We start from the raw sequence: 207,470 nt of genomic DNA on the forward strand, positions 1-207,470 counted from the left end.
TAATATTTAAGAAAGATAATAAGTATTTCTAAATGTATATTTGTTAACTTTTATATAAAATTAACGCCTTTTGTCTTCTAATATAATAAGTTTTATATCTTGAGTAACATAGTAAATCAACTTTCTTAGTTTTAAAAAGGCAGGCCCCCTTAAAACACGTCTAAAATTATAAAAATTATTTTTATAATATATTGAGTAAAAGAAAGTACCTACAGGTTTTTCTGGTGTTTCAGAGCCGCCTTTTTTCAAAAGACCTGTGCAGGCAACATACAGGTCGGCATGTAAAAGTTCTTTACCTTTATTAATCATTTCAACAGTCACTTGCATTGATTCTGCAGTGTATTTTTCAATAAGCTCTTCTGAAATATGTAAGGTATTTTCCTTTACGCGAAGGTCGTAACTCACAAGGCTTCCAATCAGAATATCGCCTGAATAAGGACTTAAAGAGAAACGATAAGCAAGGTAACCCGCAGAGGCGCTTTCAAAAAATGCAATTTTAATTTTTTCCTTTGCTAATAATTCGCAACATTTATTGAACATTTTAATTCTCCCTACAATTGTTTTTAAAATGTTATAAAACTATTTAATTGTTTGCTTTGTTATTTTTTTAATGTTTATAATTTTGATGGTGAAGTTAATGTAAAATTGGATTAAGATTTGCAAATTTTATATAAAAACAGCAGCTTAAATAATACTAAAAGTTTAAATGTAATTTTGCGTTATTTTGTATGTATATGAATTTTTTGGATTTATTGTATTTACCTTGTTTTTTAATAACGCAAAATAACAAACTTAAAACTCGATTATAGTTAGGGTGACGTATGGTAATTGATATCTCACAGACGGAGAATGAAAATGCCTGTTGTAGTGAAAAAACGATTATTAGACTTATTACAAGATAATCAACAAAATTATTATGAATTGTTTGTTTTTTTCCTTGATCCTGATGTTTCTAGTTTTGAGAAAGAGAAAAAGGCTAGAGATTTTCTTGTTAAAGAGATAGATAAACTAGAGATGAAGGAAATAGATTTTCCTTCGGATATCAATTTGATTAAGGCATGGTGTGAAAACGATAATAAAAAAAATTGTCAGGAATTTCAGGCATATTTAAATCGTAGACAATCTGGTCAAGATAGAGAGTATTTTAAGAACGTCGCTCAGGCATTTGAGTTTTTAATAAAGGTGTCTCCAACCAAAAAAGTAGACGGTGCATGGCTATATAGCTCAGTGCATTATTGGAATGATCCTATTTTTCATGAATTAATTATTACTTATCTCGAAGAGCTTGGGTTAGGTGAGCCAAAAGCAAACCATGTCTGTATCTATGATGACCTTTTACGCAGTCTAGGGCTAGACAGTTTCGATCTGCTTTTAGAAGACGAGTATTATCATCAAGCAGTTGTGCAGCTTGCTCTGGGTTATGCGCCTCCTGAGTTTATTCCCGAGATTGTGGGTTTTAATTTAGGCTATGAGCAGTTACCACTGCATCTTTTAATTTCCAATTATGAGCTTGCTGAATTAGGTATTGACTCTAAATACTTTAATCTTCATATCACTATCGACAATATTGACAATGGCCATGCCTATAAAGCCATTAAAGTTATTGAAGATATTTATAATAAATATAGAGATAAAGAACTCTTCTTGACCAAGCTAAAACGTGGTTTTGCCCTTAATAATCATGGGGTATCCTCTTCAAACATTATAAAAAATTTAAATACTGAAGACTTTGTCCATAGAATTTTCAAAAGAAAGGCGCTTGTCGGTCAGTTAATCCATAACGAAACCAGACAGTTTGGGTGCAAGACCATTAATCAATGGTTATCAAATCCCGATGACATTGCAGGTTTAATCACTCATTTAACTGAACACAAATGGATTAAGTTTAATACCGACCCTGAACAGAGCGTATTCTGGCGAATGATTAATGAAGAAAATGGAAAAATGTTTGGGGTGTTTAACCCTGTAGAGCGCCAAATTATTCATGACTGGATTGCTGGTAGTGATCATTCTTCTAACTTCTTGGCATACAGCAGAGAACTAAAGAATAGCCAGCGTATTCAGGACTATTTATTTAGTTATATCTCGGATGGCGAACTTGATGCACTACAAGAGCGCGTCCAACAATCAAATGACCTTGCCATAAAAATTTGCAAACTTACTCCGTTTCTTGCCCCAGATTCTCATCATAAAAGTATTGGTCTTTGGAGTACTCGTAAATACGTAGAACTCCTTTTTCCTTATTTAGGTACGTTTAAAAACTAGTTTTATAAACGTTTTCTACTTCAACCCCAAGTTTAACTTTCAAAAACATAGGTAATGGACATGAACGACAATACTAAATCAACCAATAAAACAAGTGAAATGGCTGGTGCCGATGCAGCAAATAAAGCCAATACTACCCAGAAAACTGAACAGTTAGACACAGTTAGAGATGATGCAACTAATGAAGCTTTAACCACAAATCAGGGGGTTAAAATAGCGGATAACCAAAATAGCTTAAGAGCGGGTATTCGTGGCTCGACTTTATTGGAAGATTTCATTTTAAGAGAAAAAATCACCCACTTTGACCATGAGCGTATACCTGAGCGTATTGTGCATGCGCGTGGTGTAGGGGCACATGGTTATTTTCAGGCATATGAAGGAAACGAACGTTTAACCAAAGCTGGATTCTTGACAGACCCAACTATTCAGACGCCTATTTTTGTACGTTTTTCAACAGTGCAAGGGCCTCGTGGTTCAGCCGATACTGTCCGTGATATTCGCGGTTTTGCCATTAAGTTTTATACCCAAGAAGGTAACTTCGACTTGGTAGGAAATAACGCACCTGTCTTTTTTGTGCAAGACGGGATTAAATTTCCAGACTTTGTACATGCGGTAAAACCTGAACCGGACACAGAAATCCCAACGGGTGCAACTGCGCATGATACTTTCTGGGATTTTGTGTCTTTAGTGCCCGAGTCAGCACATGCTGTAATTTGGGCGATGTCAGATCGTGCGATTCCTCGTAACTTACGTTCGATCCAAGGTTTTGGTGTGCATACGTTCCGTTTAATTAATGCTGAAGGTAAATCACATTTTGTGAAATTTCACTGGACACCAAAACAAGGTTTGAGTGCGCTGGTATGGGATGAAGCTCAAAAACTTGCGGGTAAAGATCCGGATTTCCACCGTCGTGATCTTTATGAAGCAATTGAGCAAGGTTTTTATCCAGAATGGGAACTCGGCGTGCAGATTGTCGAAGAAGAAGATGAAATGAACTTTGACTTCGATTTGCTGGACCCAACAAAAATTATTCCTGAAGAATTAGTTCCTGTTACGCCAATTGGCCGATTCGTTTTAAATAGAAATGTAGATAACTTCTTTGCTGAAACAGAGCAGGTAGCTTTCTGTCCGGGTCATGTAGTACCTGGTATTGATTTTACAGATGACCCACTTTTACAAGCACGTCTATTTTCATACACAGATACCCAGTTAAGCCGTTTAGGTGGACCAAACTTCCACCAAATTCCGATTAACAAACCTGTGTGTCCATTCCATAACAATCAACGTGATGGTATTCATCAGCATACCATTCATAAAGGACAGGCTGCATATCAACCAAACTCAATTGATGGAAATTGGCCAGTAGAAACACCGCCAGCGGCATCAAATGGTGGTTTTGAAAGTTATCCTGAAAAAATTAGTGGCCATAAACTTCGTCAAAGAAGTGAGACGTTCTCTGATTATTTCTCTCAACCGCGACTATATTACAAAAGCCTTGCACCGCATGAACAAAAACATGTGGTCGATGCCTATACTTTTGAATTAAGTAAAGTTCAAAGAAAGCATATTCGTGAGCGTCAAGTTCAACAAATTTTGGCTAATATCGACTTAGATTTGGCACGCCAAGTAGGGGCAAATTTAGGTATTGAAGTGCCTGACTTAACCCTAAACTATAAGAAAACAGCAGTTGAAAAATCTGCCAAGTTATCTTTTTTAGCTTTCCCACCTGAAGATATTCAAGGTAGAAAAGTTGCCGTACTTATCCATAACATGGTGAAGTCTGATGCATTGGAGGCTATTAAAAACTGGGCAATTAAAGAAGGCGTAATCCTTCATTTACTAGCGCCGAGCTTGGCTCCAGTAAAAGATCATAAAGATAACGTTATTGTGGCTGATGGCATGCAAATGTCTGAGCCTTCAATTGCCTATGATGCGGTAATTATTCCGGATGGCGATAACCTAAATACCGTTATGCAAGACGGGGTAGCTCGCCATTATGTACTCGAAGCTTATAAGCACTTAAAGCCAATCGTATTTTTAGGTAATAAATCGGATTTGCTTGAGCCATTAGGTTTAGTGGCAGATGAAGGAACTTTAATTGAAGATGAGTTCCAGCATGTTGCGGAAAAATTTAAGAACCTGATTAAAGCACACCGTGTTTGGTCACGAGAACAAATAGCCGCACATGTACCGGCTTAAATAAAAAAAGCCCTGAAAGTTTAAACGCTTTCAGGGCTTTTTCTAAATTATGTTATTAGCCATTAACAATTTGGCCACCATTTACATGAATAACCTGACCAGTAATATAACTTGCATCATCTGAGGCAAGGAAAAGGTAAGCAGGGGCGACTTCACTTGGCTGACCCATCCTACCCATTGGGGTATCTTTACCAAACTTTTCGACAGTCTCGGCATCGAAACTACTTGGAATAAGGGGAGTCCAGATTGGGCCTGGTGCAACACCATTTACACGAATACCTTTTTTCTGCTTCATTAAATTGTTCGATAGACTACGAGTAAAAGAGGTAATTGCACCTTTAGTACTTGCATAGTCAATCAACTCATCATGACCTTGGTAACTGGTAATACTAGTGGTGTTAATAATGCTATCGCCTTCCTCCATATAAGGAATGGCTTCTTTGGTTAAATAAAACATGGCAAAAATATTTGTTTTAAATGTTTTTTCTAATTGTTCATTACTAATACTTTCAATTTCTTTTTGTTGATATTGCACACCCGCATTATTTACTAAAATATTAATTTTACCAAAATGCTGTAGAACCTTATCAATATTTTGTTTTGCAAGGTCTGGATCGGAAATATCACCTTTTAATAAAAGACATTGTTGTCCTTCCTTTTCAATAAGCTGTTTAGTAATTTCGGCATCTTGGTCTTCTTCAAGGTACAGTACAGCAATATCGGCACCTTCACGGGCAAATAGTACGGCAACTGAACGGCCTATACCGCTATCACCACCGCTAATGACGGCAACTTTGCCTTTTAGTTTTTCACTGCCTTTATGAGATGCTTTAATAATTTCTGGTTCAGGATGCATTTTCTCCTGATCACCTGGTTGATGAGGTTGAACTTGTGCAGGAACTTCTGATGGATACTGATTCGTTGTATTTTCCATGTCTAGACTACCTCTATTTAATTTTCAGTCCCTCTATATTGGTTAATTTGCACGTGAATATAAGTAAATAGTCTTTTTTAAAAAGTTGTCTTTGTTATTTTATATATAAGGATGTAAAAAAATATAACATATCAAGTTAGGTTAGATAATATCCAATAACTTAACCTTGTTTTTATCAATCATACTTTCAACAATTGATCGATTACCTGTATCATTTAGCCAATTTTCTATAGGTATATAATTAGATAAATCTAAAATTTCTTTTATTACTGTTTCCGCTTCGACTATATTTTTTAAGTCATCTTTATTTTTACTGTTTTTAACAACTGTATTATCTAGTAATTTTTTTATATCTTCTGTTTCAATATTTTTTGATTTAATAATATACAAGTCTCTCTGAAAAGGATGGCTTGCGTGAGGCGGGTCTAATCTATAGCTCCATTCTTGGTTATAATCTTGCCAAGAATTTTTTATTTGAATATTACTGAGTAAAATTTCAGGTACAGAAATATGAATATATTGTAGCGTTGAGTGTGTATGAGTAGGTTGCATCATTCTTTTCTCACAAATATTATATGTTAATTTTAAATCTTGATTTTAATCACTCAAGTAAAGTTTTTATGCAAAAGTAATGGTTTATGTTATTGTTTTTAAATAATTTTAATTATATTTTATGTTTGTTTCTTCAATAGTGAAGATGTTTTTGTTTTTTATTGATTTGTACGTTATGAAAGTTTGTGTTATTTACCCTGAATTTTTAAATGCATTTGTAAAAATATATTGTTATGTAGGTTTGAGTAATAATAAGTATGGTGAGTATTTAAAAAGTAAAATTAGCTAATAATTGATAAATATTTTAACTAAGAAAATCTTCATTTAAATAATGATGTTAGAGTTTTTATTTGAAATTTAAATTATATACATTTAAAAAGATTGAAACATAGCATGGGTATAAAAATATTTTAAATCTCTTATCTTAAATTTATCCGTTCAATAAAAGCGGTAGCGACTTATAATTTTAATATAGGAAGATATAACTATGGCTAATACTAGATATGAAGATGATAACAATAGTTCAGGTACTTCAAATCGTGGATTTGCAAGTATGGATCCTGAAAGAGTCAGAGAAATAGCCAGTAAAGGTGGGCGAGCTGCACATGCCAGTGGCAATGCGCATGAATTTACTTCAGAAGAAGCTCGTGAAGCTGGCCGTGCTGCACATGCCAGTGGTAACGCACATGAATTTACCTCAGAAGAAGCTCGTGAAGCTGGTGCTTTAAGTCATAAAAACGATGATCGTAATGGTCGTGGTCGCAGCCGTTATGATGACGACGAAGATGATGACCGCGGCCGTTCAAGCGGTCGAGGCCGTGGCCGCAGTCGTTATGATGATGACGACGAAGATGATGATCGCGGTCGCTCAGGCGGTCGAGGCCGTGGCCGCAGTCGTGATGATGACGACGAAGATGATGATCGCGGTCGTTCAGGTGGCCGAGGCCGTGGCCGCAGTCGTGATGACGACGATGAAGATGATGATCGCGGTCGTTCAGGTGGCCGAGGTCGTGGTCGCAGCCGCCGTGATGATGACGATGAAGATGATGATCGCGGTCGTTCGGGTGGCCGAGGTCGTGGCCGCAGCCGCCGTGATGACGACGATGAAGATGATGATCGCGGTCGCTCAGGTGGCCGAGGTCGTGGTCGCAGCCGTTATGATGACGACGATGAAGATGATGATCGTGGCCGTTCGGGCGGTCGAGGTCGTGGTCGCAGCCGTCGTGACGATGACGACGAAGATGATGATCGTGGCCGTTCAGGCGGCCGAGGCCGTGGTCGCAGCCGTTATGATGACGACGATGAAGATGATGATCGCGGTCGTTCAGGTGGCCGAGGCCGTGGTCGCAGCCGTCGTGACGATGACGACGAAGATGATGATCGTGGCCGTTCAGGTGGCCGAGGCCGTGGTCGCAGTCGTTATGATGACGACGATGAAGATGATGACCGTGGCCGTTCAGGTGGCCGAGGCCGTGGTCGCAGCCGTCGTGACGATGATGACGAAGATGACGAAGATGATGACCGTGGTCGTTCAGGTGGTCGAGGCCGTGGCCGCAGTCGTTATGATGATGACGATGAAGATGATGATCGTGGTCGTTCAGGTGGCCGAGGCCGTGGCCGCAGCCGTCGTGATGACGATGACGACGATGATGACCGTCGTGGCCGTTCAGATGGTCGTGGCCAGAACTCTCGTAATCAAAAACGCGATGCTTATGGACGCTTTACGTCTTAAGCAAACAGTTTTTGAGAATAAAGGAGGCATTATGCCTCCTTTATTTTTATTATTTTAAACTTATGAATGGGTAAGGGGATGTAAGCCTTTTACAATATCTGTGAATTCTGAGCCATTTAACCAAAATGATTTCTTTAAAAATAGTGTCGTCATAATACTTTCGGCTGCTTCACTTTCCGGATTTTCACAGAAAATTCCATAGCTTTCGCCTAATACCGCATCATTTTCAATAAGACGGATATAGTAGGCATGTTGTTCATCTGCATAACCTAAAACTGCATCACGTTGATTTTTCATTTCGCATGTCTCCATACCAAAAACTGAATCTAACTCATATTTAAGTGTTCAGAATTTCATTGATAAAAATCAAAACAGTCAGTAAAAAGAACTATTTCACAATAGGTTTTGATTCTCTTCAAATTACCATTTCCGTTTTAACATCCCTGTTAAAAGCAAAATGGATTAAAATCTGATCATGAAATTTATTGTTATGCAAAAAAAATATTTCGTCAACTTGAAAATGTAACTTTTTCAAGTTACATTGTCTGTGTAGGATTTGAACGGTGAAATGGAGGCGATATGCCAAAGAAGAAAGAATTCGAGCATGGCGGTGCACGGGAAAATGCCGGCCGTAAAGCACAGTTCAATGAACCCACTAAAGTGATTCGTGTTCCTGAATCTCAAGTCAACTTTATCAAAAATTGGTTACTGAATAATGTCAAAACCGATAACCAGACAGATTTCACTTCAAAACTAAAAATACAGCAGGTGCATCCGAACAACGATAAAATTTACCACATTCCTTTGGCGACAGAACGTGTTGCTGCGGGTTTCCCATCACCAGCGCAAGATGATATTGAGCAAGCACTCGATTTAAATGAATATTTAATTAGAAATGAAAATGCCACCTTTATTGTCAAAGCCAATTCGTTGTCTATGTTAGATGCCGGAATTGATATTGATGATCCGCTTATTGTGGACCGTAGTATTCCTGCTAAATCGGGCGATATTGTGATTGCACTTATCGACAATGATTTCACTGTTAAGCGCTTAATGATTGATACCCAATTTCAGCCCCCTAAAGTGTGGCTGAAAGCAGAAAACCCTGATTATCAAAATATTTATATTGAAGAGGGGCAAGAACTGGTGATTTGGGGAGTAGTGACCTATAACCTTAAACGAATGAGATAAATTTTTTCCCGTCTTTATTATTTAAGTTACTGACCAGGAATGATGGTCAGTAACTTTTCGTTGAATGACTTTTTAAATTTGCCCAATCAATAAACATGTAGCGATAACGACCATCAAGCCACCCGAAAAACGGCCAACTAATTGGGCTGCCTGTGGTCTGGTTTTCAAAATGGCTTCTGAACCATAACCCACCATTAAGTAAATTATCGCGCAGCTAATTATGTGGACAACACCAAAGGCAAGAATTTGCGTTGTCACTGACCATGAAGCTGTAGTGTCAATAAATTGAGGAAGCAGAGCTAAAAAGAGTAAAAAAACTTTCGGGTTTAATCCACTCACATAAACGCCTTTGGTAGCCCATCTCAACCATGACTGAGCCTTTTCAGAACCAGACTCGTTCGGAGTAGGAGGGGTGAGTAATAAATTTATTCCCATCCATAATAAATAAGCAGAACCCGCAACAGTAAGGATCATCAGAGCAGTTGGGTTATTTGCTACAAGCAGACCAACACCAGCCGCTACCAATAAAATCGTAATAAAGTGCCCAAATAGCATACCTGCAACAGCGGGTACGACGACTTTACCCTTAATACCTGCGGAAATGGCGTAGGCCCAGTCTGCTCCTGGCGTAATAATAAAAAGAATGGAGACACTCCAAAATGCAATAAAAATGTTAAAAGCCATATGCTTATCTCGGCAAACTATTTTCCAAAGGTCTCGCCCGCGGTTTAGAAAAAATCCCTATTTATTCGAGCTTGTTGAAAATAATATGCTCATATATTTAGAATGTGCTTTTAAATGTTTGCTCATATCACATACATTTGGGGTAAATTTTTCTAAATGGATCGCATAGATAAAAAGATTCTTGCTGAATTGCAATTAAATGGCCGATTATCTATCACTGAATTGGCAGAAAAAGTTGGTTTGAGCATTTCACCTTGTCACAGACGAGTGAAGGCTTTAGAAGAGTCGGGAGCTATCAAAGGCTATCGGGCAGAACTTGACCCAAACTTAGTCGGTTTTGAGTTTTCAGCGATTGTTTTTATTACGCTTAAAGAAGGCGATAAACAGGCAGTTGAGAAGTTTGAAAATGCCGTGATTGAGATTCCGCAAATTATTCAGGCGCAGCGTTTGTTTGGTGAACCTGACTATTTACTCCATGTTGTCGCTAAAGATTTACCGGCTTTTCAGCGTTTATATGACGAAAAATTATCTGCTATTCCAAGTGTGCAACGGCTCATCTCAACCATTGTGATGAAAGATGTAGTGCCTGAACGTTTATTCCCGATTGGCTAAATCATCAGATGTAAAAAAAGAAGCTTTAAAGCTTCTTTTTTAATTGGTAAAGGGGGCTAAGCATCGAGTGTTTTACACAAAGAACAGATCGTGCCGTTATGTTTGTGAGAGAACATAATATCTGGACGTTCATAACCTTGCTCACATACGCGGCAGTGATAAACAGTTGCTACTGGTGTACCTTCAGCATCGTAACGTGGTTCTTTAACACCGTCATCGTGTGACTTGATGTAGTATTTCCCTTTGGTTAATAAGCCCATGATTGGTGTTAATACAAAGGCAAGTACAAGTGCAATAATTGGAGAGTAAGGCGCTAGGAAACTACCCAATAACCCGAAGAATGCTGCAATCGATAAACCTGCTGATACAAGGAAAGCAACCATACCGACAGGGTTTACGTTGTAGAGCATGTCACGACGGTATTCCGGTTCTTTTGGTGAAAGTTTTAAAACATATTTGTTGATTGAAATGTCTGTTGCGACAACCACAACCCATGCAATCGCAAAGTTTGAATAGAATCCTAAGATTTTACCCAGTACCGCAAACATGTTGCCTTCCATCAAAGCAAGCGCAATTGCCAAGTTTACGATCACAAAGACAATACGCCCCGGATAATGTTTGCTAATACGAGTGTAGGCACTTGTCCATGCGAGGGAACCAGAGTAAGCATTGGTCACATTAATTTTAATTTGAGAAATAACCACCAAAATAACCGCAAGTGTTAAAGCCGCCCAGCCCGGAAGCATGTCATGAAACGCTGCATTAAACTGTTGAACAGGTTCAGTGCTGTTTACGCCCGGTATTTTAGTGAGTAAATAGAAACCTAAAAATGCCCCAATAATTTGTTTAATCGCCCCTAAAATCACCCAGCCCGGACCTGCTGAAATAACCGCTGCCCACCATGCTTTACTATTTTCTTTTGTTTTTGCAGGCATGAAGCGTAGGTAGTCAATTTGCTCACCGATTTGCATAATTAGGGATAAGCATATACCCGCACCAAGCATGATCGCTGCCATATCTACAGGTGCAAAACCTTCATGACCTGTAAACGTTGCAAACTGGCTAACTAAGGTAGGTTCTTGGTAAATCAGATACGCCACAGGACCAATCATTAGAACGAGCCAAAGAGGGGTAGTCCAGACTTGTAATTTACTTAAAGCTTTCATGCCGTAAATGACGAGTGGAATGACCATAACGGTTGAGATGAGGTAACCTGCCCAAAGCGGAATGCCTAAACCGAGCAATAACCCTTGCGCCATGATTGAACCTTCAAGGGCAAAGAAAATAAAGGTGAAACTGGCGAAAATGATACTGGTCAGGACTGAGCCGATATAACCGAAACCTGCGCCGCGGGTAATCAAGTCAAGATCGATGTTATAGCGCGCTGCGTAGTAGGCTAAAGGAATGCCAGTTAAGAAGATAATAATCGCTGCAAATAAAATGGAGAAAACAGCATTGGTTGTTCCATAAGACATACCAATACTGGCACCAATAGAAAAGTCAGCAAGATAGGCAATACCACCAAGTGCAGTAATAGCAATAACTTTGGGACTCCAGCGCCGAAAGCTGTGTGGAGCATAACGTAAAGTATAATCTTCTAAGGTTTCATTCACTGCTTTTTGTGAATCTGCACCTTGCACAGTGTCCAGATTTGGATGTTCAGATACACTCATAACATCAATCTCCCAATCATTTTCGGTCAATCAACACAAATATTGATCATTGTTTTTTGATGGTTTTGAGTGTGTGATTTTTGGGAAAAATTGAAAATACGTTATTTTGCGTATATGTGCGTATTAGAAAAAATCGCCATGATAAATGACTTTTGGCATAAGGATTGCTGGGTTTAATGCAGCCACATGCCAAACATGAGTGTTATGCCAGATACTTCACGTCCCCAACAAGCGCCACAACGTGTGATCAAAACACGCCGTGAATATAATATTTGGGTGGCAGATGAAAGTATCGAAGATTATGCGCTTCGCTACGCACCCACCTCAGTAAGAAAATGGTCGCCTTGGACGGTAACCAATACTGCAATTTCGACAGTTAGCTTTTTAGCGATGGAAGCCATTGGGGCAACCATGCTTTGGCAATATGGTTTTAGCAATGCGTTATGGGCAGCAATTGTCGTATGTACCATCATATTTTTAACCAGTTGGCCGATTAGTTACTACGCCGCAAAATATAATGTAGACGTCGATTTGCTTACTCGTGGTGCAGGTTTTGGCTATATTGGCTCGACCATTACGTCTCTGATTTATGCCAGCTTTACCTTTATTTTGCTTGCGTTTGAAGCCGCAATTATGGCGATGGCACTTGAGCTTGCCTTAGGTATTCCGCAAGTTATTGGTTACTTAATTTCTGCCTTAGTGATTTTGCCTTTAGTGGTCAAAGGCATTGGTTTTATTAATAAAGTTCAGGCGATCACACAACCAATCTGGCTCTTATTGCTGTTATTACCGTGGTTTTTTGTACTTTGGAAACAACCACAAATTTTAAGTAGTAGTCTGCATTTTGTTGGGGCAGTTTCAAACTCGACCGATTTTAATCTGTATTACTTTGGTGCGGCGTGCACTCTTATTTTTTCATTTGTGATCCAAATTGGTGAGCAAGCCGACTATTTACGTTTCTTACCGCAAAAAGAAAAGAATAGAACTGCATGGCGTTTTGCCGTTTTTTTAGGTGGTCCATCTTGGATTATTTTTGGATTTTTAAAAGTTTTGATGGGCATGCTGCTGATGGTGTTGGCTTTTCAGCTGTTTATTCCTGTCTCTGAACTAGACAATCCGACTTATTTATATTGGGTTGCTTATCAGCAGTTTATTCTAAATCCTCAGCTAGCGTTAATATTGACTCTAGCACTGGTTTGCTTGGCGCAAATTAAAATTAATATGACCAATGCCTACGCTGGTTCATTGGCATGGTCTAACTTCTTTGCGCGCTTAACTCATAGCCATCCGGGACGAATTGTCTGGCTTCTTTTTAACGTGTTTATTGCCATTGTTTTAATGGAAATGGGAATTAGCCATGCGGTTGAACGCATTTTGGGACTATATAGCAATATCGCTTTGGCATGGATTGGCGCCGTTGTTGCCGATTTAATTATCTGTAAACCTTTAGGTTTAAGCCCGAAAGGAATTGAATTTCGTCGTGCTTATTTATATGACATCAACCCCGTAGGCGTTGGCGCCTTACTCATCGCTTCAGTGTTATCGATGCTGAGCTATTTGGGCTTTTTCGGTCTCATGGCGAAAGGTTTAGCAAGTTTCATTGCTTTGGGGAGTGCGGTGTTATGCGTTCCTATTATTGCTTACCTAACCAAAGGTAAATATTACATTGCACGCCAGCCTGAAAAAATTCAGGCGATGTCGGTTGCTAACTGTGTGGTATGTGAACGGGACTATGAACTTGCCGATATGGCGGGTTGCCCAGCTTATAACGGTACGATTTGTTCTCTATGCTGTTCACTTGAAGCCCGCTGTCACGATTTATGTAAACCCGATGCACGTTGGTCGGTACAGCTCAAAAAAGCCATTTGGCACTATTTACCAGAACGTTGGGCTAGCCGTTTAAATAGCAGGGTCAGTTTGTATTTATTACTGACTTTAGGGCTGTCGATCGTTTTGGCAGTGAGTTTAAGTCTGGTTTATATCCAAGAAAAAACCTATTTAGAAACCATTAATGCCGCAGCCGTTCCGCAGTTATTCACGCTGTTTGTCAAAATTTACACCATTTTATTTTTATTGATGAGTGTTGCTGCATGGTGGTTAGTACTAAACGATGAAAGCCGTCGTAATGCCGAAATCGAAACGCATCAACAAACAGCATTATTGATTGATGAAATTGCTGCCCATGAAGTCACTTCAAAAGACTTACAAGATGCCAGAATAGCAGCAGAACGGGCCAATGATGCAAAAAGCCGTTATGTCATTGGCATTAGCCACGAACTACGGACACCCTTAAATAGTATTTTGGGCTATAGCCAATTACTTCAAAAACAAGAACAACTCTCTGAACAAGGCAAAATGGCGCTCGGGGTGATTAGCCGTAGTGGGCAGCATTTGACTTCACTCATTGACGGTTTACTAGATTTAGCACGCATTGAAACAGGCAAGATTTCTTTAAATGTAGTGGATGTGCATTTCCCCAATTTTATTGAACAAATTATTCAAATGTTTCAACCACAGTTTGAACAGAAGAATTTACAGTTTGTTTATGAAATTGGAGATAACTTACCGCACTATGTCCGTACCGACAAAAAACGCTTAGAACAAGTGCTCATCAATTTGCTGGGCAATGCTTTAAAGTTTACAACGAGTGGCACAATTACTTTAAAAGTCGAGTACCGTTTTCAAACGGCTTATTTTGAAATTAGAGATACGGGCTGTGGTATTGCCGAGGCCGATTTAGAGCGAATCTTTAACCCGTTTGAACGGGGCAGTAATGTGGTTCAAGGCGGATTTACCGGAACAGGACTCGGACTACCCATTGTAAAATTATTGGTCGATTTACTCGGCGGACAGCTATCTGTGACTAGTCAGCTCAATCAGGGTTCACAATTTAAGATTAAGTTTTACTTACCTTCAAAAGAAGTAGTTCATCCGATTTCTAATGTTTACTCCAACCAGATTACGGGTTATCAAGGCGAACGAAAACGAATTTTGGTTGTTGATAATGAAGCGGTGGACCGAGGTTTAGTCGCTAATTTTCTAAAACCTTTGGGATTTATGATTGAAGAAGCCGAGTCGGGCATTGACTGTTTAAGACGTGTACCTATTTTCCAGCCTAACCTGATTTTGATGGATTTAAATATGCCTTTGATGGGCGGGTGGGAAACAGCACGATTATTGCGTCAGAATAATATTACCAATGTGCCGATCTTAATTATTTCAGCGAATGCAGGAGAGCGCGAAGTCAATCCACAAGACGCCGTCTTAAGTGAAGATTTTATGCTAAAACCAATCGATCTTAATTTGTTGCTGAGCAAAATTGGAGACAAGTTAGGCTTAGTATGGATTGATTCCAAATCAGATGCACTCCCTGAAAATAATGAAGTTCAAGCATTGGATGTAAAAGTGTTTAAGCAAGAGCAAGCCACTGTTCATACATCAATTACACAACCTGAAAATAATGATCTGCTCGATTTACCGCAAACCTTGCAACAGTTAAATGATTTGATTGGGCAGGGTTATATTAGAGGAATTCAACAGACTTTAACGCAATGTCGTCAAAATTTTCCAAAGCATAACGAGTTATGGGAACAGCTTGAACAGGCGATTCAAAAATTTGATTTAAAACACGCCCAACGGTTAATTCAGGATAAGTCATGAGTACGCAACATGTTTCTTTTCAGCAAGCTTCACCAAACGAGCAGGCTGTTATTCTGATTGTGGATGACGTGCCGGAAAATTTAGGCTTACTACATGAAAGTCTGGATCAGGCAGGTTATCGCGTACTTGTCACAACCGATGGGTTAAGTGCAATTGAAATAGCACACCGATGCTTACCGGATATGATTTTGCTTGATGGCAATATGCCACATATGGATGGTTTTGAAAGTTGCATACAGCTTAAAGCGAGTCCAATTACGCAGTTTATTCCCGTTATTTTTATGACAGGTTTATCTGAGACAGAGCATATTGTGCGTGGTTTTCAGGTCGGAGGGGTGGACTATGTAACCAAGCCACTGAATATTGAAGAAGTATTAGCAAGGGTAAAAACACATTTGGCACATGCCAAACTATTGCAACAACAGAAACAGGTGATTGATGCAACGGAAACAGCCATTCTTGCGCTAGATGTTCACGGTAAAATTGTGTGGAAAACCCAAAAAGCCAGTGATCTACTAAATCAATATTTACCTGAATTAGAAGGCTTTGAAGCAGGTTTAAAAGCTTGGTTTTCAGATTTAGAACATGAAAAAGACTCCAAAAAATTAACCAGTTGTTCTTATTCGACACCATCTCAGCAATTACAGCTTTTATTGCTTACACCGTGGGAAACTGAACCAAGTGTGGCAAAAAATTATCTGATACAGATCAAGACAACTACGCCAGCTTTGGAAATGGCTGATATTTTAAAATATTGCCCGCAGTTGACTCAACGTGAAGCAGAAGTCATGCACTGGTTGTTGTTAGGAAAAACCAATAAAGACATTGCAGAAATTTTGGAGCTTAGTCCACGGACAGTGAATAAACATTTAGAGCATGTTTTTGAAAAACTTTGCGTTGAAAACCGAACTGCTGCGGTGGCGCATATTAATAGTTTGGTGCAAGAGTTTCACTAATTTAAGTGAAGATTGTATTTAAAAAGCATACAGACTCACTGCTAAAAATAGGCTATTTTTTTACAGTTAAATTTGTTCTTATAGATAAAGATTATACAAAGTCATTTTTAAATAAATACGATTTGTAATATGAGGAATTCATTGTGAATATTCAACAAAAAGATGATACAAAACACGGCAGCTTTAGCTTACTTGATGGTGAAACCGTTGCAGGTGAAATGACTTATACATGGGCAGGCGAAAGCATGCTAATTATTGATGCCACAGATGTAAACGAAAATTATCGTGGACAAGGTGTAGGTCGCCAATTACTTGATGCTTTGGTAGCTTTTGTTCGTGAAAAAGACGTAAAAGTAATTCCGCTTTGCCCATATGCTAAATCGGTTTTTGATAAAGACCCAAGCATTGGTGACGTACTTAGAAAATAAGCAATAAATTGAAAATCATTTAATAAAAATCGGGTGTTGGTGTCCGATTTTTTTATTGGTTTTATTACTCATCTTTGTTTTAGTGAATATGTTTTAAGCAGTTGTATTCAACTGATTTGAAGGTTTTCGATTGCCAAATCGAATTTATCAAACTTATAGAAAAGCTTATCTAATAAAAATAGTTTTAGACCAATTGGGAAAAAAATAAACTTGTTACACAAATATTTAATGGCTGACGAAAGCTAAATATTTATAACGTTTTAATATTATTTGTTGGAATTTTCCTTGAACTGGCAGTATATCCATAGTGTGTTGCCGCAATTTTTCTCTGCAACTTTGACCACGCTGAAAATTTCAATTATCAGCATTATTTTGGCGATTATTGTAGGGCTAATTTGCAGCATTTTAATCACATATCGCGTGCGGGTGCTAAATAGAATTGCCCAGTTCTATATTGAGTTATCTCGAAATACCCCTTTATTAATTCAACTGTTCTTTTTGTATTACGGTTTGCCGAAACTCGGTATCAAAATTGATGGTTTTGCTTGTGGTGTGATCGGACTGACCTTTTTAGGTGGAAGCTATATGGCTGAAGCTTTCCGAGCAGGTTTGCAGTCGGTGGCCAAAGGGCAGATTGACTCAGCAAAAAGTATTGGTCTAAAACCGACTCAAATTTTTAGATATGTCATTTTCCCTCAAGCGCTTGCCATTTCAATTCCGGCAATAGGGGCAAATTGCCTATTTCTAATTAAAGAAAGTTCTGTGGTGAGTGCCATTGCTGTTGTTGAGCTGCTTTTTGTCACCAAAGACTTAATTGGTATGGACTATAAAACCACCGAAGCTTTGTTCTTACTCATCATGGCTTATCTGATTATTTTATTGCCCGTGTCTATTTTAACCAGCTATCTAGAGCACAGAAGTCGGAAGGTGAGCCATGGAACTTGATTATTTATTTCAAGCGTGTCACCTCGAACGTTTAATGTGGGGACTTTGGGCAACTGCAAAAATTGCATTTATTTCAGTGTTTTTCTCTGCAATTTTCGGGACAGTCTTCGGCGTCATTATGACTTCTAAGAATATAGTCGTTAAAGCGCTGTGCCGCCTGTATCTAGAAGCGATCCGAATCATTCCAATTTTAGTTTTGCTATTTGTGTTTTATTTCGGCTTTGCGACATGGTTTAACTGGCAGTTTTCAGCAATGTGGGTATGCATTGTTGTATTTGTTTTATGGGGTACGGCAGAAATGGGCGATTTGGTTCGTGCAGCCATTACTTCGATTGATCAGCATCAACGTGATTCAGCCTATGCGCTCGGACTAACTCATGTTCAAGCTTTGATCTACGTCATTTTTCCGCAAAGTCTAAAACGAATAACACCAGGCGCGATTAACTTATTTACCCGAATGGTGAAAACCAGCTCTTTAGCAGTCCTGATTGGTGTGGTTGAAGTCATTAAAGTTGGCCAGCAAATTATTGAAAATTCGCTGTTGACCGTGCCAAGCGCTTCTCTTTGGATTTATGGCTTTATTTTTATTTTGTATTTTCTGATTTGCTATCCCTTATCTCGTTTGGCGGCACATTTGGAAAAGGTCTGGGAGTAATTATGCCTTTGTTATCGATACAACAATTACAGAAATCATTTGCACAAAGTCATATTTTACAGGGCATTGATCTGGATGTAGAACAAGGAGAGGTGGTTGTTATTTTAGGTCCATCGGGCTGCGGTAAAAGTACCTTATTGCGCTGTATTAACGGCTTAGAACCGATTCAGGGTGGTGAGATTCGTTTAAAAGGCTCAGGTGTGCTTGGTAAAGACGTGGACTGGACTAATGCTCGTCAAAAAATTGGCATGGTTTTTCAGAACTATGAGCTATTTGGGCATATGAACGTCATCGACAATATTTTGCTTGGACCACTCAAAGTACAAAAACGCCATCGTGATGAAGCAGAACAAGTAGCAGATGAGTTGTTAAAGCGAGTCGGGCTATATGAGCGAAAACTCGATTATCCACGACAACTTTCTGGCGGACAAAAACAGCGTATTGCCATTGTCCGTTCATTGGTCATGCAACCTCAGGTGATTTTACTTGATGAAATTACCGCTGCGCTTGACCCAGAAATGGTTAGGGAAGTGCTCGATGTAGTACTCAAGTTAGCGAATGAAGGAATGACCATGTTGATTGTGACACATGAGATGTCCTTTGCACGCAAGGTTGCCGACCGCATTATTTTTATGGATAAGGGCAAGATTATTGAACAGGCTTCACCAGAAGAGTTTTTTGAACAGCCAAAAACAGAACGAGCGAAAGCTTTCTTAAATATTTTGTCGTACTAAATTTTTATTATTTGAATCATGAGGAAGTGAATGTTTAAACGTAATTCAATAAAAATATTAAGCAGTCTTGCCGTTGCTGGAGTTTTATTAACTGCATGTAGTAAAACGCCATCAACTGAACAGGCAAGTAATAGTCAAGAAGACCATTCTTTAGAACAAGTCAAAAAAAATGGGGTTCTACGCGTTGCTGTTTTTGCCGATGATCCGCCGTTTGGTTATGTAGACAGTGCTGGTAATAATCAGGGCTTTGATGTGGCTCTAGCAAAACGGGTGACTAAAGACTTGCTCGGTGATGAAAAGAAAGTTGAGTTTATTGTGACTGAAGCTTCAAATCGGGTGGAGTTTTTAAAATCAAATCGTGCCGATGTGGTGTTCGCGACATTTACAGTAACCCCTGAGCGTAAGGAAGTTGTCGATTTTGCCGAACCTTATTTAAAAGGGGCTTTTGGGATTGTCTCGCCTAAAGCCAAGCCGATTACTGACATTGCTCAATTAGAAGGTAAAACCTTAATCGTAAATAAAGGCACAAGTTCGGATACTTACTTTACCAAGCATTATCCGAAAGTGAATTTACTCAAGTTTGAAAGAAACTCGGATGCCTTCAAAGCTTTAACCGACGGTCGTGGTGACGCAATTTCACAAGATAGTACGTATGCTTTGGCATGGGCCGCGAAGAACCCAAGTTATGTTGCGGGTATTCAGTCTATTGGTGATCAAGAGTTTATTGCACCGGCAGTTAAAAAGGGCAATACCCAACTATTAAATTGGCTCAATACTGAAATCAAGCAGCTCAGAACAAGCGGTGAAATTAAGAAAATTTATGATGAAACCTTGAAACCAATTTACGGTGACTCGGTTAATCCGAATGTGTTTTTAGACGTAGGCCAATAATTTTCGATATCGCTAGAGCAGTGCCTAAAAGTAGGCGCTGTGATTCTAAATAAGACTTTTACAAGAACGATAGGGTGAAATAATGACAACATTAACATTTCAAAACGTGAAGCATATTTTGGCTGCATCTTTACTGAGTTTGGGTTTGGTTGCATGTGATAAAGGAACTCAGTCTACTGAAAAATCGGCCGATACCACACAAACTACGTCAAGTATTGAACAGATCAAAAAGAATGGTGTGGTACGAATTGGCGTATTTAGTGATAAACCGCCGTTTGGATATTTAGATGCTCAAGGTAAAAACCAAGGCTTTGATGTAGAGATTGCCAAGCATGTCGCTAAAGATCTACTCGGTGATGAAAACAAAGTTGAGTTCGTTTTAACTGAAGCAGCTAACCGTGTCGAATATTTAAAAGCCAATAAAGTAGATATTATTTTTGCAAACTTTACTGTTACCCCAGAACGTAAAGAGGTGGTCGATTTTGCTAAGCCTTACCTAAAAGTGGCGCTCGGTGTGGTTTCTCCTAAAAGCCATCCAATTACCGATGTGGCTCAACTTAAAGATAAAACCTTGCTGGTAAACAAAGGTACAACGGCTGATTCATTCTTCACCAAGACTCATCCTGAGATTAAACTACAAAAGTATGAGCAAAACACTGAAACTTTTGATGCTTTAAAAGATGGTCGTGGTGCTGCGCTTGCACATGATAACTTGCTGGTTTTAGCTTGGGCTAAAGAAAATCCAAATTACACCGTTGGCATTACCAATTTAGGTGAGCAGGACTTAATTGCACCAGCAGTGAAAAAAGGTGATAAAGAGTTATTGGACTGGTTAAACCAAGATTTAGAAAAATTGGCAAAAGAAGGTGTGATTCATCAGGCTTATGAAAAAACGTTAAAACCAGTGTATGGCGATACGATTAATCCAAAAGATCTATTGGTTGAATAATTCTAATAAAGAGGACTCTAGATAGGATTTGCTCGTGCTAAGATTCATCTACAGCCTGCCCATAATTTATAAAGATAATGTTTTTGCAATATTTTTTATAGATGTAAACAGTGGTCAGGTTCTGTAGATGAGAAAGTTTTTTGGTTAATTTTTCCAAAAAAGTAACAGAATTAGCTGATGGCTTTAGAGATTAAAGGTAGGAGTCCATCGTGCTAATTCTTTGACTTTATATTACTTTAATTTAAATAAAGTCGGCTCTGCTGCTAATTTATCTGCCAAATATTGAATAAACACACTTAATTTAGGCGGGACATGCCGTGTCGGTGGGTAGAGTAACCACAGCCCGCCACTGTAATAGGTTTTAAAATACCAATCTGGTAAAACCTGAACTAAGGTACCTTGTTGTAGAGCATGGCGTGCAACGAAGTATGGCAAGCTCGCAATACCTAAATGCTGTAATGCAGCACTCAAACGCACACCCGTATGATTTGCAGCATAACGACCATGCACGGCAACACTTATCGATTTATTTCCTTGTTGAAATTTCCACTTTGAGTCACTGGCTTGTTCGCCCAAGTAAATACATTCATGCTGCTTTAAATCATGAGGATGGTTCGGTGTACCGTGCTTGGACAAATATTCAGGTGTAGCACAAACCAAGTGATCAATATCAATCAGCTTTCGACCCATAAGGCCACCCGGTGGTTGCTCTGTAATTCGAAGTGCTAAATCTACTCCATCATCAATCAGGTCTACATAGCGATCTTCTAAAAGCATTTGTATATCAATTTTGGGATAACGTCCTAAAAATTCGGGTAAATGCGGATGAATCATAAAATGTCCCACAGCTTTCGGAACACTCATACGAATAATACCTTCTGGCTCGACATGGAATTGGCCCGAACTTTCCATGACTGCTTGCGCAGCATTCACCATATCTAAACAACGTTGATAGACCTGTTGTCCACTTTCACTTAAACGAAGTTTCCGTGTGGTCCGATAGAGTAAGCGGGTACCTAAAGCACGTTCTAAACGAGCAATTGCACGACTAACAGCAGAAGGTGTTGTACCAAGCTGGCGTGCAGTTTCAGAAAAGCTTTCCGACTCGACAACCTTAACGAAAGTCGCCATTTCATTTAACAGAACCAGACTTTGATTTGTGCTCATGAGGCAAAAGTTATTTGGATTTTAATTGGATTATCGCGTCTAAAAAATCGCAATACAATCTTTTAGGTGATTTTCAGGAAACTAAATTGTTATGTGGCAGTTGTATGGGCATGAGTTTTTAACGCTAGCTCTTATTCACTTTATGGCGGTGATTTTACCAGGACCAGATTTTGTGATTACGGTAAGGCAAAGTGTACGTTATGGCTATTTGATAGGATGTCTGACTGCCATTGGTATTGGTGTCGGAATTTCAGTACATGTGTTTTATACACTTGTTGGTATTGGCTTTTTGATTCAGCAAAGCGAATGGTTCATGTCACTGATCAGAACAGCGGGGGCAGCTTACTTAGTGTATTTAGGATGGCAGTGTTTACGTAGCCAGCCGAATACAAATCTTGAGATCAATAACCAAACTGATAGTGATGCTCCAAGTTTGTTTAAAGCTTTTACGATGGGTTTTCTTACCAATGCGTTAAACCCAAAAGCCACTATCTTTTTTCTGGCAATTTTTACGACGGTTGTAAGTACGACCACACCAATGAAAGTTCAGGTTTTTTATGGAGTGTGGATGTGTATGGTCAATGCTATCTGGTTTATGGTGGTGAGTGTACTGTTTGCACAGCCTATCGTACGTAAAAGATTTTTGGAGTTTGGGGTTTATTTTGAGAGGGTGATGGGATTGTTGTTGATTGGAATTGCATTGAGATTGATTTGGGGATTGTTTAATTAAGTTGGATATCTATTGATATTTCCTCAGGTTAAATTCATCTGCAAGTTTTTAGACTAGCACAACGGAGTCCATACTTGCGTTTGCTAGTGCTAAATTTCATCCACAGCCTGCCCATAATTTATAAAGATAATGTATTTGCAATATTTTTTGAAAAATGAAAACAGAGAACAGGTTCTGTGGATGAGAAAGTTTTTGGTTACTTTTTTAAAAGTAACAGAATTAGCTACTTTCTTTGGAGACAAAAACGCTAAGACTCCGCCGTTATAACCACTAATGACTTTTAGTTTAACCTAAAGCTATTCACAAGCTCTTAGATAGCACGACAGAGTTTTATCGTTTAAAGCTTTAATTTCTTCAGTCGCCTTCGGCTGGACTTACTTTGGTTTCGCTCAAAGTAAGCAAAAGCATTGTCATCTGCAAAAACTGTCGACTTATTTCATTTAACTAATATTTCGCAGAAACAGAATCTTTTTGATGCTACGCAGGTTGCAGATGACTTTTGCTCGAGTAAATGTAGTGCTAGGACTATTTGAGTTTTAATAGTTTCCTCATAGAAAAATTGAATTTTAATAATGGCACGTTGTTTATAAAAAAGACCGCCCAAAAGCAGTCTTTTCTCAAAAAAATAAATTTAACTAGTACGCCTATTACGTGTCAGTTGATGTAACACTGACACCAATAAATCAATTTCTTCCGTCGTATTATAAAAAGCCAAAGACGGACGCACGGTCTGTTCTACACCAAAACGACGTAAAATTGGCTGTGCACAGTGGTGTCCAGAACGTACGGCAATACCATGCTGATTCAATGCTTTACCGACTTGTTCAGTTGAATAGCCTTGTAAGGTAAAGGACATAACACTGGCTTTGTGATGCGCTGTTCCGATCAAGCGTAAACCAGACACACTGCTCAGTGCATTTTGACCATATTCGAGTAGATCATGTTCATAGCGAGCAATGTTATGAATACCTAGACTTTCAACATATTCAAGTGCAGCACCTAAACCAACAGCATCGGCAATGTTTCCAGTTCCAGCTTCAAACTTGTTTGGTGCAGGTTGGTAAACTACCTGTTCGAAGGTCACATCCTGAATCATGTTACCGCCGCCTTCCCAGACAGGCATGCTTTCAAGTAGTTCTGGTTTTGCATAGACCGCACCAATTCCCGTTGGCCCAAACACTTTATGTCCAGAAAACACAAAAAAGTCTGCATCGAGAGCTTGTACATTAGTAGGGATGTGCGAAACAGATTGCGCGCCATCAACTAAAACACGGACACCTTTAGCATGCGCAATTTTAATGACTTCAGCAACAGGTGTGACTGTACCTAAAGCATTCGAAACTTGAGTAATCGACAACAGTTTAGTACGTTCATTAATCAGTTTCGGTAACTCTTCTAAAATAATCTGGCCCGTGTCATCAACAGGAATGACTCGTAATTTTGCTCCAGTTTTTTTAGTGAGTTGATACCAAGGCACAATATTGGCATGGTGTTCTAAGTGAGAAACGATGATTTCATCGCCTTCACCAATATTTTGCTCACCCCATGTTTTTGCAATCAGGTTAATCCCTTCGGTGGTGCCTCGTACAAAGATAATCTCTTTGGAAGAGGGTGCACCAATAAATCGAGCAACCACATTTCGCGCATGTTCATAGGCATCGGTTGCACGAGCTGCTAACTCATGTGCAGCACGGTGAATATTTGAGTTTTCATGCTGATAAAAATAAGCAATCCGATCAATCACACGTTGCGGTTTTTGTGTAGTTGCGGCGTTATCAAACCAGACTAATGGACGGCCATTGACGCGTTCTTGCAAAATTGGAAAATCGCGACGGATGGCATGCACATCGAGTGGTTGCGCACTGCTTGCCACAAAGGTTGGTTGTGATGGTTGATAGTGACTATAACTTTGTCCACTTTGAGGCAAGTCTAAAAAGTAAAATGCAGAGCTTGTTGAACTTTGGGGAGGTGTGTTCGTTGCAAAACGATCTTCCGTCAGTAATGACTTGAGCTGGTCACCATGTGGCAACTGAAAAGACTGTGCAACCGAATAATTATCTTCAACCCCTTTAACAGATGGTTCTATTGCATTGGGGGCAGAGAAATCATTTAAAAAATAATAAGGTGATTCACCTGTACCAGTGGGCAAGCTTGGTTCAATGCGTGGCACATTGGGTTCACTATGAGCAGCTTCTGGCAAATGTGGTTCAAATGGTGGGCGTGGCAAATTAGCTCCACCCACCACAGGCGCAGACGCTACAATTCGACGTTCAGGGTAGTCTGGCAAATTTGGAATATGTTCAGGATATTCCGGATTGAGACTTTTCTGAAAGGCGATATTGGGCGCACGACCACTGAGTGCAGAAAATGGTTCACCCGGTTGTGGTGGGTGCGGTGGTGCTCCGACAGGTAAATCCAAGTTAAGGCCCGATGGAGAAGCTGAATTGCTTGAGCTTGGCACTGCTGAAAAAAACTCATTAGCAAGTCGAGCAATGGTGGACTCATCAGGGAAGTTGGCTGGTGGGTTAACACCAGTCACTTCAGGCCCCGTTGGACTACCTTGCAGATTACTTGTAGTTAACTGGGTAGTCATGATATTTGTCCACCTCCACATCATCTAACACTGCCAAAGCATCGTCTGTTAATACTGCAAGTGAGCAATATAATGAGATTAGATATGAGGCAATCGCGTTACGGTTGATTCCCATAAAACGTACTGAAAGCCCCGGTGACTGTTCACCCGCAAGACCCGGTTGGAACAAACCAACAATCCCTTGACGTTTTTCACCAACACGAAGCAACAATATTTTAGTTTTGCCATCTTCTACAGGAATTTTATTTGATGGAATAAGTGGAATTCCGCGCCATGTAATGAACTGTGAACCAAACAGACTAACTGTTGGAGGCGGTACACCACGGCGTGTACATTCACGGCCAAATGCTGCAATCGCATCAGGATGCGCTAAGAAAAACCCCGGTTCTTTCCAGACTTTACGTAGCAAATCATCAAGATCATCAGGAGTGGGTGGGCCATTTAAAGTCGAAATACGTTGATCATCTGTCACACTTGCTAGTAAACCGTATTCAGGGTTATTGATGAGCTCACTTTCTTGACGTTCTTTAATGGTTTCAATGGTTAAGCGAAGCTGTTCTTTAATTTGGTCGTGTGGGCTGCTGTAAAGGTCGGCAACACGTGTATGCACATCTAAAACAGTAGATACACCATTTAAAAAGTATTCGCGTGGCTCTGGGTCATAATCAACAAAAGTTTGAGGTAAAGTTGCTTCATCACGTTGTGTGCAAGCCACCTGAATATCATCGGTATTATTGACACGATTTAGGCGATAAATACCTGCTTCAACAGGAATCCACTGAAGTAAGTGAGTCAGCCAGCGGGGAGTAATTGTAGAAAGCTGGGGAGCTGTTTTAGTTGCATTGGCCAGTTGACGGGCCGCATGGTCCCCAAGTGCAAGTTGGGCTTTGTCTGTATTTTTCGCCATGAATCATTTTTCCTTATTACATTGGCTTTTTGAAAATAAAAATTCTAGGATGTATATAAACTAGAATTAGTTCTGGTTTTAAAATTAAAATCGCGTTATAAATTTTTTAAATACTGAGCTTATTAATGAGTTATCTATTTTCTAAATAAAAATATATTTAAACTAGAAATAAGCATTTTATTAATCTGCACGTTCTTTGTTTATTTATCTCCTTATCTATTTATTTCACATCTATAGTTTTTAACCAGCAATATGATTTTTTTGATAAGACTCATTCGGTGACTGTAAAATCTGGCTACCTGCAGCAACACTATGGGTTAGCCAAACATTCCCCCCAATAATTGACCCTCGGCCAATGGTAATACGGCCTAAAATAGTGGCACCTGCATAAATCACGACATCATCTTCAACAATCGGATGGCGTATATAGTCTTTTTTCAAACCACCATCATCATTGGTTTCAAAGCGTTTTGCTCCAAGGGTCACGGCCTGATAAATACGAACGCGTTCCCCAATCACGCAAGTCTCACCAATCACCACACCCGTACCATGATCAATGAAAAATCCTTTGCCGATTTGCGCACCCGGATGAATATCAATACCCGTAGCAGAGTGGGCCAATTCCGAAATAATGCGTGACAATAAAGGCACTTGAGCATAGAGCTGATGCGCAATTCTGTGATAAATAATCGCAAATATGCCCGGATAGCAGAGTAATACTTCGTCTACACTATGTGCTGCTGGATCACCTTCATAAGCCGCCCGCACATCGCCGTCTAAAAGGCGCCGTATAGAGGGCAAAGTGTTGGCAAAATCCTGCACAATAGTTTGAGCAAGTTCTTGTGGCTGCTGCACTGGGCTTGAATGACTCAAATGTCGTTTCGCTTCATAATTTAAAGCCAGTTGTACTTGAGCATGTAAGGCTGTTAGCACCCGATTTAAAGTATAGGCAATATAAGAGTCTTCAGTTTCCTGACGTAAGTCGGCAGGGCCTAAACGCATGGGAAATAAAATGCCGCACAGGTCATCTAAAATGGCCTTTAAAGCTTCTTTAGATGGAAGTTCGCGGCCCCCAAATTCTTTTGTCCTGTGCTGTTGCTGACGCCAGTCATGCCTTGCTTGTTGTAAACCTTGTACAACCGCATTAATGTTCCATTGAGTCACAAGCTTTCCTTGATTCACTGAAAATTGATTGAAGTATTAGTCTTGTTGCCAAGGAAGTTGGTGGATGCGCCAGCCATTTTTCTGATTACGCTGTTGCTGTTCATTTAGATCACCTTCAAAGCCTTCAAGAACGTTATAAATATGTTCAAAACCTGCATTAAATGCGGCTTCGGCAGCTTGTGCGGAACGGTTGCCACTACGGCATAACAAAAGAATGGTTTTGTCTTTACCAACTTTTGATTCAAGTTCTTTTAAAAAGCGTGGATTACGATTAAATGACGTGCCTGTTGCCCATGCAACATGGATACTTTCAGGGACATAACCCACAAATTTACGTTCTTCATTGGTACGCACATCAACTAAAACAGCTTCTCCTTGTTGTACAAGCTGCCATGCGTCAACAGGTGATAAACTGCCACTAAAATTTAGTTCGTGTTCTTGTGCATATTGCTGTGCTTTAGCAAGGATATCTTCGGCTGAAAAGGACGTATTTGAACCATTTGAGATAAAACTTTGCGGAGTATCAGTATTTAATTTAGCGTTCATTGAATATATCCTTATCTTTGATTCAGATTGTTAAGGTTCAATTTACGCGGTTTTAAATATAAGCAAAAATAAGGAATATCTATTTATATATATTATTTTGATAAATAAGAGCGGTGAATATTTTATATAAAACAGTATTAGTTAATCTTATAAAGTTATTAAAATAAAATAAATTTAAGAAATTTTATTATTTAGTAAAAAACCGTACAGATCAAAATAATCCGCACGGTTTTTAAAATTAAGCAAATCCTCCATTTACACGAATGACTTGAGAGTTTACCCAGCGCCCATCTGGACCAGCCAGCATGGCAATTACGCCAGCAATTTCGTCAGATGTCCCGATTCGTTCCAATGGAGCAAGTTTTGCAATAGCTGCCACTTGCTCTTCAGTTTTTCCATTGTAAAAAAGGTCAGTGCCTGTCGGGCCGGGCGCAACAGCATTTACAGTAATATTCCGTCCACGTAACTCATTTGCTAACACATGTACCAAACCTTCAACACCTGCTTTTGAAGCAATATAAGGACCATAAGCCGGAAAAGATTTGGCAATTACACTGGTTGAAAGCGCAATAATCCGACCACCATCTGGCACTGTTTCGGCCGCATGCGCCAATATTAAAAACGCGCCACGTAAATTGGTATGAATCACTTTATCGAAATCTGGCAGGCTTTCAGGTGTAATTTTTGCCATAGGCATAATACCGGCACTATGAACTACCACATCTAACTGACCGTTAATCGCTTTAGCTTCTTGAAATAAACGGCTCACCTCATGTTCATTTGCAACGTCCGCTTGAATAGCTGAGGCTTGACCACCTTGCTCAATAATATGTTCTACAGTGGCTTGGGCATGCGCTTTATTGCCAGCATAATTAATAATCACATAAAAACCATCTTGAGTTAAACGTTCTGCAACAGCACGGCCAATACCACGTGATGCACCAGTAACCAGAGCTGTTTTTCTTGAAATATTCATTTTTAGATTGCCTATTTGATTAAGTATGGCTTATTTTAATAATATAGAAATATGGGATAAATCATCAGAATCGGATAAGATAATTCCATATACATTAACAATTGGTAGGGTCAAAAGATAACACCATGGACAAATTTGATACCTTGCAACTTTTTACCCGCATCGTAGAGCTGGGTAGTTTTAGTCAGGCAGCCGATCAGCTAAATATCCCACGTGCTACAGCAAGTAATGCGATTAAGGAGTTAGAGAGCAATTTACAGTGCCGTTTACTAGAGCGGACGACTCGGCATGTAAGACCATCACTAGATGGACAGGCATTTTATGAACGCTGCACACAAATATTATCGGAACTTGATGATGCCGAATCATCTTTACGCAATGTAATTGCTCAGCCCCGTGGTTTATTACGTGTCGATTTATCAGGCGCACATGCAACTAAAATTGTTTTACCCAATATCGACCAATTTCACGAGTTATACCCCGACATTGAAATGGTAATTAGTACGGGTGACCGCTTGGTTGATCTGATTAGGGAAGGGATAGACTGCGTGGTGAGAGCGGGCCGTTTAGATGATTCCACTTTAATTGCTAGACATTTGGTGGATATGCCACAAGTGATTTGCGCGAGTCCTGACTATTTAAATAAATATGGAACACCACAGCAACCAGAAGATTTATTATCACATTATTGTGTCAATTTCTTTTCGACATCAGGCGGGCGGAATTATCCATTTGAATTGATGGTGAATGGCAAAAAACAAGATTATTTTTTGAAAAGTTGGATCGCGGTAAATGATGCTGAAAACTATGTATTATCTGCCTTACAAGGGGCTGGCTTAATTCAAGTACCGCGCTACCATGTGGCAAATGAATTAAAAAGTGGGCGACTGGTTCAGGTTTTATCTGAGTGGGAAATTCCGAAGATGTCAGTTTCTGCTTTATATCCGCAGCATCGGCAGCTCTCACCACGCGTACGAGTTTTTGTAGCTTGGCTGAGTGAGTTATACACGAGTTATTTTGCCAACTTTGAATACCCGCAAAAATGAAATATCTTGCGGGTAAGTCAAAAACTGAATGATATTTTTAAGACTGATTCTGCAATTTATCTTGAGTCTTGGTCTCAAAATCACTCGCATCATGGCGTTCATGCAACTGCGTAGCTAAATCACCAAAAGTACGATTGACCATACGGCCACGTTGTACCGCAGGGCGCGCTAAAATCGCATCTGCCCAACGTTGAACATTTTTATATTGATCGACACCTAAAAACTCCGCGCCGTTATACACCCAGTTTTTAACAAGACCGCCATACCAAGGGAACGCTGCAATATCAGCAATGCTATATTCAGAACCAGCCAAATATTCGTTTTTTGCCAGATGTTGGTCTAATACATCAAGTAAGCGTTTTGTTTCCATTGCAAAGCGGTTAATTGCATATTCAATTTTAACAGGGGCATAAGCATAAAAATGTCCAAAACCACCACCTAAGTAAGGTGCACTGCTCATTTGCCAGAATAACCAATTGAGGCATTCAGTACGTGCAGCAATATCAGTCGGAATAAACGCTTTAAACTTTTCAGCTAGGTAAAGCAAAATTGAGCCAGATTCAAATACTCTTAATGGCGGGTTTTGGCTATGGTCAACCAATGCTGGAATTTTAGAGTTGGGATTAATTTCTACAAAGCCACTACCAAATTGCTGTCCTTCACCAATTTTAATCAGCCAAGCATCATATTCAGCATCTTTATGTCCTAACGCTAAAAGCTCTTCTAGCAAAATAGTGACTTTTTGACCATTAGGCGTTGCTAAAGAATAGAGCTGGAGCGGATGTTTCCCTACTGGAAGTGTATGCTCGTAACGCGCACCTGAGGTAGGTTGGTTTAAATCGGTTTTTTCTCCAGTCCATTGCCAAACTTGTGGAGGAATATAGTTTGAATCGCTCATTTTTTATCTCATGTTTGGTGTAAATATAAGGGTTTAGTTATGTCGTAAGGCAAGCCATTTTTGTACAGACGGACGTTGCCATTGCTGTAATGCATAATTTTTTAGGCGCTCTGGTACAGCATCACCATTTTGAATAAGACGTTGCAACATTAATGCAAGTTCAGCATCCACAATGCTCCATGAACCAAAAAGAAATTCAGCATCAGACGCAAGAAGTTTTTCTGCAACAAAGAAAAGTTTCTCGGCTGCTTTTTTGCCTTCTTCTGAAAGTGGAGTGGACTTGGGCTGAATAAAAATAACATCGGTTGGTCGTTCAGTTCTTAATGCCACCAAGTCTGATCTGAGCCATGCTTGAATTTGTCTTGCTCTTGCGCGAGCTTGAATATCTTTTGGATAAATAGCTGTGTCTGGATAAAGCTCTTCAAGATATTCCAAAATGGCGGAGGATTCTGATAAGGCAAAATCATTATGCTCAAGTACAGGCACTTTGGCAGTTAATGACTTTTCTACAAAAGATGTTTCAAACTGGCCTTGCTGACCTAAGTCGATGGTTGCTATTTCAAATGGAATTTGTTTTTCGTGTAGTCCTACAAAAACTGTAAATGCATAGGGACTTAGAAATTGTGAATCTGTATACAGCTTAAAATGCTCGTTATTCATTGTTATTGTCCGTGTGATAAACAGATGGGTCTAGTCTAAGTGAGCTAAGCCAAGATTGGGTAGCTTTTTTGTGGAAAAGCTTTATCGGTTTTTGAACTAAGCTATTTCGGTGGTCAACGTTAGGGTTTAATGTGCTGAAAATGTTGACGAACAATGCTAAGCCAAGCTTGTACTGCTGGTGAAACAGGAAGATTCTTTTTCCAAGCCATGACTAAGTGCCACTGAATATTTGGTTTTTCGAGTGGCACTGCTGCAAATAAAGTCGGGTCAAGCATGTCGGTATAATATTGAGGGAGAAGCGCAATTCCCATACGTTGTAACACCATGTCTGCCAAGAGATGCCATTGGCTGGTCCGGCAAGCAATGGTAGGGTAGAAACCATGCTGCTTACATGCATCGAGAATAATACTGTTTAAAGAGAAATTTTCAGGAAACATTAAAAACGATTGATGTTGTAGCTCTTCTAGATTTATTTTTTTACGTGTTGCCCAAGTCGCATCCCGACGTAAAAGAACCATTAAAGGGTAGTTACATAACTCGATGCTATTAAAAGTTTGTTCATCAAAAGGCTGCAATAAAACGCCAACGTCTAACTCATTGTTAAGCAAAGCTTGTTCAATACCGCGTGAACCCACTTCCATAAAAGCCAATTCAATATCTGGCCATTGACGATGAAAGTCAAATAGGGCAGTCGTTAGGAGCTGCGAACCTAAAGGTGGAACGCCAAGTTTTAAAGTACCTGTTTTTAATTGTTGATAGTTTTCTATTTCAAGAAAGATGTTTTGCTCTGCTTGAAGAAGCTCGACTGCATGTTGATAAATACGCTCTCCAATTTCAGTTAATTCAATTTGTCTTTTTCGTCCATGATCGGGTTTAACCAAAAGCTGTACCTGAAGCTGCTCTTCGAGTTGTTGTAATATTTTACTAATGGTGGGCTGAGTCAGATATAACTCTTCAGCAGTACGGGTAAAACTTTTAGTTTTAACCAGAGTAACAAAGCACTGTAATGATTTTAGAGAAAGCATAATAAAGAATAGATTATTCCATTTTGGAATAATATTAACATGAATAATTCATATTTAGCAGGTTTAACCAAGATAGCATAATAGTGTAGTTAACCATTTAATTTCGAAAAATGAGTACTGAATCTGCTTCTGGAACACCCTCACAACCATCACTGTTCGTGTTAGTTAAACAAATTCTCATTTTGGCTGGATTTTGGTGGATTGGATATCTCATACACCAAAAACTCGGTGTACCTGTCTCGGCAGGTATTTTAGGTATGTTTTTATTGCTTTTATGTCTGTTCTTTAAAATTATCAAAATGGATCAGGTAGCAATGGGAGCAACTGTGGTTTTAGGTGAGCTATTACTATTTTTTGTGCCTGTAGTCGTTGCCGTTGTCCAGTATAAAACCCTGTTTATGACCGAAGGATGGCAAATCGTCTTAAGCATTGCGGTTGGAACCATTTTAGTCATGTTAAGCACTTCACTGACTATTCATTATTACAATCGTTTGAAGGCTTACTTACAGGCTAGAAAACGTCTTCAACATAAGCATATCTAAAGAGCATAATGACATGAATATCTGGTCAATTCTTTGTCTCATCTGGACTTTGGTCGCTTATGTTGTGGCAAAGCGAATCTATCAAAAACATCCAAAACTTTGGTTATCACCCGCAATTAGCGTGCCTGTACTTACCATCATTTTGATGATGATTTTTGGAATTTCATACCAAACTTATTCAGAAGATACCCAGTGGATTGTTAATTTATTAGGTCCTGCAACGGTAGCTTTCGCTATACCGATTTATCGCTATCGGGAAACGATTCGTAAAAACCTCGGAGTTCTTACGATTGCGATTATTGTGGGCATGAGTGTAGGTGTGATGACTGCTTATAAAATGGCGCAGTGGTTCCACTTTAGCCCTGAAGTCACCAACAGTTTGATGGCACGTTCTATTTCAACACCTTTTGCCATGATTTTAGCTGAAGATATTCATGGTTCGGCAGCATTGGTTTCACTATTTACCGTTATTACTGGTTTGGTCGGTATGATTTGTGGCGATGCAATTTTGGCAATTACTAAAATCCGTTCTAATGTGGCAAATGGTGCCGCCTTGGGTAACGCAGCGCATGGTTTTGGTACAGTCAGAGCACAGCAAAGAAATAGTGAAGAAGGGGTGATTGCCAGTTTAACCATGGTTATTGCTGGTATTTTAATGGTACTCATTGGACCATTTGCGATTCATCTATGGTTGCTGTTGTAAGGTTTACCTACATTGACTTGGCGTACTGTTGAATAATCTTTGATAATTTTTTGATAGCTTGTTGCATTAGTTCGGGTTCAAAATCGCCTAAGCCGACAATTAAACCCGAACGTCGCCGCTCTTTTGAAAATGTCGGTGAAATTGCTTTGATGGCAATACCTGCATCGACTGCCGAGCTTGCAACGTCAATATCATTAATATGTTGAGCAAGCCATAACACCATATGCATGCCTTGATCGCCTGGCTGTAACCAAGCCAGTTCTTGAGGTATGTATTTTTCAATCAAGCCAATAATGTATTCTCGAACTTCTGCATAGACATTTCGAGTACGTCGTATATGCCGCTCTAAATAACCCTCTTGAATAAAAGCAGCCAAAACGTGTTGGTCGGCAGCAGGCGGGTGTCTATCAATTAAGACTCTAAGCCCACAAAAAGGAGCTACCAGTTCTTTAGGCAACACTGCATAGCCAAGCCTAAGCGATGGAAATAAGACTTTGCTGAAAGTCCCAAGATAAATCACTTGGTCGGGTGCCATGCCTTGTAATGATGGGAAGGGCTGTCCGTTATAGCGAAGTTCACTGTCATAGTCATCTTCAATGATCCATGCATTTTGTTGTTTTGCCCAAGCTAATAAAGCTGTACGTCTTGCTAGACTCATCGGCATGCCAAGTGGATATTGGTGAGAGGGTGTTACAAAAGCAGCACGCGCATGTTTAGAAAGTTTAATTCCGGTTTCAACCTGAATGCCTTCTTCATCAACAGGAACACGCACCATTCGAATGTTTTGTACAGTATGCTCAAAAATGGCTGTTGTACCGCGATAAGCAGGATCTTCAACCCAAACTTCATCTTTCGCCTCAAATAAAATTTGGCTGCAAATATAAAGTGATTGTTGAATGCCGGGCGTAATCACAATTTGTTCAGGTTCGCAGTGGACAGAACGTGACCGTCGTACATAGTCTGCTATAGCAATTCTTAGTGATAATACACCTTGAGGTTCACCATATCCTGAAGGAACACCTGCACCCCGTGATCTATATTTATTACCAAATTTACGCCAGATATCACTTGGTTGAGTACGACCGACGGGGACAGATACCGCAAAAGGAACATGGGGAAGTGGCTTAAATTCATCAAGCACTTTGGCATAAGAACGTGCCGATTTGGTCAAAGATATCGAGTTAGGTTTATTTTCTTTTGATGAGTGTTGTATTACAGATGTTTTAATCAAAGCATGAGACACATAAGTGCCAGTTCGTGGTTGAGAGTCAAACACACCTTCAGCTAAAAGCTGATCATAAGCTTCAATAATGGTTCCGCGAGCGACACCTAGGGTTAAAGCTAGTTCACGAGAAGAAGGCAATGGATCGCCGGGTTGTAAATCACCACTTTGTACAGCTTCACGTAAAGCTTGAGTCAGTTGAGCACTTATCTTTCCTTTGCTTTTATCAATCTTTGCAATAGACGGAAGTTCCACAACTTTTGCCATTCTTGCCATAATTCTGGTCTACTTAAAAAAATACAAAGTGGTTCTTTTTAATAAACCACATAAACCAGAAAATTTACAACACAAAATATAAATAGCCCTGATATTTACAGCGAGGTTTTTAGCCATGTATATCCCTGATGATTTTGCAGAAAACCGTTTGGATGTATTGCATTCTCTTATTGCAGACTATCCATTTGGGGTGCTTTTTACGCATGGAAGTAATGGCTTAGATGCAAATCATCTTCCATTCGATTTACAAGCAAATGAAGGGAAATTTGGCATGCTACATGCCCATGTGTCACGAAATAATTCTGTTTGGCAGGACATTAAAAATGGAGATGAGGTATTGGTCGTTTTTCAAGCAGGCGATGCGTATATTTCACCAAACTGGTACCCATCCAAACATGAACAGCACAGACAAGTACCCACATGGAACTATAGGGTTGTGCATGCTTATGGCAAAGTGACGATTCGAGATGACGAACGTTACGTTCGCGGTGTTGTGGCTCGTTTAACCCGTACTCATGAAGCATCTCAACCTGAACCATGGAAAATGTCCGATGCACCAAAGGATTATCTTGAACCGATGTTAAAAGCCATTGTAGGTATTGAGATTGAAATTACCAAGCTGCAAGGAAAATCAAAAATTGGGCAAAACAAAGAACGCCGAGCCATTTTAGGCGCGGCAGATGGCCTATCGAAAGCTGGTCATCAAACTATAGCGAATGCCATGTACAGTGTGGCTGAGTTAAATAAATAATTTCGAAAATATACAACTTTAATATCATTTGAGGAGGCAAAGATGTCTTTTACTACACCTGTTGAGTTGGTAGGTGAGCACGTTATTTTAAAGCCGCTAGATGTAACTCAAGCTGAAGCGCTCAAAGAGGCCGTTTGCGATGGGGAACTCTATAATCTTTGGTATACCCGTGTGCCAAGACCTGAACAGATGACTGCTGAAATTGAAAGACGTCTCGGTTTACAAAAATCCGGCTCTATGTTGCCTTTTTATATTGAAGACCGAAAAACGGGACGAGCGCTGGGCATGACAACACTCATGCATATTGAAGAAGCGCATCGCCGTGTAGAAATTGGTTCGACATGGTACCGAAAGTCTGCACAGCGTACGCCTGTAAATACTGAATGTAAAAAACTATTGCTAGCTCATGCATTTGAGACTTTAAACTGTATTGCGGTTGAGTTACGCACATCTTCATTAAATGTTCAAAGCCAAGCCGCGATTGTACGCTTGGGTGCAAAGCTCGATGGTGTGCTAAGAAGTCATCAAATTGTGAAAGATGATATTTTGCGGGACACTCATGTTTACAGTATTTTAAAACATGAGTGGCCTGCGGTCCGTCAAAATCTAGAATGGCTATTGAGCAAACCGCGTTAAAAAGAATTTAAACAAACTGCTTTTCTCTTTTTTGGCTTAGCCAGAAGAGAGAAGCTGCGGCAATCACCAACCATGGTATTAACGCTATATTCATTGCTTTCCAGCCGAATAAATCCAGTAAGGCACCTGCACTAAACGAACAAATCAAACCGACAACAAAAACGGTCATATCGTTAATGGCTTGGGCCTTGGCTTTTTCAGCCACAGAATAAGTTCCTGTGAGTAAAGAAGTACTGCCAATAAATAAAAAGTTCCATCCCACACCCAATAAAATTAAAGATATTGCAAAAGATGTGAACTGAATACCTGAGAGAGCAAATCCGATATAGCAAGCAAATAATAAAAGACCTGCAAACATGATTTTAAGCACACCAAAGCGAGCAATTAAGTTTCCAGTAAAGAATGAGGGTAAAAACATACCAAGTACATGTAGTTGAATGACTGTCGTAATTGACCCAAGTTCATGGTGTGAATGCCGCATAGCAATTGGTGTTGCGGTCATACCTAAAATCATAATGCCATAACCTGTGACGGCACCAAACAGAGCAACTAAATAGGTCGCTTGAAAGACAATCTGTTGCCATGGACGACCAGCAGTAAAGTCAGACTTTTGCTCAACTGTATCAGCTATATGTAAGCTAGATAAAATGCCCATTGCCACAAGTGAGATGATACTAATAATTAAAAATGAACCGATATATTCTAAATGCTGGAATAAGGGTCCACCAAAACGGGCTAAAGTCGGACCAATCAGTGCTGCAACAATTCCACCTGCCATCACCCAAGAAATAGCGCGTGAGCGGAACGCATCATTTGCCACTTCACTGGCAGCAAAACGGTAAAACTGAGCAAAGGATTGATAGGCCCCGACACATAGCGTACCCAGAGCCAGAAGCATGAGTGAACTATAAAAAATACCAATTGATGCGATAATGCCGCCGAGCACACCTAAAAAAGCACCGAATAGAAAACCGTTACGCCGTCCAATATGTGCCATTAATATTGAGGCAGGGAACATCATTAAAGCCGTACCCAAAAACATAGATGCGATGGGCAGCGTTGCAAGTGTTGGGGTATTTGCAATATTTGCCCCAGCCAAGCCACCAATGGTCATGACCATGACAGAAACGGTTTGGAAAAGGGATTGGGAACTCGCCAAAATTAATACTTGGCGGTGCATGGTATTTTGAAGCATAAAGAGCCTTTAATTATATTCCGCAATGGCTGAGGCTAGGTGTCCAGTTTTTACATAAAGAGAAGCGCCAGACAAACCAGCTTGAAAATAGGCAAGTGTTTTTGGAGGTAGGCGTATCCATGTTCCAGCGTCAAAAACCATTTCTTTATCAATCAACTGACCTTGGGTAATCAAAATTTCGATTCCACCCTCAGCTTCTTCAATAAAAAGTTGCTGCGGCTTGAGTTTTTCTAAATAAGTGTGTTCATAACTTGCATCAATTAATGTGCAAATTAAACGCGAATCTATTTTTTGCCATTGTGCTGGGTCGTTGGTATTGATTCGTAAAGCTTGAGTTTCTGACATAGGAATTAGCATAAGTTTGACAAAAATCAATGTACCTTCTTCACTCGATGGTTGGTGTACTGACTGATGGGGACTCCGTAAATACCATCCAGCGGAGTAGTGCAGATTTTGATTTTCAGTAAATACGCCTGAAAGTACGAGGATTTCTTCACCATGATGATGTCGATGTTCAGGGAACGTTGTATGGGGCGCATATTTCACCAAACTGGTCGCACGAGCTATTTCATCGCCAATACGATCAAGCATGACTCGATCAACTTCCCCACGGGGAGATTTCACCCAATGATAGTCTTCAGGTTTGATAATCACCGCCTGTGAAAAATCGGCATGGATCAACATGAATACTCTCCTCCTAAAGGCAATTCTCTTTATTCAATAACAAAATAAATAAAGTGAGTGAGCAAGCCTACTCAAGATGTAAAAATTTAATCGTTATGAAGAGATTACAGAGTATTTTAGAAATAAAGATTTATAAGTACAAATGAGATAATCTACTTAGCCAATAAAGAAAATCTTTAGCGTTATGAATTCACCAGTTTATTTGAATGCACTCCGTGCTTTTGAAGCCAGTGCACGACACAAAAGTTTTTCTGCTGCGGCAAAAGAGTTGAATGTGACTCCCGCCGCAGTGGGGCAATTGGTACGTACACTTGAAGATTGGCTGGGTTTCCCTTTATTTCATCGGCAAACGAATGGCAAAAATCGGCTGGTTGCTACCGAACTGGCCGAGTCAGTTTTACCGGATATTCGGGCGGGTTTTGATAAGCTCACTTTGGCTTTGGAGAAATTAAAACAAGATTCTCTATCAGGTGTGCTTAATATTGCGGTCAGTCCAGCATTTGCCGAAAAATGGCTATTACCAAGAATTGATCATTTTCAAAAACAATATCCAGATATTGATATTCGTTTAGACATTAACTTGAAAACCGTAGATTTTTTAGAACAAAAAGTCGATGTGGGTGTCAGATATGGTCAAGGACAATGGCAAGGTTTAGAAGCCGTTAAACTTATGGATGAAGAGGTTTATCCCGTATGTTCGCCCACATTTTTAAATGAACATTCATTTCTCTTAACCCCAAATGATCTGAAAAATATCACTTTAATTCATGATCTTTCTATGGAAAAACATCAACAATTTCCGGGGTGGCAATCTTGGCTAAAAAGTGTAGGTTTGAATGACATCAATATTAGCCGTGGTATGCAAATCAACAGTTCATCTGCAGTTTTACAGGCTGCAATGGAAGGACATGGTGTTGCATTAGCGCGTAGTGTTATGGTGCAAAAAGATATACAAACCGGGCGTTTGATACGATTATTTCCTCAAATTCACTTCTCATCGCCCTTTTCTTATTATTTGGTGTACCGACCACAATACGCAAATTTACCCAAAGTCAAAATCTGTCTAGATTGGTTTTTTGAAGAAATTCATCGAATATAAAATTAATCATTAACCTGAAGTTAATAACTAACGAAGTAGGTTGATTGATCGAAATTCCATAAAGCGTTTTTATAGATTCAGAACAAAACTGCGATCTATAGGTAAGTACATGGAAGGATCAGTTCAGAATAAAGAACGATTATGGACAAAGCGGCGTCATGCCAAACAACTAAAACTAGAGATGGCAAACCAATATACCGATGGTGTGGTGATTCCAACTCAAGACATTATTAAAGTTTTGGAAACCTTAATTACACCGGGTGACAAAGTTGTACTCGAAGGGAATAACCAAAAGCAGGCTGATTTTTTATCGCGCTCTTTGGCTCAAACCAATCCAGATATTTTGCATGATTTGCATATGATCATGCCAAGCGTAGGGCGTTCAGAACATCTTGATCTGTTTGAAAAAGGCATTGCGCGTAAACTCGATTTTTCTTTTGCTGGCCCACAAAGTTTGCGTATTAGTCAGTTAATTGAAGATGGTTTACTAGAGATTGGTGCGATTCATACCTATATCGAACTATATTCACGTTTGGTAGTCGACCTCATTCCAAATGTGGTGCTCTCAGCGGGCTTTATGGCAGACCGTCAAGGCAATATCTATACAGGTCCAAGTACCGAAGACTCTCCAGCACTTATTGAACCTGCTGCTTTTAGTGACGGTATCGTGATTGTTCAGGTCAATGAACTGGTCGATGACGTCTCAGAGTTACCCCGTGTCGATATTCCTGCCTCTTGGGTGGATTATGTGGTGGTCGCAGATCAGCCATTTTATATCGAACCGTTATTTACTCGAGACCCGAAACATATCAAGCCAGTGCATGTGCTCATGGCGATGATGGCAATTCGCGGAATTTATGAAAAGCATAATGTGCAATCGTTAAACCATGGTATTGGTTTTAACACTGCGGCAATTGAACTGATTTTACCGACCTATGGTGAGTCTTTAGGTTTAAAAGGAAAAATCTGCCGAAACTGGACTCTGAATCCACATCCAACCTTAATTCCAGCGATTGAAACGGGATGGGTTGAAAGCGTGCATTGTTTTGGTACTGAACTCGGTATGGAAAAATATGTTGCTGCTCGTCCCGATGTTTTCTTTACAGGTCGTGATGGCGCTTTACGTTCCAACCGCATGATGTGTCAGCTCGCAGGTCAGTACGCCGTTGATCTATTTATTGGTGCAACTTTGCAAGTTGATGGCATGGGGCATTCTTCGACCGTTACCAAAGGTCGTTTGGCTGGTTTCGGTGGTGCACCAAACATGGGGCATGATCCACGTGGACGTCGTCACGATACGCCAGCATGGCTGGATATGCGTTTGCAAGGTGCCAATGAAACAGAAACCTATTTGGCACGTGGTAAAAAGTTAGTTGTTCAAATGGTGGAAACCTTCCAAGAGGGTGGCAAGCCAACTTTTGTAGATCGTCTTGATGCGATTGATGTTGCTAAAACGGCAGGCTTACCTTTAGCGCCGATCATGATTTATGGCGATGATGTCACCCATTTACTGACTGAAGAAGGTATTGCTTATCTATATAAAGCAAGCAGCCAAGAAGAACGTCAAGCCATGATTGCTGCGGTGGCAGGTGTGACCAGTATTGGTTTAACCCAAGACCCGAAAACAACAGCACGTTTAAGACGTGAAGGTCTGGTGGTATTCCCTGAAGATTTAGGTATTCGTCGCACCGATGCAACACGTGAACTTTTAGCTGCAAAAAATATTGCCGACTTGGTGACATGGTCAGATGGTCTATATCAACCCCCTGCAAAGTTTAGGAGTTGGTAATGATGGCACAAGTTCAATATCAAACGTTCAGCGGTAGTCAGCTTTTGGCAGATATGGCAGTCGAAGCGTTAATTGATGAAGTTAATCTGACACCGAAACCAGCATTGGTTGATCGTCGTGGCAGTGGTGCACACAATGACCTGACTTTGGAGTTAATGGAGCGCTCTGCGAAAAGTTTAGGACCCATGTTTGAGGCAATGGCCCAAGCTGCAAAGCATCATGGAAAAGTCTGTTTAGCTTTGCGTGAAGACATTGGAGAAATTGGCCGTCAAGGTGAAAAGACCATGATGTTGGCGACAGATGGTGTCAACACACACCGTGGCGCAATTTGGGCATTAGGGTTAATGGTTACGGCAGCAGCATTGGCGCGCACGAATCAACAGTATTTATCGGCTGTTGAGCTATGCCAGTTAGCAGGCCAGATTGCCCAGTTTGAAGATCGCTTTATTCCAAAGCAGGCTTTGAGTCATGGTCAGCAAGTACAAAAGAAATTAGGCATCTTAGGTGCGAAAGAACAGGCACAACAAGGCTTTCCAACTATTGTGAATTTTGGGTTAAAGCAACTTTATCAAAGTCGTAGTAAACCTATGAAAGAAGAGTTCGCACGCTTAGATGCCTTACTTGCCATGATGACAGATTTGACCGATACCTGTGTGCTTTATCGCTCTGGCACAAATGGTTTAAAGCGTATGCAACAAGGTGCTCAGCAAGTATTGGATTTGGGCGGTAGCTCAAGTTTAGAAGGTCGACGTGCCTTGCATCTTTTAGAGATTGACCTGCTTCGGATGAAAGCTTCAGCTGGTGGAGCCGCAGATTTGTTGGCAGCAACATTGTTTATAGACCGTGCTGAGCATTCATCTTTAAAAAATAAAAAGGGATTTTAATTATGGAAACACTTCATTTTGAATTTGTGGCCACAGAGCCACCTGTAAAAAAAGCACTAGTAGGATGTGTAGGCTCTGGCGATTTAGAAATTTTGATAGAACCTGGTGAAAAAGGAAAAACCTCTATTCAGGTAGTGACTTCGGTAGATGGCAGTGCAGCACGTTGGCACAATCTTTTTGAACGGATTTTTACCGCTCAAATACCACCAGCGGTCAATATTGATATTCATGACTTTGGTGCAACTCCCGGTGTCGTTCGCTTACGTCTAGAACAAGCATTGGAGGAGATTGCTCATGACTGATATCCAAAGTTTGTTAAATAAACAAGATTTTATTGAACTCAGCGCAAGAGAGCGTGCCAAAGCGCTATTAGATAAAGGGACTTTTCGAGAGTTGCTCGACCCATTTGCACGTGTTATGTCGCCTTGGCTCATTAAGCAAAATATTGTCCCGCAAGCCGATGATGGCGTGGTGATTGCAAAGGGAACTATTCAAGAACAGCCAGTAGTTTTAATTTCTATTGAAGGTTTATTTCAAGGTGGCAGTTTAGGTGAGGTGGGTGGTGCCAAAATTGCAGGTGCCTTAAAACTTGCGGTTGAAGACAATCTGAAAGGTATTCCAACAGCGGCAATTTTATTGTTGGAAACGGGTGGCGTTCGTTTACAAGAAGCAAATCTGGGCTTGGCTGCAATTGCTGAGATTCAAGCTGCAATTGTGAACTTACGTCAGTACCAACCTGTGATTGCTGTGGTTGCAGGCAGTGTAGGGTGCTTCGGCGGTATGTCAATTGCGGTTGGTCTATGTAGCTATATTGTAATGACACAAGAAGGACGTTTAGGTTTAAATGGCCCACAAGTGATTGAACAAGAAGCTGGTGTACAAGAATATAACGCCAAAGATCGTCCATTTATATGGAGTATTACTGGTGGTAATCAGCGCTTCGCTAGTGGTTTGGCAGATGCTTATGTTGATGATGATCGCCAGAAAATTCGTGAGCAAGTCATCGATTATTTAACTCAAGGCGTGCCTCAGCAGCATCGTAGTTCAAACTACTCATTCTATTTAGCGAAGCTACAACAAGTCGATACTGCTGAGCAGATTACCCCAGCACAGGTTCAAGCTTTGTATCAAGGAGAGCAAGCATGAATATCGCCGTTGATACATTAAAAGCATCTATTCGTGGTGCACATTGGTTTAAAGCACTTACGCAAGGCTTTAAGACAGTTGAAGGTTTTCCAGCTTCGGTTTGGGTGGCTGATGGTCAGATTGATCAGCAAGCGGTACGTGTGATTGCAGTTGTCCAAGACAGTAATAATTTGTTCCCACGCGCGAGACAAGGTGAAGTTGGACTCTTGGAAGGCTGGAGCTTGGCAAAAGCAGTCGATGATGTGATCCAAGCCGATGCACGGGCTGAAACTAAACGCGGCATTTTATGCTTGGTTGATGTCCCGAGTCAGGCCTATGGGCGCCGTGAAGAATTATTAGGTATTCATCAAGCTTTAGCGGGTGCAGTAGATAGCTATGCTAGAGCTAGATTAGCAGGCCATCCTGTTGTCAGTTTATTGGTTGGTAAGTCGATGTCGGGTGCTTTCTTGGCGCATGGATACCAAGCCAATCGTATTATTGCCTTAAAAGATTCAGGTGTTATGGTGCATGCAATGGGTAAGGAATCTGCTGCACGCGTTACCTTACGATCAGTTGATGAGTTAGAGCAATTGGCATCAAGCATTCCTCCAATGGCCTATGACATTGAAAGTTATGCCACGCTTGGTTTGTTATCTGAACTGTTATCTGTTGAAAACCCTGAACAACCGACAAACCATGATCTGTTATTAGCGAAACAGGCAATTGCTCAAGCGTTTAAAGAAATTAATGCTGATCAATCGAGAGGACTTGAACAAAGATTTCATGGCCAAAACCGTCAAATGTCTAAAAAAGTCCGTGAATTATTGCGTGAGCAATGGTCATGAAACTTAAGCTTGAAGCCCATGATTTGTTGTGGGGCATGACGGTCGATTGCATAGCCGATGATGCTCCGCATTGGGTGAGAGAGGTATTGCAACGAGGTGATCCTGTTGTAGTTCGACGGGCAATTACTCCTGTAGATCAGGTGGCTGTGGGGGTAAGAGGGCAATTTCGTCATCAACGATATGCAGCTCAAATGCCACGATCAGCGATTAGCAGACAGCTCAAGCCAGAAGCGCTGACTCGCATAGATACGCAACAGTTTGAGCACTTGGCAGAACGTTTAAAGAGCATTTCTAGCATTATGAAAAACTTTTCAGGATGTTGGGGATATACAGGAAGTTTCGGGTTTGAACTGGCAACGGGCATTAAAACAGTAACTCAGCAAAGTGACATAGATTTGTTGATTCGAGCTGAACAACCTTTTGTTAAAAAGCAGGCGATTGAGCTACTCGAAAATTTTCACCAAGCTGGACTCAATGTGGATATACAGCTTCAACTTCCACAAGGTGGTTTGGCGTTAAAAGAATGGGCTAGGGATAGCGGAAAAGTTCTATTGAAACGTTCCGATGGTGCTGTCTTATTAGAAAACCCATGGAATTAGGGAATAGATATGATGGCTTCAATTTGGGTATATCCAGGACAAGGTGTGCAACGAAGCAATATGTTGCACGACTTACCTCAAACCGCTCTGGTTAAAGAATACCTTGAGCGTGCATCGGATGCACTCAATGAAGATGTCTTGATGCTGGACAGTTCGACAGCATTACAGTCAACACGTTCAGTACAGCTTTGCTTACTGATTTTAGGTGTGGTGAGTTCAGCCTTATTAACAGCGGAAAACTTAACACCAGATTATGTAGCAGGTTTATCAATTGGTGCATGGTCGGCTGCGGTTGTAGCGGGAGTTTTAGCCTTTGAGGATGCCGTTCGTTTGGTTGCCTACAGAGGTGAACTCATGCAAAACGCTTACCCCACTGGATATGGCATGACAGCTCTGATTGGTACAGACCGTGCAGCTGTTGAAACATGGGTCAAACAGATTTATGAAATAAAGCCAGAGGTGTTTGTCGCAAATATTAATGCACATAACCAGATTGTTATTTCAGGAAGTTTTGAAGCCATGAACCAAGTTGCTGTTTTAGCAAAGCAACAAGGCGTGGTGGCAAAAAAATTAGATGTATCGGTGCCATCGCACTGTGAATTATTAAGTCAGCAAGCAAAGCAACTTGCAGCGTCTATGGAGGGAATGACTTTAAAGCAGCCTAAAATACGTTATTTAAGTGGTACAACGGCTCGTACGCTTAGCAGGCCAGAACAGATTGGTGATGACTTGGCTTTTAATATGAGTCGAACTGTAGATTGGGAAAGTACCATCCAAGCTGCATGGGAGCGAGGTGTGAGGTTACAGATCGAAGCTTTGCCGGGAACGGTGCTTACTACACTTGCACGTCGAACATTTAAAGAAGGAACAGTATTGTCATTTCAGGGAACACGTTTAGACAGCATTCAATTGGCAATGCAAAAAGAACAGGCAAATAGTTTTTCTTTTTGAGTCAGATTTTACAAAAGCATAAATGATCCAAGGATATGAGGGATTGTCATGATTATATATGGAGTTGGTTTACTCGCACTTTGCACCTTGGTTGGTGTAATTGCTGGTGATCTATTAGGCGTTTTATTGGGTGTAAAGTCCAATGTTGGTGGCGTGGGTATCGCCATGATTTTACTCATTTGTATACGGTTATGGATGGAAAAACGTGGAATGATGACAGTTGAAACTGAAAAAGGAGTTTCATTCTGGGGCACCATGTATATCCCGGTTGTTGTTGCTATGGCAGCCCAACAAAATGTAGTGGCAGCATTATCGAGTGGCCATATGGCACTCTTTGCGGCTGTAGTCTCAGTTGCAGTTTGTACGCTCACTATTGCTGGTCTAAGTCGATATAACAAAGCCAGCCCTTTACCTAAAGAAGAAGAGGACACAGCCTTAAACCGAATCGGAGGTAAAGTTCATGGTTGAATTATTATTAAAAGACTTAACACATTTAGGTTTAATTACAGCTTTTGCTTTAATTGCCTTAATTATGTGGCTGTCGACCAAGCTCTCTAAATATTTAACCAATGGACGTGTGCATGCTTCAGCAATTGCGATTGTAATTGGTTTGATTTTGGCATGGTTTGGCGGAAAAATGACAGGTGGTGAAAAAGGCTTGACTGACCTTGCACTTTTTACAGGTGTAGGACTCATGGGCGGTGCAATGCTTCGTGACTTTACTATTGTAGCCACAGCATTTGAAGTACAAGCGACTGAGGCCAAAAAAGCTGGATTTATTGGTGCCTTCTCTTTATTTCTCGGGACCATTTTGCCATTTATTGTCGGTTGTATGTTTGCGTGGATTTTTGGCTATCGCGATGCGGTAAGTATTACCACAATTGGCGCAGGTGCAGTGACTTACATTGTTGGGCCAGTTACGGGTGCGGCCATTGGTGCGAGTTCTGAGGTCATGGCGTTATCAATTGCAACTGGCTTGGTGAAAGCAATCTGTGTAATGGTTTCAACACCACTCACTGCGAAATTTATGGGATTAGACAATCCACGTTCTGCGATGATTTTTGGTGGTTTGGCAGGAACGGTAAGTGGCGTGTCAGCTGGTTTAGCTGCTACAGACCGCCGTTTAGTGCCTTACGGTGCACTTACAGCAACTTTTCACACGGGCCTTGGTTGCTTAATGGGTCCAACTATTCTGTTCTTTGCGGTTAAAGCTTTGGTGGGTTAATACGTATTTTATAATCAGGCAAAAGAGCTGTTGTTATTCGCAGCAGCTTCTATCTTTTAAAATTAGAGGCAAACATTCGACATTCAGCAATGAGAGCAAGTAAGTTTGGGTCACGTTCTTTACTTTTTAAAAAGACCAGACCAATTTCTTGTTGCATGTGGTATTGCTGTTTTAGAGGAATAAGTTTTACCGAACTTTCATAAACCGCAGAAATACGGCCAGGTAATAGTGCGAAACCTACACCTGAGCTAACCATACTAATTAAGGTAAAAATATCATTGACCTGCAAAGCAACTTTAGGTGAAAAACCGGCTTTTTTAAAAATGATGTCGCTGTTGTTATGAGTTGCAAAACCCTTGGTTAAAGTTAAAAAAGTTTCTTCTTTTAAAAGGCTTAAATCAATATCTTTAAACTCAGCATATTTTGAATCTTTATTGACGGCCAAAAAAATGTCATCTGAAAACATCGGCAAAATTTCAAAGTCATCATCTTGAGTGGTTTCATTTAAAGCTACAATGATTGCATCCAGCTCAGTTGCTTTGAGCTTTTTCACCAAATCCTGATTTGAACTCAGCAACAGTTGAATATCAAGCTCACTACGTCTGAGTTTGAGACCGCTAATCACATTTGGAATTGTATTTACCGTCAAAGAATAAAGAGACCCTAAATGTAAAACCTTGGCTGCAAAGCCAGCGGCTTCTCTGGTTTTATTTACGGTGATAAAAATGTCTTGTACGATTTTTTGCGTCCGTTCTTCAAACACATAAGCACTTTTTAAAGGAATGAGGTTACGGCCTTCATTTTTAAAAAGAGGGCAACGTAAAGCGCTTTCTAATGAGTGTAGTGCTTTATGAACGCTGACATTACTCAGTTGCATTTCTGCCGCGGTTTTAGACAAATTGCCACAGCGCATAAAGGCCAAAAAAATCTGTATTTTTTTAAGAGTCAGTTCTTCATCTATTTCCATATTAACATCCAGATATTCTTACCCTTAAAATCGCGCTTTAAGATGAAACTATCATAAATTAAATACTTTAAAATTGTGCTTAGGTCGAAGCATCACTTTACAGACTTACTTCAACTCTTTGTTGAATAGTTTTAATCACTTGATCTAAAGCAGCTTGAATTTTTTCGTTCCACTCAAAAGAACAATTGATTCTTAAATAATGCTGCTGTGCGGGTAAAACACTAAAGAGTGGGCTTGGCGCAACACCAATATCTTGTTGGATGAGTTCCTCATAAATTTGCATGCTATCGAGTTTATGAGGCAATTTAACCCATAGAAAATAACCGCTTGGGTAATAATAAATCTCGCAGGTCGCGGGCAGATGTTGCTTCAAATAGTGGTAAAACAGCTTTTTATAACGTTCAAGTGAAAGTCTAAGTGTGCGCAAATGCTTTTCATAATGATGATGAGACAAGAACTCAACCAATGCATTTTGGATGAGTGCATTCACTGAAATAGTACTCATGAGCTGCAAGTGTTGGATATGGTCCGAAAATTTACCCGCATAGACCCAACCAACCCGAAAACCTGCCCCTAAAGTTTTAGAAAATGAAGAGCAGTGCAGTACCAGATTTTGTTGGTCAAAGTATTTCATCGAAAGTGGTTTTTGCCCGCCATAATAAAGCTCTTCATACACATCATCTTCAATTAAGTAAATTTGGTGTTCATGAAGCAGTTTGGCAATTTTATATTTAATCTCATCACTGACCGTAAACCCGATCGGGTTGTGGCTATTTAACATGAGCCAACATACTTTAATTGGATATGTATGAATAACCTGTTCAAAAGCCTCTAGGTCAAAACCATGTTGTGGATGTTCGGGAATGGTAATGACCTTAAGTCCTAAACGTTCAGCAGCCTGCCAAGCACCGTAAAACACGGTTTGTTGCAATAGAATATAGTCACCCGGTTTGGCTACTGCTTGTAAAGAAAGATTGAGTGCATCTAATCCTCCAGATGTAATGACAATGTCATCTGGATCGGTCTGTATGCCTTGCATACAGTAGCGCTGAGCAATTAGTTTTCTTAACGCTAAATTACCGGGAGGTAGGCTTGCTGTCTGGTCATAGCTTTGCCTTTGCCGTGCAAGTTGCCCCATAATTTGAATAAGTTTGGGAGCAGCTAAAAGTTGACTATCAGGGAAAGCTGAACCAAAAGGCACCACAGACTCATGTTGAATCGATTTAAGGTATTTAAAAACTAAAGAATTAATTTCAATTTTAGAATTGAGTGAAACGACCGAATATTGTTCCAGTGGCTTTAGTGCAATTTGCTCCGCAACAAAATAGCCAGACTTTTCCTTTGAATAGATCAGACCTTGTGATTCAAGCTCCTGATAAGCATTCATCACAGTCATTAAACTAAAACCAGAACGTTGGACCTGATCTCTTAATGAAGGTAATTTCTCATGTGCATTTAAAGTGCCGCTTTCAATAAGTTGGCGAATGCTATGGGCGAGTTGTTCTGATTTATACATGTATGGGCTGCACGAAATAACAAAATAAAAGATGCACTGAACCAATAATAAATGCCGCTTGCAGAATCTACAAACGGCATTTGTTTATAAGGATGGTTTTACTTTAAGTAAGGGGCAGCATAAATCAATATCACTTTAAACAAACCCGCAATCACAGCTAAGGCTAAAAAACCACCAAGCCATAACAGAATAAACCATTGGGTTTGACTGAGTTTAACTGACGACTTTTTCATAACACCCCCGTACCTTAATGATAACCTTCATCACCTACACGAACTTTGTCTCTAAATACCCAGTAAGACACAATGGTGTAAGTAATAATGATTGGAATCAGAATAAGCGCACCCACTAAAGCAAACATTTGACTGGAATGAGGCGCTGCCGCTTGCCAAATCGTAACTGATGGTGGAATGATATTTGGCCACAAACTAATTACAAAACCAGTAAAGGCAAGGAAGACCAATGCCAAGGTATATATAAATGGTTTGTGATCTTGCTGTTTTTTACATGCCGATAAAATCAGGCCAACAAACAATAAGACCAAAATAGGCACTGGACTAAAATAAAACAGATTTGGTAAAGAGAACCAACGATCTGCAATTTCGGGGTGTGTTAACGGCGTATATAAGCTGACGGCACCAAAGATAATGAGCAGCGCAATAATTAACTTTGGCATCAGTTCATACATACGTTGCTGCAAGCCTTTTTCAGTTTTTAAAATGAGCCAACCACAGCCTAAAGTGGCATACATGGCAACTACACCAATACCTGTGAAAATGGAGAATGCAGTAAGCCAGTCAAAAGGGCCACCGGCAAAAATACCGTTTTCGGTTTTAATCCCTTGAATATAGGCCCCTAAAATAATCCCTTGGAGGAAGCTCGTTAAAACCGAACCCCAAATAAAAGCTAAGTCCCAAAGGTGTTTGGTCCGATGAGCTTTAAAACGGAATTCAAAAGCAACTCCACGGAAAATCAAGGCAATGACCATGAAAATAATAGGCAGGTAGAGCGCAGATAAAACCGTTGAATAGACCAGCGGGAAGGCTGCATACAGGCCAGCACCCCCAAGTACCATCCAGGTTTCATTACCATCCCAGACAGGAGCGACGGTATTCATCATCACGTCACGTTCTTGGCTATTCTTAATGAATGGGAACATAATCCCGATTCCTAAGTCAAAGCCATCCATGACCACGTAAATTAAAACACCTAAACCGATAATACCGACCCATATTAAAGAAAGATCAATCATGACGGTTCTCCCCAGAGTTTTGTTTGCTGTCAATATTTTCATCAACTGCACTAAGTGGACGCATCGGTGTTTTAAAGTGTCCTACGCCGCCTGCTTCCATATTTGGCGTGTCGATAAATACAGGGCCTTTATTAATGAGTTTTAAGGTGTAGTAGATACCGCTACCAAAAACGATTGTATACACCACCACAAAAATAAAGAGACTTAGACCCACCTGATCTGCTGAAACAGTATGCGATAAACCATCTTTGGTCCGCATAATGCCATAGACCACCCAAGGTTGACGGCCTACTTCGGTAGTAATCCACCCAGCCAGCATTGCCACATAACCTGCAGGTCCCATCACTACAGCAAATTTATGAAACCATGATGTTTCATAGAGTTTTCCTCTTTTACGTAACCAAAGAGCAATGAGTGATAAGGTGACCATAAGGACGCCAAGACCCACCATGACACGGAAACTCCAGAAAATAATGGTCGAGTTTGGACGGTCTTCAGGTGCGAATTCTTTTAAGCCAGTCACTTGTCCATCTAAACTGTGAGTCAAAATTAAGCTACCCAAATATGGAACGCCCACTTCAAAGTGATTTCGTTCTTCTTTCATATCCGGAATGGCAAATAACAGTAATGGCATAGGCTCGTTATGATTAGTTTCCCAGTGGCCTTCCATAGCAGCAAGTTTGGCAGGCTGATGCTCACGAGTATTTAAACCGTGGTTATCGCCGATCACCACTTGTAAACAAGAAGTCACAAGCACCATCCAAAGACCCATCGAGAATGATTTTTTCACCAATTCATCACGACGGCCTTTTACCAAGTGCCAAGCAGATGTTCCCACTACCAATAAAGATGAAACCAAGAAGGCAGCAGCACCCATATGCGCAAAGCGGTAAGGGAAGGACGGGTTGAAGACAATAGCTAGCCAGTCTTTTGGCACAATAATGCCATTTTCGATGGCAAAACCTTGCGGTGTTTGCATCCAGCTATTGGACGATAAAATCCAGAACATCGAAATACATGTTCCGATGGCAACCATAAGCGTTGCAAAGAAATGGGCTCTAGGACCAACACGGCCCCAACCAAATAGCATGATTCCTAAGAAACCCGCTTCTAAGAAGAAGGCACTCAAGACTTCATAGGTAAGTAAAGGACCAGTAATGCTTCCTGCTACTCGTGAAAACTCACTCCAGTTGGTACCAAACTGATAGCTCATCACGACACCAGAAACCACTCCCATACCAAACGCAACGGCAAAGATCTTAATCCAGTATTTAAATAGATCTTTATAGATAGGGTTTTGCGTTCTTAACCATTTCCATTCCAAAACTGCCAAAAAACAGGCAAGTCCAATAGAGGTGGCCGGAAAAATAATATGGAAGGATACTGTAAAAGCAAATTGTATTCGTGCTAATTCTAAAGCGGTTAGACCGAGGCTCATAAACTTTCCCCCTGTGAACTAGCTGATGATGATTAAATGATTTAAATACTTAATTTCAGGCAAAAAAGTACTTTGGCAATTAGGCTTACTTCTGTGATAAATGTTCTTAGCAAGTAAAGTGCCAACAGGGTAAAGCAACATAATTGCTTGATATTTCAAGAGAATAGAACGATTGATTGTTCTCAATCTGTTAACAAAGTTTAGGCTTGATGTTGCATTTGTAAAAATACATGTTGCATTGAAACATTGATGAAATATCTGGCGATATGCAATAGATCGTTTCATGAAAACTACCTACCTTAAGAAGTTTTCTTAATCATGCACTCACTGTATTTGTATATGTAGATACAGAAATTTTTTATAAAACTATAACAGTTAAACTGTGTTTTGATGGCGTGCTATAGTTTTTTTTCAATCATCTGTAGCTATATATCCAGTCCTCTAAAGTTCAAAATAAAAATGAACAGGATTTACCGCCAACCTAAATCAACTTTCAAGACATAATGTGAACGCTGTTTTAGATTTTATATAAGTACATGATAGTGTTCTTCTTTTCTATTCCATTGTTGTTTTGTGTAGGGTCTGGTTGTTGCGTGTTTCTTAAAGACCTAAGTGTAAGTGTAACGCTTCTAAAATAGCTTGGATGTTAAAAAATGTTTATCACTTCTCAACTGAACATTATTCATAAAATTATTAAAAATCAGACTATTTCCACCTTGGTAATAGATCAGTTGGAACAGATTTATGTGAACCTTGAAGGAACCTTACTTAGAGCGAAAGTACTTAGGGATTTTTCTAAAACTCAAACCGTGTATTTAATTCAGTCTCACATTGAGCCACAGCAAAGTAGTTTGGCTTATCTATTCTCGCCATTTATTTTTGCAAACTTAAACAAAGCAGCCATTTATACAACACTGGCGACTCCACCTGTGCTAACTATCCTTAATAAATACTATCAAGCTGACAAGAAGGTCGTATTTAAGGTAGACGAAGTTTTAGAAAGCCTAAAAATATATCTAGATTTAGAACTAATAGAGATGGGAGAAGCTGAATTTATTTATTTAAATTTAATTAAAGCATTATGTCGAAGTGATATCTCTACAGTTTTTTTAATCACCCATTTAGAGCTTGATTTAGAGGCTTTAAAGCAACTTGAACAGTTCTTAAAAATAAAAATTCATTGGGTAAAAGTCGTAAAAGATGAGGGTCTAAAAGGCTTGGGTCAGTTGGATATGCGTAAATTATTATTTAAAAATAAAGATGAAACGTATGTTCAATTATGCGCTCTTTTTGCTCAAATGAATGCAGCACTAGTCGGCCTATGCGATACCTTTACTGCCAGTCAAATGACACACTTAATTGATGACATGTTTTACTCAGAGCATATTTTCGAAAAACTTTCTGTCTATTCAGAATATATGCAAACCTTATTGCAAAGTCAGCATAGTCTTCACAAAAAACAAATTGCTTAGCAATGCCATGCTTTTGATTGGTGTTATATCAAGATTGAATACTGTTATAAAAAAATAATCGTTTTCATGTGAAATAAATATTTTATGGTAAAAGCAAAGCAATATTGGTTTTACTTACATGACAAATTTAAATTTTGAACATCATCTCGGTTCATTAACTCACGCTGCACTGAGTCAGGCTTCAATCATTTCGCGGGTATGGGGTGAAGGACCTTCTGAACGGTATGATGAATTGGCAAGTAACTTCAGACCGACTTTTGCCCGTATTAAAGAAGGGGCTTTAATCCGTGAGCAGCAGCATATTTTGCCCTATGAACAACTTCAATGGCTTAAGGATATTGGTTTTACACGGTTAAGACTTCCAAAAACTCATGGGGGCTTTGATGCAACTATTCCTGAACTATTTGCATTGCTCATTGAACTTGCAGAGGCCGACTCAAACTTACCGCAAGCTTTGCGTGTGCATTTTGGTTTTACTGAAGATGTGTTGGTAAGTAAAGACAAAACGTTTCAACAGCGTTGGCTTAACCGAATTGCCAATGGCGAAACAGTGGGTAGTGCATGGTCTGAAGGCGGGAAAGAGTCAATCGATCAGTTTGAAACTCACTTATATCGAGATAGTGACGGAAAAATTCGCGTTAAAGGCAAAAAATATTACACCACTGGTAGCCTATATGCAGACTGGGTGGATGTTGGTGTAACAGATTTAAAGGGTGAATCTGGCTCGGTCGTTGTTCGCCGTGAAGATGAAGGTGTAGAAATTGTTGATGACTGGAATGGCTTTGGACAGCAGCTTACTGCAAGTGGTACGGCATATTTCCACGATGTATTGGCCGATGAAGCTGAAATTTTACCTGACGATGACCGTTTTAAATATTCGGCGGCTTACTATCAACTGGTTCAACTGGCAATCATTACAGGTCTAGGGCGTGCTGCAACCTATGATGTTTCTCAAGCTGTTGCTAAACGTACCCGAAACTACACGCATGCGAATTCTCTGTTTGTAAAACAGGATCCGCAAATTTTACAAGTAGTAGGACAAATTCGTGGCGCGGCTTATAGTGCAGGAGCGATTGTTGAAAAAGTTGCACAAAGCTTACAGCGTGCTTACTTGGCTGCATTTCAAAATAATGAGCAGCTTGAAGAAGAACAAAATGCACTTGCCGAGCTTGAAAGTGCGCAGTCTCAAACGGTCATTACCGATCTAATTTTAAATACTTCCACGATTTTATTTGACGCTTTAGGTGCTTCTGCAACAGACAAAGATTTAGGTCTAGATCGATATTGGCGTAATGTAAGAACTTTATCTTCACATAACCCAAGAGTATTTAAAAATCGAATTGTAGGTGATTTTAGTGTGAACGGCACATTACCACCATATCAATGGCGAATTGGTGAAGTTTCTAAACAATAAATTATAGTTTTAGATATTAAGCTGCTATTTTTAGCGGCTTAATGTTGTTTATATTTTTTAAAATAAATTATAAAAAACTATTAGAATAAAATCATATTTTGTTTGGGGTATATATTATAAAGAAAATATAAAAATTGCTTTAGTATAAAATTAAATAAAATGCTGGTTGATATTTTATGACTAAGAAAATTAGTTTTAATGCTTTTGAAATGAATTGTATTGCCCACCAATCTCCTGGATTATGGCGGCATCCTCAAGATCGATCTGTTGAATATAAAGATTTAGAATATTGGACAGATTTAGCGCAAATTCTTGAGCGTGGTTTTTTTGACGGTATTTTTATTGCAGATGTGCTTGGTATTTATGACGTTTATCATCAAAGTGCTGAACATGCTTTAACAGGTGCAGTACAAGTTCCAGTCAATGATCCGCTACAGATTGTGCCAGCGATGGCAGCCGTCACAAAGCACTTGGGTTTTGGTGTCACGACTTCGATTTCCTTTGAACATCCTTATCCTTTTGCTAGGCGTATTAGCACGCTAGACCATTTAACCAAAGGGCGAGTGGGTTGGAATATCGTGACGTCTTATTTGGAAAGTGGTTCGAAAAACTTGGGCCTAAAAACTCAGGTTAATCATGACAATCGTTATGATATTGCTGATGAATACTTAGAAGTTCTTTACAAACTTTGGGAAGGGTCTTGGGAAGAAGGTTCGGTACTTCGTGACCGTGAAAGTGGTATCTTTGCTGACCATAAAAAAGTGCATCCAATTCAGCACGAGGGTAAATACTTTACTGTACCGGGCATCCATATTTGTGAACCATCACCACAGCGCACACCAGTACTCTACCAAGCAGGTGCGTCATCACGAGGGCAGAAGTTTGCCAGTCAAAATGCCGAGTGTGTATTTATCGCAGCGCCGTCTAAAATTGCCACTAAAAAAGTGGTACAAGGCATTCGCCAAAAATTGGTCCAAGAAGGCCGTGACCCGTACTCAGTTAAAATTTATGCACTTTTGTCGATTGTCACTGATGAAACCGATGCAAAAGCACAGGCTAAGTTTAAAGAATATCAAAGCTATGGAAGCTATGATGGGGCTTTAACATTATTGTCAGGCTGGTCAGGTGTGGATTTTTCACAATATCAACCCACCGATAAAGTTGAATATATTCAAACCAACGCGATTCAATCTTTATTAGATTCTTATGTAAATGCAGATCCGGAACGTGTCTGGACCATTGAAGAAATTGCAAACTGGAATAGTTTAGGTGGTAATGGACCTGTGTTAGTGGGTTCGGCAGAAACAGTTTCAGATGCTCTACAGCAATGGGTTGAAGATACAGATGTCGATGGCTTTAACCTTGCCTATATTTTGGCGCATCAAACATTTGCCGATGTGGTCGAATTTATTGTGCCGGAGTTGCAAAAACGTGGGGTGTATCAAACCTCATATGCACAAGGAACATTAAGAGAAAAATTATTTGGTGCTGGGCCATATTTACCCGAAAATCACCGCGGTGCAAAATATCGTAATCTAAAAGAGTTAAAACTTGCTGAGGCGAGTTAATATTTTAGAAAACCTTTAAATAAATAGCTGGTTAAATACCAGCTTTTATTTTGTCTTTTTATATCGATTTTACTGCTGAGTTAATAATGAAATGATAATTCTATAATTTAGATTAAAACATCAGATTAATTTGTTTTTGTATGGTGTGAATAATCATTATTTTGTTCCTGTGATTAAAATACAGGAATTATTAAGTGAGCACAAAAGAACTCGATTATAACCACCGTTATGAAATTAAATCTCCCGATGATGTTTCACAATTAATTTCCAAATTTGCAGGGAAGGGTAAATCGAATAAAGTGATTTGGTTGGCACTGATTGGGGTGTTTATTGATGCCTATGATCTAACAACGCTCTCTTTCGGTATTGAGCAAGTCATCACAGAGTTTTCCTTAAGCCCTGTCATGACAGGTGTGGTGGCTTCAGCAATTGTCTGCGGAACCATTGTGGGTAACCTGATTGGTGGTTGGCTGACAGATAAAATCGGCCGTTATCGAGTCTTCATGGCGGATATGGTGCTCTTTGTCATTGCGGCAATTGTTGCTGGTTTTGCACCGAATGTATGGGTTTTGATTTTAGCCCGATTTATTATGGGAATTAGTGTTGGTATTGATTTACCCGTTGCAATGTCATACTTATCTGAGTTTTCCAAATTTAATGGTAGTAGCAATAAGGCAGCGCGTTTAGCCGCATGGTGCCCAATGTGGTATGCCGCTTCTTCGGTGTGTTTTGGCCTAGTTCTGGCGCTTTATTTTCTTTTACCCCCTGAGCATAGCAACTGGTTATGGCGAGCATCTTTAATTTTCGGAGCAGTGCCAGCGTTACTCATTATTTTTATTCGCGGTAAATATTTAACTGAATCACCCATTTGGCTTGCAAACCAAGGCGATTTAAAGGGGGCAGCTCAAGTTCTACAAGAATCCTATGCAATTAATGCAGTCGCTACAGTTGAAAAAGTAGAAAGAACTGCTGAAAAGAAAAAGCGCGAGGGGTTTGCGATTTTATTTAATAAAACCTATTTGCCAAGAACTATTGTGGCCATTGTGATTCACATTTCGGTGGCATTTCAGTACACGACCATTGCCTTCTTTTTACCTTCTATTTTAACGCGATTCTTTCATACAGATGTCTTGACGACCATTACCACCACACTTGGACTTAATTTACTATTTGCATTTACGGGCGGGCTGTTAGGTGTATTTGTTGCCAGCAGATTTAAATCTCGTCATGTTCTACTTACAGGCTTTTTACTCCAGTTTATAGCTCTCATTGCCTTGGCATTAATTGGTGAACCCGGTAATAGCTTTTTACTCTACACCGCAATTGGCATGCTCGGTTTGTGGCTTTTTGCTGAAGGTTTTGGGCCAGGTGCACAAATGATGGTTTATCCAACTATGGCTTATCCAGCTTCGATTCGTGGTGTTGGTGTTGGCTTTAACCGTGCAGTAACGGGTGTTGCTCAAGCAATTGCCTTGTTTGTTTTACCAATCTGGATGGCGGGATATAAAACTGATGTTTACCTGATTATTTCTATTTTTGCGTTTATTCCTTTAATTGTGATTGGGCTACTGATTAAGTTTGAGCCTACCGCCCAAGATGTCGATGTGATTGATGAAGATAAAACAGAACTTCCTCTCAATAATTCACCAGTAATCGATTAGAGTAAAAATAAATATCTAGATAAAAACAAAGGCCAACATCTGTTGGCCTTTATTTTTAGAATTAGAAGTAATAAGCAAAAATCACAAATGCTTTTTTATTCCATTTATCATTGCTTCCACCAGCCGCAAGGCCTTCACTGTCTCCTAGATATGGATCGTGTTTACCCATCAGCAACTCGGCTTGTACTGTCAATTTTTGATAGTTAAACGCAATGCCGGGAATAAAACGGGTGGAGTCTTTAAAGCCATCTTGCTCTTTTCGATAAGAACTATAGTTCAAGTATGGGCGAACAGAGGTAATTGGGCCAAACTGCTGAGGAAATAAATAGCTCAGTTCGGCTGAATAAATCTGACCTTTGGTTGCCGAGTTAAATGAATAATCGAAACCGCCCAAAGTCAGATGATCTTTATATTGGGTGTCGGCATTATCAATGTCTTGATAACCAGCCAAAAGCTGTAAATTCCATTGGTTGTAATTGGTATTGCTAAAAACCGAATAAACTTGGCGATCGCCATCTTGCCCTGAACGCTTATTTTCAATGGTGGAATACCATGCGGAGGCGCCAAGTTGAGTAGAGAAATTTTCTTGGCCTAAGATATTCTTAAAGGTATGAGCACCGCGAATAACAATGGAGTTCTTTTCTTGGGTATTAGTGCCTTGCGGTACAGTGTCATCTGCATTGACAGGGTTGATACTAAATCGACTCGAGTCTTTGCTTTTACCTCTATAAGTGCCACCATCGGTAGGATAAAAGGCGAGTTGTGCTTCATTGGTTCCATCATTGAAATCATATTTCACCCCAAGGTTATGTACATCTTCCCAACCTGCACTATTGGCAATGCCTAAATAATAAGTATTTCCCCAAAAGCGGCCCAAGCCAAAAGGAACTGGGTTTAAGCCAGCAATAATTTTACTGTTGTCATTAATTTTATAACCCAACCACGCATCGGTAAGCCAGTTGGCATCGCCTAAACGTCCATAATACTCATAAACCCGATAATCTAAACGACCAATCCATTTCGGAGAGTTGTAATCTAACCATAATACTGCGTCATTAAAAGAAAATTTACTGGTAGTGGGATCAGAGTCAAAATCATAAACATATTTGGCTCGAACAGTACCGCTTACTTTAAGTTGACCTTCTTCAGCATTGCCAAAGGTAAGGGCTGCATGACTTGAGAGGCTGAATGTAAGCAAAGACGTTGTAATTAATGTTTTTGTCAAAATTTGAGAATGTTTAAACAAAAGAATTTTTCTCCTCTTAAAAATAAAAATTAAATTTGCCTCATGTATAAACCAGGAAAAGATTTGTCCAAATCTTAATATTTGCAGAAGATTCAAGATAAAAAGATAATAAAATCTGTACTTTATATAAAAGAATGAAAATTAATGAGATGCAAAACTCTGGATATAAAGACAAAAATAAAAATGATGAAATGAGTAGGATAAAATACTTAGAAGATGTGTGTCAGCCTTTTCACATCTTATCTTTTGTGAATATCGTTTTTAATTATTGATATATAAGTAATTTAATTTTACCACTAATCTGTAAGTTTGCTTGAAATTTGCTTTTTACCAAAAGATAAAAACTTATGAAGAAAAGTTATTTATAAAAACCAGATAAGCAACTCATATTTTTTTATTTTTCATTATAAGGCCAGCTGCATACCATGAGCTTATATTATTGAAAGATCATGAAATTATGAGCACGAAGACCAAACCGTTGATTATCACGGCAATTGTTATAGTCGCTATTGTTGCATTTATCGTATGGCAAAATAAAAAAGACAATAATACAAGTGCTTCAGTTCGTGACAATAAACCTGTCGTGATTGCTTATCAAACTGGGGTTGACCCAAGCAAAGTTGCACAGGCGAATGGAGACTATGAAAAACATAGTCAACGTACTATTCAATGGAAAAAATTTGATGCGGGTTCAGATGTAGTTAATGCACTTGCTTCAGGTGATGTCGTACTTGGTAATATTGGTTCAAGCCCACTTGCTGCCGCGGCAAGCCGTAATTTACCGATTGAGGTGTTCTTAATTACTTCAAAACTTGGTGCATCTGAAGCACTCGTGGTGAGTAATAAATCAGGCATTAAAACTCCTCAAGATTTAATTGGCAAAACTATTGCTGTACCGTTTGTTTCGACAACCCATTACAGCCTTTTGTCTGCACTTAAACATTGGAATATTCCAGAAGACAAAGTAAAAATTATTAACTTGCGTCCACCTGAAATTTCAGCTGCTTGGGAACGTGGTGATATTGATGCTGCCTATGTGTGGGAACCTGCTTTAAGTAAAGCCAAAGCATCTGGTACGGTTTTAACAGACTCAAAACAAGTGGGTGAATGGGGCGCTCCAACTTATGACTTATGGGTTGTGCGTAAAGATTTTGCAGAAAAAAATCCTGACTTTTTAAAAGCTTTTGTCCAAATCACACTTGAGCAACTCGAAAAATATAACCAAGAGCCAGCCGCTTACGTTAAAGATGCTGATAACGTGCAAAAAATTGCGCAGCTCACAGGTTCTGATGCAAAAGATATCCCGCTTTTATTAAGTGGAAATATTTACCTTGACCATGCTCAGCAAAAACAAACGTTAGATGGTGAATTTGCGCAAAATATTTTTGATACAGCGAAGTTCTTAAAAGGTCAGGGCAAAGTCGATCAACTTAAAGCCGATTATAAAGGCAATGTGAATTCTTCATTTTTGCAGCCTTAAGGAGTTGTCATGAGTGTACTTGAAGCCAAACATATTCATCTGACTTTTCCTAAACAGCAAAAGCCAGTTTTACAAGACATTAACCTAACCATTGAAGAAGGTTCTTTAACCGTGATTTTAGGTGAGTCGGGTTGTGGCAAAACAACTTTGCTTAATATCTTGGCAGGGTTTCAAAAGCCGAGTTCTGGTGATGTGCTTGTAAATCATGAAGTCGTAACTGGACCAGATGTAACTCGTGCTGTTGTATTTCAAGATCACGCCTTACTTCCTTGGTTGAATGTTGCAGATAATGTTGGCTTCGCTTTGCAGTTAAAAGGTTTAAAGCGTGCAGAGATTGAGAAACAAGTGAGTGCAATTTTAAAAATTGTGGGTTTAAGTCACGTTGAAAAAGCCAATATCTGGGAACTTTCCGGTGGTATGAAACAACGTGTTGGTATTGCCAGAGCTTTGGTCAGTCACGCGCCGTTTATTTTATTAGATGAACCTTTTGCCGCATTAGATGCTTTTACGCGTGAAAACATGCAGCAGTTAGTGCTCGATTTATGGATTCAACAAAATAAAAGCTTCTTTTTGATTACTCATGACATTGAAGAAGCATTATTACTCAGCAATCAGCTGGTACTAATGACAGCGCATCCAGGCAAAATTGTAGAAACTCTACACCTCGATTTTGCCCAACGGTACCGTCAGGGTGAGTCTATTCGCTCAATTAAATCGGATTCTCAATTTATTCAGCTCAGAGAACAGCTATTTGAAAGTTTAAGGGCACAAAAACAAAGCGGTAAGGAGGCGTTACCTACATGAACACTAAAGATAACGTCTATGAATATGACAAAGCAGAGCTTAAACCTGAGTTAAATGTGCAAACAGAAAATGCTTCATTTCTATCATCATTTTTTGAGAAGCATCGTACTTTGGTGGTCAGCATAATCAGTGTGGGAAGTGTAGTTGCACTCTGGTTCCTCATTACTGCTTTGCATGTTGTACCTGAACTGTTTTTACCGAGTCCACAGGCAGTCTGGCAAAAATTTATATCGGTCAGCCAAGAAGGCTTTATGAAAGCAACTTTGTGGCAACATTTGGCAGCCAGCATTTCTCGTGTATTTTTAGCTTTGATTGCTGCCGTGGTGATTGGTGTTCCGCTGGGTTTGTGGATGGGGCTGAACAAATGGGTTCGTGCTGTTCTAGATCCTTTGGTTGAATTATTACGTCCAATTCCACCGTTAGCTTATTTGCCATTACTTGTTATTTGGTTCGGTATTGGTGAAACCACAAAAGTACTTTTGATTTTCTTCTCGATTTTGGCGCCAGTCATTATTAGTAGTGCGCATGGTGTGTTAAGCCATCAGCTTAATCGTGAACGTGCGGCATTGTCATTAGGGGCAAGCCAGTCACAAGTCTTTTGGCATGTCATTTTACCAACGGCTTTGCCTCATATTATTACCGGTATTCGTATTGGTCTTGGGGTGGGCTGGTCAACATTAGTTGCAGCTGAGTTGGTTGCAGCGGACCGTGGTATTGGTTTTATGGTGCAATCGGCAGCACAGTTCTTAATTACCGATACGGTGATTCTGGGCATTATTGTGATTGCGATTGTCGCAGTTAGTTTTGAGCTGTTTTTACGTTGGTTACAAAAACAGTTTTCTCCTTGGTATGGTCAGCAGTTGTAGTAAAGAAGATGAATACAGTAGTAGCAAACTTAAATATAGAATTGATCAAGCCTACCATTGGCGCAATTATTCACGATATTGATTTGAATGCGTTAAATGAACAGACAACGCAACAAATCCAGCAGGCTTTGCTTGATCATCAGGTCATTTTTTTTCGAAAGCAACAATTAGCACCACAAGCACAAGCAGACTTGGCACGTAGTTTTGGCACCTTACATGTGCACCCGATTTATCCTTCAATTGAAGATGTACCTGAGGTGATGGTGCTCGACAGTTGGAAACAAGATTTGCGTGACAATGAACTTTGGCATACAGATGTGACTTTTAGTAAAACTCCACCTTTAGGTTGTGTGTTGCAAGCTATTAAAATTCCACCTGTAGGCGGTGACACGTTGTGGTCGAGCAACACAGCAGCTTTTAAAGGGCTTCCGCTTGAGTTACAGCAAAAATTGCGTGGCTTAACTGCAACGCACGATATTCGTAAGTCTTTTCCGCTTGAGCGTTTTGCCCATAACGAAAAAGAGCGTGAAAAGCTTTTGCAAACCTTTAAGCGTAACCCACCAGTGGTTCACCCAGTGGTGCGTACTCATCCGGTTACAGGTGAGCCTTTGTTGTTCGTAAGTGAGGGTTTTACCACACACATTAATGAGTTATCCGAACAAGAAAGTGAGCAATTACTTAATTTCTTGTTTGAACATGCGACCCAAGAACAATTTCATTTACGCTGGAAATGGCAAGACGGTGACGTCGCGATTTGGGATAACCGTTGCACACAACATAAAGCATTATTTGATTATGGCGATGCTCATCGCATCATGCACCGCGCAACTATTAATGGTGATGTGCCATTTTATAAAGAAGAACAACAACCAGAGTTAGCAGAGGCTTAATTCCTTTAATTATTCTTTATTTCAATTCCAACTCTGAGTTTTGAGCTGGAATTGAAATATTAACTCTTTAGCGCATTCCAAATCCTGACAATATGCCTGTGTAGTTCTTTACAGGAGGTGAGGCCCAATCACCAACTTTGCTGGTTTTTAAATTTAACTGAACTAACATTTCAGCTTGTTTAACTGCTGCTGCAACGCCGTCAATAACAATCACTTCCAATTCGTTTTGTAGTTTTAGGCATAAATCACTCATACCTGCACAGCCTAAAACAATTGCATCGCTTTTATCTTCTGCGAGTGCTTTTTTGCACTCATCTCGTATTTTTCGATAAGCATCTGAGTCAGGAAGCTCTAACTCTTCAACTGCAATGTCACAAGCTCGAACATTTTTGCAAAATGGTGTAGCACCATAGCGATGAGCCAGATGCCAGCTCATATTTACTGTGCGTTGTAAGGTTGTGACCACACTAAAACCAGTACTGACATAACTTGCAGTTCGCATAGCTGCTTCTGCGATCCCAATCACAGGAGCTGAAGTCATTTCACGGGCAGCATAAAGCGCAGGATCACCAAAACAGGCAATAATATAGGCATCTACATTTAGCTGTTCACCCTGGCGTATTTCTTCTAACACACCTACTGCACTTAGAGCTTCATCATAATAACTTTCAATTGTTGCAGGGCCCATTTGAGGACTTACAGCAATAATTTGAGTATCAGAATTTGCGACTATCTTTGCTGATGCAGCAATTTTGTCAGTCATGCTTTGGGTGGTATTAGGATTAATAATTTTAATTTTCATTGTACTTTTACCTTAGTCATTGCCGATTTAGCATGGGCAAGCGGTTGGTTAAGAAATCGGTAAATGACAAAACCGAATCCCATCCCAATAAACCATGTGAAATTAGCCAGCCCAGACAGTTGTGGTAAAAGTACGCAGAGAATAGGAATTAATGAAGCTGGAATTAAGGCATAAAAGGCAGAGTGGTTATAACCATTTTTGTACCAATACGAGCCTTGAGTATCTAAAGTATATAAATCATCTACCACAATTTTTTGTTTTTTAACGAGGTAAAAATCGGCGAGCAATACACCAAAAAGTGGACCGATAAATGCGCCTAAAATATCAATGGTGTAATGGATCACTTGAGGGTTATTAAACAGGTTCCATGGGGTAATGAAAATTGAACCTACTGCTGCAATCATTCCACCCATACGCCAGCTAATTTTGCTCGGTGAAACATTAGAAAAATCAAATGCAGGTGAAACAAAATTAGCGACAATATTAATTCCGATAGTGGCAATCATTAAGGTCAAACTACCTAAAATCACCACAAAAGTATTATCAAGTTTACCGACCATCTCGACAGGGTCTGTAATAAGTTTTCCATATACTGGAAGCGTTGCCGCAATACACACCACAGTAAGTAAAGAAAAGCCTAAGAAGTTAATTGGTAAGCCAAGAAAATTCCCCATTTTAATCGCGTTAAAGCTTTTACCATAACGAGAGAAGTCGCCAAAATTCAGCATCGGCCCTGAGAAATATGAGACAACGAGCGCAATAGCACCAATCATGACTGGTACAACTGCAAAACCGTCGTATTGAACCCCACTTAAATTTAAATCAATATTCTGCCAGCCAGCTTTCCAGATCAGCCAGACTGCCATTGCAAACATCACAACGTAGACAGCCGGACCTGCCCAGTCAATAAACTTACGAATGCTGTCCATGCCAGACCAGAAAACAATCGCTTGCAGTAGCCAAAGCAGCATGAAGCCAACCCATCCTAAATAGGAAAGCCCGAGAAAGCCGTAAGTTGAAACATCAGCATAGGCTGACCATTCTGGAAAGAACTTTAAAATGACCAATAAAAAGGCACTGGAGGCCAAATAGGTTTGAATGCCATACCATGCGACAGCAATAAGACCACGGATAACAGCAGGAATATTTGCACCAAGCACACCGAAAGTGGCACGACAAATCACAGGATAGGGCGTGCCTGTTTGTTGGCTAGACTTGGCAATGAGATTTGTAAAAAACTGAACAATTGCAATGCCGATCAGTAAAGATAGAAGTACCTGCCAGCTATTGAGCCCGAGTGCAAAAAGGCTCCCAGCCATGACATAACCGCCGACGCTATGAACATCCGACATCCAGAAGGCAAAAATATTATAAGCGCCCCAAGTTTGCTTTTTTAAAGGAGCTAAGTCTTGATTTGTTAGTTTTGCATTATAAGAAGGTTTAATTATCGCTTCGGTATTATTCATCTTGAACACTCACTTCCCTATGTTGGGCGGGCACGTTCTTCAGCAGCTTGAAATACTGACTAAAAGAATGAAATTAAAATTGTGCACAATGTGATATTTAAATTGTGCACAATTTATTGAGCAAAAGTTATGCCAAACTTGAGATGGTGTATTGATGAGTGATTTCGCTTGATACAATTTTGGAATATAAAGAGAGAGATTTATAAACTGAGACGTGCCTAATTTTTATAAAAAGCAAATAAATTTAGGTGTATAAGTGGATATTTAGAGATTTAATATTGAATTGTTCAGCTCAGCATAGATAGTGTGAAAATGAGAGAAATATTTCCAAACGCTTAAGTTAAACTTACACTATTCAAAATAGATGAAGTTCTAAAAAGAGGAGACATTAATAAAAATGGAGAAATCAATGTCATCGAATGCACCAAAAAAAGCCGTAGAAATGAGCAATGATGAAATTGATGACCATATATATAACGCAATTGTAGATGCTATTTTAAATCGACAACTCGCTCCGGGCGCACGTTTAGTTGAAGCACCTTTATGTGAAGCATTTGGTGTAACGCGAGGAGTGTTAAGACGTGTTTTCGTTAAACTTGCACATGATAAGGTTATTGAAATTCAGCCCAATCGTGGGGCACTCATCGCAAAACATAGTGCAAATGAAACAAAAGAAGTCTTTGAAGCACGCAGCATGCTTGAAATCGCCACTGTAAAAAAACTAGCACAAAAGTCTCAGCACCTAGATTTTAGTGAGCTTCGGACTTTAGTAGAACAAGAGTCGGATGAGCGTTTAGCTGGAAATTGGGCCGAGTGGATTAAGCTATCAGGGCAATTTCATTTAAAGCTGATTGAAGCTAATCAAAATTCGATCATGACCAGTTATTTGCAGACACTTATTGCGAGGACTTCGTTATTAATTGGCTTGTATGAAATTCCAAAACATAATAATTGTTCGGCAGATGAACACCGTGCAATTTTGGATGCCATTGAACAAGGTGATGAAAAACGAGCAACTCAATTGATGGAAGAGCATTTAGAAAACTACGCAACCACATTTATTGAAGAAAACAGTACAGTATCTGCCGAGCAAAATTTATTAAATTTATTTAAAAATAAGAAAATTGAAACACCTCAAACTAATTAAAAATCTGGGCCAATTCCTATGGAAAAGGCCCGGATTGGTTATTTTATGGGAATGATTTGACGTGTTAAAAAATCAATAAATAGTTTTACTTTCTTCGATAGAATCTTACGGTTTGGCCATGTGACATATAGGTGAAGCGGCTGACTGGTGTAGTCCTCCAAACATTTCTGTAACTTACCCTCTTTGTAATAAGGTTCTGCAATAAACTCTGGAAGAAAAACAATACCGTGATCTTTTAAACACATATCCAATAATAGTTCACCATTATTACACGTCATCACAGGGAAACAATTAAAAGACACTTCTTTCTGATCTTTTTGAAAAATCAATTTTTTATGTCGGCTATCTTGATAGTAAATTAGAAACTTATGTTCTTTAAGTTCTTCTAAAGAAGTAGGTAATCCATGTTGATTGAAATATTCAGGTGTTGCATATAAATAACGTTGATAGGTATTTAAAATTTTACTATTTGCCAAACTTGGCGCAGATCCATCTAAGCGTATGGTCAGATCAAATTTGTGTTGATTCACATCTAATAGCTGATCTGTCATAAACAAATCAATTTTAATACTGGGATATTTCTCAATAAAGTCTGAAATGATATGTTGAAGGAAAATGTTGCTAAAAGACATGGGCGTATTGAGCTTGAGTTCGCCTTCGGGATATTGCTGGTTATAGCTAATCTCGTAAGTTGCCCATTCAAATTCACTCAATATAACCTTGCAATGTTGGTAAAATTTTTCCCCACAACTGGTCAGATTCATTTGTCTGGTTGTTCGATTTAATAGCGTTGTTTTTAAATCATTTTCGAGGTAGCAAACACGTTTGGCTACCAAATCACGAGAAATATCGAGTGCTCTAGCTGCGCTACTAAAATTCCCATGTTCTACGACACTTACAAAAGTGGAAATACAGTCTAATCGATCCATGGATAACTAAAAATTAAAAAATATATATCCATGATTAAACTATAAAAATTAAAAAGCAATCATTGATTTGATTGTATCCATACAGGATACAGATTCGAGCTGTTTTGCTGTCTATGTTTTTACATTTTTATTTGTTTTGATAATAACCAGTAGGCAATTTTAAAAGCCTTATATAATGAATAATGGAGTTTAGACGTGAATAAATCACTTTTAGAACAACTATCACCAACCAATTGTCAGGTTATTTTTATTGATCACCAGCCGCAAATGGCTTTTGGGGTACAGTCAATAGATCGCCAAGTATTAAAGAATAATACTGTAGGGTTAGCAAAAGCAGCTAAAACATTCAATATTCCTGTCACGATTACGACAGTTGAAACTGAAAGCTTCTCTGGTCATACCTACCCAGAACTTTTAGATGTATTTCCAGATGCTCCTTTACTAGAACGTACTTCAATGAATTCATGGGATGACCAAAAAGTACGTGATTCGCTTGCAAAAAATAATCGTAAAAAAGTGATTGTTTCAGGTTTGTGGACTGAAGTGTGCAATAACACCTTTGCTTTTGGCGCCATGCTTGAAGGCGATTATGAGATTTATATGGTCGCAGATGCTTCAGGCGGTACATCGAAAGAAGCACATGACTACGCCATGCAACGCATGATTCAGGCAGGTGTTGTTCCGGTAACTTGGCAACAAGTATTACTCGAATGGCAGCGTGACTGGGCACACCGTGATACATACGATGCAGTTATGGCGATTGTACGTGAGCATTCTGGTGCTTACGGTATGGGTGTGGACTATGCCTATACGATGGTACATAAGGCACCTGAGCGTACAACATCAAAACATGAAGTACTTGCACCCGTTCCTGCAAAATAAAACAGTACTGATTTAGATAAAGGTATGTCTAGTATTCAATATTTAAGTGATATTAATACAGATATATCTTTATTTTTTTAGAACGATAATTCACAAGAATGGAGTTCAGAATGACCGAAATAAACCTCATACTTAAAAACGGTAAAATCACAACACTAGATCCTCAAAACCCCGAAGTACAAGCAATTGCGATTGCAGATGGTAAAGTCGTCCGCACGGGTACAACTGATGAGGTTATGAAACTCGCAACTCCAACAAGTAAAGTTGTAGACTTAAATGGTCGTCGCGTTATACCGGGTCTAAATGACAGTCATTTGCATATTATTCGTGGTGGCCTAAATTACAATATGGAACTGCGCTGGGAAGGTGTGCCATCCGTTGCAGATGCATTACGCTTGCTTAAAGAGCAAGCAGATAATACGCCAGCTCCACAATGGGTTCGTGTCGTAGGCGGTTGGACTGAATTCCAGTTTGCCGAAAAGCGTTTACCGACTTTAGAAGAAATTAATAAAGCTGCGCCAGATACTCCAGTATTCGTTTTACATCTATATGCCAGTGCCATGCTCAACCGAGCTGCCCTTGATGTATTAGGTTTTAATAAAGACACACCGGACCCGCCGGGTGGCAAGATTGCAAGAGATGAAAAAGGTGAGCCAACAGGACTGTTGCTCGCAACGCCATCCGCTATGATTTTATATTCGACCTTAGGTAAAGCACCGAAATTGCCAGTTGAAGACCAAATCAACTCAACTCGTCATTTCATGCGTGAATTAAACCGATTAGGTATTACTTCAGCAATTGATGCAGGTGGTGGCGGTCAAAACTATCCTGAAGATTATGATGTGATTAAGCAATTGCACAATCAAAATCAAATGACAGTGCGAATTGCTTACAACTTATTTGCTCAAAAGGCAGGTCAAGAGCTTGATGATTATCGCCGTTGGACAGAAATGACATTTCCGGGTGATGGTGATGAATTATTTAGAATGAATGGAGCAGGTGAGAACCTGACGTGGTCAGCGGGTGACTTTGAAGATTTCTATGAGCCACGTCCAGATTTACCAGAAAAAATGGAAGGCGAACTCGAAGCCATTGTAGAACACTTGGCTGAAAAGAAATGGCCATTCCGTATTCATGCAACCTATGATGAAAGTATTAGTCGGTTACTCAATGTATTTGAGCGCGTCAATTCAAAACAGCCATTTGCGACACGATTTATTATTGACCATGCCGAAACTGTATCTGAGCGTAATATCGAACGTATTGGTGCGTTGGGTGGTGGTATCGCGATTCAGCATCGTATGGCATATCAAGGTGAGATTTTCGTAAAACGCTATGGTGCCGAAGCTGCCCAAGCAACGCCACCAGTCAAGAAAATGTTAGAACTCGGTGTACCTGTGGGTGCGGGAACAGATGCGACTCGTGTTGCATCTTATAACCCTTGGGTGTGTTTGTATTGGCTGACTACAGGTAAAACAGTAGGTGGGTTACCTTTGTATGATGAAAAAAATCTATTAGATCGTCAAACCGCCCTCAAACTCTGGACGAAAGGTTCGGCTTGGTTCTCAGGTGAAAAAGATATCAAAGGTTCACTCACAGCAGGGGAACTTGCCGACTTAGTTGTGTTGTCAGATGACTACTTTAAAGTTGAAGCAGAAGATATCCAGTGGATTGAGTCTGTACTCACTGTTTTAGGTGGAAAAGTGGTGTACGCAGGGGCAGAGTTTAAGCAAGACGATCCGCCGTTACCGCCAGCATCTCCAACATGGTCGCCAGTAAAATGCTTCGGTGGTCAGTGGCGTTTATCCGAGAATCGTAATGCGCCTTCCAATCAATCATTACAGTCACAAAGTGTATTGTGTGAATGTGCTAGCAGCTGTGGAATGCATGGACACAGCCACGCTTGGATGCTTGATGTTCCTGTAAATGATAAGGACAAAAAATCTTTCTGGGGCGCACTCGGGTGCTCGTGTTTTGCATTTTAAATAAAACAGTATGGGAACCTGCCTCATTAAATAGTTTGTTTCCTTAAGGTATGTACGATGAAAATGTACTTGTTATCTTTGGCTGTAGGGTTGCTTGTTGGTGTCTTATATTATGTTTTAAATGTTAAGTCACCAGCTCCACCTCTTGTTGCATTAGTCGGTTTATTAGGCATGGTAATAGGAGAGCAACTGCTTCCTTTTATTAAATCCTATTTTTAATCCGTTTCATTCAGAAAAAGCTAAATGGTGCCATGCCATTTAGCTTTTTATATTAATAAATATCTTCAATTACTTTATACGGCGGCCTTGTTCATCAATGATTACTTCGCCATCTTCTTTTGCAAAATAGCTTAAGTTTTGTGAATCTAAAATGTCCAGTACCATCTCAGAAGGGCGGCAAAGTCGCGTGCCTTTTGGTGTAACAACAAATGGGCGATTAATTAAAATTGGATATTGCAACATAAAATCAATTAACTGTTCGTCGGTCCAATGGTTTTGTTCTAACTCTAAATCTTTATAGGGTTCAACATTTTTACGAATTGCTTCACGTACAGTTAGGTTTGAGTCCTTAATGAGTTGGATTAGCTCATCTTTACTTGGTGGTGTTTGCAAATATTCAATAACAATAGGCTCAAACCCAGCATGACGAATAAGCGCCAATGTATTGCGTGAGGTTCCGCAAGCAGGGTTATGGTAAATCTTCACTAGCTCAGTCATGACAAATTTATCGATGAATTAAGATATTGCATTTATATATGGATATCCGTATATTTGCAATAACGAATATATTCTGTTAAAGATATGATCAATCAAGTCGATTTCTTTAAATGTCTATCTGACCAAACTCGGTTAAATATTCTTAAATTAGTTCTAAATAAACAAAATATTTGTGTCTGTGAGCTAACCGAACAGCTTGAGTTGAGCCAACCCAAAATTTCTAGACACTTAGCTTTGTTACGAACTCATGGCGTATTACTGGATGAAAGAAAAGGACAGTGGGTTTATTACAGCTTAAATCCTGATTTACCTGTTTGGGCTTTAGATATTTTAAAGGTGATAGAAAATGACGAGAGTGGGACAAAAGTAAAACAACAAGATCAGTCTTTCATCACGACAACGTGTTGTGATTAATCTTCCTAGATTTCCGTCTTTAAAATTTAGATTTTCTTAGCATAAGTGCATAAGTCATTTGTGTGTATTGAGCAAAATTAATCAATTCTTTCTTCGAGTAGAACATGACTAAACAAGGGCTTTCCTTTTTAGATCGAAACCTGACGCTATGGATTTTTATAGCAATGGCTTTAGGTTTAGCGATTGGAGTTTTCTTTCCTCAGGCATCTGTATCTTTAAATGAATTAAGTGTAGATAACGTTAATATTCCAATCGCAATCGGTTTGGTTTTAATGATGTATCCGCCATTGGCAAAAGTGGACTATGCGGCTTTACCAGAAGTATTTAAGGATAAGAAAACCTTAACTTTATCGCTGGTACAAAACTGGATTATTGCTCCAGTTTTAATGTTTATCCTTGCGATTGTTTTTTTGCATAACTATCCGGAGTATATGACGGGCCTTATTTTGATAGGCTTGGCACGTTGTATTGCAATGGTATTGGTCTGGAATGGCTTAGCTTGTGGTGATAACCAATATGTTGCAGCTTTAGTCGCCTTTAACAGTATTTTTCAGATTTTATTTTTTAGTACCTATGCATGGTTGTTCTTAACTTTCTTGCCGCCATATTTTGGTGTGGCAGGACAAGTGATTGATGTCAATTTCTGGACCATCACACATGCTGTTTTGGTGTACTTAGGTATTCCATTCTTAATGGGTTTCTTGACACGTTTGATTTTAGTCAAGTCGAAAGGGTTGGAATGGTATCAAACTAAATTTTTACCAAAGATCAGCCCGATTAGTTTAATTGCTTTACTTTTTACCATCGTGGCGATGTTTAGTTTAAAAGGTGGCGATGTGGTGAGCTTACCTTTAGATGTATTACGTATTGCGATTCCACTCACAATTTACTTTGTCGTAATGTTCTTTATTAGCTTCTTTATGAGTAAACGGATGGGGAATAATTACCCACGTACAGCGGCAATTTCATTTACCGCGGCAGGTAATAACTTTGAGTTGGCTTTAGCTGTTGCTATTGCAACTTTTGGTTTGGCATCACCAGTTGCTTTTACTACAGTGATCGGGCCATTGGTTGAAGTACCAGTGTTAATCTTACTGGTTTCGGTTTCGCTTTGGTTAAAGAAAAAGTATTACTCTTAAAATCGTAAAATTTATTTGAACTATTTTTTGCTAAAAATGACTTTAAAAAGTGCCTTTATATAGGCATTTTTTATTGCCTAGCTTTTACACTTAGGTCATTGTAGGTAATAGTTTTTGCATGAGTTCAATGAAGTTTGACACTTTAGCTGAGTTTTCATTTTCTCGTGTAATTAAGTAAATAGGCGCATTTAGTTTTATCGAATCATCAAACTCGCGATAGACGATTTCATGATCCCAAAAGTTATGCATTGAAGCGGGCACAATACTAATTCCAATACCAGCAGCCACTAAATTGAGGGTCGCAGTAGGGCGCGGCGCTTCTTGAATAATACGCGGACTAAAACCTGCCTGATAGCAGCTATATAAAATATTGTCATATAAGCCTTGCCCTGAAGAGCGACGGTATAAAACAAAATTTTCTTCTGACAAGTTACTTAAACTAATTTTTTTCTTCTGTGTAAGCGGATGGCCGATAGGTAAGGCCACCACCATTGGCTCGTCTAATATATGAAGATGCTTCAAACCAATATCTCGGCTAATCGGCGCTCTTAAAAAGGCAATATCAAGTTTTTCTGAAATTAACCAGTCCAGTTGCTTTTGACTGCCTGCTTCTTCAAGTTTGGTTTGCACAGCAGGGTACATTTCCCGATATGAACGTAATACGAGTGAAATGAGCGGATGCAAACCTGCGGAACTTGTAAAGCCAATATTGAGTTGTCCAGTTTTACCTTGGCTAACATCTTGGACCAATTGAGGAATATGGCGGGCATGTTCTAATAAAAGTTGTGCTTCTTTAAATAATGCTAAACCTGCTTCTGTCGGTTCAATCCCGCGCGGTTGACGAATAAGTAACTGTGTACCGAGTTCTTGTTCAAGTTTTTTAAGTAAACGCGTTAAAGGTGGCTGTTGAATAAACAAACGGTTTGCTGCATGAGTAATATTTCTTTCTTCAACCACCACTACAAAGGCATGAAGCTTATATAAATCGAGCATAGGAATACCTTTAGGGTATGGTTAATGAAAATAAAAGCATTTGTAGATATATCATAAAAGTATCATTCTATCTTGGTCGGAGAAAGTGAAAAGTAACGAAAATGAACCATGTTGAGATTGCCGTGCAGAAGGATACTGTTCCTACTTGCACAGAGTTATTTTTAGGTTTTTTAACATTAGGTTTAATTGGATTTGGTGGTGTGCTGCCTTTAGCCCGTAAAGTTATTGTAGAGCAAAGGCATTGGTTAAGCCCTGAAAAATTCACTGAGTTACTTGGTCTGTGCCAATTTTTACCGGGCGGCAATATTATTAATTTATCGGTTGCGATTGGCATGGAGTTTCGCGGTGTCCGTGGAGCAGTGAGCTCACTGATTGGTTTAATCTTCGCACCTACCGTAATTGTTGTACTTTTACATTATGTCTATGAGCAGTTCCAAGACAACTTAATGGTTAAACACCTTTTTGAAGGTTTAGGAGCAGCAGCAGCAGGGCTTCTGGTTGCCACAGGTCTGAAAATGCTTAAGCCTTTATTACGTAATCCATTAGCAATCTGTGTTGTGGTAGCGGCAATTGTCAGCATTGCCTTTCTAAAAATTCCTTTACTTTTGACTATGCTGATTTTACTTGCGTTTTATTCAGCCATCATTTGGAGACGTGTGTAATGGGTGCCGTACTACTTACTTTAGCAATCATTTTTACTCAGTTGTCTCTTATCGCATTTGGTGGTGGAAATACGATTTTGCCCGAAATGCAACGCCAAGTAGTCGATATTCATCATTGGATGACGGCGCAAGAATTTAGTGCGTTGTTTGCCATGGCACAAGCTGCACCTGGTCCAAATATGATGATTGTACCTTTGGTAGGGTGGCATGTAGCAGGGTTGTCTGGTCTATTGGTGACGTCTACTGCTAAATTTTTACCGTCATCTCTTATTACTGTATTTGTGATGAGAGGCTGGTCAAAATTCAAAGATAAGAAATGGCGCCGTGTTTTACAGCTTGCTTTACAACCTGTCACTGTGGGAACGGTACTTGCCAGTGCTTGGATTATCTCTGAGGCAGCGGCAATAAATACTTTACTTGTCATTATGGTGGTGATTGCAACTTTATTATCTTTAATTAAAAAGGTTCATCCTTTGCATGTTTTGATTGCTGGGGCTGTATTTGGTGTGGTCTTACTCTAGTTTAACCAGTTTGCCGACCTGCGCTGGGATGAGTTCAGGTTGGCTTTTTTTATTGGAAAAATAATAAAATCTAAAAAACCGATCAAATATATAAAAACATACTGTTTTACCTATTCATTGTTTTAACGTACTATGCATCTATTGAAAGAATTTGGATGCATTGGAGTAAAAACAGATGTTAGATCAAAACATTAAAACTCAATTAAAAGCTTACCTAGAACGTTTAGAAAGTCCAATCGAATTAGTTGCTGCTTTAGATGAATCAGACAAAGCTGCTCAAATTAAAGAATTAGTAACTGAAATCGCTGAGCTTTCTGACAAGGTAACAGCCCGTTTTGACGGTAACAATACACGTCGTCCAAGCTTTGGTGTGGCTAAAGCAGGTGAACAACCTCGTGTGTTCTTCGCAGGCTTACCAATGGGTCATGAGTTTACGTCTTTGATCTTGGCTCTGTTACAAGTGTCTGGCTATGCACCTAAAGTATCGGATGAAGTTTTAAATCAGATTAAAGGCTTAAACCTCAAAGCTAACTTTGATGTGTTTGTATCGCTAAGCTGTCATAACTGTCCGGACGTGGTACAGGCACTTAACCTGATTGCCATTTATAACCCGAACACCACAGCAACCATGATTGATGGTGCATTCTTCCAGAACGAAGTGGAACAACGCAAAATCATGGCTGTGCCGATGGTATTCCAAGACAATGAACACATTGGTCAAGGTCGTATGACGCTTGAAGAGATTGTAGCAAAACTTGATACCAATTCAGCTGAAAAAGACGCAGCAGCACTCAATGCCAAAGATGCGTTTGATGTATTGGTGATTGGTGGTGGACCTGCGGGTGCAACAGCTGCAATCTATGCTGCACGTAAAGGGATTAACACAGGTATCGTAGCTGAACGCTTTGGTGGTCAGGTCATGGATACCATGGACATTGAAAACTTCACTTCTGTGCAAAAGACCCAAGGTCCTAAGTTTGCTGCTGAGATGGAAGCACATGTTCGTGAATACGATGTGGATATCATGAACCTGCAACGTGTCAGCAAAATCACTGGTGCAGACCAAACAGCAAACGGTTTGGTTGAAGTTGAACTTGAAAACGGTGCAAAACTTGAATCGAAAACTGTGATCCTTTCAACAGGTGCACGTTGGAGAGAGATGAATGTACCGGGTGAAGCTGAATACCGTACCCGTGGTGTAGCGTACTGTCCACACTGTGATGGCCCATTGTTCAAAGGCAAACGTGTTGCCGTGATTGGTGGCGGTAACTCAGGTGTAGAAGCGGCGATTGACCTTGCAGGTATTGTTGAGCATGTAACTCTGGTTGAGTTTGACACTAAACTTCGTGCTGACCAAGTCTTGCAAAACAAGTTAAACAGCTTGCCAAACACCACTGTGATTATGAATGCATTAAGCACAGAAGTATTGGGTGACGGTTCACAAGTGACTGGTCTTAAATATAAAGACCGTGCGACTGATGAAGAGCATGTGGTAGAGCTTGCAGGGATCTTTGTACAGATTGGTTTACTTCCAAACACTGACTTCTTAAAAGACAGTGAGGTTGAGTTAACCAACCGTGGTGAGATCATTGTCAATGACCGCAACGAAACCAATGTAAAAGGTGTATTTGCTGCAGGTGACTGTACGACTGTACCGTACAAGCAGATCATTATTGCTACAGGTGAAGGCGCTAAAGCATCACTCTCTGCGTTTGATTACATCATTCGTTCTGGGCAGTAAAATCTAACCTAAAACAAAAGAGCCAAAGGATATCCTTTGGCTCTTTTTATTTTTTATGGTTTATACAAACCATGTTCAACTAAATGCTCTCGTAAAATACGACGTAGTTCTAATACGGCTTGTGGTGTTAACTGAATAGAGTGTCCACCCGGTAGAACTTTCTCAGATTTAGCACCTTCTAAGTGAGCACTTTTATAGGGAACAATACCATCGGTAATTATATTTGGATCATCACTTTTGGTAATGTTGCCCATAATTGAGTGGAAGATTAACCCTTGATGTGGATTAATATTCTCAGTGAGTTCCATAAATTTAGATTGATGGCTTAAGTCGCTTGGTCCATTTTGAATCAGGCCATTATCAATATTATTCAAGAAATCTTTAATATCTAAATTTTCTGTGGTGAGCGAAGTTGCAACAGCTGATAAAAAAGCACCCGGTAAGCGGATAATTTTACGCGCAGCTAATGTGAACCAACGATCGGCATAATCTGTACCTCGGTGTGGCGATGCCAAGAAAATTGCACGATCAAAGTTACTAATTGAATGCATTTGCAGCCGTTCAGTCACCATAGGATGTTTCTTAAAACGGTTTTGCTGACGGATCGTCATCATCTCCAAGGCAGGTTTAGTAATATCAGCATCACTTACAAGTAAACGGCTAATAATTCCTCCCATACTATGACCAACAAGCACCGCATCATGCGCGGCAGGATCACTTGGGTTTAACGAACCGAACGCTTGTTTCAAGAGTGCATAAATCTGGAACCGGCTTTCCAGAATTGGCATATTGGTCGAGTAGAAAACTTGCCAAACTTGATAGTTATCTCTTAAAACAGTATCGCCCATGACATCGTTAGTGAGTGCAATCCATGCCTCAGGACTACTTGCCAAACCATGGACCAACACAATAATTTTTTTGTTTGGATTATAAGGTTCAAGCATATATAAATGCGGCATGGTTAAGTGCTGATCACGATCAATCAAGCTTAAATAAGCCGCTACACCTAGGTTGTTTTCAGCTAACCACAGACCATAAGGAGCTGAGAAGTTTGCAGCTAAAGGATATTGCTTACCAGCGACATTAATATTATCAGTTCGATAAGGATCATAGACCCGAATCACAAATTCTGGGTCATTAATAATTTCTTGAATGGTTTTAGCATGTTTAGGCTCTGCAACAATAGTTGCCGCTAAATAACGTGCATGGTGAATATTTGGATTTACACCATTTTTATAGCTGTAATTAAGTGGATCTAAAATGTATTCATTAATGTCCTCTTTGCCTGAACTTGGGAAGACAGCTACAAATTCGGAACCGAAACCATCACGACGGTTGATTGTTCTTAAACCTGAGAAATTTAAGTTATAACTTGAAATTAATTTTTCTAATTTTTGGCCAGATAATTGTCTATGAAACTCAAAATCAATTGAATATATACTCTTACCAATATGGATTTGTGGTTCTACCACATTTTTTTGTGGATACCTTAAATCATACACACTGACCATTTTGGCAATCGCTTGATTATAAAAGTCGCGTATTTGAACTTGTCTATTATCAAAAATACGATCAGTTGGCTGACGTTTTGTAGAAAACAGATAAGCATAGCTATAACGGATACTCTTATCGAGTAGACTTAACTGTTGATCTAAGCATTCATCATATTTATTTTGAATAACTTTTTGTTCTTCAGTTGGCTTATGTTTAGTGAAACGACTAATTTTACATTCAGAAGAATCTGACAAAGCCATTGCTTTTGCGAGATACATTTCACTCGCAGCCGATAACAGCTGTTCATCTAAAATTTGGGGCAGATTTTTAAGTTGATTAACACAAGTGTCAGGGGAGTCTGTACAGGCCTTAGCTTCTTGCCCTGACATAGACAAAACGTTAAGACTTGCTTCACTTAGTTTATCTTGGGTAAGAATACTATTACGCTCATTTGCAATAGTAACGTTGAGAGCTTGTTGCTTAACATTGACGACCTGACATCCACTCAGGATTGAACCGAGGAGTATGACCGTGAAGAGCGCTGAGTTTCTTTTTCTAACAAACATTATGGTCAAATATGTGGATCAGTAATATGCTGATCATACAAATTTTAAAGTATTTTTCAATTGATCAAACATAAAAAAAGGGCTGTCAAATCAGCCCTTTTATAAGGTTTAAGCGCTTAGTTTTTTGTAGCTGCGCTTGGGGTAGCAGAAGACATAGCAGGGTTTGTTAAAACTTGCCATACATTCCAGCGTCCTTGTTTTTCAATTTCTTGAATTAAACGGTCTGCTACTTCTGCTTCATCAGGGTATTTAACCTTGTAATTTTTTAGAGTCTGAATCGCATTTTTCTTTTGTTCCATTGCAATATAGTTATTTGCAGCGGCTAAATATGCTTCCTGAACATTACCTTTAATAGCTTTATCTAAATACGGAATAGCCTCACGTTGACCACCACCTTCAGACAAACCAAAACCAAACCAGAAATTCGCTTCAGCATCATCTGGATTAATTTTTAAAAGTCTTTGTGCATATTCTAAAGACTTAGTGGTATGAGCAGTACCTAAATCAAGGTTACGGGCAAGTACACTTGCTTTAAAAGCACGAATAAGAATATCAAATGAAGCATCTGGATTAGCAGCTAAAGTATCTAAGCGCTGAGTAACTTCCTTAAGTTTGCTTTCAAAGCCTTTACGTTCTTGACGGTCAGTAAAACGAGGCGGATAGTGGCGCGCTTTACCTTCAACAAGTTGTAAGAAGTCATCAATTTCAGTTACATCAATTTCATTATCGCCCGCTAAAACTGCGTATTTCATTGAACGTTGTGAGTTGTTGACTGTAGGTACGATCAATTTATTCGTATCTAATGTAAGTGTTTTGGTTGGATCGTCCTGACGAGTTACAACCATTTTGGTTACAGGCTGTGCAGCAGCTTCTTTTAAAGCAACTTCAAATGCAGGCGGAGCATCATAATTAAATGGGTTTAATGCATAAAATGGAGGTGTAAGCTCTGGTTCCTTAAAAACAAACGGCTCAATTTTTTGTTCTTTTACAGGTGCCATGGTACACGCTGTTAAACTTGAGGTCGCAAGAAGGATATATGCCAAAGGCTTAAAATTCATAGGATCTTCCGTTCATTTTATAAAGTTAAATAAGGTACAACAAGTCTAGGAAAACCTAAACCGACATGCAAGGGTAAGCGTGTTACATTATGAATCAAGAATATTACGTTTTTGATGTCTTATTCTGCGCACCGCATTCACGACGAACTTCTTCAAGAATTTTTAGCTCTTCATCACTAAAAGGCTGTTCATCTTGACTTTCTTTTTTGAAAGTTGGGTCAAGTTCGGACAAACGCTGGCACAAATTATTCATACGCGTTTCATTGTGCTGAATACGGTCAAGTAAAACTCGCATTCCTTCTAAAATTGGGTCAGATTGATCAGCAGTAGTCGCATACGGAGCAAAACCAATACTTTGTGCATAATCACGGCGACGTTCTTCATCTTTATCTTTAGTTTTGTCGGCATCTTTATAGATATAACGTGCAGGGTTACCAACAGCTGTTACACCAGCAGGAACTGCTTTTGTGACTACAGCATTTGAACCAACTTTGGCGCCTTTACCTACCGTAAATGGACCTAAGATTTTCGCACCAGCACCAACAACCACGCCATCTTCTAAAGTTGGGTGACGCTTACCTTTATTCCAAGTCGTACCACCTAAGGTAACACCGTGGTATAGCGTTACATCATCGCCAATTTCAGCAGTTTCACCAATTACAACGCCCATGCCATGATCGATAAAGAAGCGTTTGCCGATTTTAGCACCAGGGTGAATTTCAATACCCGTTGCAAAACGACTAAATGACGAAACAAAACGGGCGGTACCTTTGCAATCTTTTTTCCACAATTCATGTGCAAGTCTATGCAAAAGTAAAGCGTGTATACCTGGGTAAGTGGTAAGTACTTCGAGTGTATTTCGTGCAGCAGGATCTCGCGCGAATACAGCCTGTATATCTTCTTTAAGCTGTTTAAGCATTGGATTGATCCTCCTTGTCCGATGATGCTTTTTTCCATTTGCCGCTTGTGAGGGCTTGGACTCGACTAAAAATACCGCGAAGTAAATGATATTCCATACGATCTAATTGTATACGACCAAATAAACGACGCAAGCGTAAAGGTAGTAAACGTGGATTTTCTGGATCTAAAAATTCAATTTCGGTGAGCATTTTTTCCAAATGAGGATAGAACTCTTCCATTTGCTGCTGAGTCACTAACGGCTCATCCCATTGCATGCTTTGACCTTGAGCAAGCGGCATTTGCCCAGCATCAGAAGCAACTTCTTTTTGCTCTAATACCGACATACGAAGTTCATAACAAACCACTTGAATCGCTTGAGCAACGTTAAGTACACCATAGTCCGAGTTTACAGGAATAGTAAGGTGATAGTTTGCCAAAGCCAATTCTTCATTGGTTAAACCGCGATCTTCACGTCCAAAAACGATCGCAATTTGTTGTCCTTGTGCAGCCGCCTTGATTGCTTCTTTGGAAGCAGGGCGAACATCTAACAAAGGCCATGGAATAGTACGGCTTCTTGCACTTGTTCCGAAAACTAAATGGCAATCTTTAATTGCTTCTTCGAGTGTTTCAACAATTTCAACCTGTTCTAATAAATCTTGTGCACCAGCAGCAAGCGCCTGAATATCTGGATGTGGATACGTTTTTGGTGAAACCAGAACCAACTTACTCAAGCCCATCGTTTTCATTGCGCGTAAAGCACTGCCAATATTAGCTGGTAAAGTGGTATTGACCATGACAATACGCACTTGTGCTAATTGTTTTGACACGGCGGTGTCGTCAAACAAACTCATAAGATTTCCAGAAATTACGAATATTGAGAAACTTCGCTTTGGTATGAATCCAATGCATCATCAATACTCATGTCCACAGGAGGTGAGGCAACAGGTTGTGGACGAACAGGTTCTGCTGCTTTAGCTGCCTTAGATTTTACCTGATATTCAATATGAATATTATCCTTACCAAAGTAATCTCTTAGTTTGGCAAGAAGTTCATCTAAAGGAGCGACTTTCCATTGTGGGCCAAGCTGAAGCTCAGCCTGAGCATATGGTTGGTCAATCTGTAACTGTATTGCAATATGCTGATGCATATCGACATTACAATAAGGCAATAATATATTTTGTAGATCTTTTGCCAAACTTGGTTGCAATAGATCATGGGTTAATTTGATTTGAATACTATTGGCACGTTTTTGTCTGATTTCATTTAAGCTAAACGCTTTGTTCAAGCGTCCCATTGGACGATCAAAACCTTCACGCTCATAGATCTCGCCTTCAAAGACGACTACGCGCTCAACTTGAATAATATCTTTAAAGCGTTGGAAACGTTCGTGGTTACAGCTGACTTCAATACGTGCTGTTCCGTCGTCAAGCACAATAACAACACGGTTTGGGAAATTCGCTACATCAAGGACAAGTCCTGCATAAACAGTCGTTACACCGCGACGAGTTGCAGTAATTTCATTAAGTTTTGCAGGAATAAACGCTTTGAGTTCTTGACGATAAACATCAATTGGGTGACCTGTTAAATATAGTCCAAGCGTATCTTTTTCGCCTTTGAGACGAACTTCATCACTCCATGGCTTAACAGGTTTAGCTGGTTTACGTTGAACTTCTTCAACTTCACCAAATAAGTCCATAATACCGCTTTCACGGTTACTACGTGCCTGTTCGGCAGCTTGGACAGCTTCTGGCAATTGAGCCATTAGACTTGAACGTTCAATACCTAAACAATCAAGCGCACCAGCACGGATAAGTGCTTCTAAGGTTCGTTTATTGATTTTTTTCAAATCAATACGATGGCAGAAATCGAATAGGTCAGTATAAGGTCCTTGTTGGCGACGTGAGTCAATAACAGACTGCATTGCCTGTTCACCAACACCTTTAATTGCCCCTAAACCATAAACAATGGTTTTATCATCGCTCGCATGGAAATGATAAGTCGACATATTGACTGATGGCGGTAAGACCTCGAGACCGTTATTTCGGCAGTCATCAATCAAAAATACGACACTGTCAGTGTTCTGCATTTCCGATGACATTACTGCTGCCATAAATTCGGCAGGATAGTGGGCTTTTAACCATGCTGTATGGTATGCAACAAGTGCATAGGCTGCGGCGTGCGATTTGTTAAAACCATAGCCTGCGAACTTTTCCATATAGTCGAAGATATGGTTAGCTGTGCTTTCATCAATACCTTTTTGTCCAGCACCCTCAAGGAAGATTTGGCGCTGTTTCACCATTTCTTCAGGTTTCTTTTTACCCATCGCACGGCGGAGCAAGTCAGCACCACCGAGTGTGTAACCTGCACAAATCTGTGCAGTTTGCATTACCTGTTCTTGGTAAACCATAATCCCGTAGGTTGGTTCTAATACACCTTCTAGCAATGGATGAAGATACTCAAATTCTCCACCATGCATACGGTGAATAAAGTCTGGGATCAGATCCATCGGACCCGGACGATATAAAGATACGAACGCAATAATTTCTTCGAATTTACTTGGACGTGCTTCTTTCAGCATTCGTTTCATACCGACGGATTCAAACTGGAATACCGCGGTTGTATTTGCATCAGCAAAGACAGAATAAGCTTTAGGGTCGTCAAGAGGGACGTGTGAAATGTTTAAAGGGTCATTGCTATCGCGGTTTTTATTAATATTTTGGATAGCATCCTCAATAACGGTTAAGTTACGTAAGCCCAAGAAGTCGAATTTTACGAGACCTGCAGCTTCTACATCATCTTTATCATACTGTGCTACGCGGTTAGTACCGTCTGCGTCACAAAGCACAGCAGAGAAGTCGGTAATTTTACCGGGTGCAATAACAACACCACCGGCATGTTTACCTGTATTTCTGGTAATACCTTCTAACTTTAATGCCATTTCCCAAATTTCGCTGGCATCATCATTGTCTGGGTTGGAAGGGTTGGTAACAATATCTTTAAGCTGAGGTTCCATTTCAATCGCAGTTGCCAAATCCACACCAAGTGGCTTAGTTGGAACCATTTTTGAAATACGGTCAGCTAGACCATAAGACTTCCCTAAAACGCGGGCAACGTCACGAATCGCACCTTTCGCAGCCATCGTACCGAACGTTGCAATCTGAGACACCGCTTCACGGCCATAAGTACGTGATACATAATCGATCACACGGTCACGACCTGCGATACAGAAATCGACGTCAAAGTCGGGCATCGATACACGTTCCGGGTTTAAGAAACGTTCGAAGAGGAGGTCATAACGAAGTGGATCAAGATCTGTAATTTTTAAGCTATAAGCTACTAATGAACCTGCACCTGAACCACGGCCCGGTCCAACAGGGACACCATTGTTTTTCGCCCATTGAATGAAGTCCATGACAATCAGGAAGTAACCAGGGAATCCCATTTTCAGGATGATTCCGACTTCATAATCTATTCGTTCATCATATGGTTTACGAATTTCAGGCCAGTCTTCACCACGCTTTTCGACAGGGTAAAGGTAATTTAAGCGCTCTTCCAAACCTTCTTTTGATAAGTGCTCAAAATAGGTATCGATGGTAAAACCATCAGGAATTGGGTACTCAGGTAAAAAGTAAGTGCCGAGTTTTAAAGTGACATTACAGCGTTTAGCGATTTGATAGGTGTTTTCAATAGCACTAGGAATATCTGAGAACAGCTCAATCATTTCATCAGAAGTTTTGAAATATTGCTCTGGGCTATATAAGCGCGGACGTCGATCATCTGCTAAAACATAACCATCTGCAATACATACACGAGCTTCGTGCGCTTCGAAATCTTCTTTTTCAATAAAGTGCACATCGTTGTGTGCAACAACACCAATATTATATTTGGCTGCAAGTTTGGCTGCTTCTTGAATAAAGTCTTCTTCGCCAGGACGATCAGTACGTGTTAAGGCTAGATAAACACGATTACCAAACTTTTCGATCCACTCTTCAAGTAAAGGTTCTGCTTTTTGCGGGTTAGATGAGCAAAGCATTTGCCCAACATCACTATGTTGGCCAAGTAAAACAATAATATCTTGATGCTGCTCTAGAACCCATTCTTTTTGTACACAAGGGATACTGAGTTGTTGACCTTCAATAAAGCCACGTGAAACAATTTCAGTCAGCCCTTTCCATCCAATATCGCTCATTGCAAGCAAAGTTGCACGATGTTGGGCATCATTAAGACGGATTGTACTACCCAAAATAGGCTTAATGCCTTTCTTAAGGCAAGAGTTATAAAATTTTACAGCAGCATGAAGGTTAGATAAGTCGGTAAGTGCCAGCGCAGGCATTTCATCCTTTACCGCAGTCTTGACCAAGTCGGGTATGCGCACAATCGACTCTGTAATCGAAAATTCTGTGTAAATACCGAGATGAACAAACTGCATAAACCAATCCTTAATGCGACCGCAGCATAGTTTAACACGCAAAGTTCAAACGAAATGCTTAATATTTTGGCAACTGTTATGGATTTTAGTATTTAAACAGAAGGTTGAGAACACGAAAGTGAAGGATTGATCAAAGTTGTTCTTTTATTTTTAAAGAGAAAATTAAAGCGGATAAAAAGAACCAGCCCAAATTGATTTGGGCTGGTTAGAAATTTTAGTACTGCCAGAACATGCGTTGAATTTCTTTCGCATCGTTGGTTTTGGTAAGTGCCAACGCCGCAAGAAGACGCGCTTTTTGAGGATTCAAATCATGAGCTGCTACCCAACCATATTTAGAGTCAGGTTGTTCTGCATCACGTAACACAAAACCTTGTGGAACGCGCGATGAGCGGATAATTTGAATACCGTTTTTGTCATGAAGATTTTGTAATGTTGGAACGATATATTTCGCTACAGAACCATTACCTGTACCTGCATGAATAATCGCTTTAGCGCCAGCTTTTGCATATGCTTCATAAGCATCAGGAAGCATAGAATCAGAACCATAAACGATTTGCACTGTCGGAAGAGCATCACCTTTAATATTTTCAATATTAAATTCTGAAGCATTGGTATGACGTTTAACAGATTGTCTAAACCAATATGGTTTACCTTCAACAAGTGTACCCAAAGCACCCCATTGGCTTACAAAAGCATTTGTATGAATGTTAATGCCTTTAGTTACATCACGAGCAGCAAAAATAGAGTCGTTCATGAGAACCATAACGCCTTTATTTTTTGCATCATCAGAAGCGGCCAATGCAACAGCACTATAAAGGTTAAGTGGACCATCTGCTGAAAGAGCAGTTGATGGGCGCATTGAGCCAACAAGTACGATTGGTTTATCAGTATGAACAACAAGATTTAAGAAAAATGCTGTTTCTTCTAAAGTATCTGTACCGTGTGTAATCACAACGCCATTTACAGTTGGCTTTTTAACAAGTTCATTTACTTGACGAGCAATTTGTAATAATTCCTTGTCAGTAATACTTTCAGAAGCTACTTGTAATGCTTGGATACCAGAAACATTCGCCAAATCTTGAATTTGAGGAACTGCATTGATTAAAGCATCAACTGGAACTTTTGCCGCCGTATAAGTTGCACTATTTGCTGAGCTTGCGCCAGCACCAGCAATGGTACCGCCAGTAGCGACAACAACAACATTGTTTTTTGCGTAAAGTGGGAGAGAGCAGGCTAATAAGCCCATCGCTAAACCGAAAGATTTAACAGTTTTAGTCAACATCGAAAATATCCTTATGAAGTGACGAAGTATAAAGTTTGCCGAATACGCCTGCTTTTCCTAAGCAAAATACATACCATGTAAAACATATCCGTAACTTGTTTGAATAAAAGCATCCTTGAATATCATTTTGTTTCGACAACAATCATTTAAACATTGCTTTTATTCAGCGCTAATAAATATCATGAAAAAAATAAAAAATCTATTAAGTTTTTCTAATTTATCTGAATTTATTTAATTTTTAATATAATTCGCGCAAATGATTTTTTAATCTTTATAAAATTAAAAAATAATAGGTTGGGTTGGGTCTTTATTTAACATTTGGTGGATTTATTGAATTGATTTTTAAAACTATATTTATTAAGAATATAAAATAAAATTTTTCATGTCCGAATTGAATAATAATCTTAGTTGTTTAATATAATGAATTAATCATAAATTGAATTAAAAAATAATCAGTTAGTGCATATTTTTTAGTATATAAATTTTTGAATGATTGTTTTTTATTCTGTTTTTAAGGTTTGCTTTTAAGAAATTTAATAGGAATTAAAATCCATAATTTGGCCTATTATTTAATATAGAAATACTGATAACTTTTTATTGTTTAGTTCGAAAGAAAAAAAGAGCAATTTTATAAGGTCGTATAAAATTGCTCTTAAGTTGGGAGAGTGGGAGAAAAAGGAAACTTAAGCGATTGTTTGTTCTTGAGTTGATTTAATTAATACAGGCTCTGGTAATTCTTCAGTATCAGCCACTTTATCGCCTTCAAGTTTGGCAACAACTGCAGTCGCAATACTATTACCTACTACGTTTGTTGCAGTACGGCCCATATCAAGGAACTGATCAATACCAAGCAATAATAGAATGCCGGCTTCAGGCAAATGGAACATTGTGAGTGTTGCCGAAATAACCACAATAGAAGCTCTTGAAACACCCGCAATACCTTTACTTGTCACCATAAGCGTTAACAAAATCAAGATTTGTTGAGTGAAGCTCAGATCAATATTGTAAGCTTGGGCGATAAAGAGTACCGCAAAGGTGGTGTACATCATCGAACCATCAAGGTTAAATGAATAACCCAAAGGTAAAACGAAGCTAGTTACTTTTTTAGGCACGCCGAACTTATTTAAAGCATCCATAACTTTAGGATAGGCTGATTCACTTGAAGCTGTAGCAAAAGCAAGTGTTACAGGTTCACGAATCAATTTACCTAAACGGAAGATATCTTTTTTAAGTACGATTGCGCCAACAGAGAACAAAATGACCCAAAGTAATAGCAGACCGAAGTAGAATTCTGCGATTAAAATGCCATAATCAACAATTAAGCCTAAGCCTTGTACTGTAATTGCTGAAGCGATTGCAGCAAATACTGCAAAAGGTGCGAACATCATTACGTAGTCAGTAATGCGGAACATGATTTTACTGAGTTCATCAGTTAAGCGAATGATAACTGAGTCTTTTTCTCTGCCCTGATTTACAAAAGCAAGAGCTGAACCAAAGAAAATAGAGAAAACAAGGACTTGTAAAATATCATTGTTCGCCATTGCTTCTGCAATGCTGCGTGGGAACACGTGACTCAAGAATGATTGCAGGGTAAAACCAGTAGTTGTTGGGAGAGAAGAACTACTAAGTTGTTGAGCTGTTGGTAATGCTAGGTCTAGCGCCGCGCCAGGTTGGAAAAAGTTTGCTAAACCCATACCGATGGCAAGTGAGACAAACGAAGCGGTAATAAACCAAGTCATTGACTTGAGTGTGATGCTACCAATTGAAGTTGATTTGCCCATTGACACAATGCCACACACAATTGTAGCAAATACCAATGGGGCAATAATCATTTTGATGAGACGTAAAAAGATATCTGTGACGATGTTGAAATAAGAAGCGATTTGCTTCAGTTGCTCGCCTTCATTAAAGAAGTGATGACAGATCCAACCCGTCAATACTCCTAGTAAAATAGCAACCACAATATACTTGAGCAATTTTTTTTGCTTCATAGGAACCTCTATCCTTTGGGTTCAATCATCTTTTAGATGGGATAACGATGATTGAAAGCTTTCCTTGTAGTTCAGTTCGGTCCTGTAACTGATTTCATCTTCCTAAATTTGCATCAGTATTAACCGAATCGAATATGGTGATGTTGTTATGGGAAGGGATTGTTGCTCGATTTTGAAGCAGTGTGAAATGCAAAAAAATATCAACTTATGCATTTTTTGCATAATAACGAAAGGAGGAATAGGGGATAAATATAGTAATTTAAACGTTTGATAAAAAATATGGATGAGATTTTTTGAGAAAATAAGTCTTATATATTATTTTTAAAAGTTTATATTATTCAGTATATTAATTTGGTTTATTGATCTGATTAAAATAGGTGATATTAGTTATTAAATAATTATTTAAATGATATAAAAATAAAAAAAGGCACCTAATTTAAGATACCTTTTTTATTATGCATTTTTTTAACGGCGATTGGCTAAGAAACGGCCTAAACGACCAATTGCTTCACGTAATTCGTTTTCTGCTGGTAAGAAAACAACACGGAAATGGTCTGGTGTTGGCCAGTTAAAACCTGTTCCTTGAACTAATAGTACTTTTTCAGCACGAAGTAAATCTAACATTAACTTTTCATCATCTTCGATTGGGTAAATGTTAGGATCAAGACGCGGGAAACAATACATTGCGCCTTCTGGTTTAACACAGCTTACCCCAGGAATTTCATTTAACATTTCCCATGCGATATTACGCTGTTCATATAAACGTCCACCTGGTCGGATCAAGTCATTAATAGACTGATAGCCACCAAGCGCTGTTTGAATTGCATACTGAGCTTGTACGTTTGCACATAAACGCATTGAAGCTAACATATCCAGACCTTCGATATAGTCTGCTGCACGGCTCTTATCGCCTGTGATTGCCATCCAGCCTGAACGGAAACCAGCAATACGATATGCTTTTGATAGCCCATTGAAAGAAATACATAATTGGTCGCCTGCTAAAGAAGCAACAGCAACATGTTCAATGCCATCGTAAACGATTTTGTCGTAAATTTCGTCAGCAAATAAAATCAGGTCATGTTTCTTTGCAAGTGCCACAATTTGCTCAAGCACATGACGTGGATATACCGAACCAGTTGGGTTGTTCGGATTGATAATGACAATACCACGTGTGTTTGAAGTAATTTTACTTTCAATATCGGCAATATCAGGATACCAACTGTTTTCTTCATCACACTTATAGTGAATCGCTGTACCGCCCGACAGGTTAACGGCAGCTGTCCATAGCGGATAGTCCGGCATCGGAATGAGCATTTCATCACCATCATCGAGTAGGCCTTGCATAGCCATGACAATGAGTTCAGATACACCATTACCGATATACACGTCATTAACGTGCATATTTAAGATGCCTTTTTGCTGGTAGTACTGGCAGATTGCTTTACGTGCCGGAAAGATACCTTTTGAATCTACATAACCAATTGCATTTGGTAGGTTTAAAGCAACGTCATTAATAATTTCTTGCGGTGCTTCAAAACCAAATGGGGCAGGGTTGCCGATATTCAGCTTAATGATTTTATGTCCTTGCTCTTCCATTTCATTGGCGGCTCGTAATACTGGTCCGCGAATGTCATAACAAACATGCTCAAGCTTCGATGATTTTTTAATTTCTCGGGAAGTTGGCATGGATTGGAGAGTAGCAGTATTTTTAGACATAGCTGGATTCACTTTTGCATATCGGTATAAATAACTTTTAAATGTTTTGACTGTTACCAAATTCAGATCATGTTGATCTTTAAGTAATTCAACAATTTTTTCATGGGTAAAGCCCGATTGCTGATACTGTTTGATAACTGGTAATAGTTGCTGGAAAAGCACACTTTTTTTCTGAGACATGTTTTGTCCTATACAACCGTGCCACACAAGAATAGCACCATCTTTGCTTCCTTAAAAGGAAATAAAATAAAAAATTGCTTTCTTTTGTTTTTGTATTTTGCTTACTTTTTGCTTTCTATTACTTAGATGTTTAAAATCCAACAAATTTTACGTTCAGAGACTAGTGTTTTTTTGATGAATGGCGTAAATATAAAATACGATTATCAATTTATGTTTACATCAGAATAAAAGGTGCAGGTCATGGGAAAAGTTAATAAAACAGACCGAGAATGGCAAAGAGAGTTATCACCTGAAGAATATCGGATAACGCGACAAAAGGGCACTGAACCAGCATTTACGGGGCAATACTGGAATACTAAGCAACATGGCACATATGTTTGTCGTTGTTGTGGCGCGGAATTGTTTTCGTCAGATGCAAAATACGATAGCGGTTGTGGTTGGCCAAGTTTCTTTCGCCCTCTGAATGGAAGCGTTATTGATGAACATGAAGATTTAACGCATGGTATGGTCAGAACGGAAATTGTTTGTCATGATTGCGAAGCTCATCTTGGGCATGTTTTTGAAGATGGACCACAGCCGACAGGTTTGCGCTACTGTGTGAACTCGGCATCATTACAACTGAAAACACAAGAAAAAAATGATGAGGAAACCTATCCATGAGTAACATTTATCAGTTTGAAGCTGAATTGTTAGAGGGAGATATTAAACAATTCGCTGATTACAAAGGTAAAGTTTTATTAATTGTAAATACTGCAAGTAAATGTGGTTTTACTCCACAGTTTGCGGGCCTCGAAAAACTTTATGAAAAATATAAAGACCAAGGTTTAGAAGTTTTAGGTTTTCCCTGCAATCAGTTTGGTGGGCAAGATCCCGGAAGCAATAAAGAGATAGGTACATTCTGCCAGCGTAACTATGGAGTGAAATTCCCTATGTTTGCCAAAGTAGATGTAAAAGGTCCTGAAGCTCATGTGATCTTTAGATATTTAACCCGTGAAGCAAAAGGAATTTTAGGAAGCAGTACTATTAAATGGAACTTTACCAAGTTTTTAGTTGGTAAAGATGGTTCGGTTTTAAATCGTTATGCGCCAACAACCAAGCCTGAAGCATTGGAAGCTGATATTGAAAAAGCATTAGCGAGTTAATGGGTTCAATGAACGCTATTCCTCAAACTTTCGAGTTTTGGCAAGATCGGCGAATGCCTTATGTGGAAACCCGAAGGTCATGTTTTGGCAGAACATGTTATAAGTCTCATAGCCATCCAACATTTTCAATTGGTGCTATAGATGAGGGGAATAGTGTTTTTCAAAGTTCTTTTGGCACTGCACAAAAGATCTCGGCGGGTACATTAGTTATTGTGCCCGCACATGTTGAGCATTCATGTAATCCTATGCCAAATCAGGCATGGAGTTACCAGATGCTTCATTTAGATCTAGCATGGTTAAATCAACTGTATTCAGAATTTCAAGAGCAAGGTCTTGATTTACATATACCTCAGCATAAGCCGCTCATTATAAAAGACGAGTCTTTATATGAAGCTTTTACTGAAATGAATGAGACATTATTTGATGCGCAAAAATTAATTTTTGAAAAAGAGCAGTCTCTTCTCCATTGCCTGATTCATTTGTTATTACCTCATTTTATTTTAGAAGAAATACAAAAGCCTCAATATTTATATAAAGACTTTTTAAACCTGATCGATGTGATTTCTTCCTCAGAGGGTTTTATTTCTTTAGAAGAACTTGCTCAACGAGTAGGTTTAAGCAGATATGCAATCATACGTCTATTCAAAACAAATGTAGGTTTAACTCCACATGCATTTCAAATTAATTTAAAAATTAATCAGGCTCGAGAGCAGCTCAAACAAGGCGTGCCACTTGCCGAATTGGCTGTAAATTTAGGTTTTAGTGATCAAAGTCATTTCCATAAAGCTTTTAAAGCACATACAGGGGTAACTCCTCGGCAGTTCCAGCTCGCAGCCGCGCAATAATTTACAAGAAATTGTTTAGCTCTATTTCTAAGATTTTCCAGACTGTTTTACAGATGAAGCTGTTATGGAAGTTTTTTTAGTTATTGCATTTACTCATTTTTTAGCACTCTTATCACCGGGTCCAGATTTCTTTCTTATTCTCACTAGTCTTCTACAAAAAGGACGCCGTTATACATATGGTATTGTTCTAGGAATCACTTTGGGAAATGCTTTAATTCTGGCTGGATGCCTGTTTAGTTTTATGTTGCTTGGAAATCTAAGTAGTATCTTACTTTTAATATTTAAATGGCTTGGCGCTTTGTATTTGGCTTATTTGAGTTTTGTTTGTGTTAATGCAGCCCGATCTACAGTTCTAAATTTCTCAACCGATGTAAATAATTTAAGTGATCAGGTAGAAGATAAGCACAACAAAATTAAAAGCTTGGTGTTAGGTTTACAATCGAGTCTTCTAAATCCAAAAAATATTATGTTTTATAGTAGCTTAATGCTGCTTATACAACATAAATTTAGTTTATTTCAAAAACTGCTTATGAGTGTATGGATGGTCGGTGTGGTTTTAATCTGGAATATCTTATTGGTTAAACTGCTGGCCCATGAACGAATCTTAGTCAAAATTAAGCGCTCTACAACAGGTTTATATTATTGTTCTGCGGTAGCTTTTATTCTTTTTGCTGTGCTTTTAATTACATATAAATAGTGTTATAGCCCAGTTGTACAACCTGAGTAAAAGGCTGTACAACTGCTAAGAAGAGGCTTACAGAATCGCTTTTAAACGCTTAACTACTTCTTCACATTGAGCTAAATCTGCCACTAACGCCATACGTACATGGTTAGCTCCAGGGTTACCTTGTTCGGTATCACGAGATAAATAACGGCCCGGTAAGACTTTAATATGTGCTTTTTCCATCAGCATTTTGGCAAAAGTTTCATCATTATCCACTTTTAACCAATAGTAAAAACCAGCATCTGGTTTTTGTAATGGAAGCAAATGACCTAGCTCAGATTGAAATAAGTCAAATTTTGCACGATATTGCTTACGGTTTTCTTCAACATGGCTTTCATCATTCCATGCTGCAATTGAGGCAAGCTGATGTTGTACTGGCATTGCTGCGCCGTGATAGGTACGGTATTGTAAATATGGCTTTAATAAAGCAGCATCACCCGCTACAAAACCTGAACGCATACCTGGTAAGTTTGAGCGTTTTGAAAGTGAATGAAAAACGATACAGTTTTTGTAGTCATCACGGCCAAGTTCCGCACATACTTCTAATAAACCCGTAGGGGCTTGGTCAAACCAAAGTTCTGAATAGCATTCATCAGACGCAATAACGAAATTATATTGATCAGATAAGGCAATCAGCTTTTTAAATTGTTCTTTAGAAAGCACAGTACCTGTTGGGTTACCCGGTGTACATACAAAAAGAAGGGCTGTCTTTTCCCAAACTTCTGCTGGTACAGCATCAAAATCACCTAAATAACCATTTTCTTCTGTGCAATTAATGAAGTATGGCTTTGCACCTGCAAGTAAAGCAGCACCTTCATAAATTTGATAAAACGGGTTTGGCATTACCACATAAGGTGCATCTTCACGATTAATTAATGCCTGTACAAAAGAGAAAATACCTTCACGTGTACCAGACACAGGTAAAATGTGGTTTTCAGCACTAATACTGTTGAGTTTAAAGCGCTTAGTTAACCAATCTGCAATACTTTGGCGAAGCTCGGGTAAGCCTTTGCTGTTTGGATAAGTGGATAGATGGTTAAAGTTATCAATAATAGCCTGTTTAACAAACTCTGGTGCTGGATGCTTCGGTTCGCCAATTGATAGAGGAATCAACGGGAGGTTCGCTGGGGTAATATCCTTAAAAAGTTGGTTTAACTTTTCAAATGGATACGGGTGTAATAACGACAAGCTAGAGTTCATTAAACAGTTACCAAGTAGTTGAGTTTCAGTGCTGACAAATTTGATTAGATGCTTCATCTAATGCAGCTTTCAGTTTTTCCGAGAAGAGTTTGACCTCTTCGTGATTCAGCGGTTTCCCATCTTTTTTGGTGACAAAGAAAATATCTTCGGCACGTTCACCTAAAGTTGCAATTCGGGCTGAATGGATGTCTAAGCCTTGCATCATAAATAAACCACCCACGCGTGCAAGTAGGCCAGGGTGATCAAGTGTTGAAATTTCGACCATATTTTGCTGTAAGGCTTCGTTTAATGTTACGTCGACTGTATTTTCGATATCGAAGTGACGTAATTGACGCGGAATACGGCGTTGCATGAGTCCCGGGTATTGGTCTGGTTGGCTAAGCGCCTTCACTAATGCATTTTTAACGGTTTCTTCACGTTCTGGGTCGGTAAGCAATGTACCGAAACGATCGAGTACAACATAAGTGTCTAAGCTAAATGCTGTACTGGCCGTGATAATTTTTGCATCCTGAACGTCTAGGTTCATTCGGTCTAAAACAGCAACAGTAGTAGCAAAAAGGTTGGGTTGGTCACGTGTATAAATAAAGATTTGCACCGCATCTTGAGCTGCTTTACGGTGAGCACGCAAGAGGACTAATGGCTCTGGATTATCACCATGTTTTAAAATTGCTTGTGTATGCCATGCAATTTCATCTGCCGACTCTTTAATGAAGTATTCATCACCAAGTTCTTGCCATACTTTTTCGACATCAGCCAATGCAAAGTTATTTACTAGTAATTCACTTGCTGCAAATTTGGTGTCTTCAATTAACATTTGGTAGTCAACAGGACGACCTAAACCTGTACGGATTACATCACGGGCATGTGTATAAAGTTGACGCATAAGCGATGCGCGCCATGTGTTCCAAAGTTTTGGATTTGTGGCGTTAATATCTGCAACTGTTAAAGTGTAGAGATAATCAAGATGCTCCATGTCGCCAAGTTTTTCTGCAAAATCTTTCACGACATCTGGATCAGAAATATCTTTTTTCTGAGCTGTAAGTGACATGAGCAAATGGTTTTGAATAAGCCATGCAATTAATTTGCATTCACGCTCTGTAAAGCCATGTGCACGTCCAAACTCAATCGCGTCTTCTGCGCCAAGTTCACTATGGTCACCACCACGGCCTTTTGCGATGTCGTGGAATAAAGCAGCAATAAAGACAATATCTTGACGAGCAAGACGTTGGAAAACCGAACTTACTACAGGGAATTCTTTGGCAAATTCAGGTTCTCTAAAACGATTTAAATTACGCAGCAATAATAAGGTGTGAGCATCAACCGTATAGATATGGAATAGGTCATATTGCATAAGACCCATAATTTGGCCAAAAGCAGGAATATAGTTTCCTAACACACCATAACGTTTCATCGCGACCAAGGTATCGTATAGTCGATATGGTGAGCGAATAATCGACATAAATAGTGCTTGATGCTCTGGGTTATCACGATAACTTTGGTTAATTCGTTTCGCAGCAAGAATGAGTAAGCGCAAAGTTCGAGCGCGAATACCTTCAATATCTGGTCGATTCGCTAAAATATAGAATAGCTCTAAGATCGCGCTCGGATGCTCTGCAAAAATTTTATGATGCTGTACGGCAAGTTTATTGTCGACAATCTTAAAGTGATCGTTCACAACTTCAATTTTGCGTTCATAGTTGGGGAGTCGAGGAGTAATGACTGACTCACTAAAATACGCCAGTAACATTTCATTGAGCGTTGAAACCTGCTGCGCCGTACGGTAGTAGCGTTTCATGAATTGCTCAACGCCGTAATTTACAGGTTGGCCTTCTTGACGAACGTAACCAAATTTAGCAGCAATTTCTCTTTGATGGTCAAAGAGTAAACGGTTTTCATCACGTTTGGCTAAACGGTGTAAATGATGTCGAATTTCCCAAAGAAAGCTTTCAGCTTCTTCTAAAACAGCCAATTCGAACTCTGAAATGAAACCTAAATGCACTAAGTCATAAATACGGTTCACACGGAAGTGGCGTTTGGCAATCCAGCCAATTTGATTAATGTCACGAATACCACCCGGTGCATTTTTAATGTCAGGTTCTAAATTACTTTCAGTATTGTTGTGTTGGTGATAACGCTTGGCTTGTTCAGCCATTTTTGCGTCATAAAATGTTTTGTCTGTCCATGTCTGTGAAACAATACGGCGAGGCCATTTCGCAAGTTGTGTATTACCCGTGATTAAACGCGCTTCAATTAATGTAGTGGCAACAGTTAAATCGGTAGCGGCTTGTTCAACACAGCTTTGAATGGTACGAACACTAATACCTGGTTTGAAATTTCCTACATCCCATAAAGAGGAAATAAATGTAGAGATGCGCTTTTCATTTTCTTCACTGATTTCATCTTCAGACAAAATCATGATATCTACATCAGAATAGGGCAGCATTTCACGGCGCCCGTAACCACCTACTGCAAAAAGACCTAGTTTTGACTGGTCAAGTTCTGCATGTTTCCATAAAAAGACGAGCGCTTCATCTACTAAATCTGAACGAGCTTTAATGATTTCTCGAATAGATTGCCCATTTTCATATGAATCTTGCAATTGCTTTTCTACATCCGTTCGCCACTGATTAATGGCTTTAATATCATGATGACTTGAGACATAGTTCAGCAATGGCGATGTATTGATCATGAAAATGGGTCTACCAATAAGTAAAAATTAAAAGTTAGTTTGAACGCTTACTTGATCAGCGGTTTCTTTCGCTAAAGTACGGGCAAGATCAGTATTTTCAGCGCGAGCAGTTGCGACACCCATACGACGACGTTTGAAACCTTCTGGTTTACCAAACAAACGTAAGTCGGTATCTGGATGAGCTAAAGCCACATTCAGATTGCTATAACTTAAATTGTTAGCATCAACTCCAGCATAAATTACCGCACTTGCGGCAACACTGTGACGTGCTGTATTTACAGGTAAGCCTAAAATTGCACGTGCATGTAATTCAAATTCACTTTGAAATTGAGATGCTAAAGTGACGAGGCCTGTATCATGTGGACGAGGTGAAACCTCACTAAACCAAACCTTGTCGCCTTTAATAAACAGTTCTACACCAAAAATACCACAGCCACCAAGTGCTGTAGTCACTTTATTTGCAATGCGTTTGGCTTCCTCGAGTGCTGCAGGAGTCATTGGTTGAGGTTGCCAGCTTTCTACATAATCACCGGCATCTTGGCGGTGACCAATTGGGTCACAGTAATGAGTTTCAATTTCACCTGTTTCAGGGTTTTTAGCGCGAACGGTAAGGAGTGTAATTTCAAAGTCAAAATCAATTTGAGACTCGATAATAACAGTGCCTTGGTTAACACGGCCACCTTGCATTGCATATTCCCATGCAGCATCGACCTCATCGAAACTTTTTACACGAGACTGTCCTTTACCAGAAGAAGACATGACCGGTTTTACAAAGTTTGGATAACCAATGTCATCACAAGCAGCGCGGAAGCTTTCGAGCGTATCAGCAAAACGATAAGCAGATGTAGGTAAACCAAGTTCTTCAGCCGCAAGACGGCGAATACCTTCACGGTTCATGGTCAGGTTTACAGCTTTAGCAGATGGGATGACTGTTGCAGTTTTATTTGCTTCAATTTCTAGTAAAACTTCGGTCGCAATCGCTTCAATTTCTGGAACAATTAAATTTGGTTTAACTTTTTCAATGAGTTGTTTTAATTGGGCTGGATCTGCCATGTTTAACACATAAGAAAAATGTGCTACTTGCATAGCTGGAGCATGATCATAACGGTCGGCTGCATGTACTTCTACACCAAGGCGTTGTAGGGAAATTACAACTTCTTTGCCAAGCTCTCCTGAACCTAACAATAAAACTTTAAATGCAGAAGATTGAAGTGGGGTACCGAGTGTCACGCTCATGCGAATCATCCTGACAAAATTATTTTTTTAAGCATAGCAGAACTTAGGGTGGAGTTAAGCCTTATCATGCATAAAAAAAGTAATTTTGTCGGACAATTAAAAATGTAGTTTTTAGATATTAACCTGATAGTTTAAAAGCAATTCATCTGCATTTTTACCACGGATACCCCAATTTTCCTTAGGTGTTTCAAAAATAGTAATTTCAATGTCCTGAGGTGCAATTTTGCATTGCTCTTCAATATTGCGAAATAAGGTTTGAATAAGTTGCTTTTTAGTGGCTGGACTGCGGCCTGAAAACATTGAAAGTTCGATGATAATGTAATGTTGGCTTCTGTCAGATGGATAAATAAAATTCTCAGGTTTAAGGCTAATGAAGCGTTGAAATCTTTTCTCGACGGGATACTTCAATTCTTCAATAAGTGCTTGATGGATCGCATGAGAGAGCAGTTCGCGATACTGAATAATGGTACGTTCATTTGCATAAATTTTAACTTGTGACATTTTTATCTCTAATCGCTAGATGGATTTATCTTTTAATAAATTTCAAAAATGAGTTTTTATGCTAGAAGTTATTATTCTTAATCACTTCTAGCATTTATATATTATATAAGGTTGATCAGTTTATCTATTTATAAAGGTAAATAAGTATAGATAAGGCCATAAACGATTGCGGCTGTTAAGGTGGCAGGAACAATTTTCTTAAATTTAAAATAAAGACCAGCTAGAACCATAAAACCGATAAGCATTGCTAAACTCTTATTTGGGGTTTCAAGTAAAGGTGGAAGGGTTGCAACCACAAGCATGGCGCTAATTGCAGATATACCAATACTTCCTAAAGCGATTTTTAACCAGATTGAGCCGCGTCTTTGTTGGTTGCCTTGTAGTTTTTGTATTACGAAAAATGGTCCGAAGCGTGAAGCAAAATTAGCAATACCCACAATAATGCCGACCAAAATAATTTCTAGGTTCATATTAAGCTTCAACCTCATCAAATTGTTTCAGCACATAATATTTAAATAGACCTGCTAAAATGCCTGAAAGAATGCCAATAAAGATAGCCGCTGATAAGTTAATCCAATAACATGCCAAAGCTGACACCACTAACGATACAGCAACTACAAGGCTATGCTTTCGTTCAAATGCCGCTAATAAAAAACTTAAAAATAAAGCAGGTAATAAGAAGTCTAAAGCTGCTTGTAAAAACTTTGGAAGGTGTGCGACTTGATCTGCAAATAACCCGCCTAATAATGAACCACTTGCCCAAGACATCCAGCTAAATAGACTTAAGCCCAACATCCAAGACTCGGACCATTGTTGTCTGCGCTGTGAAAGTTGGATCATACCACTGGCAAAAACTTCGTCCGTTAAACCCCAAGCCCAAACGGCTGTCTTCTTTAAATTTAATTTAGTGGGAATTAAATTATAAAGAGCAGGCCCATAAAGTACATGTCGTATATCAAGTGCAATGACTGTTAAAGCGGTTAGCCATATAGAAGAACCACTTGCTAAAAGTGCGACCACTAAAAATTGGCTTGCACCTGCATACATGGAACAAGAAAGAAAAAATGCTTCCCATGGGCTAAAACCAAATTGAGATGCAGAAACGCCAAAGGCAAAAGAAACTGGTAAGTAGGTGAGAACGATGGCTTGACTATCTTTGGCACCTTGCCAAAAAGTTGCTGTTTGAGCAGCCATCTGTTGTTGATTTGACACAATACACCTTGGCAGTAAACCAATTATAAAAACTTGAAAGATTGAGTATTGTAGCCGAATTTAATAGCATAGTGCCGAAATGTTTAATTCGGCAGTTTGATATGTTCAAATCAAAGACTCGTTTAGTTTATATCGCCATCCTGAGCGCGAGCGTATTTATATTGCAAGGTTGTGATAATGGCAAGCAGAGCTCAGATAAAAAAGTAGAAATTAAACCAGCGCCGAAATTAACGAATGATGCGACAGTTTATGCAAAAAAGGCATGGACATTAATCAATACCGTTGATCATTTAGTCTATGAAAAACAGCTCAGCCAAATTAATGATAATGTTCGTAAGCCACTACGTCAGCTCAGTACAGACTGGCGTATCAATGTAAAAATGACAGATTCAGTCACTGAAGGAAAATATGCGCTTTGTCGTAAAGCTTTAACAAGTCTAGATGTATGGGCGCGCGAAACGCTTGAAAATAATAGTTCGGTTGCTCAAAAACAGGCAGATTATGAGCGCGATAAACAACAGTGTAAGGAAGCGATTGAAAATCCGAATTTAGGAAACACATCTCCTAAATAAAGCCTATACATATAAAAAAGCGAGATGATCAATCTCGCTTTTTTGCTTTAAACGATAATGGGTGAATGATAATTACGGTTTTGTTGCAGCTTTAGCTGTGTTGGCAGTTTTTACAGCATCTTGCTTCATTTGGTGAGTCGTTTGATGTGATTCATGTTGTGCATGAGTCGCACTGGTCATTGCATCATGCTTTTGCATGGTTAAGTCTTTTTTAACTTCCTGTTTAGTTTTAGTTGCCTCTTTCTTTGCTTTTTGAGCTGTAGCTTTTCCATGTACCGCTACACATTTTCCACCTTTGTGATTTGGTCCAGTACCGCCTTGTAGTTGAGTTCCTTTTGGACATGCAAATGCCGAAACACTTAACATAGCCAATACGCCTGCTGTAAGAATTGTTGATAATTTTTTCATGTTAATCAGCGCCTTGTTGAGTATTATTGCTCAGCTTGAGTGTAAGGTGAAAAATTCTGCTTTAAAACATTTATTTTGTGGAAATAGAGTTTGAACAATGTTTTGATTTGCAGTGTTATCTAATTTTTTAATTTAATTTTAAGTTTTTATTATATAGCGGCGTTTCGTACAATTATGAATGAAATTGAGCAATTACTTTTAATTTTTCAATATCTAAAATCTCAATTTTTCTAAAAGCAATTTTAATAATATTCTGTTTTTCAAGTTGGCTCAGTTCATGGTTGATCGTCTGCCTAGATGTAGTCAACATGTTGGCTAATTGCTCTTGAGAAATCTGAATTTGATGATCTTGAATAAGAATATGGTTACCGTATCCTTCTAGAATGAACAGAAGACGTTGTGCAAGCCTTTGAGAAATACTGCGTGTTTGTATCGCAATTTGTTCTAAGAAAACGTACCTGAGTTTTTGGCTGGTTAAACGTGCAAAATAATACCAATAATATGGATGTTCTTTTAGTAGCTCATTTAATAGTTTTGCGGGAATATGCAGAACTATACTTTTTTTCAAAGCAATCGCGTCGTGTGACCGTGGCTCTTGATCAATTAAAGATATTTCACCGAACCACATAATCGGCTCAGCAATTGCAGAAAGTGCTTCATTACCATTTACATCGACATAACCTAAGCTAATTGAGCCTTCAAGGACGGTATAAATGCCATCAAATTCATCTTGAGCGTGGAAAACATAGCTATTTTTCTCAAAAGTAATTTGCTTGCCATGTTCTAAAATAAACTTTTGGAATACTTCCGGAAGCACACTAAACCATGTGTTTTCTTTTAATCGGTTAATATAAATTAGGTCCAATATTTAGTCATCCATGAAAAAATTCATTACTTTGTCAAATAGCTGACAACTTTAAATTTTCCTTATTTGTACAGTATGACTATAGTTAGGTGAATAGGGAATAACTCATGTCAAATCTGGAGCAGAAACTGAGCCAATATGCGGCTTATCATTTAAATCATCAAAATATTTTGACGCATTTTATAGGCATTCCACTCATCGTGTTTTCAATTTTATGTTTAACAGCGAGGGCAGGAATCGATATTGGTAATTTTAAAGTTACTTTAGCTATGGTACTGATTGCATTCAGTACAATCTATTATTTATTTCTAGATAAAGTTTTTGGCTTAATCATGCTCATGATATTGGTGGCCGTGTATCCACTGGCAAGCCAAATTGTCGAACTTTCTTTAGGACAATGGTTGGCTGCAAGTATTGGTTTCTTTGTGGTGGGATGGGCTTTTCAGTTTGTAGGGCATTATTTTGAAAAGAAAAAACCTGCTTTTGTTGATGATGTAATAGGACTTGCAATTGGACCACTATTTGTATTGGCAGAATTTATATTTATGTTAGGCTTTAGAAAGCCTTTACATGAGCGAATTTTACAAGAGGCGCGCAGTAAACGAGAGATGATGGATTTAAGCCATTAAATATAAAAAAGCCCCAATCTAGTGGGGCTTTTTTTAAGCTTTAACTTAAACGTTAAAACGGAAGTGCATTACATCGCCGTCTTGAACAACGTAAGTTTTACCTTCTAAACGCCATTTACCTGCTTCTTTAGCGCCGTTTTCACCGTTGTATTGTACGAAGTCATCATATGCAACAACTTCAGCACGGATAAAGCCTTTTTCGAAATCAGTATGGATAACACCAGCTGCTTGAGGAGCCGTTGCACCAACTTTTACTGTCCATGCACGAACTTCTTGTACACCGGCAGTGAAATAAGTTTGTAAACCTAAAAGTTTATAGCCTGCACGAATAACTACGTTTAAGCCTGGTTCTTCCATGCCCATTGCTTCTAAGAATTCAGCACGATCTTCATCTTCTAATAATGAAATTTCAGCTTCGATTTGGTTGCAAAGCGGCACAACAATCGCATTTTCTTCAGCAGCAAGTTTTTTAACAGCTTCTAAATGTGGATTGTTTTCAAAACCGTCTTCTGCAACGTTTGCAATGTACATGGTTGGTTTCAAAGTCATTAAACCAAAACCACGGATTAATTTGCGTTCGTCATCAGACAAATCAGCCGCGCGAGCTGGTTTACCTTCGTCAAGTAACGGTTGGATTTTTTCTAAAACTGCTTTAGTTGCTACAGCTTCTTTATCACCGCCTTTAGCAACTTTAGTTAAACGTAAAATTGCTTTAGCAACAGTTTCAAGATCTGCAAGTGCAAGTTCAGTATTGATAGTTGCAATGTCATCTAATGGATCAATTTTACCATTAACGTGAATCACGTTTTCGTCTTCGAAACAACGCACCACATGAGCAATTGCATCAGTTTCACGAATGTTAGCAAGGAACTGGTTACCCAAACCTTCACCTTTTGATGCACCAGCAACAAGACCTGCAATATCCACAAATTCCATAGTGGTTGGTAAAACACGCTGAGGGTTAACAATTGCAGCAAGTTTATCTAAACGTGGATCTGGAACAGGAACAATACCTGTGTTTGGCTCAATGGTACAGAACGGGAAGTTTTCCGCTGCAATCGCTGCTTTAGTTAATGCATTGAAAAGGGTAGATTTCCCTACATTTGGCAGACCAACAATACCGCAATTAAAACCCATGAAAACCACTCACAAATGTGTAAATTAAAAATTGTGGCTGATTTTACATGAAAGCCATGACAAAGTCATGGCTAGAGCAGGGTTCTGTTGTGTTTAAACTTTACGTTTATCGAGTTGCTGGGCTAATGCATCACCAGTCGCTTGTACTAACATGACTAAAACAATCAATACTAAAATAACGGCTAACATAATTTGCATATCAAAACGTTGATAACCATATCGATAAGCAATGTCTCCTAAGCCACCTGCACCAATAGCACCAGCAATCGCAGATGAATTAATCATTGTCACTATAGTCACTGTAAAGCCTGCCACAATACCTGGCAAAGCCTCTGGTAAAAGTACGTGCCAGATAATTTGTTTGCGGTTACAACCCATGGCTTGTGCAGCTTCAATTAAGCCTTGATCGACTTCACGTAGGCTGACTTCTGCAATACGGGCAAAAAACGGAATGGCCGCAATCGTTAAGGGAACAACCGCTGCCCATACGCCATAACTTGTACCCACAATCCAGCGAGTAAGCGGAATAAGTGCAACCATTAAAATTAGAAAGGGTACAGAACGAGTAATGTTGATGACCCAACCCAAAGCTTGATTAATCTTTTGTGATGGGTGAATGCCATGTTCAGAAGTGCTGACTAAAATAACAGCGATAGGTAAGCCAATTAAAAAGGCAATGAATGCAGATGCGCCTACCATGAGCAAGGTATCTACAGTTCCAGTAATTAATAAATCAATGAGCTGGTCTTGCATAGCCAAGTACCTCAAATTGTGCGATTGCTGTTAATGCATTTTGTTGTATAGATGAAAGATCAATTTCTACGTTAGGAATACCGACTAAAAGTGAACCAATAATGTGCCCTTGAATGGTATCGACCTGACTTTGATATAAATTGACTGGTGCTTTGAATCTGGCAAGTAGTTCTTGGATATCTGGAACCTGATGTGCTTCAGCCTCATATTTCAGTTTTACAATAATATGAGTCGAATTTTCATCGGGTAGAGGTTTGATTTTAAAAGGCAGAGTGATCTGCTCAAGGTTTAACAGTTCTTGAGTAATTTGTTGTTCTGGTCGTGAAAACACCGACCAAACTTGCCCAGCCTCTACAATCTCGCCTTGGTCAATCACCACGACTTGATCACAAATTTCTCGAATCACTTGCATTTCATGAGTAATTAATACAATGGTGAGACCCAGCTCCTGATTAATCTTTTTAAGCAAAGCCAAAATAGTGGCAGTACTTTCTGGATCAAGTGCTGAGGTTGCCTCGTCACACAGTAAAATTTCTGGGTGGTGAACAAGTGCGCGCGCAATACCAACACGTTGCTTTTGTCCGCCAGAAAGTTGTGATGGATAATAGTTAGATTTATCTGCTAGACCTACGAGAGCTAGAACCTCATTTACGCGTTGGTCGATATCTGCTTTGTTGTAATTGGAAACTTTTAAGGGCAATGCCACGTTTTCCCAAACTGTTTTTGCCGACATTAAATTGAAATGTTGAAAAATCATTCCAATTCGTTGACGGGTTTGAATAAGCTCGGAATGGCTCAATTCAGCAATGTTTTGTTGATGAATATGAATGCTGCCAGTATTTACTTGTTCTAAACCATTTAATGTACGAAGTAAGGAAGATTTTCCTGCACCACTTTTACCAATAATGCCTAAAATCTTACCTTGAGGAATATCAAGGTTAATCTCTTTTAAAGCGTGCAGTTTTTGACCTTGAGATTGGTAAAACTTATTTAAACCACGAATTTTGATATGGGGTAGAGAAAAATCAACTTGTGATCCAAAACTCACCATCGTCATTCTCCTTATTTCCAGCCTTGAAACCACATACCTTTACCAAAGTCTTTATCCAGAATATCTTGTGCTTGTTTTGAGTTCTGGAATGCTTTAACAAAGGTTACAAGTTTTTGGTTTTTGTCTTGGTAATCGCGACGAGTCACAAACAAAATTGCATATTTTTTATCGATTGGATCTAAAAATAATGCGCTATGTGGGTCAGTTACCTTTGCCATTTTTAAGTAGTGGGGGAAGCCGAAAATTAAATCGACATCGTTATAGGCATGTGCTGTCTGTGGGCCTTCAACTTCAACAAAGCTCAGCTGTTTAGGATTAGCTATAATGTCTTGAGTGGTTGAAAGCTCATTATTTATATCTTTAAGCTGAATTAAGCCAGCACGATGCAATAAAATTAAAGCACGGGCTAAATTAACCGGATCATTTGGAATGGCAACACGTGCATTTAAAGGTAAATCTTCAAGTGATTTATATTTTTTTGAATATAAACCCACATGACTTCCTGAACCCACACCAAATGCATGTAAGTCATAACCCGTTTCTTTAACAGCATTACGTAGAAATACGCTTTGCTGGAAAAAGTTTGCATCAATATCGCCGTTTTGTACGGCAACATTGGGTGCTCGCCAATCAGAAAATTCAACGAGTTTGACATGAACGCCTTGCTTTTCTACTTCATTGGCAACGCTTTGTAATAGCTCAGCATAAGGCGGGCTAATGCCAATCGTTAAAACATCATCGGCTTGTTTATTTTTAATATAACGGTAACCGACAAGGCCCAGAACTACGATTAAAATCGTAATTCCGAGTAACCAAGGCTTATGCTGTTTGAACTGAATCGCCATAATCTTTCCGTTATTACTTCCAGCCAGGGAACCAAAGTTTTGGCCCAATTTCAGCGTCTAACACAGCTTTAACTTTTGGCGAGTTTTGATAGATCTCAACAAATTTCTTTAATTTGTCGCCCTTATCTTGATAGTCATCACGCACTACAAACAAAATGGCATAACGTTTATTGGTATTGTCATCCAGTAAAAGTGCACTATTAGGGTCAGCTGTTTTTGCTAAGCGCAAGTAATGTGGATAGCCAAAAGCCAAGTCAACATCATCAATTGCACGAGCAGTCTGTGGTCCTTCAACCTCAATAAATTGCAAATTTTTAGGGTTTGAAACAACATCTTTGAGTGCAGATAAGTGATTATTTGAATCTTTAAGCGCAATTAACTTAGCTTGTTGTAAAAGAAGTAGGGCACGACCTTGGTTCACCGGATCATTTGGAATGACTACGCGTGCGTTTTGTGGCAATTCATCAAGACTTTTATATTTCTTTGAATAAAGTCCCACATGTGAGGCTGCGCCCACTGCAAATGCCTTTAACTTAAAGCCAGTTTCTTTAATTGCATTGTCTAAGAAGGGTTGATGCTGGAAAAAGTTCGCATCAATATCCCCATGATTTAAGGTAATGTTTGGGGTATTCCAGTCAGAAAATTCGACCAGTTTTACATTTAAACCTTGTTTCTTTGCTTCATCGGCAGCAGCTTGTAAAGGTTTTGCAAATGGTGGACTAATGCCAATCACAAGTTCATTTGAGCCACTTTGACGATGTTTATTCCATAGGAACAAAGCAACAAAAAGGACTACAACGACTAAGCCTATGCCTAGCCATTTTTTAGAGGCTGTTTGAGCCATGTCTATCTCCAAATTTAAGCGGTTATTTCTTCAATTTTTGTTAAGTTTTTGCTGTTGTTATAGGGACTACATCGGAACGCTTGAACAGGGTGCTGTTCTGGTAAGTGATCACCCCGATTAAAAATTTTGTTCCGTAGTGAACCCGTTTTATATGCAGTTTTATAGCGACCACGTTGTTGTAGCTCTGGAATGACCAAGCGTATAAAGTCATGGTGAGACTCAGGGGCAACTGTACGTGTCAAATTAAAGCCATCAATATCAGTCTCATCTAAAAGATGAATTAAGTATTCAGCAACCTCTTCGCCACTACCTACGATGAGGGGATAACGACCACCTAAAACATGCTGAGCTTTTAAGTCATTTTTTGTGATTTGCTGTTCTTTAAACTTTTCGGTAATCGAAACTATGCTGTTACTTTTTTGGTAAGGAATCGCTTCATCGTCAGCAAACTTACTTAAGTCAATGCCTGTTGAACTCGCATAATGCGCTAAACCTGCTTCAGGGCTCGCATACTGACGATATTCATTAAGTTTTTGTACAGCCAGATCATGTGTTTCGGCCACAACAACAGTTATGCCGACAAACACTTTAATATCGTTCGGTGAGCGTCCTTGCTGTTCGGCAAGAGTACGAATCTTTTTCACTTGTTCGCGTATCTTTTCGGGTTTATCCCCGCCAATAAATACACATTCAGCATGACGTGTTGCAAACTGCATACCTTTAGGTGAAGCACCTGCTTGAAATAGGGTTGGAGTGCGTTGCACAGAAGGAGATACCTGAAACACGCCTTCACTCTGGTAATACTTTCCATGGTGGTGAATGGTATGCACCTTAGATGGGTCTGTAAAAACACGCCGTGCTTTATCTTTTTTAACTGCGTCGTTTTCCCATGAACCTTCCCAATATTTATAGCAAAGTTCTAAAAACTCTTCAGCTTGCTCATAGCGGGCATCGTGGTCTTTTAAACCCTTTTGACCAATTAAGCGTTCTGCACTATCTAGATAACCTGTAACAATATTCCAGCCAATACGACCTTGAGTTAAATGGTCGAGACTTGCAAAGCGGCGAGCAAATTGATATGGATGCTCATAGCTTAAGTTCACAGTGACCCCAAAACTTAAGTTTTGAGTGACTGCCGCCATTGCTGAAATGAGTGTAGATGGGTCATGGCTCGGAAGCTGAATGGACTCTTTTAAAGTGAGATCTATACCGTTTTGATAGACGTCATACACACCTGTAATATCAGCGATAAACAAACCATCAAATAAACCATTTTCTAAAGTTTTGGCCTGTTCTGTCCAATAGCTCAATTCGTTAAAACGATGTGATTCATCACGTGGATGTGTCCATAAGCCATGATTGATATGCCCAACACAGTTCATGTCAAAGGCGTTTAATAAAATCTCTTTTGCTTTGAAATCTGCCATTACAATGTCCCCCGACGAGGTGGAAGCACACCGTTAAGAACGTAGTTCCCAATAAAGTAATATTTCCATCTTGCGGCATCATGCAACGTATGTACTCGCGCATTACGCCAGAAACGGTCTAGGCCATCTTGAGACTGACTACCACGGCTACCAGCAAGTTCAATCAGCTTAGACGATGCTTTGAGTGCGATATCGGTACTATGAGCACGTACTTTAGCCACATCAATGGATGCTTTAGCAATGCTTTCAGGTGTGGTTTCAATTTTTGCGGCATCAATTGATTGAGCTGCCTGTTTTAATAGGACTTCACTAGCTCGTACATCTACCGCAATGCGTCCTAGTTCATAAATCGTTAAAGGATCTTGGTTGGCTGTTTCTAAATTTGAATCAATCCAGGGGCGAGCTTGATGCACTCTTTGCAAGCTTTCTTCAAAGGCTGCACGTGCAATGCCTACCTCAATCGATGCATGCATAATTTGCGCAAAAGGTCCGACTAAGGTTGGTTGTAAAAATGCAGTATCAAAAGGAATGACATCATCTGCATCGACAAAAACCTGATCAAATTTAACTGTACCGCTGCCTGTGGTTTTTTGCCCAAAGCCAGACCAGTCATCTACAAGTTTTAATCCTTGTGAACCACTTTTTACAAATGCCAGATACTCACGTCCTGCATCGTCTAAAACTAAGGTTGGGATACGGTGAGCAAATAAACTTCCTGTGCAGTAAAACTTTTCACCTTGAATGAGATAACCATTTTCATGCGGACGAATGTTAGTTTGTTTATGGGTTGAAGTTTTAGTTTTAAACTCAGCAAGTGCATTACCAAAGCGGGTGCCATTTAACACTTCGCCGTATAAACGTTGTTTCTGAGTTTCTGTACCTGTATTGCGTAACACTTCTAATGCATAGAAGTGGTTTTGTGGAATTTGCCCGATTGAACCATCTGCACCGCTTAAAAGTGCAATCACTTTAGCAACAGTATGACTTGAAACTTCGGCACCGCCATATTGCTTTGGTACTGTAATTGCCCAAAGTCCAGACTGGCTCAAAGCATCAATTTCGGTATACGGTAAAATTCGCTTAGCGTCTCGCTCAACTGCGGTTTTTTTAAATTGCTCAGCAAACTGTTTGGCAATTTCTAATGCTTCAGCATCATTTTGAATAATGTGCGCTTGGCCAGATGCCGATGTTTGTTTAGTTTGAACCGATTGATATGAAGTCATGACAATTGCTCCTTAAATCCAGGCATGGCGGGCAGGGAAATGACCATTAAGGTAATAATTGCCAATGGCATGTAATTTCCAGCGAACAGGGTCGTGTAAGGTATGTACACGGGCATTTCGCCAATGTTGATCTAAATTATGTTGGCTTAAACTTGAACGGCTACCGCCTAGCTCTAGTAGTTTTTCTGAGATTTGTAGGGCAGCGTCATTGGCATAGACTTTTGCTTCTGCGACCAAAATTGAAGCTTTTGCTACTTGTTCGTCAGTCACCGTTTGAAGTTGATCAAGTTCATCTAAATATTCAGCAGCTTCATCAAGCAGTAAAATTGCTGCGTCGAGTAAAATATTTAACTTACCCACCTCTTGTAGGGTGTAATGTTCAAAGCTGGCTTTTTCAACATTTGCATCAATAATGGGGCGCGCTTTGTGTATAGTCGATAAAGTATCTTCAAAAGCAGCTTCCGCAATACCGACATCAATTGCCACTTGTAATAACTGCGAATACGCACCGCGATAGGTTGGAAATTGTGTTAATAATCGCTCATCAAAAATAAGTTCAGGATTAATTTCAACTTGATTTAATTTAACTGTACCGCTCGCTGTAGTACGTTGACCAAACCCATTCCAGTCATTAATAATTTCAATGCCTTGAGCATCTCGATTCACAATGACTAAAACCACATGACCTTCAGGATGAACCGCTTTAATTGCGAGCCAATGCGCAAAACTTGTTCCCGTCGAATAAAACTTTTCGCCGTTTAAAACATATTTGCCGTTTTCAATAGTAAGCGTGGTTTTTAAGGTTTTTGAGTCATGGGTATTTCGTTCGGGACCACCGTTGGCAAGACGTTTACCGGCTAATATTTCTGAAAAGATAAATTGTTTTTGTTGTTCTGTACCCATGATTTCAATCAGGTTTAACAGGCTAATCTGATTTTGTGGAATCTGACCAACATTTGCATCACCTTTACTTAAAATACGGAAAACTTGTGCCAGTGTTTTATTGGAAACGAAAGCACCGCCGTATTTTTTTGCAATACGAATTCCGCCTAAGCCTTTTTGGCTAAAGCTTTCGATTTGCTCATGCGGTAATAAGCGTTGTTGATCACGTGTATTACGACCCTCTAAAGCAAAATCAGCCACTTGATAAGCAGCATTAATTGCTTGTTGATCATTCTGAATGACTTGGACGTATGCCGTCGTTTTAGATAGAGAATTAGACATAATGACACCTTGTATTGCTGTCATTACCTTACAAAAGAAATATTTTTCCACTAAACGAGGACTTATGCTCAGCTTATGAATAAAAATGCAAAGCACTTTTTTTGATTTTTAATAGATAAATATAGATATAGAAATATATTAAAAATCAATAAATTATAATTTTTATTTGTAAAATGAATAACTAAAAAGTTTTTAATATGAAAAAGAGCTATAAGTACGGTAAAAAAAGATATAAAAAATATAGACCTAACTGTCAGTGAAAAATGAGCACAATATCCATTGTTTTCATTAAAAATAGCTTCTAAAGTATCTACTTACCGAAGACGATTTTTGTACGAATAGTCAAATAAAAATAAACGTGGAGATTTTATGCGGGTTTTGTATCAGTTTCCTTTGTCTCATTATTGTGAAAAAGCTCGCTGGTTGTTAGACCATAAAGAACTTGATTACGTTGCACATAATTTGATTCCTGGATTTCACCGTGCTTTTGCACAACTTAAAACAGGTCAAAATTTGTTGCCGATTTTAAAAGATGACCATCGCTGGATTGCTGAGTCGACTAAAATTGCGCTTTATCTGGATGATACTTATCCGGAACATGCACTTTTACGCCGTGATGAACAACTTAGACAGCAAACTCTTAAAATTGATAGTTTGGCAGATGAACTTGGGGTGCATGTACGTCGTTGGGCACTTGCTCATACTTTAGCTCAAGGAGATCATGCTCTAGAGATTATGATGGGCGAACAAGGCTACTTACGACAGTTTGAGAAAATATCAAAACCGTTTCTCAAGACTCTAGTCAAGAAAAATTATAAGCTTGAAGAAGAGCTCGTAAGTCAGTCAAAAGGACGCATGGATGAACTCATTAATGAGTTAAACCATTATTTAATTGAAAACCAAGCACGTTATATGGTTGGTGACCGCTTAAGCCTCGCTGATATTTCAGTATGTTCTATGCTTGCACCTTTATTAGAAATAAAAGGTACACCATGGGAAAGGGAAGAAGATGGGGAAGTATCGCCCGATTGGAGTAATTATCAGAAATATTTACTTGATTTGCCGCTTGGACAGTACGTTTTAAGAATATATCAAACTGAACGTAATGCACGGGTTGACTGGCGAGGAATTTAAATTTTAGTTTTTAAAAGCTCCGATAAAATCGGGGCTTTTTTATTTTTTTAACTTTAAAGATACTTAAAAAATATTACTATCAATTTTATAAATGATTTTTAATAAAACATTTATGTACATTATTTTGATGCTTAATTTAATATTTATTACTGTTTATTCAACTTAAGTATAAGCTACTAATAAATTTGATCTTTTATTTTTGGGATAAAAGTTACTTTTGCTAAAAACAGTTTTTAGAAAAATTTAAGCCACTTTATTGTGCATGTGTTTACATTGTAATCAATAATTGCCACATTTAAGTGTAAATAGATGAGCTTAATAATAGACAGAAGATTAAAACATAGATTAAAGTAGAAACATGTGAGCAGTTTTAAAGGTATTAATTCTGCGAAACAGATAAATAATAAGTGAAGCAAATGGACGTGTCCTACTTGGAAAAGTTGGCTCGATAATTGCAATTTAATAATAAATCACTCTATTTCTCTATATGAATGATTCTGTAGACAAATAGAGGGAATGATCATCAAGGAGTTCTTATGAAACGTTCTGCAACCTCTCTCATTGTTTCAACAGTTATGCTTTGTACGGTTGGTGCTACTTCTCAAATTCAGGCAGCAGATACATTAGCTAAAATTAAAAGTACTGGGAAAATCGTTATTGGCCATCGAGAATCGTCTGACCCGATTTCATATGTTGTTGCAGGTAAACCAGTAGGTTATGCAGTCGACATTTGTAACCAGTTTGCAAATGATATTAAAAAAGAATTGAAAATGCCTGGTTTAAAAGTTGAATACAAGGCAGTAACTTCATCAACACGTATTCCTGAGCTTTTAGCGGGCAATATTGATATGGAATGTGGTACCACCACAAACTCTAAACAGCGTCAGCAACAAGTGGGTTTCTCAACTAACTACTATGCAACAGAAGTACGCATGGCTGTTAAAGCAAACTCTGGTATTAAAAGTTTGGCAGACTTAAATGGTAAAGCAGTTGTTACTACTCAAGGTACTACATCTGACAAGTACATTAAGATGAATGAAAAAGGCCAAGCAATTAATGTACAAAATATTTATGGTAAAGACCATGCTGACTCTTTTGCCATGATGGCATCTGGACGCGCTGCTGCATTTGTAATGGATGATAATATTTTAGCAGGCTTAATTGCTAAGTCTTCTACACCTAAAGCATTTGCAATTGTTGGTCCAGTACTTTCATCAGAACCTTATGGCATTATGATTGCAAAAGATGATCCAAAATTTAAAGCAATTGCTGACCGTACTGTAAATAACTTATGGAAAACTGGTCAAATGGATGCTTTATATAAAAAATGGTTCTTATCGCCAATTCCACCGAAAAATACTAATTTGAACATGCAACAAAGTTCATCTTATAAAAAACTCAAAGCTCACCCAACAGATGCAGGAATCTAACTGGATCTTTTTGTCCTAAATTTACTTGTGCAGGTGTAAAAATTCATTTGCACAAGTGGTCTATTTTCTAAAGATATTAATTTAAGGGGCAAACATGTCAGTCGGCTCACTAAACTGGACTATATTCTGTGCGGAGTCTAATGAATATGGTGTCGATAAAGCCGCATGGGCAGAATCAGTTTGTAAGGTTATTGGTAGTTCTAGCTACAATGCCTATGCTGAGGCGCCCACATGGTTACAAATGTTAGGTTCTGGTGTCTTTACTATGGTTTGGACTGCCATTGTAGCCTTTCTTATCGCATTTTTATTAGGTTCTCTCCTCGGGGTAATTCGTACTTTACCCAATAAACCACTTGCTTTTATCGGCAACTGCTATGTCGAAATATTCCGTAATATTCCATTAATTGTACAGTTATTCTTCTGGGCTTTTGTTTTTCCGGAGTTCTTACCGGACAGTTTAAGTGCAGGAAGTGGAGATGTTGTAGCAGGGGGATGGTGGAAAAACATTTTAAATCAACAACCCGCTGTTATCGGTGTTTTTGCTTTAGGCCTTTATACTGCGGCGCGTGTTTCGGAGCATGTTAGAGCAGGAATTAACACGGTTTCTCGTGGTCAAAAGTTTGCGGCATCGGCTATGGGATTTACCACCGCTCAAAGTTATCGTTATGTGATTTTGCCAGTTGCGTACCGTACGGTATGGCCAACGATTACGTCAGAAGCAATGAACGTCTTTAAAAACTCGGCAGTTTTATATGCCTTAAGTGTTTTAAATTTCTTTGCTTATACCAAAACCATGCGTGAAGAGACTTCACAGGACATTATCATTCTTATTCTGTCTACACCTGTCTATTTAATCATTACATACACCATTAAATTTATAATGGCATGGATTGAAAAACGCATGGCTGTACCAGGTTTAGGCTCGGGAGGAAAATAATTATGGATTTTTCTCTATTGCATAATCCTGATGTTATTGCGGCATTAAAAGAAGGATTTATTTTTACACTTACCGTAACCGTGCTTGCAATGATGGGGGGCATCCTCATTGGAACTCCTTTGGCAATGATGCGTTTATCCAACAACGCCCTTGCAAGTAACTTTGCCAAGTTCTATGTAGATTTATTCCGTGGTATCCCATTAATTCAGGTTATTTTTATTTTTTATTTCTTGTTGCCAAAGATATTTGAGTTTCAATCAGATACGTATTGGGGGCCATTATTTTCCAGCGTTGTGACTTTTGCCATTTTTGAAGCTGCGTTTTTCTCGGAAATTGTACGTTCGGGTATTCAGTCTATTTCAAAAGGGCAAGTCAATGCAGGCTACGCTTTAGGTTTTACCTATGGACAATCCATGCGTTACGTGGTGTTACCGCAGGCCTTTCGCAATATGCTTCCGGTATTACTTACTCAAACCATCATTTTATTTCAGGATGTGTCATTAGTTTATGTCATTAGTGCACCAGACTTCTTAGGTCGTGCAGATACTTTGGCTAATACCTATGGTCCTGAAACGAAAGCAACATTCTATTTAATCGTCGCTGTGGTGTATTTCTGTAGCTCGTTTGTGCTATCGCAATTAGTCAAACGTTTGCAGAAAAAAATTGCCATCATTCGCTAATTGGAGATTTTAAATGCCAATGATAGACATCCAACATATCTCTAAATGGTATGGTGATTTTCAGGTTTTAACAGATTGCACGACGAGTATTGAAAAAGGTGATGTCGTTGTTGTTTGTGGGCCATCCGGTTCAGGCAAATCAACGCTCATTAAAACTGTAAATGCTTTAGAGCCGTTTCAGCAAGGCGACATTATTGTTGATGGGGTTTCACTAAAAGATCCGAAAACTGATCTTGCAAAGTTCCGTTCTCGGGTAGGAATGGTGTTCCAGCATTTTGAACTTTTTCCTCACATGACTGTTTTGGAAAATTTAACCATTGCCCAAGTAAAAGTTTTAAAACGTTCAGTTGCAGAAGCGCGTGAAAAAGGTCTTAAATATTTAGAACGTGTAGGTCTGCTTGCCCATAAGGATAAATTTCCAGGGCAACTTTCTGGTGGTCAGCAACAGCGTGTTGCTATTGCCCGTGGCTTATCAATGGACCCAATCTGTATGTTGTTTGATGAACCTACTTCGGCACTCGACCCTGAAATGGTAGGTGAGGTTCTTGAAGTGATGGTGCAACTTGCTCATGAAGGTATGACCATGATGTGTGTAACACATGAAATGGGCTTTGCAAAACGCGTATCTAACCGTTTAATTTTTATGGATGAAGGTAAAATTCTTGAAGATTGCCCAACCCATGAATTCTTTGATAATTTAGAAGCACGTCATGAGCGCGCTAAAATTTTCTTGGAAAAAATTCAGGCAATGCACTAATTGTGACAATAAAAAAGAGCCATGAGTGGCTCTTTTTTTACATCTAAATTTTAGAAATTATATTTTGCTAATAAATTTATGCGTGAGTAATCACCTTTATCACCTGCAAAAGTTTCACGCTGGCCGTAAGTATATTCTGCACCTAAATCAATATTTTTAACCGGATTCCAGATTAAGTTGACCAAAGCGTTATAAATTTCTTTGTTATAGCTAGTATTAGTTAAATTGCTATTTGCATAGACGCTATCATCTTTATATTGAATACCGCCTATTGCGAAAGTAGAGCGGAGAATAGGGCTCCATTTCCGTTGGTAGCCGATCACCGCACTATCAAATTCACCTAAGTTGATATCTTGAGTAGTTGTATCGTATGCATACGCAGAGTTGCTATAAGATAAATAGCGGCCATCACCTTTAACATGATAATAGTTGGCAACCACACTATCCTGAGGCGTGATATCGTACTTGCCACCGATGCCTACACCCCAGCCAAATTTTTCTTCAGATGAACTATCTTTAGGCGCTACTCGATTTTCATGGACAAGACCATGAAGCTGTAATAAGCCTTTATTATCTGCGGTTTTGAAATCATAACGAGTTGTTAGAGCAGGGAAACGGCTTCCTCCAGCAGCATTACTCACTTTTTCAACATCACCACCTTCTAAGGCAACTAATATTTTTTGTTGAGCATTAATTGGTTGAGTATAGCGAACCTGTACAGTACGTGTGGTTCCTGTACCTACTGCACCGGTAAAGTCTAGTGTTTCCGGAGAAGTATCTGTATTGACGAAAGGTGAAGTGGTTTGACCAGCTAACCATTTGCCTAAAGACATATAGGCATGGCGTACACGGAAAGTTCCACTGCCATTATCGCCATTGCCTCCCATAAAATCGGCTTCAATTTTGCCTGTTAAATCGCCGTATTGTGTAGGTCGAGTAAGATCTAACCCAATGCGTGTAGTCGCTGCAGATACATTTAATGAGTCCTGTCTTGGGTCATCTTTATTTAAAGGGTAGTTAGCACTATTTGAAATGCTGCCATTTGACCCTTTAAAGTCATAGGTTGCATCTACACGGACATTCCCATAAAGCTTGACTTGCGTTTGGCCATCAGGCATTTGCATCCAACCCGGTTTGCTCTGAGGAACGGGTAAGCTTGCTGCAATTGTAGTTGGCGGCACTGTTGGAGTATTTACTACAGTTACCGCTTTTTGCTGATTTGATAATTGCTGGACCAGTTGCTTTAACTCACTAACTTCTTTGCGTAAAGCATCTACTTCCGCATCAGTAGCAGCATGAGCTGGCATAACTACACCAGTTAAGCTGATAGTGCTCATTGCAAGAATTAATGTTTTGATATTTTTCACAGGCATTCCCCACATTGGATATAAAAGATTTCCAATATGTGCATAACAAAAAGAGTGCCAACTTTTTAAAATTATTTAAACTCATTGATTTTAATTAAGAAATTATAAAATTTTTAAAAATTAAATATGTTTTTATTCATATACTAATTAAATCATTGAAGAGTTATAGGCTATAAGCAATTGAAAATGCGCTATGAACGTTATACTACTGCACAGTTAACAAGCAAAAGTTAAGTTAAGAGGGTGGTAAAGCTTTATTCTCTCTTTTAATGATATTTGATTTCCAAAGTAGGCTTAGCTTTAGGATATACTGTAATTTATAAAGCGTGTTAATTGGAGCAAAGAATGGAGTTAGACCGTTTTGATAAACAAATTCTGGAAATTTTGTCTCATGAAGACCTGAATTTGAATGAGCTTTCAGAACGGATTAATCTTTCAGTTAGTTCTGTTCATCGCCGAATTAAACACTTGATTGAAGCTAATATCATGGGGCAACTCAAAAGAGAAATTAACTTTAGCAAATTGGGTTTTACTTTGCATATTTTGCTACAAGTCTCTTTAAGCAAGCATGATAGTGAGACATTTGATAAATTTCTTTCTGAAATTGAAGCCATTCCTGAAGTAACAAATGCTTTTTTGGTGACTGGTCAAAGCGCCGATTTTATTCTTGAATTAGTTGCACGTAATATGGACGACTACAGCGAAATTTTATTAAGACGGATTGGTAAAATTGATAATGTCGTTGCTCTGCATTCGAGCTTTGTCATTAAAGAATACAATGTATTTAACTGTTATAACTTATTAAATAAAGTATAAAAAAACGCACCAGTTGGTGCGTTTTCTCGTCTTAGGCATCAAGTTGCGCTAAAACTTCATCACTAAACTCAACGTTTGTATAAACGTTTTGTACATCGTCTAAATCTTCAAGCATATCAATGAGTTTCATCACTTGTTTAGCTTGATCAATATCAGTGATTTCTGCTTTAGTAGAAGGGCTCATCACTACTTCAGCATTGTCTGATTTTAAACCAGCAGCTGCAAGAGCATCTTGAACCTCACCAAAAGTCTCTGGAGAAGTGATTACTAAAATTTCATCTTCTGAAACTTCAATATCTTCTGCACCAGCTTCTAAAGCAACGTCCATGATCTTATCTTCTAAAGAAACATCGTCAAAAGTAATCTCACCACGTTTGGTAAATAGGTAAGCAACAGAACCTGCGGTACCTAAGTTACCATTAGTTTTGCTGAAACAATGGCGAACATCTGGAACTGTACGGTTCAGGTTGTCTGTCATTGTTTCAACAAGAACAGCAACACCACCTACACCATAACCTTCGTAGGTTACTTCTTTTAAATCATCATTATCTTCACCACCCACACCGCGTTGAATTGCACGGTTAATGGTATCTCGTGTCATGTTGACAGAAAGCGCTTTTTCGACAACAGCACGAAGGCGAGGGTTACTGGCAGGATCTGCACCACCAAGTTTTGCAGCAGTGACAATTTCACGAATATATTTAGTAAAAACTTTACCGCGACTGGCATCTTGTTTCGCTTTACGATGCTTAATATTGGCCCATTTAGAATGACCCGCCATGGAAGTGAACTCCAAAAATTAAAAAATGCAAAAGTGACAGAATATTAGCATAGGCATGGTTTTCTTGAAAACTGTTGCCTTACGTTTTGTTAGTCAATTAAATAAGCTTAGAGAGCCTAAATTTACATAAAAATATAGGCTCAAATTTCATGAGAGAGTTAGCTAGTTAATTTTCACATCAATATCATATTGCGCATAAAGTTCTTTAATCGTTTCAAGATCTTTCTGCAAATCGGTAGGATAAATCTTACCTAAAATACCGCCTTTTTTAGTTCTTGCATTTGCATACATCAGCACAATCGGAACATTTGCTGCCTTAGCAATATGCCAAAAACCGGTACGAATAGGTTTGCGTTCCGATCCATCTTTGGCACGCGTTGCTTCAGGTGCAATCACTAGATTAAATGTATCGCTACTTTGGAATTTTTCGACCATTTGAGAGACGATATCTTTGCTTGCTTTTCGGTCAACGGGAATGCCACCTAGCTTTTCAAGGATAGTCTTCATTGGACCTTTGAAAAGTTCTTTTTTTATTAGTGTATGAATTTTTAAATCTAATATTTGAAACAAAGCAATTGATAAGATCGCATCAAGGTTAGAAGTATGTTCAAAACCGATAATAACTTGTTTTTTCTCAAGAATGGTAGGATCTGCATCATAGGTCCAACCAACTGCTTTGAAGATAGAATTGCCTAAAAACTTTTTCATAGAGATGTGGGAGACAATAAGGTTGCAGAATTCTAATATGAGTTTGTCTAAAAAGGTAGAAAATTATCTACCAAACAAATTTTATTTATTTTAATTTAAAAATATTTTTAAATATTATATTCTAATTTAATAATAGAAAAATATATAATTGAATTTTTAAAGTATTATTTTATACATAAAAAATATTAGAGATTTTCAGTTTTAATTAAATACTCAATATATTGCCATTTCTTAGAAGGATCAATCAGATCTTTATCAATTGTCCCATCAATAATAATACCATCAATAATTGAAATGATGATATGAGTAAGTGGAGTAGGGTCTTTAACATCTAGCTCTACTAATAAACTATTTAATAAATTTATAAGCCAGTTTGTATATTCTTGAAATGGTTCACGAATTGAGGTGTATTGTTTAGACACTTCAATAAAAGCCTTTTTGAATAGGCAACCATTAAAATTCTCACTATTAACCCAGTCAATATACCAATTAAAAATTAGATGTATTTTCTCAATTGGACTCACATCTGGATGTAAGCTTAATTTTTCATAAATTGAATTTTGTATATTAATATTTCGATGATGTAGGCACTCCATGATTAAACTTTCTTTCGATGGAAAATATTTGTAGAAAGTCATCTTGGCTACATTTGATTCAGCAATAATTTTGTCTACCCCTGTAGCATTGTAACCAATTTGGTTAAAAAGTTCTAAAGCAGTATTTATAATATCTTCTTTTTTTGACATTACATTTCCATATAATTGAAACTAATTATTACTTGATATAGATTTTAAAATTTTAATCAAATTAATCATAATCAAAAACATAATTTTATTCAAGCTAATATTATAAAAGCTAATCAAGATTATTTTTAAATTTTTTAAATATTCTATTTGATTTAGTAGAATTTTAATTCTAATATGAATTTTCAACAAAAGAGTCTTATTTTTATCTTAACTATTTGTTTTAAAAACAGAATACGGAAATTTAAAAAATTAATAAGTTTAATGAGAGTGGATTATGCCTAAAAAATTTGAGGACTTTAATAATCCTAGGAAAAAAGCACTTGCAGGGATGAAACAAAGCATTTCAGCTGAACTTTGGGACAAAAATCTTAATTTTTTAAATCAATTAAGAGCCAAGATCGCGAAACATCCAGTATCTCATCATCCTGCAATAGAAACTTTAAATAACGGTGGAATTAATAAAGAAAACTTAAAGCGTATTCATTTAGAGTATCGCCATGCAATCGTACAAACATTTACAGATGCTTTATTAATGGCTCAATACCAGACAAAGCAGTTAGAACCTAGGTTGCATGCAGGTGCAAAGATGTTTCCGCGCTGTCTTTTGAGTCTTAATATATTTGATGAGTTTGGGTTTCGGCCTGGGACCGACAAAGACGGTTATTATCAAGGTAACCCAGAATATGCACATTATCCTTTATTTGAAGATGTCCTTGATGATTTTGGAGTGACGGAGGACGAGCGCCGGAGTTATCAACCAACAGAAATTGCACATCAGGTGAGAGAGTTTCTAGAAAATTCCTATAAAGACTATAAAGCCGTTTCTGCTTTATTAGCTGTAGCTGAAGAAGAAGTTATTTTGTACAGTCCACCTTTACGAAAAGCAACCAGTGCTGTAGGTATAGCGGTCGAGGGTGGTGGCTATTACCATGTGCATGGAGTATCTGAAGATGAAACTGCTGAGGCAGCAGATGACGACCATGAAGAAGATCTATGGTTTATTTTAATGCAAGCTTGTACAGAAGAAGACTACACTTATTTAGAAAACCTATGCCTCGAATATTGTGATTTATGGGAAAAGTTTTGGGATGTTCAAATGGAAAACTCGAAATCAATCCTGAAACAAAATTTAGCTTAAGAACAGGTCAAATAATCAACTCAAACATTTATAACAGTCCTAAAGGTTGAAAAGGAATGCTCAACAATATGGAAATTGGAAAAGACTTTTAATGTTTAATTGAACAATTTTTGAATAATGAAGTGATATTTGGCTATATTTTAAAAATATCTAAAGTTAAAAAACCCCAAAAACTTAAAGTTTTTGGGGTTTGTATTTGGTGGGCCCACACAGACTCGAACTGTGGACCAACGGATTATGAGTCCGCTGCTCTAACCGACTGAGCTATAGGCCCTATAATCAGAAAAGCTTTTAATCTCAAGGCTTTTCAGTGCCTGCAATACTAATCAATTTTTTTATTAAACACAAGTATTTTTCAAAAGTAGCAGCAGTAGACCTGAAAAATATTTTGCTATATTGTTAATTATCACAAGCGATAGGGATTCTAGCTTATGAGCACTTCACGAGTAAAGCTAACTAAGTCATTTATCGATCAACTTGAACTCACACCGGCTATTTATCGTGACAGTGAGATTATTGGCTTTGCTATTCGTGTAAATAACTCTTATAAAACTTACATTGTGGAGAAGAAAGTAAAAGGGAAATCAATTCGTTGTAAATTAGGGGATTATGAAAAAATTACTCTTGAAGACGCCCGTATACTTGCACAGCAGAAGTTAAAAGAGTTAACTGACTCAAACTCTTTAAGCATTAAAAATAATAAAATATTAAAAAATAGTTTAAATGAGAAAATTGACCAGCCTTATCTCAAAGAAGCTTTCCAAGTATATATAAATCACCACGAGTTAAAAGAAAGGACATTAGCCGACTATAGAGAAGTTATAGAAAAATATTTAATAGACTTAAGTGAACTTAAACTGATTGATATTACTGAACAGAGGATTGAAGAAAAGTATATTCAGCTATCTCAGTATAGTTATGCAAAAGCTAATTTATCTATGCGTGTACTTAGAGCGGTCTATCGTTTTTCAATTATGTATTATCAAAATAAAAATTGTGAAGTAATTATACCAAGGATAAACCCGGTTAATTTGTTAAAGAAGAAACAGCTCTGGGAAGAAATTCCACCTCGAAGAAACTATATCGATGTGGATAATCTAACCAAGTGGGTGCAAGCAATTATTGAATATAAAGGTAGGGGACAGGAAAATGAAACAAATAAGGATTTTTTATTAACACTTATATTAACAGGGCTTTTTAGGAATGAGTGTGAATCTTTACATTGGAAAAATATAGATTTAGAGGAAGGAACTCTTTCTTTTATAAATCCATATAATAATGTGTACTATAAAATTTATATGGGAAACTTTCTTTGGCATCTGATGAAAAAACGAAGAATACAAAATAAAGGAGAGTGGGTTTTTCCATCTGTAAAATCTGAATCTGGTCATATTATTAATATTTCGAAATTTAGAAAAAAAATTAATGAGCAATGTAATCTTTCTTTTACTTTTCAAGATCTACGTAGAACATTTTATTTTGTGTTAAATCATTTAACTAATAAACCATTAGCTAGCAAAAGAACAGATCAGTATGAAGAAAAGCTAGACGTTAAGAATATTGCTCATGCTCAGGATATGCGTAATAGAATGAACAAGGTTGAGCAAATTATTCTTGGTCCCTATCGAGATGAACTTATTAAATCTATCAATATTAACCTATAAAATTTTGTCCTTTCAAAGCTAGAAATAGAAGCTGTACGGGTTCAAAAATAGTATAAATTTAAAGTAAGTTTTATGGATAAAACCTAGAATGATGATTGTTTCTCATTTTCTACAACCTTTTGTAATTGATCAATTTTATACTTGACTAAAACACTTGGAATTTATACAGTAGTAGAGTATTTTTGATAATTATTATTATTGCTTAGTCCTGAAATACAGTAAGAAGCCTATTCATCATGAATAGGCTTTTTGCTTTCTTTAATTTAATCATAGAGTTCTCGTTTTTTATGAAAATTAGTATAATAAAATCAATAAAATAAGTGTTTTTAATAAATTGAAAAAGATTGTCACGTAATTTTTCATTATGAACAAAACTGATTTAAATAGTACTCAAAGTGTAACATGGCTAAATGCTAAGTTTAACTTTCAATCAATAAGGCATAGGAGTGTCATCATGTTTAAAGCAATGTTTTTCTTCAGTGCAGGTGCGATGTTTGGCTATTGTTATAAGCATTATGATGAAAAAGTTATAGAGTCTAATAAATCTAAATAGCTCCTAAAAAAACCGTCTAAATGGCGGTTTTTTAATGACAATTTTGAGATAAGTTTGCTTGAACAATCTGGACAAGCTCTCTGGCTGCTTTCGATAACGGTTTATCTTGAAGCCAAATGAGATAAATAGATAAAGGCAAATGATTTTTCGTATTTTTAAAATCTAATTGAACTAAGTGGCCTTGTTCAATTTTTTCTTTTACCAAAGATAAGGGAAAATTTCCCCATCCTAAGCCAGCTTCGACCATATTAATTGCTGTTTGTAAGCTATTCGTTTTCCAGTACATTGCTCCAATGATTGAACGTGAGTCTTCCATATCCAGCTCACTACTTGCGACCACAATTTGCCGAATATTAATTAACTCTTCAATCGTGTTTAACTTATTCTGTTCTTTTAAAAACGGATGATGAGCAGAGATCGTAGCAATAACTGTTTCTGACATTACTAATTGTAGGCTTTCACGCATTTTTATATTGAGATTTGAACCTGCAAGGCAAAGGCTAATATTTTCTGTATAAAGTAAATTTAAAATATCATCTTGAGGAGCTGTAATAATTTCTAGGTTAAGAAGAGGAAACTTCTCTGCTAGTTGCTTTATGGCTTTAAAAAGTAATTCAGTATTCGCATCTGAAACCACACCTATTTTTAATTTACTTTCAAGACCAAGTGAAAGTTCATAAGCATGCGTAGCTAATAGCCTAAGTTGTTCAGCAATAATACGGGCTTGAGGTTCCAATGCTAAAGCCGCCGCGGTAGGAATAACTTTGCGGTGTGTACGTTCAAATAAGTGATAACCAAGTTCTGCTTCAATATTGGCAATTGCCATACTCACTGCTGATGGTACTCGATTTAACTTTCGTGCCGCGGCCGAGAAAGATCCAGTATCTAATACAGTTAAGAAAAGTTCGATATTTTCACTATTAAAATTCATTTTGATATCAGTAGAACTGAAAGCTGTTAACTTTATATGTGATTTTAACTGAAACTAAAATAAAAAGAAGTGATAAAAGTTGAAAGATTATGCAAGGTTTAAAACGTCGTATTGTTTATGTTTCTTCTTATGAAATTATTGGAATGGTGATTTCATCAGTTGGTTTGGCTCTTTTGGCCGGAGATAGTGTAGAGCACACTGGGCCACTTTCAGTGATGATTACTACTATTGCGGTAACGTGGAACTTTATCTACAACATTCTTTATGAAAAATGGGAGGCTCGCCAAGAAAGTAAGTCGCGTACGGTTAAACGAAGAATTGCACATGCGATCGGATTTCAAATTACTTTAGTAATGTTCTTAATTCCGCTTATTGCGTGGTGGATGAATATTTCTCTTGTTGCCGCATTTTGGTTAGATGTTGCATTTATTATTATCATTCCAATTTATACATTCATATTTAATTGGACATTCGACAAGTTATTTGGATTACCTGCCTCTGCACAACCAAACACTGCTCAACAGTAGAAAAATATTAATGAGATATCAAAGTGTTATTTTAGACTTTGATATCTCGTCTTAACATTATTTTACTCGTTCAAGTTGAAGAGCTTTTGAAATTTTTATTTGAGCTCTTTTGGCAAGTACATAATATAAAACTGCAGTGGATAACAATCCCACTAGCCAAGATAAATCGACTCCACCCAACATTTCGGCAATTTGTCCTTTATAGAATTTACTATCAATAAAGGGCAACTGAAGTAAGATACCAATACAATAACAAGCGATTCCAATCGTGTTCCAGCGGCCATATTTACCATTTGGGTCATATAAGGCATTTACATCGCATTCTTCTTTAGAAATAAAATAGTAATCAACTAAATTAATTGCACTCCAAGGAATGAAAAATGTAAGAAGGAACAAAATAAAAGATTTGAATGCGCTTAAAAAAGTATGTTCACCTACAACTGCAATAAATGTTGAGATAATTACCATTGCAAGAACAATTGTAAGTCGCGTTAATTTTGAAATTTGAGCACTTGGCTTAAAACTGTTCCAAATGGTCGCAATACACATAAAACTGCCATAAGCATTAAGTGTAGATAACGTGACCTTTCCGAATGCAATACTAAAATATAAAAAAGTAATCACAAGAGCGATTGGATTCATGCCTACAACGTACTGAACTTCATTGCCAACAAAACCACCATTCGAGACTTGAGCAATGAATACACCGAGCATCATTGAAATTTGGGAGCCTATTAAAGACCCAAGCCCAACTGCCCAAAATACGCGTGTTGAAGATGTTTTTGTAGGAAGATAACGAGAATAATCTGCTACATAAGGTCCAAATGAAATTTGCCAAGAAGCAGAAAGAGAAACTGCTAATAAAAATGATGACCAGCTAAAATGCCGTACAGCAAGCAATTCTGAAATATTAGAGAGAGCTAAAATTTGAGTTAAAATAATAACAAAAGCAATTAAACCAATAACACTTGCAACTTTGCCTACCCAATGAATTAAACGATAGCCAATTGTCGCAAATATAATAATAAAACAAGCATAGATTAAAATACCTGTTGTATTACTCACTTGTGCTAGATGAGCAATTGCTTTACCAGCGAGTACCTCACCAGTGGCCGTAAAGCCAATATACATAAGACAAACAAGAATGATGGGGATACAGGCACCATATACCCCAAATTGGACTCGACTCGAAATCATTTGTGGGAGGCCTAGTTTTGGACCTTGAGCTGCGTGTAAAGCCATGACGGCAGCACCAAAGCATTGTCCAATAAAGAGGCCAATGATTGACCAAAATACATCACCACCTAATACGACGGCTAATGCACCTGTAACAATAGCTGTAATCTGTAAATTGGCCCCGAACCAAAGCGTAAATTGGGCAAATATACTGCCATGCCTTTCATTTTCAGGAATAAAGTCAATACTTCGGTTTTCAACAAATCCGCTTTTCGATTTCCCAGCTGATGAGTCCATAACACTCTCCTTATCCTTTAAGAGCTTTTCTATTATTAGATCCATTTTTGTATAAACAAATACAAACATGTATATACAAGTTATTTGAAAAAGAAGCAAATGGTTTTTTGAGCCGATACCTTAAAATTTTTTTGTTTGTAAATTAAAACGAGTTGAGAAAACGAAACTGATGTTATGGCTATTTTTATAAAGATGAGTCTGTTTGATCCGTAAATTCAGTTTATAAAAAAGCCCTCCATTGAGGGCAGATAATCAGACTTCTGCATCAAGGATTGCTTGAAAAAATACAGGTAACTCCGAAAATTGAACTAATTGTGTTTTATCAGCGTGTTTGTAATAGTACTGATAGTGGGGTGTTTCAAAACCACTATCAAGATATTGGGTTGCATCAGAAAATTGGGCTTTTGCAACGGGCTTATCCTTTTTAAATTTAACAATAATTGGATTAACGGAATTTAATTTAACAGGAACACCATTCTCGAATTTGGCTGTTTCAATGAGTAGAGATATTTTAAAATCACCAAATACTACACAAAACTGTCCTCCATTTTCTGTTTTGATTTCTCGATCATGAAAAAGTTCTTTAAATAAATTTTTTAATGATTCTCTATGCTTGTCTAAAGCTAACTGGAAATCATGATCTTGCTGTTCTAGTTTCTCTTGCTCTTCTTTTAGCAATTTGGCCTGTTTTTCGATAGTTGTAAAATCCAAATTCATCTTAATTCTCCTTGTTGTGTTTTAAAACTATATATGGCAACCATTTGTTAAGTTTTAAAGAAACATACATTCTTTGTTACAACGCAATAATTAAGATGAATTTGTGTGATCATTACTTTGTGCAAGGCTTAGCTATAAGTGCAGGACGTTTAATCTGAATAAATCCTCCACTACTCATCACGCCAAGCATGACTAAAGCTGTGCCTATAAGTTGCCAGATATTAAGTGATTGACCAGCTAACAAGGCAACTAACATACTAAAAACCGGAACAAAGTTAAAAAAGATTGATGCTCGGCCTGCACCTAGTTTTTGAATACCATTAAACCAAAATAAATAAGCAATCATGGTAGAACAAATAATGACGTATCCCATAGCTAAGTGTGCAGTGATAGGCGCCATAGCAATTGCTTGAGAAGGGTGCTCAAAAATTACACTTAATATGATTAAAGTCAAAGCACCGAACATCATGGAAAAGGTTGTGGTCTCTAAAGGTGTAGCATTTTTTACATAACGGCGTGATAGCACATTCGCTAAACAAAAACTGACACCACCTAGTAAGATGAATAAGTCCCCGATTGCTATTTTTAAATGTAGTAGCGTTGAAATATGGCCATGACTAATAACAAAAAGTACACCACTTAAACCAAATACAACACCAATAGACTTATTAAGTGTTAGTTTTTCTCCATCAAGTAAAATTGTTAACAATAAAGTAATTAAAGGTGTTGTGGCCATGATTAAAGCGCCATTGACTGCTGAGGTGGTTTGTAAACCATAGAAACAGCCTAGGTTAAAACCGGCAATACCTATAATTCCAATAATAAGATAGATAGCTAAATTTTGCCGTAATGCGGCCCAACGTAGCTTTCCTATAGCTGCAAAAAGAATAAATAGACCAAGGCTTGCAATTGTAAAACGTTCAGCTGCTGCTGAAAGAGGTGGCATATATTGAATCACATAAGACATCGCATTAAATGCCGAGCCCCAAAACAGCATTGTGATTACAACACCAGTATAGGCATACACCATTGATTTATTCATGATTGGGCTCCGAAAAAGAATGTCTTTATTCTGAGTAATCACATAAAGGTGTACAATTCCATATTAATTCATCTCTGATGTGAAAATTTGCACAATGATTGATTGGGAAAATTTACATTACTTTTCAGTTTTTTCTGAAGAGAAGACACTTTCAGCTGCTGCAAGAAAGTTAGGTGTTGACCATGCTACTGTTGCAAGAAGAATTGCCCAGTTAGAAGATAATTTAAAACTAAAATTAGTGGACCGTAGACCTCGTACTTATATTTTAACTTCAGAGGGGGAGCGTCTGGCCAAAATCGTGACACGTATGATGGAAGAAACATTTTCTATTGAACGTCTAGCTCAGGCAGGACAACAGGAAATTAGTGGAGTAGTTTCGGTAAGTCTACCGCCAGCTACGGCTGCGCATTTAGTAATGCCTCATCTTGGTAAGTTTTATCGTCAATATCCTGAGCTACAATTGAGAATACTCGGTGATGTTCATTATGCCTCCTTACAGCATCGTGAAGCAGATATCGCAGTTCGCTTTGGACGCCCTAAAGATGATTATCTAATTGCGCGTAAAGCTGGTGAAGTTCCTTTTGGCATATATGCAGCCCAAGAATATTTGGATGCTATACAAGAAGAAAACTATGGGTGGATTAGCGTTGAAGTTGGTGGAGTTCAAGGACAAAAACAGCAAAAGTTAAAACAACGGTTAAATTATAAAGAGCCTGTTATGGTTACGAATCATCCTGAGCTTCAATGGCGGGCTACTTGTGGAGCAGTTGGCTTAGCTGTACTACCTGATTTTTTAGGCCAGCAAGGTCATTTAGTAAAATTACCTGATGATGACCCAATGAGTGCTGAAATTTGGTTAGTAATTCATGAAGATCTGCGGAGTAGTCCTGCAGTAAGAGTAGTGATGGATTTTCTTTTAGATTGTTTTGAAGCTTTTTGTGTATAACATCGATGCTGCTAATTTTTAGCAGCATCTTTATGCCGATTTATGTTAAAGCGACTTCTATTCCTTTATTTAAATCGGATTTATCTTTTTGTGAATTTAAGTCAATTTTAGCAAAAGACTTTTTGAGTATTTTATGCGCAAATGTATTAACTCTTTTTTCAAGCCAATGAGGTAATTGTATTCCTAAAGGATTAGTTTCAGTTTTAGAAACTTCTGTTGTAACTCTCGTACCCATAATATAATCGAACCATGGTCGAGTTACGCACCAATTAGCATTTTGATTGCTCGTCATATGATGATCATAATGCCAAGGTATACGGTTTTTAGCATACTCTGGATCTAAATGTGATTTGGCATGTATTCGCCAGTAATTCCATATTCCGTAATATAATCCAGCTGTAAAAAAAGGTGCTACTGGTAAGAATACTGTTGCCGCGCCTGCTAAACCAATTAATGCTGTTTTTTCATTATAAATTTCTGCATTTTTGAACATTGATTCTGCATAACCTTGATCATGAAAATTATTTAAGCGAGCACGTTTATGATGAGCAATATGAGTAAAAAAAGGGCTGTTACGATATTTGGTTGGAAATTCATGAAGCCAAACCTTATGAAAATACCATTCCAAACCATTCGCGACAAAAATACCTAATGGGAAACCAAGCATAACAAAAACTTCTTAAAAAATAATTTGATTCATTCTATGAGAAGTTACTGTTATATTTTTGACTTAACAGGCAGTGTCAATATTGCCTAAAAGATCAATTTATTCATTTTTGTTTACGTTGACGATAAGCGCTAGGGGTTTCTCCAGTCCAACGCTTAAATGCTCTTGTAAATGCTGAAGGTTCTGAAAAACCTGTTAAATAAACAATCTGATCAATGCTTTCCTGAGTATGGGCAAGTAAGCGCCTTGCTAGTCGTTCTCTATAATGGTTTAAAATTTGCTCATAGGATGTATTAATTGCTTGAAGATCTGCTCTAAGAGTTCGGGGATTTCGATTTAACTGTTCAGCAATAAACTTTTGATCAAAATTACCTGACTCAAGAAGACCATTGCCGAGTAAACGTTCAATAGCGTAAATGAGACGATGTTTTTCTAAGTTAGCTAATTGTTGCTCTGCAATATTTTCATGGACTTTCAATAATTCAGGTTCAGCTGCTGGTGAGACTTGTTGTAATAATGTGGATGGAAAAATAATAGCTCCAGTTGATTGACCTAAAACCACAGGACATTTCCAAACCTTTTTATAATTGTCATTTGAAGCCCCTTTCGAGTAAGTCAGATGAATTTCTGTAGGGGCGAAACTATTATTTGTAATATATTTAAAAAAATTAAGAAATATACCGATTGCAGCTTCTAAATAATGTCTTACTGAGTGTTCAAAGCCCGATAAAATTGCTTTATCTTGTTCAACAGTTAAGGTGAGATCAAAAACGTCTGTGAGTAAAGCTTGATATTTTAAAGCTCTTTTTAAACCCTCACCGAATGTAGAACTACTTAAAAATAAATATTCAATAACTAGTCCTCTAAATACGGGCATTTGGCTCCCGACATGCAAGCCAATATCTTGATCTTTACTGATTATTTCAGCTGCATTCCAAAACCGATATTGGGTCGAATTATCGCGTCGAATAGTCTTATCTGGTGGCTGATTTGGTAAGTTAACGCTAGCAAAAATTGATTCGGCATCTAAACCCATGTTTTGCATTGTCTGGTAAGTCATCCATAAAAAGATGCCTGCATCTGAGGACTTTTTAAACATACTTCAAAGCTGATCCTTTTTTAAATTTGTGCATGAACTATTCAATCATTCTTTTATTTGTACTACTACTGACTTGTTTGACTAAAGTGATTAATCAGGAAAACTTCCTGCATCTTCTCTTGCTTGCTTCAAGGCTAGAAAAAAACACAGCAAAAAAAGTAAGCCAATAAAAAATAAGAAAAAATCTAAATAACTAATACCTAAACCAACTCCGAAAGCCCCTAAACTTAATAATAAAATACAAAATATTTTCCAAATAATGAGCATGTGGTTTTGTAATAAAAACTTGAAGTTAGGCTGTAATTGAAAAATATTTCCAGATATGTGTTTGTTTTTTTTCTTATAGGTTGTGTAAAGCTTTATAATTTATCGAATTACATAATATTTACTTCTAACTAAACCCTCCTAATTGAGCACTTTTTAATTTTACTATACATTCGTATATATAAAATTTATGTTTTTTGAATTAATAGAATGATAATTCTTTAGAAAGCCTGTAAAATAGAAATTGCAAACTTTATTTTTAATTTATTTTTATTTAAAATTAAGGGGTTAAATAAATTTATCAAACTTTTGTTAAAAAAAAGACTTGATATTTAAGCTAAATTTTGAAATTATAGTCATGCAAATTGTGATCTATTTCCCACAATTTGTATTTCAGGTTAAGTGGTTATCACTAATGCTCATTAGCTTTTTTCGCTTATGAGCATTTTTTTAATTTATTTATTAGTAAAATTTAAAAAATAATGTGTGTGATCATTTGACTTTTTTAGTATTAATTAAAAATTATTCATTCTATAAAGCCTACTACTTACTACTAAGCTCTAGCGTTTAGAAGAAATACTAATCATATTGGATCGTTACCGTTGCATTAGCTTTGACTTCACCGGCTGTTACATTCGAAGCAGTTTGATAATAACGCGCCGTTAAAGGAATATCGTACTGTACTGTCTGGTTAGAACTTACTGTACCAATATCTAGTTTGTTTCCTTTTCGAATAGGATTGTTCGCGCCATTCATATTCCATAACAATTCAACACCAACTCCGTTCGCTTTAGTTGAGTCAGCAGCACTGTTATTAATAACCTGACTATTTGAAGTGTCAGAAATGTAGTCAAAGCTTAAACTCAGTGTATTACTCGTTGGTACACCCGAGTTATTTTCCCCACCGTTACAAAGAATCGATAAATTAAAGTTTTTCTCACCTTGAGTTGATCCAATAGCTCTAAAACCTGATTTCATCACAGCGGGAAGCTGAACAACCGTATCTATACCGTTTTGAATTTCACAAGAAGATGATGCAATAAGAATAGGGGAGCTGCTTAATACTGTGGTTGTTAAGAAAGGACGATTTTGTTGTCCTGTTACATAATAGGTACTGTAACGACCAGCAACTAATGCACCTGAACCTGTAGTTGCAGCAGTTTTAATCACTTCCATAACAAAATAGCCTGGTGAAAGTGTATATGTTGTATTAGGAGTCAAGCTGCGTTTATAAGGGTAATATCCAGAAAAATCCGTAGAGTCGAATGCCTCTCTATAAAGTCGAATACCTATACCCGGAATATTGGTTGCATACACATTATTTCCAATCGAGCTAACAGGATAGTTTAATGGAAGTGCCGCTGTAATTTGGTCACTGACACGGTTGCAAGTTGCAGTAGAATTATTGGGTGAAATAGTAAAAGTATTCTTTTGGAGAACTGTTCCGATTGGATCGGTCGGGCGTACTACAATAGTCCCAATCGTCATTGGAATATCGACTGTGGTAAAGCCCTTGCTTAAAGTACAGTTGGCATAGGTTTGGTTATAAATAAAAAAACTAGTGATGAGTAAACCGCTCTTTATAAGCATTTTTTTCATTTGCAGACTGCCTCTGTCATAATAATTGATTGTTTTTCCTGTAAGATTTTTGATTGAATGTCATAATCAAGTTGACATTCTTCACTATTACTTTGTCCCCATTTCACATAAAGATGATCTTGAGTTAGGGGAGTACGTAAATAAATCCGGCTACCTTGAGCTACCATTCCGACTATTTCATTGTTTTGATTAAAAACTTGTGCTGCAAATGGCAAATGGCCGCCATTAGGTGTTTGGGTGCTAATAAAAACTGCATATCCCGTTTTTGTTGAAAAGTTAACTTTAGTGATTGATCCTGCATACGGGGCAATACGATGACTTGTTTCCGTAAGTTCAACAGTTGATGGCATCCCTTGAGGGTCAAGGCTAATGTCATTTAAGCGATAGGGGGTTACATAAGGAATGACAGCATAACCTTGTTTATTAATGCTTAGACCAGGCGTATTGCCGACTCGAGCACCAGTCGCTTGAGGCGCATATACCAATACCATGGTCTGTACTTGGTCTGGGCCAAATAAAATACCTTGTGAGTGAGCGACCAAGCTTCCATTTAAATTGATCATTTCTTGTTGGTATGTATCGGACTGACCAAAAGAAGCGCCTATAGTTGTATAGTTAGTACGGTAGGTGCTATTAATATTTAGGCTTGTTTGTCCTTGATCTTGATATGAAATTGATGAGCCATAATCAAAGCGGTTTCCGATATAACCACTCATTCCTAAAGTTCGGCTATCTTCTGAAATAGAGCTATTAAAATTAACGGTATTTTTTTTAAATTGAAGTGGAAAAGATAAAGACAACAAATATTGCGTTTCATGACCAGAATTTTGATTTTCTTGGTCAAGCTCATGAGTAATTGCAGAAATACTGTAAGTCAGATCTTTAAACTGATTACTATATCCAAATTGGAATTGTTGATTACGATTAGGCTGGTTCCAATAATTAATCCACGAGCCTACTAAATAAAAATTACCCCATTGATTTGGAAGGCCTTGGTTTAATGTGATCTGAAATTCACTTTTTTGTTTCCCCACGGAAAAGCTATCAATATCTTGTTGTTGCAAGTCGCGAATTAAAATTGAATCGCGTAATTTCAAATAATTTTCTGTGGAATATCTATACGTAGCTAAAGTTAAATTGGTGTTGGTTGGAGTAAATAGTCGGTTATAACTTAAACGATAACTTCGTCCTTTAAGGGTGGGCTTTTGTTCGAACTTAGCTGACGACTGAGTTGCATCAAATGAAATTGCACCGATTGGGGTTGCAAATGCGCTACCTATTAAAAAAGACTGGTAGTTTTCAGTTGCCTGAAAGCCTGTATAGCTTGTTAAATAGTTATTGATACCTCTTTGATATTTACCTTGCACTAGCCATGGTTTTAGATTGATATTGGCATCTCTAAAATGTCCCAAAGTAAAAGAATATCGGCTCATTTTAGGTCTTAGCATCTCAATGACAGAAGCATAAGGAATAGAAAACTTTTGAATTTCTCCATTTGTTTCATATATAGAGACTTGTAATTCGCCACTGAAGCCTGTGGGATAAAGATCATTAATTTCAAAACTTCCGGGTGTAACAGTCGTTTGATAAATTAAATTTCCTTGCTGACGTACCTCTACTTTTGCATTGGTTTTGGCATAACCTCGAATTTGGGGAGCATATCCGAGCATACTGTTAGGAAGCATGCGGTCATCACTTGATATGTTAATCCCACGATAAGGTAGGGCATCAAAAAAATTATTATTGGTAAAATAATCACCTAAAGTAACAACACTATTGAGCTTGGGAAAAGCCTTTTGGGCATATGTATTATTTGATGTGTAGGAAGAAACCTTTTCTTGTATTTCATTATGATCTTGCCATTTCCACTGCCCAGTATGGCGTAATTGCCAATCATAGAGATTTAGACCAACATTTGTACCCATAAACGCATGATTTGTTTCATGGTTATTATTTACAATACGATAGGCAGAAGCATTGTATGCAAAAAAAGCTGCATTTATACCGCGGTCCCATAAATGTGGGTCGACATACCCTTGAGCATTCTTTTGTAAAGCAACTTGTGGTATTGAAATATCAAGTCTCAGACGAGAAGTATCAAATTGATAAAAAGCATCGTTAACCCACTTGTCCAAGTCATTACAGGTAAAGGTACTACTTACTTCATGATGAAGAATTTCTGGTTTAACTCCATATTCTAAAAGCATATCTGGGGTAAAACAGGTCTTTGCATTCTCATTCGAACGAGTACTTTTAAAAACAAACTTTCGTTTTCCTAACCACTGCCCATTAATATAGACGTCAAGACTATATTCACCCGGTAAAATAGGATTGCCGTACTTAAATCGACCAATATCAATTTTCTGTGCATTTCCCACTAAAAAATTAGTATCAAAATCAGCTTTTAAAATATTTTCCCTATTCATATTGTCTGATGCATATACAGTTAAGGGGATATTAATTGCGAGACTCAATACTAAATAATATGTAGTGCGCTTTTTAAAGCATATACTGGATATGAACCATTCTGACATCGTCTTTATGCCTGTTCATGAGTAGGTGTTTAAATTAAAAAGTAGGTAAGCTTAGAACCTTATTACTTGTTCAATTCTTCCACCATAATCATTTATATAAACAAAGCTCATATTTGTTATATTGCTATTTTTAAGTTTTATTTGATCTTCTGAAAAAGGAGAAAGCATTAAACCCTGTTTTAATAAATCTGTTTTTTGATGATTTATTTCTTGAAAAATTGAGCTTATTGTAATGTAAAAGGGAGTAGGGTTTTTAATAAGCAAGTTTTCACCATTTTTTACCCACTGAATTTTTTCACTTAATGTATTAATATTTTCCTTTAAATCTACTGGTCGATAAAAGAACTTAATTCGTGAACGTATCGCTAATTGAAGAAAATTATTGGTTAATACTTCATTATTTTCTTGTTTGTTACCTTCCGGCCTTGGTGGTATATCTAATACATTAAGCCAAAATACACTTTCTTTATTTTGGTTTAATTGAGAAGCATTAGGTAGTGCAGTAATTCGTAAAGTTTGCCCTTTAGAGGGTTCTACTCTTGAAATAGGTGGTGTAATGATAAAAGGGACATTCGCTTCATCGGGAGTTGATTTAGCGTTTCCATCATCAATCCAAGCTTGAACCAAGGAAGGCGCTGTACCGTTATTGCTGAGTTGTAAGTTTACTTCTCGAGCATCTGATGGATAGATTACACGTGTACCATGAAGTACTATTTCGGCATGCCCTGTAGTAGCAATTAATGCTTGAAGACAAGCCATTCCCCAAAAAAATTTACGACCACGAAAAAGCATGAGTCATATTCTCAATAATAAATAATAGATGAGATATAGCTTCTATTTAAAAATAGAAGCTGGTTTTAATTTATTGATAAATAATCGTGTATTTCACTTGTGACGTTACAGTACCTGCTGTAGATGCTCCAGTTGCATAATATTCAGCATAATAATTAAGATCGGCATTCCCTCCAGCAGAAACATTTACCCATTGTGAGTTATCTTGTGCACCAGAAGCACCTTTCGCAATTACAGGAATTACTGCATTGTTGCTACCCAATAATTGGATGTTGACATTGGCAGCTGCGCCAGAGGTAGCTTGGTTCAATAGTCGACCAGTATTAAAATCAACTGTTGCGCCTGGTTCAAAATAAGTCGCGACTTTACCAACTGAAGCACAATTCGTTAAATTGATTTGAAAAGGTGTACGACCAGCAACATCGCCCGCATTTTTCAAAGATTGAGATGATACTGTTGGTAAATTTACAGTGAGATTTTTATCACCAGTATCAATCGTACACGTATTATCAGTTACTAAACCATTAATAGTGATCGTACCATCAGCTGCTTGTGCTGCTGCAATATTAAAAAGAGAACTAGCCACAATAAAAATAAATTTTTTCATAAAATCCCCAGAATATTCAATAAATATCGCTTTATTACTCTTCAGTGCTTTTATTCTGATCAAGTAATGCGGTGGAAATATAGCACCTTTCAAGTAAAAAACAAGAATAACATTATATTTTTATGTATTTTGATTGGTTATTTTTTATTGATAAATGCGGTTTTTATTTTAATTTATACCATATGGTAAAATATCATGAAATTATTTTATTTAAATTAATTTGATAATAATTTTCATTTAAGTTTTTTAATTTTTAAGAATTGATTTTTTTATTGTAATTTTATATAAATTATATATTTTTGGATAAATTAACTGGTTGATTTTTATTATTAAAATTAATTTTTATATATCGTGTAAATATATTTATTTTTTTAAGAAAATTTTAAGGTTTAATTCCTAGTGTTTTAGTTGTAATTCAATAAAAGATCATCTGGAGTTTGGTTCCATGAACAACATGAAATACACGTATAAACCGAATTATTTTTTCTTTGCTCATAAATTAGTCTTGTTTTTAAAAGACTATTTACTCAAACATCCTACTGAACAGAACACGACGTTTAATTTACAAACAATTTATGATGTCTTTAGCCACGATCTAGCCTCTAGCACAACAAATCTAGAAGGTATTCTAAACATTGCGGATGAGTATGTTTTAGAAACAGAAGAGGGCCTTTTACCATTGATTAGTAGCCACTCAATCAATTTAAAGAATCATGTACTTTCTTTAGAGTTTTCACCTAAAGCGTTAACAAGCTTATTGTCGGGGCGTTCATTAGTGAATCCGAAGGCTGCTTAGATTTTCTTTTAAGGCAGAATGAACTCATATAAAATTCATAAAATTTATTTTTAAGAGTTATTTATGAGTAAAGACTTTAAAGCCTTAACTTATATTGCGGATGATAATATAGCAGATACAGTGACTTGGCTCTTACACCATCAAGATGTTTTTGAATCTTTTCACTTTGATGTATTGAGCCAAGAATTATCGGTTACCCATGCGGCAGGTAGGGATATTATTCGAGTTGGAACCTTTCTGAACGCGACTTATGGCATATTAGTCACTTCTGTATAAATGAAAAAAGCCCTGAATGATCAGGGCTTTTCAATTTTGATGAGGTTAAGCACTCATCGCATCTACTGATAAATCAGAAACAGTTGGTTTTGGCTTTTCAGCTGTTAACCCTAATTTATTAAATAACGCTTGGTCTTTACCTTCACCTGTATTTGGCGTCGTAAGTAATTTATCACCAGAGAACAGAGAATTTGCCCCCGCCATAAATGCTAAAGCTTGATCTGAGTCACTTAAAGATTCACGACCAGCAGATAAACGAATATAACTATGCGGCATAATGATACGTGCTACCGCAATAGTACGAATCCATTCAATAACATCTAGTTTTTCAACATCAGCTAATGGTGTACCTTCAATTGGAACAAGCATGTTAATTGGCACAGATTCTGGATGAATAGGCAAGGTTGCTAATTCATGTAACAAACCAATGCGATCTTCACGGCTTTCACCTAAACCAACAATACCGCCACTACATACTTTCATACCAGCTTGACGTACATAATCTAAAGTATTCAAACGATCATCAAAAGTACGTGTGCTGATGATGTGGGAATAATACTCGCGAGATGTATCAAGGTTATGGTTGTAATAGTCTAAACCAGCATCTTTTAGGCGTTCTGCTTGTGATTGATTAAGCATACCTAAAGTCATACAGGTTTCCATACCTAGTGCTTTAACTTCACGTACCATTTCTAAAACATAAGGCATATCGCGCTCATGAGGGTTACGCCAAGCAGCACCCATACAAAAACGAGATGAACCTGAATCTTTTGCAGCTTTTGCTTCGCTAATTACTTTTTCAACAGCAATACGTTTTTCTGCTTCTAATTTTGAATCGTAATGTGCAGATTGAGAGCAATATTTGCAATCTTCAGGACATTTACCCGTTTTAATAGATAAAAGGGTGCTGACCTGAATTGTATTGGCAGTGAAGTGCTCACGGTGTACTTGTTGAGCCTTAAAAACTAAATCCAAAAAAGGTTGTTCATATAGAGCTTGGATTTCTTCACGAGTCCAATCATTACGTAGAGTCATTGTCATATCCATGATGATGGCATTAATTCACTGTACATAATCATACAGAATTCGTATTAAAGCTATAGGGCAAAAAACATCATTTTTTTAATTTGATAGCTAAAGTTGATTAAGTTGCTGTTCAATTGCCCAATCAATATGCACATTGACGATTTCGTCATGTAAACTTTTGCCTTTGTTTAGCTGATCTACAATTTCTTTTGAGTACGGTGCGTTACCTAAACCGATAGCAATATTACGTTTGAAGGATTGATAACCTGTACGTCGTATTGGGCTGCCTTCTGTATTGGCTAAAAAAGTAGCTTCGTCCCACTGCCAAATATCAAGCAGACTAATATTATCTAAACCATGTCTAGGATTGAAATCGGGAATAGACGCTGTTTTAGCAAAACTATTCCACGGGCAAATTAATTGGCAGTCATCACAACCAAATATCCGGTTACCAATGCCTGCACGTAATTCTTCTGCAATGATTCCTTTATATTCGATGGTGAGATAAGCAATACAGCGTCTAGCATCTAACATATAAGGTTCGACAATCGCTTGTGTCGGGCAAATATCAATACACGCACTACAAGAACCGCAGTGAGAAGTAGCAGGTTCATCAAAAGGTAAGTCGAGTGATGTAAATAGTTCACCTAAGACAAAGAATGAACCCGACTTTTTATGAATGAGTAAAGTATGTTTACCTGTCCAGCCCATCCCAGCACTTTCAGCTAATGATTTCTCAAAAATAGGTGCCGAGTCAGCAAAAGGGCGGGATTCAAAATCTCCCACTTTTTCACGGATACGTGTGGCTAACGTTTTTAATCTGCCACGCATCACCTTATGGTAATCACGACCACGAGCATAACGGGCAATAATCGCAGAGTTTGGTTCGAAGGGTACATATCGTGGTTTTGGCGATTCCACCAAATAATTCATACGTACGCAAATAATACTTTTTGTTCCTGGCACCAATAAAGTTGGATCTGCTCGCTTTTCCAGATTTTCTTCTAAATAGGTCATATCTGCATGATAACCACGTTCAAGGTATTCTAAAAAACGTGGCATTTGCTCTTGAGCATCTGGTTTGGCAATGACACAATCAGCAAAACCCAAGTCTAATGCTTGAGCTTTGATCCATGCTTTTAATTCATGTGGATCAATTTGTTGCACTGCAATGCGTGATGTGTTGGAAGATGTCATAAACCGAAAAATGCAAGAGGATAAGAATATGCAGGCGGTAGTTTACCATAGCCAAGATATCCAGGCATGGGAGCAACGTTGGTTTGCTGCGCAAAACTCATCATTAGGTTTAATGCAACAAGCAGCTTGGTCAATCACTCAACAACTCATTGTACTTTTTCAAAAACAAAATTTTAAGAATATTGCTGTTTGGTGCGGACAGGGCAATAACGCTGGTGATGGCTATTTTATAGCAAGCTATCTCAAACAAGCTGGGTTTTATGTTGAAATATTTGCGGCTGACTTGGGCGAGTCAGCCGATTTACACCATGCTGTCCATTTTGCTAAAGCAAATCATGTTCAAATACACCAAGGTTTTGAGGTCAACAGAACATTTGATTGTCATATTGATGCGTTGTTTGGGATTGGTTTAAACCGTGAATTAAACGGTTATTGGCAACACGCTATTCAACAATTTAATGGGCAAGCAGGGCTAAAAATTTCGATTGATATACCAAGTGGTTTAAAAGCAAATACTGGCTCTACCTTACCTTGTGCAATACGGGCTGATCATACATTTACTGTTTTAGGGCTTAAAGCAGGATTATTTACAGGCCAAGGCAAAGAATATGCAGGACAAATTCATTTAATTAATTTAATACCAATAGACCGAGAGCTGAAACCTCTTGCTTACTTGACGCCAACACATATCAAACTTCCTAAACGTTTGGCTTTTGGACATAAAGGAAGTTATGGGCATGTTTTGGTGATAGGTGGACATGAGCAAATGGGTGGGGCCGTCATTATGGCTGCTGAAGCTGCTTTTCATGCAGGGGCAGGCAAGGTTACGGTAGTTTGTCATCGCAACCATCATCAGGCTATTTTGTCGCGAGCTCCTAATATTATGCTGCGTGATATTAATGATTTCGATGAAAACGGTATTAAAGAAATTTTATCTCAGGTTGATGCAGTATGTTTTGGAATGGGGTTAGGTCGTGATGACTGGGCACACCAAATCTATCAACAGTGGTTTAATTATTTAAATCAGACTTCACATTTAGAAGTTGTATTAGATGCAGATGCCCTATGGTTTCTCGCAAAGCAGCCTGAAAAATTGAGTTTACATATTTATGCAACACCTCATCCGGGGGAGGCCGCTACATTACTTGGTTGTTCTACTTGGCAAATTGAAAATGACAGAATTGCTGCGATTTATGCGTTGCAGCAAAAATATGCAGGCCAGTGGGTGCTTAAAGGAGCAGGCAGCTTAATTTTAGAAGATAACTTGTATATTTGTACGCAAGGTAATGCAGGTATGGGAACTGGTGGAATGGGAGATGTGTTGGCGGGCATGATTGCAAGCTTGAAAGCCCAGTTCCACAAAGCAGTTACCCTACATGAGATCGTAACTCTCCATGCTCAGGCAGGTGACCAACTTGCCAAACAAGGCATGCGCGGTTTACAAGCTTATGAGATGAATCAAGCAATTACTCAAGTAGTAAATCAATAAAACTTTAGCGTCTACGGCTACTAGAGCGACTTCGTCCACGAGCCATACCACCTAAAGCATTCAAGACGGTTAGTTTGCTCATACTTCCTGAAGCATGGGCATGACAAATTGCAGCAGCAAGAGCATCGGCTGCATCGGCTTGAGGTTTAATGGTCAGGTTAAGTAAACGCATTACCATCATTTGTACTTGTTCTTTATCGGCAGCACCATATCCCACTACAGACTGTTTAATCTGGCGCGCAGTATATTCTGCAACTTGTAAATCTAAATTCACTAAAGCGGCTATAGCAGCTCCACGGGCTTGACCAAGTTTTAAGGCAGAGTCGGGGTTCTGTGCCATAAAGACTTGCTCGACCGCAGCTTCAGTAGGACCATGAAATTTCACAATTCGCTCAACACCAGCAAAAATACGCTTCAAGCGCTCTGGCATCTCTTGAGTTTCCGTTCGGATTGTACCGGCATCAACAAAACGTAGTTTACTACCATCTTTTTCAATGATTCCGTAACCTGTTAAGCGTGAACCTGGATCAATTCCAATAATCAATGGCATGTGAAGACTTACTTAAATAGTTTAGAGGGTATTGTTACATAGCCAAATCGGTTCTGCATGAGTAATTTAAAGAATGCTGCTATGAATGGTTATTTTTCGGTTTTTAAGCCTAAAGATTTATATTGTCCACCCAATTTTCCATATATTCACAAGGAAGAGTTTGAAATCATTTGATGTAATTCTATTTTAATGGAATACTTATCTATAATGGTGGAATTGAGCTTCTTTAATGGATGATATCAATATAAGGATTGCACATCGAATACGAGAGCTGCGTTTAGCACGTGGATATACTTTAGATGTGTTAGCTGCCCGTTGCCAAGTTAGCCGTTCAGCTATTTCTTTAATTGAAAGAGGAGAAACGAGTCCTACGGCAGTTGTTCTTGAAAAACTAGCAAATGGTCTTGAAGTACCTTTAACTCAAATTTTTACGAATGAAGCAGGGAATTCATCATCTCAACCGCTTATTCGTCGGAATGAACAAGCTGAGTGGCGAGATCCGGAAACTGGCTATATACGCCGTACAGTTTCACCTCCGAACTTAAAATTACCCTTCCAGATTGTTGAAATTGAATTTCCGCCTCATTCTCGAATTACTTATGAAACTAATGAAAGCTCTAGAGTGGTACAGCAGCAGCTTTGGGTCGTTGAAGGGAAAATTGAAATTCAATTAGGTGAAACTTCTTATGCATTAGGTCAAGGGGATTGCTTGGCAATGCAATTAGATCAACCTGTCATATACAGTAATCATTCAGCTCAAGTTGCTCGTTATATTTTAGTCGTTTCTAATCAACTGGTGCCCGCTCTTAAGGAATCTTTATGAACTATTCCCTCGATTCTAATTTCCGTTTAATTGATTGTAATGAAGCAGAGCATGCGGCAGCGATATTAGAAATTCTAAATGATGCGATTGTTAACTCTACCGCATTGTATGACTATGTTCCCCGTTCACTTGATTCAATGAAAACATGGTTTTCGGTAAAAAGAGAAAATGGTTTCCCTGTCATTGGGGTAGTAGATGAGTTAGGTAAGTTATTAGGATTTGCTAGTTGGGGAACATTTAGAGCGTTTCCAGCTTATAAATATACGGTTGAGCATAGTATCTATATTCATCATGAACATCGTGGCTGTGGTCTAAGTAAAGTTTTAATGCAAGCGTTAATTCAACGTGCTCAACAGGCTCAACTTCATGTGCTCATTGGTTGTATTGATGCGACAAATCAAGCCAGTATAGGCCTTCATGAGAAAATGGGCTTTACCCACGCTGGTACTTTTAAACAAGTGGGCTTTAAATTTGGGCAATGGCTTGACGCTGCTTTTTACCAACTAGTTTTGGATACTCCATTTGAACCAGTGGATGGATAGATTATCAGTTTTGAAAATAGGCAATGGCCCAGATCAAAATGGTAAAAAGTGAACTGGGCTATAAACTAACTCTATAAAATACCTAATTGTTCTAAACTTTTATAAGTAATCTCTTTTCGAACAGAGCTAGGTATTCCTTTTTTCATTTCTAAGTTAAGGGAGAATGCTACAATATTTCCTTGAGGCTGAACAACCCATCCAGTTAACCAGCCTACTTGTGGGTCTACATCCCATCCCCAACCACTTTTTGCGTATATTTTATTTCCATTCTTTTCTTCTATGAATAGCATGGATTGCACTTCATCTTGGACTTTTGGGCTAAATGGAAGCGTTTTATTAGCTAGCTTGTAAGCAAATTGTGCCTCTTGCTGAGGAGTAATTTTTAAAGGACCCACCAGCCAAAAATTATCGACTTGGGTACCGATATCTGCATTGCCATAACCAACACGCTTCACTTCCTTAGACATGAGTTCAAGTCCAATACGACGAGCTAAATCTTGATAAACCGGAATAGCGGAAGCTTTCATAGCGTCGCCTAGGGTCATGTCCTTTTCCCATTCTGGGCATAGCCTTTTTTGCCCGTCCCACTTAAATACTTCTGTGGTGGTTGTCTTATGGTGCTCAAGGCCGATCAAAGCATTAAGCATTTTGAAGGTCGAAGCAGGTACATACTCGGTCGAAGCACGAGCAAGATCATTACCATAGCTTTGTTGAGTTTGGCCTTGTTGGATAACTAAGACACCCGTAGTGTGTGCTTCGTTAAATAAATTTTTAATTTTCTCTGCTTTTTCATCAGATTTTGAAGCGCTGTGATTTGGATTAGCAGTCACTATATAAGGTGAGCAGGCTGAAATAAAAATAGCGTTTGTTATAAGTAAGAGGGCTTTAATGTTCATAAGACTTATAAAATTGAATTTGAAGTTTAGCTAATTAATGTAACTTGAGTAGATCAATTATTAGATATCAAAAATGTAAGTTAAATTTTATAAAAAAGCTGCTAATAGATAAAAGCATCGGCCAATTCATGAAAAAATTGCAATCTTGTAGAAAAAACACTTGATAAAGTTGATATAGCACTCATTAATAATAGAGTATGACTGTTTTATTAAGTTAGAATCAGTCTTATTTATAGTATTGCAGAACCTTAGTTTAGCTATGATTTTAGGTTACAACAAAAACATTGTCTAAGCTTCGCAACTAAATTTAATCCATGATTTCAAATGAAAAATGGATGAGTTTAGTTAAGTAGTAACAACTGCAATGAATTTTCTTTTTGAGATAGATAAAGTTTTACATGAATTTACTTCTTATTGTGGTTCTGGGCGCGATTGTTGAAATTGCCGTATGGATTGGCGTAGCACAGTTCATCAGTGGATGGTATGTGTTTTTCTGGTTCATTATTGCTTTCTTTATTGGTCTAACGCTTATTCGTAATAGTACGGCTGGTATTATGCCGCAATTACAACAAATGCAGATGACTGGACAATTGGGTAATGATCCGACTGTGACTAAAAAATTAGCTTATGCTTTTGCTGGTTTTTTATTAATGTTGCCAGGTTTGGTATCGGATGTATTAGCGCTCTTAATTCTTATTCCGGGCGTACAAACTGCGTTTCGTAATATTGCAATGAGAACACTGGCAAAACGTCAGCAAGCCATGATGAACAAAATGATGGGCGGCATGGGTGGTGCAGGTGCTGGTCAAAACCCATTTGCAGATTTAATGCGTCAAATGCAGGATATGCATAATCAACAAGGTGGTGGTAGCCAATATCATGATTCTAGTATTATTGATGGCGAAGCGAGAGAAGTTACTCCAGACCACAAGAAAATTGAGCATAAAAATAAAGATTAATTAATCTATTATACAAAAAGGGCCTAAATCTAAAAGATTTAGGCCCTTTTTAATTTATAACAGTTAATCATCTGAAGTTTCAGAAGTACCTGCTTTTGCTTGAATCATCTCGTTTTGATTATCTTGGAGCTTAGTTTGAGGTTGATACTTGTTTGAAGGCAGAGCTACTTGCTTGTTTTCAGATTGTTGATATTTTCGGCTTCTATTGGCTCTTTCACGAAAGCCACCTTTATTAATGAGCTGTGTCATAAATTCGCTTAGAAAATAAAATATATTTCTATTTTAACAAATTCAACAAAATATCAAAATAAGAAAAATAGTGCTAAAAAAATAATATTTAGTCTATCTCTTTGTATAAATTAAATATTTGAAATTTGAACGGATTGTTCATTCAGATTGAATTATCTTTTCATTTCACATAGGATAAATATAAAGGATGTATAAATTTAAAAATGTAGCAAACCTATTAAAACAACAACGGTTGAAGTGAGGGAAGGAGGGTTACCTATGCTATATCAATATCATTGTGCTTGTTGCGACAAAGTTGTGGCATCAACTGATAAATCATGTCCATATTGCGGTTCACACCATATTCGTAGTCCATATGGCCTATGGATGTTTTGCGTGATGGCTTGTCTAGCAGTTGTTGTCGTATTCAAAGTTGTTCATCTTTATATCCAGAATCATCAAGATACACCTGTGCAATCGACTCTGTTAGATGTATTAAATGAAGGTGATAAGAGCACAAAACAATAATATTGCTTAATACTTCACTACATGCCTTTAAATAATGTATGTTGAAGGGGCTGTTGTTTAATTTTAATCAAATACAAAAATAATAAAAAAGCCCGCTAAAGAGCGGGCTTTTAATATAATCAGCTTAAAGGCCTGCGGCATCTTTAAGTGCTTCAACTTTATCAGTTTTTTCCCATGTAAATGCAGTATCTGAACCTTCACGACCAAAGTGGCCGTAAGCAGCTGTTTGTTTATACATAGGTTGAATTAAGTTAAGCATGCGAGTAATACCAAACGGACGTAAATCGAAATGTTCACGTACTAACTGGATAATTAACTCATCAGAAACTTTTGCAGTACCAAAAGTATTGATTGAAATAGACGTTGGCTCTGCAACACCAATTGCATAACTCACCTGAATTTCACATTTGTCCGCAAGACCAGCAGCAACAATATTTTTAGCTACATAACGACCAGCATACGCAGCTGAGCGGTCTACTTTAGATGGATCTTTACCAGAGAATGCACCACCGCCGTGACGAGCCATACCGCCATAAGTATCAACGATGATTTTACGGCCAGTTAAACCACAGTCACCCACAGGTCCACCAATAACAAACAGACCAGTCGGGTTAATGTGGAATTTAGTTGCTGCATGGAACATTTCAGCAGGAATGATTGGTTTAATGATTTCTTCAATTACAGCTTCTTTAAGCTGAGTTTGAGTAATTTCAGGATCATGCTGTGTAGAAAGTACTACTGCGTCTAAACGTACAGGTTTGCCATTTTCATAAGCAAAAGTTACCTGACTTTTTGCATCTGGACGTAACCATGGTAATGCGCCTGAACGACGAAGTTCAGCTTGGCGTTCCATTAAACGGTGAGCATAAGAAATAGGGGCTGGCATAAGCACGTCGGTTTCACGACTTGCATAACCAAACATTAAACCTTGGTCTCCAGCACCTTGATCTTCAGGTTTTTGTCGGTCTACACCTTGTGCAATCTCTGGTGATTGTTTACCAATCATGTTGATTACAGCACAAGTTGAACCATCAAAGCCTAAATCTGAATGGTGATAGCCGATACCGTTAACAGTTTGGCGAACAACAGCTTCTACATCAATATTCGCAGTTGTTGTGATTTCACCTGCAAGTACAACAGCGCCTGTTTTTACCAGTGTTTCACAAGCAACACGTGCGTATGGGTCTTCTTTTAAGATTGCATCCAAAATAGCGTCGCTAATTTGGTCGGCCATTTTATCGGGATGACCTTCGCTTACAGATTCCGAGGTAAAAACAGCGTACTCGCGCATGAAAGTCCTATCTTGGTTATTTCAAAAAGACATAATATGTTACATCGACTTGAGCTTGAGGACCAGTTCATACTGACTAAAAAGCATGAATTTCTTTCATTTCTACTATGTTTTAATTGATATGTGTATCAGGGAAATTGATATAGATAGATGAAAATTAATCATTTTTATATTAGAGTTTTAATAAAATGTTTAAATTTTAAACATTTGATTTTGTTAAATATTAATCAAGAAGATTTGGACTATGAAGTAAAAAGCTATAAATAAAGAAAATAAATACAACTCTATATGTTGATTAAGAGGAAGAAGCTTACAATCGTTGAGCATGGAAATAAGTATAAATACTATTGTTTTACACAGCTTAAGAATCTAAATGTTTTTTGAGTAACCAAGAAATAGTTAAAAATAAAGAAATATACAGTGTTGGGGTTTACCCCTAGGCGTTTTTTTAAGACAATATAGCGGCATTGAATGGTTATTCATCTTCTTCTTTTCATCAATCTATTAAAATTGGATTCTGATCTATGACGACCCCTTTAAACGAACGTCGTATTGCAAACGCAATTCGTGTATTGGCAATGGATGCTGTGCAACAGGCAAACTCAGGGCATCCGGGTGCTCCAATGGGGATGGCAGATATTGCTGATGTCGTCTGGCGCGAGTTTTTAAATCACAACCCAAATAATCCACAATGGGCAAACCGTGACCGTTTTGTTTTATCAAATGGCCATGGTTCAATGTTGCAATATGCTTTGCTTCATTTAACAGGTTATGATCTTTCAATTGAAGATTTAAAACAATTCCGTCAATTGCACTCAAAAACTCCTGGTCACCCTGAATATGGTTACGCTCCAGGGATTGAAACAACGACAGGTCCTTTGGGTCAAGGTATTGCGAACGCTGTTGGTTTTGCATTAGCAGAAAAGACTTTAGCTGCTCAGTTTAATAAAGATGACTTAAAAGTAGTTGATCACTTTACCTATTGTTTCTTAGGTGATGGCTGTTTAATGGAAGGTATTTCTCATGAAGTATGTTCTTTAGCAGGTACTTTACAGCTTGGTAAATTGATTGCTTATTATGATGACAACGGCATTTCGATTGATGGTGAAGTAGAAGGCTGGTTCAGTGATGACACTGAAGAGCGTTTCAAGTCTTATGGTTGGCAAGTTCTTCGTGTAGATGGCCACGATGCTGATGCGATTCGTCAAGCAACAGTTGAAGCTAAAGCAGAAACTCAAAAACCAACGATTATTATTTGTAAAACAATTATTGGCTTAGGTTCTCCAAACAAGCAAGGTAAAGAAGACTGTCACGGTGCACCGCTGGGTAAAGATGAAATTACCTTAACTCGTGAAGCTTTAGGTTGGACTGAAGAAGCATTTGTTATTCCTGCTGATGTATATGCTGCATGGGATGCTAAAGCAAAAGGTAATGAAGCTGAAGCAGCTTGGAATGAAGTATTTGCTCAATACCAAGCAAAATATCCAACGGAAGCAGCTGAGTTACTTCGTCGTATTAGCGGTGACTTACCAGCAGAATTTTCAGCTCAAGCAGATGCATTTATTCGTGAAACAAATGCTAAAGCTGAAACTGTAGCAACTCGTAAAGCGAGCCAAAACACATTACAAGCATTTGGTCCTTTATTACCTGAATTATTAGGTGGTTCTGCGGACTTGGCAGGTTCTAACTTAACACTTTGGAAAGGTTGCCAAGGCGTTCAACAAAACCCGGCTGGTAACTACGTGTATTATGGTGTACGCGAGTTCGGTATGACTGCAATCGCTAACGGTGTTGCATTGCATGGTGGCTTCATTCCTTACGTTGCAACGTTCTTAATGTTTATGGAATATGCACGTAATGCAGTACGTATGTCTGCATTAATGAAGCAACGCGTGATTCATGTGTATACACATGACTCAATCGGTTTAGGTGAAGATGGTCCAACACACCAACCAATTGAACAAATTGCTTCTTTACGTGGCACACCAAACTTAAATACTTGGCGTCCTGCTGATACTGTAGAAACAGCAATTGCGTGGAAATCTGCTTTAGAGCGTAAAGATGGCCCTACAGCACTTATTTTCTCTCGTCAAAACTTACCATTCCAAACGCGTACTGAAGAGCAAATCCAAAATGCGGCAAAAGGTGGTTATGTTCTTGCTCAAGAGAAAGGTGAGTTGAAAGCAATTATTATTGCTACTGGTTCAGAAGTTTCTTTAGCAATGGAAGCTTATGCTCAACTTGAAGGTGTTCGTGTTGTTTCTATGCCATGTGCAGAAGAGTTCATGAAACAAGATGCTGCATATCGTGAAGCAGTATTACCAGCTCATATTCGTGCACGTGTTGCTGTAGAAGCTGCTCATGTTGACTACTGGTGGAAGTTTGTTGGTCTTGATGGCAAAGTAATTGGTATGACAACTTATGGTGAGTCAGCACCAGCAAAAGACTTGTTCCAATTCTTCGGTATTACAACTGAGGCTGTAGTTGCTGCGGTAAAAGAGTTAACTGCTTAATCTTTTGAGCAGAATAAAAAGCGTCCCGATTGGGGGCGCTTTTTTATGGGCTATTTAAATGTTAAGTTCAGTTTGGATCGTAATATTAGAAGTTAAAAGCTTATGAATAGGGCAGTTTTCAGCAACTTTTAATAATCTTTTATGCTGATCCTCAGTAAATTCACCTTTTAGAGTAATTTTACGCTCAATATTATTTTGACCTGCTTCTGGATCACCATTTGGATTTAATGCTAAATCAACTTGTACATGCTCAATTTTGATGCCTTTGTGATTTGCATACATCTCTAGTGTAATTGTAGTGCAAGCTCCTAAAGCCGATAATAAAAGCTGAACCGGATTTGGAGCTGTATCTTGTCCACCTTTATCGGTGGGTTCATCTGCAAACCATTGATGACCCGAAGGATCGGTAAGTGTTACTCGATAAGGAGTTGAAGTACTTTGTGCTTGGGCAGTGTTAACCATGTTTTACCTTGTTATTTATCAATAAAATCGTAGTAAAAATTAATAAATCTGAAAGCTTCGAATAGAAGAATACCTATACTTTATAATATGGTTTTTGAATAACAACTGTAACGCTTTTATTGTTGCATGGATGAAACATATCGTTTTATAAAGAATAGTGAATTAAATTACTTGATGTATACACTAACGACTATATCAATAAAGGATACGAAAAATGCATCTTAAAACATTAAGCTTCGGTTTAGCAGTAGCATTGGCAAGTACAGTTACATTAGCTGCACCAGTGGACTATAAAATTGATCCAACACACACAGCTACTGTTTTCTCGTGGAATCACTTCGGCTTTTCAACTCCAAGTGCTAACTTCTCAGACATCCAAGGTGTAATTAAAGTTGATAATGCTAAACCAGCAAACTCATCTGTAAATGTGACCATTCCTTTAAGCAGTGTGAATACAAACGTACCTGCTTTAGATAAAGAGTTCCAAGAAGAAGCTTGGTTTAATGCGGCTAAATACCCAAACATTACTTTCAAAAGTACGAAAGTAGAAACGAAAGACAAAAAGCATTTCAAAATTACTGGTGATTTGACTGTTAAAGGTATTACTAAGCCAGTTGTACTTGATGCTGTCTTAAATAAGCAAGGCGAGCACCCAATGGCAAAAGTTCCAGCGATTGGTTTTAACGCGACAACTTCGTTCAATCGCTCTGACTTTGGTTTAGGTAACTATGTGCCGAATGTAGGTGATAAGATCACTGTAAACATTACAACTGAAGCAACTGCGGCTAGTGCAGCTAAAAAATAAGTTGTAAGTTTTCTAAAAAAGTCCTCAACTTGAGGACTTTTTTAATTAGATAGTTTCTTTTTTATCTGGTTCTATAAAGACTAAAGGTGAGGTTGGGTCTATATTTCTTTTTTCGGCTTTTTCTCTTAGAAATTGATAAGTCGGAATATTCATTTTTGCCTGATCACGTAATTTCTTTTTAATATAAAGAACAAGAGCAAAGCAGGTGGTTGCTACGGTTAGCATCATGCCATTCATATAGCTCATGATTGAGCTCACGTAACCAATGGTGGTTAAACGATGCATCATTCGCTCAACTTGAGTACTACTTTCTATACCAGTAATCGCCCAACTGCATAAATGCTCACAATTATTAATAATCAAATGATAATGGTTTTCATGCATACGTGAACGCATACGTCGTACAACAACTTTTCCTCTGTAGCGTGGTGCATCATAAGAACGTACATGAATTTTTTTGCCATGAGAAAAGGCATCTAGGGAAGTGATTTCAATGGGCCGTTTTTTGATGAAATGTGCGAGGCCTGAATAATGAATAACTCGACCTCTCCCAGCATAGATACCATGATGGCTATAGCCGAGATGTTTTACAATAAGATGAGCCCCTAAAGGGTAGCGTTTATTTGTTTGTTGCATATTCACGCTGATCCAATAAAGTTTAATCACTTTTATACAAAGCTGTGACTATTATAACGAATATAGTTGTGTTCTAGTGTATTGATTAGGTGGAATAAGCGACTTTCGGGTATATATCAATTCAAACATTTTTATTTAATAAAGTGTCTTTATGAAAATAAAATGACATCTAAGGTTTGGCATTAATGAAAATACTAGTACTGTGTATCGTGAACTTCATAATCTTTACACAATCCGCTTTAGCACTAGAGTATCGACAGATTAGAAATACTACTGATGATCAGTTTGAAGTAATTGAAATTTCTCATTTAGAACAATTACGCTTATTTTTGAAAAATCCGCAAACTGATCAATATTATAAAAGTTTCGACAATATTCAATATCAACTTAAAGCATGTGAACAGCTTACTTTTGCGATGAATGGAGGCATGTTCCATTCCGGTTTTTCTCCAGTAGGACTATATATTGAAAACGGACGAGAGAACCAACCTTTAAATGAAGATAAAGGCTGGGGAAACTTCTTTTTGCAGCCTAATGGAGTTTTAGCATGGAATGACAAACAAGCCGTTATATTGACAACTGAACAATATAAAGCAAAAGTTTTTCAACCCGATTATGCTACGCAGTCCGGCCCTATGTTAGTGATTAATGGCAAAATAAATCCCTTATTCCTAGCAAATAGCGATTCAAAGAAAATACGTAATGGGGTAGGTATAAAAAATAATAAGTTGTATTTTGTGATATCTAAAAATAGAGTGAATTTCTATAGTTTTGCTCAGTTCTTCCAAAAAAATCTTGAAGTCGAGCAAGCTCTATACCTTGACGGTTCTATCTCTAGTTTATATTTGCACAAGAATAATCGAAATGATAAAAGATTTAATATGGGGCCTATTATTGGATGGGTGGATCAAGCAGATTGTAGACCCAAGTAAAATATAAAAAAGCCAGTACAAGACTGGCTTTTTAATTAATGAATAGATGGTTTTTGAGTGAGTTCATTTAACTCTTTTCGGCTATAACCACGGGAAATAAGAACTTTCTTGATTCCCTTAATGACATCTTCATCAGTCGCTTGCGCAAGCGCACTTAGAAGTTGTTCATTAGTTTTACATGAGCAGTCATTTTCAACACAAGCAGTTTGGTTTTTATGCTCGTTATGCTGTTGATCTGCCAAGAACAGCTTTTGCCAAAAACTCATAGAGCCTTCATATACAACCTAACATAGCTCGAAATATAGCCAATATAAATTAAAATACAAGACTCTATATGTGATAAATCCACCAGTTGAACTAGAGAATTTTCGATAGTAATGGTCGAGTTAAACGAAATTATGACGAATAGATGACTTGATATTTTTTTTAAATTTAAATACTTAATTAAAAAACCTTGAAAAATAAGGAGATATTTAATCTCCTTATAAAATAGGGTTACATTGAAAAATTTTGTTTAAATCTTCTCAAGTAAGACACCAGACTCTACATGATGCGTATAAGGGAACTGATCAAATAAAGCAAACTTAGTAACGCGATGAGTTTGAGTGAGCGTTTTTAAATTTTCATATAAAGTGTCAGGGTTGCATGAAATGTAGATAATACGTTCAAAGCCCTGCAATAGTTTTAAAGTTTCATCGTCAATTCCTGCGCGTGGAGGATCAACGAATACTGTATCGAAGTCGTAGCTTTGAATATCAATATCTGCTTCTTGTAGACGGCGGAATTCACGTTCACCTTGATAGGCTTGAGTGAACTCTTCAGCCGAGAGGCGAGCTACTTGAATATTATCAATTTGGTTCTGTTCGATATTCCACTGCGCCGCATAAACTGATGATTTTGCAAGTTCAGTTGCAAGCACTCTTTCAAATTTTAAAGAGAGTGGAAGTGTGAAATTACCATTACCACAATAAAGTTCTAACAGGTGTTTTTTTGATCCTTCAGCTGCATCACATGCCCATTGCAGCATTTTTTTGCAAACTTGTGCATTAGGCTGCGTAAAGCTACTTTCGATTTGTTTGTATTTAAATGAACGGTTTAAAAGTTCAAATTCTTCTACAACAAAGTCATCGCCAATAACAATTTTCTGGCCGCGGCTACGGCCCATAATTTTAATATTTAATTTTTCAGCAAGTGCTTTAGCTGCTTGTTCCCATTCCTGATTAAGCTTACGGTGATAAATCAAGGTAACTAACATTTCTCCGCTTAAAGTTGCGAGAAAGTCAACTTCAAATAAACGCTGAGAAAGTAAAGAGTTGGCCTTAAGTTCTGCTAAAAGAAGTGGCATTAAGTCATTAATGCTTTTATCTGCAATAGGAAACTCATCTATGCGTACAACGGTTTTTTGCTTGCCATCGTCATTACGTTCAAACATGGCATAAAACATATCATTTTCTGTATGCCAGATACGAAATTCAGCACGCATACGGAAATGTTGTTCAGGCGATTCAAACACTTCTAATGTAGGCGGTGTAAATTCAGAAAATTGAGTAGTAATGCGATCAATTTTAGCTTGAAGTTGTTGACGATAAGAAGAAGTCATAGACAAAGAAAATTTAGACAGAATCAAATGGTGAATGGTACCAAAAAATTGAGCTTAAAGGAGCCAATTTTAGTTAGTTATTCATAAAGAAAAAATACTTACACTAGGAGTGACTTAAAACGCGTTCAATAAAATTAGATTTTACTGCTCTATATTGGTCATGATCTAAGTAGGTGGACTGTAACTTTAATTGATTATATTCATTAACTAATGTTGGAGAAGCTATAAGCTTATCTCTAAAGGTTAAGAAAAATGTGAATATTGAACCGGTTACTACAACTTGAAAGGCAACATCATCGTTGTTGAGTGACTCGAGCATGCAAAGCTCATTTGTTCTTAATGTATTTTGCTTTTCTATAAAATTAAGCGTTTTTAACTGTTCTATTGCAAACTCAAATTGATCGGGTAGAACCTCAATATAAATGTCTAAATCACCTTTTGAGAATGCATTAGGTATTGCAGATGAACCTATATGCTCAATTTGGGCAGATGGTAGCAGAGCGGAAATTTGTTTTCGGTATAAGCTAAAAAGCTGAGTGCATCTTTGTTGGTATTGTTCTGGTTCAAAAAAAATCATTATTAAAAACTCAAATTGATAAAATTTATATATTTAAGAATAGATTATTTTATTAAACAAAAAAGCCCAAATATCGTAATTTGGGCTTTTTAGAAAATTACTTAATTATTCAGACATTGTCATTAAGCTTGCATTACCGCCAGCCGCAGCTGTATTTACGCTAATTGCACGTTCAATTACCAAACGTTCAAGTGGAATCGACTCATTTGGTTCAACATGAGTAATACCAACAATTGCGCCAGAACGGCTAGCAATTTCTTGCTGTAATGAGAAGATCTCTTCGCGGTTGCCATGATGTAAAACTGCATCAAAATCATCTGTAGTGATGTTTTTAATGGTAGTAATCGCATCAAGTACATCTTTTGGCAACGTTTGTTTATGTTTTGCCAATAATGGACTATTTGGCATTACAGCAGCTTGGCTGCCAACTGCAAAGATTGCAAGTAACTGATGCAATTGATCTTGTTCTGTATCAGCAATTGAAAGAACACGATGACGCGGCAAAATAATATATTGGTTACTTTCCCCAGTAGGGCCTTGTAACTCATAAAATTTACCAACACCAAAAGGTTCAATTTCACGGTTTGCTTGTGGTAAATGTTGTTTCGCCCAGTTTTGTAAGCTTTGATAAACCTCACGGGTAAAACCTTCAAAAACGGTTTGCTCATTTTTTACCGCAAATGGAGTTGCTAATACTTTGTTAGAACAATGCTGCATTAAGCGATACATATAAAGAGGGCCACCCGCTTTAGGGCCTGTACCAGATAAACCTTCACCACCGAATGGTTGTACGCCAACAACAGCACCAACAATATTACGGTTGATATAAAGGTTACCCACTTCAGCATGTTGAATTACGGTTTGGATGGTTTCATCAATACGGGTATGCAGACCCATGGTTAAACCATAACCTTTCGCATTAATTCTTGAGATGAGTTGCTCAAGTTCACCATACTTATAGGTAATGATGTGTAAAACCGGACCAAAAACTTCACGTTGTAAGTCATCAAGATTAGGAAGTTCAATTGCTGTTGGCACAACAAAAGTTCCTTTATCTAATTCTGTTTGGCTTGTTGCACCAAACATCAATTGATGTACCGGATAACCCTTCGATTTCATTTTCTGGATGTGCTGGTCAATCGTCTGTTTTGCTTCATCATCAATAACAGGGCCAATGTCAGTTTTTAAAATTGCAGGGTTACCTACGATCAACTGTTGCATTGCACCTTTAAGCATTTTAATAACGGTTGCAGCACTGTCTTCTTGTACACATAAAATACGTAAAGCAGAGCAGCGTTGACCTGCGCTATCAAAAGCAGAACTTACAACATCTAATACAACTTGTTCAGTTAAAGCAGATGAGTCAACAATCATTGCATTTTGACCGCCAGTCTCTGCAATGAGTGGAATAGATTGACCATTTTCAGATAAACGTTTTGCAACGGTCTTCTGTAAAATTTTTGCAACTTCAGTCGAGCCAGTAAACATAATGCCATCGATACGGCTATCTTGGCTGAGCTGAGCACCTACTGTTTCACCGCGGCCAGGAAGTAGCTGTACAGCACCATGTGGAATACCAGCTTCCCATAAAATCTGAACTGCTTGGGCTGCGATCAATGGAGTTTGTTCAGCTGGTTTAGCAATAACACAGTTACCACTGACTAATGCCGCAGCAATTTGACCTGAGAAAATTGCAAGAGGGAAGTTCCATGGGCTAATACAAAGTACAGTACCTAAAGGCTGAATAACTGTATTTGCAGGAAGATTTTCAACTTGGGTTGCATAGTAACGTAAGAAATCTACAGCCTCACGAACTTCTGCAATCGCATTGGCATAAGTTTTACCACTTTCACGGCAAAGTAATACCATCAACTCTTGAATACGGCTTTCCATGAGGTCAGCTGCGCGTTTTAAGTATTGAGCGCGTTGATCCTTAGGTGTATTTGACCATTCTGACTGAGTTTGTTCAGCTGCAGTAAGAGCGATTTCGACATGCTTAAGATCAGCTTCTTGTACATAACCAACAATTTCATCATTTTGTGCTGGGTTTGTAATTGCAACAGAATGACCTTGTTCTAAAGAATCAGTATTAGCCAACAACGGATGGCTTTGCCAAATACGATTACGTAATTCTTGAGCTGTGCTATCTAAAGCTGCAAGTGGGGTGTCATTTGCTAAGTCATAACCTTTAGAGTTTTTACGAAGCGTTCCGTACATATCTAAAGGTAGTGGAATTGATGGATGTTTTAAACCAACTGAACCTTCAAGCTTAGCTGCATTACGAATATCATAAATTGGAGACTGGATAAGATCTTCAACTTTAAGTGTTTTATCGGCAATACGGTTAACGAATGAAGTATTCGCGCCATTTTCAAGTAAACGACGGACTAAATAAGCTAACAATGTCTCGTGGTTACCAACCGGAGCATAAATACGGCATGGCACGCCTAATTTATTTTGCTCACGTGGACCAACAACTTGTTCATAAAGCGGCTCGCCCATACCATGTAAGCATTGGAACTCATATTGACCAGCGTAATATTTGCTTGGATCTGCTAAATGATAGATCGTTGCTAAAGTTTGAGCATTATGCGTCGCAAATTGCGGATAAATAAATTCTGGTGCTGCAAGTAATTTTTTAGCACAAGCGATATAAGACAAATCAGTATGAACTTTACGCGTGAAGACAGGGTAGTCATCCATACCTTCGATTTGTGCTTTCTTAATTTCGCTATCCCAATATGCACCTTTTACAAGACGGATCATCAGACGCTTTTGGCTACGCTTAGCAAGGTCAATAATATAATCAACCACAAAGAAGCAGCGTTTTTGGTAAGCTTGAATTACGAAACCAATGCCTTTCCAGTTCGCAAGTTCTGGCTCAAAACAGAGACGCTCAAGTAACTCAAGAGAAATTTCTAAACGCTCTGATTCTTCTGCATCGATATTTAAACCAATATTGTACTGTTTAGCTAAACGAGCGAGCTCAAATACTTTGCCGTAGAGTTCTTTGTGAACACGTTCAATTTGCGCACGTTGGTAACGTGGATGCAAAGCAGAAAGCTTAATTGAGATACCTGGGCCATCATATACGCCTTTACCATTAGACGCTTTACCAATTGCATGAATGGCTTGTGTGTAATCATTAAAGTAGCGTTCAGCGTCATGGTCGGTTAAGGCAGCTTCACCTAACATGTCATAAGAATAGCGGAAACCTTTATCCTCAAGTACTTTTGCGTGGTCGACAGCTTCTTCGATGGTTTCACCAGTCACAAACTGTTCACCCATCATACGCATTGCAACGTCAACTGCTTTACGAATAATGCCACGGCCACTACGTGCTAAAAGGCCAGTAAGTACACTTGAAAGACTGGTTTGCTTTGGTGTTTCCATAAGCTTACCAGTTAACATGAGACCCCATGCAGCAGCATTCACAAACATTAAGCTGCTTTGGCCAACATGTTCTTTCCAGTTACCTTGATTGATTTTATCGCGAATGAGCAAATCACGTGTTGCTGTGTCTGGAATACGAAGCAAAGCTTCAGCAAGACACATCAAAGCCACGCCTTCTTGTGAAGAAAGAGAAAATTCTTGTAATAACCCTTGAACAATACCTGCTTTACCTGAAGAGGTCTTGCGTTCACGTAAATTATGGGCAAGGTTAAATGCAAGGTCATAAATTTTATGATCTAAATCATCAGATACCGCAGCAGCTTGTAATAGCTCTTCTACAGCTTCAGGTTCGGCACGTCGCCAAGCTGTATTAATGCGTTGTTCAAACTCACTTTTATCGTTGAATTCGGTGATATAGCCTTGGTGAGATTTATCCATTTGATGAAAAGTATCCATTGTGTTCATATCTATTTCCGCCAACCAGCTCTCGTAAACTCATCTTGAGTAGAGAGGTTTAGATAATTTATCATTACAGAAGAAACACCGAATAACTCACTATATTTTGCCCATTTTTTAGAGGAAAATTCAGATGAATGGCCCATTATTAAGCCTTGATCGCACCGATTTAAAAATTTTGGATATTCTTCAAACAGATGGGCGTATTTCCAACAGCAAATTAGCTGAACTCGTCAATTTGTCTCCAACAGCAGTTATGGCACGAGTGCAGAAGCTCACCAAAGATGAATTCATCTTAGGTTATGAAGCTAAATTAAATCCAATTAAGTTAAAAGCAAATTTTTTGGTTTTTGTCGAAGTCTTACTTGATAAAACCACACCCAATGTTTTAGATGAGTTTATTGATGCAGTCGTGCACTATCCAGAAATCGTTGAATGCCATATGGTCAGTGGGGGATTTGATTTTTTAATTAAATTACGCAGTGGAAGTATGGAGGAGTTTCGACGTATCGCAGGGCAAGTGCTATGGCAATTACCCGGTGTAAAAGAGACTCGTAGTTATCCCGTGATGCAAGTTGTGAAAGATAGTTCAAAAATTAAAATCAAAACTAAAAATAAATAAGGGGCCGAAGCCCCTTTATTTATTTCAATGAGTTATGTACTTTCTTTATAGAGTTTATCTGCTTGCTCAAAGCGACCAGTCACATCAGAGTTTGGCGCTTTGCTGATCAAGCTTACTACGATGATGCTGATAAATGCACAGATAAAGCCTGGAATAATTTCGTAAACACCAGTGCTTGCGAAAAGGTTTTTCCAACCGATTACAACAACAGCACCTACGATCATACCTGCTAAAGCACCTTCTAAAGTCATACGTTTCCAGAACAATGACAAGATGATGAGTGGTCCAAATGCAGCACCAAAACCAGCCCAAGCATAAGCAACAAGGCCAAGAACTTTACTGTCAGGGTTACCCGCAAGCACAATTGCTAGAACGGCAATTGCAAGAACCATGATACGCCCAACCCATACAAGCTCTTTTTGAGATGCATTTTTACGAATGAAGCCTTTGTACAAATCTTCAGTTAGTGCACTTGAACATACCAAAAGCTGACAGCTTAATGTACTCATAACCGCAGCTAAAATAGCAGCTAGAATGATACCGACAATCCATGGATTGAATAAAATTTTAGTCAATTCCATAAATACAGTTTCAGGGTTTTTGCTTACCACACCTGCAAGTTCAGGGTGTTGCTGGAAGTAAGCAATACCAAAGAAACCGGCACCGACAGCACCGACTAAACATAAAATCATCCAGGTCATACCGATACGGCGAGCAGCAGGAATTGATTTTACAGAGTCGGCAGCCATGAAACGTACAAGGATATGCGGTTGACCAAAATAGCCTAACCCCCAAGCCATGGAAGATAAAACGGCCACCACACTTAAATCAGAAATGATGTTAAATGCATGTGGACGAGCAGTTTCAATAAGCGTCACAAACTGAGTTGTGTCACCAATTGCGAGGTAAGTCACGATTGGAGTGAGCAAGAGGGCAAAAATCATTAAGCCCGCTTGGAAAGTATCAGTCCAGCTAATTGCTAAGAAACCACCAATACAAACATAACTGATTGTTGCAATAGCACTTAACCAGATTGCGGTGGTATATGACATACCGAATAAATTTTCAAATAAACGGGCACCAGCTACCATGCCTGAAGCACAGTAAATAGCGAAGAAAACCAAGATAATAACTGCAGAGAAAATACGAAGTATCTTTTTCTGGTCATCAAATCGACTTGTAAAATAGTCTGGCAGAGTGAGTGCATTATTTTGGATTTCAGTATGAACGCGTAATCGACCAGCAACCAGTAACCAGTTAAGCCAAGCACCGATAATTAGACCAATTGCAATCCACGCTTCAGATAAACCAGAAAGATAAATCGCTCCTGGTAAGCCCATGAGTAACCAACCACTCATGTCCGATGCGCCTGCGGATAATGCAGTAACGAAACTGCCTAAACTACGACCACCAAGAATATAATCAGAGAAGTCGCTTGTAGCACGGTAGGCAAATAAGCCGATAAGTACCATTGCTACGATGTACACCATAAACATGATGAGGGTGGGATCAAAATAACTCATAATGGATGTGTGTCCTTATATCCATAATCCGTGATTGTAACCTAATCCAGGTCGCTGTTTTCTTGTACGGCATTTCAAGAGGTTGAGATTCAACCATAAAAGAATTTTTTTGCTCTGTTATCTTTGTGATGTATTTTATGTATCTTTGTGTAAACAAGTGTAAATTTGATTACATGTTATATTTAGTTTAATGAAATCAATTAATTATCAATTTAAAAATAATATCAAAACTTATTAAAAAACTAATAATATAAAAAACTAAAAGCTAAATTCAGTTTTTTAGTTACAAAAATAGTAATGACAGGGTGCCTTTTAAGAAAAGTTATTATTTAGATGAATAATTTCTCATCAATTTTACGCGAAAAAATGGTTTAAATAAGAAAAAAAGAATATCAAAAGAGGAAATATTAACTGGTCAATTGATGAAATAACTCGTGCATACCTTCTGTAGCCGTCATATTTAATAATTTATATTGAGGTGGAACACGAGAATGATCTGCTTGGGGATCTATGTAATACGCTTTGGAATAATGAGGAATCTCGTGGACCAAAGCGGCAACTGGATATACGCTTAATGTTGACCCGATTACAATAAAAATATCAGCACTTTGTACTAAACGAATTGCTTCTTCATAAGCAGGTACAGCTTCACCAAACCAAACGACATGAGGGCGAAGCGGGTAACCATTTGGACAAAAGTCCTGTTCTAAATCGAGCTTCCAACCATTAACTTCATAAAATTGAGTTGTATATTGTGCATCTGGGCCAGAACTTTTCGCTAGTCGAATATTGCCATGTAAATGTAAGACATTTTGGCTTCCAGCACGCTCATGTAGATCATCAATATTTTGTGTAATGACTTGTACATCATAATGGTCTTGTAGTTTAGCAATATATTGATGAGCTTCGTTCGGCTGGGCTTCTAAAATATTTTTACGACGTTCGTTGTAAAAGCGTTGAACTAAAGCTGGATTTCTTTCCCACGCTTCGGGAGTGGCAACTTGTTGTATATCATAATTTTCCCAGAGACCATTACTATCGCGGAAAGTACTAATTCCACTTTCTGCACTCATACCGGCGCCGGAAAATACCACAAGTTTTGTCATATGAATGATCCATTATGAATTTGGTTTTAAATCTGATCTATACATATATAAAAAAACCAGTTAAATCTAAACTGGTTTTTTTATTAAAAACTATATCTATATTATAGACCAGCTTCATACTCTGCATTTGTTAAAAGTTTTTCAACATCTGCAATATTGTCTGGTTTGATTTTATAAATCCAGCCTTTGCCATATGGATCTTCATTTACAAAATCCGGATCATCTTCAAGATCAGTATTAACTTCTACTACTGTACCAGAGACAGGGGCATGAATATCAGAAGCAGTTTTAACTGATTCAACAACTCCGGCTTGTTCGCCAGCTGTTACTTGGCTACCCACTTCAGGAGTTTCAACATAGACCAAATCTCCAAGCTCATCTTGTGCATGGTCGGTAATCCCTGTAATAACAAGGTCTCCTTCAATTTTTACCCACTCATGTGTACGTGCATACTTCAATTCTGAAGGATGGTTCATGACAACTCCTTAAGCTTGTGTCCAATATTTTAATAACATTATAAATAGGGGTCTTTGCGCCAGTTGCTCGGACTGCGACCGCTCCAGCGTTTAAAAGCGCGACTGAAATTTGCGACATCCGAGTAACCAAGTTCATCTGCAATTTGTTCAAGACTATAATCTGTACGCGAAAGCAGAGAGGTCGCATGACGATATCGAACTTCATCTACTAAAGTAGAAAATGAAGTACCTTCGGCTGCCAATTGTCGCTTTAAGGTACGATCTGACATATGTAAATATTCTGCTACATTTTCTATGCTTAAGTAATGTTGTTCAGAATTACTTAAAATATCACGTACACGCATGGCTAGACGGCGGCGTTCGCCTAAAGCAGATAGTTCCGCTTCACATTGGTTAATAGCGATTTGACTTGCGATTGGATCGGCATTAACTAACTTAAAACCTAAATATTTTTTGTCAAAGCTAGAGATTAGATGAGGCTGGTTAAAGCGGATGGTGCTGCTTAGCTTGCTTCTATACTTATCAAAACCTTCCGGTTCTGGAAAGTCTAAATCAACATCGCCCGCTAAATCTTCAATACCCGTAATCGCTTTAGCCATGGTCATAATACCAATAGTTAAACCTAAAACGATCTCAGTACGAAGAGGTTCTAACTCAATATCACATTGCAATTGTAATGTGGCTTTTGGTCCGAAAGTAGAAAAATATAATTGTAAAAAAGGTAAGCGTAATTGGATAAAACGGGCAGCGAGAGCAATCGCTTCTGTAATATCTTTTGCTGTCATTATCGCGTAGCCAATAAATCCGTGAATGGAAATACGCATTTGAGTACCAATGTGGTAACCCAGTGTACTTTCACCGGTAAGATTTAAGGCATGTTTAACCAGCTCATTTGCTACGGGTGTTGAAATACGATATTCAGGATCGGCCAATTGCTCACTAGTAAGATGAAAAGGAGCAAATAATGTTTCATCGTTGTATCCCCAACGTGAAACTACATCTAATAGCAATAAGCCATAGACTCCTGGAATACCTTGATCTTGACGAGCTGAGGTAATTTTCATATGCGTTCCGTTGCTCTCATCAATTTTCTACGTGCATTTCTTACACATCTTGTCATGAAATATAATTTGAGTTTATAAAAACTGTTAGACAATCATATCAACGATTCATTAAACATTCTTTTTAAAGACAACGATTTTTGTCGTTGAAATAAGTAAAACATCCCCATGCTGATTTAAGGCTTGCGTAACGTAGCTTACAATACCACGATCCAATTTTGTTTTGGATGGCGTAATGGCGGAAATTTCAGCTTCAACATGAATACGGTCACCAGGCCGAGTAGGGCGTGGCCAACGTAGACTAGATTCTGAGCCTACTAGTCCACCATGAATCGGCATGCATTCAGTCCATAAGCGCATAGTAATTGCCGAGGTATGCCACCCGCTAGCGGCAATACCTTTAAAGATTGGATCTTCTTTGGCTAACTCTTCATCTGTATGGAAAGGTTGAGGGTCATAGTGGCTTGCAAATTGTTTAATTTCATCAAGTGTAATTTCATACTCACGACTGATAAAACGATCACCAATTTTTAAATCTTCTAAATAAAGCATTAATCTTGACCCTGTACTACTTTTTGCTCAATAAGAAAACCGCCCGTTTGACGTTTCCATAATTGTGCATATATACCATTTTTAGCAATTAATTCTTCATGAGTACCTTGCTCTGCAATTTTACCTTCATCAAGAACAATTAAACGGTCCATTTGAGCAATGGTAGACAAACGGTGAGCAATTGCAATAACTGTTTTATCTACCATCAGGTCATTTAAACTAGACTGAATAGCTGCTTCAACTTCTGAGTCTAAAGCGCTAGTTGCTTCATCTAAGATTAAAATTGGTGCATCTTTTAAGAAAACACGCGCAATAGCGATACGTTGTCTTTGACCACCTGACAGTTTGACACCACGTTCACCCACTTGTGCCTCATAACCTGAACGTCCTTTTAAGTCGACAAGTTGAGGAATAAATTCAGCTGCTTTTGCCTTGTGCACGGCACTTTGCATATCTTGATCAGTTGCATCTGGACGGCCATATTTAATATTTTCGGCAACTGAGCGATGTAGTAGAGAAGTGTCTTGAGTAACTAAAGCAATATTTGCTCTCAAACTATCTTGCGTAACATCTTCAATATTCTGCCCATCAATTAAAATTGCACCTTCTTTAAGATGATAAAAGTGTAAAAGTAATTGGATGAGGGTAGATTTACCTGCACCTGAACGGCCAACGATACCAATCTTTTCACCTGCTTTAATGTGTAGATTAAAGTGATCGATAACATTTTTATTGTTATAAGCAAAGGTCACATCTTTAAATACGATCTCACCTTGTGTGACTGCAAGTGGTTTTGCATCTGGCTTGTCTTGAATATTGATTTTTTTACCAAGTGTTTGCATGCCATCTTGAATGGTACCAACATTTTCAAATAATGCTGACATATGCCACATCATAAACTCAGCCATGCTATTAAGTTTTAAAATCATGGCAGTAGTAGCAGCAATTACGCCTAACGCTGCTAAACCTTGAGTCCATAACCAAACTGCGGTACCAATTACCCCAACAAATAAAACAGCAGACAGTAAATTAATGCTAACTTCAAAAAGAGTGCCTAGACGCATTTGCGCATAGACTGTGGTCATAAACTCTTTCATTGACGCTTTTGCATATTGGCTTTCACGCCCAGCATGCGCAAAGAGCTTTACAGTTTGAATATTAGTGTAGGCGTCAGTTACACGACCAGTCATTACAGCGCGTGCATCGGCTTGTTGTTGTGATACTTTGCTTAAACGTGGAATAAAGAACCATGCGCTTAATAAAAATAACCCTAACCAAACCATAAGTGGAATAAGTAATGTGGGTGAGATTGCACCAAGAACAATACTTACGGTAATAAAGTAAATGCTGACGTAAGCCAACATGTCGCCTAAAATAATCCAGAATTCACGGACTGCTAAAGCTGTTTGCATGACCTTTGCAGAAAGTCGACCAGCAAAATCATTATGGAAAAAGTCTAGGCTTTGTTTTAATAAAAGGTTATGGAAGCGCCAACGCAAGCGCATTGGAAAAGTACTATATAAAATTTGATGTTTTATAATAGATTGAATATTAACAAATAAAATATTGGCAAATAACACGCTAATGAGAATAAGAATGTTTGAAGCATGTTGGCTTAAGAAATTTTCAGGCTGACTATTACTAAGCCAATCTACAAGTTGCCCAATTTTTGAAAAGAGCAGGGCTTCAAAGCTAGCTGCACCAGCTGTACATATAATAAGTAGCAATAAATATGGACGCACACCTTCAGTAGCTTGCCAAACAAATGGGAAAAAGCGTGTTGGTAAGGGCTCATCCAAACCTTTGGTTGGATAAGGATCTACAAGTTTTTCAAACCACTTCAGCATGAATGACTACCTTTATACATCAGCTACTTTAGTAAAATTTCACAATTTAATTTGCAATAAAGTCAGTTAGATCAAACTTAATTAAGGTATTGATCTGTTGGGTGTGTGGATACACGTCAAAGTTTATGTTGTATATCTTTGGCTAAAACTGACATGATTTAGTCAAGACATAAATTTGGAATCGGGAAGAAGCCTAACTAAAAGGCATCGTAAAGACAAAAAATGTTTTATTCATTATATCGATAATAATAGATGAAGTGGTGAATGAATTTGGCTTGAATGTAATTTTTATAAATTTTTTTAATAAATGATAAAATATTAATATTTATTTTAAGCAGTATGAGCCTTTATCCGAATATTGATAAAGGCTCATAACAGTTACCACATTAAGTCATCCGGAATTACATATGCTGCATATGGATCTTCTTCGTCAGTAGTTTGTTCATTTTTCTCAGCATTATTGATTAAAATAAATCCTTTCATTTTTTGATCAATTTTTTCAGCTAAGGCTTTAGGAAGGTAAGCATATTGATCTTGATCTTTAGCAATCACTAAACTGCCTGTAACAAGTGCATTATAAACTTGCTGAGATAGGTAAACCTTTTTAATCTTATTCTCGTCAATAAATTGATAAGCCACATCTCCGGCAAAATCTACAATTTTGTGTTGCTTGATCATTTGAATGATTGAAGCCTTTAATGCTTTTTCTTCGAGTTGCTGCTGCTTTTCTAGATTCAAAGCTTGATCTTTTGCTTGTTTCTCTTTTTGAGCTTTTTCAATATTAGCTTTAATTTCTGCTTCATTGCTTTGACCAGTACGCTGCTCATGCTGAGCTTGTTTGGTAAGTTTTTTCGCTTTTTTATTGTCAACTAAACCAGCTTTGAGTAACTGAGCTTGTAAGGCATTTTTAACCATGACTTAATCCGAATTTGAAGAGGAAGAACTATGAAAGTAAACTGCCCAATACGAAATACTGAGAGTTAAGCTTAAAATTGCTGGAAGCAAAAATGATTGCAATTTTAAATAAGGGTGAACTAAAGCAGCAATTATACCGCCAGATAGAAAACCTATAAAAATAAGTAGATGCAAAATAATGCGGCGATTCTCTACTTTTAAACCTCGTGCTATATAACCAAGTGCAAGCCCAAGATCTGTTAAGACACCCGATAAGTGAGTAGTCCTAATAATGGTTCCTTTATAGTGACTTACCATTGCATTTTGTAGCCCCATGGCGACACAAGCCCATAATAGTCCATATTTTGGAAAATAAGGCAGCAGTAACCAACAGAGAAAAATAAATAGTGAAACTAGACTTAAAGGAAGGCCATACCGGCGGCCTAATTTGAAATGGCTATTGCCTAGAATAAAACCACTGTAAAATGATCCACATACATAACATAATATAACTAGTACTAAATATATGATGTGTTCAAACTGCCAGTTTACCAAACTCATGGCTAGCATACTGACATTACCAGTCATATGCGACACCGATTGATGTAAAAGGGTGATAAGCCCTAATACATTAATCATTCCGGCATTTATTGCCAGTAAGAAGGCGCCAAGTTGGAACCAGTTTGGTAAACTTTGAAATGGCATGTTCTCTATGAGTTTTGTCTTGAGCGAATATCAACTGCGGCTGTAAATAAAACATCGGTAGATGAGTTAAGCGCCGTTTCTGTTGAATCTTGTAATACACTAATAATCATACCCACTGCAACAACTTGCATTGCAATTTCTGATGAAATACCAAATAAGCTACATGCGACTGGAATTAGAAGTAGGGAACCACCTGCAACACCAGATGCACCACATGCTGAAACAGTCGCAACTACAGATAAAATAATCATTGTTGCCAAATCAACATGAATTCCTAACGTATGCACAGTTGCTAAAGTAAGTACAGTAATCGTAACTGCTGCACCAGCCATGTTAACAGTAGCACCTAAAGGAATTGAAACGCTCGCAGTTGAAGGATTTACGCCTAAACGTTCAGCTAAATCAAGGTTTACAGGAATATTAGCTGCTGAGCTGCGTGTAAAGAACGCTGTGATACCACTTTCTTTTAAGCATTTAAATACTAATGGGTAGGGATTACCGCGAATTGTTAAACCTACTAGAATTGGGTTAATCACTAGAGCAACAAACAGCATTGTTCCTAATAGAACAGCAAGTAATTGTGCATAACTTTCAAGTGTTGCTAGTCCAGCATCTGCAAAAGTTACTGCAACTAGACCGAAAATACCAACAGGTGCAAACGCAATAACTTTATGAATAATAGCGCTTACAGCATGTGAAACATCCTGCATTACTTGTTTGGTTGTATCCGAGCTATGACGCATTGCTAAGCCAAGACCAATTGCCCACGCAAGAATACCAATAAAGTTCGCTTCACTGATTGCTTGAACAGGGTTTGCAATAAAACTTAAAAGCAGATTTTTTAATATATCAGCGAGACTACCAGGCGCTTGCAAATTATTATGAGAAACAGTGTTGAGATAAAGCGTACTAGGAAAAGATAAGCTAGCGATCACAGCACTAAAAGCAGCTAATAACATACCTACTACATAGAGTAGTAATACTGGGCGTAAATTTGCACTATGACCGACTTGGAAGTTGGCAATAGATGAGAGAACCAGTACAAAGACTAAAATAGGAGCAACCGATTTTAATGCTTTAATAAATAGTTCACCAAACAAGCTTAAGTACGGCGTAACGGTTGGAAATAATAGTGCGACGCCTATCCCTAAAATAATGGCGATAATAATTTTAGTGACTAAGCTTAATCGAGAAAAGAATTCAAGCATATAAAGGCCTTATTAACCTATTCATGGCTAAAGGTTGAACAAGCTGAGTATTTTATACGTAAGTGATGTGAATCTTAAGCTTTTTTATATCAAGTCATCAGTTTTATAAGGTTTGGTAATATTAAGTATTTGTTTTTAAATAAAGAAAATTGATTGGTTAAAGTTTGGCATCTGATGTTTTGCTTATATTACAGCCAGTAACGCTTAAGTTCTTATTATTTGCCATAAAAATTAGTGAAGAGGGAGAAAAGATATAAAAAGAAATAGGAGAGGTTATTTTTGTTTTTTAATAGATTGGAATGCTAGAAAAACTACGCGAATTTTCAATCCTCTTTGCTCGGATAATTACCAGCTACCAAGTTGAAAAATCGCATATTTCAGGAATACATTAATATTATTATAATTTTATAAGTTTAGAGCAGTTATTCTATGCAGTATAACTGGTAAAGCATATTTAAAATTGAATGCATCTTATCATCCTTGATCGAATAGAAGATTTGCTTGCCATCACGACGTGTTGAAACGACATCACTTTTACGTAGCATCATCAATTGTTGTGAAAGGGTGGGTTGGGTGATTTGTGTTTTCTCTTCAATTTGAGAGACATTTAACTCCTCATGGGCTAAGTGACATAAAATTAATAAACGGTCAGTGTTAGCTAAAGATTTTAATGTTCCTACGACTGAATCCGCCGCATTTTTCATTTCTTCAATTTGGAGTCCATCTTTCATACTTTATACCTATATCAATATGGCCGGCATAGTATAGATTGATCTTAAGAAAATGAATGTAGCAAAACTAATCAATCCAATTGTTTTTGTTGAAAAGGTTTATAAGTGTAATTGATAAATATATAACATTATTAAGGTAAAACAAGAATTTGTATTTGTTTTGTGTCAAAAGTGTTGCTTTGTGTGAGAAGCGTAATTGTTAAGTATAAATGAAACAAAGTCAAAGAAAATAAATTCTATTTTTCTGTCTATCAATAGTTAAATCTGATTTATATATAAAAGGGCAAGAAAAAAAGATTGTGTTTTTATTTTCTAAAGTTATAATCGACCCTGTACAGACAGGTCTGTATATTCTAGTTTGGGATGATAATTTAAAAAAATGTCAAACTCTAAGCTAGAATGACTTTCAGACGCAGCGTGATGAATAAGAAGAAGATTCAACAAGATAAGAAGAATAATATCACGCTTTATTTTTTAATGTGCAATTTTTTCAAATTCAATGAGTTTCTCTACACGCTTCCAATAGTCATCAATTTTTACTGAACCATGCTCAACTTGAGCTTGAATGGTCATACCCTCTAAAATATTGACTAAAAGCAATGCCAAAGGTCGAGACTCTTCAATTTCATATTGAATAAGAAGATCTTGCATTAATTGTGTTAACCAGATTTTGTATAAAGTTGCTGGTTGATGTGTTGACGGGTATTGTTTTAATACTTCTTCTAAGGCTTTTTGGAACATGCAACCATTAAAGTCTTCACTATTAAACCAATCTGAATACCATAAAAAGATGGCTTTAATACGAGCTAGTGGGTTGGTTTCGTCTTCTTTAGAGATTGCCGCAGTAAGAGAATTTTGTAAAAGTGAGTTTCTTAATAATAAACACTCTTCAATAAGTTTCTCTTTTGAAGGAAAGTATTTATAAAATGTCATTTTCGCTACACCAGATTCACTGATGATACGATCTACCCCTATAGAATTATAACTATATGAATTAAAAAGTCTTAAAGCAGTGGTAATAATGTCATCTTTTTTTGACATATTTTAGTAGCCTCACACAAATATTTTGCTATTAGCCTAAAGGTCGAGTGTACAAATAAAAAGCACGAACGCGAAATTTTACATTGTATTGACTGTTATTGATAGAAAAAAATAGGTTTTTTAAAAATAATAAAAGGACAAAACTCAATGCTAAGCATTAATTTTTTTATAATTGAATAGCTATGTTTAGTAGTTAATTTTTTGATTTGGTAAGGTGGTTTTTACTATAAGTGGGCCTTTATAACTTTGATTTAAAGATTGGTATATTTAAACATGTATTTATAAAAGAAAAAAGGAGAAATTTTATAATTTCTCCTTTTATATATTTAGTTAGTATTACTCTGCAGGAGGTAACAACATAAGAATTGAATTATTCAATAATTGAACAATGTTTTCTAAAATATCTGTATTGTTAAGCTCACTATTGAAAGGAATGCTTTTCCCATCGGCAATCGATTTGAGTTGGGTGGCAAAAGATTCCACAATCAGTAATTCTTCTCCATTACCCCAAAACTTTAAAACGCCATTTTGTTCTGTATAAAGTAGACGCGAAGCAGGTTCGAGTAGCAGCTCATAGCCATCTGACAAAATAGCATTTAGGTCTTCAACCTCTATTTCATCTGGTTCTGGAATATTGTCTGGATATTTAGGCTCGCTCATGTACGACATGAGGGCAGCATCAAGTACTTTTGAATTTTTCAATTGAGCTAGCACTAAATCTCTTAAATAAGCCAACTCTTCCGTGTTTATTTCCCCAATTTGAGGAGGATTCTTACGGGTAATATCGACAACAGGATTTTGAAGTAATTCATCAGTAGCAAATTGATCGCTAATTCTATCGATCATGCCTGAAATATTAGGCATACGGAAACCAAAGGAGAAAGTTAAACAATCATCTTCGGCAACGCCATAATGTGATAATCCAGGTGGAACATATAATAAGTCGCCAGGAGCTAATACTTCATCAAAATGAACATCTATTTCTGGTAGCAACTTTAAAGGTTGATTAGGTACAAATTCAGTGCTTGCATCACACATTTGGCCGAGTTGCCAGCGACGATGACCATATCCTTGAACAAGAAAAACATCATAAAAGTCAAAATGTTTTCCTACTGAACCACCTTTTGGGGCATAAGAGACCATAATGTCATCACGGCGCCATTGCGGAATAAAAGGAAATTTCTTCCACAATTCAGCTATATCAAATGAATAATGGTCTACTGCTTGAACCAAAAGTGTCCATAACTTTGGTAGTTTTTGAAAATCACCTTTAGTTAAGGGAGATGATTTTACATGCCATTCATTTGGATTTTTATCTTTTTGACGGATAAGACGAGCAGTTACATGGTCTTCTAAAGCGAGTTCTTTTACATCATTCGGCTCTAACATACCCACAATTTCAGGCATAGCATTACGTACAAGTAATGGTTTTTTCTGCCAATACTCTGTTAAAAACTGTTCAGCAGTAATACCGCCTAAAACGGTTAAAGCTTCTGTCATGGAAATAACCTATAAATAAGCTAATAAATATTAAGGAATTTGGAGGTTGAGTTGTCTTAAAATCTGACAAAGCTGAATCATGGGTAAACCCATCAGCGTGGTTTGGTCTTGGCCTATCATTTTTTCAAATAAACTAATGCCGAGACTTTCACACTTAAAACTTCCTGCGCATTGTAAGGGCAGATCTAAGTCGACGTATCTTTCGATTTCAGGCGCGCTTAAATTGCGAAACTTAACTTGATAATGCTCAACAAGCGTATGTTCAAAACTTTTTTCAAGGCACTGCACACTTAAAGCAGTACTAAAAAAGACTGTTCGGCCAGAGTTTGCTGCTAATTGAGCTTTGGCATTTTCAATTGTTAAGGGTTTGCCAATAAAATCATGAGGAGCATGCTCTCGCCATGCAACCTGATCTGATCCAATTACAATTGCTTCACGATTTTTTTGTGCAATTACTTGTGCTTTAGTAAATGCCAGTCTTTTTGCTAAATCATCGGCATGCATTTCACCACAAGGACTCTCGTCAATATCTGGACTAATGCAGATATATTCGATTCCTAAACGATTCATTAAATCTTTACGTGTCTGACTGCTTGATGCCAAAATAATTTTGGGTTGTTTCATTACACTGCAAATTCCATTAATACATCTAATGGAACATAGCTCAATACAGCTTGATGACAAGCATGAAGTTTAACAGGGGGTGCTTGACCAGCTTGATAAGCTTCTACCCAACGAGTTACACAAATGCACCAGAAGTCTCCCGGTTGTAGGCCAGGGAAGCCTGCTTCAGGTAGAGGAGTGATCAGATCGTTTCCGACTTTTTGTGAAAAATTTAAAAACTCAGAAGTCATTTGGGCGCACACCGTATGTTGACCAAGATCTGTTACGGCTGTATGGCAAAAACCATTCCGGAAGTAGCCAGTAATAGGGTCAAAACAACAGCTTGCTAAGGGTTCACCTAAAACATTTAAACGATTGATTTGTGGATCTGGATGAATAGACATAATGGATGAAATATTAGATGACTACCTCTATCATAATCAAAACTTTGGCTTTCTACAGCTTTTATGCAAAAAAACTAACCTTTTTTGATGTAATCATTTAAAATTGGCGCGTTTTTAAAATCATAAAGAGAGCTTTACATGAATTTTCAGCGCATGACTGACCTTAATTTAGCAGGTAAACGTGTCCTTATTCGTGAAGATTTAAACGTTCCTGTTAAAAATGGTGTGATTACCAGCGATGCTCGTTTACGTGCCGCACTTCCAACAATAAAAGCTGCTTTAGAAAAAGGCGCTGCTGTAATGGTATTTTCACATTTAGGTCGTCCTGTGGAAGGTGAGCCAAAGCCTGAACAATCACTTGCACCAGTGGCTGCATATTTAACTGAAGCATTAGGTCAAGAAGTTAAATTATTTACTGATTATTTAGATGGTGTTGAAGTTGAAGCAGGACAAGTTGTTTTGCTTGAAAATGTTCGTTTTAATCCGGGTGAAAAGAAAAATAATCCTGAACTTGCACAAAAATATGCAGCTCTATGTGATGTGTTTGTAATGGATGCTTTTGGTACTGCTCACCGTGCAGAAGCTTCTACAGAAGGTGTAGCACGTTTTGCACCTGTTGCAGCGGCAGGCCCATTATTGGCTGCTGAATTAGATGCACTTGGCCGTGCAATGCAAACACCTGAAAAACCAATGGTGGCAATTGTCGCTGGTTCTAAAGTTTCAACAAAACTTGATGTATTAAATTCATTATCTGGTATTTGTGACCAACTGATTGTGGGCGGTGGTATTGCAAATACTTTCTTGGCGGCTGCTGGTTACAATGTTGGTAAATCTTTATATGAAGCTGACTTGGTTGAAACTGCAAAACAAATTGCTGCTAAAGTAAGTGTTCCACTTCCTACAGATGTAGTTGTAGCTGATGCTTCACAAATTAACTTCGAAGATTTCTTAGGTTCTTTGGCAGCAGCGCAAGCAGTAATTAAGAAAGTTGAAGATGTCACAGCAAATGATATGATTTTGGATGTTGGCCCTGAAACAGCTAAAGCATTTGCAAATATATTAACAACTTCAAAAACGATTCTTTGGAATGGTCCTGTTGGTGTATTTGAAGTTGATCAATTTGGTGAAGGTACTAAAGCACTTTCTCTTGCAGTTGCACAATCTGATGCATTCTCAATTGCTGGTGGTGGTGATACTTTAGCTGCGATCGATAAATATAATGTAGCTGATCAAATTGGTTATATTTCAACAGGTGGTGGTGCATTCCTTGAATTTGTTGAAGGAAAAACATTGCCAGCAGTTGCCGTTTTACTTGAACGTGCTTAAAAACTGTTATATTGAAATAAGAAGGGATTGAGTTATCAATCCCTTTTTCATTGATAAGTCATTAAATTGTCATATTCCTGAAATAATATAATGAGTACTAAATCACCAATTGTGGAAAATAGTGATGAATTTAAAACTTACCTTTGCTGCTTTGTTAATTGTCCCAATGATGTTGACTGCTTGTGCGAAAAAAGAAGAGGCGACTCAAGCAGGCCAAGATGCGGCATCTACAGCTGTTGCTGACAAAGTAACTCCTGAACAACAAGCTGCAATCGATGCGCTTGATAAGCCAGTTTTAGATGAAAAGAATACAGATGTAGTTGAAGGTAGTGCATCTAGCGAGACGGCTGCTTCAGAAACGCATTAATTTGTTGTTTTTTGTTAAAAATTCCCTGCAAATGCAGGGATTTTTTTTGAAATACTGTGATTTGTTGCTGAATTGAAATAAATGACAAGGTAGAATAAGCCGCACTACCTGGGAGGATATTATGGCACTCATTTCAATGCGCCAGCTCTTGGATCACGCTGCGGAACATAACTACGGCGTACCAGCATTTAACGTAAATAACTTAGAACAAATGCGTGCAATTATGCTTGCCGCAGATGCTACCAATTCACCTGTAATTGTTCAGGCATCTGCTGGAGCTCGCAAATATGCAGGCGCTCCATTCTTACGCCATCTTATTTTGGCTGCAATTGAAGAATGGCCACACATTCCAGTGGTAATGCACCAAGACCATGGTACAAGCCCTGATGTATGCCAACGTTCTATTCAACTTGGTTTTAGCTCAGTGATGATGGACGGTTCATTAGGCGCTGATGGTAAAACTCCTACAACTTACGATTACAACGTAGATGTAACTCGTCAAGTGGTAGCAATGGCTCATGCTTGTGGTGTATCTGTTGAAGGTGAGATCGGTTGCTTAGGTAGCCTTGAAACAGGTATGGCTGGAGAAGAAGACGGTGTGGGTGCAGAAGGTGTACTTGACCATTCTCAGCTTTTAACCTCTGTTGAAGAAGCAAAACAATTCGTTGCTGATACAAATGTTGATGCTTTAGCAATTGCTGTAGGTACTTCACACGGTGCTTATAAATTTACACGTCCACCTACAGGGGATATTTTAGCAATTGACCGTATTAAAGAAATTCATGCGGCATTGCCAAATACTCACCTTGTAATGCACGGTTCAAGCTCTGTACCACAAGAATGGTTAAAAGTAATTAACGAGTTTGGTGGTAATATTGGTGAAACTTATGGTGTACCAGTTGAACAGCTTGTAGAAGCGATTAAACATGGTGTACGTAAAATCAATATCGATACTGACTTGCGTTTAGCTTCAACAGGTGCAATTCGTCGTTTCATGGCGGAAAACCCAGCTGAATTTGACCCACGTAAGTATTTCGCTAAAACTGTCGATTCAATGAAACAAATTTGTATCGATCGTTATGAAGCTTTCGGTACAGCTGGTAATGCTGACAAGATTCGCCCAATTTCTTTAGAGAAAATGGTTGATCGTTATAAATAATTCCCGTTAGGGTTTGATTTATAGAAACCGGTTATTTATATAACCGGTTTTTTATTGGCTGAGTTTTTTTATAAAAAACCTGTGATCAACACAGGTTTTAACGCCAAAAGATTAACTTATTTTTGTAAGTTCTTTTTGTCGAGGCTTGGATCTTTAATTTCTACATAAGCATTTGCACGGACTTCACGTAACCAGCTATCAATTTCAGTGTTAAATTGACGCTCACCTAAAATTTGACGTGCCATACGCTCTTGATATTCATGTGTCATATCTTTTTCGCGTTTGTCTGTCACTTGTAAGATATGCCAGCCGAATTGAGTTTGGAAAGGTTCACTAATTTCACCTACAGGAATTTCCTGCATTTTTTTATCAAACTCAGGAACCATCATACCTGGCGTAACCCAACCTAGACTGCCGCCATCACGTGCTGAACCTGTATCGTTTGAATAAGTTGCAGCAAGAGTAGCGAAATCTTCACCCGCTTTTAATCGCTTGTAAATGCTATCAATAATTTGTTTCGCATTTTCAGGGCTTACCACTTCGGAAGGTTGAATAAGAATATGGCGTGTTTGATATTGCGGTACTAATGCTTTCTGTTCATTTTGCTTACGTTCTAAAAGTTTTAGAACATGTACACCATCGCGTACAGAAATTAAGTCAGTTGTTTGACCGTCTTGCAGTGGAGTAATACGAGCAGCAAGTTCAGCCGGTATATCAGAAAGAGGACGGAATCCCATATCTGCACCTTCAACTTTTACAGTTGCAGTTGAAAGCTTTTTAAGAGCGTTTAAATCATTGTTTTGAGCAAGTTGTGAACGAACTTCTTTTGCTACATTTTGAACTTCTTGAGGGTTATCTCCGGAAATTCGCATATGAATCACATGGGCTTGATTACCTAAAGCAGCTTGTCCTTGTGGTGACTTCAAGAAGTTATCTACATCTTGATCACTGATTTTAATGCGAGACATAACTTGCTGTTGACGCAGACGATTAATTGCTAAATCTTCAGCAATACGGCTACGTAAGTTTTCATAAGTTCCAGGTGCAATCGCATCTAATTTTTGTTGAAAGGCTTCTAGGCTTTTGCTACCTGATTGACTTGCAACTTTAAGTACAGCCTCATTTAGACTTTTCTCATCAGGTTTGATGCCATATTTTTTAACTTGTTCAAGTTGTGCTTGACGTAAGATGAGCTGGTCTAATACTTGAAATTGTAAGTATTGTTGAGGTGGAACTTCTTTTTTTTGTGCTTGCAATTCGTGAGCTGCTTCAGCCATTCCTTGTTCAAGGTCACTTTTTAAAATTACGCTATTGTCCACAATTGCCACAACTTCATCAGTAGGTTGGGCAAAACTATGCATTGATGAAGATATTAATACAGCAAGGGTTGTCGCTTTAAAAAACTGTTTAAGATGTTTTGTCTTCATTAACGTTGTGTCCAAGATTGATTAATTTTGTTAAAACCTAAAACGCGATTTTCAAGTAAAGACGCGAGTTTATTGTTTAAACCACCTAAACCTTTGAGTGTAATTTCGGCCATGATCGCGCGCTTTTCACTAACATCTGGAGATTTTGGATCGTCTAGATCGTTATAGTATGAACGGCCATAGACAGAAATGCCCCAGCAACACGATTCATAATTAACACCTAGTAATAATTCACGGGCAACATCATTGTCCATGTCATATTGTACGTGCCCCATAATACGCCAATTGTCTTTAATTGGTTGTATAAACGATGCAACAACTTGGTCATAAGTGTCTTGACGACCAGGAATATCTTTACGATAGAAATAGCCTAAGTTATATAGATTTCCTTTATCGCCTGTATAGTAAAGTTGAAAATCACGCTGTGCATTATCACCATTTGACATCCATGCCGAGTTGGCAGCAATGGTAAAGTTTTGATTAAGTTGACTTGATAAGCTAACAACAGGACCTGTATTACGTTCAGTATCAATTTCATCTTGTTGTTTCAAGGTGACGCGGCGATCTTCAAAATAATAGCTTTGGCCCACACTTGCGCGTAAACGCTCTAAGCCTACTGTGTCAAAAAGACTATAGCTTACACCTAACGATAAAAAGTTATTGTCTTCAAGGCGGTCATGTCCATAGAAGCGGTAAGGGTTAAATAACTGATCGTAACTAATTGACGCAGTGGTTGAGTCAAAGTTTGGGTAGCCATCTTGATTTTTGTATGGCGCATAGGCATAGAAGGCGCGTGGTGTAAGTGTTTGTAAATATTTGCCCTCACGTTCAAAATTCAATCCAGTGTCCAATGTAAATTGTGGCACAACGACTGATTTGTTTTCAGAACCGCCATCTAAACCTTGAGAGGCGATACTGTCTTTGTCATAGAAGGTTTGAATAGAACGTACAGAAACCTCAGGAATTACAAAGGCTGCTGGTGTTCGATAGTTATAACGTGTTGCAAACTGGTTATAAATACGCGTACCGCTACTTTCTTGTGCAGAATCATCGTTAATTGATTTCTTAAAATAAGCAGTATCGTTATTAAATTCGTATTGTAGTCCTAGTGGATTACCAGTGACATAATTTAATAAAAATTGAGGTAAGCGGGCGTATGGTTTATTGACGTCTTTTACTTCTGGGTCAAGGGTCTGGAAATCTTCGACTTTAAGCTGTGCTTTTAAACCCGGAATACCATGCTGATAGTTAAGTTCCCAAGCTCTACGTAAGTTAAGATCTGTTTTAGAGATAGGGCTACTATCTAAATCAGAGAAGTAGTCTTTATCTGATGCGTAATTGTATTCAAGGTTGGTAGACCATTGGTCATTGATATCCCAATTATGTAAAAAATGGAAATCTTTACGGTCTTTATCATCATATTCTTTATCAGATGGCAAAATGCCGCCCCAAATCTGTCCGGCACCAAACCCATCCGTCAAATATCGGAATTCACCTTGTAACATTGCACCACGATCTGCTAAGTATCGTGGCGTAATTGTTGCATCGTAATTAGGCGCAAGGTTTAAATAAACAGGAACCGAAAGTTCAATACCACCATCGTTTGAGAAACCAAATTGTGGGTTGAGGATACCTGTAGTGCGGCGGTCATCAATCGGGAAGTTAAAGTAGGGAACTGCTAGAACTGGAACATCTTTTACATATAGTTTTGTTCCGCGCGTAACACCGCGCCCAGTTTCTTGGTTCAACTCAATTTTGTTGGCTTGAATTTTCCAACCTGGTTTCTGGCCTGGCGGACAGGTTGTGTAAGTCGCATCATTGAGAACCATTACATTCGGAGAGGTTCTCTCGATCTTCCCAGCATGACCATGGGCATGTTGTTGTTCAGAAATATAAAAACTATTATCTAAATTTCCGGTTTGAGTCTTTAGATTGTAATCAATTTCATCACTTTGAGAGAGTAAGCCGCCTTGAGCTAACTGTACTCGGCCTTGTGCATGTGCAAATGTTTGAGTTTTATCGATGGTGACTTTATCGGCACGAACTGTACGGCCTTCCTGATCTATCACCACGTTTCCTTCCAACACAGAGTCGCCGGCAGGGTTGTAGTGCCCATAATCAGCCGTTACAACTGAAGTAGCCTTATCTGCATCTAACGCTTTAGTTTCAGGATTAATTGGTGTAATCCAAGTTCCTTGGCAGAATGCTGAACTCAAATATTTATTATTGCGCAATTGCGCCTCAGGAGCAGATTTATCAACATAATATTGTTGAAAGAATTCCTGCCCTGGATAGGCTTCCTTAATACTCGCCTTAAGTTGATTATTGTCTATGTTGGAGACAACACCAGCTGACTCAGCATAACTTGATTGTATGGAGCCACTACATAAGAGCGTAAAAATAGCGGTCGCTAAAGGATTAAATTTAAACTGATGCTTCATTGTCTCATTAACCAAGTATGCTAATTCACAATTAATTATTGTCGCATCATAGAGAAAAAGTTTATAAGTGGCTACACTTAACCCTTCAAAAATCTCAGCTTGTTTTAGATTTTATTGCAAATGAATACACAACGTGAACAATTGATACATACATGGCTTACATCTGTTCTTGAAAATGATCAATTTCAGATCGCTTATTTAGCAGGGGATGCAAGCTTTCGACGTTATGCTCGCATCCAGTTACAAAATAAAACGTATATGCTTATGGATGCGCCTCCTGAAAAAGAAGACTGTGTTCCGTTTGTGACGATTGACGAGTTTTTTGCAGGGCATGGGGTTCGGGTACCTCAGATCGTTGCAAAAGATATAAATCAAGGTTTTTTATTGTTAGAAGACTTTGGTGATGTGCTGCTGTCTACATTGTTAAACGATGAAACAGTTGATCAATATTATGAACAGAGTTTTAAACAGCTTATTCATTTGCAATCGATTAATGGTGCTGAACATTTTCCGGCTTATTCTTATGAAAAGCTTTTATCGGAAATGCAGTTGTTAACAGATTGGATGTTACCGTCACTCGATATCCATCCAACAGCTGAGCAAAAGAAAACTATTGATGATGCATTTGATTTCTTGGCTCAGGCAGCATTAGCTCAACCGCAAGTTATTGTACATCGTGATTTTCATAGCCGTAATTTAATGAAAATTGCTAATGAAGAAGAATTGGGAGTAATTGACTTCCAAGACGCGGTTATTGGTGCTGATACATATGATTTAATCTCGATTACACGTGATGCATACGTGCAGTGGAATGCTGAGCGTGTTTATCAATGGTTTAAAGTGTTCTATGAGCTTTTACCAGCATCTGCTAGACAAAACCGAAGCTTTGACCAATTTAAACGTGATGCTGATTTAATGGCAATTCAACGCCATATCAAAATTTTAGGTATCTTTGTCCGTTTGTTCGAGCGAGATGGTAAGTCTGGTTATTTGAAGGATTTACCGCGAGTCATGTGGTATTTACTTGAAGAGAGCCGTGGCTATCATGAGCTTGATGACTTCATGGCATTTATTCACAGTTCAGTAATGCCTAAATTTATTGAAAAATATGGCCCTTATGAGGTTGCAGCATAATGAAAGCAATGATTTTAGCTGCTGGCTTGGGCAATCGTATGCGTCCACTCACACTATATACACCAAAGCCTCTGCTTGAGGTAGGGGGTAAGCCACTTATTGTGTGGCATATTGAAAAACTTAGGAAAATCGGTGTGACCGAAATAGTCATCAATTCTGCGTGGTTAGCCGACAAACTCATCAGTAACTTGGGAGATGGCTCTCAATTTGGTGTGGATATCCGTTGGACACGAGAAGAAGAAGGGCTGGAAACAGCTGGCGGAATTATTAATGCTTTGCCACTGCTTGGAACAGATCCTTTCATTCTGGTGAATGGAGATGTATGGACTACAATGGATTTTGAAGCTCTACGCCATATTAAGTTAAATGATGATTTGGCACATCTTGTATTAGTTGATAATCCTAAACAGCATCCCGAAGGCGACTTTACATTATTAAATGGACGCGCTTTTGCGTTTGATCAAGATGTGAAGGGCGAGAACCTCACGTTTAGTGGTGTATCTGTTATCCATCCTAAGCTTTTTGATGGATTGGAAGCTGGTAAACGTCCTTTAGCCCCACTGTTGAAGCAAGCCATGCACAATCAAAAAATATCTGGTGAAAAGCTTAAAGGTGCATGGGTGGATGTGGGAACGCCTGAGCGTTTAATGGAGCTAGATTTGCAAATTCGTGAAGGCTTCTACGATTAACTGCGTAATCGCTAATCGTTAACTAGTGTTCCACGATGCATAAATGGGTATACTTTGTTTTAAATTTTACTTAGATGTTATCTGTTTATGCATCCGTTTTTTCAAGAGTTACAACAGGGTAGTCAAAAATTAGGTTTATCGCTTAGCGATGAAGCTTTGACATTATTGTTGAAGTATCAAGATGCTTTGGTACTTTGGAACAAAGCTTATAATCTAACAGCGATTCGTGATCCGAAAGAAATGTTAGTGAAGCATTTGTTGGATAGCCTAAGTATTTTGAAAGATTTGCCAGCAGGTCGTTTGCTCGATGTAGGTACAGGTGGTGGCATGCCAGGCATGATCATTGCTTTATGTCAGCCAGAACGCTCTTGTGTATTGCTTGATTCAAATGGTAAAAAAATTCGTTTTTTGAAACAGTTTATTGCTGACCTTAAGCTTAAAAACGTAATAGCTGTGCAAACGCGTGTTGAAAATCAAGATACAATTGATGAACTTGGCCAATTTGATGTAATAACAAGTCGTGCATTTGCATCATTAACAGATTTTGTTGAGGCTGCGCGTCCATATTTACATGAGCAGAGTATAATTGCCGCGATGAAAGGACTGATTCCAGTTGAAGAAATGGAAGAGCTTAAGCAGGAATTTTCATGTAAAGTGATTGAACTGCATGTACCGAGACTTGATGAACAACGTCATTTACTTTTACTTCAACGAATTTAAATAAAAAGTATTAGGGTTACCATGGCTCAAATTATTGCGATTGCAAACCAAAAGGGTGGTGTTGGTAAAACAACGACTGCAGTAAATCTTGCAGCGTCACTAGCTGTATTGAAAAAACGTGTGCTACTTGTCGATATAGATTCGCAAGGTAATGCTACGATGGGGTCTGGTATTCAAAAGAATGATCTACTTTACTCAATTACGGATGTGTTATTGGGTGAAGTGCCAATCGAAACGGCAATTCAAAAAGCTGAGGTTGGATATAAAGTTTTGGGTTCAAACCGTGAACTTTCTGGTGTCGAGCTTGCCATTGCAGAGCAAGAAGGTCGTGAGTTCATTTTAAAGAATGCTTTGAATGAAATCCGAGACTCATTCGATTACATTATTGTTGATTGCGCGCCTAGCTTAAGTTTAATTACCGTGAATGCTTTAGCTGCAGTAGATGGTGTAATCATTCCAATGCAATGCGAGTACTATGCATTAGAAGGTTTGGCAGATTTAACTCAAACGATCGATCGTATTCAAAAAGCGTTAAATCCAGATTTGGAAATTATTGGTGTTTTACGCACCATGTATGATGCGCGTAATGCCTTAACTCGCGATGTATCTGCTGAGTTGGAACAATATTTTGGTAAGAAACTCTACGACACTGTGATTCCACGTAATGTTCGTTTGGCTGAAGCTCCAGCGCATGGTTTGCCAGTGATTTATTTTGAAAAAAGTTCGAAAGGTGCAGTTGCATACTTAAATCTTGCGGCTGAGATGTTAAAGAAAAGTAAAGTGAAGAAAGGAAGTAAAGTATGAGCATCAAAAAACGCGGATTGGCGAAAGGTCGTGGTTTAGATGCATTACTTGGTTCAATTCAAAAAGAAAAATTACAACTAGAAGCTCAAGCGCTTGATCATGGTCAGTTAAAGCAAATTGACGTGAAGTTGTTGAAACGAGGTGAATATCAACCACGTCGTTTTATCCATGAGCATGATTTGCAAGAGTTGGCATCCTCTATTGAAAAACATGGGGTAATGCAGCCAATTGTTATTCGTCCTGTAGATGATGAAGCTCATCCTTACGAAATTATTGCAGGTGAGCGTCGTTGGCGCGCAGCTCAAATTGCTGGCTTAACGGAAATCCCTGCAATTGTTCGTGATTTAAATGATCAGGTTGCTATTGCTTTAGCACTTATTGAAAATATTCAACGTCAAGATTTAAACCCGATAGATCAAGCGTTGGCGCTACAACGATTCCATGATGAATTCGGTTTAAGCCATCAAGAAATTGCTGATACAGTCGGTAAAGCAAGAACAACGGTAAGTAATTTATTACGTCTGTTGAGCTTGGCTGATGACATTAAAGAATTTATGCAGCAAGGCCAGCTTGATATGGGGCATGCTCGTGCCATCTTAACTTTAAAGGGCAAAGAACAACTTGAAGTTGCAAAAATTGTAATTGAGAAAGGATTATCTGTTCGTCAGACTGAGCAGTTAGTGCGCGATTGGAACGAGCCTAAACAGGAAAAGGAAAAAGCTCCTGTTGCACCAGACATTGAGCAACTAACTCAGAAATTATCAGAACGTTTTGGTGCCAATGTTAAAATTGATCATAACCAGAAAGGTAAAGGTAAGCTTGTTATTCACTATCATTCACTCGATGAGTTAGATGGTATTTTGAATATTTGTTTACCAGATTAATTCTAAGTTAGGTCATATATTTCTAATTTATATTCTTGGGGAAGAAAATATGTGGGAACTTGTGAAAGCGGGCGGCTGGTTAATGCTGCCTTTAATTTTGTGTTCAATTTTAACCGTCGCAATTAGTATTGAGCGTTTTGTACGTTTAAGACGTTCACAAGTTTTACCTAAAGTACTAATGAATGATGGCAGTGCAGATATTTCTGTTGTCATAACAAATTTGGAACAGGATAATAATGCGCAAAGCACGGCATTGGGCAATATTCTAAAAGCTGGTTTTGAGCATCAGGAACATGGCGAACAATTTGCTCGAGCACAAATGGAAGCTATGGCTTCTCAAGAAATTTCTTATTTAGAAAAAAATATTAACTTCTTAGGGACCTTAAGTGCTATAGCGCCTCTACTAGGGCTGCTTGGAACAGTTGTGGGAATTATTGAGTCTTTTTTGGTTATTGATTTTGGTTCGGCAGGTAGTCCTAGTTTAATGATTCCCGGTATTTCCAAGGCTTTGATCACAACAGCAGTTGGTATGCTCATTGCAATTCCTGCACTTATTTCCTATCGATATTTTCAAAGAGTAGTGCAAGATTATATTGCTGAGTTAGAGCAACAATCTACGCTATTTCATGCCTCATTGTTTTACAAACGTTCTTCAGTCATGCAAGAACATCGCCGCGTTGGTTGATGGGTAGATCGCAATATGAAGTTTAAACGTTCTCAAGTTGAAGACATTCATATCAATTTAACACCTATGATTGACTGTTTATTGTTCATTCTAGTGTTTTTATTGTTATCTACCACTTTTAATCAGCCAAGTCGCATCAATTTAACTTTACCAGATGCACAAGGTGTTCCACCAAAACAGTACGATCATAAAATTGAAGTCGTGGTAGACTCTAGCGGACATTACGCCGTGAATGGTCAGGCGCTATCTACCAAAGATGTGGCTGATTTGAGCACTGCAATTAAGCAAATTGCTCAAGAGCGACGTGACTTTATGTTTATCATTGCTGCTGATGCAAAAGCGTCCCACCAGGATGTTATTCGTGTTATGGATGTAGCAGGACAACTCGGTTTTGTTAACATCAATATTAGTACCAAAGTTCCTTCTAGAGGTTTTTCTGAGTGAATCAAGATTTTAAGGTTTATTTGCGTCTCATATCCTATTTAAAACCTTATTGGGGCGTGGCCTTATTAGTTCTTATCGGGTTCGGTATGAACTCAGCAACGGAGGTTTCTGTTGCTAAGCTCATTAAATTTATTATTGATGCAATTCAAAATGCGAGTAGAGCGGATCTGGATTGGTTCCCTTTATTAATCATTTTATTGGTATTCTTCCGTGGCCTTGGCCTATTTATGGGGGGGTACTATACGGCTGTGATCTCGCGTAGTTTGGTTTTTAGTATTCGCCAAGAAGTTTATGCAAAACTTCTAAGACTGCCGGCTCAATATTATCTCGATAACTCTTCGGGTCATATTACTGCCAAAATTATGTATAACGTCGAGCAACTTACAGCTGCTTCATCTGAATCATTAAAAACCATTGTTCGAGATGGCATGATTACGTTGGGGTTGTTAGGTTATTTGTTCTATACCAATTGGCGTTTAACAATTTGTATTATGGTGTTCTTACCTGTAATTGGGATTTTGGTGCGTAAAGCTTCAAAAAGAATGCGCAAACTCTCGATGCAAGTTCAGGATACTATGGGTGATGTTAACCATGTAGTGCAAGAAAGTATTAATGGTAATGCAGTTGTTAAAAGTTTCGCTGGTGAAGAGTCAGAACAAGAGCGTTTCTATAAGTCATCGGAAGAAAACTTAAAACGTGGTTTAAAAATGGTGATTGTGCAAAACCTAAATAGTCCTGTTGTTCAAGTGGTAATGGCTTGTGCAATGGCTCTAATTGTATGGTTAGCATTAAGACCACAAATTTTAGGGAATACAACTGCTGGTGAGTTTGTTGCATATATTACGGCAGCAGGGTTACTTTCAAAGCCTGTTAAAAACTTGACAGATGTGAATGAAAAGTTACAGCGGGGTTTAGCAGCTGCACACTCAGTTTTTGAATTATTAGATTTACCTGAAGAGCAAAATAGTGGTGAACTTAAACCGCAGTTGCAAGGTGCAATTCGTTTTGACCATGTTGTACTTAACTATGCTGACGGTACGCAAGCGATTAAAGACTTTTCTTTAGATATTCGTCCAGGCGAAACTGTTGCATTGGTAGGGCGCTCTGGTGCTGGTAAAACTTCTTTAGTGAACATGTTGGTACGTTTCCAAGAAGTCTCAAGTGGTCAAATTTATTTAGATGATTTGCCAATACGTGATATTGAGCTTTCAAGTTTGCGTACACAAATTGCAATGGTAAATCAGCAAGTTGTTTTGTTTAACCGAACTGTACGTGAAAACATTGCTTATGGTCAGTTACATAATGCAAGTGATGAAGACGTAATAGCTGCAGCAAAGGCTGCTTATGCCCACGACTTTATTATGAACTTACCAAATGGCTACGATACTGTTTTGGGTGCTCAAGGTCTAAATTTATCGGGTGGTCAACGTCAACGTATTGCAATTGCTCGTGCAATTTTGAAAAATGCCCCAATTCTCATTTTAGATGAGGCGACAAGTGCGCTTGATAATGAATCTGAACACTTTATTCAACAAGCATTTGATGAAGCTATGCAAGATCGTACAACGATTGTGATTGCTCACCGTCTATCTACCATTGAAAATGCGGATCGTATTGTTGTGATGGACCGCGGACAAATTGTTGAACAAGGTACTCATCAAGAATTACTTGCTAAGCACGGTGCTTATTATCAATTACATCAGCGTAATTTTGAGGACCATTAAGTATGTCTTTAGCCCAGCTGATCCAAAATGCATGGAATAAGCAATCAAGTTGGTTGATTGTTTTACGTCCTTTGTCTTGCTTGTATCGTGCTGGGTTTTTACTAAATCGTGGTTTTTATAGTTCAGGCTTTAAAAAAGTTTATACCGCACCTGTGCCAGTCATGGTAATTGGCAATATTACGGTGGGGGGAAGTGGAAAAACGCCATTATTAATAGAGCTCGTCAATTATCTAAAGCAGCATAATGTAAAGGTAGGGGTAATTAGTAGAGGCTATGGTGGAGCTGGCCCTTTTCCTATGTTGGTGACATCGGCTAGTCAAGCAGCTGAAGCAGGAGATGAACCTGCTTTGATTGTACAGTCAACTGGCGTACCTATGGCAGTAGGACCCAATAGACAAGTAGCAATCGAGTTATTATTAGCATCGACTAAACTAGATTTAATTATTAGTGATGATGGGTTGCAACATTGGGCATTAGGTCGCCAAATAGAATGGATCGTACTTGATCAAAATCGTGGTCTTGGAAATAGAAAGTTATTACCAGAGGGATATTTACGTGAACCTGTGGAACGTTTAAAAACTAGTACGGTAATTGAGCATACTTTCACACCAACAACTACATTGCATATGCATCTTGATGCAGGGCAGCCTTACTTATTGAATCCTTCTTCGGCAACTGAATTATCATTCAATATTCAAAATAATTACCATGCAGTAGTCGGTATTGGTTTTCCTCAGCGCTTTTACCAAACACTTAAAGGTTTAGGGGTGAAACAATTTCAAGAGCATGCTTTTCGTGATCATCATGATTACAGTATTGATGACCTTCTATTTAATGATGACCAACCTATCATTACAACTGAAAAAGATGCAGTTAAGTTGTTACCATTACTTGAAAAGCATCCAGAATTTAAACGACCTATTTGGGTTGTGCCAGTTAAAGCTGTTTTGTCTACAGAGTGCTATCAGGTTTTAAATCAACAATTGCAAAAGCTTGATATTCAAATATCTTAGGAAGAAAAAATGAAACATATCGTCATTCCAGCACGCTTCTCAAGTTCGCGTTTGCCAGGTAAGCCATTGTTACTTATTCATGATCGTCCTATGATTTTACGAGTGGTGGATCAAGCAAAAAAAGTTGAAGGTTTCGATGACCTATGTGTAGCAACGGACGATGAACGTATCGCTGAAATATGTCGTGCAGAGGGCGTTGATGTTGTTTTAACAAGTGCAGACCATCCATCGGGAACAGATCGTTTAAGTGAAGTTGCTCGTATTAAAGGATGGGATGCTGATGACATTATTGTAAACGTACAAGGCGATGAGCCATTACTGCCAGCCCAGCTTGTTCAACAAGTTGCAAAGCTTTTGGTTGATAAGCCAAACTGTTCAATGTCTACATTATGTGAGCCTATTCATGCGTTGGATGAATTTCAGCGTGATAGTATCGTAAAAGTAGTCATGTCTAAACAAAATGAAGCATTATATTTTAGCCGTGCAACGATCCCTTATGACCGAGATGGCGCTAAGCGAGACGAACCAACTTTACATACTCAAGCATTTCGTCATTTAGGTTTATATGCTTATCGTGTGAGCTTATTACAAGAATATGTTACATGGGAAATGGGTAAACTTGAAAAGCTCGAGAGTCTTGAGCAATTGCGTGTTTTAGAAAATGGACACCGTATTGCTATTGCTGTAGCAGAAGCGAATTTACCACCAGGTGTTGACACTCAAGCAGATCTTGATCGTTTAAATAATATGCCTGTTGAGTCTTTTGAGTAAGCGTTAATTTAATGAATCAGAATGTGACTTCTAAGGTTTATCCGTGGCAACAGACAATATGGGAAACGTTAACAACACGTTTTCCTAATATTGGGCATGGCTTATTATTTTATGGTAAACAAGGTTGTGGTAAACATGCTTTTGCTAAGCATTTCTTAGCGTGGGTACTTTGTTTAAATAAACAACCTCAAGGTGCTTGTGGTGAATGTAGTAGCTGTCAATGGTTAAAATCAGATACGCATCCAAACTATGTTCATATCACGACAGATGAAGAAAATAAAAAACAGAATGCAAAAATTAAAATAGAAAAAATTCGAGATTTATTGCCATTTGTACAACAAACTGGTGAGGGATGGCGTGTTGTTGTTATTGAGCCAGCTGAAGCTTTAAATCTTGCGTCATCAAATGCACTGCTAAAAACCTTAGAAGAGCCAGGTGAACGCGTCGTTTTAATCTTGTTGGCCGATCATTATTTGAAATTACCGGCAACGATTCGAAGTCGCTTACAGCATTTTGCTTTAGACCGTATTTCATATACAGAAGCCACATCTTATCTAAATGAACATTTAGCTGAAACAGTATCTGTACCACCTGAATTATTGCTAGCCCTTTCTAATGATATGCCTTTGCAAGCAGTTGAAATTGCGACTAGTGATTGGTTTGCTAAAAGACAGTCTTTTTTAGAAGACTGGACTAAAATTGTAAATCAAAAAAATATGCCTTTATTTTATTCGGCTAAATGGCAAAAAGAACTCAACTTTAGTGATTTTATGATGCTTCTTGAATACTTGTTAGGGGATTTAATTTGTGTCAAGCTCAATCAATCACAGAAAAATATTGATTTACAGTTCGATCAATTAGCGCAAAACTATAATTTAGAAAGCTTATTCAGTCTTTATGAGGAATTACAGCAATCTAAAAGATTAGTTGAACAGAATGTACAAACACAACTCATCATAGATCAACTTTTTATAAAATTAATGAACGTTTAAGGGGAACACTAATGCAACCACAAATGGGTGGAATTATTCAGGTCAATATTCCAGATAGAGCAACATTGCAAGCAAGTTATATGGGATATGTACAAGGTGGGGGCTTATTTGTACCATCAAAGCAAAAAGTGAAGATGGGCCAGGAAATTTTTATTTTAGCTACGTTACCAGAACAATCACAAAAAATTCCTTTAACTGGTAAAGTAGTTTGGATTTCACATAAGCAAAGTGGATTTAAACCGCAAGGTTTCGCAATTCAATTGAGTGGTGATAAAGGAGTTTACTATAAAGCTGAAGCTGAGCGGATTTTAGCTGGTAGTATGTCTTTAGATCGCCCAAGTTATACCATGTAAGCAGATAGGAAAGAACAGTGTTTGTTGATACCCATTGCCATTTAACAATGTTAGATTTAACGCCTTATAACGGTGATTTAGATCTCGCACTTGCTGCTGCGCGAGCAGAGGGTGTTTCTAAGTTTATGGCAATTTCAGTTGACCTTGATGATCATATTGCTTTAGCTGAAATCGCAAAGCGTCATGAAGATGTGGGGTATACGGTAGGCGTACATCCGTGTGAGGATGTTGATACTATGGCTCGAGCAACGACTGAGTATTTGACTGAATTGGCTCAATCGGAAAAGGTGTGGGCTTTAGGTGAAACAGGTTTAGACTATTACCACAGCACTGACTTTATTAACGAGCAAAAAGATTGTTTTGCTCGTCATATTCAAGCCTCTAAAAATGTTAAAAAACTAGTAGTTGTTCATACACGTTCAGCAAAACATGATACGGTGGATATTATTCGAGCTGAACAATCTACACATGGTATTTTGCACTGTTTTACTGAGGACTGGGAAACAGCAAAAGCTGTATTGGACTGTGGTTACTATATTTCCTTTTCAGGAATTGTTTCATTTAAAAATGCTCAAGATCTACGAGATGTAGCCAAGCAAGTTCCTTTAGATCGGCTTTTGATTGAGACAGATAGCCCTTATTTGGCTCCCGTACCATATCGTGGTAAAACGAATGAACCAAAATATGTACCTTATGTAGCGAAAGCACTAAGTGAGGTATATGATAAGCCAGTTGAGGAAATTGCAAGAATCACCTCGCAGAATTTTGAAAATTTACTTAAAGCGATTTAACTTATAGAAACTATATAAAGAGAGTAATTGCGTGAAGATGGACCGTCAAGCTCAGTTCCGAGCAAGAGAAGCATTAATATTTCAAGTTGCGGAACAGTTGTTGTTAGAAAATGGCGAAGCCGGAATGACACTTGATGTGCTGGCTGCTGAGCTTGATTTGGCAAAAGGTACTTTGTACAAGCACTTTCAAAGTAAAGATGAATTGTACATGCTACTAATTATTCGTAATGAGCGCATGTTACTAGAAATGGTTCAAGATACTGAAAAGGCTTTTCCAGAACATTTGGCTTTCTTTATGTTGCATCATTTGCACCATCCGGAAAGAACAGTGCTGTTTCACCAAATTGAAGAAAAGCTTTCAATTACCGCGCAAGGTGTGCACCATCTTTTTAATGAACTCTACCAAGTGAGAAAGCAGCGCTTACGTATTATTATTCGTATGACTGATCATTATTTAGAATCAATCCAGAGTCATATGACTACACGAGATTACTTAGCTTCAATCTGGTCACTCACTCATGGAGCTGCTGCAATTCTGAATTCAAGCTTTTATCAACGTTATTTGGGTTCAAGAGATACTTTACGAGTAGCCTATATTGACCAGGCATTAGCCTTACCCAAACAAGCAGTTGAGCAGTACGCTTAATAGGTCGATATGAAATCGAATCTACCATTTCAATCACAAAAAGGCTTTACCCTCATAGAAGTGATGGTAGTCATTGTGATTATGACAATTATGACTTCTCTGGTTGTATTGAATATAGGTGGCGTCGACCAAAAAAAAGCAATGCAGGCGAGAGAGTTATTTTTACTCGATTTACAGAAAATTAATAAAGAATCGCTCGATCAATCACGTGTATTGGCTTTAGAAACTCATGGTGAGACAGATGTCTCACCATTTTCTTATGAACTTTATGAATATCACGATCAAAGCACTTTACAAGTACAAGATATAAAAAACCGTTGGCAGAAATATACTGAGTTTAAAACACGGCAACTTCCTGCCCATGTTTCTTTTTCAGTACAACCCTTGGATGACCAGAATTATTCTAAAGCTAAAAATACAGATTTGATTGGAGGACAAACGCCTCAACTTATCTGGTTTGGCAATGGAGAAGCTAAAACCGTTAAAATACAATTTTATTTAGAACAAAAACCGATTGGTTCAGAAATACAAATAGATCACTTGGGTAAAATAAATGAAATCTAAAGGCTTTACCCTCTTAGAAGTTATGGTTGCTTTGGCAATCTTTGCAGTCGCAGCTGTCGCTTTAACTAAAGTGGCAATGCAGTACACGCAGTCCACTTCAAATGCAATTTTGCGAACCAAAGCTCAGTTTGTAGCAATGAATGAAGTTGCTATGATGGAGATTAATCAAGAATGGTTGCAAGGAACCCAAAGTAAGCAAGTAACTTCCCAAGGTGAAACTTGGCAAATTGATAAGTCAGCTCAATCTACTATTAGCCCGAATGTTCAAAAAATTGATTTACAAGTGAGTTTGTATGATCCGGATAAGGGAAAAGTACAAAATGGCATTACTCATATGGTCTTTTTTAATTATTCAGTGAAAGCAAAATAATGATAAAAAATAAATATATTCACATCCGAAGCATTGCTTCTCGCCTTGCAGCACGATCGAGCAGTGCTCGATTAGCTCGCGCCTCAGGATTTACTTTGGTTGAATTGTTAGTCGCGATCGCTATCTTTGCGGTTTTATCTTTATTGGGGTGGAAAATTTTCGATTACTTGCTCAAAGTTCGTGATCGTAATGCCGAACATGAAGTGCATTTATTTGAATTACAAGATGCTTATCAACAAATTCTTCGTGATACTTTGCAGATTATCCCTTTATCCGCAAACCAAGGTGGGCAAATTCATCCAGCTTTAGAAATCGATAATCAAATTTTACGTTTTAGTAAAGCTGGGGTAACAGATCCTTTAAAACAAGGCTTATCACCATTTGAACGAATTGAATATCGTTATGATGCAGATCAAAAAAAACTATATCGTCTTAAATATACAAATTTAAATACTTCGAACAGAGAGCAACCTTTATCGAGTACTTTGTTAAGTCAAGTCGACCAATATCAGATTATGGTTTTGACTCCGCAAGAAGTCATAAAATGGCCCGAGGTTAATATTGATCCAACGAAACCTAATGAGTTAAAAAAATTACCGAAAGGGATAAAAATCCAACTTACAGTCGCTGGTGTAAATTATGAGTGGATTTATAGCTTAAATCAGGGTGACTTATCGCTTTCGCAGGAAGGTAATTCATAATGGCCGTTAGTTACAAACACCAACAGGGTGTCGCTTTACTGACAATACTTATTATGGTTGCCTTGGCTACAATTTTAGCGGCTTCTATTGCCAAGTATCAAAATAATACTATGGAAAATACAGCCTACTTAATGCGCCAAAATCAATCTTTGCTTTATGCAAAAAGTGCAGAAGCCTTTTTTTCAGAATTATTAATTCAAGATGCAAATAATGCAGGTGGAGTAGATCATTTAAAAGAGACATGGGCACAACCTATGCCGCCGTTTTCTATTGAAGAGGGTTCAGTATCTGGTCGTTTGCTTGATGAGTCTGGTAAATTTAATTTAAATAATCTAACTAACGGGGAAGGCATTGTAAATGAAGATGCTAAAAGTTGGTTTGAACGCTTATTGGTACGTGTGGGATTACCAGCCGAATTAAGCCAAGCTGTGATTGATTGGCAAGATCCAAATGATGAGCCAACTGGGCCAATGGGGGCAGAAAGTAGTTATTATGAAGGTTTGGATCCAGGTTACATGGCTGCGAATACTAAATTCCATCGTATTGAAGAGTTAAAGCTAGTGAGAGGCTTTGATGGAAAAAAATTTGATCTAATTGCTCCATATATTTCTGCTTTACCAGAAAATTCGAAGTTAAATATTAATACTGCTTCGCCATTGGTTTTAGCAAGTATGGATGAAAAATTAGATATAGGAGCTATCGAAAGAGAATTACAGACACGCCAACAAAATTTAAAGTTCTTCCAAAATGTAGATGAATTATGGCAATTGAATGCTTTTTCAGCGGTTGATAGTCAAAAGAAAAATCAAGTAAATAGCCTTATTGATGTTAAATCCAGCTTCTTTCAAGCTCAGATTGAAGTTGTTCTAAATAATAGGAAGCGACAGTTTACTAGTGCTTTAATGAGAAAAGATAAACAAGTATATGTTTATTCAAGAAGCATGGCTCCATTTAACTAAATAAATTTATTGATATTTTTTCTGAGTCTGTAATACTTGAAACTTATTAATAAAAGGGATGAGGTCATACTTCTGTATAGGCAGTATTTAAAGTAAAAATCAATATCTTCAAAATTTCTTCACATCTCTTATCATACTTTTTGCTAATTGTTTCTATTTGAAAAGTGGTGCGAAGTTTTTATCTTTTGCTTTATAATAATGTTCTTAGAAGGAATGATCGATTTGGCACATGTTAATTCGTAAGTTATTTAAGTTTGAAAATGCACACGTTGTACGTAACTGTACATCGGATCGTTGTAAGCGATCTATTCATGGGCATAGTTATAAAGTCGAGTTATTACTTAAAGCTTCGAAATTAGATCATGGACAAATGGTATATGATTTTGGGCTGTTAAAAGGCGTAATTAAGGACCTTTTCGATAGCTTTGATCATGCGATTTGTTTCTGGGAAAAAGATGATCCACAATATATTGATGCTTGTAAGACTTTTAGCGCGCGTTGGATCTCTTTACCAGTTTCGCCATCTGCTGAGCAATTTTCTCGAATCTTCTTCTATTTAGCTCAGCAAGTATTACAATCTACTGTTACCCAAAATGGGGAAGGTGATGTTGAAGTCTATTCAGTGATTGTTCATGAAACCGATACAGGTTATGCCCAAAGTTTTCTTGAGGATATTCAAAATGAACAAATGGGGCTGTTAAACCTTGAGGGAATTATTTTTTCAGAACAAGTCCAATCCGAATGGGCTGATCCAAATATGTATGAAAATTTAAAACAAGGGATTAAGTTTCATAATCCGCATGTTAACTTACAAGTAGAAGTGTAAGTTAACTTCCTTTTGTTTGTAGAAATGAAAATTGATCTAGGATGACATTAATGCAATTAACTGAGCAACAGCAAGACAAACTCAGTAAAGTTCAATTAGAAGAAAGCTGGAAAAGATCATTAACTCCATTTTTACTGAGTCCTTATATGGATAGTTTAAGAGACTTTTTGTTTCAACAAAAACAGGCTCAAAAAACCATATATCCACCAAGTAAACAAATATTTAATGCTTTAAATATTACGCCGTTAGAGCAGGTGAAAGTCGTTATATTAGGGCAAGATCCATATCATGGTCCAAATCAGGCAAATGGCTTAAGTTTCTCGGTTCAAAGAGGGGTTGCATTACCACCATCTTTACGTAATATTTTTCATGAACTACATACAGATTTAGGTGTGCCAGTTTCTCGTCATGGTGATTTAACCAAATGGGCTGAGCAAGGCGTACTTTTATTAAACAGTGTACTTACTGTAGAAGCAGGGCAACCCACATCACATCAAAAACAAGGTTGGGAAGAGTTTACTGACGCAGTAATTGATGTTTTAAATGAACAACGTGAACACATTGTTTTTATTTTATGGGGTGCTTATGCACAACGTAAAGGACAACGTATAAATAGAGAAAAACACTTGGTTTTAACTGCTGCACATCCATCGCCACTTGCGGCTAATCGTGGTGGTTTCTTTGGTTGTAAAGTGTTTTCCAAAACAAATCAATATTTGAAACAACATGGCATTGAGCCCATAGACTGGCAATTGGACGCATGATGAACTCTCCCAATGTAAATAGCTATCATCCGGATTTGGTAGTTGAAGAAGCGAAAAATGGTTGGCGTATTGTACGTTTGAATCGACCTAAATCATTACACGCTTTAGATGAATCAATCGTAACGGCTCTATTACGAGTATTTGAAGACTTCCGTGATGATGAGCAAGTAAAAGCAATTTGGTTGGACTCGACTACACCAAAAGCATTTTGTGCGGGTGGAGATGTACGCAAATTACGTCAGCTGGTAATTAATCAGGAAGTAGAAACCGCAAATAAATTTTTCCAGCAAGAATATGCTTTGGATTTATTGTTACATAACTATGCTAAACCGGTTGTTGTTTGGGGTGAAGGCTATGTAATGGGTGGTGGTTTAGGCTTGTTTATGGCTGCACCTTTCCGTTTGGTTACACCATATTCACGTTTGGCTATGCCTGAAATTAATATTGGTTTATACCCTGATGTTGGAGCAAGCCGTTTCCTTGCTGACCGTGGGCAAATTGGTTTATTTACTGGTTTGACAGGTTCTATTATGACGGCTGCTGGGGCATATAGCATTGGTTGGGCGACGCATATTTGTGAAGCACAACGTGATAATGTTCTACAGAAAGTACTCAATATTAATTGGGCTCACTATCCGGCAGGTGATTTCCGTGCAATCGATGATACTTTAAATAGTTTACATCGACCGGTTGCAGCAGGGCCATTACAAAATTCGTTAGACGTTATACATAGTGTTTGCCGTGGTTCAAGCTTTGAACAAGACTATCAAGCGATCGTCAGCTTGCGAGATGCAAGCAGTGACTGGTTGCGTCAAGCGAGTGAAAACTTACAAAAGGGCTCGCCTAGTACGGCAGCAATTACTTGGTTGTTATGGCAATGGGGTAAACAAGTTCATTCTTGGGATGAAGTTTTTGATTTAGAAGCGCAAATCTCTGAATGGAAAATTCGCCATCCTGACTTTGTGGAAGGCGTACGTGCTCGTTTAGTCGATAAAGATTTATCGCCAGAATGGAAAGCATGTGAAGACCTTACATTACGAGGTATTTTGGCCGATGATCCACCGATCACGACGATTGATAGCTGGAATGCATTACTTAGACAATATGGCGTAGTGTCATAATCAATAATGTCTAAATTTAGTGATGAGTATTGGATGCAGCTTGCTTACGAGCAAGCTGAATTAGCAGCCAAGCAGGGGGAAATTCCTGTAGGAGCTGTAATCGTGAGTCAAAACAAGTTAATTGGAGCTGGTTTTAATGCTCCAATTGGTTTATCTGATCCTACGGCTCATGCAGAAATTCAAGCTATTCGTGCGGCTTGTGAGTCATTGAAAAATTATCGTTTACCTGAAGATGCGACTTTGTACGTTACGCTTGAGCCGTGCACAATGTGTGTGGGAGCATTAGTACATGCAAGAATTAAACATGTCGTATTTGGAACAACAGAACCTAAAGCTGGCTCACTCGTGAGTGCACGTCAATTATTAGAAAATGGTTATTACAACCATAAATTTACTTTTGAGCATGGATGTTTACATGAAAAATGTGCTCAACAGTTAAGTCTTTTTTTTAAGCAAAGACGTGAACAAAAGAAACAAGAGAAACAACAAAAAACGTCCTTAAATGATTAAAAAATGTCATGAGGTTATGGCACACTAATGCCGTTTCATTGACATGATTTATTTAAATAAGGAACTTTCATGCGTAATGTAATTACTATACAAAAAGAATTTAATGCTCCTCTTAGTGATGTCTTTAACCTGCTTTCTAAACATGCAGCTTACAACACTGCATTTGCTCCACTACAAGTTGTGCGTGTTAAAGATTCGGCAGATCCTGAAAGACCTGATGGAGTGGGTTCTGTTCGTCGTATGGGGTTTGGCGTGATTAAACCACTTAAAGAAGAAATCACGCATCTCGAAGAAAACAAACGTATTGAATATAAACTGATTGATAATCCTCTAGTGAAACACCATTTAGGTCGAATCGAGTTCTCAGAAATTACTCCTTATATTACTTTGGTTACGTATCGTATCGAATTAACCGCAAAAGCTCCTGTTGTAAGTAAATTAATTCTTGCACAGCTAAAACTAGCGATTACACTAGGCTTTTCGAGATTAGCTAAAGCATTTGCTTCTTCGTGAGAGTTCAATGACAGTTCAAATTATTACTATTGATGGTCCGAGTGGTTCGGGTAAAGGAACATTAGCGGCGAAACTTGCTGCGTATTATCAATTTCATTTACTTGATTCGGGTGCCTTATATCGTTTGTTAGGGTTGTCATTACATAAACATGATTTATTGGAAAAATTAGATAGCCATTTAGATGAGTGTGTTAACTATGCTCGTCAGCTTAATATTAAGTTTGAAACCTCGGCAGAGGGAACATTAGTTTTCCTCGATGGGGAAGATGTAACCCAAACTATCCGTACAGAGCGAGTTGGAGAATATGCATCTAAAGTTGCAGCAATACCAGAGCTCAGACAAGCACTTTTTGAGCGCCAAAGAGCATTTGCACAAACTCCGGGATTAGTTGCAGATGGCCGAGATATGGCAACATCAATTTTCCCGGAAGCTAATGCTAAAATTTATTTGACTGCTTCAGCTGAGTCGCGTGCTGAGCGAAGAGTAAAACAGTTGCAGGGTATGGGGCTAGATGCTAAAATAAACGACATTTTAGCTAATATACAAGCGCGTGACAAAAGAGACATGGAGCGAGAAGTAGCTCCTCTCAAGCCAGCCGCAGATGCTTATATTATTGATAGTTCGGAATTAACGATCGATCAAGTATTTAAGTTGATGGTTGATTACGTCAATAGCCGTACTGTTAGCAACTAAGATTATCAGTTGACGCATAGCTTGATCAGTCTATAAAGACTATGTTGATACTTAACTAAACCGGCCTTGTCTGATCCAAGACCGCTGACTTTATCAGGTATATCATGACCGAATCTTTTGCAGCCCTCTTTGAAGAAAGTGAATTAAACCTCAACGTTGAAAAGGGTGCAGTCATCCAAGGTGTTGTTGTAAACATCGATAGTGACTGGGTTACTGTTGACACTGGCCTTAAATCTGAAGGCATTGTTGACCGTGCTGAATTTTTAAATGAACAACGTGAACTTGAAGTTCAGGTTGGCGATACTGTTGACGTAGTTGTTGAAGCTCTTGACAACGGTATGGGTCAAACAGTTTTATCACGTGAAAAAGCTAAACGTGCTGAAACTTGGACTAAACTTGAAAAAATCTTTGAAGATGGCGAAATCGTTACTGGTGTTATCTCTGGTAAAGTTAAAGGCGGTTTCACTGTTGACATCGGTCCTGTTCGTGCGTTCTTACCAGGCTCATTAGTTGACACTCGTCCTATCCGTGACACAACTCACCTTGAAGGTAAAGAGTTAGAGTTTAAAGTAATCAAGCTTGATGCTAAACGTAACAACGTTGTTGTATCTCGTCGTGCTGTTATGGAAGCTGAATCTTCTGCTGACCGTGAAGCATTACTTGCTCAACTTGAAGAAGGTCAAACAGTTACAGGTACTATCAAAAACCTTACTGATTACGGTGCATTCGTTGATCTTGGCGGTATTGATGGTCTTCTTCATATCACAGATATGGCTTGGAAGCGTATCAAGCACCCTTCAGAAGTTGTTGAAGTTGGTCAAGAAGTTACTGTTAAAGTACTTAAGTTTGACCGTGAACGTAACCGCGTATCTTTAGGCCTTAAACAATTAGGCGAAGATCCATGGTTAGCGATCATGAGTCGTTACCCTAAAGGTTCTATCGTTAAAGCACGTGTTACTAACTTAACTGACTACGGTTGTTTCGCTGAAATCGCTGAAGGCGTTGAAGGTTTAGTACACGTTTCTGAAATGGACCACACTAACAAAAACATCCACCCATCTAAAGTTGTTCAGATCGGTGACGAAGTTGACGTTATGGTTCTTGAAGTTGACGAAGAACGTCGTCGTATCAGCCTTGGTATCAAACAAACTCGTGCTAACCCATGGGAAGAGTTTGCTAAGTCTCATGAGAAAGGCGAAAAAGTTTCAGGTACAATCAAGTCTATCACTGACTTTGGTATCTTCATTGGTTTAAATGGCGGTATCGACGGTCTAGTTCACTTGTCTGATATTTCTTGGAACGAACAAGGCGAAGAAGCTATCCGTCGTTACAAGAAAGGTGACACTGTTGAAGCAGTTATCTTGTCTGTAGACGCTGAAGGTAACCGTATCAGCCTTGGTATCAAGCAATTGAACAGCGATCCGTTCAATGATTTCTTAGCTGCTAACGAACGTGGTGCTTTAGTTAAAGGTATTGTAACTGCAGTTGATGCTCGTGGCGCAACTGTTAAGTTAGCTGACGAAGTAGAAGCTACTCTTAAAGCTTCTGAAATCAACCGTGACCGCGTTGAAGATGCAACTAAATTCTTAGAAGTTGGTCAAGAAGTTGAAGCGAAAATCATCAACGTTGACCGTAAATCTCGCTCTATCAACTTGTCTATCAAAGCGAAAGACGAAGCTGAAGAGAAAGAAGCAGTTGCTAACTTGCGTACAGCATCAGCTTCTCAAGACAATGGTCCTAAGACTATTGGTGACTTGATCAAGGCACAAATGAAGTAATAAGTTAACAAAGTACAGTTTCATGTAACGAAATTGTACTTTTTATACAAATTACTGTAAACGGTAGCGTAGTATTCAACATACTGCGCTACCGTTTTGTATTTAAACAGGTTATTATCAAACGACTTAGAGTAGTAATAAATAACGAGGTCGTAGATGACTACTGAAGCTCTTAATAAGTCTGATTTGATTGAACGCATTGCGCTAAAAAATCCACACTTGGCTGAACCATTGGTGGAAGAAGCGGTTAAGATTATGATTGACCAAATGATCGAAGCTCTTTCGTCTGACAATCGTATTGAAATCCGTGGTTTTGGTAGCTTTGCATTACACCACCGTGAACCTAGAGTTGGTCGTAACCCTAAAACAGGTAAGTCAGTAGATGTTGCAGCGAAGGCTGTTCCACATTTTAAACCAGGTAAAGCACTCCGTGATGCAGTGAATGAATCTGGAAAATAAATAAAACTCATAAGTGGGGTGCCTATGCGTTATATTCTAATTGCATTACTCATTATTGTATTTGGCTATTCTTTAGCACTTGTTTTACAGAACCCAACAGAACTTCCTGTTGATTTATTATTTACTCAAGTTCCTGCAATGCGTTTAGGTTTATTATTGTTGCTTACCTTAGCGCTTGGAATTGTAGTTGGGCTTTTATTAGGTGTACAAGTTTTCCGAGTTTTCCAAAAAAGCTGGGAAATCAAACGCCTTCGCAAAGATATTGATCATTTGAGAAAAGAACAAATTCAAAGTGCTCAATTGGCTGCAGCAGAAGCAGCTGCAAATGTAAGACACGAAAAAACTGTTGTAGATATTTATCCGCAAGATAAAAACTCTACTCCTTTATAATTTTGGTACTACTCTTTATCTAGTCATAAAGAGTAGTATTTTCCCTTCTATATTCCTCATTATCCTTCTAGTTTAAAATCACTATTTCCTCATTTAAGAACTTGGTTCAATAGATTTCTTTATTACTGGCTGACTTGTCTATTATAATAGCGCTGATTTTATGTGATGGAAGAAAGTCTCTTGAGTATCATTGTTGCGTTGGACGCTAAAAGCCAATATGACGCTTTAAAAATTGTTGAACAACTTGATTCTACTTTATGTCGCGTAAAAGTAGGTAAAGAGCTTTTTACTCATGAAGGCCCATCTGTTGTAAAAAAACTTCAAGAAGAAAATTTCGAAGTTTTCCTAGATTTAAAATTCCATGATATTCCAAATACGACGGCTCAAGCTGTATGTGCTGCCGCAGACTTAGGTGTATGGATGGTTAACGTACATGCATCAGGTGGCCGTAAAATGATGGAAACCTGTGTGGAGCGTTTAAAAGCAGGTAATTATCAAACACAATTAATTGCCGTAACAGTTTTAACTTCAATGGGCCGTGAAGATTTAAAAGATATCGGGTTAGATATTGAACCTGTAGAACAAGTTAAAAGATTGGCGAAACTTACTAAAGAAAGTGGTTTAGATGGTGTAGTTTGTTCTGCTCAAGAAGCTAAAATTCTTCGTGAGTTAATCGGACAAGATTTCTCTTTAGTTACTCCGGGAATACGTCCTGAGGGTAGTAATGCAGATGACCAAAAACGTATTGTAACTCCGAAACAGGCAATGCTTGATGGATCTACACATTTAGTTATTGGTCGTCCGATTACTAAAGCAGAAAATCCAACTGAAATGTTGAAATCAATTCTTGCTTCAATTGCTTAAAAGTTTAAAAACACAGTAATTAAAAGTGGAGCGAGTAGACTTAAGAGTAAGCCGCTCATCATGGCATGTGGTACATAATGTGTGCCACATGACTGTTTTACCATTGCTAATGTTACATCCATTGAGGTAGCGCCAGCACTTGAAATCGCTGGACGTGGAAAACGCCAACCCATTGTATACATGAGTAAAATTGCAACTATCTCTCTAAATAGATCTGTAAGCAAGGCAATCCCACCTAACTCAGCTGAATGTAGCTGTGTAAATAAAATACCTGACATTGAATACCAACCATAGCCTTGGCCCAAAGCTAATATTTCATTAAGTGTAAACTCATGACCAAGTAAGGAATAGTTGAGAAACCCAGCTAAGCACGAGCCTATAAAGGCGGCCAAAGGTACAATAAGAATTTTCCAGCTTAACCATGTGCGATTAAAATGAGTAAAAGCAAGTTCAATTCCGATTAAAAAAATAAAAAGTAATAGTAAATACCAACTATTAAAGGGAATATGGGTGTGTAATTGGGTAAGAAGAATTCCTAAAATCACGCCTATTGTTAAAGCTAGAAATGCCTTGGCAATATTTTTTAATGCATTCATAAAAAGTTGAAGTGAAATTTTCCCTTTAACACTTTCTTTATCAAAAATTGTATAGGCGAATAAGCAAGTAAAAAAAGAACCAAGAGAAGTGGTTAATGCAATTAATAGAGCAGGTGGAAGTATAGTAGAAGGATTATCAATTTGGTCAAGGGCGAGTGTTAGTTCTAAAGCTACACTGGTTAGTAAAATATAAGAAAAATAAGGCAGGATTTTAAAAATAAAATGCCGAATATTTAGTGAGAGTTTAGGACCTAGAAAATAACCAAATGCTAATACAAGAAAAATTTGAATAATGAGACTAATGGACTGCATATAATAATAGATAGATCGTTATCAACCTATCTATTATGTATTGAACATATTATGCTGCATAGCTCTGTGAGCATTTATTTAATAACAAATAATCTTTAGGATTAACTTTACGAGTGTCTAGCCAATATTTCCATGTATAAGTTGGCCATAAAGAAAAGTTCTTTCCATCGGCAGCTTGATACCAGCTGCTACACCCACCAGCTTGCCATACAGTACCTTGAAGTTGTGTTTGTATTCTTTCATTGAAGGAATCCTGAACTTCCGGTTTAATTTCTATAGCGTGCTGTCTATATTTTTCAACCAGATCAATAAGCTGTAAAATATAATTAACTTGTGACTCAATCATAAATATAATCGAATTATGACCTAAAACGGTATTTGGCCCGACCAGTTGAAATAGGTTAGGAAAATTCTTGGTCATAATTCCATAATAACTTTCTGCACCGTTTTTCCAGGCCTGTTTCAATTCAATTTGATTGCGACCAATACATGTAAAATGTTTTAAATAAATACGTGGATCGGTAACAAAACCAGTTCCATAGATTAAACAGTCAATTGGTCTTTCTTTTCCATCCTTTGTAATAATACTGTTCTCTTTAATTTCTTGAATACTCTCGGTCACTAATTCAACATTTTTACGGTTAAATGTAGGGAAGTATTTATTTGAAATAAGAATGCGTTTACAGCCCATCACAAAGTCTGGTGTAAGTTTCTTGGCTAAATCTTTATCTTTAACTTGGAAACGTATAAATGCCTCAGCTAATTTTTGCCCATATTTCATGATTTGCGGCTGAACTATAGGAACAACGCGAGATTCATTACTCCAATAAAGGCGACTACGATGAATTTGCCGATAGAAGTTTGATTTTTTAAATAGAGCTTTGCTCAAATTAGAGTATTTACGCTCATCTCGTGGGATAACCCAAGCTGCTGTACGTTGGAATACATATAATTGCTTAACGTCTTTTGCGATTTCTGGAATATATTGAATTGCACTACCACCAGTACCAATGGAAGCAACTGATTTACCTTCTAGACTGTAGTCATGTTCCCATTGGGAAGAGTGAAAAACTTTACCCTTGAACTTTTCAATACCTTGAATATGAGGGATTTGTGGAATATGTAGTGGACCTGATGCAAAAACTACAAATTGTGCTTCGAGAGAAGGTTGGTTTGCAAAATCTAGTGTCCATATATGGCGCACTTCATCATACTGTACATGAGTAACCTCATGGTTAAACTTACAGTAGTTTTTAATTTGATATTGATCGGTTATATCTTGGATATAATCGAAAATTTCAGGAGCTTCTGCATAACGTTTTGACCAGTCAGTTTTAGGTGCAAAAGACAAAGAGTACATATGTGATTGAACATCACACGCAGCTCCTGGATAGCGGTTTTCACGCCAAGTTCCACCGACATCATTAGATTTTTCTAAAATAAAAAAATCTGATTGTTGGCTTTGTAACAGACGAATAGCCATGGCAAGGCCACCGAATCCAGCACCAATAATTGCGATTTTAGTTTTTTGAATAGCATGTTGTTTTGCGTTTAGCATTGGAAATCCTGCATATGCGGTAAAGAGGATTGCAGGCAAGACTAACGTTTTTTAAACAGTTTAAACATGATTGTATCGACGTGAAAATTGATAGATTCGGCAATTAATTTTATCACTTCTTTATAGTAAAACATTTCAGTCTAGGGAAATTGATAAAAGAATGAAAAGATCGGCACTTGGTTTAATCTATTTAATTCAAGGAATGCGCAATGCGGGCATTGATGTCGACTCACGTTTGGCAGATATAGGTATTAAAGTAGATTCCTTGGACCCAAGCTCAACAATTCATGACAGTTTGGAATGGGATATACAGCAAATTATTAGTGAGAATGTTGACCCAGAGAAAGGATTATTTATTGGACAACATTACGCATTGGCAGGTTATGGTCCTTTACTCATGTTACTTGTGACCAGTCATGACATACAAACGGCGTTAGAAAAAGGCATACAGTATCAAAAGCTTACTCATTTATTTGGTACTTTGAGCTTACAAGAAACTGAAAATCACATCATTTTGAACTATTTACCGGTCGATTTAAAAACAGAAATCGGTTTACTTCGTGCCCAATGCGAAATTTCGGGTACTTATAAGTTTATTCAGGATATTTATACCATGATGGGCTTAAAAATGCCTGATATGCGTATAAATTTACCATTTCCGGAACCCTCTGATCCAGATACCGTTGCTCAATATTACGCATATTATGGAGATGATCTACATTTTAATTCTACACATGCAGCATTTAGCCTAAGTAAGAATATGCTGGAAATAAAAATTCCTTCAGCAGATATTATTACTCATCGTATCTATGAGGCTAAATGTATTAAAGAAATAGAAAGATTAAATGAACAAGATCATCAAATACCGCCTATTATTCAATATGTGCAAGATTATTTAGAGCTACAACAAGGAATTATCCCGAGCATGGCGGAAACCGCTTTTGCTTTGAAAATGCCTGAAAGGACATTAAGGCATCAATTGCAGCAGCTTAATACGAGTTATAAACAAATTCGTGAACAGATTATTAAGAATAAGGCGCTTAAACTTATGGAATATAAAGAGTATTCAATAGAAGTTATTGCAGAAGCACTTGGTTATTCTGAACCTGCCGCTTTTAATCATGCATTTAAAAGATGGTTTGGACAGAGTCCTCGGCAATATGGAAAAGAGTTTTACTGAGTGTAACTCTTGATGCTAAAAGCTAATGTGGTCGGACAAAATGTTCGCTATACTCTCTTCAGTTAAAATTGAAATAAAATGATATGTTAAATTTAAAATCTTCTCATAGTACTGCATTTACTCCGTCTTCCCCAGCAGAGCGCTATGCTGAGGCATTGGCTTCAGGCCAGTTTATGGCAGATGAGGCACAAGCACAGGCAGTGCAAGAATTAGATCGTGTATGGAAAGAACTTTTAAATCGTTATAAGGCTTCTAAAAAAGCTTTCCGTCGTTTCCGCCGCCAAACTTCTCCAAAAGGTGTATATATGTGGGGCGGTGTAGGACGTGGCAAAACTTGGCTTATGGACCAATTTTATGAGTCTGTACCATTTCGCCGTAAAACACGTATGCATTTTCATCACTTTATGCAACATGTTCATAAAGAGTTAAATAAACTTTCGGGTCAACGTAATCCACTCGATATCGTAGCTGATCAAATTTATAAAGATGCTGTCGTTATTTGTTTCGATGAGTTTTTTGTCTCGAACGTAACTGATGCAATGATTTTGAGTGACTTATTCCAAAAGTTATTTGTTCGTGGTGTAACACTCATTGCAACCTCAAACATTGCACCAGACGGTTTATATAAAAACGGGATTCACCGTGATCGTTTTATTCCTACAATTGAAATGGTTAAAAAGAACTGTGTCGTTTTAAATGTAGATGCAGGAGTGGATTACCGTTTACGTGTTTTAAAACAGGCTCAATTGTTTAAATCACCATTAGGTAATGAAGCTCAAAGCTGGATATCAGAGCGTTATACTGCTTTAACTCATACTCAAACAAATTCTCATGAACCGATTGTGATCAATAACCGTGTTGTTGAAACCCTAGGGCATACGGAAGATGTTTTATGGTGTGAGTTTTCTGAACTTTGCTTAAAGCCCCGTAGTCCAGCAGACTTTATTGAAATTGCCAATATTTATAATACGGTTTTGGTCAGCAATGTTCCTCACTTAACAGACTTCTTGTCTGAAGGCACACGTCGTTTTATCTATCTAGTCGATGAATTTTATGATCGTGGAGTGAAACTACTTTTAACCTCTCAAGATAGTATTATTGATATCTATCAAGGCGAGAAATTGGCTTTTGAAATTGAGCGTACTCGTTCACGTTTATTAGAAATGCAGTCAGATGAGTATTTGCATTCTGAACATCGACATATTGATGCGACTAAAACTTCTTAAGAAATCAGATATGAAGAGCGCTCTAAATTGAGCGCTTTTTATTGAATTTAATTAAAATATGTTTTAATAAAAAATATAAAAAACAATGATTTATAAATTTAATTTAATTTGCTTGCAATTCAAATTGCATAGAATTTAAAATCAA

General features: G+C 38.2%; 205 protein-coding genes and 1 tRNA gene. 106 read left to right on the forward strand and 100 right to left on the reverse strand.

Annotated elements, in window-relative coordinates; all coding sequences use genetic code 11:
* Positions 1-60 precede the first annotated feature (60 nt).
* Positions 61-540, reverse strand: a complete 480-nt coding sequence (locus NQ782_RS04125) for a CinA family protein (RefSeq protein ID WP_000482091.1) — start codon at positions 538-540, stop codon at positions 61-63.
* A 315-nt stretch (positions 541-855) separates the two neighbouring features.
* Here NQ782_RS04125 and NQ782_RS04130 point away from each other — a divergent pair, with 315 nt between their 5' ends.
* Both NQ782_RS04130 and katE read left to right on the forward strand, forming a co-directional pair.
* Positions 856-2,265: an iron-containing redox enzyme family protein gene (locus NQ782_RS04130; protein ID WP_004747541.1), complete on the forward strand. Its 1,410-nt coding sequence runs from the start codon at positions 856-858 to the stop codon at positions 2,263-2,265.
* Positions 2,266-2,319: 54 nt separating this feature from the next.
* Positions 2,320-4,464 (forward strand): catalase HPII, encoded by a 2,145-nt coding sequence (gene katE, locus NQ782_RS04135; protein ID WP_086231153.1) that lies wholly within the window; start codon positions 2,320-2,322, stop codon positions 4,462-4,464.
* A 55-nt stretch (positions 4,465-4,519) separates the two neighbouring features.
* On the opposite strand, the gene NQ782_RS04140 is transcribed toward katE, so the two are convergent.
* Together NQ782_RS04140 and NQ782_RS04145 are read right to left on the reverse strand one after the other, a co-directional pair.
* The gene (locus tag NQ782_RS04140; RefSeq protein ID WP_000432325.1) at positions 4,520-5,398 is read right to left on the reverse strand and encodes an SDR family oxidoreductase; all 879 of its coding nucleotides are present in this window, start codon (positions 5,396-5,398) and stop codon (positions 4,520-4,522) included.
* Positions 5,399-5,539: 141 nt separating this feature from the next.
* Entirely contained in the window at positions 5,540-5,953 is a 414-nt protein-coding gene (locus NQ782_RS04145; RefSeq protein ID WP_032046113.1) for a DUF6367 family protein, read from the reverse strand.
* 484 nt (positions 5,954-6,437) lie between these two features.
* On the opposite strand from NQ782_RS04145, the gene NQ782_RS04150 reads away from it, so the two are divergent.
* Positions 6,438-7,682 carry a KGG domain-containing protein gene (locus NQ782_RS04150; RefSeq protein ID WP_156580593.1) on the forward strand — a complete coding sequence of 415 codons (1,245 nt, stop codon included), beginning with the start codon at positions 6,438-6,440 and terminating at the stop codon, positions 7,680-7,682.
* 60 nt (positions 7,683-7,742) lie between these two features.
* On the opposite strand, the gene NQ782_RS04155 is transcribed toward NQ782_RS04150, so the two are convergent.
* Entirely contained in the window at positions 7,743-7,979 is a 237-nt protein-coding gene (locus tag NQ782_RS04155) for a hypothetical protein (RefSeq protein ID WP_000795915.1), read from the reverse strand.
* 282 nt (positions 7,980-8,261) lie between these two features.
* Between NQ782_RS04155 and NQ782_RS04160 the strand changes: the two genes are divergently transcribed.
* The gene (locus NQ782_RS04160; protein ID WP_001124839.1) at positions 8,262-8,873 is read left to right on the forward strand and encodes a LexA family transcriptional regulator; all 612 of its coding nucleotides are present in this window, start codon (positions 8,262-8,264) and stop codon (positions 8,871-8,873) included.
* A gap of 72 nt (positions 8,874-8,945) precedes the next feature.
* Here the strand turns inward: NQ782_RS04160 and NQ782_RS04165 are convergent, their stop codons facing one another.
* A complete protein-coding gene (locus NQ782_RS04165; RefSeq protein WP_000885229.1) occupies positions 8,946-9,557 on the reverse strand; it encodes a LysE family translocator in 612 nt (203 codons plus the stop codon).
* 156 nt (positions 9,558-9,713) lie between these two features.
* On the opposite strand from NQ782_RS04165, the gene NQ782_RS04170 reads away from it, so the two are divergent.
* Positions 9,714-10,169: an Lrp/AsnC family transcriptional regulator gene (locus NQ782_RS04170; RefSeq protein ID WP_000373858.1), complete on the forward strand. Its 456-nt coding sequence runs from the start codon at positions 9,714-9,716 to the stop codon at positions 10,167-10,169.
* 56 nt (positions 10,170-10,225) lie between these two features.
* On the opposite strand, the gene NQ782_RS04175 is transcribed toward NQ782_RS04170, so the two are convergent.
* On the reverse strand, positions 10,226-11,842 hold the full coding sequence (locus tag NQ782_RS04175; RefSeq protein WP_057093685.1) for a cytosine permease: 1,617 nt from the start codon (positions 11,840-11,842) through the stop codon (positions 10,226-10,228).
* Positions 11,843-12,037: 195 nt separating this feature from the next.
* Here NQ782_RS04175 and NQ782_RS04180 point away from each other — a divergent pair, with 195 nt between their 5' ends.
* The 3 genes from NQ782_RS04180 to NQ782_RS04190 all read left to right on the forward strand — a co-directional run bounded on the left by NQ782_RS04180 (position 12,038) and on the right by NQ782_RS04190 (position 16,886).
* Positions 12,038-15,502 carry an ATP-binding protein gene (locus NQ782_RS04180; protein WP_057093687.1) on the forward strand — a complete coding sequence of 1,155 codons (3,465 nt, stop codon included), beginning with the start codon at positions 12,038-12,040 and terminating at the stop codon, positions 15,500-15,502.
* Entirely contained in the window at positions 15,499-16,458 is a 960-nt protein-coding gene (locus NQ782_RS04185; protein WP_000107135.1) for a response regulator transcription factor, read from the forward strand. Before NQ782_RS04180 ends, NQ782_RS04185 begins: the two co-directional genes overlap by 4 nt.
* A gap of 143 nt (positions 16,459-16,601) precedes the next feature.
* Positions 16,602-16,886, forward strand: a complete 285-nt coding sequence (locus NQ782_RS04190) for a GNAT family N-acetyltransferase (protein WP_001025680.1) — start codon at positions 16,602-16,604, stop codon at positions 16,884-16,886.
* Between the two features lie 107 nt (positions 16,887-16,993).
* Here NQ782_RS04190 and NQ782_RS04195 read toward each other — a convergent pair whose 3' ends face one another.
* Complete coding sequence (locus NQ782_RS04195; protein WP_002017921.1) at positions 16,994-17,107, reverse strand: hypothetical protein; 114 nt, start codon at positions 17,105-17,107, stop codon at positions 16,994-16,996.
* A 64-nt stretch (positions 17,108-17,171) separates the two neighbouring features.
* On the opposite strand from NQ782_RS04195, the gene NQ782_RS04200 reads away from it, so the two are divergent.
* The 5 genes from NQ782_RS04200 to NQ782_RS04220 all read left to right on the forward strand — a co-directional run bounded on the left by NQ782_RS04200 (position 17,172) and on the right by NQ782_RS04220 (position 21,060).
* Positions 17,172-17,831, forward strand: coding sequence for an amino acid ABC transporter permease (locus tag NQ782_RS04200; RefSeq protein ID WP_001104464.1), 660 nt, complete (start codon positions 17,172-17,174; stop codon positions 17,829-17,831).
* Positions 17,821-18,486 (forward strand): amino acid ABC transporter permease, encoded by a 666-nt coding sequence (locus NQ782_RS04205; RefSeq protein WP_057093683.1) that lies wholly within the window; start codon positions 17,821-17,823, stop codon positions 18,484-18,486. The genes NQ782_RS04200 and NQ782_RS04205 overlap by 11 nt, the downstream gene beginning before the upstream one ends.
* 2 nt (positions 18,487-18,488) lie before the next feature.
* Positions 18,489-19,220, forward strand: a complete 732-nt coding sequence (locus NQ782_RS04210; protein ID WP_001130357.1) for an amino acid ABC transporter ATP-binding protein — start codon at positions 18,489-18,491, stop codon at positions 19,218-19,220.
* Positions 19,221-19,250: 30 nt separating this feature from the next.
* Complete coding sequence (locus NQ782_RS04215) at positions 19,251-20,111, forward strand: transporter substrate-binding domain-containing protein (protein ID WP_000476797.1); 861 nt, start codon at positions 19,251-19,253, stop codon at positions 20,109-20,111.
* An 82-nt stretch (positions 20,112-20,193) separates the two neighbouring features.
* Complete coding sequence (locus NQ782_RS04220) at positions 20,194-21,060, forward strand: cysteine ABC transporter substrate-binding protein (RefSeq protein ID WP_000209980.1); 867 nt, start codon at positions 20,194-20,196, stop codon at positions 21,058-21,060.
* A 37-nt stretch (positions 21,061-21,097) separates the two neighbouring features.
* Here the strand turns inward: NQ782_RS04220 and NQ782_RS04225 are convergent, their stop codons facing one another.
* Together NQ782_RS04225 and NQ782_RS04230 are read right to left on the reverse strand one after the other, a co-directional pair.
* A complete protein-coding gene (locus NQ782_RS04225; protein ID WP_086230958.1) occupies positions 21,098-21,217 on the reverse strand; it encodes a hypothetical protein in 120 nt (39 codons plus the stop codon).
* 74 nt (positions 21,218-21,291) lie between these two features.
* The gene (locus tag NQ782_RS04230; protein ID WP_057093681.1) at positions 21,292-22,227 is read right to left on the reverse strand and encodes a LysR family transcriptional regulator; all 936 of its coding nucleotides are present in this window, start codon (positions 22,225-22,227) and stop codon (positions 21,292-21,294) included.
* Between the two features lie 91 nt (positions 22,228-22,318).
* Here NQ782_RS04230 and NQ782_RS04235 point away from each other — a divergent pair, with 91 nt between their 5' ends.
* On the forward strand, positions 22,319-22,957 hold the full coding sequence (locus NQ782_RS04235; RefSeq protein ID WP_057093679.1) for a LysE family translocator: 639 nt from the start codon (positions 22,319-22,321) through the stop codon (positions 22,955-22,957).
* Between the two features lie 631 nt (positions 22,958-23,588).
* Here NQ782_RS04235 and NQ782_RS04240 read toward each other — a convergent pair.
* The 5 genes from NQ782_RS04240 to NQ782_RS04260 all read right to left on the reverse strand — a co-directional run bounded on the left by NQ782_RS04240 (position 23,589) and on the right by NQ782_RS04260 (position 29,143).
* Positions 23,589-25,550, reverse strand: coding sequence for a family 2A encapsulin nanocompartment cargo protein cysteine desulfurase (locus NQ782_RS04240; RefSeq protein ID WP_057093677.1), 1,962 nt, complete (start codon positions 25,548-25,550; stop codon positions 23,589-23,591).
* The gene (locus tag NQ782_RS04245; protein ID WP_001107594.1) at positions 25,525-26,457 is read right to left on the reverse strand and encodes a family 2A encapsulin nanocompartment shell protein; all 933 of its coding nucleotides are present in this window, start codon (positions 26,455-26,457) and stop codon (positions 25,525-25,527) included. Before NQ782_RS04245 ends, NQ782_RS04240 begins: the two co-directional genes overlap by 26 nt.
* Before the next feature lie 240 nt (positions 26,458-26,697).
* Positions 26,698-27,639 carry a serine O-acetyltransferase EpsC gene (gene epsC / locus NQ782_RS04250; protein ID WP_086230959.1) on the reverse strand — a complete coding sequence of 314 codons (942 nt, stop codon included), beginning with the start codon at positions 27,637-27,639 and terminating at the stop codon, positions 26,698-26,700.
* 18 nt (positions 27,640-27,657) lie between these two features.
* Complete coding sequence (locus tag NQ782_RS04255) at positions 27,658-28,167, reverse strand: rhodanese-like domain-containing protein (RefSeq protein ID WP_002045711.1); 510 nt, start codon at positions 28,165-28,167, stop codon at positions 27,658-27,660.
* A 238-nt stretch (positions 28,168-28,405) separates the two neighbouring features.
* Positions 28,406-29,143: an SDR family oxidoreductase gene (locus tag NQ782_RS04260; protein ID WP_267581178.1), complete on the reverse strand. Its 738-nt coding sequence runs from the start codon at positions 29,141-29,143 to the stop codon at positions 28,406-28,408.
* Between the two features lie 125 nt (positions 29,144-29,268).
* On the opposite strand from NQ782_RS04260, the gene NQ782_RS04265 reads away from it, so the two are divergent.
* Positions 29,269-30,189: a LysR family transcriptional regulator gene (locus NQ782_RS04265; RefSeq protein ID WP_000357078.1), complete on the forward strand. Its 921-nt coding sequence runs from the start codon at positions 29,269-29,271 to the stop codon at positions 30,187-30,189.
* 37 nt (positions 30,190-30,226) lie between these two features.
* Here the strand turns inward: NQ782_RS04265 and yghU are convergent, their stop codons facing one another.
* From yghU to NQ782_RS04280, 3 genes are all read right to left on the reverse strand, one after another.
* Entirely contained in the window at positions 30,227-31,087 is an 861-nt protein-coding gene (gene yghU / locus NQ782_RS04270) for a glutathione-dependent disulfide-bond oxidoreductase (RefSeq protein WP_057093211.1), read from the reverse strand.
* A 33-nt stretch (positions 31,088-31,120) separates the two neighbouring features.
* Positions 31,121-31,747, reverse strand: coding sequence for a glutathione transferase (gene yfcF, locus NQ782_RS04275; RefSeq protein WP_057093213.1), 627 nt, complete (start codon positions 31,745-31,747; stop codon positions 31,121-31,123).
* A 119-nt stretch (positions 31,748-31,866) separates the two neighbouring features.
* Positions 31,867-32,772: a LysR family transcriptional regulator gene (locus NQ782_RS04280; RefSeq protein ID WP_000949917.1), complete on the reverse strand. Its 906-nt coding sequence runs from the start codon at positions 32,770-32,772 to the stop codon at positions 31,867-31,869.
* A gap of 110 nt (positions 32,773-32,882) precedes the next feature.
* Here NQ782_RS04280 and NQ782_RS04285 point away from each other — a divergent pair, with 110 nt between their 5' ends.
* Entirely contained in the window at positions 32,883-33,314 is a 432-nt protein-coding gene (locus NQ782_RS04285) for a CidA/LrgA family protein (RefSeq protein ID WP_057093215.1), read from the forward strand.
* Between the two features lie 13 nt (positions 33,315-33,327).
* Entirely contained in the window at positions 33,328-34,017 is a 690-nt protein-coding gene (locus NQ782_RS04290; protein WP_001028708.1) for an LrgB family protein, read from the forward strand.
* A 7-nt stretch (positions 34,018-34,024) separates the two neighbouring features.
* Here the strand turns inward: NQ782_RS04290 and NQ782_RS04295 are convergent, their stop codons facing one another.
* Positions 34,025-35,515: a PLP-dependent aminotransferase family protein gene (locus NQ782_RS04295; RefSeq protein ID WP_057093217.1), complete on the reverse strand. Its 1,491-nt coding sequence runs from the start codon at positions 35,513-35,515 to the stop codon at positions 34,025-34,027.
* A gap of 115 nt (positions 35,516-35,630) precedes the next feature.
* Here NQ782_RS04295 and NQ782_RS04300 point away from each other — a divergent pair, with 115 nt between their 5' ends.
* Entirely contained in the window at positions 35,631-36,266 is a 636-nt protein-coding gene (locus NQ782_RS04300) for an FMN-binding negative transcriptional regulator (RefSeq protein ID WP_057093219.1), read from the forward strand.
* Between the two features lie 42 nt (positions 36,267-36,308).
* Positions 36,309-36,902, forward strand: coding sequence for a GNAT family N-acetyltransferase (locus NQ782_RS04305; RefSeq protein ID WP_057093220.1), 594 nt, complete (start codon positions 36,309-36,311; stop codon positions 36,900-36,902).
* Positions 36,903-36,909: 7 nt separating this feature from the next.
* Here NQ782_RS04305 and NQ782_RS04310 read toward each other — a convergent pair whose 3' ends face one another.
* Both NQ782_RS04310 and NQ782_RS04315 read right to left on the reverse strand, forming a co-directional pair.
* The gene (locus tag NQ782_RS04310; RefSeq protein WP_057093222.1) at positions 36,910-38,097 is read right to left on the reverse strand and encodes an MFS transporter; all 1,188 of its coding nucleotides are present in this window, start codon (positions 38,095-38,097) and stop codon (positions 36,910-36,912) included.
* Positions 38,098-38,106: 9 nt separating this feature from the next.
* The gene (locus tag NQ782_RS04315) at positions 38,107-38,781 is read right to left on the reverse strand and encodes a cupin domain-containing protein (RefSeq protein ID WP_057093224.1); all 675 of its coding nucleotides are present in this window, start codon (positions 38,779-38,781) and stop codon (positions 38,107-38,109) included.
* A 184-nt stretch (positions 38,782-38,965) separates the two neighbouring features.
* On the opposite strand from NQ782_RS04315, the gene gcvA reads away from it, so the two are divergent.
* From gcvA to madM, 10 genes are all read left to right on the forward strand, one after another.
* Positions 38,966-39,880 carry a transcriptional regulator GcvA gene (gcvA, locus tag NQ782_RS04320; protein WP_057093225.1) on the forward strand — a complete coding sequence of 305 codons (915 nt, stop codon included), beginning with the start codon at positions 38,966-38,968 and terminating at the stop codon, positions 39,878-39,880.
* Between the two features lie 109 nt (positions 39,881-39,989).
* Complete coding sequence (gene mdcA / locus NQ782_RS04325; RefSeq protein WP_000399244.1) at positions 39,990-41,669, forward strand: malonate decarboxylase subunit alpha; 1,680 nt, start codon at positions 39,990-39,992, stop codon at positions 41,667-41,669.
* Positions 41,669-42,553: a triphosphoribosyl-dephospho-CoA synthase gene (locus NQ782_RS04330; RefSeq protein WP_057093226.1), complete on the forward strand. Its 885-nt coding sequence runs from the start codon at positions 41,669-41,671 to the stop codon at positions 42,551-42,553. Before mdcA ends, NQ782_RS04330 begins: the two co-directional genes overlap by 1 nt.
* Before the next feature lie 2 nt (positions 42,554-42,555).
* Positions 42,556-42,855, forward strand: coding sequence for a malonate decarboxylase subunit delta (locus tag NQ782_RS04335; RefSeq protein WP_057093227.1), 300 nt, complete (start codon positions 42,556-42,558; stop codon positions 42,853-42,855).
* Positions 42,848-43,699 carry a biotin-independent malonate decarboxylase subunit beta gene (locus NQ782_RS04340; RefSeq protein ID WP_057093230.1) on the forward strand — a complete coding sequence of 284 codons (852 nt, stop codon included), beginning with the start codon at positions 42,848-42,850 and terminating at the stop codon, positions 43,697-43,699. Before NQ782_RS04335 ends, NQ782_RS04340 begins: the two co-directional genes overlap by 8 nt.
* Positions 43,696-44,523 (forward strand): biotin-independent malonate decarboxylase subunit gamma, encoded by an 828-nt coding sequence (gene mdcE / locus NQ782_RS04345; protein ID WP_057093232.1) that lies wholly within the window; start codon positions 43,696-43,698, stop codon positions 44,521-44,523. The genes NQ782_RS04340 and mdcE overlap by 4 nt, the downstream gene beginning before the upstream one ends.
* Positions 44,514-45,122, forward strand: coding sequence for a malonate decarboxylase holo-ACP synthase (locus NQ782_RS04350; protein ID WP_079745739.1), 609 nt, complete (start codon positions 44,514-44,516; stop codon positions 45,120-45,122). Before mdcE ends, NQ782_RS04350 begins: the two co-directional genes overlap by 10 nt.
* A 12-nt stretch (positions 45,123-45,134) precedes the next feature.
* Entirely contained in the window at positions 45,135-46,073 is a 939-nt protein-coding gene (gene mdcH, locus NQ782_RS04355; protein WP_057093237.1) for a malonate decarboxylase subunit epsilon, read from the forward strand.
* A 48-nt stretch (positions 46,074-46,121) separates the two neighbouring features.
* Positions 46,122-46,541 carry a malonate transporter subunit MadL gene (gene madL / locus NQ782_RS04360; protein ID WP_000587906.1) on the forward strand — a complete coding sequence of 140 codons (420 nt, stop codon included), beginning with the start codon at positions 46,122-46,124 and terminating at the stop codon, positions 46,539-46,541.
* Complete coding sequence (gene madM / locus NQ782_RS04365) at positions 46,534-47,298, forward strand: malonate transporter subunit MadM (RefSeq protein ID WP_000229914.1); 765 nt, start codon at positions 46,534-46,536, stop codon at positions 47,296-47,298. The genes madL and madM overlap by 8 nt, the downstream gene beginning before the upstream one ends.
* A 49-nt stretch (positions 47,299-47,347) precedes the next feature.
* Here the strand turns inward: madM and NQ782_RS04370 are convergent, their stop codons facing one another.
* The 5 genes from NQ782_RS04370 to NQ782_RS04390 form a co-directional block, all read right to left on the reverse strand.
* Positions 47,348-48,265: a LysR family transcriptional regulator gene (locus NQ782_RS04370; RefSeq protein WP_057093233.1), complete on the reverse strand. Its 918-nt coding sequence runs from the start codon at positions 48,263-48,265 to the stop codon at positions 47,348-47,350.
* A 97-nt stretch (positions 48,266-48,362) separates the two neighbouring features.
* Positions 48,363-49,781 (reverse strand): PLP-dependent aminotransferase family protein, encoded by a 1,419-nt coding sequence (locus tag NQ782_RS04375; RefSeq protein ID WP_057093234.1) that lies wholly within the window; start codon positions 49,779-49,781, stop codon positions 48,363-48,365.
* Between the two features lie 98 nt (positions 49,782-49,879).
* Positions 49,880-50,014, reverse strand: a complete 135-nt coding sequence (locus tag NQ782_RS04380) for a hypothetical protein (RefSeq protein WP_000749814.1) — start codon at positions 50,012-50,014, stop codon at positions 49,880-49,882.
* Between the two features lie 14 nt (positions 50,015-50,028).
* Positions 50,029-51,033 carry a cytochrome d ubiquinol oxidase subunit II gene (gene cydB, locus NQ782_RS04385; protein ID WP_000566431.1) on the reverse strand — a complete coding sequence of 335 codons (1,005 nt, stop codon included), beginning with the start codon at positions 51,031-51,033 and terminating at the stop codon, positions 50,029-50,031.
* Positions 51,026-52,471, reverse strand: coding sequence for a cytochrome ubiquinol oxidase subunit I (locus tag NQ782_RS04390; RefSeq protein ID WP_000052002.1), 1,446 nt, complete (start codon positions 52,469-52,471; stop codon positions 51,026-51,028). Before NQ782_RS04390 ends, cydB begins: the two co-directional genes overlap by 8 nt.
* Positions 52,472-53,124: 653 nt before the next feature.
* On the opposite strand from NQ782_RS04390, the gene NQ782_RS04395 reads away from it, so the two are divergent.
* From NQ782_RS04395 to NQ782_RS04410, 4 genes are all read left to right on the forward strand, one after another.
* Positions 53,125-53,943, forward strand: a complete 819-nt coding sequence (locus NQ782_RS04395; protein ID WP_086230960.1) for a hypothetical protein — start codon at positions 53,125-53,127, stop codon at positions 53,941-53,943.
* A gap of 118 nt (positions 53,944-54,061) precedes the next feature.
* A complete protein-coding gene (locus NQ782_RS04400) occupies positions 54,062-55,357 on the forward strand; it encodes an acyl-CoA dehydrogenase family protein (protein WP_057092931.1) in 1,296 nt (431 codons plus the stop codon).
* A 176-nt stretch (positions 55,358-55,533) separates the two neighbouring features.
* The gene (locus tag NQ782_RS04405) at positions 55,534-56,925 is read left to right on the forward strand and encodes an LLM class flavin-dependent oxidoreductase (protein ID WP_000162426.1); all 1,392 of its coding nucleotides are present in this window, start codon (positions 55,534-55,536) and stop codon (positions 56,923-56,925) included.
* A gap of 194 nt (positions 56,926-57,119) precedes the next feature.
* Positions 57,120-58,586, forward strand: a complete 1,467-nt coding sequence (locus NQ782_RS04410; protein WP_057093731.1) for an MFS transporter — start codon at positions 57,120-57,122, stop codon at positions 58,584-58,586.
* A gap of 61 nt (positions 58,587-58,647) precedes the next feature.
* On the opposite strand, the gene NQ782_RS04415 is transcribed toward NQ782_RS04410, so the two are convergent.
* Positions 58,648-59,832: a hypothetical protein gene (locus NQ782_RS04415; protein ID WP_057093733.1), complete on the reverse strand. Its 1,185-nt coding sequence runs from the start codon at positions 59,830-59,832 to the stop codon at positions 58,648-58,650.
* Between the two features lie 439 nt (positions 59,833-60,271).
* Here NQ782_RS04415 and tauA point away from each other — a divergent pair, with 439 nt between their 5' ends.
* From tauA to tauD, 4 genes are read left to right on the forward strand one after another with little or no spacing between them, the layout of a single operon-like run.
* Positions 60,272-61,312, forward strand: a complete 1,041-nt coding sequence (gene tauA, locus NQ782_RS04420; protein WP_086230961.1) for a taurine ABC transporter substrate-binding protein — start codon at positions 60,272-60,274, stop codon at positions 61,310-61,312.
* Between the two features lie 9 nt (positions 61,313-61,321).
* Entirely contained in the window at positions 61,322-62,116 is a 795-nt protein-coding gene (locus NQ782_RS04425; protein WP_057094703.1) for a taurine ABC transporter ATP-binding protein, read from the forward strand.
* Entirely contained in the window at positions 62,113-62,982 is an 870-nt protein-coding gene (gene tauC, locus NQ782_RS04430; protein WP_001092659.1) for a taurine ABC transporter permease TauC, read from the forward strand. Before NQ782_RS04425 ends, tauC begins: the two co-directional genes overlap by 4 nt.
* Before the next feature lie 8 nt (positions 62,983-62,990).
* Complete coding sequence (gene tauD, locus NQ782_RS04435) at positions 62,991-63,872, forward strand: taurine dioxygenase (protein ID WP_057094701.1); 882 nt, start codon at positions 62,991-62,993, stop codon at positions 63,870-63,872.
* A 67-nt stretch (positions 63,873-63,939) separates the two neighbouring features.
* Here tauD and NQ782_RS04440 read toward each other — a convergent pair whose 3' ends face one another.
* Together NQ782_RS04440 and NQ782_RS04445 are read right to left on the reverse strand one after the other, a co-directional pair.
* Positions 63,940-64,674 carry an aspartate/glutamate racemase family protein gene (locus tag NQ782_RS04440; protein ID WP_267581179.1) on the reverse strand — a complete coding sequence of 245 codons (735 nt, stop codon included), beginning with the start codon at positions 64,672-64,674 and terminating at the stop codon, positions 63,940-63,942.
* On the reverse strand, positions 64,671-66,140 hold the full coding sequence (locus NQ782_RS04445) for an NCS1 family nucleobase:cation symporter-1 (protein ID WP_032060900.1): 1,470 nt from the start codon (positions 66,138-66,140) through the stop codon (positions 64,671-64,673). Before NQ782_RS04445 ends, NQ782_RS04440 begins: the two co-directional genes overlap by 4 nt.
* A gap of 397 nt (positions 66,141-66,537) precedes the next feature.
* Here NQ782_RS04445 and NQ782_RS04450 point away from each other — a divergent pair, with 397 nt between their 5' ends.
* Entirely contained in the window at positions 66,538-67,287 is a 750-nt protein-coding gene (locus NQ782_RS04450; protein WP_086230962.1) for a GntR family transcriptional regulator, read from the forward strand.
* Positions 67,288-67,325: 38 nt separating this feature from the next.
* Here the strand turns inward: NQ782_RS04450 and NQ782_RS04455 are convergent, their stop codons facing one another.
* Positions 67,326-68,216, reverse strand: coding sequence for a LysR family transcriptional regulator (locus NQ782_RS04455; RefSeq protein WP_000375417.1), 891 nt, complete (start codon positions 68,214-68,216; stop codon positions 67,326-67,328).
* Between the two features lie 195 nt (positions 68,217-68,411).
* Here NQ782_RS04455 and NQ782_RS04460 point away from each other — a divergent pair, with 195 nt between their 5' ends.
* The 3 genes from NQ782_RS04460 to NQ782_RS04470 all read left to right on the forward strand — a co-directional run bounded on the left by NQ782_RS04460 (position 68,412) and on the right by NQ782_RS04470 (position 71,302).
* Positions 68,412-69,098, forward strand: a complete 687-nt coding sequence (locus NQ782_RS04460) for a hydrolase (protein ID WP_001043290.1) — start codon at positions 68,412-68,414, stop codon at positions 69,096-69,098.
* A gap of 110 nt (positions 69,099-69,208) precedes the next feature.
* Positions 69,209-71,083, forward strand: coding sequence for an amidohydrolase (locus NQ782_RS04465; protein ID WP_057094695.1), 1,875 nt, complete (start codon positions 69,209-69,211; stop codon positions 71,081-71,083).
* A 57-nt stretch (positions 71,084-71,140) separates the two neighbouring features.
* On the forward strand, positions 71,141-71,302 hold the full coding sequence (locus NQ782_RS04470; protein WP_000784879.1) for a DUF1427 family protein: 162 nt from the start codon (positions 71,141-71,143) through the stop codon (positions 71,300-71,302).
* Between the two features lie 69 nt (positions 71,303-71,371).
* Here NQ782_RS04470 and arsC read toward each other — a convergent pair whose 3' ends face one another.
* A complete protein-coding gene (gene arsC, locus NQ782_RS04475) occupies positions 71,372-71,800 on the reverse strand; it encodes an arsenate reductase (glutaredoxin) (RefSeq protein ID WP_005111096.1) in 429 nt (142 codons plus the stop codon).
* An 84-nt stretch (positions 71,801-71,884) separates the two neighbouring features.
* Here arsC and NQ782_RS04480 point away from each other — a divergent pair, with 84 nt between their 5' ends.
* Positions 71,885-72,214 carry a metalloregulator ArsR/SmtB family transcription factor gene (locus NQ782_RS04480; protein WP_000610147.1) on the forward strand — a complete coding sequence of 110 codons (330 nt, stop codon included), beginning with the start codon at positions 71,885-71,887 and terminating at the stop codon, positions 72,212-72,214.
* Positions 72,215-72,318: 104 nt separating this feature from the next.
* Positions 72,319-73,353 (forward strand): ACR3 family arsenite efflux transporter, encoded by a 1,035-nt coding sequence (gene arsB / locus NQ782_RS04485; RefSeq protein ID WP_057094693.1) that lies wholly within the window; start codon positions 72,319-72,321, stop codon positions 73,351-73,353.
* Between the two features lie 90 nt (positions 73,354-73,443).
* Here arsB and NQ782_RS04490 read toward each other — a convergent pair whose 3' ends face one another.
* Positions 73,444-74,346 carry a LysR family transcriptional regulator gene (locus NQ782_RS04490; RefSeq protein ID WP_000886383.1) on the reverse strand — a complete coding sequence of 301 codons (903 nt, stop codon included), beginning with the start codon at positions 74,344-74,346 and terminating at the stop codon, positions 73,444-73,446.
* Positions 74,347-74,447: 101 nt separating this feature from the next.
* Between NQ782_RS04490 and NQ782_RS04495 the strand changes: the two genes are divergently transcribed.
* The 3 genes from NQ782_RS04495 to ahpF all read left to right on the forward strand — a co-directional run bounded on the left by NQ782_RS04495 (position 74,448) and on the right by ahpF (position 77,270).
* On the forward strand, positions 74,448-75,008 hold the full coding sequence (locus tag NQ782_RS04495; protein WP_001017021.1) for a chromate transporter: 561 nt from the start codon (positions 74,448-74,450) through the stop codon (positions 75,006-75,008).
* Entirely contained in the window at positions 75,008-75,529 is a 522-nt protein-coding gene (locus NQ782_RS04500; protein WP_000501458.1) for a chromate transporter, read from the forward strand. The genes NQ782_RS04495 and NQ782_RS04500 overlap by 1 nt, the downstream gene beginning before the upstream one ends.
* Positions 75,530-75,704: 175 nt before the next feature.
* The gene (ahpF, locus tag NQ782_RS04505) at positions 75,705-77,270 is read left to right on the forward strand and encodes an alkyl hydroperoxide reductase subunit F (protein WP_057094691.1); all 1,566 of its coding nucleotides are present in this window, start codon (positions 75,705-75,707) and stop codon (positions 77,268-77,270) included.
* A gap of 53 nt (positions 77,271-77,323) precedes the next feature.
* Here the strand turns inward: ahpF and NQ782_RS04510 are convergent, their stop codons facing one another.
* The 8 genes from NQ782_RS04510 to NQ782_RS04545 form a co-directional block, all read right to left on the reverse strand.
* On the reverse strand, positions 77,324-79,330 hold the full coding sequence (locus tag NQ782_RS04510; protein ID WP_057094689.1) for a triacylglycerol lipase: 2,007 nt from the start codon (positions 79,328-79,330) through the stop codon (positions 77,324-77,326).
* A 116-nt stretch (positions 79,331-79,446) separates the two neighbouring features.
* On the reverse strand, positions 79,447-80,388 hold the full coding sequence (locus tag NQ782_RS04515) for an ABUW_2363 family tetratricopeptide repeat lipoprotein (RefSeq protein WP_057094687.1): 942 nt from the start codon (positions 80,386-80,388) through the stop codon (positions 79,447-79,449).
* Between the two features lie 103 nt (positions 80,389-80,491).
* On the reverse strand, positions 80,492-81,307 hold the full coding sequence (gene cysE, locus NQ782_RS04520) for a serine O-acetyltransferase (RefSeq protein ID WP_000917698.1): 816 nt from the start codon (positions 81,305-81,307) through the stop codon (positions 80,492-80,494).
* Positions 81,300-82,139 carry an RNA methyltransferase gene (locus tag NQ782_RS04525; protein ID WP_000051401.1) on the reverse strand — a complete coding sequence of 280 codons (840 nt, stop codon included), beginning with the start codon at positions 82,137-82,139 and terminating at the stop codon, positions 81,300-81,302. Before NQ782_RS04525 ends, cysE begins: the two co-directional genes overlap by 8 nt.
* Positions 82,140-82,153: 14 nt before the next feature.
* Positions 82,154-85,717 carry a DNA polymerase III subunit alpha gene (gene dnaE, locus NQ782_RS04530; RefSeq protein ID WP_057094685.1) on the reverse strand — a complete coding sequence of 1,188 codons (3,564 nt, stop codon included), beginning with the start codon at positions 85,715-85,717 and terminating at the stop codon, positions 82,154-82,156.
* A gap of 214 nt (positions 85,718-85,931) precedes the next feature.
* Positions 85,932-86,999: a type II asparaginase gene (locus tag NQ782_RS04535; protein WP_000956445.1), complete on the reverse strand. Its 1,068-nt coding sequence runs from the start codon at positions 86,997-86,999 to the stop codon at positions 85,932-85,934.
* Positions 87,000-87,682: 683 nt separating this feature from the next.
* Positions 87,683-88,990 (reverse strand): dicarboxylate/amino acid:cation symporter, encoded by a 1,308-nt coding sequence (locus tag NQ782_RS04540; protein WP_045544229.1) that lies wholly within the window; start codon positions 88,988-88,990, stop codon positions 87,683-87,685.
* 465 nt (positions 88,991-89,455) lie between these two features.
* A complete protein-coding gene (locus tag NQ782_RS04545) occupies positions 89,456-90,886 on the reverse strand; it encodes a pyridoxal phosphate-dependent aminotransferase (protein ID WP_000078703.1) in 1,431 nt (476 codons plus the stop codon).
* Positions 90,887-91,126: 240 nt separating this feature from the next.
* Between NQ782_RS04545 and msrB the strand changes: the two genes are divergently transcribed.
* From msrB to NQ782_RS04565, 4 genes are all read left to right on the forward strand, one after another.
* Positions 91,127-91,546 carry a peptide-methionine (R)-S-oxide reductase MsrB gene (msrB, locus tag NQ782_RS04550; RefSeq protein ID WP_000521160.1) on the forward strand — a complete coding sequence of 140 codons (420 nt, stop codon included), beginning with the start codon at positions 91,127-91,129 and terminating at the stop codon, positions 91,544-91,546.
* Complete coding sequence (locus NQ782_RS04555; RefSeq protein WP_000066032.1) at positions 91,543-92,028, forward strand: glutathione peroxidase; 486 nt, start codon at positions 91,543-91,545, stop codon at positions 92,026-92,028. The genes msrB and NQ782_RS04555 overlap by 4 nt, the downstream gene beginning before the upstream one ends.
* Positions 92,028-92,873: an AraC family transcriptional regulator gene (locus NQ782_RS04560; protein ID WP_032050123.1), complete on the forward strand. Its 846-nt coding sequence runs from the start codon at positions 92,028-92,030 to the stop codon at positions 92,871-92,873. The genes NQ782_RS04555 and NQ782_RS04560 overlap by 1 nt, the downstream gene beginning before the upstream one ends.
* Positions 92,874-92,937: 64 nt before the next feature.
* Positions 92,938-93,570 carry a LysE family translocator gene (locus NQ782_RS04565; protein WP_032039154.1) on the forward strand — a complete coding sequence of 211 codons (633 nt, stop codon included), beginning with the start codon at positions 92,938-92,940 and terminating at the stop codon, positions 93,568-93,570.
* 57 nt (positions 93,571-93,627) lie between these two features.
* Here the strand turns inward: NQ782_RS04565 and dapC are convergent, their stop codons facing one another.
* From dapC to NQ782_RS04595, 6 genes are all read right to left on the reverse strand, one after another.
* Positions 93,628-94,797 (reverse strand): succinyldiaminopimelate transaminase, encoded by a 1,170-nt coding sequence (gene dapC, locus NQ782_RS04570; RefSeq protein WP_001983957.1) that lies wholly within the window; start codon positions 94,795-94,797, stop codon positions 93,628-93,630.
* A 25-nt stretch (positions 94,798-94,822) separates the two neighbouring features.
* Positions 94,823-97,486: a [protein-PII] uridylyltransferase gene (gene glnD / locus NQ782_RS04575; protein ID WP_000611177.1), complete on the reverse strand. Its 2,664-nt coding sequence runs from the start codon at positions 97,484-97,486 to the stop codon at positions 94,823-94,825.
* A 27-nt stretch (positions 97,487-97,513) separates the two neighbouring features.
* Complete coding sequence (purT, locus tag NQ782_RS04580) at positions 97,514-98,731, reverse strand: formate-dependent phosphoribosylglycinamide formyltransferase (protein WP_002000338.1); 1,218 nt, start codon at positions 98,729-98,731, stop codon at positions 97,514-97,516.
* A 102-nt stretch (positions 98,732-98,833) separates the two neighbouring features.
* Positions 98,834-99,223, reverse strand: a complete 390-nt coding sequence (locus tag NQ782_RS04585) for a tautomerase family protein (protein WP_000084512.1) — start codon at positions 99,221-99,223, stop codon at positions 98,834-98,836.
* 128 nt (positions 99,224-99,351) lie between these two features.
* Positions 99,352-99,693: an L-valine transporter subunit YgaH gene (gene ygaH, locus NQ782_RS04590; RefSeq protein WP_001047284.1), complete on the reverse strand. Its 342-nt coding sequence runs from the start codon at positions 99,691-99,693 to the stop codon at positions 99,352-99,354.
* A 1-nt stretch (position 99,694) separates the two neighbouring features.
* Complete coding sequence (locus NQ782_RS04595; protein WP_085940569.1) at positions 99,695-100,417, reverse strand: AzlC family ABC transporter permease; 723 nt, start codon at positions 100,415-100,417, stop codon at positions 99,695-99,697.
* A 119-nt stretch (positions 100,418-100,536) separates the two neighbouring features.
* Between NQ782_RS04595 and NQ782_RS04600 the strand changes: the two genes are divergently transcribed.
* Complete coding sequence (locus tag NQ782_RS04600) at positions 100,537-101,007, forward strand: hypothetical protein (RefSeq protein WP_000477051.1); 471 nt, start codon at positions 100,537-100,539, stop codon at positions 101,005-101,007.
* Between the two features lie 72 nt (positions 101,008-101,079).
* Here NQ782_RS04600 and NQ782_RS04605 read toward each other — a convergent pair whose 3' ends face one another.
* Positions 101,080-101,415: a hypothetical protein gene (locus NQ782_RS04605; protein ID WP_032030947.1), complete on the reverse strand. Its 336-nt coding sequence runs from the start codon at positions 101,413-101,415 to the stop codon at positions 101,080-101,082.
* Positions 101,416-101,587: 172 nt separating this feature from the next.
* Positions 101,588-102,283 carry a Crp/Fnr family transcriptional regulator gene (locus NQ782_RS04610; protein WP_228138163.1) on the reverse strand — a complete coding sequence of 232 codons (696 nt, stop codon included), beginning with the start codon at positions 102,281-102,283 and terminating at the stop codon, positions 101,588-101,590.
* A 104-nt stretch (positions 102,284-102,387) separates the two neighbouring features.
* Between NQ782_RS04610 and NQ782_RS04615 the strand changes: the two genes are divergently transcribed.
* Entirely contained in the window at positions 102,388-102,909 is a 522-nt protein-coding gene (locus tag NQ782_RS04615) for a DUF962 domain-containing protein (protein WP_057094569.1), read from the forward strand.
* 45 nt (positions 102,910-102,954) lie between these two features.
* Here the strand turns inward: NQ782_RS04615 and ychF are convergent, their stop codons facing one another.
* From ychF to NQ782_RS04655, 8 genes are all read right to left on the reverse strand, one after another.
* The gene (gene ychF, locus NQ782_RS04620) at positions 102,955-104,046 is read right to left on the reverse strand and encodes a redox-regulated ATPase YchF (RefSeq protein WP_000506572.1); all 1,092 of its coding nucleotides are present in this window, start codon (positions 104,044-104,046) and stop codon (positions 102,955-102,957) included.
* Positions 104,047-104,139: 93 nt separating this feature from the next.
* Positions 104,140-104,799: a methionine ABC transporter permease gene (locus NQ782_RS04625; protein ID WP_001153960.1), complete on the reverse strand. Its 660-nt coding sequence runs from the start codon at positions 104,797-104,799 to the stop codon at positions 104,140-104,142.
* On the reverse strand, positions 104,780-105,856 hold the full coding sequence (locus tag NQ782_RS04630) for a methionine ABC transporter ATP-binding protein (protein ID WP_086230986.1): 1,077 nt from the start codon (positions 105,854-105,856) through the stop codon (positions 104,780-104,782). Before NQ782_RS04630 ends, NQ782_RS04625 begins: the two co-directional genes overlap by 20 nt.
* Positions 105,857-105,861: 5 nt before the next feature.
* Positions 105,862-106,695, reverse strand: coding sequence for a MetQ/NlpA family ABC transporter substrate-binding protein (locus NQ782_RS04635; RefSeq protein WP_057094565.1), 834 nt, complete (start codon positions 106,693-106,695; stop codon positions 105,862-105,864).
* A gap of 13 nt (positions 106,696-106,708) precedes the next feature.
* Positions 106,709-107,539, reverse strand: coding sequence for a MetQ/NlpA family ABC transporter substrate-binding protein (locus NQ782_RS04640; protein ID WP_057094563.1), 831 nt, complete (start codon positions 107,537-107,539; stop codon positions 106,709-106,711).
* Between the two features lie 14 nt (positions 107,540-107,553).
* Positions 107,554-108,966 (reverse strand): LLM class flavin-dependent oxidoreductase, encoded by a 1,413-nt coding sequence (locus NQ782_RS04645; protein ID WP_002068535.1) that lies wholly within the window; start codon positions 108,964-108,966, stop codon positions 107,554-107,556.
* Positions 108,966-110,189: an SfnB family sulfur acquisition oxidoreductase gene (locus NQ782_RS04650; RefSeq protein WP_004841414.1), complete on the reverse strand. Its 1,224-nt coding sequence runs from the start codon at positions 110,187-110,189 to the stop codon at positions 108,966-108,968. Before NQ782_RS04650 ends, NQ782_RS04645 begins: the two co-directional genes overlap by 1 nt.
* Before the next feature lie 12 nt (positions 110,190-110,201).
* Positions 110,202-111,437: an SfnB family sulfur acquisition oxidoreductase gene (locus NQ782_RS04655; protein WP_086230985.1), complete on the reverse strand. Its 1,236-nt coding sequence runs from the start codon at positions 111,435-111,437 to the stop codon at positions 110,202-110,204.
* A 345-nt stretch (positions 111,438-111,782) separates the two neighbouring features.
* Here NQ782_RS04655 and NQ782_RS04660 point away from each other — a divergent pair, with 345 nt between their 5' ends.
* From NQ782_RS04660 to NQ782_RS04680, 5 genes are all read left to right on the forward strand, one after another.
* Positions 111,783-112,547, forward strand: coding sequence for a glutathione S-transferase family protein (locus NQ782_RS04660; protein ID WP_001265503.1), 765 nt, complete (start codon positions 111,783-111,785; stop codon positions 112,545-112,547).
* A 536-nt stretch (positions 112,548-113,083) separates the two neighbouring features.
* On the forward strand, positions 113,084-113,977 hold the full coding sequence (locus tag NQ782_RS04665; protein WP_000830363.1) for an amino acid ABC transporter substrate-binding protein: 894 nt from the start codon (positions 113,084-113,086) through the stop codon (positions 113,975-113,977).
* A gap of 94 nt (positions 113,978-114,071) precedes the next feature.
* Entirely contained in the window at positions 114,072-114,914 is an 843-nt protein-coding gene (locus NQ782_RS04670) for an amino acid ABC transporter permease (RefSeq protein WP_000110649.1), read from the forward strand.
* A 2-nt stretch (positions 114,915-114,916) separates the two neighbouring features.
* Complete coding sequence (locus NQ782_RS04675) at positions 114,917-115,594, forward strand: amino acid ABC transporter permease (protein WP_000347804.1); 678 nt, start codon at positions 114,917-114,919, stop codon at positions 115,592-115,594.
* A 13-nt stretch (positions 115,595-115,607) separates the two neighbouring features.
* Positions 115,608-116,351, forward strand: a complete 744-nt coding sequence (locus tag NQ782_RS04680; RefSeq protein WP_001132006.1) for an amino acid ABC transporter ATP-binding protein — start codon at positions 115,608-115,610, stop codon at positions 116,349-116,351.
* Positions 116,352-116,401: 50 nt separating this feature from the next.
* On the opposite strand, the gene NQ782_RS04685 is transcribed toward NQ782_RS04680, so the two are convergent.
* Positions 116,402-117,718, reverse strand: a complete 1,317-nt coding sequence (locus tag NQ782_RS04685) for a DcaP family trimeric outer membrane transporter (RefSeq protein ID WP_199983516.1) — start codon at positions 117,716-117,718, stop codon at positions 116,402-116,404.
* Between the two features lie 345 nt (positions 117,719-118,063).
* Here NQ782_RS04685 and NQ782_RS04690 point away from each other — a divergent pair, with 345 nt between their 5' ends.
* Positions 118,064-118,534 (forward strand): Lrp/AsnC family transcriptional regulator, encoded by a 471-nt coding sequence (locus NQ782_RS04690; protein WP_000418050.1) that lies wholly within the window; start codon positions 118,064-118,066, stop codon positions 118,532-118,534.
* Between the two features lie 31 nt (positions 118,535-118,565).
* On the opposite strand, the gene NQ782_RS04695 is transcribed toward NQ782_RS04690, so the two are convergent.
* The 3 genes from NQ782_RS04695 to NQ782_RS04705 form a co-directional block, all read right to left on the reverse strand.
* On the reverse strand, positions 118,566-119,315 hold the full coding sequence (locus NQ782_RS04695) for a YebC/PmpR family DNA-binding transcriptional regulator (RefSeq protein WP_000907230.1): 750 nt from the start codon (positions 119,313-119,315) through the stop codon (positions 118,566-118,568).
* Positions 119,316-119,477: 162 nt separating this feature from the next.
* The gene (locus NQ782_RS04700) at positions 119,478-120,023 is read right to left on the reverse strand and encodes a 1-acyl-sn-glycerol-3-phosphate acyltransferase (protein ID WP_023896857.1); all 546 of its coding nucleotides are present in this window, start codon (positions 120,021-120,023) and stop codon (positions 119,478-119,480) included.
* A gap of 185 nt (positions 120,024-120,208) precedes the next feature.
* The gene (locus tag NQ782_RS04705; RefSeq protein ID WP_086230984.1) at positions 120,209-120,769 is read right to left on the reverse strand and encodes a TetR/AcrR family transcriptional regulator; all 561 of its coding nucleotides are present in this window, start codon (positions 120,767-120,769) and stop codon (positions 120,209-120,211) included.
* A 274-nt stretch (positions 120,770-121,043) separates the two neighbouring features.
* Between NQ782_RS04705 and NQ782_RS04710 the strand changes: the two genes are divergently transcribed.
* Positions 121,044-121,907 carry a hypothetical protein gene (locus NQ782_RS04710; RefSeq protein WP_057094300.1) on the forward strand — a complete coding sequence of 288 codons (864 nt, stop codon included), beginning with the start codon at positions 121,044-121,046 and terminating at the stop codon, positions 121,905-121,907.
* Between the two features lie 197 nt (positions 121,908-122,104).
* Here the strand turns inward: NQ782_RS04710 and NQ782_RS04715 are convergent.
* Positions 122,105-122,181 (reverse strand) — tRNA-Ile (locus NQ782_RS04715).
* A 157-nt stretch (positions 122,182-122,338) separates the two neighbouring features.
* On the opposite strand from NQ782_RS04715, the gene NQ782_RS04720 reads away from it, so the two are divergent.
* A complete protein-coding gene (locus NQ782_RS04720) occupies positions 122,339-123,571 on the forward strand; it encodes an integrase family protein (protein WP_002133371.1) in 1,233 nt (410 codons plus the stop codon).
* Positions 123,572-124,155: 584 nt separating this feature from the next.
* Here NQ782_RS04720 and NQ782_RS04725 read toward each other — a convergent pair.
* On the reverse strand, positions 124,156-125,055 hold the full coding sequence (locus NQ782_RS04725) for a LysR family transcriptional regulator (RefSeq protein WP_001010550.1): 900 nt from the start codon (positions 125,053-125,055) through the stop codon (positions 124,156-124,158).
* Positions 125,056-125,144: 89 nt separating this feature from the next.
* Between NQ782_RS04725 and NQ782_RS04730 the strand changes: the two genes are divergently transcribed.
* Complete coding sequence (locus NQ782_RS04730; protein ID WP_001161758.1) at positions 125,145-125,582, forward strand: PACE efflux transporter; 438 nt, start codon at positions 125,145-125,147, stop codon at positions 125,580-125,582.
* A 57-nt stretch (positions 125,583-125,639) separates the two neighbouring features.
* On the opposite strand, the gene NQ782_RS04735 is transcribed toward NQ782_RS04730, so the two are convergent.
* The 3 genes from NQ782_RS04735 to NQ782_RS04745 form a co-directional block, all read right to left on the reverse strand.
* Positions 125,640-127,055 (reverse strand): cytosine permease, encoded by a 1,416-nt coding sequence (locus NQ782_RS04735; protein ID WP_000378386.1) that lies wholly within the window; start codon positions 127,053-127,055, stop codon positions 125,640-125,642.
* Between the two features lie 252 nt (positions 127,056-127,307).
* Positions 127,308-127,772 carry a hypothetical protein gene (locus NQ782_RS04740; protein ID WP_001046931.1) on the reverse strand — a complete coding sequence of 155 codons (465 nt, stop codon included), beginning with the start codon at positions 127,770-127,772 and terminating at the stop codon, positions 127,308-127,310.
* 112 nt (positions 127,773-127,884) lie between these two features.
* Positions 127,885-128,814 (reverse strand): DMT family transporter, encoded by a 930-nt coding sequence (locus tag NQ782_RS04745; RefSeq protein WP_001043467.1) that lies wholly within the window; start codon positions 128,812-128,814, stop codon positions 127,885-127,887.
* A gap of 94 nt (positions 128,815-128,908) precedes the next feature.
* On the opposite strand from NQ782_RS04745, the gene NQ782_RS04750 reads away from it, so the two are divergent.
* Positions 128,909-129,760 carry a LysR family transcriptional regulator gene (locus tag NQ782_RS04750; protein ID WP_032058854.1) on the forward strand — a complete coding sequence of 284 codons (852 nt, stop codon included), beginning with the start codon at positions 128,909-128,911 and terminating at the stop codon, positions 129,758-129,760.
* Between the two features lie 40 nt (positions 129,761-129,800).
* On the opposite strand, the gene NQ782_RS04755 is transcribed toward NQ782_RS04750, so the two are convergent.
* The 6 genes from NQ782_RS04755 to NQ782_RS04780 form a co-directional block, all read right to left on the reverse strand.
* Entirely contained in the window at positions 129,801-130,427 is a 627-nt protein-coding gene (locus NQ782_RS04755; RefSeq protein ID WP_000900341.1) for a sterol desaturase family protein, read from the reverse strand.
* A 103-nt stretch (positions 130,428-130,530) separates the two neighbouring features.
* Entirely contained in the window at positions 130,531-131,526 is a 996-nt protein-coding gene (locus NQ782_RS04760; protein WP_057093710.1) for an AraC family transcriptional regulator, read from the reverse strand.
* 843 nt (positions 131,527-132,369) lie between these two features.
* Positions 132,370-133,389 carry a fimbrial protein gene (locus NQ782_RS04765; RefSeq protein ID WP_057093418.1) on the reverse strand — a complete coding sequence of 340 codons (1,020 nt, stop codon included), beginning with the start codon at positions 133,387-133,389 and terminating at the stop codon, positions 132,370-132,372.
* On the reverse strand, positions 133,386-135,923 hold the full coding sequence (locus tag NQ782_RS04770; RefSeq protein ID WP_139842068.1) for a fimbria/pilus outer membrane usher protein: 2,538 nt from the start codon (positions 135,921-135,923) through the stop codon (positions 133,386-133,388). The genes NQ782_RS04765 and NQ782_RS04770 overlap by 4 nt, the downstream gene beginning before the upstream one ends.
* Before the next feature lie 51 nt (positions 135,924-135,974).
* The gene (locus NQ782_RS04775) at positions 135,975-136,715 is read right to left on the reverse strand and encodes a molecular chaperone (RefSeq protein ID WP_086230983.1); all 741 of its coding nucleotides are present in this window, start codon (positions 136,713-136,715) and stop codon (positions 135,975-135,977) included.
* A gap of 70 nt (positions 136,716-136,785) precedes the next feature.
* A complete protein-coding gene (locus NQ782_RS04780) occupies positions 136,786-137,322 on the reverse strand; it encodes a fimbrial protein (protein WP_000713430.1) in 537 nt (178 codons plus the stop codon).
* Between the two features lie 445 nt (positions 137,323-137,767).
* Between NQ782_RS04780 and NQ782_RS04785 the strand changes: the two genes are divergently transcribed.
* Positions 137,768-138,118, forward strand: coding sequence for a hypothetical protein (locus tag NQ782_RS04785; protein WP_001061891.1), 351 nt, complete (start codon positions 137,768-137,770; stop codon positions 138,116-138,118).
* Between the two features lie 63 nt (positions 138,119-138,181).
* A complete protein-coding gene (locus NQ782_RS04790; RefSeq protein WP_000030991.1) occupies positions 138,182-138,394 on the forward strand; it encodes a hypothetical protein in 213 nt (70 codons plus the stop codon).
* A gap of 45 nt (positions 138,395-138,439) precedes the next feature.
* Here the strand turns inward: NQ782_RS04790 and bioB are convergent, their stop codons facing one another.
* Entirely contained in the window at positions 138,440-139,429 is a 990-nt protein-coding gene (bioB, locus tag NQ782_RS04795) for a biotin synthase BioB (protein ID WP_000175362.1), read from the reverse strand.
* A 99-nt stretch (positions 139,430-139,528) separates the two neighbouring features.
* On the reverse strand, positions 139,529-140,617 hold the full coding sequence (queG, locus tag NQ782_RS04800; RefSeq protein ID WP_000204462.1) for a tRNA epoxyqueuosine(34) reductase QueG: 1,089 nt from the start codon (positions 140,615-140,617) through the stop codon (positions 139,529-139,531).
* Positions 140,618-140,645: 28 nt separating this feature from the next.
* Here queG and NQ782_RS04805 point away from each other — a divergent pair, with 28 nt between their 5' ends.
* On the forward strand, positions 140,646-142,106 hold the full coding sequence (locus tag NQ782_RS04805; RefSeq protein ID WP_057094076.1) for a bifunctional ADP-dependent NAD(P)H-hydrate dehydratase/NAD(P)H-hydrate epimerase: 1,461 nt from the start codon (positions 140,646-140,648) through the stop codon (positions 142,104-142,106).
* A 4-nt stretch (positions 142,107-142,110) separates the two neighbouring features.
* Here the strand turns inward: NQ782_RS04805 and ruvC are convergent, their stop codons facing one another.
* The gene (gene ruvC / locus NQ782_RS04810) at positions 142,111-142,656 is read right to left on the reverse strand and encodes a crossover junction endodeoxyribonuclease RuvC (protein ID WP_001128330.1); all 546 of its coding nucleotides are present in this window, start codon (positions 142,654-142,656) and stop codon (positions 142,111-142,113) included.
* Positions 142,657-142,885: 229 nt separating this feature from the next.
* Here ruvC and NQ782_RS04815 point away from each other — a divergent pair, with 229 nt between their 5' ends.
* A complete protein-coding gene (locus NQ782_RS04815; RefSeq protein ID WP_000340963.1) occupies positions 142,886-143,479 on the forward strand; it encodes a helix-turn-helix domain-containing protein in 594 nt (197 codons plus the stop codon).
* Entirely contained in the window at positions 143,476-144,021 is a 546-nt protein-coding gene (locus tag NQ782_RS04820) for a GNAT family N-acetyltransferase (RefSeq protein WP_001109738.1), read from the forward strand. Before NQ782_RS04815 ends, NQ782_RS04820 begins: the two co-directional genes overlap by 4 nt.
* A 71-nt stretch (positions 144,022-144,092) precedes the next feature.
* Here NQ782_RS04820 and NQ782_RS04825 read toward each other — a convergent pair whose 3' ends face one another.
* Entirely contained in the window at positions 144,093-144,917 is an 825-nt protein-coding gene (locus NQ782_RS04825; protein WP_057094079.1) for an OXA-51 family carbapenem-hydrolyzing class D beta-lactamase OXA-121, read from the reverse strand.
* 398 nt (positions 144,918-145,315) lie between these two features.
* On the opposite strand from NQ782_RS04825, the gene NQ782_RS04830 reads away from it, so the two are divergent.
* A complete protein-coding gene (locus NQ782_RS04830) occupies positions 145,316-145,876 on the forward strand; it encodes an FxsA family protein (RefSeq protein ID WP_001050727.1) in 561 nt (186 codons plus the stop codon).
* Between the two features lie 63 nt (positions 145,877-145,939).
* Here the strand turns inward: NQ782_RS04830 and NQ782_RS04835 are convergent, their stop codons facing one another.
* Positions 145,940-146,125: a hypothetical protein gene (locus NQ782_RS04835; protein WP_000192620.1), complete on the reverse strand. Its 186-nt coding sequence runs from the start codon at positions 146,123-146,125 to the stop codon at positions 145,940-145,942.
* 258 nt (positions 146,126-146,383) lie between these two features.
* Here NQ782_RS04835 and NQ782_RS04840 point away from each other — a divergent pair, with 258 nt between their 5' ends.
* Positions 146,384-146,632, forward strand: coding sequence for a hypothetical protein (locus tag NQ782_RS04840; protein WP_000966850.1), 249 nt, complete (start codon positions 146,384-146,386; stop codon positions 146,630-146,632).
* A 124-nt stretch (positions 146,633-146,756) separates the two neighbouring features.
* On the opposite strand, the gene metK is transcribed toward NQ782_RS04840, so the two are convergent.
* Positions 146,757-147,923 (reverse strand): methionine adenosyltransferase, encoded by a 1,167-nt coding sequence (metK, locus tag NQ782_RS04845; protein WP_057093569.1) that lies wholly within the window; start codon positions 147,921-147,923, stop codon positions 146,757-146,759.
* Positions 147,924-148,447: 524 nt separating this feature from the next.
* On the opposite strand from metK, the gene tkt reads away from it, so the two are divergent.
* The gene (tkt, locus tag NQ782_RS04850; protein ID WP_057094469.1) at positions 148,448-150,436 is read left to right on the forward strand and encodes a transketolase; all 1,989 of its coding nucleotides are present in this window, start codon (positions 148,448-148,450) and stop codon (positions 150,434-150,436) included.
* A 54-nt stretch (positions 150,437-150,490) separates the two neighbouring features.
* On the opposite strand, the gene NQ782_RS04855 is transcribed toward tkt, so the two are convergent.
* The gene (locus NQ782_RS04855) at positions 150,491-150,898 is read right to left on the reverse strand and encodes an OsmC family protein (RefSeq protein ID WP_000248284.1); all 408 of its coding nucleotides are present in this window, start codon (positions 150,896-150,898) and stop codon (positions 150,491-150,493) included.
* Between the two features lie 214 nt (positions 150,899-151,112).
* Between NQ782_RS04855 and NQ782_RS04860 the strand changes: the two genes are divergently transcribed.
* Complete coding sequence (locus NQ782_RS04860; protein ID WP_000550331.1) at positions 151,113-151,703, forward strand: YceI family protein; 591 nt, start codon at positions 151,113-151,115, stop codon at positions 151,701-151,703.
* Positions 151,704-151,748: 45 nt separating this feature from the next.
* Here NQ782_RS04860 and NQ782_RS04865 read toward each other — a convergent pair whose 3' ends face one another.
* Entirely contained in the window at positions 151,749-152,339 is a 591-nt protein-coding gene (locus NQ782_RS04865) for a lecithin retinol acyltransferase family protein (RefSeq protein ID WP_001187976.1), read from the reverse strand.
* Between the two features lie 185 nt (positions 152,340-152,524).
* Here NQ782_RS04865 and NQ782_RS04870 point away from each other — a divergent pair, with 185 nt between their 5' ends.
* A complete protein-coding gene (locus NQ782_RS04870) occupies positions 152,525-153,271 on the forward strand; it encodes a phosphodiester glycosidase family protein (protein WP_000699303.1) in 747 nt (248 codons plus the stop codon).
* 35 nt (positions 153,272-153,306) lie between these two features.
* Here NQ782_RS04870 and NQ782_RS04875 read toward each other — a convergent pair whose 3' ends face one another.
* The 4 genes from NQ782_RS04875 to putA all read right to left on the reverse strand — a co-directional run bounded on the left by NQ782_RS04875 (position 153,307) and on the right by putA (position 159,306).
* On the reverse strand, positions 153,307-153,537 hold the full coding sequence (locus NQ782_RS04875; protein WP_000011679.1) for a hypothetical protein: 231 nt from the start codon (positions 153,535-153,537) through the stop codon (positions 153,307-153,309).
* A 248-nt stretch (positions 153,538-153,785) separates the two neighbouring features.
* Positions 153,786-154,871, reverse strand: a complete 1,086-nt coding sequence (gene trmA / locus NQ782_RS04880) for a tRNA (uridine(54)-C5)-methyltransferase TrmA (RefSeq protein WP_000204680.1) — start codon at positions 154,869-154,871, stop codon at positions 153,786-153,788.
* A 103-nt stretch (positions 154,872-154,974) separates the two neighbouring features.
* Complete coding sequence (locus NQ782_RS04885; RefSeq protein ID WP_057094428.1) at positions 154,975-155,448, reverse strand: GrpB family protein; 474 nt, start codon at positions 155,446-155,448, stop codon at positions 154,975-154,977.
* A 105-nt stretch (positions 155,449-155,553) separates the two neighbouring features.
* Positions 155,554-159,306, reverse strand: a complete 3,753-nt coding sequence (gene putA / locus NQ782_RS04890) for a trifunctional transcriptional regulator/proline dehydrogenase/L-glutamate gamma-semialdehyde dehydrogenase (RefSeq protein ID WP_001094964.1) — start codon at positions 159,304-159,306, stop codon at positions 155,554-155,556.
* Positions 159,307-159,430: 124 nt separating this feature from the next.
* Here putA and NQ782_RS04895 point away from each other — a divergent pair, with 124 nt between their 5' ends.
* Positions 159,431-159,919: an Lrp/AsnC ligand binding domain-containing protein gene (locus tag NQ782_RS04895; protein WP_086230982.1), complete on the forward strand. Its 489-nt coding sequence runs from the start codon at positions 159,431-159,433 to the stop codon at positions 159,917-159,919.
* A 32-nt stretch (positions 159,920-159,951) separates the two neighbouring features.
* On the opposite strand, the gene putP is transcribed toward NQ782_RS04895, so the two are convergent.
* The 14 genes from putP to NQ782_RS04965 form a co-directional block, all read right to left on the reverse strand.
* Positions 159,952-161,442 (reverse strand): sodium/proline symporter PutP, encoded by a 1,491-nt coding sequence (gene putP, locus NQ782_RS04900; protein WP_000119795.1) that lies wholly within the window; start codon positions 161,440-161,442, stop codon positions 159,952-159,954.
* A 407-nt stretch (positions 161,443-161,849) separates the two neighbouring features.
* A complete protein-coding gene (locus NQ782_RS04905; protein ID WP_086230981.1) occupies positions 161,850-162,557 on the reverse strand; it encodes a Sir2 family NAD-dependent protein deacetylase in 708 nt (235 codons plus the stop codon).
* A gap of 92 nt (positions 162,558-162,649) precedes the next feature.
* Complete coding sequence (gene gcvH / locus NQ782_RS04910) at positions 162,650-163,024, reverse strand: glycine cleavage system protein GcvH (RefSeq protein WP_001016343.1); 375 nt, start codon at positions 163,022-163,024, stop codon at positions 162,650-162,652.
* Between the two features lie 38 nt (positions 163,025-163,062).
* The gene (locus NQ782_RS04915) at positions 163,063-164,088 is read right to left on the reverse strand and encodes an AraC family transcriptional regulator (protein WP_000705524.1); all 1,026 of its coding nucleotides are present in this window, start codon (positions 164,086-164,088) and stop codon (positions 163,063-163,065) included.
* Between the two features lie 108 nt (positions 164,089-164,196).
* Complete coding sequence (locus NQ782_RS04920) at positions 164,197-164,637, reverse strand: MaoC family dehydratase (protein WP_000966086.1); 441 nt, start codon at positions 164,635-164,637, stop codon at positions 164,197-164,199.
* On the reverse strand, positions 164,637-166,484 hold the full coding sequence (locus tag NQ782_RS04925; protein WP_004841372.1) for an ABC transporter ATP-binding protein: 1,848 nt from the start codon (positions 166,482-166,484) through the stop codon (positions 164,637-164,639). The genes NQ782_RS04920 and NQ782_RS04925 overlap by 1 nt, the downstream gene beginning before the upstream one ends.
* A gap of 378 nt (positions 166,485-166,862) precedes the next feature.
* On the reverse strand, positions 166,863-167,399 hold the full coding sequence (locus NQ782_RS04930) for a DUF2058 domain-containing protein (RefSeq protein ID WP_000240310.1): 537 nt from the start codon (positions 167,397-167,399) through the stop codon (positions 166,863-166,865).
* A gap of 3 nt (positions 167,400-167,402) precedes the next feature.
* On the reverse strand, positions 167,403-168,083 hold the full coding sequence (locus NQ782_RS04935) for a YoaK family protein (RefSeq protein WP_001116532.1): 681 nt from the start codon (positions 168,081-168,083) through the stop codon (positions 167,403-167,405).
* Positions 168,084-168,088: 5 nt separating this feature from the next.
* Complete coding sequence (sstT, locus tag NQ782_RS04940; protein WP_000889008.1) at positions 168,089-169,291, reverse strand: serine/threonine transporter SstT; 1,203 nt, start codon at positions 169,289-169,291, stop codon at positions 168,089-168,091.
* A gap of 422 nt (positions 169,292-169,713) precedes the next feature.
* Positions 169,714-170,022, reverse strand: a complete 309-nt coding sequence (locus NQ782_RS04945; RefSeq protein ID WP_000651464.1) for a metalloregulator ArsR/SmtB family transcription factor — start codon at positions 170,020-170,022, stop codon at positions 169,714-169,716.
* Between the two features lie 474 nt (positions 170,023-170,496).
* Entirely contained in the window at positions 170,497-171,063 is a 567-nt protein-coding gene (locus tag NQ782_RS04950; RefSeq protein ID WP_000037059.1) for a TetR/AcrR family transcriptional regulator, read from the reverse strand.
* 336 nt (positions 171,064-171,399) lie between these two features.
* Entirely contained in the window at positions 171,400-172,563 is a 1,164-nt protein-coding gene (locus NQ782_RS04955; RefSeq protein WP_057092768.1) for a cupin domain-containing protein, read from the reverse strand.
* A gap of 30 nt (positions 172,564-172,593) precedes the next feature.
* On the reverse strand, positions 172,594-173,187 hold the full coding sequence (locus NQ782_RS04960) for a nucleoside triphosphate pyrophosphatase (RefSeq protein WP_000812866.1): 594 nt from the start codon (positions 173,185-173,187) through the stop codon (positions 172,594-172,596).
* Complete coding sequence (locus tag NQ782_RS04965) at positions 173,187-173,570, reverse strand: DUF2237 family protein (RefSeq protein WP_000022187.1); 384 nt, start codon at positions 173,568-173,570, stop codon at positions 173,187-173,189. Before NQ782_RS04965 ends, NQ782_RS04960 begins: the two co-directional genes overlap by 1 nt.
* A 138-nt stretch (positions 173,571-173,708) precedes the next feature.
* Between NQ782_RS04965 and NQ782_RS04970 the strand changes: the two genes are divergently transcribed.
* The 3 genes from NQ782_RS04970 (at position 173,709) to fba (ending at position 176,422) form a co-directional block, all read left to right on the forward strand.
* Positions 173,709-174,896, forward strand: a complete 1,188-nt coding sequence (locus NQ782_RS04970; protein WP_001011093.1) for a phosphoglycerate kinase — start codon at positions 173,709-173,711, stop codon at positions 174,894-174,896.
* Positions 174,897-175,020: 124 nt separating this feature from the next.
* Positions 175,021-175,263, forward strand: a complete 243-nt coding sequence (locus NQ782_RS04975) for a hypothetical protein (RefSeq protein ID WP_001049824.1) — start codon at positions 175,021-175,023, stop codon at positions 175,261-175,263.
* 121 nt (positions 175,264-175,384) lie between these two features.
* Complete coding sequence (gene fba, locus NQ782_RS04980) at positions 175,385-176,422, forward strand: class II fructose-bisphosphate aldolase (protein WP_001174011.1); 1,038 nt, start codon at positions 175,385-175,387, stop codon at positions 176,420-176,422.
* 116 nt (positions 176,423-176,538) lie between these two features.
* On the opposite strand, the gene NQ782_RS04985 is transcribed toward fba, so the two are convergent.
* Both NQ782_RS04985 and NQ782_RS04990 read right to left on the reverse strand, forming a co-directional pair.
* Entirely contained in the window at positions 176,539-177,849 is a 1,311-nt protein-coding gene (locus NQ782_RS04985; protein ID WP_000850087.1) for a peptidylprolyl isomerase, read from the reverse strand.
* The gene (locus NQ782_RS04990; protein ID WP_057092770.1) at positions 177,849-180,290 is read right to left on the reverse strand and encodes an LPS-assembly protein LptD; all 2,442 of its coding nucleotides are present in this window, start codon (positions 180,288-180,290) and stop codon (positions 177,849-177,851) included. The genes NQ782_RS04985 and NQ782_RS04990 overlap by 1 nt, the downstream gene beginning before the upstream one ends.
* A gap of 120 nt (positions 180,291-180,410) precedes the next feature.
* Between NQ782_RS04990 and NQ782_RS04995 the strand changes: the two genes are divergently transcribed.
* The 28 genes from NQ782_RS04995 (at position 180,411) to pyrF (ending at position 202,453) form a co-directional block, all read left to right on the forward strand.
* Positions 180,411-181,424, forward strand: a complete 1,014-nt coding sequence (locus NQ782_RS04995) for an aminoglycoside phosphotransferase family protein (RefSeq protein ID WP_057092772.1) — start codon at positions 180,411-180,413, stop codon at positions 181,422-181,424.
* Complete coding sequence (gene murU / locus NQ782_RS05000) at positions 181,424-182,113, forward strand: N-acetylmuramate alpha-1-phosphate uridylyltransferase MurU (protein WP_057092774.1); 690 nt, start codon at positions 181,424-181,426, stop codon at positions 182,111-182,113. The genes NQ782_RS04995 and murU overlap by 1 nt, the downstream gene beginning before the upstream one ends.
* Positions 182,114-182,200: 87 nt before the next feature.
* Complete coding sequence (gene rsmG / locus NQ782_RS05005) at positions 182,201-182,833, forward strand: 16S rRNA (guanine(527)-N(7))-methyltransferase RsmG (RefSeq protein WP_000553193.1); 633 nt, start codon at positions 182,201-182,203, stop codon at positions 182,831-182,833.
* A gap of 21 nt (positions 182,834-182,854) precedes the next feature.
* Positions 182,855-183,637 carry a ParA family protein gene (locus NQ782_RS05010; protein ID WP_000057212.1) on the forward strand — a complete coding sequence of 261 codons (783 nt, stop codon included), beginning with the start codon at positions 182,855-182,857 and terminating at the stop codon, positions 183,635-183,637.
* Positions 183,634-184,521 (forward strand): ParB/RepB/Spo0J family partition protein, encoded by an 888-nt coding sequence (locus tag NQ782_RS05015; RefSeq protein WP_000023429.1) that lies wholly within the window; start codon positions 183,634-183,636, stop codon positions 184,519-184,521. Before NQ782_RS05010 ends, NQ782_RS05015 begins: the two co-directional genes overlap by 4 nt.
* A gap of 49 nt (positions 184,522-184,570) precedes the next feature.
* A complete protein-coding gene (locus NQ782_RS05020; protein WP_000264035.1) occupies positions 184,571-185,206 on the forward strand; it encodes a MotA/TolQ/ExbB proton channel family protein in 636 nt (211 codons plus the stop codon).
* Positions 185,207-185,221: 15 nt separating this feature from the next.
* Positions 185,222-185,650, forward strand: a complete 429-nt coding sequence (locus NQ782_RS05025; protein WP_000669684.1) for a biopolymer transporter ExbD — start codon at positions 185,222-185,224, stop codon at positions 185,648-185,650.
* Positions 185,647-187,374 carry a lipid A export permease/ATP-binding protein MsbA gene (gene msbA / locus NQ782_RS05030; RefSeq protein ID WP_001070729.1) on the forward strand — a complete coding sequence of 576 codons (1,728 nt, stop codon included), beginning with the start codon at positions 185,647-185,649 and terminating at the stop codon, positions 187,372-187,374. Before NQ782_RS05025 ends, msbA begins: the two co-directional genes overlap by 4 nt.
* A gap of 2 nt (positions 187,375-187,376) precedes the next feature.
* Entirely contained in the window at positions 187,377-188,387 is a 1,011-nt protein-coding gene (gene lpxK / locus NQ782_RS05035) for a tetraacyldisaccharide 4'-kinase (protein ID WP_000050450.1), read from the forward strand.
* A gap of 9 nt (positions 188,388-188,396) precedes the next feature.
* Positions 188,397-189,158 carry a 3-deoxy-manno-octulosonate cytidylyltransferase gene (gene kdsB / locus NQ782_RS05040; RefSeq protein ID WP_000680696.1) on the forward strand — a complete coding sequence of 254 codons (762 nt, stop codon included), beginning with the start codon at positions 188,397-188,399 and terminating at the stop codon, positions 189,156-189,158.
* Between the two features lie 11 nt (positions 189,159-189,169).
* On the forward strand, positions 189,170-190,150 hold the full coding sequence (locus NQ782_RS05045) for a DNA polymerase III subunit delta' (RefSeq protein WP_057092777.1): 981 nt from the start codon (positions 189,170-189,172) through the stop codon (positions 190,148-190,150).
* 11 nt (positions 190,151-190,161) lie between these two features.
* Entirely contained in the window at positions 190,162-190,503 is a 342-nt protein-coding gene (locus NQ782_RS05050) for a PilZ domain-containing protein (RefSeq protein WP_001183025.1), read from the forward strand.
* Between the two features lie 17 nt (positions 190,504-190,520).
* Positions 190,521-191,294, forward strand: a complete 774-nt coding sequence (locus NQ782_RS05055; protein WP_267581180.1) for a TatD family hydrolase — start codon at positions 190,521-190,523, stop codon at positions 191,292-191,294.
* Positions 191,295-191,331: 37 nt separating this feature from the next.
* Positions 191,332-191,940, forward strand: coding sequence for a TetR/AcrR family transcriptional regulator (locus tag NQ782_RS05060; protein ID WP_000375838.1), 609 nt, complete (start codon positions 191,332-191,334; stop codon positions 191,938-191,940).
* Positions 191,941-191,949: 9 nt separating this feature from the next.
* On the forward strand, positions 191,950-192,504 hold the full coding sequence (locus NQ782_RS05065) for a type II secretion system protein (RefSeq protein WP_000841373.1): 555 nt from the start codon (positions 191,950-191,952) through the stop codon (positions 192,502-192,504).
* The gene (gene gspI / locus NQ782_RS05070; RefSeq protein ID WP_000836912.1) at positions 192,494-192,874 is read left to right on the forward strand and encodes a type II secretion system minor pseudopilin GspI; all 381 of its coding nucleotides are present in this window, start codon (positions 192,494-192,496) and stop codon (positions 192,872-192,874) included. Before NQ782_RS05065 ends, gspI begins: the two co-directional genes overlap by 11 nt.
* Positions 192,874-193,575: a type II secretion system minor pseudopilin GspJ gene (gspJ, locus tag NQ782_RS05075; RefSeq protein ID WP_000594582.1), complete on the forward strand. Its 702-nt coding sequence runs from the start codon at positions 192,874-192,876 to the stop codon at positions 193,573-193,575. The genes gspI and gspJ overlap by 1 nt, the downstream gene beginning before the upstream one ends.
* Positions 193,575-194,534 carry a type II secretion system minor pseudopilin GspK gene (gene gspK, locus NQ782_RS05080; RefSeq protein WP_057092779.1) on the forward strand — a complete coding sequence of 320 codons (960 nt, stop codon included), beginning with the start codon at positions 193,575-193,577 and terminating at the stop codon, positions 194,532-194,534. Before gspJ ends, gspK begins: the two co-directional genes overlap by 1 nt.
* Before the next feature lie 229 nt (positions 194,535-194,763).
* Complete coding sequence (locus tag NQ782_RS05085; protein WP_000908453.1) at positions 194,764-195,360, forward strand: 6-carboxytetrahydropterin synthase; 597 nt, start codon at positions 194,764-194,766, stop codon at positions 195,358-195,360.
* 50 nt (positions 195,361-195,410) lie between these two features.
* Positions 195,411-196,124 (forward strand): uracil-DNA glycosylase, encoded by a 714-nt coding sequence (gene ung, locus NQ782_RS05090; protein WP_001177530.1) that lies wholly within the window; start codon positions 195,411-195,413, stop codon positions 196,122-196,124.
* Entirely contained in the window at positions 196,121-197,245 is a 1,125-nt protein-coding gene (locus tag NQ782_RS05095) for an enoyl-CoA hydratase/isomerase family protein (protein ID WP_001983908.1), read from the forward strand. Before ung ends, NQ782_RS05095 begins: the two co-directional genes overlap by 4 nt.
* A 6-nt stretch (positions 197,246-197,251) precedes the next feature.
* Positions 197,252-197,755: a tRNA adenosine(34) deaminase TadA gene (gene tadA / locus NQ782_RS05100; protein WP_001997771.1), complete on the forward strand. Its 504-nt coding sequence runs from the start codon at positions 197,252-197,254 to the stop codon at positions 197,753-197,755.
* Between the two features lie 69 nt (positions 197,756-197,824).
* The gene (locus NQ782_RS05105) at positions 197,825-198,268 is read left to right on the forward strand and encodes an SRPBCC family protein (protein WP_001246675.1); all 444 of its coding nucleotides are present in this window, start codon (positions 197,825-197,827) and stop codon (positions 198,266-198,268) included.
* A 7-nt stretch (positions 198,269-198,275) separates the two neighbouring features.
* On the forward strand, positions 198,276-198,962 hold the full coding sequence (cmk, locus tag NQ782_RS05110) for a (d)CMP kinase (RefSeq protein ID WP_000218018.1): 687 nt from the start codon (positions 198,276-198,278) through the stop codon (positions 198,960-198,962).
* Positions 198,963-199,066: 104 nt separating this feature from the next.
* Entirely contained in the window at positions 199,067-200,740 is a 1,674-nt protein-coding gene (gene rpsA, locus NQ782_RS05115; protein WP_086230979.1) for a 30S ribosomal protein S1, read from the forward strand.
* A 156-nt stretch (positions 200,741-200,896) separates the two neighbouring features.
* Complete coding sequence (locus NQ782_RS05120; protein WP_000205997.1) at positions 200,897-201,199, forward strand: integration host factor subunit beta; 303 nt, start codon at positions 200,897-200,899, stop codon at positions 201,197-201,199.
* Between the two features lie 24 nt (positions 201,200-201,223).
* Positions 201,224-201,589 (forward strand): lipopolysaccharide assembly protein LapA domain-containing protein, encoded by a 366-nt coding sequence (locus NQ782_RS05125; protein WP_001269278.1) that lies wholly within the window; start codon positions 201,224-201,226, stop codon positions 201,587-201,589.
* 165 nt (positions 201,590-201,754) lie between these two features.
* Positions 201,755-202,453: an orotidine-5'-phosphate decarboxylase gene (pyrF, locus tag NQ782_RS05130; RefSeq protein ID WP_057092781.1), complete on the forward strand. Its 699-nt coding sequence runs from the start codon at positions 201,755-201,757 to the stop codon at positions 202,451-202,453.
* Here the strand turns inward: pyrF and NQ782_RS05135 are convergent.
* A complete protein-coding gene (locus tag NQ782_RS05135; RefSeq protein WP_001190745.1) occupies positions 202,450-203,361 on the reverse strand; it encodes a lysine exporter LysO family protein in 912 nt (303 codons plus the stop codon). The two genes, pyrF and NQ782_RS05135, sit on opposite strands and share 4 nt — an antisense overlap.
* Before the next feature lie 49 nt (positions 203,362-203,410).
* Positions 203,411-204,958, reverse strand: a complete 1,548-nt coding sequence (locus NQ782_RS05140) for an NAD(P)/FAD-dependent oxidoreductase (protein ID WP_086378397.1) — start codon at positions 204,956-204,958, stop codon at positions 203,411-203,413.
* A 121-nt stretch (positions 204,959-205,079) separates the two neighbouring features.
* Between NQ782_RS05140 and NQ782_RS05145 the strand changes: the two genes are divergently transcribed.
* The gene (locus NQ782_RS05145; protein WP_057092785.1) at positions 205,080-206,099 is read left to right on the forward strand and encodes an AraC family transcriptional regulator; all 1,020 of its coding nucleotides are present in this window, start codon (positions 205,080-205,082) and stop codon (positions 206,097-206,099) included.
* Between the two features lie 83 nt (positions 206,100-206,182).
* Entirely contained in the window at positions 206,183-207,325 is a 1,143-nt protein-coding gene (gene zapE, locus NQ782_RS05150; RefSeq protein WP_000933387.1) for a cell division protein ZapE, read from the forward strand.
* The last annotated feature ends 145 nt before the right edge of the window (positions 207,326-207,470 follow it).

This window comes from Acinetobacter sp. BD54 (genome assembly GCF_044778325.1).
Taxonomy (GTDB): domain Bacteria; phylum Pseudomonadota; class Gammaproteobacteria; order Pseudomonadales; family Moraxellaceae; genus Acinetobacter; species Acinetobacter baumannii.

Excerpts from the sequence above, each read along its gene's own strand:
- NQ782_RS04875 (WP_000011679.1), bottom strand. The coding sequence starts at position 153,537 with ATGAGTTTTTGGCAAAAGCTGTTCTTGGCAGATCAACAGCATAACGAG.
- NQ782_RS04230 (WP_057093681.1), bottom strand. The coding sequence starts at position 22,227 with ATGAGCACAAATCAAAGTCTGGTTCTGTTAAATGAAATGGCGACTTTC.
- fba (WP_001174011.1), top strand. The coding sequence starts at position 175,385 with ATGGCACTCATTTCAATGCGCCAGCTCTTGGATCACGCTGCGGAACAT.
- NQ782_RS04465 (WP_057094695.1), top strand. The coding sequence starts at position 69,209 with ATGACCGAAATAAACCTCATACTTAAAAACGGTAAAATCACAACACTA.
- zapE (WP_000933387.1), top strand. The coding sequence starts at position 206,183 with ATGTTAAATTTAAAATCTTCTCATAGTACTGCATTTACTCCGTCTTCC.
- NQ782_RS04775 (WP_086230983.1), bottom strand. The coding sequence starts at position 136,715 with ATGCTTTTTCGTGGTCGTAAATTTTTTTGGGGAATGGCTTGTCTTCAA.
- NQ782_RS04695 (WP_000907230.1), bottom strand. The coding sequence starts at position 119,315 with ATGGCGGGTCATTCTAAATGGGCCAATATTAAGCATCGTAAAGCGAAA.
- NQ782_RS04545 (WP_000078703.1), bottom strand. The coding sequence starts at position 90,886 with ATGTCTCAGAAAAAAAGTGTGCTTTTCCAGCAACTATTACCAGTTATC.
- NQ782_RS04665 (WP_000830363.1), top strand. The coding sequence starts at position 113,084 with ATGAAACGTTCTGCAACCTCTCTCATTGTTTCAACAGTTATGCTTTGT.
- NQ782_RS04700 (WP_023896857.1), bottom strand. The coding sequence starts at position 120,023 with ATGAAAAAGTTTTTAGGCAATTCTATCTTCAAAGCAGTTGGTTGGACC.
- NQ782_RS04765 (WP_057093418.1), bottom strand. The coding sequence starts at position 133,389 with ATGAAAAAAATGCTTATAAAGAGCGGTTTACTCATCACTAGTTTTTTT.
- NQ782_RS04630 (WP_086230986.1), bottom strand. The coding sequence starts at position 105,856 with ATGACGATGGTGAGTTTTGGATCACAAGTTGATTTTTCTCTACCCCAT.
- NQ782_RS04820 (WP_001109738.1), top strand. The coding sequence starts at position 143,476 with ATGAACTATTCCCTCGATTCTAATTTCCGTTTAATTGATTGTAATGAA.
- NQ782_RS05145 (WP_057092785.1), top strand. The coding sequence starts at position 205,080 with ATGAAAAGATCGGCACTTGGTTTAATCTATTTAATTCAAGGAATGCGC.
- NQ782_RS04340 (WP_057093230.1), top strand. The coding sequence starts at position 42,848 with ATGACTGATATCCAAAGTTTGTTAAATAAACAAGATTTTATTGAACTC.
- NQ782_RS04445 (WP_032060900.1), bottom strand. The coding sequence starts at position 66,140 with ATGAATAATACCGAAGCGATAATTAAACCTTCTTATAATGCAAAACTA.
- NQ782_RS04995 (WP_057092772.1), top strand. The coding sequence starts at position 180,411 with ATGAATACACAACGTGAACAATTGATACATACATGGCTTACATCTGTT.
- NQ782_RS04450 (WP_086230962.1), top strand. The coding sequence starts at position 66,538 with ATGGAGAAATCAATGTCATCGAATGCACCAAAAAAAGCCGTAGAAATG.
- cmk (WP_000218018.1), top strand. The coding sequence starts at position 198,276 with ATGACAGTTCAAATTATTACTATTGATGGTCCGAGTGGTTCGGGTAAA.
- NQ782_RS04515 (WP_057094687.1), bottom strand. The coding sequence starts at position 80,388 with ATGAATTTTAAGCCTTTGGCATATATCCTTCTTGCGACCTCAAGTTTA.
- NQ782_RS04215 (WP_000476797.1), top strand. The coding sequence starts at position 19,251 with ATGTTTAAACGTAATTCAATAAAAATATTAAGCAGTCTTGCCGTTGCT.
- NQ782_RS05025 (WP_000669684.1), top strand. The coding sequence starts at position 185,222 with ATGAAGTTTAAACGTTCTCAAGTTGAAGACATTCATATCAATTTAACA.
- NQ782_RS04745 (WP_001043467.1), bottom strand. The coding sequence starts at position 128,814 with ATGAATAAATCAATGGTGTATGCCTATACTGGTGTTGTAATCACAATG.
- NQ782_RS04150 (WP_156580593.1), top strand. The coding sequence starts at position 6,438 with ATGGCTAATACTAGATATGAAGATGATAACAATAGTTCAGGTACTTCA.
- NQ782_RS04175 (WP_057093685.1), bottom strand. The coding sequence starts at position 11,842 with ATGAGTGTATCTGAACATCCAAATCTGGACACTGTGCAAGGTGCAGAT.
- NQ782_RS04290 (WP_001028708.1), top strand. The coding sequence starts at position 33,328 with ATGAATATCTGGTCAATTCTTTGTCTCATCTGGACTTTGGTCGCTTAT.
- NQ782_RS04865 (WP_001187976.1), bottom strand. The coding sequence starts at position 152,339 with ATGCAACAAACAAATAAACGCTACCCTTTAGGGGCTCATCTTATTGTA.
- NQ782_RS04160 (WP_001124839.1), top strand. The coding sequence starts at position 8,262 with ATGCCAAAGAAGAAAGAATTCGAGCATGGCGGTGCACGGGAAAATGCC.
- NQ782_RS04315 (WP_057093224.1), bottom strand. The coding sequence starts at position 38,781 with ATGTTGATCCATGCCGATTTTTCACAGGCGGTGATTATCAAACCTGAA.
- madM (WP_000229914.1), top strand. The coding sequence starts at position 46,534 with ATGGTTGAATTATTATTAAAAGACTTAACACATTTAGGTTTAATTACA.
- NQ782_RS04785 (WP_001061891.1), top strand. The coding sequence starts at position 137,768 with ATGAACAACATGAAATACACGTATAAACCGAATTATTTTTTCTTTGCT.
- NQ782_RS04825 (WP_057094079.1), bottom strand. The coding sequence starts at position 144,917 with ATGAACATTAAAGCCCTCTTACTTATAACAAACGCTATTTTTATTTCA.
- murU (WP_057092774.1), top strand. The coding sequence starts at position 181,424 with ATGAAAGCAATGATTTTAGCTGCTGGCTTGGGCAATCGTATGCGTCCA.
- rsmG (WP_000553193.1), top strand. The coding sequence starts at position 182,201 with ATGCATCCGTTTTTTCAAGAGTTACAACAGGGTAGTCAAAAATTAGGT.
- arsC (WP_005111096.1), bottom strand. The coding sequence starts at position 71,800 with ATGACTGAGCTAGTGAAGATTTACCATAACCCTGCTTGCGGAACCTCA.
- NQ782_RS04145 (WP_032046113.1), bottom strand. The coding sequence starts at position 5,953 with ATGATGCAACCTACTCATACACACTCAACGCTACAATATATTCATATT.
- ychF (WP_000506572.1), bottom strand. The coding sequence starts at position 104,046 with ATGGGTTTTAATTGCGGTATTGTTGGTCTGCCAAATGTAGGGAAATCT.
- NQ782_RS04710 (WP_057094300.1), top strand. The coding sequence starts at position 121,044 with ATGCCTAAAAAATTTGAGGACTTTAATAATCCTAGGAAAAAAGCACTT.
- NQ782_RS04165 (WP_000885229.1), bottom strand. The coding sequence starts at position 9,557 with ATGGCTTTTAACATTTTTATTGCATTTTGGAGTGTCTCCATTCTTTTT.
- sstT (WP_000889008.1), bottom strand. The coding sequence starts at position 169,291 with ATGCTTGAATTCTTTTCTCGATTAAGCTTAGTCACTAAAATTATTATC.
- NQ782_RS04960 (WP_000812866.1), bottom strand. The coding sequence starts at position 173,187 with ATGAAACAACCCAAAATTATTTTGGCATCAAGCAGTCAGACACGTAAA.
- NQ782_RS04595 (WP_085940569.1), bottom strand. The coding sequence starts at position 100,417 with ATGGCTGCTCAAACAGCAACTTTTTGGCAAGGTGCCAAAGATAGTCAA.
- NQ782_RS04870 (WP_000699303.1), top strand. The coding sequence starts at position 152,525 with ATGAAAATACTAGTACTGTGTATCGTGAACTTCATAATCTTTACACAA.
- NQ782_RS04600 (WP_000477051.1), top strand. The coding sequence starts at position 100,537 with ATGTTCAAATCAAAGACTCGTTTAGTTTATATCGCCATCCTGAGCGCG.
- mdcH (WP_057093237.1), top strand. The coding sequence starts at position 45,135 with ATGGCTTCAATTTGGGTATATCCAGGACAAGGTGTGCAACGAAGCAAT.
- NQ782_RS04300 (WP_057093219.1), top strand. The coding sequence starts at position 35,631 with ATGTATATCCCTGATGATTTTGCAGAAAACCGTTTGGATGTATTGCAT.
- NQ782_RS04285 (WP_057093215.1), top strand. The coding sequence starts at position 32,883 with ATGAGTACTGAATCTGCTTCTGGAACACCCTCACAACCATCACTGTTC.
- NQ782_RS04330 (WP_057093226.1), top strand. The coding sequence starts at position 41,669 with ATGATGGCACAAGTTCAATATCAAACGTTCAGCGGTAGTCAGCTTTTG.
- arsB (WP_057094693.1), top strand. The coding sequence starts at position 72,319 with ATGACTAAACAAGGGCTTTCCTTTTTAGATCGAAACCTGACGCTATGG.
- NQ782_RS04525 (WP_000051401.1), bottom strand. The coding sequence starts at position 82,139 with ATGAGTTTGTTTGACGACACCGCCGTGTCAAAACAATTAGCACAAGTG.
- mdcE (WP_057093232.1), top strand. The coding sequence starts at position 43,696 with ATGAATATCGCCGTTGATACATTAAAAGCATCTATTCGTGGTGCACAT.
- NQ782_RS05125 (WP_001269278.1), top strand. The coding sequence starts at position 201,224 with ATGCGTTATATTCTAATTGCATTACTCATTATTGTATTTGGCTATTCT.
- NQ782_RS04705 (WP_086230984.1), bottom strand. The coding sequence starts at position 120,769 with ATGTCAAAAAAAGAAGATATTATAAATACTGCTTTAGAACTTTTTAAC.
- NQ782_RS04835 (WP_000192620.1), bottom strand. The coding sequence starts at position 146,125 with ATGACACAGCTCATTAATAAAGGTGGCTTTCGTGAAAGAGCCAATAGA.
- NQ782_RS05135 (WP_001190745.1), bottom strand. The coding sequence starts at position 203,361 with ATGCAGTCCATTAGTCTCATTATTCAAATTTTTCTTGTATTAGCATTT.
- NQ782_RS04130 (WP_004747541.1), top strand. The coding sequence starts at position 856 with ATGCCTGTTGTAGTGAAAAAACGATTATTAGACTTATTACAAGATAAT.
- NQ782_RS05010 (WP_000057212.1), top strand. The coding sequence starts at position 182,855 with ATGGCTCAAATTATTGCGATTGCAAACCAAAAGGGTGGTGTTGGTAAA.
- NQ782_RS04255 (WP_002045711.1), bottom strand. The coding sequence starts at position 28,167 with ATGAACGCTAAATTAAATACTGATACTCCGCAAAGTTTTATCTCAAAT.
- NQ782_RS04675 (WP_000347804.1), top strand. The coding sequence starts at position 114,917 with ATGGATTTTTCTCTATTGCATAATCCTGATGTTATTGCGGCATTAAAA.
- NQ782_RS04790 (WP_000030991.1), top strand. The coding sequence starts at position 138,182 with ATGAGTAAAGACTTTAAAGCCTTAACTTATATTGCGGATGATAATATA.
- NQ782_RS04405 (WP_000162426.1), top strand. The coding sequence starts at position 55,534 with ATGACTAAGAAAATTAGTTTTAATGCTTTTGAAATGAATTGTATTGCC.
- NQ782_RS04370 (WP_057093233.1), bottom strand. The coding sequence starts at position 48,265 with ATGGAAATAGATGAAGAACTGACTCTTAAAAAAATACAGATTTTTTTG.
- lpxK (WP_000050450.1), top strand. The coding sequence starts at position 187,377 with ATGTCTTTAGCCCAGCTGATCCAAAATGCATGGAATAAGCAATCAAGT.
- NQ782_RS04985 (WP_000850087.1), bottom strand. The coding sequence starts at position 177,849 with ATGAAGACAAAACATCTTAAACAGTTTTTTAAAGCGACAACCCTTGCT.
- NQ782_RS04645 (WP_002068535.1), bottom strand. The coding sequence starts at position 108,966 with ATGGCAGATTTCAAAGCAAAAGAGATTTTATTAAACGCCTTTGACATG.
- NQ782_RS04170 (WP_000373858.1), top strand. The coding sequence starts at position 9,714 with ATGGATCGCATAGATAAAAAGATTCTTGCTGAATTGCAATTAAATGGC.
- NQ782_RS04970 (WP_001011093.1), top strand. The coding sequence starts at position 173,709 with ATGAATTTTCAGCGCATGACTGACCTTAATTTAGCAGGTAAACGTGTC.
- NQ782_RS04780 (WP_000713430.1), bottom strand. The coding sequence starts at position 137,322 with ATGAAAAAATTTATTTTTATTGTGGCTAGTTCTCTTTTTAATATTGCA.
- NQ782_RS04750 (WP_032058854.1), top strand. The coding sequence starts at position 128,909 with ATGATTGATTGGGAAAATTTACATTACTTTTCAGTTTTTTCTGAAGAG.
- NQ782_RS04425 (WP_057094703.1), top strand. The coding sequence starts at position 61,322 with ATGAGTGTACTTGAAGCCAAACATATTCATCTGACTTTTCCTAAACAG.
- NQ782_RS04860 (WP_000550331.1), top strand. The coding sequence starts at position 151,113 with ATGCATCTTAAAACATTAAGCTTCGGTTTAGCAGTAGCATTGGCAAGT.
- NQ782_RS04955 (WP_057092768.1), bottom strand. The coding sequence starts at position 172,563 with ATGACAGAAGCTTTAACCGTTTTAGGCGGTATTACTGCTGAACAGTTT.
- NQ782_RS04935 (WP_001116532.1), bottom strand. The coding sequence starts at position 168,083 with ATGCCATTTCAAAGTTTACCAAACTGGTTCCAACTTGGCGCCTTCTTA.
- NQ782_RS04840 (WP_000966850.1), top strand. The coding sequence starts at position 146,384 with ATGCTATATCAATATCATTGTGCTTGTTGCGACAAAGTTGTGGCATCA.
- mdcA (WP_000399244.1), top strand. The coding sequence starts at position 39,990 with ATGGAAGGATCAGTTCAGAATAAAGAACGATTATGGACAAAGCGGCGT.
- NQ782_RS04380 (WP_000749814.1), bottom strand. The coding sequence starts at position 50,014 with ATGAAAAAGTCGTCAGTTAAACTCAGTCAAACCCAATGGTTTATTCTG.
- NQ782_RS04500 (WP_000501458.1), top strand. The coding sequence starts at position 75,008 with ATGGGTGCCGTACTACTTACTTTAGCAATCATTTTTACTCAGTTGTCT.
- NQ782_RS04185 (WP_000107135.1), top strand. The coding sequence starts at position 15,499 with ATGAGTACGCAACATGTTTCTTTTCAGCAAGCTTCACCAAACGAGCAG.
- NQ782_RS04725 (WP_001010550.1), bottom strand. The coding sequence starts at position 125,055 with ATGAATTTTAATAGTGAAAATATCGAACTTTTCTTAACTGTATTAGAT.
- NQ782_RS04495 (WP_001017021.1), top strand. The coding sequence starts at position 74,448 with ATGAACCATGTTGAGATTGCCGTGCAGAAGGATACTGTTCCTACTTGC.
- bioB (WP_000175362.1), bottom strand. The coding sequence starts at position 139,429 with ATGACTCTACGTAATGATTGGACTCGTGAAGAAATCCAAGCTCTATAT.
- NQ782_RS04730 (WP_001161758.1), top strand. The coding sequence starts at position 125,145 with ATGCAAGGTTTAAAACGTCGTATTGTTTATGTTTCTTCTTATGAAATT.
- madL (WP_000587906.1), top strand. The coding sequence starts at position 46,122 with ATGATTATATATGGAGTTGGTTTACTCGCACTTTGCACCTTGGTTGGT.
- ahpF (WP_057094691.1), top strand. The coding sequence starts at position 75,705 with ATGTTAGATCAAAACATTAAAACTCAATTAAAAGCTTACCTAGAACGT.
- NQ782_RS04930 (WP_000240310.1), bottom strand. The coding sequence starts at position 167,399 with ATGGTTAAAAATGCCTTACAAGCTCAGTTACTCAAAGCTGGTTTAGTT.
- NQ782_RS04180 (WP_057093687.1), top strand. The coding sequence starts at position 12,038 with ATGAGTGTTATGCCAGATACTTCACGTCCCCAACAAGCGCCACAACGT.
- NQ782_RS04655 (WP_086230985.1), bottom strand. The coding sequence starts at position 111,437 with ATGACAGCAATACAAGGTGTCATTATGTCTAATTCTCTATCTAAAACG.
- NQ782_RS04690 (WP_000418050.1), top strand. The coding sequence starts at position 118,064 with ATGGAGTTAGACCGTTTTGATAAACAAATTCTGGAAATTTTGTCTCAT.
- NQ782_RS05045 (WP_057092777.1), top strand. The coding sequence starts at position 189,170 with ATGAATCAGAATGTGACTTCTAAGGTTTATCCGTGGCAACAGACAATA.
- rpsA (WP_086230979.1), top strand. The coding sequence starts at position 199,067 with ATGACCGAATCTTTTGCAGCCCTCTTTGAAGAAAGTGAATTAAACCTC.
- gspI (WP_000836912.1), top strand. The coding sequence starts at position 192,494 with ATGAAATCTAAAGGCTTTACCCTCTTAGAAGTTATGGTTGCTTTGGCA.
- NQ782_RS04395 (WP_086230960.1), top strand. The coding sequence starts at position 53,125 with ATGTTTATCACTTCTCAACTGAACATTATTCATAAAATTATTAAAAAT.
- NQ782_RS04565 (WP_032039154.1), top strand. The coding sequence starts at position 92,938 with ATGGAAGTTTTTTTAGTTATTGCATTTACTCATTTTTTAGCACTCTTA.
- NQ782_RS04295 (WP_057093217.1), bottom strand. The coding sequence starts at position 35,515 with ATGGCAAGAATGGCAAAAGTTGTGGAACTTCCGTCTATTGCAAAGATT.
- NQ782_RS04390 (WP_000052002.1), bottom strand. The coding sequence starts at position 52,471 with ATGAGCCTCGGTCTAACCGCTTTAGAATTAGCACGAATACAATTTGCT.
- NQ782_RS04510 (WP_057094689.1), bottom strand. The coding sequence starts at position 79,330 with ATGTTTGTTAGAAAAAGAAACTCAGCGCTCTTCACGGTCATACTCCTC.
- NQ782_RS05060 (WP_000375838.1), top strand. The coding sequence starts at position 191,332 with ATGGACCGTCAAGCTCAGTTCCGAGCAAGAGAAGCATTAATATTTCAA.
- NQ782_RS04975 (WP_001049824.1), top strand. The coding sequence starts at position 175,021 with ATGAATTTAAAACTTACCTTTGCTGCTTTGTTAATTGTCCCAATGATG.
- NQ782_RS04950 (WP_000037059.1), bottom strand. The coding sequence starts at position 171,063 with ATGTCAAAAAAAGATGACATTATTACCACTGCTTTAAGACTTTTTAAT.
- NQ782_RS05065 (WP_000841373.1), top strand. The coding sequence starts at position 191,950 with ATGAAATCGAATCTACCATTTCAATCACAAAAAGGCTTTACCCTCATA.
- NQ782_RS04125 (WP_000482091.1), bottom strand. The coding sequence starts at position 540 with ATGTTCAATAAATGTTGCGAATTATTAGCAAAGGAAAAAATTAAAATT.
- trmA (WP_000204680.1), bottom strand. The coding sequence starts at position 154,871 with ATGACTTCTTCTTATCGTCAACAACTTCAAGCTAAAATTGATCGCATT.
- metK (WP_057093569.1), bottom strand. The coding sequence starts at position 147,923 with ATGCGCGAGTACGCTGTTTTTACCTCGGAATCTGTAAGCGAAGGTCAT.
- dnaE (WP_057094685.1), bottom strand. The coding sequence starts at position 85,717 with ATGCAGTTTGTTCATCTCGGTATTTACACAGAATTTTCGATTACAGAG.
- NQ782_RS04735 (WP_000378386.1), bottom strand. The coding sequence starts at position 127,055 with ATGGACTCATCAGCTGGGAAATCGAAAAGCGGATTTGTTGAAAACCGA.
- NQ782_RS04815 (WP_000340963.1), top strand. The coding sequence starts at position 142,886 with ATGGATGATATCAATATAAGGATTGCACATCGAATACGAGAGCTGCGT.
- NQ782_RS05095 (WP_001983908.1), top strand. The coding sequence starts at position 196,121 with ATGATGAACTCTCCCAATGTAAATAGCTATCATCCGGATTTGGTAGTT.
- NQ782_RS04210 (WP_001130357.1), top strand. The coding sequence starts at position 18,489 with ATGCCTTTGTTATCGATACAACAATTACAGAAATCATTTGCACAAAGT.
- NQ782_RS04220 (WP_000209980.1), top strand. The coding sequence starts at position 20,194 with ATGACAACATTAACATTTCAAAACGTGAAGCATATTTTGGCTGCATCT.
- katE (WP_086231153.1), top strand. The coding sequence starts at position 2,320 with ATGGACATGAACGACAATACTAAATCAACCAATAAAACAAGTGAAATG.
- NQ782_RS04680 (WP_001132006.1), top strand. The coding sequence starts at position 115,608 with ATGCCAATGATAGACATCCAACATATCTCTAAATGGTATGGTGATTTT.
- NQ782_RS04805 (WP_057094076.1), top strand. The coding sequence starts at position 140,646 with ATGCAGGCGGTAGTTTACCATAGCCAAGATATCCAGGCATGGGAGCAA.
- NQ782_RS04605 (WP_032030947.1), bottom strand. The coding sequence starts at position 101,415 with ATGAAAAAATTATCAACAATTCTTACAGCAGGCGTATTGGCTATGTTA.
- msrB (WP_000521160.1), top strand. The coding sequence starts at position 91,127 with ATGGGAAAAGTTAATAAAACAGACCGAGAATGGCAAAGAGAGTTATCA.
- putA (WP_001094964.1), bottom strand. The coding sequence starts at position 159,306 with ATGAACACAATGGATACTTTTCATCAAATGGATAAATCTCACCAAGGC.
- NQ782_RS04280 (WP_000949917.1), bottom strand. The coding sequence starts at position 32,772 with ATGCTTTCTCTAAAATCATTACAGTGCTTTGTTACTCTGGTTAAAACT.
- yfcF (WP_057093213.1), bottom strand. The coding sequence starts at position 31,747 with ATGAATAACGAGCATTTTAAGCTGTATACAGATTCACAATTTCTAAGT.
- NQ782_RS04260 (WP_267581178.1), bottom strand. The coding sequence starts at position 29,143 with ATGAATATTTCAAGAAAAACAGCTCTGGTTACTGGTGCATCACGTGGT.
- NQ782_RS04205 (WP_057093683.1), top strand. The coding sequence starts at position 17,821 with ATGGAACTTGATTATTTATTTCAAGCGTGTCACCTCGAACGTTTAATG.
- NQ782_RS04640 (WP_057094563.1), bottom strand. The coding sequence starts at position 107,539 with ATGGCTCAAACAGCCTCTAAAAAATGGCTAGGCATAGGCTTAGTCGTT.
- NQ782_RS04740 (WP_001046931.1), bottom strand. The coding sequence starts at position 127,772 with ATGAATTTGGATTTTACAACTATCGAAAAACAGGCCAAATTGCTAAAA.
- kdsB (WP_000680696.1), top strand. The coding sequence starts at position 188,397 with ATGAAACATATCGTCATTCCAGCACGCTTCTCAAGTTCGCGTTTGCCA.
- NQ782_RS04305 (WP_057093220.1), top strand. The coding sequence starts at position 36,309 with ATGTCTTTTACTACACCTGTTGAGTTGGTAGGTGAGCACGTTATTTTA.
- gcvA (WP_057093225.1), top strand. The coding sequence starts at position 38,966 with ATGAATTCACCAGTTTATTTGAATGCACTCCGTGCTTTTGAAGCCAGT.
- NQ782_RS04235 (WP_057093679.1), top strand. The coding sequence starts at position 22,319 with ATGTGGCAGTTGTATGGGCATGAGTTTTTAACGCTAGCTCTTATTCAC.
- NQ782_RS04945 (WP_000651464.1), bottom strand. The coding sequence starts at position 170,022 with ATGAAAGATGGACTCCAAATTGAAGAAATGAAAAATGCGGCGGATTCA.
- NQ782_RS04585 (WP_000084512.1), bottom strand. The coding sequence starts at position 99,223 with ATGTCACAAGTTAAAATTTATGCAAATGAACGTACCATTATTCAGTAT.
- ruvC (WP_001128330.1), bottom strand. The coding sequence starts at position 142,656 with ATGCCATTGATTATTGGAATTGATCCAGGTTCACGCTTAACAGGTTAC.
- dapC (WP_001983957.1), bottom strand. The coding sequence starts at position 94,797 with ATGAACTCTAGCTTGTCGTTATTACACCCGTATCCATTTGAAAAGTTA.
- NQ782_RS04895 (WP_086230982.1), top strand. The coding sequence starts at position 159,431 with ATGAATGGCCCATTATTAAGCCTTGATCGCACCGATTTAAAAATTTTG.
- NQ782_RS04350 (WP_079745739.1), top strand. The coding sequence starts at position 44,514 with ATGGTCATGAAACTTAAGCTTGAAGCCCATGATTTGTTGTGGGGCATG.
- NQ782_RS04990 (WP_057092770.1), bottom strand. The coding sequence starts at position 180,290 with ATGAAGCATCAGTTTAAATTTAATCCTTTAGCGACCGCTATTTTTACG.
- NQ782_RS04915 (WP_000705524.1), bottom strand. The coding sequence starts at position 164,088 with ATGAAAATTACCTCAGCTCGTCAAGATCAAGGTATTCCAGGAGTCTAT.
- NQ782_RS04635 (WP_057094565.1), bottom strand. The coding sequence starts at position 106,695 with ATGGCGATTCAGTTCAAACAGCATAAGCCTTGGTTACTCGGAATTACG.
- NQ782_RS04440 (WP_267581179.1), bottom strand. The coding sequence starts at position 64,674 with ATGAAAATTAAAATTATTAATCCTAATACCACCCAAAGCATGACTGAC.
- NQ782_RS04965 (WP_000022187.1), bottom strand. The coding sequence starts at position 173,570 with ATGTCTATTCATCCAGATCCACAAATCAATCGTTTAAATGTTTTAGGT.
- NQ782_RS04560 (WP_032050123.1), top strand. The coding sequence starts at position 92,028 with ATGGGTTCAATGAACGCTATTCCTCAAACTTTCGAGTTTTGGCAAGAT.
- NQ782_RS04670 (WP_000110649.1), top strand. The coding sequence starts at position 114,072 with ATGTCAGTCGGCTCACTAAACTGGACTATATTCTGTGCGGAGTCTAAT.
- tauD (WP_057094701.1), top strand. The coding sequence starts at position 62,991 with ATGAATACAGTAGTAGCAAACTTAAATATAGAATTGATCAAGCCTACC.
- gspK (WP_057092779.1), top strand. The coding sequence starts at position 193,575 with ATGGCCGTTAGTTACAAACACCAACAGGGTGTCGCTTTACTGACAATA.
- glnD (WP_000611177.1), bottom strand. The coding sequence starts at position 97,486 with ATGATCAATACATCGCCATTGCTGAACTATGTCTCAAGTCATCATGAT.
- NQ782_RS04455 (WP_000375417.1), bottom strand. The coding sequence starts at position 68,216 with ATGGATCGATTAGACTGTATTTCCACTTTTGTAAGTGTCGTAGAACAT.
- NQ782_RS04615 (WP_057094569.1), top strand. The coding sequence starts at position 102,388 with ATGTCAAATCTGGAGCAGAAACTGAGCCAATATGCGGCTTATCATTTA.
- ung (WP_001177530.1), top strand. The coding sequence starts at position 195,411 with ATGCAATTAACTGAGCAACAGCAAGACAAACTCAGTAAAGTTCAATTA.
- NQ782_RS04535 (WP_000956445.1), bottom strand. The coding sequence starts at position 86,999 with ATGTTGACTAAAACTGTTAAATCTTTCGGTTTAGCGATGGGCTTATTA.
- NQ782_RS05020 (WP_000264035.1), top strand. The coding sequence starts at position 184,571 with ATGTGGGAACTTGTGAAAGCGGGCGGCTGGTTAATGCTGCCTTTAATT.
- NQ782_RS05120 (WP_000205997.1), top strand. The coding sequence starts at position 200,897 with ATGACTACTGAAGCTCTTAATAAGTCTGATTTGATTGAACGCATTGCG.
- tadA (WP_001997771.1), top strand. The coding sequence starts at position 197,252 with ATGTCTAAATTTAGTGATGAGTATTGGATGCAGCTTGCTTACGAGCAA.
- NQ782_RS04310 (WP_057093222.1), bottom strand. The coding sequence starts at position 38,097 with ATGCTTCAAAATACCATGCACCGCCAAGTATTAATTTTGGCGAGTTCC.
- NQ782_RS04540 (WP_045544229.1), bottom strand. The coding sequence starts at position 88,990 with ATGAAGCAAAAAAAATTGCTCAAGTATATTGTGGTTGCTATTTTACTA.
- NQ782_RS04770 (WP_139842068.1), bottom strand. The coding sequence starts at position 135,923 with ATGTCAGAATGGTTCATATCCAGTATATGCTTTAAAAAGCGCACTACA.
- NQ782_RS05105 (WP_001246675.1), top strand. The coding sequence starts at position 197,825 with ATGCGTAATGTAATTACTATACAAAAAGAATTTAATGCTCCTCTTAGT.
- NQ782_RS04375 (WP_057093234.1), bottom strand. The coding sequence starts at position 49,781 with ATGTATAAATCAGAACAACTCGCCCATAGCATTCGCCAACTTATTGAA.
- NQ782_RS04245 (WP_001107594.1), bottom strand. The coding sequence starts at position 26,457 with ATGGCGAAAAATACAGACAAAGCCCAACTTGCACTTGGGGACCATGCG.
- NQ782_RS04265 (WP_000357078.1), top strand. The coding sequence starts at position 29,269 with ATGGACAAATTTGATACCTTGCAACTTTTTACCCGCATCGTAGAGCTG.
- yghU (WP_057093211.1), bottom strand. The coding sequence starts at position 31,087 with ATGAGCGATTCAAACTATATTCCTCCACAAGTTTGGCAATGGACTGGA.
- NQ782_RS04925 (WP_004841372.1), bottom strand. The coding sequence starts at position 166,484 with ATGCTGAAGTGGTTTGAAAAACTTGTAGATCCTTATCCAACCAAAGGT.
- gcvH (WP_001016343.1), bottom strand. The coding sequence starts at position 163,024 with ATGAACCATCCTTCAGAATTGAAGTATGCACGTACACATGAGTGGGTA.
- NQ782_RS04470 (WP_000784879.1), top strand. The coding sequence starts at position 71,141 with ATGAAAATGTACTTGTTATCTTTGGCTGTAGGGTTGCTTGTTGGTGTC.
- NQ782_RS04650 (WP_004841414.1), bottom strand. The coding sequence starts at position 110,189 with ATGACTTCATATCAATCGGTTCAAACTAAACAAACATCGGCATCTGGC.
- tauC (WP_001092659.1), top strand. The coding sequence starts at position 62,113 with ATGAACACTAAAGATAACGTCTATGAATATGACAAAGCAGAGCTTAAA.
- purT (WP_002000338.1), bottom strand. The coding sequence starts at position 98,731 with ATGATTCGCATGAGCGTGACACTCGGTACCCCACTTCAATCTTCTGCA.
- cysE (WP_000917698.1), bottom strand. The coding sequence starts at position 81,307 with ATGCTTAAACAGCTTAAAGAAGATATACAGGCTGTATTCGCGCGAGAT.
- NQ782_RS04755 (WP_000900341.1), bottom strand. The coding sequence starts at position 130,427 with ATGCTTGGTTTCCCATTAGGTATTTTTGTCGCGAATGGTTTGGAATGG.
- NQ782_RS04480 (WP_000610147.1), top strand. The coding sequence starts at position 71,885 with ATGATCAATCAAGTCGATTTCTTTAAATGTCTATCTGACCAAACTCGG.
- NQ782_RS04830 (WP_001050727.1), top strand. The coding sequence starts at position 145,316 with ATGAATTTACTTCTTATTGTGGTTCTGGGCGCGATTGTTGAAATTGCC.
- NQ782_RS05085 (WP_000908453.1), top strand. The coding sequence starts at position 194,764 with ATGTTAATTCGTAAGTTATTTAAGTTTGAAAATGCACACGTTGTACGT.
- NQ782_RS04625 (WP_001153960.1), bottom strand. The coding sequence starts at position 104,799 with ATGCAAGACCAGCTCATTGATTTATTAATTACTGGAACTGTAGATACC.
- pyrF (WP_057092781.1), top strand. The coding sequence starts at position 201,755 with ATGGAAGAAAGTCTCTTGAGTATCATTGTTGCGTTGGACGCTAAAAGC.
- gspJ (WP_000594582.1), top strand. The coding sequence starts at position 192,874 with ATGATAAAAAATAAATATATTCACATCCGAAGCATTGCTTCTCGCCTT.
- NQ782_RS04400 (WP_057092931.1), top strand. The coding sequence starts at position 54,062 with ATGACAAATTTAAATTTTGAACATCATCTCGGTTCATTAACTCACGCT.
- cydB (WP_000566431.1), bottom strand. The coding sequence starts at position 51,033 with ATGATTGATCTTTCTTTAATATGGGTCGGTATTATCGGTTTAGGTGTT.
- NQ782_RS04490 (WP_000886383.1), bottom strand. The coding sequence starts at position 74,346 with ATGCTCGATTTATATAAGCTTCATGCCTTTGTAGTGGTGGTTGAAGAA.
- NQ782_RS04555 (WP_000066032.1), top strand. The coding sequence starts at position 91,543 with ATGAGTAACATTTATCAGTTTGAAGCTGAATTGTTAGAGGGAGATATT.
- ygaH (WP_001047284.1), bottom strand. The coding sequence starts at position 99,693 with ATGAACCTAGAAATTATTTTGGTCGGCATTATTGTGGGTATTGCTAAT.
- putP (WP_000119795.1), bottom strand. The coding sequence starts at position 161,442 with ATGAGTTATTTTGATCCCACCCTCATCATGTTTATGGTGTACATCGTA.
- NQ782_RS04720 (WP_002133371.1), top strand. The coding sequence starts at position 122,339 with ATGAGCACTTCACGAGTAAAGCTAACTAAGTCATTTATCGATCAACTT.
- NQ782_RS04140 (WP_000432325.1), bottom strand. The coding sequence starts at position 5,398 with ATGGAAAATACAACGAATCAGTATCCATCAGAAGTTCCTGCACAAGTT.
- NQ782_RS04760 (WP_057093710.1), bottom strand. The coding sequence starts at position 131,526 with ATGTTTAAAAAGTCCTCAGATGCAGGCATCTTTTTATGGATGACTTAC.
- NQ782_RS05050 (WP_001183025.1), top strand. The coding sequence starts at position 190,162 with ATGCAACCACAAATGGGTGGAATTATTCAGGTCAATATTCCAGATAGA.
- NQ782_RS04885 (WP_057094428.1), bottom strand. The coding sequence starts at position 155,448 with ATGATTTTTTTTGAACCAGAACAATACCAACAAAGATGCACTCAGCTT.
- NQ782_RS04855 (WP_000248284.1), bottom strand. The coding sequence starts at position 150,898 with ATGGTTAACACTGCCCAAGCACAAAGTACTTCAACTCCTTATCGAGTA.
- NQ782_RS04920 (WP_000966086.1), bottom strand. The coding sequence starts at position 164,637 with ATGCTTTATTTAGAAGATTTAAAAATTGGTGATCGTTTTATCAGTCGT.
- NQ782_RS04335 (WP_057093227.1), top strand. The coding sequence starts at position 42,556 with ATGGAAACACTTCATTTTGAATTTGTGGCCACAGAGCCACCTGTAAAA.
- NQ782_RS05015 (WP_000023429.1), top strand. The coding sequence starts at position 183,634 with ATGAGCATCAAAAAACGCGGATTGGCGAAAGGTCGTGGTTTAGATGCA.
- tkt (WP_057094469.1), top strand. The coding sequence starts at position 148,448 with ATGACGACCCCTTTAAACGAACGTCGTATTGCAAACGCAATTCGTGTA.
- NQ782_RS04155 (WP_000795915.1), bottom strand. The coding sequence starts at position 7,979 with ATGAAAAATCAACGTGATGCAGTTTTAGGTTATGCAGATGAACAACAT.
- queG (WP_000204462.1), bottom strand. The coding sequence starts at position 140,617 with ATGACATCTTCCAACACATCACGCATTGCAGTGCAACAAATTGATCCA.
- NQ782_RS04240 (WP_057093677.1), bottom strand. The coding sequence starts at position 25,550 with ATGACTACCCAGTTAACTACAAGTAATCTGCAAGGTAGTCCAACGGGG.
- NQ782_RS04660 (WP_001265503.1), top strand. The coding sequence starts at position 111,783 with ATGCGGGTTTTGTATCAGTTTCCTTTGTCTCATTATTGTGAAAAAGCT.